Source organism: Hahella sp. NS-SX17, assembly GCF_057367735.1.
This window is the reverse complement of record NZ_CM170632.1, coordinates 4,324,102-4,554,787: the sequence shown is the minus strand read 5'-3', so window position 1 is coordinate 4,554,787 and position 230,686 is coordinate 4,324,102. Positions and strand designations below refer to the sequence as shown.

Annotated in this window: 197 protein-coding genes and 1 pseudogene (2 of these 198 running past the window's edge); 117 read left to right on the top strand and 81 right to left on the bottom strand. The window is 53.6% G+C overall.

Features of this window, described 5'->3' with window-relative positions; all coding sequences use genetic code 11:
• The 4 genes from AC2IBB_RS20030 to AC2IBB_RS20015 form a co-directional block, all read left to right on the top strand.
• On the top strand, positions 1 to 130 hold the 3' end of the coding sequence (locus AC2IBB_RS20030) for a hypothetical protein (RefSeq protein ID WP_486328526.1). Its footprint begins 494 nt before the window's first position; 130 of the gene's 624 nt are visible here — the last part of the coding sequence; its start codon lies beyond the left edge, outside the window; it ends in the stop codon at positions 128 to 130.
• Positions 131 to 193: 63 nt separating this feature from the next.
• Positions 194 to 520: a hypothetical protein gene (locus tag AC2IBB_RS20025; protein WP_486328525.1), complete on the top strand. Its 327-nt coding sequence runs from the start codon at positions 194 to 196 to the stop codon at positions 518 to 520.
• Between the two features lie 174 nt (positions 521 to 694).
• Entirely contained in the window at positions 695 to 931 is a 237-nt protein-coding gene (locus AC2IBB_RS20020; RefSeq protein ID WP_486328524.1) for a hypothetical protein, read from the top strand.
• Positions 932 to 1,060: 129 nt separating this feature from the next.
• Positions 1,061 to 1,747, top strand: a complete 687-nt coding sequence (locus AC2IBB_RS20015) for a hypothetical protein (RefSeq protein WP_486328523.1) — start codon at positions 1,061 to 1,063, stop codon at positions 1,745 to 1,747.
• Between the two features lie 146 nt (positions 1,748 to 1,893).
• Here the strand turns inward: AC2IBB_RS20015 and ftsH are convergent, their stop codons facing one another.
• Positions 1,894 to 3,753, bottom strand: a complete 1,860-nt coding sequence (ftsH, locus tag AC2IBB_RS20010) for an ATP-dependent zinc metalloprotease FtsH (protein ID WP_486328522.1) — start codon at positions 3,751 to 3,753, stop codon at positions 1,894 to 1,896.
• A 313-nt stretch (positions 3,754 to 4,066) separates the two neighbouring features.
• Here ftsH and AC2IBB_RS20005 point away from each other — a divergent pair, with 313 nt between their 5' ends.
• The gene (locus AC2IBB_RS20005) at positions 4,067 to 4,837 is read left to right on the top strand and encodes a L,D-transpeptidase family protein (RefSeq protein WP_486328521.1); all 771 of its coding nucleotides are present in this window, start codon (positions 4,067 to 4,069) and stop codon (positions 4,835 to 4,837) included.
• A gap of 22 nt (positions 4,838 to 4,859) precedes the next feature.
• On the opposite strand, the gene AC2IBB_RS20000 is transcribed toward AC2IBB_RS20005, so the two are convergent.
• The 4 genes from AC2IBB_RS20000 to uvrY all read right to left on the bottom strand — a co-directional run bounded on the left by AC2IBB_RS20000 (position 4,860) and on the right by uvrY (position 8,543).
• Positions 4,860 to 5,156, bottom strand: coding sequence for a hypothetical protein (locus AC2IBB_RS20000; RefSeq protein WP_486328520.1), 297 nt, complete (start codon positions 5,154 to 5,156; stop codon positions 4,860 to 4,862).
• 214 nt (positions 5,157 to 5,370) lie between these two features.
• Positions 5,371 to 5,949, bottom strand: coding sequence for a CDP-diacylglycerol--glycerol-3-phosphate 3-phosphatidyltransferase (gene pgsA, locus AC2IBB_RS19995; protein WP_486328519.1), 579 nt, complete (start codon positions 5,947 to 5,949; stop codon positions 5,371 to 5,373).
• Positions 5,942 to 7,780, bottom strand: coding sequence for an excinuclease ABC subunit UvrC (gene uvrC / locus AC2IBB_RS19990; RefSeq protein WP_486328518.1), 1,839 nt, complete (start codon positions 7,778 to 7,780; stop codon positions 5,942 to 5,944). The genes pgsA and uvrC overlap by 8 nt, the downstream gene beginning before the upstream one ends.
• Before the next feature lie 103 nt (positions 7,781 to 7,883).
• Positions 7,884 to 8,543, bottom strand: a complete 660-nt coding sequence (gene uvrY, locus AC2IBB_RS19985) for a UvrY/SirA/GacA family response regulator transcription factor (protein WP_011397823.1) — start codon at positions 8,541 to 8,543, stop codon at positions 7,884 to 7,886.
• A gap of 511 nt (positions 8,544 to 9,054) precedes the next feature.
• On the opposite strand from uvrY, the gene AC2IBB_RS19980 reads away from it, so the two are divergent.
• On the top strand, positions 9,055 to 10,611 hold the full coding sequence (locus AC2IBB_RS19980) for a GNAT family N-acetyltransferase (protein ID WP_486328517.1): 1,557 nt from the start codon (positions 9,055 to 9,057) through the stop codon (positions 10,609 to 10,611).
• 53 nt (positions 10,612 to 10,664) lie between these two features.
• Here the strand turns inward: AC2IBB_RS19980 and AC2IBB_RS19975 are convergent, their stop codons facing one another.
• Positions 10,665 to 11,957 (bottom strand): flavohemoglobin expression-modulating QEGLA motif protein, encoded by a 1,293-nt coding sequence (locus AC2IBB_RS19975; RefSeq protein WP_486328516.1) that lies wholly within the window; start codon positions 11,955 to 11,957, stop codon positions 10,665 to 10,667.
• Between the two features lie 293 nt (positions 11,958 to 12,250).
• On the opposite strand from AC2IBB_RS19975, the gene AC2IBB_RS19970 reads away from it, so the two are divergent.
• Positions 12,251 to 12,556 carry a hypothetical protein gene (locus AC2IBB_RS19970; RefSeq protein WP_486328515.1) on the top strand — a complete coding sequence of 102 codons (306 nt, stop codon included), beginning with the start codon at positions 12,251 to 12,253 and terminating at the stop codon, positions 12,554 to 12,556.
• A 1-nt stretch (position 12,557) separates the two neighbouring features.
• On the opposite strand, the gene AC2IBB_RS19965 is transcribed toward AC2IBB_RS19970, so the two are convergent.
• Both AC2IBB_RS19965 and AC2IBB_RS19960 read right to left on the bottom strand, forming a co-directional pair.
• Positions 12,558 to 13,112 (bottom strand): hypothetical protein, encoded by a 555-nt coding sequence (locus AC2IBB_RS19965; RefSeq protein ID WP_486328514.1) that lies wholly within the window; start codon positions 13,110 to 13,112, stop codon positions 12,558 to 12,560.
• A gap of 336 nt (positions 13,113 to 13,448) precedes the next feature.
• Positions 13,449 to 15,362: a putative bifunctional diguanylate cyclase/phosphodiesterase gene (locus AC2IBB_RS19960; RefSeq protein ID WP_486328513.1), complete on the bottom strand. Its 1,914-nt coding sequence runs from the start codon at positions 15,360 to 15,362 to the stop codon at positions 13,449 to 13,451.
• A gap of 477 nt (positions 15,363 to 15,839) precedes the next feature.
• Here AC2IBB_RS19960 and AC2IBB_RS19955 point away from each other — a divergent pair, with 477 nt between their 5' ends.
• Positions 15,840 to 16,838 (top strand): DUF2914 domain-containing protein, encoded by a 999-nt coding sequence (locus tag AC2IBB_RS19955; protein WP_486328512.1) that lies wholly within the window; start codon positions 15,840 to 15,842, stop codon positions 16,836 to 16,838.
• 69 nt (positions 16,839 to 16,907) lie between these two features.
• Here the strand turns inward: AC2IBB_RS19955 and AC2IBB_RS19950 are convergent, their stop codons facing one another.
• Positions 16,908 to 17,267, bottom strand: coding sequence for a hypothetical protein (locus AC2IBB_RS19950; RefSeq protein ID WP_486328511.1), 360 nt, complete (start codon positions 17,265 to 17,267; stop codon positions 16,908 to 16,910).
• A gap of 339 nt (positions 17,268 to 17,606) precedes the next feature.
• Here AC2IBB_RS19950 and AC2IBB_RS19945 point away from each other — a divergent pair, with 339 nt between their 5' ends.
• From AC2IBB_RS19945 to AC2IBB_RS19900, 10 genes are all read left to right on the top strand, one after another.
• Positions 17,607 to 18,755, top strand: coding sequence for an efflux RND transporter periplasmic adaptor subunit (locus tag AC2IBB_RS19945; protein WP_486328510.1), 1,149 nt, complete (start codon positions 17,607 to 17,609; stop codon positions 18,753 to 18,755).
• On the top strand, positions 18,755 to 21,931 hold the full coding sequence (locus AC2IBB_RS19940; RefSeq protein ID WP_486328509.1) for an efflux RND transporter permease subunit: 3,177 nt from the start codon (positions 18,755 to 18,757) through the stop codon (positions 21,929 to 21,931). Before AC2IBB_RS19945 ends, AC2IBB_RS19940 begins: the two co-directional genes overlap by 1 nt.
• Positions 21,932 to 22,130: 199 nt before the next feature.
• On the top strand, positions 22,131 to 22,550 hold the full coding sequence (locus AC2IBB_RS19935; RefSeq protein WP_486328508.1) for an oxidoreductase: 420 nt from the start codon (positions 22,131 to 22,133) through the stop codon (positions 22,548 to 22,550).
• A 155-nt stretch (positions 22,551 to 22,705) separates the two neighbouring features.
• Positions 22,706 to 23,515, top strand: coding sequence for a response regulator (locus tag AC2IBB_RS19930; RefSeq protein WP_486328507.1), 810 nt, complete (start codon positions 22,706 to 22,708; stop codon positions 23,513 to 23,515).
• 35 nt (positions 23,516 to 23,550) lie between these two features.
• Complete coding sequence (locus tag AC2IBB_RS19925) at positions 23,551 to 24,402, top strand: HDOD domain-containing protein (RefSeq protein ID WP_486328506.1); 852 nt, start codon at positions 23,551 to 23,553, stop codon at positions 24,400 to 24,402.
• A 24-nt stretch (positions 24,403 to 24,426) separates the two neighbouring features.
• Complete coding sequence (locus AC2IBB_RS19920) at positions 24,427 to 26,250, top strand: ATP-binding protein (protein ID WP_486328505.1); 1,824 nt, start codon at positions 24,427 to 24,429, stop codon at positions 26,248 to 26,250.
• Complete coding sequence (gene nosR, locus AC2IBB_RS19915; protein ID WP_486328504.1) at positions 26,247 to 27,590, top strand: response regulator c-di-GMP phosphodiesterase, NosR family; 1,344 nt, start codon at positions 26,247 to 26,249, stop codon at positions 27,588 to 27,590. Before AC2IBB_RS19920 ends, nosR begins: the two co-directional genes overlap by 4 nt.
• 12 nt (positions 27,591 to 27,602) lie before the next feature.
• Entirely contained in the window at positions 27,603 to 28,142 is a 540-nt protein-coding gene (locus AC2IBB_RS19910) for a response regulator (RefSeq protein ID WP_486328503.1), read from the top strand.
• A 181-nt stretch (positions 28,143 to 28,323) separates the two neighbouring features.
• Positions 28,324 to 30,102: a sensor histidine kinase gene (locus tag AC2IBB_RS19905; protein WP_486328502.1), complete on the top strand. Its 1,779-nt coding sequence runs from the start codon at positions 28,324 to 28,326 to the stop codon at positions 30,100 to 30,102.
• A 265-nt stretch (positions 30,103 to 30,367) separates the two neighbouring features.
• On the top strand, positions 30,368 to 31,306 hold the full coding sequence (locus AC2IBB_RS19900; RefSeq protein WP_486328501.1) for a cation diffusion facilitator family transporter: 939 nt from the start codon (positions 30,368 to 30,370) through the stop codon (positions 31,304 to 31,306).
• A gap of 71 nt (positions 31,307 to 31,377) precedes the next feature.
• Here the strand turns inward: AC2IBB_RS19900 and narL are convergent, their stop codons facing one another.
• Positions 31,378 to 32,016 carry a two-component system response regulator NarL gene (narL, locus tag AC2IBB_RS19895; protein ID WP_486328500.1) on the bottom strand — a complete coding sequence of 213 codons (639 nt, stop codon included), beginning with the start codon at positions 32,014 to 32,016 and terminating at the stop codon, positions 31,378 to 31,380.
• A gap of 404 nt (positions 32,017 to 32,420) precedes the next feature.
• Between narL and AC2IBB_RS19890 the strand changes: the two genes are divergently transcribed.
• Positions 32,421 to 34,037, top strand: coding sequence for an MFS transporter (locus AC2IBB_RS19890; protein ID WP_486328499.1), 1,617 nt, complete (start codon positions 32,421 to 32,423; stop codon positions 34,035 to 34,037).
• Positions 34,038 to 34,161: 124 nt separating this feature from the next.
• On the opposite strand, the gene AC2IBB_RS19885 is transcribed toward AC2IBB_RS19890, so the two are convergent.
• Both AC2IBB_RS19885 and AC2IBB_RS19880 read right to left on the bottom strand, forming a co-directional pair.
• Complete coding sequence (locus AC2IBB_RS19885; RefSeq protein WP_486328498.1) at positions 34,162 to 34,749, bottom strand: SCO family protein; 588 nt, start codon at positions 34,747 to 34,749, stop codon at positions 34,162 to 34,164.
• 30 nt (positions 34,750 to 34,779) lie between these two features.
• A complete protein-coding gene (locus tag AC2IBB_RS19880) occupies positions 34,780 to 35,640 on the bottom strand; it encodes a cytochrome c oxidase assembly protein (protein WP_486328497.1) in 861 nt (286 codons plus the stop codon).
• 186 nt (positions 35,641 to 35,826) lie between these two features.
• Between AC2IBB_RS19880 and AC2IBB_RS19875 the strand changes: the two genes are divergently transcribed.
• Positions 35,827 to 36,879: a nucleotidyltransferase family protein gene (locus AC2IBB_RS19875; RefSeq protein WP_486328496.1), complete on the top strand. Its 1,053-nt coding sequence runs from the start codon at positions 35,827 to 35,829 to the stop codon at positions 36,877 to 36,879.
• 57 nt (positions 36,880 to 36,936) lie between these two features.
• Here the strand turns inward: AC2IBB_RS19875 and AC2IBB_RS19870 are convergent, their stop codons facing one another.
• Positions 36,937 to 37,647 (bottom strand): phosphoadenylyl-sulfate reductase, encoded by a 711-nt coding sequence (locus AC2IBB_RS19870; RefSeq protein ID WP_486328495.1) that lies wholly within the window; start codon positions 37,645 to 37,647, stop codon positions 36,937 to 36,939.
• 248 nt (positions 37,648 to 37,895) lie between these two features.
• Between AC2IBB_RS19870 and AC2IBB_RS19865 the strand changes: the two genes are divergently transcribed.
• On the top strand, positions 37,896 to 38,360 hold the full coding sequence (locus tag AC2IBB_RS19865) for a hypothetical protein (RefSeq protein ID WP_486328494.1): 465 nt from the start codon (positions 37,896 to 37,898) through the stop codon (positions 38,358 to 38,360).
• Between the two features lie 49 nt (positions 38,361 to 38,409).
• Here AC2IBB_RS19865 and AC2IBB_RS19860 read toward each other — a convergent pair whose 3' ends face one another.
• The 3 genes from AC2IBB_RS19860 to AC2IBB_RS19850 all read right to left on the bottom strand — a co-directional run bounded on the left by AC2IBB_RS19860 (position 38,410) and on the right by AC2IBB_RS19850 (position 41,888).
• Complete coding sequence (locus AC2IBB_RS19860) at positions 38,410 to 39,333, bottom strand: hypothetical protein (RefSeq protein WP_486328493.1); 924 nt, start codon at positions 39,331 to 39,333, stop codon at positions 38,410 to 38,412.
• Positions 39,324 to 39,545: a hypothetical protein gene (locus AC2IBB_RS19855; protein ID WP_486328492.1), complete on the bottom strand. Its 222-nt coding sequence runs from the start codon at positions 39,543 to 39,545 to the stop codon at positions 39,324 to 39,326. Before AC2IBB_RS19855 ends, AC2IBB_RS19860 begins: the two co-directional genes overlap by 10 nt.
• A 480-nt stretch (positions 39,546 to 40,025) precedes the next feature.
• Positions 40,026 to 41,888 (bottom strand): HAMP domain-containing protein, encoded by a 1,863-nt coding sequence (locus AC2IBB_RS19850; protein WP_486328491.1) that lies wholly within the window; start codon positions 41,886 to 41,888, stop codon positions 40,026 to 40,028.
• A gap of 293 nt (positions 41,889 to 42,181) precedes the next feature.
• Between AC2IBB_RS19850 and AC2IBB_RS19845 the strand changes: the two genes are divergently transcribed.
• From AC2IBB_RS19845 to mqo, 6 genes are all read left to right on the top strand, one after another.
• Positions 42,182 to 45,907, top strand: coding sequence for a nitrate reductase subunit alpha (locus tag AC2IBB_RS19845; RefSeq protein WP_486328490.1), 3,726 nt, complete (start codon positions 42,182 to 42,184; stop codon positions 45,905 to 45,907).
• A gap of 13 nt (positions 45,908 to 45,920) precedes the next feature.
• Entirely contained in the window at positions 45,921 to 47,453 is a 1,533-nt protein-coding gene (gene narH, locus AC2IBB_RS19840; protein ID WP_486328489.1) for a nitrate reductase subunit beta, read from the top strand.
• A 2-nt stretch (positions 47,454 to 47,455) separates the two neighbouring features.
• Positions 47,456 to 48,190: a nitrate reductase molybdenum cofactor assembly chaperone gene (narJ, locus tag AC2IBB_RS19835; protein WP_486328488.1), complete on the top strand. Its 735-nt coding sequence runs from the start codon at positions 47,456 to 47,458 to the stop codon at positions 48,188 to 48,190.
• Positions 48,191 to 48,201: 11 nt separating this feature from the next.
• Positions 48,202 to 48,882, top strand: a complete 681-nt coding sequence (gene narI / locus AC2IBB_RS19830; protein WP_486328487.1) for a respiratory nitrate reductase subunit gamma — start codon at positions 48,202 to 48,204, stop codon at positions 48,880 to 48,882.
• Positions 48,883 to 48,970: 88 nt separating this feature from the next.
• A complete protein-coding gene (locus AC2IBB_RS19825) occupies positions 48,971 to 49,738 on the top strand; it encodes a peptidylprolyl isomerase (protein WP_486328486.1) in 768 nt (255 codons plus the stop codon).
• 343 nt (positions 49,739 to 50,081) lie between these two features.
• Positions 50,082 to 51,575: a malate dehydrogenase (quinone) gene (mqo, locus tag AC2IBB_RS19820; protein ID WP_486328485.1), complete on the top strand. Its 1,494-nt coding sequence runs from the start codon at positions 50,082 to 50,084 to the stop codon at positions 51,573 to 51,575.
• Between the two features lie 144 nt (positions 51,576 to 51,719).
• Here the strand turns inward: mqo and AC2IBB_RS19815 are convergent, their stop codons facing one another.
• Together AC2IBB_RS19815 and AC2IBB_RS19810 are read right to left on the bottom strand one after the other, a co-directional pair.
• On the bottom strand, positions 51,720 to 53,342 hold the full coding sequence (locus AC2IBB_RS19815; RefSeq protein WP_486328484.1) for an ankyrin repeat domain-containing protein: 1,623 nt from the start codon (positions 53,340 to 53,342) through the stop codon (positions 51,720 to 51,722).
• A gap of 314 nt (positions 53,343 to 53,656) precedes the next feature.
• The gene (locus AC2IBB_RS19810; protein WP_486328483.1) at positions 53,657 to 54,994 is read right to left on the bottom strand and encodes a choice-of-anchor Q domain-containing protein; all 1,338 of its coding nucleotides are present in this window, start codon (positions 54,992 to 54,994) and stop codon (positions 53,657 to 53,659) included.
• Positions 54,995 to 55,230: 236 nt separating this feature from the next.
• Between AC2IBB_RS19810 and AC2IBB_RS19805 the strand changes: the two genes are divergently transcribed.
• Complete coding sequence (locus AC2IBB_RS19805) at positions 55,231 to 56,007, top strand: substrate-binding periplasmic protein (RefSeq protein WP_486328482.1); 777 nt, start codon at positions 55,231 to 55,233, stop codon at positions 56,005 to 56,007.
• Here AC2IBB_RS19805 and AC2IBB_RS19800 read toward each other — a convergent pair.
• The gene (locus AC2IBB_RS19800; RefSeq protein ID WP_486328481.1) at positions 55,992 to 57,719 is read right to left on the bottom strand and encodes a bifunctional protein-serine/threonine kinase/phosphatase; all 1,728 of its coding nucleotides are present in this window, start codon (positions 57,717 to 57,719) and stop codon (positions 55,992 to 55,994) included. The two genes, AC2IBB_RS19805 and AC2IBB_RS19800, sit on opposite strands and share 16 nt — an antisense overlap.
• A gap of 17 nt (positions 57,720 to 57,736) precedes the next feature.
• The gene (locus AC2IBB_RS19795) at positions 57,737 to 59,212 is read right to left on the bottom strand and encodes a NarK family nitrate/nitrite MFS transporter (RefSeq protein ID WP_486328480.1); all 1,476 of its coding nucleotides are present in this window, start codon (positions 59,210 to 59,212) and stop codon (positions 57,737 to 57,739) included.
• Between the two features lie 368 nt (positions 59,213 to 59,580).
• Between AC2IBB_RS19795 and AC2IBB_RS19790 the strand changes: the two genes are divergently transcribed.
• The 14 genes from AC2IBB_RS19790 (at position 59,581) to moaA (ending at position 70,864) form a co-directional block, all read left to right on the top strand.
• Positions 59,581 to 60,852, top strand: coding sequence for an MFS transporter (locus AC2IBB_RS19790; RefSeq protein ID WP_486328479.1), 1,272 nt, complete (start codon positions 59,581 to 59,583; stop codon positions 60,850 to 60,852).
• A gap of 171 nt (positions 60,853 to 61,023) precedes the next feature.
• Entirely contained in the window at positions 61,024 to 61,620 is a 597-nt protein-coding gene (locus AC2IBB_RS19785; protein WP_486328478.1) for a hypothetical protein, read from the top strand.
• A 54-nt stretch (positions 61,621 to 61,674) separates the two neighbouring features.
• Positions 61,675 to 62,079: a hypothetical protein gene (locus AC2IBB_RS19780; RefSeq protein ID WP_486328477.1), complete on the top strand. Its 405-nt coding sequence runs from the start codon at positions 61,675 to 61,677 to the stop codon at positions 62,077 to 62,079.
• Positions 62,080 to 62,151: 72 nt separating this feature from the next.
• Positions 62,152 to 62,565: a hypothetical protein gene (locus AC2IBB_RS19775; protein ID WP_486328476.1), complete on the top strand. Its 414-nt coding sequence runs from the start codon at positions 62,152 to 62,154 to the stop codon at positions 62,563 to 62,565.
• A 142-nt stretch (positions 62,566 to 62,707) separates the two neighbouring features.
• Entirely contained in the window at positions 62,708 to 63,385 is a 678-nt protein-coding gene (locus tag AC2IBB_RS19770) for a hypothetical protein (RefSeq protein WP_486328475.1), read from the top strand.
• On the top strand, positions 63,382 to 63,636 hold the full coding sequence (locus tag AC2IBB_RS19765; protein WP_486328474.1) for a hypothetical protein: 255 nt from the start codon (positions 63,382 to 63,384) through the stop codon (positions 63,634 to 63,636). Before AC2IBB_RS19770 ends, AC2IBB_RS19765 begins: the two co-directional genes overlap by 4 nt.
• A gap of 206 nt (positions 63,637 to 63,842) precedes the next feature.
• Entirely contained in the window at positions 63,843 to 64,286 is a 444-nt protein-coding gene (locus tag AC2IBB_RS19760; protein WP_486328473.1) for a hypothetical protein, read from the top strand.
• Positions 64,287 to 64,490: 204 nt separating this feature from the next.
• Positions 64,491 to 64,802: a hypothetical protein gene (locus tag AC2IBB_RS19755; RefSeq protein WP_486328472.1), complete on the top strand. Its 312-nt coding sequence runs from the start codon at positions 64,491 to 64,493 to the stop codon at positions 64,800 to 64,802.
• Between the two features lie 120 nt (positions 64,803 to 64,922).
• Complete coding sequence (locus AC2IBB_RS19750; RefSeq protein ID WP_486328406.1) at positions 64,923 to 65,672, top strand: IS5 family transposase; 750 nt, start codon at positions 64,923 to 64,925, stop codon at positions 65,670 to 65,672.
• A gap of 94 nt (positions 65,673 to 65,766) precedes the next feature.
• Entirely contained in the window at positions 65,767 to 66,390 is a 624-nt protein-coding gene (locus AC2IBB_RS19745; protein WP_486328471.1) for a suppressor of fused domain protein, read from the top strand.
• A 472-nt stretch (positions 66,391 to 66,862) separates the two neighbouring features.
• A complete protein-coding gene (locus tag AC2IBB_RS19740; protein ID WP_486328470.1) occupies positions 66,863 to 68,329 on the top strand; it encodes an alanine/glycine:cation symporter family protein in 1,467 nt (488 codons plus the stop codon).
• A gap of 107 nt (positions 68,330 to 68,436) precedes the next feature.
• Positions 68,437 to 69,255: a helix-turn-helix domain-containing protein gene (locus AC2IBB_RS19735; RefSeq protein WP_486328469.1), complete on the top strand. Its 819-nt coding sequence runs from the start codon at positions 68,437 to 68,439 to the stop codon at positions 69,253 to 69,255.
• Between the two features lie 176 nt (positions 69,256 to 69,431).
• Positions 69,432 to 69,812 carry a putative zinc-binding protein gene (locus AC2IBB_RS19730; protein ID WP_486328468.1) on the top strand — a complete coding sequence of 127 codons (381 nt, stop codon included), beginning with the start codon at positions 69,432 to 69,434 and terminating at the stop codon, positions 69,810 to 69,812.
• A complete protein-coding gene (gene moaA / locus AC2IBB_RS19725) occupies positions 69,809 to 70,864 on the top strand; it encodes a GTP 3',8-cyclase MoaA (protein WP_486328467.1) in 1,056 nt (351 codons plus the stop codon). Before AC2IBB_RS19730 ends, moaA begins: the two co-directional genes overlap by 4 nt.
• A 106-nt stretch (positions 70,865 to 70,970) precedes the next feature.
• Here moaA and AC2IBB_RS19720 read toward each other — a convergent pair whose 3' ends face one another.
• The 6 genes from AC2IBB_RS19720 to AC2IBB_RS19695 form a co-directional block, all read right to left on the bottom strand.
• Complete coding sequence (locus tag AC2IBB_RS19720; RefSeq protein WP_486328466.1) at positions 70,971 to 71,321, bottom strand: hypothetical protein; 351 nt, start codon at positions 71,319 to 71,321, stop codon at positions 70,971 to 70,973.
• Between the two features lie 52 nt (positions 71,322 to 71,373).
• Positions 71,374 to 72,213: a hypothetical protein gene (locus AC2IBB_RS19715; RefSeq protein ID WP_486328465.1), complete on the bottom strand. Its 840-nt coding sequence runs from the start codon at positions 72,211 to 72,213 to the stop codon at positions 71,374 to 71,376.
• Positions 72,214 to 72,892: 679 nt separating this feature from the next.
• On the bottom strand, positions 72,893 to 73,657 hold the full coding sequence (locus AC2IBB_RS19710; protein WP_486328464.1) for a hypothetical protein: 765 nt from the start codon (positions 73,655 to 73,657) through the stop codon (positions 72,893 to 72,895).
• A gap of 79 nt (positions 73,658 to 73,736) precedes the next feature.
• Positions 73,737 to 74,171, bottom strand: coding sequence for a GNAT family N-acetyltransferase (locus AC2IBB_RS19705; protein ID WP_486328463.1), 435 nt, complete (start codon positions 74,169 to 74,171; stop codon positions 73,737 to 73,739).
• 135 nt (positions 74,172 to 74,306) lie between these two features.
• Positions 74,307 to 74,657, bottom strand: coding sequence for a hypothetical protein (locus AC2IBB_RS19700; RefSeq protein ID WP_486328462.1), 351 nt, complete (start codon positions 74,655 to 74,657; stop codon positions 74,307 to 74,309).
• A gap of 174 nt (positions 74,658 to 74,831) precedes the next feature.
• Positions 74,832 to 74,990: an aldo/keto reductase gene (locus AC2IBB_RS19695; protein ID WP_486328461.1), complete on the bottom strand. Its 159-nt coding sequence runs from the start codon at positions 74,988 to 74,990 to the stop codon at positions 74,832 to 74,834.
• Positions 74,991 to 75,327: 337 nt separating this feature from the next.
• Between AC2IBB_RS19695 and AC2IBB_RS19690 the strand changes: the two genes are divergently transcribed.
• Positions 75,328 to 76,275 (top strand): AraC family transcriptional regulator, encoded by a 948-nt coding sequence (locus AC2IBB_RS19690; RefSeq protein WP_486328460.1) that lies wholly within the window; start codon positions 75,328 to 75,330, stop codon positions 76,273 to 76,275.
• Between the two features lie 15 nt (positions 76,276 to 76,290).
• Here the strand turns inward: AC2IBB_RS19690 and AC2IBB_RS19685 are convergent, their stop codons facing one another.
• From AC2IBB_RS19685 to AC2IBB_RS19665, 5 genes are all read right to left on the bottom strand, one after another.
• On the bottom strand, positions 76,291 to 77,223 hold the full coding sequence (locus tag AC2IBB_RS19685; RefSeq protein WP_486328459.1) for a mechanosensitive ion channel domain-containing protein: 933 nt from the start codon (positions 77,221 to 77,223) through the stop codon (positions 76,291 to 76,293).
• Between the two features lie 436 nt (positions 77,224 to 77,659).
• Positions 77,660 to 78,133: a DUF2141 domain-containing protein gene (locus AC2IBB_RS19680; RefSeq protein WP_486328458.1), complete on the bottom strand. Its 474-nt coding sequence runs from the start codon at positions 78,131 to 78,133 to the stop codon at positions 77,660 to 77,662.
• Positions 78,134 to 78,211: 78 nt separating this feature from the next.
• Complete coding sequence (locus AC2IBB_RS19675; protein WP_486328457.1) at positions 78,212 to 78,853, bottom strand: peroxiredoxin-like family protein; 642 nt, start codon at positions 78,851 to 78,853, stop codon at positions 78,212 to 78,214.
• A gap of 9 nt (positions 78,854 to 78,862) precedes the next feature.
• On the bottom strand, positions 78,863 to 79,894 hold the full coding sequence (locus tag AC2IBB_RS19670) for an NAD-dependent epimerase/dehydratase family protein (protein WP_486328456.1): 1,032 nt from the start codon (positions 79,892 to 79,894) through the stop codon (positions 78,863 to 78,865).
• A 209-nt stretch (positions 79,895 to 80,103) separates the two neighbouring features.
• Entirely contained in the window at positions 80,104 to 80,733 is a 630-nt protein-coding gene (locus tag AC2IBB_RS19665; protein WP_486328455.1) for a hypothetical protein, read from the bottom strand.
• A gap of 479 nt (positions 80,734 to 81,212) precedes the next feature.
• On the opposite strand from AC2IBB_RS19665, the gene gbpA reads away from it, so the two are divergent.
• The gene (gene gbpA / locus AC2IBB_RS19660) at positions 81,213 to 82,661 is read left to right on the top strand and encodes an N-acetylglucosamine-binding protein GbpA (protein ID WP_486328454.1); all 1,449 of its coding nucleotides are present in this window, start codon (positions 81,213 to 81,215) and stop codon (positions 82,659 to 82,661) included.
• 134 nt (positions 82,662 to 82,795) lie between these two features.
• Here gbpA and AC2IBB_RS19655 read toward each other — a convergent pair whose 3' ends face one another.
• Positions 82,796 to 83,137 carry a DUF6488 family protein gene (locus tag AC2IBB_RS19655; RefSeq protein ID WP_486328453.1) on the bottom strand — a complete coding sequence of 114 codons (342 nt, stop codon included), beginning with the start codon at positions 83,135 to 83,137 and terminating at the stop codon, positions 82,796 to 82,798.
• 249 nt (positions 83,138 to 83,386) lie between these two features.
• On the opposite strand from AC2IBB_RS19655, the gene AC2IBB_RS19650 reads away from it, so the two are divergent.
• On the top strand, positions 83,387 to 83,839 hold the full coding sequence (locus tag AC2IBB_RS19650) for a hypothetical protein (protein WP_486328452.1): 453 nt from the start codon (positions 83,387 to 83,389) through the stop codon (positions 83,837 to 83,839).
• A 73-nt stretch (positions 83,840 to 83,912) separates the two neighbouring features.
• On the opposite strand, the gene AC2IBB_RS19645 is transcribed toward AC2IBB_RS19650, so the two are convergent.
• Positions 83,913 to 84,341 (bottom strand): host attachment protein, encoded by a 429-nt coding sequence (locus AC2IBB_RS19645; RefSeq protein WP_486328451.1) that lies wholly within the window; start codon positions 84,339 to 84,341, stop codon positions 83,913 to 83,915.
• A 193-nt stretch (positions 84,342 to 84,534) separates the two neighbouring features.
• Between AC2IBB_RS19645 and AC2IBB_RS19640 the strand changes: the two genes are divergently transcribed.
• The 10 genes from AC2IBB_RS19640 to AC2IBB_RS19595 all read left to right on the top strand — a co-directional run bounded on the left by AC2IBB_RS19640 (position 84,535) and on the right by AC2IBB_RS19595 (position 99,873).
• Entirely contained in the window at positions 84,535 to 85,179 is a 645-nt protein-coding gene (locus tag AC2IBB_RS19640; RefSeq protein ID WP_486328450.1) for an HD domain-containing protein, read from the top strand.
• Positions 85,180 to 85,272: 93 nt separating this feature from the next.
• A complete protein-coding gene (locus tag AC2IBB_RS19635) occupies positions 85,273 to 85,968 on the top strand; it encodes a nucleotidyltransferase (protein ID WP_486328449.1) in 696 nt (231 codons plus the stop codon).
• A gap of 350 nt (positions 85,969 to 86,318) precedes the next feature.
• On the top strand, positions 86,319 to 87,050 hold the full coding sequence (locus tag AC2IBB_RS19630) for a TVP38/TMEM64 family protein (protein ID WP_486328448.1): 732 nt from the start codon (positions 86,319 to 86,321) through the stop codon (positions 87,048 to 87,050).
• 2 nt (positions 87,051 to 87,052) lie between these two features.
• A complete protein-coding gene (locus AC2IBB_RS19625; protein WP_486328447.1) occupies positions 87,053 to 89,299 on the top strand; it encodes a hypothetical protein in 2,247 nt (748 codons plus the stop codon).
• The gene (locus AC2IBB_RS19620) at positions 89,296 to 90,597 is read left to right on the top strand and encodes a glycosyltransferase (RefSeq protein WP_486328446.1); all 1,302 of its coding nucleotides are present in this window, start codon (positions 89,296 to 89,298) and stop codon (positions 90,595 to 90,597) included. The genes AC2IBB_RS19625 and AC2IBB_RS19620 overlap by 4 nt, the downstream gene beginning before the upstream one ends.
• A gap of 310 nt (positions 90,598 to 90,907) precedes the next feature.
• On the top strand, positions 90,908 to 94,039 hold the full coding sequence (locus AC2IBB_RS19615) for a WGR domain-containing protein (protein WP_486328445.1): 3,132 nt from the start codon (positions 90,908 to 90,910) through the stop codon (positions 94,037 to 94,039).
• Between the two features lie 10 nt (positions 94,040 to 94,049).
• On the top strand, positions 94,050 to 95,723 hold the full coding sequence (locus tag AC2IBB_RS19610; RefSeq protein ID WP_486328444.1) for an SWIM zinc finger family protein: 1,674 nt from the start codon (positions 94,050 to 94,052) through the stop codon (positions 95,721 to 95,723).
• 453 nt (positions 95,724 to 96,176) lie between these two features.
• Entirely contained in the window at positions 96,177 to 97,940 is a 1,764-nt protein-coding gene (locus AC2IBB_RS19605) for a reverse transcriptase family protein (RefSeq protein WP_486328443.1), read from the top strand.
• A 66-nt stretch (positions 97,941 to 98,006) separates the two neighbouring features.
• A complete protein-coding gene (locus AC2IBB_RS19600) occupies positions 98,007 to 98,699 on the top strand; it encodes an aspartate/glutamate racemase family protein (protein WP_486328442.1) in 693 nt (230 codons plus the stop codon).
• A gap of 115 nt (positions 98,700 to 98,814) precedes the next feature.
• Positions 98,815 to 99,873, top strand: coding sequence for a hypothetical protein (locus AC2IBB_RS19595; protein ID WP_486328441.1), 1,059 nt, complete (start codon positions 98,815 to 98,817; stop codon positions 99,871 to 99,873).
• Positions 99,874 to 99,968: 95 nt separating this feature from the next.
• On the opposite strand, the gene AC2IBB_RS19590 is transcribed toward AC2IBB_RS19595, so the two are convergent.
• Positions 99,969 to 101,627, bottom strand: coding sequence for an electron transfer flavoprotein-ubiquinone oxidoreductase (locus AC2IBB_RS19590; protein ID WP_486328440.1), 1,659 nt, complete (start codon positions 101,625 to 101,627; stop codon positions 99,969 to 99,971).
• Between the two features lie 630 nt (positions 101,628 to 102,257).
• On the opposite strand from AC2IBB_RS19590, the gene AC2IBB_RS19585 reads away from it, so the two are divergent.
• Positions 102,258 to 103,007: an electron transfer flavoprotein subunit beta/FixA family protein gene (locus AC2IBB_RS19585; protein ID WP_486328439.1), complete on the top strand. Its 750-nt coding sequence runs from the start codon at positions 102,258 to 102,260 to the stop codon at positions 103,005 to 103,007.
• Position 103,008: 1 nt separating this feature from the next.
• A complete protein-coding gene (locus AC2IBB_RS19580) occupies positions 103,009 to 103,950 on the top strand; it encodes an electron transfer flavoprotein subunit alpha/FixB family protein (protein ID WP_011397736.1) in 942 nt (313 codons plus the stop codon).
• Positions 103,951 to 104,007: 57 nt separating this feature from the next.
• Here the strand turns inward: AC2IBB_RS19580 and AC2IBB_RS19575 are convergent, their stop codons facing one another.
• The 9 genes from AC2IBB_RS19575 to AC2IBB_RS19535 all read right to left on the bottom strand — a co-directional run bounded on the left by AC2IBB_RS19575 (position 104,008) and on the right by AC2IBB_RS19535 (position 115,182).
• Positions 104,008 to 105,996, bottom strand: coding sequence for an acetoacetate--CoA ligase (locus AC2IBB_RS19575; RefSeq protein WP_486328438.1), 1,989 nt, complete (start codon positions 105,994 to 105,996; stop codon positions 104,008 to 104,010).
• Between the two features lie 19 nt (positions 105,997 to 106,015).
• On the bottom strand, positions 106,016 to 106,957 hold the full coding sequence (locus tag AC2IBB_RS19570) for a hydroxymethylglutaryl-CoA lyase (RefSeq protein ID WP_486328437.1): 942 nt from the start codon (positions 106,955 to 106,957) through the stop codon (positions 106,016 to 106,018).
• Position 106,958: 1 nt separating this feature from the next.
• Positions 106,959 to 108,953, bottom strand: coding sequence for an acetyl/propionyl/methylcrotonyl-CoA carboxylase subunit alpha (locus tag AC2IBB_RS19565; RefSeq protein WP_486328436.1), 1,995 nt, complete (start codon positions 108,951 to 108,953; stop codon positions 106,959 to 106,961).
• Positions 108,946 to 109,752: an enoyl-CoA hydratase-related protein gene (locus AC2IBB_RS19560; RefSeq protein ID WP_486328435.1), complete on the bottom strand. Its 807-nt coding sequence runs from the start codon at positions 109,750 to 109,752 to the stop codon at positions 108,946 to 108,948. Before AC2IBB_RS19560 ends, AC2IBB_RS19565 begins: the two co-directional genes overlap by 8 nt.
• A 65-nt stretch (positions 109,753 to 109,817) precedes the next feature.
• On the bottom strand, positions 109,818 to 111,425 hold the full coding sequence (locus AC2IBB_RS19555) for a carboxyl transferase domain-containing protein (protein WP_486328434.1): 1,608 nt from the start codon (positions 111,423 to 111,425) through the stop codon (positions 109,818 to 109,820).
• 63 nt (positions 111,426 to 111,488) lie between these two features.
• The gene (locus tag AC2IBB_RS19550) at positions 111,489 to 112,658 is read right to left on the bottom strand and encodes an isovaleryl-CoA dehydrogenase (RefSeq protein WP_486328433.1); all 1,170 of its coding nucleotides are present in this window, start codon (positions 112,656 to 112,658) and stop codon (positions 111,489 to 111,491) included.
• Between the two features lie 94 nt (positions 112,659 to 112,752).
• Positions 112,753 to 113,136: a MerR family transcriptional regulator gene (locus AC2IBB_RS19545; RefSeq protein ID WP_486328432.1), complete on the bottom strand. Its 384-nt coding sequence runs from the start codon at positions 113,134 to 113,136 to the stop codon at positions 112,753 to 112,755.
• 191 nt (positions 113,137 to 113,327) lie between these two features.
• Positions 113,328 to 113,993, bottom strand: coding sequence for a transglutaminase-like cysteine peptidase (locus tag AC2IBB_RS19540; protein WP_486328431.1), 666 nt, complete (start codon positions 113,991 to 113,993; stop codon positions 113,328 to 113,330).
• A gap of 313 nt (positions 113,994 to 114,306) precedes the next feature.
• A complete protein-coding gene (locus AC2IBB_RS19535) occupies positions 114,307 to 115,182 on the bottom strand; it encodes a type II secretion system protein N (RefSeq protein WP_486328430.1) in 876 nt (291 codons plus the stop codon).
• A 307-nt stretch (positions 115,183 to 115,489) separates the two neighbouring features.
• Between AC2IBB_RS19535 and gspE the strand changes: the two genes are divergently transcribed.
• From gspE to gorA, 11 genes are all read left to right on the top strand, one after another.
• Positions 115,490 to 117,046 (top strand): type II secretion system ATPase GspE, encoded by a 1,557-nt coding sequence (gspE, locus tag AC2IBB_RS19530; RefSeq protein ID WP_486328429.1) that lies wholly within the window; start codon positions 115,490 to 115,492, stop codon positions 117,044 to 117,046.
• 85 nt (positions 117,047 to 117,131) lie between these two features.
• On the top strand, positions 117,132 to 118,355 hold the full coding sequence (gene gspF, locus AC2IBB_RS19525) for a type II secretion system inner membrane protein GspF (RefSeq protein WP_486328428.1): 1,224 nt from the start codon (positions 117,132 to 117,134) through the stop codon (positions 118,353 to 118,355).
• A gap of 41 nt (positions 118,356 to 118,396) precedes the next feature.
• Positions 118,397 to 118,846, top strand: coding sequence for a type II secretion system major pseudopilin GspG (gspG, locus tag AC2IBB_RS19520; RefSeq protein WP_486328427.1), 450 nt, complete (start codon positions 118,397 to 118,399; stop codon positions 118,844 to 118,846).
• Positions 118,847 to 118,898: 52 nt separating this feature from the next.
• The gene (gspH, locus tag AC2IBB_RS19515; protein WP_486328426.1) at positions 118,899 to 119,453 is read left to right on the top strand and encodes a type II secretion system minor pseudopilin GspH; all 555 of its coding nucleotides are present in this window, start codon (positions 118,899 to 118,901) and stop codon (positions 119,451 to 119,453) included.
• A gap of 4 nt (positions 119,454 to 119,457) precedes the next feature.
• Complete coding sequence (gene gspI, locus AC2IBB_RS19510; RefSeq protein WP_486328425.1) at positions 119,458 to 119,850, top strand: type II secretion system minor pseudopilin GspI; 393 nt, start codon at positions 119,458 to 119,460, stop codon at positions 119,848 to 119,850.
• The gene (gene gspJ / locus AC2IBB_RS19505; protein ID WP_486328424.1) at positions 119,850 to 120,668 is read left to right on the top strand and encodes a type II secretion system minor pseudopilin GspJ; all 819 of its coding nucleotides are present in this window, start codon (positions 119,850 to 119,852) and stop codon (positions 120,666 to 120,668) included. Before gspI ends, gspJ begins: the two co-directional genes overlap by 1 nt.
• A gap of 34 nt (positions 120,669 to 120,702) precedes the next feature.
• The gene (gene gspK / locus AC2IBB_RS19500) at positions 120,703 to 121,698 is read left to right on the top strand and encodes a type II secretion system minor pseudopilin GspK (RefSeq protein ID WP_486328423.1); all 996 of its coding nucleotides are present in this window, start codon (positions 120,703 to 120,705) and stop codon (positions 121,696 to 121,698) included.
• Between the two features lie 67 nt (positions 121,699 to 121,765).
• Positions 121,766 to 123,058, top strand: coding sequence for a type II secretion system protein GspL (gene gspL, locus AC2IBB_RS19495; RefSeq protein WP_486328422.1), 1,293 nt, complete (start codon positions 121,766 to 121,768; stop codon positions 123,056 to 123,058).
• A gap of 3 nt (positions 123,059 to 123,061) precedes the next feature.
• Entirely contained in the window at positions 123,062 to 123,586 is a 525-nt protein-coding gene (gspM, locus tag AC2IBB_RS19490) for a type II secretion system protein GspM (RefSeq protein ID WP_486328421.1), read from the top strand.
• 373 nt (positions 123,587 to 123,959) lie between these two features.
• Positions 123,960 to 124,586 carry a GNAT family N-acetyltransferase gene (locus AC2IBB_RS19485; RefSeq protein WP_486328420.1) on the top strand — a complete coding sequence of 209 codons (627 nt, stop codon included), beginning with the start codon at positions 123,960 to 123,962 and terminating at the stop codon, positions 124,584 to 124,586.
• Positions 124,587 to 124,644: 58 nt separating this feature from the next.
• Positions 124,645 to 125,991, top strand: coding sequence for a glutathione-disulfide reductase (gorA, locus tag AC2IBB_RS19480; RefSeq protein ID WP_486328419.1), 1,347 nt, complete (start codon positions 124,645 to 124,647; stop codon positions 125,989 to 125,991).
• Positions 125,992 to 126,161: 170 nt separating this feature from the next.
• Here the strand turns inward: gorA and AC2IBB_RS19475 are convergent, their stop codons facing one another.
• The 5 genes from AC2IBB_RS19475 to AC2IBB_RS19455 all read right to left on the bottom strand — a co-directional run bounded on the left by AC2IBB_RS19475 (position 126,162) and on the right by AC2IBB_RS19455 (position 132,986).
• Positions 126,162 to 128,141, bottom strand: coding sequence for an ATP-binding protein (locus AC2IBB_RS19475; RefSeq protein ID WP_486328418.1), 1,980 nt, complete (start codon positions 128,139 to 128,141; stop codon positions 126,162 to 126,164).
• Entirely contained in the window at positions 128,138 to 129,079 is a 942-nt protein-coding gene (locus tag AC2IBB_RS19470; RefSeq protein WP_486328417.1) for a hypothetical protein, read from the bottom strand. The genes AC2IBB_RS19475 and AC2IBB_RS19470 overlap by 4 nt, the downstream gene beginning before the upstream one ends.
• 14 nt (positions 129,080 to 129,093) lie before the next feature.
• A complete protein-coding gene (locus AC2IBB_RS19465) occupies positions 129,094 to 131,346 on the bottom strand; it encodes a TonB-dependent receptor plug domain-containing protein (RefSeq protein WP_486328416.1) in 2,253 nt (750 codons plus the stop codon).
• 166 nt (positions 131,347 to 131,512) lie between these two features.
• The gene (locus tag AC2IBB_RS19460) at positions 131,513 to 132,631 is read right to left on the bottom strand and encodes a hypothetical protein (protein ID WP_486328415.1); all 1,119 of its coding nucleotides are present in this window, start codon (positions 132,629 to 132,631) and stop codon (positions 131,513 to 131,515) included.
• A 127-nt stretch (positions 132,632 to 132,758) separates the two neighbouring features.
• Positions 132,759 to 132,986, bottom strand: coding sequence for a hypothetical protein (locus AC2IBB_RS19455; RefSeq protein WP_486328414.1), 228 nt, complete (start codon positions 132,984 to 132,986; stop codon positions 132,759 to 132,761).
• Positions 132,987 to 133,056: 70 nt separating this feature from the next.
• Between AC2IBB_RS19455 and AC2IBB_RS19450 the strand changes: the two genes are divergently transcribed.
• The 3 genes from AC2IBB_RS19450 to AC2IBB_RS19440 all read left to right on the top strand — a co-directional run bounded on the left by AC2IBB_RS19450 (position 133,057) and on the right by AC2IBB_RS19440 (position 134,777).
• Complete coding sequence (locus AC2IBB_RS19450) at positions 133,057 to 133,956, top strand: S1/P1 nuclease (RefSeq protein WP_486328413.1); 900 nt, start codon at positions 133,057 to 133,059, stop codon at positions 133,954 to 133,956.
• Positions 133,957 to 134,058: 102 nt separating this feature from the next.
• Positions 134,059 to 134,379, top strand: a complete 321-nt coding sequence (locus AC2IBB_RS19445; protein WP_011397706.1) for a hypothetical protein — start codon at positions 134,059 to 134,061, stop codon at positions 134,377 to 134,379.
• A gap of 122 nt (positions 134,380 to 134,501) precedes the next feature.
• Positions 134,502 to 134,777, top strand: a complete 276-nt coding sequence (locus tag AC2IBB_RS19440) for a hypothetical protein (RefSeq protein ID WP_305904688.1) — start codon at positions 134,502 to 134,504, stop codon at positions 134,775 to 134,777.
• 143 nt (positions 134,778 to 134,920) lie between these two features.
• Here AC2IBB_RS19440 and AC2IBB_RS19435 read toward each other — a convergent pair whose 3' ends face one another.
• Entirely contained in the window at positions 134,921 to 135,709 is a 789-nt protein-coding gene (locus AC2IBB_RS19435; protein WP_486328412.1) for a hypothetical protein, read from the bottom strand.
• A 399-nt stretch (positions 135,710 to 136,108) separates the two neighbouring features.
• On the opposite strand from AC2IBB_RS19435, the gene AC2IBB_RS19430 reads away from it, so the two are divergent.
• A complete protein-coding gene (locus tag AC2IBB_RS19430; protein WP_486328411.1) occupies positions 136,109 to 137,968 on the top strand; it encodes a cellulase family glycosylhydrolase in 1,860 nt (619 codons plus the stop codon).
• Between the two features lie 62 nt (positions 137,969 to 138,030).
• Here the strand turns inward: AC2IBB_RS19430 and AC2IBB_RS19425 are convergent, their stop codons facing one another.
• A complete protein-coding gene (locus AC2IBB_RS19425; RefSeq protein ID WP_279507155.1) occupies positions 138,031 to 138,570 on the bottom strand; it encodes a chorismate mutase in 540 nt (179 codons plus the stop codon).
• Between the two features lie 163 nt (positions 138,571 to 138,733).
• Complete coding sequence (locus tag AC2IBB_RS19420; protein WP_486328410.1) at positions 138,734 to 139,633, bottom strand: LysR family transcriptional regulator; 900 nt, start codon at positions 139,631 to 139,633, stop codon at positions 138,734 to 138,736.
• Positions 139,634 to 139,741: 108 nt separating this feature from the next.
• On the opposite strand from AC2IBB_RS19420, the gene AC2IBB_RS19415 reads away from it, so the two are divergent.
• From AC2IBB_RS19415 to AC2IBB_RS19405, 3 genes are all read left to right on the top strand, one after another.
• Positions 139,742 to 140,170 carry a DUF2000 domain-containing protein gene (locus AC2IBB_RS19415; protein ID WP_486328409.1) on the top strand — a complete coding sequence of 143 codons (429 nt, stop codon included), beginning with the start codon at positions 139,742 to 139,744 and terminating at the stop codon, positions 140,168 to 140,170.
• Between the two features lie 48 nt (positions 140,171 to 140,218).
• Positions 140,219 to 140,824: a LysE family translocator gene (locus tag AC2IBB_RS19410; protein WP_486328408.1), complete on the top strand. Its 606-nt coding sequence runs from the start codon at positions 140,219 to 140,221 to the stop codon at positions 140,822 to 140,824.
• 689 nt (positions 140,825 to 141,513) lie between these two features.
• Positions 141,514 to 141,924, top strand: coding sequence for a DUF4279 domain-containing protein (locus AC2IBB_RS19405; RefSeq protein WP_486328407.1), 411 nt, complete (start codon positions 141,514 to 141,516; stop codon positions 141,922 to 141,924).
• 87 nt (positions 141,925 to 142,011) lie between these two features.
• Here AC2IBB_RS19405 and AC2IBB_RS19400 read toward each other — a convergent pair whose 3' ends face one another.
• The gene (locus tag AC2IBB_RS19400; RefSeq protein ID WP_486328406.1) at positions 142,012 to 142,761 is read right to left on the bottom strand and encodes an IS5 family transposase; all 750 of its coding nucleotides are present in this window, start codon (positions 142,759 to 142,761) and stop codon (positions 142,012 to 142,014) included.
• Positions 142,762 to 142,957: 196 nt separating this feature from the next.
• On the opposite strand from AC2IBB_RS19400, the gene AC2IBB_RS19395 reads away from it, so the two are divergent.
• From AC2IBB_RS19395 to AC2IBB_RS19385, 3 genes are all read left to right on the top strand, one after another.
• Complete coding sequence (locus tag AC2IBB_RS19395) at positions 142,958 to 143,674, top strand: tetratricopeptide repeat protein (RefSeq protein WP_486328405.1); 717 nt, start codon at positions 142,958 to 142,960, stop codon at positions 143,672 to 143,674.
• A gap of 1,218 nt (positions 143,675 to 144,892) precedes the next feature.
• Positions 144,893 to 145,897 (top strand): hypothetical protein, encoded by a 1,005-nt coding sequence (locus AC2IBB_RS19390; protein WP_486328404.1) that lies wholly within the window; start codon positions 144,893 to 144,895, stop codon positions 145,895 to 145,897.
• 336 nt (positions 145,898 to 146,233) lie between these two features.
• Entirely contained in the window at positions 146,234 to 146,929 is a 696-nt protein-coding gene (locus AC2IBB_RS19385) for a hypothetical protein (RefSeq protein WP_486328403.1), read from the top strand.
• Positions 146,930 to 147,145: 216 nt separating this feature from the next.
• On the opposite strand, the gene AC2IBB_RS19380 is transcribed toward AC2IBB_RS19385, so the two are convergent.
• From AC2IBB_RS19380 to AC2IBB_RS19365, 4 genes are all read right to left on the bottom strand, one after another.
• Positions 147,146 to 154,741, bottom strand: a complete 7,596-nt coding sequence (locus AC2IBB_RS19380) for a putative Ig domain-containing protein (RefSeq protein ID WP_486328402.1) — start codon at positions 154,739 to 154,741, stop codon at positions 147,146 to 147,148.
• A gap of 1,010 nt (positions 154,742 to 155,751) precedes the next feature.
• Positions 155,752 to 156,636, bottom strand: a complete 885-nt coding sequence (locus AC2IBB_RS19375; protein WP_486328401.1) for an ankyrin repeat domain-containing protein — start codon at positions 156,634 to 156,636, stop codon at positions 155,752 to 155,754.
• A 114-nt stretch (positions 156,637 to 156,750) separates the two neighbouring features.
• The gene (locus AC2IBB_RS19370; protein WP_486328400.1) at positions 156,751 to 157,620 is read right to left on the bottom strand and encodes a DUF4261 domain-containing protein; all 870 of its coding nucleotides are present in this window, start codon (positions 157,618 to 157,620) and stop codon (positions 156,751 to 156,753) included.
• 607 nt (positions 157,621 to 158,227) lie between these two features.
• Entirely contained in the window at positions 158,228 to 159,067 is an 840-nt protein-coding gene (locus tag AC2IBB_RS19365; RefSeq protein ID WP_486328399.1) for a dienelactone hydrolase family protein, read from the bottom strand.
• A 101-nt stretch (positions 159,068 to 159,168) separates the two neighbouring features.
• Here AC2IBB_RS19365 and AC2IBB_RS19360 point away from each other — a divergent pair, with 101 nt between their 5' ends.
• Complete coding sequence (locus tag AC2IBB_RS19360; protein WP_486328398.1) at positions 159,169 to 160,101, top strand: LysR family transcriptional regulator; 933 nt, start codon at positions 159,169 to 159,171, stop codon at positions 160,099 to 160,101.
• On the opposite strand, the gene AC2IBB_RS19355 is transcribed toward AC2IBB_RS19360, so the two are convergent.
• The 10 genes from AC2IBB_RS19355 to AC2IBB_RS19310 all read right to left on the bottom strand — a co-directional run bounded on the left by AC2IBB_RS19355 (position 160,086) and on the right by AC2IBB_RS19310 (position 166,166).
• Positions 160,086 to 160,490, bottom strand: coding sequence for a hypothetical protein (locus AC2IBB_RS19355; RefSeq protein WP_486328397.1), 405 nt, complete (start codon positions 160,488 to 160,490; stop codon positions 160,086 to 160,088). The two genes, AC2IBB_RS19360 and AC2IBB_RS19355, sit on opposite strands and share 16 nt — an antisense overlap.
• Positions 160,491 to 160,691: 201 nt before the next feature.
• A complete protein-coding gene (locus AC2IBB_RS19350; RefSeq protein ID WP_486328396.1) occupies positions 160,692 to 161,372 on the bottom strand; it encodes an imm11 family protein in 681 nt (226 codons plus the stop codon).
• Positions 161,373 to 161,419: 47 nt separating this feature from the next.
• Positions 161,420 to 162,136, bottom strand: a complete 717-nt coding sequence (locus AC2IBB_RS19345) for an imm11 family protein (RefSeq protein ID WP_486328395.1) — start codon at positions 162,134 to 162,136, stop codon at positions 161,420 to 161,422.
• 27 nt (positions 162,137 to 162,163) lie between these two features.
• Positions 162,164 to 163,009 (bottom strand): DUF4261 domain-containing protein, encoded by an 846-nt coding sequence (locus tag AC2IBB_RS19340; protein ID WP_486328394.1) that lies wholly within the window; start codon positions 163,007 to 163,009, stop codon positions 162,164 to 162,166.
• A gap of 110 nt (positions 163,010 to 163,119) precedes the next feature.
• Positions 163,120 to 163,776 (bottom strand): hypothetical protein, encoded by a 657-nt coding sequence (locus tag AC2IBB_RS19335; protein ID WP_486328393.1) that lies wholly within the window; start codon positions 163,774 to 163,776, stop codon positions 163,120 to 163,122.
• Between the two features lie 76 nt (positions 163,777 to 163,852).
• Positions 163,853 to 164,044, bottom strand: a complete 192-nt coding sequence (locus AC2IBB_RS19330; RefSeq protein WP_486328392.1) for a hypothetical protein — start codon at positions 164,042 to 164,044, stop codon at positions 163,853 to 163,855.
• A 131-nt stretch (positions 164,045 to 164,175) separates the two neighbouring features.
• Complete coding sequence (locus tag AC2IBB_RS19325) at positions 164,176 to 164,535, bottom strand: hypothetical protein (RefSeq protein WP_486328391.1); 360 nt, start codon at positions 164,533 to 164,535, stop codon at positions 164,176 to 164,178.
• Positions 164,520 to 165,269 (bottom strand): IS5 family transposase, encoded by a 750-nt coding sequence (locus AC2IBB_RS19320; RefSeq protein ID WP_486328390.1) that lies wholly within the window; start codon positions 165,267 to 165,269, stop codon positions 164,520 to 164,522. The genes AC2IBB_RS19325 and AC2IBB_RS19320 overlap by 16 nt, the downstream gene beginning before the upstream one ends.
• 114 nt (positions 165,270 to 165,383) lie before the next feature.
• On the bottom strand, positions 165,384 to 165,812 hold the full coding sequence (locus AC2IBB_RS19315; RefSeq protein ID WP_486328389.1) for a hypothetical protein: 429 nt from the start codon (positions 165,810 to 165,812) through the stop codon (positions 165,384 to 165,386).
• Positions 165,813 to 165,836: 24 nt separating this feature from the next.
• Positions 165,837 to 166,166: a zinc ribbon domain-containing protein gene (locus tag AC2IBB_RS19310; protein WP_486328388.1), complete on the bottom strand. Its 330-nt coding sequence runs from the start codon at positions 166,164 to 166,166 to the stop codon at positions 165,837 to 165,839.
• A gap of 535 nt (positions 166,167 to 166,701) precedes the next feature.
• Here AC2IBB_RS19310 and AC2IBB_RS19305 point away from each other — a divergent pair.
• The 3 genes from AC2IBB_RS19305 to AC2IBB_RS19295 all read left to right on the top strand — a co-directional run bounded on the left by AC2IBB_RS19305 (position 166,702) and on the right by AC2IBB_RS19295 (position 168,282).
• Positions 166,702 to 167,040 carry an SRPBCC domain-containing protein gene (locus tag AC2IBB_RS19305; RefSeq protein WP_486328387.1) on the top strand — a complete coding sequence of 113 codons (339 nt, stop codon included), beginning with the start codon at positions 166,702 to 166,704 and terminating at the stop codon, positions 167,038 to 167,040.
• A 109-nt stretch (positions 167,041 to 167,149) separates the two neighbouring features.
• On the top strand, positions 167,150 to 167,704 hold the full coding sequence (locus tag AC2IBB_RS19300) for a sugar O-acetyltransferase (RefSeq protein ID WP_486328386.1): 555 nt from the start codon (positions 167,150 to 167,152) through the stop codon (positions 167,702 to 167,704).
• Between the two features lie 77 nt (positions 167,705 to 167,781).
• Positions 167,782 to 168,282, top strand: coding sequence for a hypothetical protein (locus AC2IBB_RS19295; RefSeq protein ID WP_486328385.1), 501 nt, complete (start codon positions 167,782 to 167,784; stop codon positions 168,280 to 168,282).
• A gap of 166 nt (positions 168,283 to 168,448) precedes the next feature.
• Here AC2IBB_RS19295 and AC2IBB_RS19290 read toward each other — a convergent pair whose 3' ends face one another.
• The 3 genes from AC2IBB_RS19290 to AC2IBB_RS19280 all read right to left on the bottom strand — a co-directional run bounded on the left by AC2IBB_RS19290 (position 168,449) and on the right by AC2IBB_RS19280 (position 171,519).
• Positions 168,449 to 169,033 (bottom strand): hypothetical protein, encoded by a 585-nt coding sequence (locus AC2IBB_RS19290; RefSeq protein WP_486328384.1) that lies wholly within the window; start codon positions 169,031 to 169,033, stop codon positions 168,449 to 168,451.
• Between the two features lie 362 nt (positions 169,034 to 169,395).
• A complete protein-coding gene (locus tag AC2IBB_RS19285) occupies positions 169,396 to 169,716 on the bottom strand; it encodes a hypothetical protein (RefSeq protein WP_486328383.1) in 321 nt (106 codons plus the stop codon).
• A gap of 207 nt (positions 169,717 to 169,923) precedes the next feature.
• Positions 169,924 to 171,519 (bottom strand): ABC-F family ATPase, encoded by a 1,596-nt coding sequence (locus AC2IBB_RS19280; protein ID WP_486328382.1) that lies wholly within the window; start codon positions 171,517 to 171,519, stop codon positions 169,924 to 169,926.
• A 225-nt stretch (positions 171,520 to 171,744) separates the two neighbouring features.
• Between AC2IBB_RS19280 and AC2IBB_RS19275 the strand changes: the two genes are divergently transcribed.
• Both AC2IBB_RS19275 and AC2IBB_RS19270 read left to right on the top strand, forming a co-directional pair.
• A complete protein-coding gene (locus tag AC2IBB_RS19275) occupies positions 171,745 to 172,056 on the top strand; it encodes a hypothetical protein (protein ID WP_486328381.1) in 312 nt (103 codons plus the stop codon).
• A gap of 274 nt (positions 172,057 to 172,330) precedes the next feature.
• Positions 172,331 to 173,380 carry an AraC family transcriptional regulator gene (locus AC2IBB_RS19270; protein WP_486328380.1) on the top strand — a complete coding sequence of 350 codons (1,050 nt, stop codon included), beginning with the start codon at positions 172,331 to 172,333 and terminating at the stop codon, positions 173,378 to 173,380.
• 123 nt (positions 173,381 to 173,503) lie between these two features.
• On the opposite strand, the gene AC2IBB_RS19265 is transcribed toward AC2IBB_RS19270, so the two are convergent.
• Together AC2IBB_RS19265 and AC2IBB_RS19260 are read right to left on the bottom strand one after the other, a co-directional pair.
• Entirely contained in the window at positions 173,504 to 174,703 is a 1,200-nt protein-coding gene (locus AC2IBB_RS19265; RefSeq protein ID WP_486328379.1) for an SO2930 family diheme c-type cytochrome, read from the bottom strand.
• 43 nt (positions 174,704 to 174,746) lie between these two features.
• Positions 174,747 to 176,225, bottom strand: a complete 1,479-nt coding sequence (locus AC2IBB_RS19260) for a parallel beta-helix domain-containing protein (RefSeq protein ID WP_486328378.1) — start codon at positions 176,223 to 176,225, stop codon at positions 174,747 to 174,749.
• Positions 176,226 to 176,636: 411 nt separating this feature from the next.
• Here AC2IBB_RS19260 and AC2IBB_RS19255 point away from each other — a divergent pair.
• Both AC2IBB_RS19255 and AC2IBB_RS19250 read left to right on the top strand, forming a co-directional pair.
• Positions 176,637 to 177,998, top strand: a pseudogene (locus AC2IBB_RS19255) (tetratricopeptide repeat protein); the annotation flags it as partial.
• 1,254 nt (positions 177,999 to 179,252) lie between these two features.
• A complete protein-coding gene (locus tag AC2IBB_RS19250; RefSeq protein WP_486328377.1) occupies positions 179,253 to 181,868 on the top strand; it encodes a sensor domain-containing protein in 2,616 nt (871 codons plus the stop codon).
• Between the two features lie 23 nt (positions 181,869 to 181,891).
• Here the strand turns inward: AC2IBB_RS19250 and AC2IBB_RS19245 are convergent, their stop codons facing one another.
• Complete coding sequence (locus tag AC2IBB_RS19245; protein WP_486328376.1) at positions 181,892 to 182,461, bottom strand: hypothetical protein; 570 nt, start codon at positions 182,459 to 182,461, stop codon at positions 181,892 to 181,894.
• Positions 182,462 to 182,594: 133 nt separating this feature from the next.
• Positions 182,595 to 183,485, bottom strand: coding sequence for a LysR substrate-binding domain-containing protein (locus AC2IBB_RS19240; protein WP_486328375.1), 891 nt, complete (start codon positions 183,483 to 183,485; stop codon positions 182,595 to 182,597).
• A 200-nt stretch (positions 183,486 to 183,685) separates the two neighbouring features.
• Here AC2IBB_RS19240 and gcvH point away from each other — a divergent pair, with 200 nt between their 5' ends.
• The 5 genes from gcvH (at position 183,686) to gcvT (ending at position 190,971) form a co-directional block, all read left to right on the top strand.
• Positions 183,686 to 184,060, top strand: coding sequence for a glycine cleavage system protein GcvH (gcvH, locus tag AC2IBB_RS19235; RefSeq protein WP_347815430.1), 375 nt, complete (start codon positions 183,686 to 183,688; stop codon positions 184,058 to 184,060).
• 4 nt (positions 184,061 to 184,064) lie between these two features.
• Positions 184,065 to 186,947 (top strand): aminomethyl-transferring glycine dehydrogenase, encoded by a 2,883-nt coding sequence (gene gcvP, locus AC2IBB_RS19230; protein ID WP_486328374.1) that lies wholly within the window; start codon positions 184,065 to 184,067, stop codon positions 186,945 to 186,947.
• Positions 186,948 to 187,016: 69 nt separating this feature from the next.
• The gene (gene glyA, locus AC2IBB_RS19225) at positions 187,017 to 188,297 is read left to right on the top strand and encodes a serine hydroxymethyltransferase (RefSeq protein WP_486328373.1); all 1,281 of its coding nucleotides are present in this window, start codon (positions 187,017 to 187,019) and stop codon (positions 188,295 to 188,297) included.
• A 74-nt stretch (positions 188,298 to 188,371) separates the two neighbouring features.
• Positions 188,372 to 189,751 (top strand): L-serine ammonia-lyase, encoded by a 1,380-nt coding sequence (locus AC2IBB_RS19220; RefSeq protein ID WP_486328372.1) that lies wholly within the window; start codon positions 188,372 to 188,374, stop codon positions 189,749 to 189,751.
• 89 nt (positions 189,752 to 189,840) lie between these two features.
• Positions 189,841 to 190,971 carry a glycine cleavage system aminomethyltransferase GcvT gene (gene gcvT, locus AC2IBB_RS19215; RefSeq protein WP_486328371.1) on the top strand — a complete coding sequence of 377 codons (1,131 nt, stop codon included), beginning with the start codon at positions 189,841 to 189,843 and terminating at the stop codon, positions 190,969 to 190,971.
• On the opposite strand, the gene AC2IBB_RS19210 is transcribed toward gcvT, so the two are convergent.
• Complete coding sequence (locus tag AC2IBB_RS19210; protein WP_486328370.1) at positions 190,959 to 191,837, bottom strand: hypothetical protein; 879 nt, start codon at positions 191,835 to 191,837, stop codon at positions 190,959 to 190,961. The genes gcvT and AC2IBB_RS19210 overlap by 13 nt on opposite strands.
• Before the next feature lie 393 nt (positions 191,838 to 192,230).
• Between AC2IBB_RS19210 and AC2IBB_RS19205 the strand changes: the two genes are divergently transcribed.
• From AC2IBB_RS19205 to AC2IBB_RS19140, 14 genes are all read left to right on the top strand, one after another.
• Positions 192,231 to 193,676 carry a DUF2868 domain-containing protein gene (locus AC2IBB_RS19205; protein ID WP_486328369.1) on the top strand — a complete coding sequence of 482 codons (1,446 nt, stop codon included), beginning with the start codon at positions 192,231 to 192,233 and terminating at the stop codon, positions 193,674 to 193,676.
• Positions 193,669 to 195,084, top strand: a complete 1,416-nt coding sequence (locus AC2IBB_RS19200; RefSeq protein ID WP_486328368.1) for a GTPase/DUF3482 domain-containing protein — start codon at positions 193,669 to 193,671, stop codon at positions 195,082 to 195,084. The genes AC2IBB_RS19205 and AC2IBB_RS19200 overlap by 8 nt, the downstream gene beginning before the upstream one ends.
• Before the next feature lie 50 nt (positions 195,085 to 195,134).
• Positions 195,135 to 195,455 (top strand): DUF4156 domain-containing protein, encoded by a 321-nt coding sequence (locus tag AC2IBB_RS19195; RefSeq protein WP_041598750.1) that lies wholly within the window; start codon positions 195,135 to 195,137, stop codon positions 195,453 to 195,455.
• 78 nt (positions 195,456 to 195,533) lie between these two features.
• On the top strand, positions 195,534 to 196,115 hold the full coding sequence (locus tag AC2IBB_RS19190; protein WP_486328367.1) for an HAD family hydrolase: 582 nt from the start codon (positions 195,534 to 195,536) through the stop codon (positions 196,113 to 196,115).
• A gap of 243 nt (positions 196,116 to 196,358) precedes the next feature.
• Entirely contained in the window at positions 196,359 to 196,829 is a 471-nt protein-coding gene (locus AC2IBB_RS19185) for a chemotaxis protein CheW (RefSeq protein WP_486328366.1), read from the top strand.
• Positions 196,804 to 198,369 carry a CheR family methyltransferase gene (locus AC2IBB_RS19180; protein WP_486328365.1) on the top strand — a complete coding sequence of 522 codons (1,566 nt, stop codon included), beginning with the start codon at positions 196,804 to 196,806 and terminating at the stop codon, positions 198,367 to 198,369. Before AC2IBB_RS19185 ends, AC2IBB_RS19180 begins: the two co-directional genes overlap by 26 nt.
• A gap of 41 nt (positions 198,370 to 198,410) precedes the next feature.
• The gene (locus AC2IBB_RS19175; protein WP_486328364.1) at positions 198,411 to 199,013 is read left to right on the top strand and encodes a chemotaxis protein CheW; all 603 of its coding nucleotides are present in this window, start codon (positions 198,411 to 198,413) and stop codon (positions 199,011 to 199,013) included.
• 3 nt (positions 199,014 to 199,016) lie between these two features.
• Positions 199,017 to 200,762 (top strand): methyl-accepting chemotaxis protein, encoded by a 1,746-nt coding sequence (locus AC2IBB_RS19170; RefSeq protein WP_486328363.1) that lies wholly within the window; start codon positions 199,017 to 199,019, stop codon positions 200,760 to 200,762.
• Positions 200,763 to 200,984: 222 nt separating this feature from the next.
• Positions 200,985 to 203,390 (top strand): hybrid sensor histidine kinase/response regulator, encoded by a 2,406-nt coding sequence (locus AC2IBB_RS19165; protein ID WP_486328362.1) that lies wholly within the window; start codon positions 200,985 to 200,987, stop codon positions 203,388 to 203,390.
• Between the two features lie 53 nt (positions 203,391 to 203,443).
• Positions 203,444 to 204,496 (top strand): chemotaxis-specific protein-glutamate methyltransferase CheB, encoded by a 1,053-nt coding sequence (gene cheB, locus AC2IBB_RS19160; protein ID WP_486328361.1) that lies wholly within the window; start codon positions 203,444 to 203,446, stop codon positions 204,494 to 204,496.
• A gap of 49 nt (positions 204,497 to 204,545) precedes the next feature.
• Positions 204,546 to 207,779 carry an EAL domain-containing protein gene (locus tag AC2IBB_RS19155; RefSeq protein WP_486328360.1) on the top strand — a complete coding sequence of 1,078 codons (3,234 nt, stop codon included), beginning with the start codon at positions 204,546 to 204,548 and terminating at the stop codon, positions 207,777 to 207,779.
• 234 nt (positions 207,780 to 208,013) lie between these two features.
• Positions 208,014 to 208,847 carry a hypothetical protein gene (locus AC2IBB_RS19150; protein ID WP_486328359.1) on the top strand — a complete coding sequence of 278 codons (834 nt, stop codon included), beginning with the start codon at positions 208,014 to 208,016 and terminating at the stop codon, positions 208,845 to 208,847.
• Positions 208,848 to 209,022: 175 nt separating this feature from the next.
• A complete protein-coding gene (locus AC2IBB_RS19145) occupies positions 209,023 to 209,487 on the top strand; it encodes a hypothetical protein (RefSeq protein ID WP_486328358.1) in 465 nt (154 codons plus the stop codon).
• A 333-nt stretch (positions 209,488 to 209,820) separates the two neighbouring features.
• Complete coding sequence (locus tag AC2IBB_RS19140) at positions 209,821 to 210,174, top strand: hypothetical protein (RefSeq protein ID WP_486328357.1); 354 nt, start codon at positions 209,821 to 209,823, stop codon at positions 210,172 to 210,174.
• Positions 210,175 to 210,362: 188 nt separating this feature from the next.
• Here AC2IBB_RS19140 and AC2IBB_RS19135 read toward each other — a convergent pair whose 3' ends face one another.
• Positions 210,363 to 210,839, bottom strand: coding sequence for a hypothetical protein (locus AC2IBB_RS19135; protein WP_486328356.1), 477 nt, complete (start codon positions 210,837 to 210,839; stop codon positions 210,363 to 210,365).
• Positions 210,840 to 210,856: 17 nt separating this feature from the next.
• Here AC2IBB_RS19135 and AC2IBB_RS19130 point away from each other — a divergent pair, with 17 nt between their 5' ends.
• A complete protein-coding gene (locus AC2IBB_RS19130) occupies positions 210,857 to 211,324 on the top strand; it encodes a hypothetical protein (protein WP_486328355.1) in 468 nt (155 codons plus the stop codon).
• A gap of 40 nt (positions 211,325 to 211,364) precedes the next feature.
• On the opposite strand, the gene AC2IBB_RS19125 is transcribed toward AC2IBB_RS19130, so the two are convergent.
• Positions 211,365 to 211,979 (bottom strand): YitT family protein, encoded by a 615-nt coding sequence (locus tag AC2IBB_RS19125; RefSeq protein ID WP_486328354.1) that lies wholly within the window; start codon positions 211,977 to 211,979, stop codon positions 211,365 to 211,367.
• A gap of 285 nt (positions 211,980 to 212,264) precedes the next feature.
• Between AC2IBB_RS19125 and AC2IBB_RS19120 the strand changes: the two genes are divergently transcribed.
• A complete protein-coding gene (locus AC2IBB_RS19120) occupies positions 212,265 to 212,639 on the top strand; it encodes a hypothetical protein (RefSeq protein ID WP_486328353.1) in 375 nt (124 codons plus the stop codon).
• Here the strand turns inward: AC2IBB_RS19120 and AC2IBB_RS19115 are convergent.
• A complete protein-coding gene (locus tag AC2IBB_RS19115; RefSeq protein ID WP_486328352.1) occupies positions 212,636 to 212,767 on the bottom strand; it encodes a hypothetical protein in 132 nt (43 codons plus the stop codon). The two genes, AC2IBB_RS19120 and AC2IBB_RS19115, sit on opposite strands and share 4 nt — an antisense overlap.
• 144 nt (positions 212,768 to 212,911) lie before the next feature.
• Here AC2IBB_RS19115 and AC2IBB_RS19110 point away from each other — a divergent pair, with 144 nt between their 5' ends.
• From AC2IBB_RS19110 to AC2IBB_RS19085, 6 genes are all read left to right on the top strand, one after another.
• Positions 212,912 to 213,532 (top strand): hypothetical protein, encoded by a 621-nt coding sequence (locus tag AC2IBB_RS19110; protein ID WP_486328351.1) that lies wholly within the window; start codon positions 212,912 to 212,914, stop codon positions 213,530 to 213,532.
• Between the two features lie 104 nt (positions 213,533 to 213,636).
• Positions 213,637 to 214,824: a hypothetical protein gene (locus AC2IBB_RS19105; RefSeq protein WP_486328350.1), complete on the top strand. Its 1,188-nt coding sequence runs from the start codon at positions 213,637 to 213,639 to the stop codon at positions 214,822 to 214,824.
• A 173-nt stretch (positions 214,825 to 214,997) separates the two neighbouring features.
• Positions 214,998 to 218,789: a response regulator gene (locus AC2IBB_RS19100; protein WP_486328349.1), complete on the top strand. Its 3,792-nt coding sequence runs from the start codon at positions 214,998 to 215,000 to the stop codon at positions 218,787 to 218,789.
• A gap of 1 nt (position 218,790) precedes the next feature.
• The gene (locus AC2IBB_RS19095; RefSeq protein WP_486328348.1) at positions 218,791 to 219,726 is read left to right on the top strand and encodes a GGDEF domain-containing response regulator; all 936 of its coding nucleotides are present in this window, start codon (positions 218,791 to 218,793) and stop codon (positions 219,724 to 219,726) included.
• 44 nt (positions 219,727 to 219,770) lie between these two features.
• Positions 219,771 to 220,382 carry an Hpt domain-containing protein gene (locus tag AC2IBB_RS19090; RefSeq protein ID WP_486328347.1) on the top strand — a complete coding sequence of 204 codons (612 nt, stop codon included), beginning with the start codon at positions 219,771 to 219,773 and terminating at the stop codon, positions 220,380 to 220,382.
• A gap of 31 nt (positions 220,383 to 220,413) precedes the next feature.
• Positions 220,414 to 224,178 carry a CHASE domain-containing protein gene (locus AC2IBB_RS19085; RefSeq protein ID WP_486328346.1) on the top strand — a complete coding sequence of 1,255 codons (3,765 nt, stop codon included), beginning with the start codon at positions 220,414 to 220,416 and terminating at the stop codon, positions 224,176 to 224,178.
• A 73-nt stretch (positions 224,179 to 224,251) separates the two neighbouring features.
• On the opposite strand, the gene AC2IBB_RS19080 is transcribed toward AC2IBB_RS19085, so the two are convergent.
• Positions 224,252 to 225,745, bottom strand: a complete 1,494-nt coding sequence (locus AC2IBB_RS19080; protein WP_486328345.1) for a M12 family metallo-peptidase — start codon at positions 225,743 to 225,745, stop codon at positions 224,252 to 224,254.
• A gap of 282 nt (positions 225,746 to 226,027) precedes the next feature.
• On the opposite strand from AC2IBB_RS19080, the gene AC2IBB_RS19075 reads away from it, so the two are divergent.
• Positions 226,028 to 226,378, top strand: coding sequence for a hypothetical protein (locus AC2IBB_RS19075; protein WP_486328344.1), 351 nt, complete (start codon positions 226,028 to 226,030; stop codon positions 226,376 to 226,378).
• Here AC2IBB_RS19075 and AC2IBB_RS19070 read toward each other — a convergent pair.
• Positions 226,308 to 227,207: a phytanoyl-CoA dioxygenase family protein gene (locus AC2IBB_RS19070; protein ID WP_486328343.1), complete on the bottom strand. Its 900-nt coding sequence runs from the start codon at positions 227,205 to 227,207 to the stop codon at positions 226,308 to 226,310. The genes AC2IBB_RS19075 and AC2IBB_RS19070 overlap by 71 nt on opposite strands.
• Before the next feature lie 67 nt (positions 227,208 to 227,274).
• On the bottom strand, positions 227,275 to 228,339 hold the full coding sequence (locus AC2IBB_RS19065; protein WP_486328342.1) for a substrate-binding domain-containing protein: 1,065 nt from the start codon (positions 228,337 to 228,339) through the stop codon (positions 227,275 to 227,277).
• A 186-nt stretch (positions 228,340 to 228,525) separates the two neighbouring features.
• Between AC2IBB_RS19065 and AC2IBB_RS19060 the strand changes: the two genes are divergently transcribed.
• The 3 genes from AC2IBB_RS19060 (at position 228,526) to AC2IBB_RS19050 (ending at position 230,084) form a co-directional block, all read left to right on the top strand.
• A complete protein-coding gene (locus AC2IBB_RS19060; RefSeq protein ID WP_486328341.1) occupies positions 228,526 to 228,756 on the top strand; it encodes a hypothetical protein in 231 nt (76 codons plus the stop codon).
• A 277-nt stretch (positions 228,757 to 229,033) separates the two neighbouring features.
• Positions 229,034 to 229,801 (top strand): substrate-binding periplasmic protein, encoded by a 768-nt coding sequence (locus AC2IBB_RS19055; protein WP_486328340.1) that lies wholly within the window; start codon positions 229,034 to 229,036, stop codon positions 229,799 to 229,801.
• Between the two features lie 40 nt (positions 229,802 to 229,841).
• Positions 229,842 to 230,084: a hypothetical protein gene (locus AC2IBB_RS19050; RefSeq protein ID WP_216738750.1), complete on the top strand. Its 243-nt coding sequence runs from the start codon at positions 229,842 to 229,844 to the stop codon at positions 230,082 to 230,084.
• 65 nt (positions 230,085 to 230,149) lie between these two features.
• Here AC2IBB_RS19050 and AC2IBB_RS19045 read toward each other — a convergent pair whose 3' ends face one another.
• A protein-coding gene (locus AC2IBB_RS19045) for a multidrug effflux MFS transporter (RefSeq protein WP_486328339.1) crosses the window boundary here: on the bottom strand, positions 230,150 to 230,686 show its 3' portion. The gene runs 621 nt beyond the window's last position; 537 of the gene's 1,158 nt are visible here — the last part of the coding sequence; the start codon falls outside the window, past its right edge — the gene reads right to left on this strand; the stop codon is at positions 230,150 to 230,152.

The window sequence follows — 230,686 nt, the reverse complement described above, 5'->3', positions numbered from 1 at the left end:
CGTGCTTGTTTCCCTGGTGGCGCCGATCTTTCTCCGTAAGCAGATACGGGACAGTGAAGGGCATCTGGCCCGACTGATTCAGCTCGATATTATTCGCCGTTGCCGGGATACGATCGCGATCCTGCAATAGAAGGGGCGTTATACAAGTAAAAAGTACTTCTCTTTTTCGCTGTATCTATATACAGTATATTGTATGAAAAAGAGCAAACTAATCAAAGCTGAACTGGAAGAATGGCGTTGTAAGAAATGCTGGCAAGGCGTATTGCGGGCGACGGACGACCACCCGGAACTCCGGGATTATCTGACCCAGATGCCGGAGTCCATTTATCATGTGCGCTGGCCACATGCCTGCTCCCATTGCGGTTATGTATATGACTGGTCGGACAGCTGTCCTGTGATCTTATATGGCGGACAGCGCTGGGTGTTGGAGAAAGCCGTCAACAAAAAGCTGGTCGCCTTATTGGAGCACCTGAAGCGCGCCAAGGATCTGGAAAATATGCCGAGTGGCAATCTGTGGTGACTTGGTCAGGCTGATCGACTACATTTCCCCCCTTGCGGCTCATATGCGGTCGCATAAAGGAGGTAACATTTTTAGCATTCGATTAGCGGCGTACAGTCTGGATCTGTTTTACGCCTGGAAACGCAAGTTTGATGACCTGGCGGATGTGGAGGTCATCGATGGCGATATTCTGACTTGGCTTTTAAGGCGGTGCTGCAGGCGGTGATCCGACACAATGAAAAGAATGAACATGGCGGTCGTCCGATTCGGTCGCTCTTATGTCCCGGACTGGGAACAGGCGAAGGGCGTATGCCGGCCCATCGCTGCGCGGCGCAAATGCGCAGAGCCTACGATGTATGCATAAAGGAGCGCTATGAAACTCAGGGAGGGCTTGCGACAGCGGTGAAAGACCACATGGCGCTGTTGGAGTAGACGTTTCATTGGACGCTCTGAAAATGACGGAAACATGATGAATTTGTAATAGCGGGTTTGATGGCGTCCAAGCGCTTGGACTTGTATTGTGCAGTGAGCTTATATTCAGCCATATCAAGGAGTTGTAACTTGGATAACCGCAATACCCAGTTCATAAGCGATCCCATCGCGTTTCTGAACAACAATACAATCAATCATCGCTGGTTCGATGAGCATATCCAGAGACGCAATAACAACCCGCAGAGCGTATCCATGGCTGAAAGGGCCGCAGTGGACCTGTTGCCTTACACGAAAATGGGAAGTTTCGATTTGCAGCCCGCCGCAACGCCAGTGGGAGGTCGACGTCAGTCGAGGTTTGCGGTGATCCACGACCACCCTGCGAATGACAGCGCGTTGACCGGCTACTGGTGTCCCTATGTCAACGGCGCGGGACTGCCGGGATTTGTCGATGTGCCAAGGCATAATCCCCAGCATCGATTCGTGTTTACCGCAGCGATGAACGGTTGCGCCTTCTTCATTACCGAATCGCCTCTTGGCGGCGCTTACTTTCGCGTCTATCACCACCAGCATCCCGGCAATGTCGGAGTCAATAACCTGATCAGCGCCGTGACGCCCAACGTCATTTCGGTCTTCGATTTCAGTCAGTATGGCAATGACAATCTGCCTGGCCTTAATCTTCCTGTGGCGTTTAACTTTCTGTACTACCGCAACAGTGGTTGGGTGGTCGTCAGCCACGCCACCGCCATGGACGCCCATACTGGCGTTGTGCGTTTTGATCCCGCCAAGCCGACGTTGGTGGCGGACACCTTCGTATAAACGCCGACGGCGAACGTTTGCTCGCGAACTTCAAGAATGGCGTATTGATGTTGAAAGTATCTAAATCCGGCGATGTGGCGGTGAAGGGCAGGGAAGTTGGAATCAACGGCGGCTGGCGCACTGCGTCAGTGGGCGGTTTCGGGGCGTTACGGCGCCCCGGTTTGCAGGCATTCGTCTATCTGCGCCTTGTGCAGGGTTTCCGAGCGCTCCAGCAATGACACCAGTTTGTCCAGCCTTTCCCGGTGCGTGCGAATCAGCTCGGCGGCGGTGGTTTCCGCGGACACCAGCAGTTCGCGTACGGCCTTGTCGATGATTTCCGCTGAGAACTCGCTGTGATGGTGCGGCTGGGCTATTTCCCGACCAAGGAAAGGGTGCTCCTCGCTGTCGCGCAGATCTACCGGACCCACCTCTTTCGACATGCCCCAACGACTGACCATCGCGCGGGCGAGCCCCGTCGCCTGATGGATGTCGTCGTCCGCCCCGGTGCTGACGCTGCCCAGCAGCTCGCGCTCGGCGATACGCCCCGCCAGCATCACCGCCAGTTTGTCGCGCAGATACTCTTCCGGATAGGTGTGACGCTCCTGTAACGGCATTTGGTGGGTGCCGCCTAAACTTCGGCCGTGGGGAACAATGGAGACCTTGTACAGTGGATCAGTATTGGGCAGGTAATAAGCGACCAGTGTGTGTCCGGACTCATGCACGGCGAGACGATGTTTTTCATCCGGCGGAATGATCAGGGTGCGCTCTGCGCCCATGATGATCTTATCCCGGGCGATATCGAAATCCAGGCTGTGTACGTGGTCCCGGTTTTCCCGCGCAGCCTGAATGGCTGCTTCGTTGATCAGGTTTTTCAGGTCCGCGCCGGAGAATCCTGGCGTACCCGCCGCTACTTGGGTGAGATTGACGTTGTTCGCCAGCGGGATGCGTTTGGCGTGCACCTTGAGAATGGCGACGCGGCCTTCCTGGTCCGGCAGATCCAGCGTGACGTGACGGTCAAATCGACCGGGGCGCATGAGCGCCGGGTCCAGTACGTCCGGACGATTGGTGGCGGCCAGGACAATGACTGCATCATGGCCAGCGAAGCCGTCCATCTCGGCGAGAATCTGGTTCAGGGTTTGCTCTCTTTCGTCATGGCCGCCGCCGTATCCGGCGCCGCGCGTGCGGCCGACGCTGTCGAGCTCATCGATGAAAATGATGCTGGGGGCGCTCTCTTTGGCGGTTTTAAACAGTTGGCGCACGCGCGATGCGCCGACGCCTACGAAGACTTCAATGAACTCGGAAGCGGACATCGGATAAAAGTTAACGCCGGCCTCTCCAGCCAGCGCTCTGGCCAGCAGGGTTTTTCCCGTTCCAGGCGGTCCCATCAGTAATACGCCCCGGGGCGCGAGAGCGCCGACGCGATGGAATCGGTCCGGGTCGCGCAGATACTCCACCAGTTCCTGGACTTCCCGTTTGGCGTTTGTTTGTCCGGCGACCTCATCGAATGTGGTGCTCGGCTTCTGGCATTCGAACTGGGTGTCCAGCCGCTTGTCGAAATCAAAAGCGCCGCCCCGGCCGGAAAAGTTGCGGAGGGTGCGCCGGGACAGCCAGAACAGAATGATCATAAACATGATCCAGGGCAGGTAGGACAGCAGTATGACTTTGGAACTGTTGGCGTCATGACCTTCTTTGACTTCCAGAGGAATATTCTGCTCTTCCAGTTCCGCCAGAATGGCTTCATTGCCGAAATCCGGCAGTTGGGTCAGAAAGCGGGAGTATTGTCGACGCTGTTCAGGAAACATGCGGGGAGTGATGAATTTGCCGTCAAGCTCACTGCCGCGCAGGATGACGCTGCTGATTTGCCCCTCCCGCAACAGCATTCGGAATTCGCTGTAGGGCAGCTTAATGGCGGGCTCTGGGCGGTCGCGCATGGCGGGCAGGTAATACAGCATCAAGGCGACCGCCAGAGTCCAGACAACCCAGTTCAAAGGCAGCTTCTGTGGCGGTTGAGGATCAGTATTGCTCATGCGCTGTTCGTTAACTCACTAACTCAGTTGCTCATCATTGCCGGTAGGCGTTCATGTCGCTTTGACGCAGCGACATTTTGTCGCCACTCAGGGAGCGCGCGACAGCCGCTGTTTGATCGTATGTGTATAAAACATGACTGCCCCTCACTTTGAATATAGCAGCGCCGAAGAATTTTCGGAGTTTACGACGCGCATAAAGTTGAGGGATATGTATTGAGGGGGCGGGTAGAATCGAGCGCGCCAAAGGAGTGTATTGAAGGGAAAGTTGCGAGTCATTATGATCTGGCGACTTTGAAGGTCATGGTGTCGTCGAATGAGGAGTCAAGCAGTAGTGGGTGGTATGTCGAGGCGGTTCAAATTTGTAATGGTGGGCGTATCACTGGTTGCGACAGTAGCTGTGGGGTGTTTTTATAAGTTCGGGCGCTCGGTCTGGGTTTCTCTGTACCTGGATTTGAAAGGACGGCGGACAGTCGATGATGTGATGCGCAATATCGGACCGGTAGTAGAGCCTGGCCTGCAGGCCGCTTTCGCCAGGGTGGGCGTAACCTATCCGCCGCAGCGTATTACCCTGCTGGCGTTCAAGGAGGAGAAGCGCCTGGAGTTATGGACGGAGCAGGATGGCGTACAGGTCCTGGTCAGCGCTTATCCCATTAAAGCCGCCAGTGGCGGCGCCGGACCCAAGTTGCGCGAAGGCGATCGGCAGGCGCCCGAAGGTTTTTATCGGATTGAAGGCTTCAACCCCAACAGCAGTTTCCACCTATCCATGAAACTGAACTACCCCAACGCCTTTGACCTCAAACACGCCAATGCGGAAGGACGCACGTCCCCGGGCGGCGATATCTTCATTCATGGCAAAGCCTCATCCGTAGGATGTCTGGCGATGGGGGACCCCGCAATAGAGGATTTGTTTATCTTGGGCAATCGAGTAGGGGCGGCCAATATTGAGGTCGTCATCGCCCCATACGACTTTCGGTTGCGAGCCCCTGCGACGCCACAGAACGCGCCAGCCTGGCTGCCAGGGCTGTATCAGGATATTGAGCGGTCGCTGCGGCTTTTCGCCGTCAGTGGCGTCAAATCCAGGTAGCCTTAAGGCGCTGACGAGAATATCAATAAGGCGGGTCCGGCTCCGCATAGGAAACAATGGTTTCAGGGCAGACCAGCCATAAAAACCATTCGGCCATATCCCTCTTTTTGTCCACGAAAGAGCCGAAACTCAGACCCAGGCAACGAAACGCCTGCTCAAGTTCAAGAGGGGAAAAATCGCGGTCGACGACTATTTTGCGTTCGCATCTACCGTGAGCTTTGGCCTCCCTGACCATCTCCCAGATCATCCATGAATTTTCGAAACTGTCGATTACCGCCTTGGCTTTGGCGGGTTTTAGTTTGCTTATTGCGTCCTTCATATTTAGCGCACCTCTACACCCTTACCTCTAGTCTTGGCCAAATAGTGAGGTTTCGCCAGTTTTCCCTGAGAGATTTTTGTTACGTGAGACTGGCGATCAGGCGCATAAGCGTGAGCCTGCCGCTATTTCAGGGCGGGTTGTTTTTGTGGGAGGCGGAAGCGACGACCCGAGAAACTGAAGGGGTAATGAAAAGGTCGTCGCTGAGAGGGCGTGATCAGGAGTCTCGCGTCAACTCAGGCCATGCCGCTCGCAAGTAGACGAACATTGACCAGAGAGTGAGTATCGCTGCGATATAAAGCAGCGCCAGACCGGCCCAGGCTTCTTTCATACCCGGTGGAAATGCGAGCAGGGCGGTGATCGCGAGCATCTGACAGCTGGTTTTGACTTTGCCGATAAAGTTCACGGCGATACTGGCGCGTTTACCCATTTCCGCCATCCATTCCCGCAAGGCGGAAATGACGATTTCCCGTCCAATGATGACTATGGCGGGCGCCGTAAGGGCCAGGTTGTGATGAGCTTCCACCAGCATGGCCAGAGCCACCGCGACAATTACTTTATCCGCTACCGGGTCGAGAAACGCGCCAAAAGGCGTCATCTGGTTCCAGCGCCGGGCCAGATAGCCGTCCAGCCAGTCTGTCGCCGCCGCCAGGGCGAAAATCGCCGCCGCCACCACATAATTGCCCTGAAAGGGAAGGTAATAAATAACGACAATGACCGGAATCAGGACGAGTCTGCCCAAGGTCAGGATGTTGGGGAAATTGAGAAAAACCGACTTTCTTGAGCGTTTATTCATGGAAGGCTGCATAAATTGTTTGAGCTATCACTTCACTAATGCCAGGCACGCGCTTGATTTCCTCGAGGCTGGCTCGTTCTATATTGCGCACGCTGCCGAAATAATTGAGCAGGTCCCGTCTGCGTTTGGGACCAATACCGGGCACGGCGTCCAAAACCGATTGCGTTCGCTTTTTATTGCGCTGGTTCCGGTGTCCAGTGATCGCAAACCGGTGAGCCTCATCCCTGATCTGCTGAATCAAATGCAGGGCGGTGGAGTCGCCCGGCAGATTCAGGATCGAATTATCCGCGGAAATGAACAAGGTTTCCATGCCGGGTTTCCGCGTTACCCCTTTGGCGACGCCAATCAGCGTCACGCCGCTGATCTGCAGCTCGTCGAAGACCTGGTGCGCAATGCCAAGCTGTCCCTTGCCGCCGTCGATCAGGATAATGTCGGGGAGACCGACGTCGCTGTCTTTCAGCTTACTGTAGCGCCGCGTCAGCGCCTGCTCCATGGCGTGATAATCGTCGCCGGCGGGCACATCCTTGATATTGTAACGGCGGTACAGGTCCTTGATCGCGCCTTCCGGTCCGAACACCACGCAGGAGGCGACGGTGGCCTCGCCGAAGGTATGGCTGACGTCAAAGCATTCCACTCGCCTCACGGAGGCTTCCAGGCTCAGTGCGTCGCAGAATGACTGCCAGCGTTGCAGCTGCGCGTCCTGCGACTGCATGCGCGTGCTCAGAGCCTGATTGGCGTTGGTCTGCGCCAGATGCAGCCATTCCGCCCGGCTACTGCGCACATTGTGCTCGATCCGCACGTTGCGATTGAAAACTTCTTTAAAGGCGGCTTTGAGCGCATCCCGGTCCGATAGCTCGACGGAAGTAGTGATTTCCTGCGGCAAACCGTAAATGGCGTGCTCGCCGAAGTAGTATTGATTGAGGAAGGAGGACAATAGGTCGCCGTCATCGCTTTCCAGTCTTTCCGACAGATAGAACGATTTGCTGCCAACCACGCGACCGGCTCGGATAAACAGGCCATGCACCACCACCAATTCCAGTGATGAAGAGAGTGCAAAGGCGTCGATGTCGCGAACCACGCCTTCAATCGCCTGCTGCTCCTGCACCCGACGCAGATAGTCCACCTGATCGCGCAGCACCGCCGCCCGTTCGAAGTCCAACTGCGCCGACGCGGCTTCCATCTGTTGGATGGTCTCGTTGATGATTTCCGGGTTACGCCCTTCCAGAAACATAGTGGCGTGAGACATATCCTCCGCGTAGCTCTGCGCTTCAATCAACCCAACGCAAGGCGCGCTGCAACGCCCGATCTGATGCTGCAGACAGGGGCGGGAGCGGTTACTGAAAAAGCTGTCTTCACACTGGCGGATGCGGAAAATCTTCTGCAGCAGCGCCAGGCTCTCACGCACGGCGGCGGCGCTGGTGTAAGGCCCGAAGAAGCGCCCCTTGCCAGTCTTTTTCTGCCGCACCCGTCGAAACGTCAGCGAGGGATATTCGTCATGGGACGACAGATAGATATAGGGGTAGGATTTATCATCCCGCAGCAAAATGTTGTAGGGCGGCTTCAGTGTCTTGATCAGGTTCTGTTCAAGCAGCAGCGCTTCGGTTTCGCTGTGGGTGATGGTGATTTCGACGTCGGCGATTTTTTCCACCAGCGCGCGGGTCTTGATGCTGACGCCGGTATTGCGGAAATAGCTGCTGACGCGATTTTTCAGATTGCGCGCCTTGCCGACGTACAATACCTCGCCTTTGCCGTCCATCATGCGATAGACGCCGGGGTGCGTGGTAAGTTGCTTAAGAAATGATTTGGCGTCGAAAATGGACTGAGATTCCACCGATCAGGATTTTTTGTCGGGTTATTGTTAAACGCGCCGGTTCCGTCATGACTGAATCGGCGCTGGGGAGGGCGACATTTCAGTGTCGCCGCGGCCCCTGGGTTCAGGTTTTCAGGCTGCCGACCTGATTGGCGTCGAGCATACCATGCCGGATGGCGAGAAGGGTGAGCTCAACATCGCTGTTGATATTCAGTTTCTCGAAAATTCGATAGCGGTAGCTGTTGACTGTTTTCGGGCTCAGGCAGAGTTTGTCGGAAATCTCCTGCACCTTGTGGCAATTTACGATCATCATGGCGATTTGCATTTCACGCTCGGACAGACTTTCGAATACATCGCCTTCCTCCGCGTCAAACGGCCGCAGCGCCATTTTTTGCGCGATGTCCGGGCTGATGTAACGCTGTCCCGCGTGCACCACGCGGATGGCTTTGACCATCTCGGTAATATCCGCGCCTTTGGTAATGTAAGCGGAGGCGCCGGCCTTCATGACCCGTGAGGGAAATGGGTCGTCCTCACAAGCGGTGACCGCCACCACCTTGACGCTTTCATCGATACGATGAATGCGGCGCATGGCTTCCAGCCCGCCGATGCCGGGCATACGGATATCCATGAGAATAATATCGATAGGATGCTGGCGGACAATACTGACCGCTTCTTCGCCCGAACGGGCTTCTGCGACTACTTCGATACCGTCTTCATCTTTTAACATTCTGGACAAGCCGGCGCGCACCAGCTCGTGATCATCAACAATTAACACCCTGATCAAAGTATCACCTCGCAGTCTTCCTTGTTGATCCTTGTTCGAGCCGACCGGGCGTAAATTCCCAAAACACTCGCAAATCTCAACAGAGCTAAGGCGCTCATTATAAAAAACGTGTAACTAAAACGATAGACGAAAAAGTCGGCTACCTTTAGACATTATCACGATATGAAATCGCTGTCGGATTAAATTTGCATCCGCTATTTCTCTGGCGTCCCCGATGACTTGAGTGGCGGTATATCCCGGTCTTGCGGATAAACAATTGGCGTCACTATCGGCTGCAAAACTTGATCAAAAACACAGCGTATTTACGTATAAGTATAGGTTTGCAACGTCGCCGACGAAAAACGCTGACGAACGACGGGAGCTTAACGTATATTAATCCGCAAATTTGGACAACTTTATAAGTGCTTGTTTAAATAAAGCTAAATTTCATTCAACGCGCTTCCCTTGAATTTATTCGTGCGCCGTTGTACGGAAGCAGGGAAGTCGAGATAACTAACAGTTGGGAATGGATATGAAAGACGACAAAGCTAAAGAAGAAAGTCTTGATCATCACTTGAAGCTGCGCCACTTGTTGTTGGCGGACTACAATGACATCAAAGCGGTGATGGACAAGGTATATCACAATCTCGGAGGAGCCTGGACCAAACGCAAGTTTCGGGCGCAGCTGAAGACCTTCCCGGAAGGCCAGATCTGTATTGAAGATAATGGCAAGGTGGTCGCCGCCGCCTTCTCGGTGATTATCGATTATCACAAGTTCGGTGATCAGCACACCTATGACGAGGTTACCGGCGACGCTTATCTGACCACCCATGACCCTAATGGCGATGTGTTGTACGGCGTTGACGTGTTCGTCGATCCGGATTACCGCGACATGCGCCTGGGGCGCCGTCTGTATGAGGGACGCAAAGAGTTGTGCCGCAACCTGAATCTGCGCGCCATTGTGGCCGGCGGGCGCATCCCCAACTACCAGTCCTACGCGAAAAGCATGACGCCGGAGGAGTACCTCGAAGCGGTGAGTCGTAAAGAGGTGTATGACCCGATCCTGACCTTTCAGCTCTCCAATGACTTCATGGTGAAAAAAATTATTTCCGGTTACTTGCCGGAGGATAAAGAGTCGAAAGGCTACGCCACCCTGTTGCAGTGGGATAACCTGAACTATGAGCCAGGCGCTAAAAAACTGATTGGCGCGGCCAAGACCACCGCCCGGGTTGGTTGCGTGCAATGGCAGATGCGACCGATGCGCAGTGCGGAGGAAGTGTTGCAACAGGTGGAGTACTTCATTGACGCGTTGTCGGACTACAAGTGCGATGTGGCCTTGTTCCCAGAGTTCTTCAATGCGCCGTTAATGGGGCTGGAGCGTCACGCCAATTCTATCGACGCCATCAAATATCTGGCCAGTTTCACGGATAAGATGGTGGAAGAGATTTCCCGTTTGGCGGTGAGTTACAACATCAACGTAGTGGCCGGCAGCATGCCGGTGATCGAAGATGGCGAACTCTACAATGTCGCCTACATGTGTCGTCGCGACGGGGCTATCGAATCCCAATACAAACTGCATCCCACCCCTCATGAGAAGAAAGAGTGGACGATGCAGGGCGGCGATGAGCTGACGGTGTTCGACACGGATTTCGGCAAGGTAGGCATTCTGATCTGCTACGACGTGGAATTCCCTGAGCTGGCGCGGTTGCTGTCCGATCAGGAGGTGGAGATTCTGCTGGTGCCGTTCTGGACCGACACTAAAAACGGCTATCTGCGAGTACGCCGCTGCGCTCAGGCGCGGGCGATTGAGAATGAGTGTTATGTGGCCATCGCCGGATCGGTGGGCAACTTGCCGCAGGTGGACAGCGTGGATATTCAGTACGCGCAGTCGGCGGTGTTCTCACCCTCCGATTTCGCATTCCCCCATGACGCCATCATGGCGGAAACTACGCCGAATACAGAGATGACGCTGATCGTGGACCTGGACCTGAATAAACTGCAGGAACTACAGAACGAAGGCTCCGTGCGTAACTATTTGGACCGTCGCCGTGATTTATATCGTATCGAATGGCAGGGTGAACAGGAGTAGCCGTCGGGCTACTCCGTTTTAATCGATAGGCCGAAAGGCGCAAATGGGGCCGGCTACAGCAGGTGTTTGTAGTCGGCTTCCAGTTGATTGAAGTTAAGCTGTCCGATAAAGCGGGAGAAACTCATCCAGGCCGCCAGCCCTTTCAAGTCCTGAAAGAACGGCGGCACATAACGCGGCGCCGTAATGACGCCTTGCTCTTCCAGGTCATGCAGGCTGGCCAGATCATCCAGTACGATCTTGCCGCAGAACAGCATAGGTAAGCGATCAATCTTGCCCCTGGCGAAGGCCAGGCGCAGGAAGTTGTAGGTCAGCACAAAGCCCTTGATATAGGTGATGTCCTTGGCGAAGGGCCCCAGATTGGGGGTGCTGCCGCGAAACACCCTGGCGGCCAGGGTGAAGCTTTCATCTTCGCTGATGCCTTTCTCGCACAGATAATGAAACACATCATTGAAGGTGGCGCCGTCCTCGGCGAGAGTCACTGCGCGCACCCGGTTGATGAGCTTGAACAGGCGTGTGGGGCCTGAACGTAAAGTGAGTATCTCGCTTAAGACCGCCAGGCCTTCCTGAGTGATGGTGGCCGAGGGCGGCCCTTTGCTCAGAAAAGTGCAGTAGGGCTGGCTGCCGCCGTTGAGGGTGGTGCCAAGATGCACCCAGCCTTCGTGAACTTCCAGCACATCCACGTCCTGTTGATTGAACAGCGCGTCGTTGCGAATCTTGATGTAGTCCGTGCCCGCCGCCGCATCGGCGGCGATGCCGTCGGAAATCATGACGCGAATACCGGCGCCGACGAAAAAGTTGGAAAGGCGGGCGTTCAGTTCGTCCACCACATATTGCGCGGGTAAATTCTTCTCCGACTCCTGCATGGAGTTGTCTTTTAGCAGGTTGGACAGAGTCATCTCCATCATTTCGCCGAGTTCCGCCAGAGTGGGGTCACCGGCATGGAACGCATCGCTGGGGGAGCCGTAAAGCTCCTGGGAGATATAGCTGAATTCCGGCGTTCCGCGCGCCTCCAGCATGCGCACTACCATCTGATATTCCCGACATACGCGGCGCATGATCTGGGTGACCGGGTTCATTTGTCCCAGCTTTTTACTGATCTCCCGCTCTATCTCGTAAAACTCGGCTTTTTTGGCGGCGGGGTCGAAACCCAGCGGACAGTTTTTCTGGTAATACTCAATATCCACCTGAGGCGCCTTTTTAAAACCGGACTCAAAAAATTGCTGGCGAATCGAAGGCGACCATTTGATGGCGTCCAGAATACGGATAGGCTTTTGCGCCTCGACAATACGATCAGAGAGTGATTTCAGGGTTTGGAGGTACGACTCTCCCATTTGATTCGACGGCATAGACTCTGTGGTTTCCTCTTATTTGGACGTCTGCTTTCCGGTGTCGTCGGCGTCAGGTCGGATGAGGCTCCTGGCGAGTTCCGGCAGTTTCGATTCTAGTGGCGTTTTCGGGCCCGCGCCAAGCCAAATGTTGCGGATTGTCGTCGCCGGTCAGGCAGATCGTGGCGAAGGCCGCGGCGCAGTAGCGGAATGGCCGCTTTGTCTGTAATCTTCATTAGATGCGCGCGTCCGGTCGTGTGTATACAGGTTTTCGCCGGCGCCAGGGAGTCCGGCGTTTTGGGGAGTTCAAGGGGATGAGCACAACGCAGTACGCGGATAGTCTGAGAGAGTTTCTGGTTCGTAAGATTGTTAAAGCTGAAAGAGAACTGCAACAGCTGAAGATGGACTACTGTCGGTTCATCTATGGCATTTCCCATCGCACTAAAGTCAAATTCGAAGGTGGCGTTTACCTGGTGCAATCAGTGGATCTTGACTCCATGCAGCGTCTGGATAATGGCGAATGGGGGCGTCCCTGCGTCTCGGCGATCAGGCTGGATGGTGGGGAGAGCGAAGATAAAGCGTCCCTGGTGCGGATTCCCCCGCAATGGGAGCTGTGCTGACTCAGGCGACGATTCCCCAGGCGTTGATGCTGTTGAACAGGCTGCACTCTTTGGGGAACTCCTGGCTGTGCAACCATTGCTCTGCCGCGCAATGGCCAGCGACGTACATGTCAGTCTGCTGGTGTGACTGCGCCCGTTCAATCAGTTCCAGCCCTTTGTCGTCGCCCGTCGTCGTCCCCAGACCTTTAGCGATGAGATAGCACTGCATTTGCAGGCGCTGGCGGTCGCTGCACTGAAAAAACTCCGAGGTCGCGTCTGCGGCGCCCTGCAGGTAATCCAGCGTATGTTCGAACAAAGAAGGGTGTAGCAGGATTTCCGGCGCAAACCCGTTCAAGCGCATTTCCAGCACCTGGGTGGACCAGAACATCTGTAACTGTTTGATGGACTCCGACGGCGCACAGGAGCAGCGTGGATCTTTGCGCACGGAGTTGACGCTGAGGTTGCCGAGGACGACGTGTTCATCCGCGTCCTTTTTCATGGCTTCAGTTAGACTGTATATCAGGCAGACAATAAGACCGAACAGTATTGCCTCCATCCCGTGGATCAGCCATTGCATAAATTGAAGTATCCCTATTAAAAGACTCACTGGCGGCTAAGCGCGCAGGGTAATTTCTTAGTTTCCGGCTCTTTTACTGCTTTGACTTGTCGGCGTTTTGTCCCTGACTGTGTGGCGTCCGTTTTTCGCCTGACTTCAGCAACGCCTGCTTATAACTGCTGGCAATCAAGTTATACGAATTGTGCAGAACCGCCTGTGATCCAGGTGACATTTTGTTTTACGCCGAAAGGATTAGGCTGAAACTGTGAAGAACCGCATGCGCGATGCGTTAACCAGGACGACTTATTGCAGAGGGAGGCGGCTTACATGCGTTTCTTGTGTGGAAGATGCGGCGCCTCAGGCGGTCTGCTTGAACTTGTGTTCGTTCAGATAGATATAGAGGTCTTCGAAGGACAGCGGTTTGCTGAAAAAGTAGCCTTGGGCGAAGTCGCACTGATTGGCGAGCAGGTACTCTTTTTGGTCGGCGGTTTCCACGCCCTCCGCCACGACTTTCAATTGCAGTTTGTGGGCGACGGCGATAATCGCCGAGGTGATTTCCATGTCGTTGCTATCGTCAGGAATATCGCGCACGAATTCCCGGTCTACCTTCAGAGCGTTTACCGGCAGCTTTTTCAGATAACTGAGTGAGGAGTAGCCGGAGCCGAAATCGTCGATGGCCAGACTGACGCCGGTTTGCCTGAGGCGCTTTAATTTGTCGGTGACGGCTTCTATGTCCCCCATCAGCATGCTCTCTGTCACTTCCAGCTCCAGCCATTGCGGCTCCAGACCGGTTTCGTTCAGCACCTCTTCAATGCTTTGCTCCAGTTTGGGGTCGTCGAACTGACGCGCGGACAGGTTGACGGCGATCTTGATGGCGGAGCCGGTCAGGTCCTGTAGCATCTTCATCTGCAGACAGGCGTTTTTCAGCACCCAGCGGCCGATTGGATTGATGAGGCCGGTTTCCTCCGCCACGCTGATGAAGTTGTCCGGCATCACCAGGCCTTTGGTGGGATGATGCCAGCGGATAAGCGCCTCTACACTGACGATTTTGCCCGTGGTCAGATTGACCTGCGGCTGAAAGCCAAGCGTAAACTCCTCGAACTGCAGCGCATGGCGTAACTCCTGCTCCATCAACAATTGTTTGAGGGCGTGCGCATTCAGCTCTTCCGTATAAAAGTGGTAACGATCGCGACCGTGCTCTTTGGCCCGGTACAGCGCCAGGTCTGCATTCTTCATCAGCACGTCCGCGTTGGCCCCGTCGGTCGGGGCCAGGGTGACGCCAATGCTGGTGGAGACGATCACCTCATGTTTCTTCAGTTTGATGGGTTCTTTGAGCGCCTTCAGGATTTGCGTCGCCACCGGGGTGACGGAAAAAGTGTCGACAATGTCCGTCAACAGCACCGTGAACTCGTCGCCGCCGAGACGGGCGACGGTGTCCTTGGCGCGCACGCAGTTTTTCAGACGCTGCGCCACAGTCTGCAGCAGGCTGTCGCCGGCGTCGTGCCCTAATGTGTCATTGATGCGTTTGAACTGATCCAGATCCAGAAACAACAGAGCGATTTGTTTACGGTCGCGCCGCGCTGCGTTCACCGCCTGCTCCAGGCGGTCGACGAACAGGCGACGGTTGGCGAGTCCGGTGAGGGAGTCATACAGCGCCATTTGCTGCATTTTACGGTTGGCTTTCTTCAGTTCACTGACATCCACTCCTGAGATCACGTAATTAGTGACCTGGTTGTCGCTGTCGCAAACCGTCGAGACGGTCACCGCCCACCAGAAATCATCCCCATCCCGGCGACGGCTTAATACTTCGCCTTCCCAGCCGTCGTAAAGAATGTCGCTTTCCCAGATCTGCTCCTGAGGTTTTTCCTCGTCGATGTCTTTGGGGTTGAGAATGTCGAGGAAGCGGCCGCGAGCGTCTTCCAGACCGTAGCCGGTGACATTGATGAATTTGTTGTTGACGAACTCAATGCGGCCCAGGCGATCGGTAATGATGATGGAGCAACCGCTGTTGGTGACTGCGCTGCTTAGCTTTTTCAGCTTGAAATCGCGCTCATGCAACGCCCTGACCTTGGCGGCGAGCTGGCGGTTGAGACGAATTTGAATTAAGGATAAAAACGCGAAGATAACGGCAATGCTGAGCGTGGTCAGGATCGGCCAGGACAGGCTCTCGCCTTCAAAGTAATACAGTGAAGCCAAGTGGATGGTTGCGACGCTTCCCAGCATAAGCAACGAGATAGGTAGTACGCTCCAAAACTCACCATGTTTTCGCATGTATCTGCTTCTCTATGTCCAGGTTCCATCCGGTAACCTACTGCGGGCTTCTTCTTAAGATTCCCAGTGTAAAAGCTGCCCTCAGGTTGCTACAGTCAGATTTTGTAACCATCGTAACCATATGTAAAGCGACGCGGCTGAAGTGTGACGCCCCTCAAAAAAAGCATCCGGTTCTGATTACGGGTTGTAAACTGTTAAATAATTTTTACAAAGCCTATGCCGGCGGACTTGCATGTGCGTATGGCAATTTCCCTGCATTGATATGGCCAGGCTAGGCCGGATGCATGGGCGTTTAGTGGCTAACGGGAGAGTGAAAAGCGCTAATCATTAAAAAAGGGATAGGATAGATCGAAAGCTCGCCAATCGTAGATGACAGTGGTGTCAAATTCGATGGCCGGGGAGTAGAATCCGAGCGCAAAATAATCAACCGCCTGTGGCTATATTAAAAAAGAACACAACCTTAGGTCGGACCCTTACATGTCGCAAAAATTAGTTATCCGAGTGAAAAATGCGGAGTCGCTGGCGGATGCGTCCGCCAAGCCGCCGCAAACCGTTACGGTTTACCATTGGAATCGCATCATCGCCGCCGGCTGTGTGGCGTTTGCACTGTTTGTCGGGGCGTTTTGGGGCGTGTACCGCTGGGCGTTCACTACACCGGCGGACGCGCCGCAGACAGATTTCGTCGCACAGAGCGAGTCTGCAATTATGGTGGAGGAACAGCCTGAGCAAGGGGCTGAGTCGCCATCGGCCGCGTTGGCCGTAGAAGATGGACGTGAAGATAGCGGCGATAGCCGTGTAGATTCATCGATAGCTGATCCCGTCATCGCAGATGTCGCGTCAGAGACGCCCATGGAAGCGGTTATAGCGCCTGACCCTGTCGCACCGGAAAGCAAGCCCGAAGAGCGCGCCGTCATTGCCGAGCCAGCCGTCGCCAGCGCCTTGCCGGCGACGCCAGAGACGGACGCGCCGCTGCAAGTACAAGAAGAGGCCAACTCTTCCGTCGCCACGCTTGCCCAGGATGCCCAGTCTGAAGTGGCGGCGGCGGAGGTCGAAGCAGTGCAAGACTCAGAAGAAGAATCTGTAGATCCCACCAAACGCCGGCGCTTGGAAACGGTCTCCAGCGGCGGCGAGCCGGTAAAAATCTTCTCGGACGCGATCAGCCGCGCGCAGCTGACCCAGGAACTGGACGACAGCGAGCCGATCAATGCGCTGCGCGACAACATCGTTATGAACGATGAAGGCCTGCTGCGTATCTATCTGTTCACGGAAATGACGGAGATGACAGGGCAGACGCTTTATCACGAATGGTATCGCGACGATAAACGGGTGGCGCGGATCAGAATTCGTCCTCACCGTTCACCTATGCGTGCGTCGTCCAGTAAATTTATCGATCGCCATATGCTTGGACAATGGACGGTGAAAGTCACTGGATCGGAGGGTGATGTACTGGCTGAAGCGGCTTTTTCCGTCAACTAGAGAAATTTCACAAGAAAAGCCCGACACGAAGTCGGGCTTTTCTTGTCTGTGCAGGTAAACTGCTTTGGTTTAACGTGCAACCGGATTGCAGTTCTTGATAACCACTTTGCCTTCCAGCATGGCTCCGCGGGAGTACTCCTGAAAATAACAGGTGTTGGTCTTGGGGTCGTAGTTTTCTATCCACATATTGTCGTCCTTCCAGGTCGCTGCAACATGTTGCATGCCCTCCGGGACCGTCAGGCTCATAGTGCCGCCCCAGCGTTTCACGAACATTTGCTGTAGATAGAAATAATAGAAGGAAGCGCAGACCACCAGAATAACGCCGCTGACCACCGCAGCAGGAATCCACTGCTTAAGTTTCATTCCCAACAAGTAAAGCGTTCCCCCGGCGAGCGCCAGGACGAAGATCCAATATATATAAGTTATCATCGTTAACTTCCAAATTATCCTTTATCGATTTAAAGTGTGAGTCGGCGCAAACGACTAGTCCCGGCGGCGCGCTGTCAGTCCAGGACTGTAAGCCTCACCGGCGCGGGCGTTGCTCCCGAAAACCCGTTCGCGAGTCGGGCAGTTTATTAAAACGTCGTATTCAGATTTGCGGCGACCGCAGTAAAACTGAAACTGTAGTACGTTGCAGTGCAAAGGTTAAGCCCTTGTTTTGCATTTACAAAATATTAAGCGCAGAGCCGCCCCTCCGGCAGTCTCCCCGCGGCGCGCCTGTCCGCCGTATATCTGCGCCGCACGAGTCAAGAAATGGAGAAGACACTGATGCGTACGCGCATACCCACCTATTGGATTTCATTCGGAATTATCGTTGCACTGGCCGTCTGGTTGATGGCGGGGCCTGTGCAGACCGCTCAGACCGACGCTCCCGAGGCGACGAATCAAGATCAGGCCGCACTGAACAAAGTGGCATATAGAGTCACACAGGCTGAAACGATCAAGAAGGCCCTGGAGATACAAGGCCAGATTGGCGTCTGGCGTGAGGTGAACCTGCAGTCCCGTTTGGGCTCCACCGTTGACAAAGTTGAGGCGGAGCGAGGTCGTCGCGTCAATCAGGGCGACCTCCTGTTGACCTTGAGCGAGGAAGACTTGCCGGCGCAAATGATCCAGGCCAAAGCGCAGGTGGACGTGGCGCGCAGCGAGCTGAAAGCGGCGAAGTCCCTGATGCAGAGAGGTCTGCAGGCGGAAACCGAACTGAAGGCGAAGCAGGCCGCTCTGGCCAGCGCGGAAGCCGCCGTCGCCAGACTGGAGCAGGACCTGAAGCACACTCGTATTCGCGCGCCGTTCGCCGGGGTAATCGAAGAACGCATGGTGGAGTTGGGGCAGACTGTGCAAGAGGGCGTTACCCTGGTGCGGCTCATTGATGACCATAAGTTGAAACTGATAGGGCAGGCGCCTCAGCAGCAGGTCGGGCTACTCACCCTGGGGCAGCCCGTGACAGCGCATTTGCTGAACGGCGAAACCCTGACCGGCAGCGTCTCTTTTATCTCCGCCCAGGCGGACGCCAACACCCGTTCCTTCACTGTGGAAGCGGAGCTGGATAATCCTCAGCGTTTGCGCGTAGCCGGCTCTACGGCCACCTTGAACATTGATGTTGGCGATGTCATGGCGCACCGTATTTCCGCTGCATTGTTGAGCCTGGATGAAAAAGGTCGACTCAGCGTGGAATATCTGGATGCTGAGCAACGCGTCGCCCGCGCGCCGGTTGAACGTATTCGCGCCAGTAATACAGAGCTTTGGGTTAGCGGACTGCCGGAAACCATTAAGCTTATCACCATGGGGCGAGGCTACGCCAAGCTGGGCGAGAAAGTTGAGGCGACGCCGGAAGAAGAACTGCTCAAACACGATGAAGATAAAGACGACGAGCCGGATGCGGACAGCGCCGGCCTGGCGATGAAACAAGCGGTGAACTGATGGATAAGCTCATACGTGCGACCATGGATCGCTCGCGAGCGAGCGTGATTGTACTGCTGATGTTGTGGATTGGCGGCTATTGGGCGTTTATGACCATGCCCAAAGAGTCCAACCCGGATATCACTATTCCCATAATTTACGTATCTGTGTCCCATGAAGGCATTGCTCCGGAAGACGCGGAGCGACTGCTGGCCCGTCCTCTGGAGCAGGAGCTGCGTTCACTGGAAGGTCTGAAAGAGATGCGCTCGGTGGCGGCGGAAGGCTACGCCTCGGTGACCTTGGAATTCCTGGCTGGTTTCGACCCTGACCAGGCTTTGACGGACGTGCGTGAGAAAGTCGACACCGCCAAGGCCAAGCTGCCGGTGGACAGCGACGAGCCCCGCGTTGTGGAAATCAACGTATCGCAATTTCCGGTTTTGAACCTGAGCCTGTCCGGTCCCTTCGCAGAAGATCAGCTGGTGCGCATCGCCCGTGAACTGAAACGTCACATTGAAGGCATTCCGGAAGTATTGAAAGTAGAGATCGGCGGCGACCGCGAGGACTTGCTGGAACTGGTGGCGGATATGCAGGTGCTGGAGCGATACGGCATTGATTATGCGCAGCTGTTTTCCCTGATCTCCAATAACAATCGTCTGGTGGCCGCCGGGAACATCGATACCGGCGCCGGACGTATGGTGATCAAGGTGCCGGGGGTGATTGAGAACCTGCCTGACTTGCTGGGCATGCCGATCAAGATCCACGAAGGCCGCGTCATCACATTTGGGGATGTCGCCACGGTGCAGCGTACATTCAAAGATCCAGGCGGCTTCGCTAGGGTGGACGGCAAACCTGCGGTGGTGCTGGAAGTATCCAAGCGCGCCGGCGCTAACATCATCGAAACTATCGAGACGGTGAAGGCGGTAGTCAAAATTGCCGAGAAACGCTGGCCTACCAGTTTGAAGGTGACCTACATCACCGATGAGTCAAAGCAGATTCGCGAGATGCTGCGCGATCTGCTGAATAACGTGCTGTTTGCCGTGGTGCTGGTGTTGATCGTGATGATCGCCGCCATGGGCATGCGTCCGGCGTTGTTAGTGGGATTGACTATCCCCGGCGCGTTTTTGGCCAGTTTGCTGGTGATTCAGGCATTGGGCTTTACGCTTAATATCGTGGTGCTGTTCAGCCTTATTCTGGTTGCGGGAATGCTGGTGGACGGCGCCATCGTGGTGGCGGAGCTGTCAGACCGTAATCTGGAAAGCGGCATGACGCGCAAGGAAGCCTATGCGCAGGCCGCATACCGAATGGCCTGGCCGGTCATCGCCTCCACCGCCACTACGTTGGCGGTGTTTATGCCCCTGTTGTTCTGGCCGGGCATGGTGGGCGAGTTCATGAAATACCTGCCGGCGACGGTGATTGTCTGCCTCATCTCGTCATTGTTGATGGCGCTGATATTCATGCCGGTGCTGGGCGGAATCATCGGACGTTCCAAGGCCCCGGCCAGCGCCGCCAGTGGTCCCAGCCGCTTCACTCACTGGTATGCAGTCGCGTTGGCGCGTTTGCTGGCGGCGCCGGGGAAAACGTTGCTGATGTTCCTAGCCTTGCTGATCCTGACCTATGTCGCTTATGGGCGCTACAACCATGGCGTTGAGTTCTTTCCAGAAGTGGAGCCCGACTCCGCCCAGGTATTGGTGCACGCCCGAGGGGACCTGTCGGTATACGAAAAGGACGCTATGTTGCAGAGCGTGGAGCAGCGGCTGTCCGGCATGCCGGAGGTACGGGCCTTGTATGCGCGCTCCTTCGCCATGGCGGACGGGGATATGGCGGAAGATGTCATCGGCGTCATCCGTTTTCAGCTGATCGACTGGTATGAGCGCCGTCCCGCCAACCGCATATTGGAAGACATGCGCGCCCGCGCCAACGACTTGCCTTTGAAACTCGAATTCCGCAAACAGGAAGATGGTCCCGCTCAGGGGAAACCCGTCAAAGTGCGCCTTTCCGGCTCCACCGAAGAGGTGGAGGAAGCGGTGGGGCGGCTGCATGAGCGTTTGCAGGAGTTGGGCGGTTTTATCGATATCTCCGACAACCGACCTCTGCCGGGCATTGAATGGCGTATTGAAGTGGATCGTGATAAAGCGGCGCGTTATGGCGTCGACGTGGCCACTGTCGGCAACGTGGTGCAGTTGGTGACCACGGGCCTGAAACTGGCGGACTATCGTCCTGATGACGCCGAGGAAGAAGTGGATATCCGTCTGCGTGCGCCCCTGGAGCGACGCACACTGGACGCTTTGGGCGGGCAGATGGTGAGCACCGCCATGGGCCCGGTGCCAGTATCCAATTTCACACGCCTGATCCCTGCGCCGAAAACCGGTACATTGCACAGAGTGGATGGAGAGCGCTCTCTGACGGTGGAGGCGGACGTCGCGGAAGGCGTACAGGCGGATGAGCGCATCACGGCATTGAAAGAATCCCTGGCGAAGCGGCCGCTGGAGGACGTCATGGTGAAATTCGCCGGCGAAGACGAAGACCAGCGCGAGACCATGATCTTCCTGGCGCAGGCCTTCCTGATCGCCATCATGCTGATGGCGCTGATTCTGGTGGTGCAGTTCAACAGTGTGTATCAGGCGGCGTTGGTATTGTCCGCCATCGTGTTTTCCACCGCAGGCGTCCTGCTGGGACTGATGATTACCGGACGACCGTTCGGCATCGTGATGGTGGGGTTGGGGCTGATCGCCCTGGCGGGCATCGTGGTGAACAACAACATCATTCTGATCGACACCTACAATCAGATGCGGGCCTCAGGCGCCTCCCCCTACGAGGCGGCGCTGGAAACCGGAAAGGTGCGTCTGCGGCCGGTGTTGCTGACGGCGGTCACTACTGTGCTGGGACTGATGCCCATGGTGTTGGGCGTGAATGTGGACTTGATGACGCCCACGCTGGGCGTTGGCGGGCCGTCTACGCAATGGTGGACGGAACTGTCCAGCGCCATCGCCGGGGGCCTGACGTTCGCCACCTTCCTGACGTTGCTGATTACGCCTTGTCTGCTGGTGATCGGCGAGAAAACCGGAGCCAAGCTGCGCACGTTGTGGCGACGTAATTTCGGGCGCCGTCGCGAACAGGCGGAAGCGGAGCTGGAACCGCCTTCCGTGCGAGGTCTCAGTGGTGCGCCACGGCCGAAGGAGGAGATTTTCGGTAAGTGATTTATGGCCCCGGCGTGGAATAAAAACTACACTGTAAACGGCTGCCGCCTGATTTTCAGACGCGCCTTCCAGCGGATAAGACGTCTGTGCGTGGGTAAGGAAAGTACGCCGAAAGTCTGCCAGTGGCAGCGAGGGGCAGTGTAGAGCAAACGCGCCGGACAACCATAGATTGTTCGGTCTCTGTTCGCCTGGGGCCGAAATGGAAGAGAAAGAATTTTATAGGGAACTGTTCAGAGGGCTTCGCGCCGTGGCGGAGTCCGCCTTTCCAAAGCGCTGCAATACCTGCGGCCGCGTCTACGAGACGGCGGAGCAGTTTCTATCTGAAACGGAAAGCATCCGACACACCCGCAGCGGCATGAAAGAATCCGAGGATGACGACGGTTCCCTGATTGTCGAAGTGTTTCGTAACTGCGCTTGCGGCTCCACATTGATGGACGTGTTCAACAATCGTCGCGATCTCTCTGAAGCAGGCCTTCGGCGTCGCAAACGCTTTGGTGATTTCCTGGAGTTTCTGGTGGCTCAGGGAATTGACCGGGAGCTGGCGCGAACTGAGCTATTGAAGGTCGCGCGGGGCATGCGCAGCCATGTCCTGGAGAAAATTCGCCCGCCTAAGATTTGATCGCAACCTGCTACAGCCCCCCCTGACCATTCCCGACGACGATGCGTTGTCATCCCGCCGCTGTCCTCGCGAAACCCGTGGGGCGACGTTTGCGCAACAGCATATCGCTACTACACTATGGGGAGAGAGTTTGGAAGGAATCAAAGAGACTGTTAGTGGATACAGATCAGCCCCCCGACGCCCTTTTACTGGTGGACGATGAAGTTAATATTCTCAGGTCCCTGACGCGGCTGTTCCGTCGCGAAGGATACCGGATCTTAACCGCCAACTCCGCTCAGGAAGGCCTCGACATACTGGCGCAGGAACCGGTGGCGGTGATTCTGTCGGATCAGCGTATGCCGGGCATGACTGGGTCGGAAATGTTCAAGGAAGTGAAGTCCCGCTATCCAGACACTATTCGCTTGATCATGAGCGGTTATACCGAACTGGAGAGCATCACCTCCGCCATCAACGACGGCGCCGTCTACAAGTTTCTGCTCAAGCCCTGGGAAGACGATAAGCTGTTGCAGCACATCCGCGAGGCGTTTTCCATTCACGAGCTGAAAAGCAAGAACGCCCGCCTGAACGAGCAGCTCAAGGAACTGAACCGTCAGCTGGAGCAGAAGGTGGAAGAACAGAATCTGGAGCTAATACTGAACGTGCGCTCGCTGCGCGCCTCTCAGGAAATTCTCGAACACTTGCCTGTCGCCATCGTCGGCGTGTCTGACGACGGTATGATCGTGGAGGTGAACGCCGCCGCTCGCGGCCTGTTGGGCGAAGGGTTACAGGTCGGCATGTTCGTGATGCAGGTGTTTCCGGAAGATGTCTTTCTCAGTTACATGGAGGCGGTGAAATCCTCTGTCGGGGAGGTGGTGCAAGTGGCGGCGGCGATCGGCGGCCAGTCCACGCATCTGCTGATTAAACGTTTCAGCGGAAATTTCAACGTTTCAGGCACCGTCATGGCGATGCTGTCCGCAGAAGGATAATTGGCGTCATGCGGATTTAATCAGGAGAGAAGGATATGACCTGGAATGTGGAGGAGATCAAAACCAAACTTTCCGAGCTTTCATCACCCAACCCGGAAATCGAAGCCATCATCAAAATGATGGATGACGGCATTAGCGACCTGGGCATTATCGGTAAGAAAGTATTGGCTGACCCTGTGCTGGCCGCGCGCATTCTGCAACTCGCCAACAGTTCGTTCTACGGCTTCACCAAGGAAGTGAAGGACGTGGACATGGCCTGCGTCATTCTCGGCGCCAACACCATTCGCAACCTGATTTACACGCTGGTGGTGCTTTCCCGCTTCAACGGGCCCCGGCAGGACTCGCAACTTGACTACACGCAAATCTGGCGACACAGCCTGATGACCGCCTGCATCGCCCAGGAGTTGTCGCGGCGTCAGGGCATTGACTTTCTGACCGCTTTCACCGCTGGCCTGTTCAACAATCTGGGGGTGGTGTTGATGGACTATTTTTACGGCGACGAAATTACGGAATGTGTGAAAGTCGCCCGTCAGGAGAAGAAGCATCTGGTGTCTTCCGAGCGCGGTATCCTCGGTAAGGACCATCGCACGCTGTCTGCGATTGTATTGGAGTGCTGGTCGTTCCCCCAGGAAATTGTTCAGGTATTAAACGCCGGCAGTGAAATCAATACTCCCATGGCGCTGGCGATTAGTTTAGGCGATGTTCTCGCCACCAGTATTGTCGGCAATTGTATCGCCGGGGTGCAGTTACACTGCATTGCGCCGTGCAAAGTGGAAGAGACCGGCGTGGATATCGCGGAGATGCCCGCAATGGCCCTCAACGGTCTGAAGCTGTTCAAGGAGTTAGCGTCGGAGTTTATTCCCAAAGGCAAGAAAAACGGCTCCTGAGCCCTGTTAGATAGGAAATAAGGAATGTTGCTTTATAAGGTTGTTCATGACGCTGGCGGTAATCAAGGCAATATCAGTGAGCTGCTGGAGGCGTTGTTCGCTGAGGACGAAGGCGTATCGGTCAGCTGGATGTGGCTGGACCCGCAGAGTCAGTATATTGCGCAACACCTGCAAAGCTCAGTTATTTCGTTTCGCTTCAAATGGGGTGAGGAAGCGATAGGCTGCGTGCGCGATCGGGTTGAAGCGTCGGAGCCTAACGCCTGGATCGACTTTGAGCTGCCATTGCCCAACGGGAGAGTTCTGCACGGCTGGCATATCAAGATCAAGCTGAGCGAGAGCGCTTCCAGCGCCATTGCAGTGTGTGCGGATGAACCGTTCAAACTATCCGAGAGGCTGGACAGCAAACTGAGCTGGGCGATGACCACTCTTGGCCTGACCCGACGCAACGAAGTTCTGCAGTACCAGCTGACCGACCTGCAGAAGTTGATGCTGTTCCAGGTTGTGTGGGCGGAAACCCTGGAATGGATCAAAGGGGTGGAGAACGAAGACGATGAGTTCTTCCGTGAATTGCTGGTGCGATTGGAAATTGTCACGGGCGCCAGTGGTTCCGCTCTGGAATTACGAGGGCAGAGGGGGGAGCCGTCACAGTGGCTGGAGAAGGGCCTGACCCTGGCGAAGCTGAAGGATATCGCCGCCGCCCTCGGCGATGAATCGATTCTGGAGTCCGAGAAGTCGCTCTGTCTGGCCGATCTTAGCGAAAAATGCAGGCCGGCTGGCAATTGCCATGACATTGATCAGTTGAATATTTTTCCTATCCAGACTGGCGACGGCGTTTGTAAAGGCACGCTGTATCTCGCCAAGAGCAAGGGGAAACCTGTGTTTTCTCTGGCGGACGAGATGTATATCTCACAAATGGTCAGCCAGGCCTACAGCGGCTTTGAGAAAAATGCGCTGTTGGCGGAACTGGAAAAAAGCAATCAGCAACTGGTGCTGGAGCGGCAACAGCAGGAGAAACTGATCAGCCAGTTGCAGGACACCCGCGCGCAGTTGCTGCAATCGGAGAAGCTCGCCTCGATTGGCCAGCTGGCGGCTGGGGTGGCGCATGAAATCAACAATCCCATCGGCTACGTCAGTTCTAATCTGACCACTCTGAATGAATACATCAGCACGTTGTTTGAGCTGCTGGATGAAATCGAAGAGCGTCTCGGCGGCGATAAGGCGGAGGTGAAGGCGATCTTCAAGGAGCTGGAGGAGAAATACGAAACCGAATACATTCGGGGCGACGTCACAGATTTGATGAAGGAGTCCAACGAAGGCATTTATCGGGTCAAGCAGATCATCCAGTCGTTGAAAGACTTCTCACGACCGGATACCGGGCAGTTCGAGCTGGGCGACCTGAATCAGTACATCAATAAGACCCTCAACATTGTCCACAATGAAATCAAATACAAAGCGGAAGTCATCAAGGATTTCGGCAATCTGCCCAGAATCGAGATGGTGGAGTCGCAGATTGGCCAGGTGATATTGAACCTGGTCGTCAACGCCGGTCATGCAATTGAACATAATGGCGTTATCAGGGTGTCCACCAAAGTTGTGGAGGATGGATTCATCTGCGTCTCCGTAGCGGATAACGGCAGCGGCATCGCCAAGGAAAACCTGTCCAAACTCTACGACCCCTTCTTCACCACCAAACCGGTGGGACAGGGCACCGGCCTCGGTCTGGCGTTGTCCTACGGCATCGTCAACAAGCACCATGGACGTCTGGAAGTGGAGAGCGAATTGGGAAAAGGCACGACGTTTTACGTCTATCTGCCCGTTAAGCAACCAAAACAGGGAGAGGAGCAATGACTCAAGACCTGGCTTCGCCGGATTCCGCCTCGCCTGCGGCGTCTGACGCGGACGTTGATTATGTGTTGTTTGTCGACGACGAGAAGCCGATCCTCTCCTCCATTCAGCGTTTACTGCGTAAACAGGATTTTAAATGTCTGTTTGCGGAGAGCGGAGCGGATGGGCTTAAAATTCTGGAGTCGCAGCGGATCGATCTGGTGATCTCCGACATGCGCATGCCGAACATGGACGGCGCGCAGTTCCTGTCTCAAGTGAAATCACGCTGGCCGCTGACAGTACGCATGTTACTGACTGGCCACTCGGACATCTCCGCGACAGTGACCGCCCTCAACGAGGGGGGGATCTACCGGTACATCAGTAAGCCCTGGGACGACGAAAACCTGATCGAAGTGATCCATGAAGGGCTGCGCATTCGACGTCTGGAGCGCGAGAAGAAGCGCCTGCTCAATGTCACCCAGCAGCAGAATCGCGAACTGCAGAAGTTCAATAAAGATCTGGAAAAAATGGTCGCCGCGCGCACTGAGGAAGTGCGCCAGACTGCGGATATGCTGGAGCTGGCATACCAGCAACTGAAAGACAGCTATGACGATTTCGTCAGAGTGTTCTCCACGTTTATTACCAGCCGCGGCTTTCTGATCAAGGGGCATTCGCAGAGCGTGGCGGACTTGTCTAAAACTATTGCGGAAGCCATGGAGCTGCCGGAAGCGGACGTCAAACATATTTATTATGCCGGCCTGTTGCACGAAGTGGGCAAGCTCAGCCTGTCCGATGACGTGTTGAGCCGCGCGGAAGCCAAACTGACCCGGCAGGATTCAGTGGAGTATCAACGTTATCCGCTATTGGGGGAAATGGCGCTGACGGCCATTGCGGAGCTGGAGCCGACCTCCCGATTTATCCGAAACCATACGGAATACATGGACGGCAGCGGCTTTCCCGACAAATTGAAAGGCGACGCCATTCCCATGGGGTCGCGCATTATCCGTGCGGTGCGCGACTTTGTGGGGCTGCAAAGCGGATTGATGCGTACCGACGCCATGACCAAGGACGACGCCTTCAAACTGATACAGGACAACTCTGGCAAACGCTACGATCCACTGGTGGTGAAACTGCTGGCGCCGCTGGTGGACAGCTATACCGGCGACGACGTGTTGCCCCATGAGGACAAATTGGGGGTTGGCGCTCTGGTTCCCGGCATGCGGTTGTCCAGGGACTTAAAAAACACCAATGGCATTCTGCTCATCGCCAAAGGCCATGTGCTGACGGAAAAAATCATCGAAAAAATGCTGTCGTTGGAGAAGCTGGAAAACCGCAAACTCAGCGTGTTTGTAATGAAAAGATAGGCGGGTGTCTATATGGCTACATTGGCGATTATTGACGACGAAGAAAATGTGCTGCGCGCCTTGCAGCGCATATTACGCAAGAAGCCCTGGAAAGTGCTGGCTTTCAGTGACCCCTATGAGGCCATCGACGCCCTGAAGAAAGAACCTGTGGATCTGGTGATTTCCGATTACCGAATGCCGGAAATCAATGGTGTGGAATTGCTTAACTCCCTCAAGGAAATACGTCCGGAAGCGTTGCGTATTCTGTTGAGCGGCCAGGCGGATATTGACGGCGTCACCTCGGCCATCAACGACGCGGAAATTTATCGCTTTATCTCTAAGCCCTGGTCAGACGAGGACCTGCTGATGACGCTTGAGAATGCGTTGGAGCATAACGCTCTGGTGCGTGAAAACCGTCGTCTGCTGGATTTGGTGCGCAAACAGGAGGGCGCGCTGAAAAAACAGTTGGAGGAACTGCAGCGGCTGGAGGCGGCCACTCCGGGCATTACTCAAGTAAGCTGGAATGAAGACGGCAGTATTGACCTGCTGGACGAGGACTTTGACGAACTCTGAGCGCGGGATAAGGGGGGATGACGAAGACTCCTGAGCGGTGAACGTTACGGTTATAGGGAAGAGATTGAATCTGGGTGGGTCAAGCATCTCCCGGCCGTGCGACGTCCTCAGATGAGGGGGGATGTAAGAGTCGTATGGGAAATCTGGGCATGGATATAGTAGGGCATGGAAATAGTAGGGCATGGATATAGTGTTGAACGCGGGCTATTTTCGCAGACTCAGACTGACCCGGCGCTTAATGGTCGCTATCGCCGGGGCGCTGTTGCTGTTTTACGGAGGCTTCGCTGTCTACACATTGTCCAGCCTGAAAAAACAGGTGTACGAAGACTTTTACGCTCGCGCCGACTATCTCATGGAAATCGCCGTTCAGGCGAACGCCCAGAACATGTGGGACTTCGATCTGAGTAAAAGCAATCAGTTCGCCAAGTCCCTGTCCAAAGATCCCATCGTCAGCGCGGTCATTTTCGAGGTGTACGACGCCGTGCAAAATGGCGGCAGCTTCTTTACCGGGAATGTCGGCGGCATTGAGGAAGTGCGACAGCGCTCTCCCAGCCTGGATGTACTGGAGCCGGAGCCCGGCCGCTATGTGTTCCGTGAAGAACGCGAAGTAGTCTGGGAAAACTCGGTGATTGGCCGGGCATACCTGTATTTCAGCGACCACCCCGTACAAGCCAAACTGGAGGAACAGACCGCCAGCTTTATCCTGGCTTTGCTGGGCTTCTTGCTCCTGTATCTGCTGGCGCTTTTTTATATCTTCAGTCACTGGTTCAGCCGGCCGTTTTTGCGGATGCACCAGTTGGCTGTCAGTCTGGGGGGCAGTCTGGATAAGTATCGCCGCGACATGGAGCAGGGCGACCAAGACGAAAAGGCCCTGCCTGATCTGGGAAAGCTGTTGCAGCAGAATGACATCGATACGCATCGGGAAGATGAGATGGGGGACTTTATCCGCGCATTCGCCCAGGTGATGCAAGCGTTCACAGTGGTGGCTTCGGAACTGTCGCAGCGCTCCCAGCATGTGGGCAAACTGAACGAAGAGCTGGAAAACCGCATTCAGGAGCGAACCTGGGAGCTGAAACGCGCCAACGCCAGCCTGCAGGAGTCTCTGGAATCGTTGCAAGTCACCCAATCGCAGATGGTGCAGCAGGAAAAGCTGGCGTCCCTGGGACAATTGGCGGCGGGCGTCGCCCATGAAATCAACAACCCCATTGGCTATGTCGCCAGTAATATCAATCGACTGAAGGAGTATTACTCTGATTTTGAAAAGCTGTTCCAAGTGGTCGAAGCGCATCATGACCGAATGTCTATAGAGGTAGCGACGGAATTGGACCGGGTGAAAGATGAGATCGACTACGAGTTCCTGAAAGATGATCTGCCGGAGCTGTTGCAGGATTGTCTTGAGGGCAGTCGCCGGGTGCAGGAAATTGTCGAAAACCTGAAGAACTACTCCCGGGTGGACCAGGGCGACGTACACCTGGATTTTAATATCAATGATGTTATCACCAGCACGCTCAAACTGGTGTGGAACGAGCTGAAATATGATTGCGATGTGGAGACCGACCTACAAAACACGGAGCTGACCTGCGGCAATCAGGGACAGATCAATCAGGTGGTTTCCAATATCCTGGTCAACGCCAGCCACGCCATCAAAGAAACCCAGCGCCATGGCAAGGTGCGCATTCGCACCCACAGTGACTCAGAGTGGGTGTATGCGGAAGTCTCCGATACCGGCTGCGGCATACCTCAGGAGATCGTCTGCAAGATCTTCGATCCATTTTTTACTACCAAGCCGGTTGGCAAGGGCACCGGGTTGGGATTGAATATTTCCTACGACATCATCGTTAACAAGCATCGCGGCGATATCAATGTGGAGAGCCGGCCAGGCGTGGGCTCCACTTTCATCATCAAACTTCCGGTCGCCCAACGCAAAGCGCAGCCTGAGCGGCCTTCTTCAGCCGCCTGAGGCGGATTTTCTTTGAGGGAAAATTAAGCCTATTGTCAGGCGCTAAATTTCCTTAGAATCCCATGCTTCATGAGAAGGCGGGAATCTCACTCGTTATGTCGCTTTCCCTATTCATAAAAAGAACTATCAATCAGGCGGATCGCCCAACATTGATCCACTTACACTGCGTGCGACGCATGAAAACTTGAAATACGTGCGTTGATTGACAAGCAATCGTCGATAGACAACAAAACACTGACAGATTTAGAAAAGGAGACCCGTACGCATGGCGTCAGGTTCTAAAAAAGTGATATATGCGGCCCTGGTCGGCAACGCCCTGGTCGCACTCACCAAGTTTGCGGCGGCGGCCTTTACCGGCAGCTCGGCCATGTTCTCCGAAGGGGTTCACTCTGTGGTGGACACCGGCAACCAGGTGTTGCTGCTGCACGGCATGAAGCGCTCACAACGGCCAGCTTCGGAAGACTTCCCATTTGGCCATGGCAAGGAGATTTATTTCTGGTCCTTTGTTGTGGCGATACTGATTTTCGCCCTGGGCGCAGGCATCTCCATTTACGAAGGCGTTGAGCATATTCTACACCCGCAAGCGGTGGAGAATCCGATGGTCAACTATGTCGTTCTGACTCTGGCGATCATATTTGAAGGATTCGCCTTTGGAATGGCGGTCAAGGAATTCCGCATCGCCAAAGGGCGGATGGGTTATGTGGAGGCTGTGCAACGAGGCAAAGACCCCTCTCTGTTTGTCGTGCTGTTTGAAGACGCCGCCGCCATGCTGGGCCTTCTGGTGGCGCTGGGCGGCATCGTTATGGGACAGGTTACCGGCAATCCGGTATACGACGGCGTGGCCTCAGTCACCATCGGTTGTATCCTCGGCCTGACGGCCTTGTGGCTGGCGGTGGAAACCAAAAGCCTGCTGATTGGTGAGAGCGCCAACAAGAAAGTAGTGAAGTCCATTCGTGAAATGACCCATGCGGCTCCAGGCGTGGAGCATGTCAACGAAGTACTCACCATGCATATGGGGCCGGACTTTGTGTTGGTGAACATCTCGGTGGACTTCAAGGACAGTGTTTCCGCGGGTGAAATTGAAACCTGCATCGCCGCCCTCGACGAGCAGATCAAGATGACTTTCCCCGAATGCAAGCGTGTTTTCGTGGAAGCGGAAAGCCGTCGCAAAAAGGTCGTGGCGGCTCCCGCTGTGGACGTGTAGCTCCATCTGACTCTGACAGCGGACCCGGATGGCTCCGCTGTTTTCGCAACGCGCTGGAATCGCCTGCGCGCTTACGCCTTGCGATTCACCAGCCACACTGCCGCTTCGACCCGTGAACGCATCCCCATCTTTTTGAGAATATGTTTAACGTGGACCTTTACAGTGCCATCGGAAATATTCAGATCCCGGGCGATGACTTTGTTGCTGTGCCCTTGGGCGATGCGGGTGAGGATCTCATATTCGCGACTGGTTAATGATGCGGTGGGATCAACGGCTTCAACGGGTTTGCGCAGGGCGGAAGCGAGAATTTCAGTCAGACGCTCGCTGATCGCCATTTTACCAAGCGTAACTTGCTTGATTTTCTCCAGAATGTCTTCCGGCTCCATATCTTTTAAGAGATAACCGTCTGCGCCGGCGCGGAAACAGTTCACCACATCGGCTTCGTTATCGGAGACTGTCAGCATGATGACGCGAGAGTCCACGCCAGCGGCGCGAATGGCGCGTAACGTATCCAGGCCGTCCATACCCTGCATATTGAGATCCAGTAGAATCAGGTCAGGCTCCAGTTCTTTCGCCTTGGTCAGGCCTTCCTCGCCGTTCTTGGCTTCGGCGACGATATCCAGCTCATCCTCCATTTCAATCAACTGGCGGATGCCTTTGCGAAACAGGGGGTGATCGTCCACCATCATGATCGTTGCTTTATCGCTCATCTCAGCTTCACCTTGTCATTCTTTTCATTCACGCCCAGCGTTATCTGACGTTTTTCAGCATAACACGAACTCAGAGCCGCCCCTGCGACGGCGCGATAGGGACTTGATCCATATCAGGTTTACCAACGATGACCCTGAGCTGCGCATACCGAAGACGTACCGCTTTGGCGCCGGATACGCCTACCTCATTGGGGGTATCGAAAGTCTTGCACAGATTCTCGGAAATCGCCCTAACTCTATGAAAATACAGCAAATGGTAGCGCGATTTAAAGTCGCTTGTTAGCAGATCACCCACACGGCCCCGATCTTAAACGCTACCCCCTCCGGAGCATTGTCGCCCCCTCTGTTTATAAAGATAGTTGAGCCGAAGATTATTTTTCAGGCCCAACGCAGAGGTAAGGCATATGGCGGACATCACTGCTGGCTGGAATCCGGAGGACAGTGGGTTCTGGCAAAAGACAGGTAAGAAAGTGGCGAACCGGAATTTGTGGATTTCCATTCCGAGTTTGCTGTGCGGCTTCGCCGTATGGTTGTACTGGGGCGTTATCACAGTACAGATGTTGAATCTGGGTTTCCCGTTTCAGGCGTCGGAGTTATTTACGCTGATGGCGATCTCCGGTCTGACCGGCGCGACATTGCGTATTCCCAGCAGCTTTTTCATCCGGCTGTGCGGCGGGCGCAATACGATCTTTTTCACAACGGCTTTGCTGATGATTCCCGCAATCGGCGCCGGCATCGCGTTACAGAGCAAAGAGACGCCTCTCTGGGTGTTCCAGGTGCTGGCGTTGTTGTCTGGTCTGGGCGGCGGCAACTTTGCCTCATCCATGTCCAATATCAGCTTTTTCTTTCCCAAGAAACAGCAGGGACTGGCGCTGGGGTTAAACGCCGGGCTTGGCAATTTTGGCGTCACCACCATGCAGATTCTGGTGCCGCTGTTCATGACCTTCGGCGCATTCGGTGTAGCGGGCGGCGATCCTATGACCCTTGTGAATCCGTCAGGCACCCTGATCGGCAAGGTTCCGGCGGGTTCTGAAACCTGGATTCAAAACTCCGGCTTCGTCTGGTTGCTGTTCCTGGTTCCACTGGCGTTTGCTGGCTGGTTCGGCATGAACAACATTCGCACCGACGAGGTGTCGCCAGATATTGGCGGACCAGTGGGCGCTTTCTCCAAGATCACCTTCATGCTGCTCATCGGCTTCCTGACTTCTGTGGTCGGGCTCTGGCTGATGCTGCCCGAATCTGCGAACGGCGCCGGGTGGGGCGTTCCTAAAGAACTGGTGCTGGTAGGCGTTATCGCCGCCACGGTGTTCCTGCTCAAGTTGTTGCCGGGCCAGATCCGCAACAGTCTGAGTCGTCAGTATCGCATTTTCGGCAATCGGCACACTTGGGTGATGAGCGTCATATACACCATGACCTTCGGCAGCTTTATCGGCTACGCGGCGGCGTTCCCCTTGGCGATCAAAGTCATCTTTGGTTATAGCCATGTGATGGTGGATGGGGTGATGACGCACAATACTGTTAATCCCAACGGTCCCAGCGCTCTGATGTACGCCTGGATGGGGCCCTTTATCGGCGCGTTGATTCGTCCGGTGGGCGGCTGGATCTCCGATAAATTCGGGGGCGCGCTGGTTACGCAGATCTGCTCCCTGGTGATGGTGGTATGCGCCCTGGCGGTAGCTTATTACATGAGCGCAGCCTACAACTCAGCGACCCCGGAAGAGTTCTTTGCGCCTTTCTTTATATTGTTCCTGGCTTTGTTCGCGGCGTCAGGCATTGGCAACGGCTCTACTTTCCGCACCATCGCCATGGTGTTTCCGAAAGAGCAGGCGGGCCCTGTACTGGGTTGGACATCTGCGGTGGCGGCCTACGGCGCTTTCTATATTCCTCAGGTGTTCGGCGAACAGATCAAAGCCGCCACACCAGAATACGCTTTGATAGGTTTCGCCGTGTTCTATGCGGTATGCGTCCTGGTGAACTGGTTCTTCTATCTGCGCAAAGGGGCCGAGTTTTATAACCCTTGATTCCCGAGTCACTCCTGCGGAGTGGAGTTCCGTCCCGACGTTCACGCAGCTGGGACGGAACCTTGACCTTGGCGCGCCTTTGGGCGCGCTTTTTTAGTGAATGGAGAGTCGCAATAACTAAACATTAGCTTTTAAGAAGCTGGACCAGATCCTTGGCGATCATGTCGGCGCTCAGGTCATCCCGCAGCAACAGGCGGGCTTTGCCGTTCGCGTCGAACACGAAGGCGGCGGAGCTGTGCGAGACGTCATAATTGCCGGAATCATCGGGGTTACCATAACCGAACGCCACCCGGTAACGCTTGGTGACTGACTGTAGAGCGTCCATATCTCCAGTAAGGCCGACAAACTCCGGCCCAAAGGCGTCGGTATAAGCTTTGAGTTGTTTTGGCGCATCTCTTTTGGGATCGACGCTGACGAACAGAATATTGATGCGCTGCTGTTCGGAAGCCTCCAGTTTACTCAGCGCGGATTTCAGCCGGGCGAGGGTAGTGGGGCAGATATCCGGACAATAGGTGTAGCCGAAAAACAGAATATTGTACTTGCCTTCGAAGTCTTTCTCCGACACGGGGGCTGCGTTTTCGCTTTGCAGGGAAAACTTCAGCTCCGGCAACATGCCGCTGATATCGGTCCCTGACCATTCCAGCGGCTCCTGACTACAAGCGCCGGTCAGCGCCATTACGATTGCGATAAATACGAGGCGTATCGCCGTCACGAAGGGATCTCCTTAATAGTCTCTGAAAACTCAAGCAGCGCCGGTGAGAGCGCCAGTGCTGCGGGCGCTCGCCATATCCTGGCGTCGGATATAGGATAACATCACCAAAATGGCGATAGCGCTCATCATCGCGGGCGGAATCCAGGTGATCACGCCGCCCACCATCTGGTCCGCTTCCGGTGCAATGGGAAACGCCCGTCCGCAGATGGCGTAGATGTCGTAAAGGGTGGACTCCGACAGCGTAATGTATGCGCCCAGCAGAATCTGGGGCACCATAATGGCTAATAAAATGATGATGCGCCAGCCGAAAGAAGGACCTTGCTGAGGCGAAGGATTCAGGATCAGCCACCAAAACAGCAGACCATCCAGAAACATGCTCCAGTTCATCAGGTGGTACAGTTTCAGGTCCAGCATGGCGTAAAAATGTATGGATGGCGTCAACCAGAAAAAGATGATGCCGACGAACAAAAAGGCGGCCAGAGGGGGGAACTGTAAAACCCGGTAGCACCACACTACCAAGCCCGCTCCAGGAGTCGCGCGGTAGTTGATATTACGCAAGCGCTGAGGCAGGCCTGCTGCGAGTACTGTCCAAGGGGCGGCGAGTGCGATAAAAAAGGGGCCGAGATGGTGCAACACCAAGTGCTGGAAACGATGGGCGAAAAACAGGAACTGGGCGTAATAGTCGAAACGGGTGTGTAGGACAGCGTAAGTGATCGCCACGCCGATGAAGAAAGATAAGGAGCGGGCGAAGCCGACAGGATGACCCGTTGCGCGCAATCTGCGCAAGCCGCGTATGTACAGCGTGACTGTGACCAGAGAAACTAAAACGACCGAAGGGTAAAATTCCCAAGGCGCGAGAACGGTAATCCATGTCGGAGCACTTTCGGGCATGAGCAACCTTTCCGTTATACCGCCGCGTCCAAAAGAGGGCGGAGGTGATTTTAAGTTATTGTTATTCAATTCTGTTCGGCAGAGTCCTTGTTTTACCAGTCGGCACAGGAAATGACAATAACCCCGGCGCGGTGAAAAATACGGTACGCGCCGGCGAAATAACGATCTATATGACAGGAGTGAGTTTTGGGCGGTAACGCATTGAAAGATTACGGCGCGCAGCGCTTGCCGACTGCGGACGCTTTGCGCATTGGCGAAAAGGCTCGTCTTGCAATACTGGCATTGCAGTGTCATGACGGAGTGCCGGTACGCGCGGAGATAGTTACCGCGTATCGGAAGAAAGAAACCTTCGGCGACATTGATATTGTGGTCAGCGATTGCGTCAAACGTGAACTTGGCAATGCTTTCGTCGCTGAGTTACTGGGTAACGTATTGGGAGACGGAAAACCGCTGCCGTATATCGCTAACGGTGGTGTGGCCAGTTTTGGCGCCCCCTTGGAGCAGAATGGGGTCTTTCAGGTAGATCTGCTGTACACGCCTGCGTCTCAGTTCGATTTCGCATTAAGTTACTTTTCCTGGAACGACGCCGGCAACCTGATTGGGCGCGTCGCCCATAAAATGGGAATGAAATTTGGTCACAACGGCCTGTGGCTGCCGTTTCGGGAAGGGGATTATTTGTTTACCGAAGTGCTGGTGACGCGGAATTTCGACAAAGCCGTCAGCTTTTTAGGATTTGACATAACTCGCTGGAAGCAGGGCTTTGATGACCTGATCCAGTTGTATCAATTTATTTCAACTTCCAAATACTTCGATAAGAACATCTATTTACTGGAGAATCGCAGTCACAACGCCCGCGTCCGCGACGCCAAGCGTCCCACTTATACGGGCTTCCTGAATTGGTTGCGTGAAGTTTATGAGGGCGAGGATTTTAGGGACTGGCCAGAATGCAAAACCGCTTGGTTGCCGCAGATCTTCGCCGCGTTTCCAGAAGCGGAAGCCGAATGGCGGGGCGCTGAGGCGGATCTGGTCCGACAGCGTGAGATCAAGCGTAAATTCAATGGCGAGTTAGTCAGCGGCCTGTCTGGTTTGACCGGAACCGAACTGGGGGCGTTGATGCAGCAGATCCGCCATGGCTTTACGGATAAAAACGCATTTGAGTCTTTTATATTGCGTGCTTCAGAAAGCGAAATCGAAGAACTTGTGGCTCTGCAAAAGTGTGTATTGGACGGGGAGAAGTAAAGGGGAGAGGGATCGAGTGATAAGGGCGGCGGTATGGCCGCCGCATTTGCATCAAGCTTACAGGTGCAGACCGCACTCCGTCTTTTCTTTACCCTGCCAGCGTCCTGCGCGTTCTTCCCCTTTACGGGTGCAGTGCTCGCAGCCGATTGAGGAGTAGCCTTCGCTCACGAGAGGGTGGAAGGGCAGGTTGTGATCGCGAATATAAGCGTCACGCTCTTCTTTGGTGACGTCAATCATCGGATTGAATTTGATGATGCCGCGACGCTCTTCAAAAATCTGCAGGCCGGCGCGGTGCTCGGTCTGCCAACTCATCAGGCTGGATACCCAGATGTCGTAGTTCTCTTTCACTTCTTCCAGCGGCTGAACCTTGTTCACGGTGCAGCACAGGTCTGGGTCAGTTTCCCACAGGCGCTCGCTTACAGAATAAGCATGATGATGCCTGTCCGGCTTCACGTCCTCCACATTCAACCCATACAAACGGGTGAGGTAATCCCTGTACTCCAGGGTTTCATTGAAGTGGAATTGAGTATCAATGAAGTGAATTCTCTGCGAGGGTCGGATGCGTGAAATAATGTGCAAGAAGTAAGCGGAGGTGGCGGCGAACGATGACGTCACCAACACTTTCTCGGGTGCGAAATCCTGATACAGGCGACGGATACGCGCTTCAAAATCAAGCGGAGCATAGGAGGCGTTCAAATCGGCGATGGCTTCGTAAGAAAGCCCTGCGCTGTTGTCGCCTATGCGTGTTATCAGTTGCGCGCTGTTCATGAATCGGTCATCTCCAGACTACGGGTCATCAAGTCACGGGATTCATGATACGGAACGAACATAAAATTTAAAGTAATAAAAAATTCTATTGTTATGCGTTTTTGTTAATTTTGGTGGCGAAGTGGTCTGCGAACATGCGCTATCTTTGCGTAGATATAACTTGATTAGTCTAAGGTTAAATCAGCTTGTCTAATTCGTTGACTGGACGAGTTGAGAATAGCTTAGCGCCTTCCAAAAGAGTGCTATAAATGAGTGTTGCAGATAGCTTGATAGACAGGTTTGTCGCTGCATGTGGAACGCACTGCAAGCCATACATACTGATAGAGCCGATTAATGAATTTCCAGAGAGTTGGGATGAAGACGGCTTGCGTGTTTATGTTAATGGTAAGCTTCATGAAGTAGGGTGCGTAGAAGTTAATTGGAAAGTCATTTCTTATAAAGAAATGTATCGGCAGCTTAGGCATATGTTGACCGTCTCATTGGTAGGGGAGTGCCCACCTTTTTTCAGGTCTAGTGAAGAAACTATAAATTGCTTTATTGAAGACTTTCTTTCACTTGTCGACGGTGGTTGCTATCTCTCTAATGCGAGATTCGTTAATGAGAACATCGAGCACAGCAATGTTTTTGAGCGTGATGATAGCTTCTCTGACTTGGCTTTAGTATGGATTAGCGCTGAGAGGTTCGCCCTTATCGCACATAGAGGGTTCGATTAGTCATTGTGTATGGTTATATCAAAAAAGCCGCCCGGAGGCGGCTCATGACTTAGCTTTCGATGGATGATTCAACCGTATTGGTCTGCTGAATCTTTTGCTCCAGCGTGTGAAGGCTGCAGATGAGTTTTATCACGTAAACGAGGTAGGCGATGCTTAGCCCCAGCAAGATTAGTGACAGCAGCCCCATGAAGATGACGGTCGCTTTGTCCGGGTATCTGACGGTTACCGATATCAGGGTGATGAAAAGCCAGCCGCATAACAGGCTAATGAAGATATAGCGTACCCGGTCCGCCAGCTGCGCCTCGCGAGCATTGACGTCCCCCAAAGCGCCTTTGACAGTTAGCGCCCAGCGGCTGAGGCTGCTGCACAGCCAGAAAATATTGAATACCGGAATCGCCATCAACCAGGCCATGTATTTTGGCGAATGAGGGCGTTTGGATTCAGGAATCACCCGCCACTGGACGTATGTCATCAACATCAGTGAAACAAGTGAATAAGTGGTGGCGAACAGGTAAGTGATCAGGACGTAGATCAGCTCGTCACTTGCGCCATACATGAATGAGGACTTTTTCGAGAATACCAGAATGCTGGTGTATACGCTCATGACGCTGGCTGCGGCGAGCAGGGTAAGAGTAAATCCACCCAATGCCTTGGTGGAGTCTCTAAGTCTGTCCACTCTTTCCTTTTTGAAAAGCAGAAAGCCGATGAGAGTGATGATCATTCCTTGTTGAAGACCCCCACCAATCGCTGAATACAGGCCGAAAATGAACCTGTCGCCGCTCGTATCCAAATAAAAAGTGAAGGGAAATAGCAAGTAATAAAGTGCGCTTGCAATCAAACATAACGCCAAGGCGACGACTAGCGCGCTGCTGCGGAAGTAGCGCAGTAGAATGATGGCGGCGAGGCTGTTAAAGGTAATTGGGAAAAGATTCTGCGCCAGAATATTGGCGAACTCCACGAATGTCATATCCATAATGGCGGGCTTTCTGTAGCTGATGGGTTTCTTAAAGGTAGCCGGCGAGGATAAACGATAGCGTTATCAAAATAAAATTTCGCAAGCCTGTCATAGAGTTGTGAAAAGATATCGGAGCGTGGGCTGATCAGCGAAGAGATAAGAATGGGGGATTTTAAAATGCGAAGGCCAGAAAAACAAAAAGCGCAATATCCATATTGCGCCTTTTCCATTTGATGCTTCCTTTTGCCGGTTCCAGCGGCTCTTTTGCTATCCTTGCTGCAGTCCTTTGCGGGCTTTCCATGCCGCGTTTTCGCATCCGTTGTGGCTATATTAGCCATGGCTTGGTAGGGAGGATAGACGACATATCTGCATTATCTGTAGGATATTTCGCACACCCTGGCGTCCCGCCTGTTCATCCCTCAATCCTTCATCCCATCCAGCCTCGGTGTCCGTACCTGCTGTGTCTGACTCCATTCAGTCGACGCGTCCGAGCGTTCGTGCTCCACAAAGAAAAAGACGCAACGTTCCATGCTGCGTCTTCCGTGTCAGATGCTTCCCTTGTTGCCTATTTCCGTCGGCGTTGGTCGTCCTTGTTGCTTCCTTGCTTCATGTCCTTATGTGTCAGCGCATCCTCTTGGTGCCTATATTAGGGTGGGGAAGGGTAGGAAAATAGACGCGATGTCTGCATTGCGTGTGAGATATTTCCTACATTATTCGGCGTATGAGATTCTGCGCTCCTGTACGTAGCTGGGAGTGAAGCTGAACAGCACGCCGGTGCCGCCTTCCGGCATGCGCTGAATAGCCAGTTCGCCGTGCAGGTTGCGGGTGCGCTCGCGCATGATAGCGAGACCGTAGTGGTTGAGCTTCTCCGGGTCCTCGGGAATGCCGACGCCATTGTCAGTGATGGCTAAAGTGACTTTTTTCATCGGGTCCGAATGCAACGACACCATGACCAGATTGCCTTGAGAATGACGGACAGCGTTCTGCAGCGCCTCCCGTGTGATCTGCAGCAAGTGAATTTCCTCGTTGGGGGAGAAGGGAATGTCCTCCACCCGGTAATCCAGCACGATTTTAACGTTTGTGCTTTGCTCAGTAAGTTGCTCAACGGTATGCAAAATCGCCGCATGCAGGCCTTTCTCGGAAATGCTCAGGCGGAATGTAGTGAGCAGCTCGCGCAATTGCCGATAAGCGGAGGTGATGCCCTCCTTCAGTTCTGCGGTAATACCGTCGATTTGTTCGTCTTCCACCTGTTTGGATTGCAAGGCGCGGGTCAGGCGCGCCACCTGTATCTTCAGGTAGGAAAGGCTTTGCGCTAAGGAATCGTGCAGCTCCCGGGCGATAACGTTACGCTCGTTCATCAGAGATACCCGTCGCTCCTGGTCGCCCTGATTTTTTAAACTCAGAGCGATCGCCACCTGATCGGCGAAAGACTGCAACAACTGATGCTGCCAGCCTTCCAAAAACTGGCTGTTGTGCAGAGAACAAACGATGACGCCATATTGCACGCCTTCCTTGATCAGTGGGTAACGCACCTGCACCTCGTCATTGTCCCGGCACACCTGGGCTTTCTCCACCATGCACTTTTCGCATTCCTGGCGCTGACAGGTTGAAGGCAGCTCCGTCATATAATCGTTGCGAATGTGTTCATAGGGAATCACTGCTTCGGGGGTTTTCAGGCAAAGTTCGACGCTGCCGACGGCGGTGATGCTGGTGAGTTCCTCCAGCCAGGCCTGAAAATCAATATTCTCATGAGTTTTCTCGCTGACCTCCCGGGCCAGATGGTAGAGAAAGTTCAAGGAATCATTGCTGCGCTTCAGCGCCTGGGTTTTGTTTTTGACTCGCGTCTCCAGCGACTCGTACATCTCCGACAGCGCAGCGCTCATTTGATTGAAGGTCTCCGCCAGCAGGCCCAGTTCGTCGTCGTTTTTCACCTCCAGACGATCACTGAAATCACCGCGGGCGATCTTGCGGGCGTTTTGCGTCAGGCTGCGTAAAGGCAGCTCGACATGATGATGGAGAATGAGTAGGGAAAAGCTGACCAGGGCGAAGGTGAAGAAGAGGGCGCTAATCTGTATCAGGCGCAGGTTCTCGATGCGATTTTCCGCGCGGATCTGATAGAGCTGCACCAAGTTGTCTATTTCATCGACAAACTTGTCGATTTTTTCGCCCAATTGGTCCGCAACACGACGGTCTGGATTGCGGGCGTAGGTGGCGATAAAACCGCTGACATCTTTCTCCCAGCTCTCACGGACCTGCAGGAATTGTCGGTGGAGCTCCGAGGAATCGTCTTTCATGGCTTCCGCCACCAGCACGGGGCTTTCTATGCGTTCTGCAAACTGGCGGGTCAGCGCCGCTACGAAATCTGAGGAAGGCGCATCCAGGGTCAGCAGCCGCGCCTGCATGCGGTAGCTTTGCATGCGCAGCGAGCCGGCGATATTCACCGCCTCTGCATCTTTTTCCGCCGACTCGGAGATAAAGAATGACGCCAGCATGGTGATCATCGCCAGCGACACCATGGCGATCATCAGGGCGCCCATTCGGAAGATCAGTGATTTCTGGAACCGCGCAATCATCGTTTCGAACTCCTTCCAGGGGGGAGTACTACCAAAGAACCGAGACCTGTCGTTAGCTCAATCAATCTATGCTTCCAATGTATAACTTATTGAAAAATATGAACAACGCTTTTTTCGCCTCTACCCCCTAAGAGGTATGCGCCAGAGGATACTGACGCGTCCTCAAAAAACCGCTTTGATTTGCATCAATTATAGTCCCCCGGGCTCTCCTAGAATGAATTTGAAATTAAAAAACGACCTGTCTCTAACGCTGTGCTCCATGCTTCGAAGCAGGTTCTGATGAGGAGTCCGACATGAGCCATTTTCTGGATAGACTGCAGTTTTTCAAACGCAAAGGAGAGACTTTCGCGGATGGACACGGCGCCACCACCAAAGACGATCGTAGTTGGGAGGACGGTTATCGCCGTCGTTGGCAGCATGACAAAATCGTTCGCTCCACGCACGGGGTGAATTGCACTGGCTCCTGTAGCTGGAAGATCTACGTCAAAGACGGTCTGGTGACCTGGGAAACCCAGCAGACCGACTATCCTCGCACGCGCCCGGACCTCCCCAATCATGAACCCAGAGGGTGCCCGCGAGGCGCCAGTTATTCCTGGTACATCTACAGCGCTAACCGGCTCAAGTATCCCAAAGTCAGACAAAGCCTGATCAAGCTGTGGCGCGAAGCGAAGCAAAGGCACGATGACCCCGTCGACGCCTGGGAGAGCATTGTCGAAGATCCAGAGAAAGCCAAGTCCTACAAGCAGCGCCGTGGCCTGGGCGGATTCGTGCGCAGTTCATGGAATGAGGTTAACGAGATTATCGCCGCCGCCAACGTCTATACCGCGAAGCGTTATGGGCCAGACCGTATCTCCGGATTTTCGCCGATTCCCGCCATGTCCATGGTGTCCTACGCCGCCGGCTCCCGCTATTTGTCACTGATCGGCGGCAATTGCCTGAGCTTCTATGACTGGTATTGCGACTTGCCGCCAGCGTCTCCGCAAATCTGGGGCGAGCAGACCGACGTACCGGAGGCGGCGGACTGGTACAACTCCAACTACATCATCGCCTGGGGCTCCAATGTGCCGCAGACCCGTACGCCTGACGCGCACTTCCTGACAGAAGTGCGTTACAAAGGAACCAAGACCTGCGTCATCACCTCGGACTATTCGGAGTGCTCCAAATTCGGCGATACCTGGCTGGCGCCCAAACAGGGAACCGACTCCGCGCTGGCCATGGCGTTTGGCCATGTGATTCTGAAAGACTTTCACGTGGATAATCCCAGTGAATATTTCACTGACTACGTGCGCCGCTACACCGACATGCCCATGCTGGTCATGCTGGAAGAGCACGAAGGCCGTTACATTCAAGGCCGTTTCCTGCGCGCTTCGGACCTGTCCGGCAATCTGGGGCAGGACAACAATCCGGAATGGAAAACCATCGCGGTTAACGAAGCTACCGGCGAGCTGGTCTCCCCCACCGGCTCTGTGGGGTATCGCTGGGGCGAGCAGGGCAAATGGAATATCCAGCAACTGGACGGGAAGTCCGGCGCGGAAGTGAAACTGGCGCTCAGTCTGAAGAATATCAGCGATGAAATCGCGCCAGTGGCGTTTCCCTATTTTGGCGGGCAGGAGCACGAATATGACTACTTCCAGCACACCGATCACGATGAACTGCTGATTCGTAAAGTGCCGGTGAAGCACGTGCAACTGGCGGACGGCTCCATGGTTAAAGTGGCCTGCGTATTCGATCTGACCGTAGCCAACTATGGCGTCGACAATGGCTATGACGACCCAGCCTGCGCCAAGGATTACTCCGACGATATTCCCTACACGCCGGCCTGGCAGGAAAAAATCACCGGCGTTCCTCAGGCGGATGTTATTCGCGTGGCGCGCGAGTTCGCACGCAATGCGGATAAAACCCATGGCCGCTCTATGGTCATTGTCGGGGCTGCGCTGAACCACTGGTATCACATGGACATGAACTACCGCGGGCTGATCAACATGTTGATGCTGTGCGGTTGCGTCGGCCAAAGCGGCGGCGGCTGGGCGCATTATGTGGGGCAGGAGAAGCTGCGTCCTCAGTGCGGCTGGCTGCCTCTGGCGTTTGGGTTGGACTGGCAACGTCCGCCCCGGCAGATGAACGGCACCTCCTTCTTTTATAACCATGCCGACCAATGGCGCTATGAAAAACTGCAGATGACGGAGGTGGTGTCGCCCCTCGCGGACAAAGGCAAATGGAGCGCCTCCATCATTGATTACAACACCCGCGCCGAGCGTATGGGTTGGCTGCCGTCTGCGCCGCAACTGGGCATGAACCCGCTGATGCTGACCAAGGAAGCGGCGATGGAGGGGATGGACCCGAAAGACTACGCCGTCAAACTGTTGAAAGAAGGACAACTGAAATTCGCTTGTGAGGACCCGGATAACCCGCAGAACTATCCCCGCAATATGTTTATCTGGCGCAGTAATTTGCTGGGTTCCTCCGGCAAAGGCCATGAATACATGCTGCGGCACCTGTTGGGAACCAAGCACGGCCTGCTTGGCAAAGACCTGGGTGAAATGGGGGAAACCAAGCCAGACGACGTGACCTGGCGCGACGAAGCGCCGGAAGGCAAGGTGGACCTGCTGGTGACGCTGGACTTCCGTATGTCCACCACCTGTCTGTATTCCGACATTGTGTTACCCACAGCGACCTGGTACGAAAAGGACGATCTGAATACGTCAGATATGCATCCTTTCATTCATCCCCTGTCCAAAGCGGTGGACCCAGTGTGGGAGGCGCGCAGCGACTGGGACATTTTCAAAGGCATCGCCAAGCAATTTTCAGTTGCGGCGCAAGGCCATCTGGGCGTGGAAAAAGACTTGGTGACCGTGCCGATTCTGCATGACACCCCGGCGGAAATCGCCCAGCCATTTGGTGTACAACATTGGTGGAAAGGCGAGTGCGACCTGATTCCCGGCAAGACGGCGCCTAACATGGTCGTGGTGGAGCGGGACTATCCCAACACCTACAACCGCTTCACTTCTATCGGCCCCCTGCTGGACAAACTGGGCAACGGCGGCAAAGGCATCAACTGGGATACTAAAGAGGAAGTGGCGTTCCTCGCCAAACTGAACCTGACTCATGACGAAGACAGCGCCCGCGGCGGACGTCCCAGAATTGAAAGCGCCATCGATGCGGCGGAAGTGATTCTGTCCCTGGCGCCGGAGACCAACGGCCATGTGGCGGTGAAAGCCTGGGAAGCATTGGGGCGCGCCACGGGTCTCGATCACACCCACTTGGCGCGGCCGAAAGAGGAAGAAAAAATCCGCTTCCGCGACATCGTAGCGCAGCCCCGCAAGATTATTTCCTCTCCTACCTGGTCTGGGCTGGAGGATGAACATGTGAGCTATAACGCAGGCTACACCAACGTCCATGAGCTGATTCCCTGGCGCACCATCACCGGTCGTCAGCAGTTCTATCAGGACCATGAATGGATGCGCGACTTCGGCGAAACCATGTGCGTCTACAAGCCGCCGATCAACCTGAAAACCACCTCGCCGGTGATGAACAGCAAACCCAACGGCAACAAGGAGATTCTGCTCAACTGGATTACGCCGCACCAGAAATGGGGCATTCACAGCACCTACTCGGACAACCTGCTGATGCTGACTTTGTCCCGGGGCGGCCCCATCGTGTGGATGAGCGAAACCGACGCCAAGAAGGCTGGCCTGGAGGATAACGACTGGATAGAAGTGTTCAACGTCAACGGCTCCATCGCTGCGAGGGCGGTGGTCTCGCAGCGAGTGCCGGAAGGCATGGCGATGATGTATCACGCGCAGGAGCGGATCATCAACACTCCCGGAGCGGAAATGACCCAGACCCGGGGTGGCATTCACAACTCCGTGACCCGCGCGGTCATGAAGCCGACTCATATGATCGGCGGCTACGCACAGCAGTCATACGGCTTTAACTACTACGGCACCGTCGGCTGCAACCGCGATGAGTTCGTCATCGTGCGCAAAATGAACAATGTTGACTGGCTAGATACAGAGTGATTGGAGACAGATTATGAAAGTACGCGCTCAAATCGGAATGGTCCTGAATCTCGACAAGTGTATCGGCTGTCACACCTGCTCCATCACCTGCAAGAATGTATGGACGTCGCGGGAAGGGGTGGAGTACGCCTGGTTCAACAACGTGGAAAGTAAGCCCGGCGTCGGCTATCCCAAAGAGTGGGAGAATCAGGAGAAATGGAAAGGCGGCTGGAAACGCGGCGCCGACGGAACGTTGAAGCCGCGCATCGGCGGCCGTCATCGGGTGTTGGCGAATATTTTCGGCAATCCAGACCTGCCGACAATCGATGAGTATTACGAACCCTTCGATTACGACTATCAATATCTGCACACCGCGCCGGATCGCAAGCATCAGCCCACCGCGCGTCCGCGCTCGCTGATTGACGGCCGCCGCATGGAGAAAATCGAATGGGGCCCTAACTGGGAGGAAATCCTGGGCACGGAATTCGCCAAGCGCCGCAAAGACAAAAACTTTGATCAGGTGCAGGCGGACATGTACGGCGAGTTTGAAAAAACCTTCCTGATGTATCTGCCGCGCTTGTGCGAGCACTGTTTGAATCCCGCCTGTGTGGCTTCCTGTCCCAGTGGCGCCATCTATAAGCGGGAAGAGGACGGTATTGTATTGATCGATCAGGACAAATGCCGGGGCTGGAGAATGTGCGTCTCCGCCTGTCCCTACAAAAAGATCTATTACAACTGGAAGAGCGGTAAGTCCGAGAAATGCATCTTCTGCTATCCGCGCATAGAAAGCGGGCAGCCGACTGTCTGTTCGGAAACCTGCGTCGGCCGCATCCGCTATCTGGGCGTGTTGCTGTACGACGCGGATCGCATCAAAGACGCGGCCTCCGCCGCTTCGGATCAGGACCTGTATCAGGCGCAGTGCGACATCTTCCTGGACCCGCATGATCCCAAAGTGCAGGAAGCGGCGCGGGCGGAAGGCATTCCCCAGGCCTGGCTGGAGGCGGCCATGCAGTCGCCAGTCTACAAGATGGCGATTGACTGGAAAGTGGCGCTGCCGCTGCACCCGGAATACCGCACCTTACCCATGGTTTGGTACGTGCCGCCGCTCAGCCCGATCCAGAATGCGGTGGAGCAGGGACATGTGGGCATGAACGGCGAGATTCCGGACCTGAAAAGCCTGCGTATTCCCCTGCGTTATCTTGCCAACATGCTGACGGCGGGAGATGAGGCGCCGGTAGTGCGGGCGCTGGAGCGCATGATCGCCATGCGCGCCTACATGCGGGCCAAGCATGTGGATAAGGTCGAGGACCTGAAAGTGCTTGAGCAGGTGGGGCTGACCAGGTCTCTGGTGGAAGACATGTATCGCATCATGGCCCTGGCCAATTACGAAGACCGCTTTGTGATTCCCACCACCCACCGGGAATACGCGGAGAACGCTTACGATCTCAAGAGCAGTTGCGGCTTCAGCTTCGGCAATGGCTGCTCCGACGGCGACAACCCGGTGAACCTGTTTGGCGGTAAACAGGCGACGGTGCGTCAGGTCATACCGGTGCGGCAGGAGGATTAATCATGGTCATTTTGAAGTTGATATCCCGGTTGTTGGATTACCCCACCGAGGAACTGTATGCAAGTTCGGCGCTTGTCAGAGGCTTGGTTAAGGATGACCAGCTTCTGACAACCTTAACCCGGCGACGTCTGGAAAATTTTATCGACGATTTTTTCAGTCGCGATGTATTGGATTTGCAAAGTGAATACGACGGCCTGTTCGAACGCGGTCGGGCGGTATCCCTGCACCTGTTTGAGCATGTGCATGGCGAATCCCGGGATCGCGGACAGGCCATGGTCAACCTGCTGCAACAATATCGTGAGGCGGGCCTGGAAATCAGCGTGCGCGAATTGCCGGATTATCTGCCGGTCTACCTTGAATTCGCCGCGACGCAGGGCGAACAGGCGCGAGGCTGGCTGCAGGACGTGGCGCATATTCTCGCTCTGCTGGCGGCGCGTCTGGAAGAGCGCGACAGTCCCTACGCTCTGTTGGTCCATGCGTTGATTGAGCTTTCTGAGGTGGACGTGAACTTGGCGTCTCTGCGTGAACAGATCAAGGGCGAAGAGCGAGACGACACGCCGGAAGCCTTGGACAAAATCTGGGAGGAAGAAGCGGTGTCCTTCACGCAGGACAGCGCTATGAACAGTTGCGGCGACGCGCGTTATCGTCCGGCGGCGAGCCAGCGTAAAGACGACGTCATGCCGGTGCAGTTACTGGACCCTGCGGCGATAGCCGGGCGCCAGTCCAATCTGGGTTGAGGAGAAATACCATGAGCTATATCAATACACTTCTGTTTTCCGTTTACCCTTATATCGCGCTGGCGGTCTTTTTCCTCGGCAGTCTGATTCGCTACGACAGAGATCAGTACACCTGGAAGACCAGCTCCAGCCAGATTTTCGAAAGTCGTCAACTGCGTATCGGCAGCATTCTGTTTCATATTGGCGTCATCGCTATTCTGGCAGGTCATTTTGTCGGCTTGCTCACCCCCAAAGCGGTTTGGCATGTCCTGGGCATTTCAACCAGCTTTAAACAAGCCATGGCGATGGGAATTGGCGGGTTGTTCGGCATTATCTGCTTCGCCGGACTGACCATGTTGATCAAGCGTCGCCTGACCAATCCGCGGGTGCGCGCCAACTCCAGCAAAATGGACATCGCTATTCTGCTGCTGCTCTACGCACAACTGATTCTCGGACTGCTTAGCATCTTCGTCTCCGCTGGTCATATGGACGGCGCCGAGATGCTCAAGCTGATGAACTGGGCGCAGTCTCTGGCGACCTTCAATGCGGCGGAGGCGGCAGCGGCGGTTAGCGGCGTGCATATGATCTATAAACTGCACATCTTCCTGGGAATGACTCTGTTCCTGCTGTTTCCATTCAGCCGGTTGGTGCATGTATGGAGCGTTCCGGTGCGCTACTTCACCCGCAACTACCAAGTCGTTCGGGCGCGATAACCCCTTTTAAGCCAGGTCCGCCCCGAGCCTTTCTTCAATAAAGAGAGAATGACTTGGGGCGGAACGAAAGCGGTCAGTGAGGATAATCATGAGCACAGATATTAGCGTAAACGGTGTGGCAATCTCTGAGGCGGCGATGTTTCAGGAAATGCAGTATTTCCCTTCGGAAAGCCAGGAGGACGCTTTGAACCAGGCGGTTCGCGCCTTGATTGTCAGCGAATTGTTGCGCCAACGCGCCCGGGCGCTGGAGATGGATACAGACGGACTGTCACAGGATGAAGTCATTGATCAGCTGTTGCAACGAGAAGCCCCAGTGCGCGAGCCGACGGCGGAGGAATGTGAGCGATTCTATCGCGGCCATCCAGAACAGTTCTCTTCGTCTCCTTTGGTGGAGGCCAGGCATATCCTGCTGGCGGCGGCCCCTGACGACGTCAAGGAGCGCTCATTAAAACTGGAGCAGGCCAAGGCGCTGATTGAGCGACTGCAATCAAGCCCGGAACAGTTCGCCGCGCTGGCGCAGAAGTTTTCCGCCTGTCCCTCTAAAGAGCAGGGCGGCTCGCTGGGTCAGTTGTCCCGGGGGCAAACCGTCGCCGAGTTCGAAGCGGCGGTGTTTCGTCATGAGCATGGCTTGATAACAAGTCCCGTGGAGAGTCGTTACGGTGTTCATGTAGTGTGGGTGGAGCACAATATTCCCGGTGATCTGTTGCCGTACTCTTACGTTGAGGAAAAACTGCGCAGTTATTTGAAGGAGCTGGCGGAGCGCCGGGCGATCGTGGATTATTTGCACAGGCTGGTAGAGGCGGCGGAAATTCACGGCTACCGCTTTGCGCAGGACGGATCTCCGCTTTTGCAGTAATATTTCCTATTCAATACAATGGGTTATGTTTCCATCTCGTAGGTGGGGTCGGCCCTGATGAAGCGGGACTCGTCACAATAAATTATCCGTAAGCAATTAAACGCTCGTTTAGCGATTAAATTAAGGTATAATTGCGACCCCGTGGCCAGGTACGTTTGGCTTTTCGGGTTCTCTTCCAATATCGAGGCGACAGGAACATAGCCTCCGACAGAGCAGAAAAGCAAACGCTTCTCGCCAGGGGCGGTCTCACTTATCTTTGACCTTTCGCCCAAATCCTCCATAATCGGCGGCGGTTTTAATGCTTGTCACCAGATTTTGATTTTCTTGCAAAGGCGCGATTGTAATGACTGTAAAAAAGGCGGATGTGCTGCTAGTCGGCGGCGGTGTTATGAGCACGACCCTTGGGACGATGCTCATGCAAATGGACCCATCCTTAAATATCGTCATGGTGGAAAGACTCGATCATGTCGCCCACGAAAGCACATACGGCTGGAATAATGCAGGCACAGGCCACGCTGGATATTGTGAGCTGAACTACACTCCAGAAACCGGCGATGGCAATATCGAGATCAGCCGGGCGCTTGCTATTAACGCCTCTTTCGAAGTCTCGCTGCAGTTCTGGAGCTATCTGGTGGAGCGCGGCGGATTGCCCAGCCCCAATGAATTCATTAATACCTGCCCCCACGAAAGTTTCGTATGGGGTGAGCCTGACATCGCATTTCTGCGCAAGCGTCATCAATTATTGAGCGCTCATCACCTGTTCAAGGACATGGAGTTCAGTGACGATCCACGCACGCTGCAGGACTGGATGCCGCTGGTGATGGAACACCGTGATCCGATGCAGAAAGTGGCGGCGACTCGCGTTCGCTATGGTTCCGATGTGGACTTCGGCTCGCTGACCCGCAATATGGTCGAGCATCTGCAAAAGAACGCCAACTTTGAGTTATTGCTGAGCCACCCGGTCAAGAGCCTGAAACAGAAATCGGACGGCCGTTGGGCGGTGCAGCTGTCCGACAGCCGCAATGGCGGAAGCAAAACCATTGACGCTGGATTTGTGTTTCTGGGCGCAGGCGGCGGCGCGCTGCCGTTACTGCAGAAGTCAGATATTCCTGAAGGGGACGGCTACGGCGGCTTCCCGGTCAGCGGTCAGTGGCTGGTGTGCAAAAAGCCGGATATCGTCAAGCGCCATTACGCCAAGGTGTATGGTAAAGCGGCCATCGGCGCGCCGCCTATGTCAGTGCCTCACCTGGACACCCGCATCATCAACGGCGAACCCGCGCTGTTGTTTGGACCCTATGCAGGCTTCACCACCAAGTTCCTGAAGACAGGGTCTTCATTAGATCTGTTCGGCTCCATCCGCGCGAATAACTTTGGCCCGATTATGTCTGTGGGCCTCAATAACATGGATCTGACTCGTTACCTGATTAAGGAAGCGATGCAGTCGCATTCAGATCGCGTGAAGTCGTTGCTGAACTACTTCCCGGAAGCGAAAGAAGACGACTGGACGCTGGCGGAAGCCGGTCAACGCGTACAGATCATCAAGCGGGACGCGCAAGGCCGCGGCAAGCTGGAATTCGGCACGGAACTTGTGGCTTCTAAAGACGGTACTCTGGCGGCGCTGCTGGGCGCTTCTCCCGGCGCATCCGTGGCGGTGAAGGCGATGGTGGACGTAATCGAACGTTGCTTCAAGGATCGTTTAAGCAGCGCAGACTGGACGTCCAAGTTGAAGGAAATGATTCCTTCTTACGGCGAGTCCCTGGTGGATAACGCCGAGTTGCTACACAGTGTGCGTTCCAGAACGCTGTCTGTGCTGGGACTGGACAAAAAGCGTATGTAATGGCTGTTGCGCGGTAAGCAAAAGCGCCGCTGGAAGAGTGTAAAGATGAAGAGGGTCGCTGTGGCGGCCCTTTTTAATGGGCGTATTTCAGGTATGAAAAAGCCGCCCAGGGTCGTACGGCATAGGCTGTCATGTAATGAGTCGCTATTGACTCACGCTTGCCTGGGATTGTGCGGCGAGGCTTTTCAGATATGCTGCATTCTCCGGCTTGTCGTTTTCTTCCGCATAGGTCAGCGCGGTGTCGCCGAGGCCATCCGCCAGCGCAGGGTCCGCGCCGGCTTTGACTAGCAGCTCCAGCATAGCCGTATCAGCGTGTTGAGCCGCGTGCATTAATGGGCTGCGCAGCGTGCGGGCGATGTTGTAGCGGCAGTCGTATTGTATTTCCGGCCCTGACTTGTATCGATGATTAACTTCCGCACCCGCGTCGAGCAAGCTCTGTGCGGACTTTGGCAGATTGAATTGAATCGCGTAGTACAGGGCGGTTTTACCGAAACCGTTCTGATAGTTCACATCCGCCCCTTTGTTAAGCAATAAACGGATATAGTCCGGGTTCCGCACAGCGAAGAACAAGGGCGGTTCGTCGCCTTGATTGACATCCTCCACTGACTCTAACAGGGCTTTGACGAGCTCCTCCTGCAAACCTAACCCCAATGCGGCGTTCAGCGCCTGTAGACGGGCGCGTTGATCGGCGTCCGGCAACAATGCGTTTACTTGCTCCAGAGTGGGCGGTTCGTCGTTGAACATTAATACTGCCATTGGCGCCACAGAATGGTCTTCTGAGCTGGGGTAAGCTCCCGCCGCCCGCTGCAGGAACAGGTCGACGCCAGCTTGAGCGGCGGCCTCCGCTTTTTCTGCGTCCAGGTTGAACCGGCTGGCGTAATGGGCGGCCAGGTCGTTTTCCGCCTGCTGCATGACTTGCAGGTATTCGTGGTAGTAGGGCAGGTTGTAAATGCTCTCCAGAGACCAGTAGCGCAGGTAGTCCAGTGTCGCTGCGCGATAGCGCGCTCTGTCTTTTGCATCGATACGGGCCAGGTTCCGTTCCGGCGCGAAGCCTGCCTCAAGCAGCTGAAAGTGGTAATAACGCGATTGGACGTAAATAATCGTGCCGGTGCATAAATGTGAGCCTTGTTCGCTGCGGAACGTGTCGCTCAGCGCCTTCAGGTTCTGCAGAAACGGCAGTTCAGCCAAACTCTCGGGGCACTGATAGTCCACTTCCAGCGGACTGCCTCTGCCTGAACCAAGATCAGGGGCTTCCGAAAATATGCGCGCTGGCTGTGAACTCATTTCCTCGCAGGTCAGCTTGCCATCACCGTAAGGCCCCAGGGTAAGAGTAAAAGGCAGTTTCTTACCCGAGTGAGTCCAGTATCCCTTAATTTCGCTGGGGATCACTGCGCCTGCGTTGTAACTATGGCCAGCGATGGTCGTAGTGGTGAAGCTACCGTCAAAGTTCTCCTCGACTTTGCCCTTGGGAGCGCTGGTTTCGAGATGAATATTTGAGCCTTGTATGCCCCCATGCAGTTCGATGGCGGTTTGGTAGCGGTCGTAAAAGTAGTCGCCTTTTATGGAACCGTTTTCTTCTATCGACAGCGTCATGGTGATCGGGTACTGATCGATGGCCCCGTAATACTTACTTTCAGCCGCCAACGCCGAAGACGCTGCGCCGGCGATAACGAAGGCGGACGGAACGAGACGGGCGAGCCACGTCAGAGAAATCAGCTTGCGGCCAGGCCGCGCGCCTAAGAGGTGATTTGGGGATAATTTGTTCACAACTACTGTCCTGGTGTTGTAACCGACTGCGGATTTTGCCGCTCTGAACGGCGCTCCAGTTTTTCCGCAATAAATAAAAATGTGGGACCCGGATCATAAACCCTAAATGGGCTTTTATGCAGTAAATTTTCGTAATTTCATTAAGTTAGTGGTTATTCACGGCACCCTGAAAGCGTATTTTTAATTGGACGGGAGCGTCAAGAGGGAAGATTGCGGAAGGGGGAAGAGCGCATGGGGACGGAGGAGCGGGAGAAAATGAAAAAGGGAGCGGCATGAAGCGCTCCCTCCTTGACTGTTCATAGGAACAGGGTGTATCAGGGCATGACGAATTCGAAAGAGCCCAGATCGCAGTTCTCAACACCGTCGCCATTGCCGTCTTTAGGGCGTACTACACGGCGCTGATCGGTTCTGGCGCAGAGACCCATGCCTGCGTCGATCGCCGGGCTGGTTTCACGCAGACGGTGGGTTTTGGTCAGGCCGGTATTGTCCATCAAGGGGTAGAGCACTTGGGTGAACACGTCTTCGCTGGCCACTTCCATATCCGCCTTACAGTTGCCTGCGCCGATGCCGGTCATCAGGCCTTTGTTGCGATAGGATACGCCGTAGTCAGCACAGTCGGCGAAACCGCTGTTGTCGAGCAGATGGTTGCCGACCATCAGGCTGTTGCGCACGTTGACGTCGCCGTAGTTGTAGAAGCCATGACCGGTGTTGTCCGCCAAAGTGACGTGAACGATTTTCATGGTGGCCACACCCTGCAGAGTCGGATTGGTGACGCCGTTCACCAGGGCTGCGCCATTCTCGCCCAGAGCGATGTTGCCGCTCAATGTGCTGTTGCTCAGCCACAGATCGGCTGCGTCATCGTTCAGGAACGCGGAACCGGTGGCGTCAGCGACGTTATTGGCGAACGTGGTGCGGGAAATGTCCGCCACGCCGCGGTTATAGACAGCGCCGCCGGCGCCAGTCAGGCTTTCGTTCTCGGAAGAGTTGTTTTCGAAAGTGGTCTCACGCACGAACAGGGAGCCGGTGTTGTAGATAGCGCCGCCGTGCGCTTCATCGCCTTGCGCGCGGTTGTCGTCAAGGATGGACTGATAGATATCGAGCATGCCTTCGTTGGAGATGCCGCCGCCATTGCCGGGGTTCAACTCGCCTTTGGTGACGTTGCCGGTGATGCGCATCTGACGCAGCATCAGCTCACCGTAGTTTTCGATGCCGCCGCCGTAGTCGCGTACGTTGCCGTTACGGATGGTGAAGCCGCGCAACTCCACTTTAACTTCTTTCAGTACTTCGATAGCGCGGTCCAGGCCGTCCGCGTCCAGAATGCTGATGTCGATACCCTGACCTTCGATAACCAGGTCGTCCAGGATGTCCAGATCGCCGTTCAGGTTTTCGTCTTCTTCATCCAAAGGGTTGTCGGCTGGGATGGATAACTTGTAGACGCCTGCATCCAGGATAATTTTATCCGGGCCTGCATTTTCGTTAGCCAGCTGGATGGCTTCGCGCAAAGAACAGTCGCTATCGCATACGCCGTCGTAGCCGTCGGTGAATTTGGTGACTTGAAAGTTGGTTGCGCCTGCTGGGGCGGCGACGATGAGCGCGCCGAGGGTGAGTGAAGAGGTTAGCCGGGAGTAGCTTTTCGCTAATTTGTTATTCATGTCATTCCTTCCTTAGTTTTGATGTTGGCGCGGTTAGATACCCCTTTAACCACGCGGGCGTAAATATACTGGTTTAAAAAACAAAAGAGTAGGTAAAATGACTTAGGACAAACCGCTATATAAATCCTCTAGTTAGCGTTTTTTAACGGAAACTTGATCTGGATGCGCTTTTTCGTTTTTGATGCATACTTAATTCATTCTCATGCAATGTTTTCTCATTGGCGGAGCAAACGAAAATGCCGAAGGCGTTGATGCTGTTAATCGCTCTCGCCGCTCTACTGGGCGGTAAAGTGGCGGCCGCCGCGGACCTGATTGAACTGAAGGCCGCCGCCGATCCCTGGCCTCCATTTATTGACCCCGAACACCCACAGGGCGGCGTCTCTGTCGAGATCGCCAACGCGGCGTTCGCCACCCAGGGATATAAGGTAAAACAGCTTATCGTTCCCTGGGCGCGGGCGGTGGAAGGAACCAGGCGAGGTACTTTCGACCTGATTCTCGACGCCTGGTGGAGTCAGGAGCGCATCGATCTGTTCGCATACAGCGATCCCTATCTGACCAATGAGGTTAAGTTCATCAAGCTCAAGGGCGATCTGTTTGAGTTCAAGGGACTTGAAAGCCTGCGCGGCAGAGTGGTTGGCGTGGTGCGAGGGTATGCTTACAACGACGCCTTCATGGAGGCGGACTATTTTACCCGCCTGGAAGTCACGCAATTCATGCAAAGCGTTTTGATGCTGTCGCAACGACGCATCAATCTGACTTTGGAGGACGAACTGGTGGCTCGTTATCGCATCCAGCGGGAAGAGCCCACGCTATTGCCGATGCTGGAGTTCGTGGAGCCGCCCCTGAGCGCTAATAAGTTGTACGTTATCAGCGGCGTGGAAAACCCCCGTCACCGGCAATACATCAGCGCATTTAACAGGGGGCTGGCTATTATCAAGGCAAATGGGGAATTTGACCGCATTTTGAAGGAAAACGGTCTGGTGGATGGCGCGCGTGTTCAGGTTGGTCCCTGACAGGAGAACAGGACCAGCACCAGCAGGAGTATCAGCGCCCAGAATCCCGACAGCATCTGCCAGAACATGACTGGGCTGCGGTCTTCCATTTCCAGAGGATTGTCCTGCAAAAACGCAGGGTTAGGATTTTTCAGGTCCTGCAGCAACGCATTCATGGTCTGATAACGCTGATCCAGGTCGAACACTACCCCTTTCTGCAGCGCCCGGTCGAACCAGAGTGGAATCACCGGGTTGAACTGCATGGCGGAGCGGTAACGCAAGCGGTCGTAATCAAAGCGGGAGCGGCACTCGTTGATGTGGTCGCCGTAGGGCAGTTCGCCCGTGAACATTTCGTAGGCGATGGTCGCCAGGGCGTAGAGATCGCCTCGTGCGCCGGTGTTTTGCCCCAGCAGATACAGCGGATCGGAGTAAGAGGCGGTGCCCAGAGCGGCCACATGCTCTAGGGGGCGGAAGACTTCGGCGACGCCGGCTACGTAGACGGAGCCGAAGTCGATGATGGTCGCCCGATTATCTGGGCTGACGATGATATTGGCCGGTTTTAAGTCTTGATGAATGGTGTCCTGGCTATGCAGTGCGCTCAATCCGTCAGCGACCTGTGCGATCAGCGCAAAGGCGGTTTTGGGCTTGGGAAATGGGTGGTCTTTGATCCACTGCTGGAGGGTGACGCCTTCCACGTGCTCCATCAAATAATAAAGGCAGGTGCGCGCCTGCGGCTGCTCGATAATGCGCACCACATGCGGATTATCGATGCGTTTGCCGATCCATTCCTCCTGTATGAAACGGTCGATATAGCTGACGTCTCCCAGATAATTTCGTGATGGCGTTTTCATCACCCAGCGTTCGCCGCTGTCCTGATCTCTCACCAAGTAGAGCTGACTGCGTGAGGAAGCGAAAATCTCTTTTTCGACGACAAGTCCGTCCAGGTTCATGCCGGGTTCCAATTCGGGAGGAAAGGGCAGACGGGTTAACTGGTTGCTGTAATCTTCCAGCGTGGTGTCCGGCAAATCATCCACCGCCAGCACGATAGCGCTGAGGTTGTCATTGCTCCCGGCTTGTAGCGACTGTTGCAGCAGCTCATCCACCGCTTCCTGCGCAGTAGGCGCATGGTCCACGATGTTTTTGATCGTTTCGTCGTCGAGAAAGTCATGCACGCCGTCGGAAGTGAGAATCAGAATGTCGCCTATCTCCAGCGGCGTTTTGCTGTAATCAATGGGCAGGTTGTTATCCATGCCTACCGCTCGGGCGAGCATTTTTCTACCGCCGCCCAGGCTGACGATATGATCCCGGGTCAGTCGGGTCAGTGCGCCGTGACGCAACAGGTAGATACGGCTGTCGCCGACGTGGAAAATATGCGCGGTGCGGGATTTGAGAATCAATGCGGAAAAAGTGCAGAGATAGCCCTTGGCCTCATGCACGAATTCCTGGCTTTTACGATACAGCCTGAGATTGAGGGAGGAGAGTATCTTCTGGCCTGCGTGACTGACAGCCCAGGTGTCTGGCGTCTTCAGATAGTCAGCGATGAACAGCTCCACCGCCGTAGCGCTGGCTTCCTTGCCGGCTTCCGCGGAGCTGACGCCGTCCGCCAGCGCGGCGACGACGCCTTTACTGTGCAGGCGTCGCTCCTGTGAGGGGGCGCACACCGCCACCGCGTCTTCATTGAGGGTTTTGACGCCGGCGGTGGTGATAGAGCCGTGGTGGACGCTCAGAGGCATGTCTGACTCATGTCGGTTTAGCTTACATCAATCATATGCACGCTGCCGTCAGGCATGACTTCTGCAATCTGACCGCTGGGCTCATCCAGGAACCAGCAGGCGACGAACACTACCGCCGCAGAGGCGGCGATCACCTGGAAGAAGGTGCTGTAGTCGACGAATGAGAGTACGGTGAGGTAGGCGACGCCGCCTACGTTGCCGTAAGCGCCAGCCATGCCTGCAATCTGTCCGGTCATGCGACGTTTCACTAGGGGGACGATGGCGAACACTGCGCCTTCGCCCGCTTGCACGAAAAACGAGCAGCACATGGTGGCGGCCACTGCGAGAGGCAACCACCAGCCGCCGTCGATCATGCTGAGCACGAAGTACCCGCCGGCCAGTCCGCCGATCAGCAACATCAGGCTTTTGCGACGACCGATCTTATCGCTGAAATGTCCTCCGGTGGGACGGGCCACCAGATTCATGAATGCGAAACCGGAGGCCAGCAGACCGGCTTTGACCGGGTCCAGACCGTCAAAGGTTTCCAGGAAGAACAGCGGCAACATGGACACCACCGCCAGTTCTGAGCCGAAGGTGACGAAGTAAGCCAGATCCAGCAGCGCCACTTGTTTGAACTTGTAGTGCTCATACTCTGGCGCGCCTTGCGTCAGGTTTTCTTTGTTGACCTTCCAGATCTGGCTGGTCTGGAACAGGAACAGTATCACCAGGGCTATCCACAGAATGTACATGGTGTTGTCGGTGAGCAGGGCGACGCCAGCAGGAGACAGTTTCCAGGCCAGTACAGCAAGGGCCAGATACATCGGTACGTTCATCACCAGATAGAAGATAAAGTCGCCTTTGCTGGTGACCTCCAGACCGCCTGATTTTTTCGGTTTAAAGTAAGTAGAGCCTTTGGGGGTGTTGCGGGCCACTTTGTAGTAAATGATGCCGTAGAGAAAAGTGAGTACGCCAGTCAGGCCCAGCGCATAGCGCCAGCCGTCATCGCCGCCGAACAACAGGGCGAGGGTGGGCAGCGTCATGGCGCCGGCGGCGGAACCGAAGTTGCCCCAGCCGCCGTAAATGCCTTCAGCAATGCCGACTTGCTTGGCCGGAAACCATTCTCCCACCATACGAATGCCGATCACGAAGCCTGCGCCGACGAAGCCGAGCAGGAAGCGAAACAAGGCCAGAGATTCGTAGGTGTCCGCCATGGCGAAGCCGGCGCAGATAAATGAAGAGGAGATCAGCAAGCCGCTATACACCAGGCGTGGGCCGTATTTGTCGACCAGAATGCCGATCAGTATCCGCGCCGGAATCGTAAGCGCGACATTGAGAATCAGCAGGGCTTTTACCTGTTGGCTGCTCAGGTCCAGCGCCTCCTTAATGAACACCATCAACGGCGCATGGCTGAACCACACCACAAAGGTCAGAAAGAACGCAAACCAAGTGATATGGAGCGTCTTTATCTTGCCGTCGCTGAAGTTGAATAAATTGAGTTTGCTGTCGGTACTCATACATCTCCCCTTCGCATAGGGTTGGAAAAGACATGGGAAAGCATTGGCTTTCGTTAGGGACCATGGATGACTGCAATATTTCACCTGCGCGGTCTAATCGAATTGATCAGTATCAAATTGCTTCAGCGGCCGATTCGCTCGTGACCGGGGGCTCTACCTCCAAAGAGATAGCGACTGAGGGTTCTTTAATTGCGGCGTATATGGCGGGTTCAGAGAAGTCTTACCTACAAGTAGGTAGGTAAACGCCAATGTGCAGAGAAACGTGGTTTATTTGGGTAAGATGGGTCTTCTTGGCGTTTTTAACCCGTATTCTTGCAACTAAAGGCCGATACAACTCGGCGCAAACTGCTGCATGGGGAAAAGCACCAATGCTCTATACCGAAAAACTGGGACAACGCGCGCTCGTCGCGGCGACGCTGGCGTTCGCCGCCAACTTTTCGGTATGGACGCTGTATGCGGTGCTGGGGCTGCGTATTCGAGAGCAGCTGGATCTCAGCATCATCCAGTTCGGATTGTTGCTGGCGGCGCCGATGTTCAGCGGCGCGCTGCTGCGCTTTCCTGCAGGCGTGCTGAGCGAGGTAGTGTCCTGTCGCAAGTTGTTTATCTGGCAGATGGCGTTGCTGCCGCCAGCGCTGTTCTTATTGCCATGGGTCAGCAGCTATCGAGGATATCTGTTGGCGGGATTGTGGTTAGGAGTCTCCGGCGTATCTTTTACGATCGGCATTCGTTATGTCACTGCCTGGTTTGAAAGCCGCAGCCAGGGCTTCGCCATGGGTGTGTTCGGCGCAGGCAACGCCGGCGCGGCAGTGACTCTGGCGCTGGCCCCGGTCATAGAGAGGGTATGGAGCGCTGAGTTTATCGGGCCTGTCTATGGCGTAGGCATGCTGGTCATCCTGGTGCTGTTCTGGGTGTTGGCGCCGGAGGACACCCGCTACATGCAAACCCGTCGGCGCGCGGATCTGGCATATCATCTACAGCCGCTGAAAGATCCCCAGGTGTGGCGCTTCAGCTTGTATTACTACTTCGTATTCGGCAGCTTCCTGGCGTTGTTGATGTGGTTGCCGCACTACTACGTCAATGAATATGGTCTGTCGTTACAGAACGCCATGTTGCTGACGTTGCTATTCGTCACCACTTCCAGCATGGTGCGGGCGTTAGGCGGCTGGTTTGCGGACCGGTATGGGGGCAGGGCGGTGAACTGGAGCGTCTTCTGGATTTGCCTGGTGTGTCTGTTTTTTTTGAGCTATCCACCTACGAGCATGACCATTCATGGCGTTGATAGGGATGTGCAACTGGAAATTCGCGTCAACGTGTGGGTGTTTACTCTGCTGATGCTGGTTATCGGCGTGGCGCAGGGCTTCGGCCGTGCTTCCGTCTACAAAATCATCCACGACTACTTCCCAGACCATATGGGCAGCGTCGGTGGAACCGTGGCCACACTCGGCGCCGCTGGCGGCTTTACCCTGCCCATCGCCTTCGCCCTGGCGGTGGAAGCGCTGGGAGTCCACTCCGCCAGCTTCATGGTCCTATATGGCGTACTGGCCGCCTGTATGGTGGCCATGTACGCAGCCATCCGCAATGAACGCAGCCGACGTCGGGTACGGGAAGCGAGGGAGCATAACTTTTTGTTGGATGATTGAGATTGGAGGGAATTGAACTGCAAATTTGCGGTATTCTTGGAGGGTTGAGTGGATGCGTGGGTCGCTAGCCCTGCTCGGGATGTCTGGTTTCAGGGAGGTCGGAACTGGGCTGAATAGAATTTGGGGCGCCAAACCCAGGCGAGTTTGAATAGCCTTTTGTAGACAGTCGAGATGAAGAAAAAAGTCTCAATTACAATTATACTTATATTTGTTTTAAGCTTGCTTCCATGTATCAGCCGAACCTGGAAGCTGGCGTCGGACGCACATGGTCTGGTTATACTTGCCACTCTCAACCCGAATGAAATGACATTTAATCCGTATAGCAAAGACGGACTGTTTATTAATTCAGAAATCGCCTTGCTCTTACTGGAACAATTCGAGTATCCCTACAGAAGGTGCTCGAGCATTTCTGAAATAATAGAAATTTGTAATACCTCTCTAATTACCTGGGTTGGTCGTGCACTGGATATGCATGGACCTGTGCAAACAGAGCGTGGTTATCGCCTGTTGAGCTATTTTATCTCGCGTGGTGAAGACGTTAATAAGCTAACCGATGGTATGGCTCCGGTGCATGAGGCAATTCTCTTTCGTAATGCAAAGTATTTAAAAGTATTACTGGACGCCGGCGCGAGCCTTGATATAAAGATTGAGCGCCCCGGAAGAAAATACGATGGGCTTGATGTGCTACAGTTTCTTGAATTACTTGAATCAAAGAAAGATACGAAATTTAATGAAATCCGCAAAATTATTCAGCAAGTTAAGATTTAACAAGGCGCCCACAGGGAGAAACTGCGCTGCAATTCGATGTTGGGCGCGCTGTGTATGAATCTAAAGCAGGTATGTGAAACACTCTTAGACAACGCTGATATGCGTATTGACTTGAGCGCCTTCCCAAAAGTTACTCTGGATATACTGGTTTATGGAACCATGGACGATAAGTATTGGAAGGCTGTTTTTGTATGTGACCAGGTCGTCTACATGGATGCGGAGCTTGACGATGACTCATTGAGCAATGATTTATTTGTCGTCTTGGAAACCCGTGTGAAAGAAACAACCAAAAGTAAAGTAACGCCTTCGGTTCAGCATAGAATGCACAATTTACAAGATGAAGACCCAGTGTGGGAAGTGCATCTGTATGGCGGTATGTCGCTCACAATAGTTACGACAAAGTTTGACTGGAAACTCATAGAGCTAGCTGAAAGCGAATACGAAATGGCTCTTGCCTGACGAGTCAAAGCATGAGCCTTTTTGACAAGAGATCGCTATCAGCAGCGTACCAGTGACGGATATTCTCTTTATATGAAAACGGATGAATTTATTGAGGGTAGAATAAGGTGGAGAGCTCGAGAGCATGGAATACCAAAGCCGCGCACTAATTTTTGGAATGACGTCAAGAATGCGCCACAGATTAATTTACCCAAAGAGCTTGGTAAGCCGGTCCTGATATCTTCCAGTAGCGAAGCTGACTTGATTGTTTTATGCACCCGAGGCGCGGCGGTGAAGAGCAATGGGCAAGAGGCCACATTTAGTTACGAAAGCATCGAAGAGGCTCGCGATGCGCCAATCACTGAGGATGAAGACAAGGCCGACCTTTCTCGGCTAGTCATTAAACTATCCAGCGGCAATGAAATATTTGTATCTCCAGAACCCTACGGTCCTGCATTTTCTATATGGAATATACTGATTATGCTCCAGAGAATGCACAGGACATAGGTTTCTTTGACATTCACACACGCGAAACGGCAAGAGCGGACAACTTTTCGACGTCATTTCTTTTGTAGAAAATCATAAAAGGCGCGATCAAAAATTAGCTTGATGAGCGAAACTTTAGGCGCGCCAGTAATCACAGGGCATTATGGACTTTAAGGCGGAAATACAGAAATTAATGGGACTGGAAGTTTCCTGGCCTCGGAAAGGGTATGGCTCGGTAATTTTTCTTGAGCTTGGGACGTTGTCTTCAGTTAAAACAAAACGGGGACTAAAGGAAAAAGGCGAGGCTTGTATTGCGATTGAATGGGACTGGCGGGTTGAGCGAGAGGGTGAAGTGTTGTTCGGGAGCTCTAACTCAAATGTTGAAGTGGCTTGCGGTATTCAATCTTTAATGCATTGCCGTATAGAGAGCATAGAAATCAGTGGTAATGTACCTGAGCTGGAAGTGGTTTTCTCTGATAAAAGCTGTCTAAGGTCCATGATAACGGTTACCGGTGATCCTAGATGGTCAATCAGGCTTCTAACTGGAGAGTGGATTTCGTCTGTCGACGGCAAGCTAAGTGATGAAAATGCAATACCATATCTAACAGAAGAAGAAAAAGAGATTTTTTTAATTGCAGAGGCTGCGGCCGTAAGATGGGGCGTTCCAGAGAGGCAACCGCGTGGCGGGTCTTGTTCGGAGTGTAAGTATTATGCGCCAATAGATGGTAATGGGCATCTATTAGATTATGGCGTTTGTGTTAGCGGAGGCAGCACTCTCGATGGTTGCGTGGTCAACTTTCGCAGTGGTTGTCCCGAGTTTTTTGCTAAAGGTCTTTCATGAGCGATGAAAATGGTAAAGGAAAAGAGCTGGCTAAGCAGTTAATAGATGCTGGGCTTGAAGGAGTAACTGAGGATATGCTTGAAAGCATGTCATTAAGGGAGCTTAAGATTCTTCATGAAAAATTCATAAATAATCTACTTGGTAGTTATCATGCTAATAGTGTTGACTTTCAGTTTGAAGTTACCAGGAAAAGAATTAAGAAAATAGAAGAAAAGGCGCTTAAAAGACTTCACGATCATCCCTCTCGATAACTTATAATGGCGTAAATGAGATGGGGATATAATATATGCCTTTTACGAACAATGTATTAAAAGGCTAAGTACAAGAGAGGAATAGTGGCTGCCAACAGAGGAGAAGTTAGGAGTGCCTTTTCTATTGGAATATGCGGGCCTCTTCTAAATCACGTTGTCGCCTCTTAGGTGTTGAGGTATTCAAAAAGATTTATTTTTATCTAATCATGAGTATTCGTAAAGTATATTTATTTGGTATCGATGAAAAGGTAGATGATACCGACAGATTAATGAACGAGCTGTTTGAAGAAATAGCCAAGGAAATTATATGGAGCGGAGGCATTGTCGTTGACAGGCAGCCTTTTCCATTAGTTCCTGATTGGTTTATGCGGGTAAAAACTCTAACTTCGGAAGTGATTATTTGTGGGGCTATATATCGCCTTTCCCCAGGACGGTGGGGTATGGATATTCGAAACTTACCTGAAGAGTTTGAGCAAGGGCAGTCTACATATGGCTGGTTGGAACCAGGGAATATGAGTCGGGAGATCAGTCCGGAAGTATATGAGTATCTGTCGCCAATAATTGAATCTGTTGTCAAGCGATACGCTAAATATTTTTTCTGGGTAGACAACAATGAAGACTTTAAGCATTTTGTGAATGAGCCTTTATAAATCACTTCCCAAAAATATGCGCAATGTGATTGGCTTCAAGGGATGTATATACTCAAAGCAGTAGGAGAAAATCCGGCTGAGGCGAGCTATTCGCTTAATTTTGTGAGTTGCTCTTTAGGCTGATGGTTTAAGGTAAGGCATGGCGCTTTCTCTTCGGCTCCCATGATATATTGAAATATAATATTTTTGAATAATAAGGTGTAAATGAAAAAACGTATTCTTGTGTTAATTTGTATAGCCATTGTTGGCTGTACTTCAGATGCGGCGAGTTTTACTTCAGAGTATGAACAGTGTAATGATCCTGGTTTTACAAGTTGCTTGGGGGTTGACATTGCCAGGTGTGATGCTGAATTTTCAGAAGCAGAGACATCGTGTAGGATTAAGTTGGAGAAAAGCCCTTTGGTATCGAATATGAATGAATATATGAAAAGAGGAAGTTTGGTTGGATGTATGTTGCAAAGTGTATCGCTATCTATTAATAAGCAAATGTACGAAATTGCGCAATGTACGAAGTGATTTGCAGTGCTACATTATAGGCGCGCACCCCTAGGGCGTGTTGACGTTTCGTCATAGGTGATAGATAGGCGCAAACTCGTCATATTGCGGTTCCCACACCAACAACAAAACGAGTTTGCGATGCCCCGATTGATGCTCAGTGACGAGCTTTGGTCGAAGCTGAAAGAGATCATGCTGCAAGAGCGAATCTATAACAAGCCCACACTACGAATGATGGTGGAAGGCATGTTGTACCGAATGCGGACGGGGTGTCCCTGGCGAGACTTGCCAGGGCAGTTTGGAGACTGGAATTCGGTGTTCAAAAAATTCAATTCCTGGTCTACCCAAGGCAAGTGGTTGAGGATCTTCCGGAGCTTGGTCCGCGAGCCGGATTTGGAATGGGGGTTCATTGATGGCAGCTATGTGAAGGCCCATCAGCACAGCGCAGGAGCCTGTACGGAAGAGCCTCAGGCGATTGGGAAGAGTCGGGCGGGCAATACCACGAAAGTGCATCTGGCCGTGGATGCCTATGGTCTTCCAGTGGAATTTGAGATCACTGGAGGCGAGGTCAATGACTGCACAGCAGCGGCGGAGTTGATTGAAAAGCTTCCCTCGTCAGAGGCGATTGTCGGAGACAAAGGCTACGACAGTGAACGAGTGCGGGCACAGATCGAAAGGAAGGGGGCCAGGGCCGTGATACCGAGAAAGCGAAACTCTGTCAAAGGTAATGACGATATGGATTGGGGTTTATACAAGTATCGCCATTTGGTGGAAAATGCCTTCGCCCGACTCAAACAGTACCGGGCCATCGCGACGAGATATGACAAGTTGAAGAGAAACTATGAAAGTATGGTAGCCATGGCTTGTGGGTATTTATGGCTGCCGATGTGAAACGTCAACAGGCCCTAGGCAAATCGCACTATGCGGTGAATAATTAACCATAGTTTTCTGTGCAAGTAGGTGAGGGATATAGAGTGGGGCGCGTATGAGTTTCCTTGAGGAGTCATGGGAAGAAAGGGAAGAGATTTTGTATAAGGAGATATTTGGGAATATTGGGCCAGGGATATACCCGTTATCTGTAGAGATATTTTATCGATTGAACGCTAATAGTGTTGACCCGCGATGGCTCTCTCATGGAGTTTTTAAGTGTCCGCCAGCACGAGATAGAGATACGTGGGCTTATGTTACCTCGGGAATGTCCAACCCTTGGGAAACAGATAAACGAGAAGAATACTCTGGGCTCGGCGTAGAGTTTCTAATGGAAACGGAAAATGAAGAGCTGTGGGCGGTTGAAGCCCTCCAGACACTGTTGGGCTATAACCTACTGCTTGCAGCTGGTCTGATGGGGGACTTTCCACCGCTGTACTACGGAGACCGAGTGCCCTTAGTCTTGTCTGAATCAGTTAAAACGATGATGTTTATCCAACCTGTGCACTTTCCCAGCCGCTTTTCCATAAAATCGGGTAGTGTCGATTTGATACAGGTTGTCGGTATCACTCCGTCAGAACTGCAGGCTGTTAAGCAGTCATCATCCGAAGAAATCAAAGAAAAGTTAATTGGCAATATGGGCCGCTTGGTTACCTGCAAGGAGCGAGACAGTGTCGCGTAAATCATCTGGCAAGCGATTGGCCTTCTGCAGTGCGCCAACTCTGCGCCACAACCACTCACAAACGCCATTTTGCAAAGTTTTACACTTCCATCTCAGTCCTTCGAAGCCCGACAAACAGGGTGTTTTCCGGGTTTTTTAGCGATTAACCGGCGACATTAGTCGTAGTCTTCGCCAAAAAATGGGGAATTTTATCGAGTTGGCGTCCGGGTAGCATCAATTAGCTTCACTTTGCTCCTGTCAGCGAAATTGCAATAAACACGTATATACAGCAAAATTCACGACCTGCCTAAAGCCTGTTTTCGTCCTTCGATCAGCGACTTGAATTCGGTGTCATTTTCATGGGGAACCCGGACTCGGCGCGCAGGTTGGCTCTGTGTATAAATCTATTGCTGAAATTATAAAACTCAGGTGTTTAACTGGACTATTCATTCAATCTTTCGAGACTCCAATATAAAAATAAAAGAGGGTTGAGATGTTGGATTTCCTGACTCAATTGATATGGGGCAAGGTGCTTGTCGCTGTCCTCATCGCGCTGGGATTATTGCTCACCATTACCTCGCGCTTCGTACAGTTCCGCTATTTCGGTCGGATGTTTCGTCTCGTCCGTCGTTCGATGAAAGAATCTCAGGATCAGATCAACTCATTTCAGGCGTTATCCCTGACGCTCGCCGGTCGAGTGGGGGCGGGCAACATCGCTGGCGTCGCCATTGCTATCGCCTTGGGTGGCCCTGGCGCGGTGTTCTGGATGTGGCTGATCGGCTTGATCGGTATGGGACTCAGCTTTTTTGAGTGTTCACTGGCGCAGCTGTTCAAGCGCAAAGACTCTGATGGCAGCTTTCGCGGCGGTCCCGCCTATTACATTCATCGTGGCCTGGGCCTCAAATGGCTCGCCGTTCTGTTTTCCGTATTGCTGCTCGTGACTTTCGGCTTTGCCTTTAATGCTTTGCAGGCGCATACCGTCGCGTCCACGCTTAAACATACCTTTGGCATCGCCACGCCGATTACTGGTTCTGTGCTGGTGGTGTTTATTGGGCTGATTATTTTCGGCGGCGTGCGTCGCATCGCTGAGGTGGCGGAAGTTATCGTGCCTATTATGGTGCTGGCGTACTTTGGCATTGGACTGTATGTCATCGGCATGAATTATCATGCAGCGCCGGCGACCTTCCTCTTGATCTTCAAGAGCGCGTTTGCGCTGGAGCCTGCTTTTTCCGGATTGATCGGCACCGCCATCATGATGGGCGTGAAGCAGGGTATGTTCTCTAATGAGGCAGGTTTGGGCAGCGCGCCTAACGTATCCGCGGCGGCCAAAGTAGGGCACCCGGCGGACCAGGGTATTGTGCAGGCGTTCAGCGTGTTCATGGATACCATGGTGTTGTGCACCTGCACCGCGATGATCATTCTGATGTCCAACTCTCTGGATCTGGGCGGCGTTTTGAACGGCGTTGAGTTGACCCAGTTGGCGCTGGCCAAGCAGATGGGAGAGCTGGGACGTGGACTGATCAGTCTGGCGCTGATGTTGTTCGCTTTCACCTCCATCATTTACAACTACTATCTGGGGGAGAACAGCCTCAGGTATCTGAACTCCTCTAATGAAAAAGTCGTCGCCATATACCGTATGTTCACGCTTGGACTGGTGATGTGGGGCGCCTTGCAGAATCTGGCTGCGGTGTTTGCGTTCGCCGACATCACTATGGGCCTGCTGGCGCTGGTGAATCTGGTGGCGGTGTTTATGCTGCTGAAAGTCGGATTGCGCCTGTTGCGTGACTATGACGAGCAGATTCAATCCGGGGTGAAGAGTCCGGTATTCGATCCAGACAAGTTCGCTGACCTGGATATTGATCATTCCGCCTGGACGCACTCCGCGCGAGACGAGAGCGAAGAGCAGAATGAAGAGCTTTCTGTGTCGCCAAGAGTAGGCGCACCGGTTATTCCCAGCTAAAATTAGCGGTTATATCAATATATTAAGAACCGTTTTGATCGTTTCGCCCGCGTCATCCTGATATTCATGACGCGGGTGGGCGGCGAACGGGAACCGCTAGGAATAACATGACCGAGGACTTCTGCAGTAATCTGAAGTTGCTGTGCAGCCACTATAAATCCACCGCCGAAGTCTGTCGGCGCATGGAAATCCACCGCGCCCAATTCAATAAATATCTGAACGGAACCAGCCAGCCCTCGCGCTTCGTTTTACGTAAAATCTGCGACTTCTTTGGCGTGGAGCCCCATGAGTTGGCTCTGCCGCATGATCGCTTCATGCAATTGGCTCAACCCCGCGTTCCCAATGAAAGGCGCGTGAGTCCGTCGGAAAAGCCTTATGCGGAGAAACTGGAGCGTTTACAGAAGCAGTCGGAAGGGCGGCTGGATAAGTATCTGGGCTACTACTACGAATACCACTTTTCCATGACCTTTCCGGATCAGATTATTCGCAGCCTGCTGCAGATTGATATGAGCGGGAGCGATTATTACTTCCGTCGCCTGGAGCGTATGCGTCCGCCCAACAAGGAGGAGAAATACAAGTCCCGCTATGAAGGGACGGCCATGTTTCTCTCCGAGCGCATCTTCCTGGTGGGATACGAGACCCTGACCCACAACGAGATTGCGCAGACGATTCTTTACCCAACCTATAAAAGCAGGGTGAGTTACTTGTCTGGCCTGAAGCTGGGAGTCTCCGCCAGCGACAGGCGCGAGCCGGTGTGCGTGAAGGTCGTGTTGGAATACCTGGGACGCTCCATTGGCAAACGGGAGGCCTTGCAGAAATGCGGTTTATTCAACCCGGCGACAGACGCTGTGGCGCGACATATCAAAGAAAAAATCGCTGACGCCACCGGGTATCGCGGCGCCAGTTTGTTGGCGACGCCGTTATAGTCGATGTTGTCGCAGTGAGGGCTGCTAGAGCTCTGCCAATAACTGGAGCTCTACCAATAAATAGGTACCACCAATGCCCTTGCGGTGTGGCGAGGGCATTTGACGAGGGTCAAGGGATTACTGGAGACAAGCCCCCTACAATGAGGCTGTCTGATCACTGACTGAGGTAAGCCGTTTTGAACCGCCGCACCGATCTCCCACTGATTTACGCCTGCTCCGGCTGCTCTAACGTTGCGCAGTTGGCCAACAATGCCGCTGTGGCGATGGACCGTCGGGGCTTAGCGGAAATGTCCTGTATCTCCGGCGTTGGCGGCGGCGTGAAATCTCTGGTCAAAGTCGCCTGCAGCGAACGTCCGATCATCGCTGTAGACGGCTGTCTGCTCGGCTGCGTTAAGCAATGCCTGAACAACGTGAATGTGACGCCAAAGGTCTATGTGCGCCTGGATGAGCAGGGTTATCGGAAACGCTACGGCGAGGATTGCTCTGAGGGTGATTTGGAGGTCGTCGTCGAACAGATTCTGGTCGCCATCGCGCAAGCCGGGCTGGACGCACAATGAACGCCTCCGCCTCCTTCAGAGACCGTCTTCACGTCACGCCTGTGAAGGACCCGTTGCAAGTCTCCAAGCAGGACGACTCTGTATTGCAGGACAGGTATGGGCGGCGATTGCGCTATTTGCGTCTGTCCATCACCGATATCTGTAACTTCCGCTGTAATTACTGTTTGCCGGATGGATACCAATGTAAGACGGAAACGTTGCCATTATCTCTTGGCGAGATTCAGACTCTCACTACCGCCTTCGCCGCTTTGGGAACACGCAAGGTGCGCATCACGGGCGGCGAGCCGGCCATTCGCCGCGACTTGCCGCAGATCATCCACGCCTGCGCGCAGACGGAGGGGATTCGCAAAGTCGCCCTGACGACCAATGGCTATAACCTGCGCAAACAGATTGATGCATGGGCGGACGCCGGATTGAGCGCATTGAACGTCAGCGTGGACAGTCTTGACCCGCAACGGTTTCACGCCATCACCGGCCATGACCGTTTGCATGCGGTGCTCAACGGCCTGGATCGTGCGCTGGAAATTGGGACAATGCAGGTCAAACTCAACTCTGTTCTGCTGCGGGACTACAATGGCGACCAATTGACGCCGTTTCTGCAGTGGGTGAAGGACAAGCCTGTGGCGGTGCGTTTCATTGAGCTTATGCAAACAGGCGACAACGCTGTATTCTTTCGCGCTAACCATATATCGGGCGCGGAAATCGCCGAACAACTGGAGCAACAGGGCTGGTCATTGGTCCCCAAAGACATTGACGCCGGCCCCGCTCAGGAATATCAGCACCCCGATTATCGCGGCCGCATCGGCCTGATCATGCCCTACAGTAAAGATTTCTGCGCCACCTGCAATCGGCTGCGCGTCTCCTCTCAAGGCAAACTCCACCTCTGCCTGTTCGCGGAAGCCGGCGTCAACCTCCGCGATCACCTCCGCAACGGCGATGTAGTAGGAGCCGTCGCCGCCATTCGCCGCGCGGTAGAAGGCAAACTGCCGGGCCACTCTCTGCATGAAGGCTTTACTGGGGCGATGTCTCATCTGGCTATGTTGGGTGGGTGAGGGCGGAGATAGATTTGTGCATGAAAGCAACTTTTCATTCAGGATGAGTGTGTAACAATATACCGCTAGTTTTTCTCGCTGGCGGTCAGTCGTAGCATGTGCAAATCTACTTCTTTTCCCAGGGACTTTCAGCAGATAGCTCTCGTTTTAGTATTTTTACATCACACTTGTCGTTGACGCTAAATTCATAACTTATTTTATCAATTCGCTCTTCCTGGGCAATTGATACTGTGTAAGTATTTGATGTGGTTAGCTTTATTTTGGTTATGCCTCCGCCTCCCGCATGAGGGTAGTTCTCACCGATGTCTTTTAGTATCACTTGCAAAACTTCTTGTGACTTTTTAGTGGGTGTATTAGCACAAAGCTTTGTATTTTCCATTGTATTTTGTCCTCCAGCGACTGCATGTGCGCAGCCAAATAATGTTGATAATGATAGCATTAGGTATGCAGTCTTCATCGACTTCCTTTGGAATGTTAGTTTCATTGGATTACTTTTTAGTGTTGTGAGGTTACTTGCGCTTTGGCTTTACAGTGATATGAACGTTTGAGGCAGCTTCTGGAAGCGTTCTTGGGTAGTGTCTTTTTCTTTTCGGAGCCCAATCAGCCGCATTCGTCATACTACCCTTTTTGGTAAAATCAATCATTGCCCGCCTCCATGGGTTAGCATGTCGATCTCGAAGTTCCATACCTTGGCCCATGACGGAGTACTTATCCTTGTCAGCAACACCGTAACAAGGCCCGAGGTTTGTATTACCTGAAGGAGGGCAGTGTTTTTTCCCTATGTCGACATGTCCTAAGCCAAGTAGGTGGCCAATTTCATGGACGTGAGCTCGTTGCATAATAGGATTGCCTTTGCTGTCAGTGCCTTTTTGAACAGAGTTTGTGTCGAGGCTATCATACAGTTTGGAGTGAGATCCGAACCACGTTTCAGATTTATCCAGTCTAACAACTTCAATTACATGGTGAAATTTTTTTGCGGGAGAGTAGTCTTCGCCATATAGTTCAAAGCGACACCAAATGTTAGGTATATATTTTGTTCCTGCGTCCACGTACTCAAACTCAGAAAAATTATTAACTAGCCAAAACTTCCCATGCCAGAAATTCTTAGCTGAGCTTACAAAGTTGGCTTTCCACGAGAGCCACTCCGAGCTTGACCATTTTACAATCTTACGAGCGGTAGCGCTTTTGTCGCCGTAGTCATTGTATGTGCCTGTTGCTGCACCGCCGGATGGGTTGATTTGTTTAAAGCCTAAACGGAGTTGAATTGTGAGATTGGCATTATTGTAGGCATCACAGACATCTGTATCTATTACAGCATCCCATGAAGCTTTTTTGATCGTTTTTTTCATTTATTTGATATTCCATTATGCTACGAGCGACAAGTTATGGATAACTGCTGCAAGAATGTAAGAAAGCTGCCATGAACTATTTGGAGGAGTCTTGTGGCGGAATTATTGCCTGCTCTCTATTGACTTATTGGCAGCTAGTAAGCTCCTAGAAAAACAGATTGCAGTAAGAAATGATATTGTCTTTTTTTGATAATCCTTATGGGGGGCGAGTTTTATGAATTTGGTTGCTCGCTCCATGGGCGCGTGGTCAGACGTTGAGATGCCTATTCCGTCTAGTGCTCCGCGCAGCCTAAAGAAACCATGAATAATCCTGGTTATCGTAATATATCTCTATCTAGGGAGTTTGGTCAGATATGTATGAGGCTTTTAGGAAATTCGCATTTCTCTCAGGGGGGCTTCCAATTTGATTGGAATGCTGGTTTTGAGCGTGATGATCTTTACTCAATGTCCGACGTTCACACGTCACGAGATAAACCAGGGAGCCCAGTTCGGTTTTGGTGTTCCTCCCGCTTATGAACGCTTTGAATCATTATGACGGATTTGACACTCTAAGCTTTCGAAAACCTCGGCAATGCTAGCGTATAGGTGGAGGCTTTTGTGTTTCCTTAAGTTTTCGCATGACTGAACTCAGGCCGCCTATGTTCATGGAGAGCATAGACGGCGAGATTAAAAAAAATACCTACTCCGTATATTTCAAAACCAAAACCGGATTATCAACAATAAAACCACGAAGCATATCCCTCATGTCTTCATCAAACTCATCGCGATAGATTTGATCCAGTGTGTCGATCAGTTTTTGTATAGCGTTGTCGTCGAGTGGTTGGGTCTTCAGGAATGCGAGATAGGAGGCGCCGAGACCCATTAGTTGGTATCCGAAATGGTCGTCCAGGTGTTTGGCGAGCGCCACGTTTTCAAATGGATTCAGGTCGCAGGTAAAGTAGCCGTTGGGGAAGGCGTAGATCGTTTCGTGGCTGGCGGTGACCGGGACTTTCAGCAAGTAGGCTTCGGCGTCAACGAGGATGAGCGGGTCTGCATTGGCGTCTTCAATGTCTTCTGGTGCGTCGTCATTCAGGCTGACGCCTCTGGCGATGACGTCGGCAAGGGTGTGTTCTTTGAGTTTGGCTTCCATGTTGCGTCGGCGAATCGGAAGCTCGTCTCTGTGGCTCAGGTAGCCATTGTGCTCATCGTCTTCGAAGCATTCCGGCGGCAGCTTGGACAAATCGAAGTCATCCGTATTGTCCAGATTATGAGACAGTGTCGAGTGCATGGATGTGTAGCAGGCTTGTCCGAGGTCATCCAGCGTCAGCAGAAAGCGGTAATCGGGATGGCTGGCCGCCAGCTCGCGATAAGCAGCGAGCAATTCTTCGAAACTGTTGATTTCCGTGACGCGGTAGCGGTCGCAAAGGAAGTCTTCGCTAGGGGCATCGATGTATTCCAGGTTCATGGCTATTACCTTCTACGTTCTATTCGCATGCTGTTCGCCCACATAAAACTGCAAGCGTTCAAAGTCTCAGTGAGGGCGGCTAGGGCGTCAACTCCTGATAAATTTCGGGCTTCCAGACCTGCATCAGAATGTCCGGGTTCTGCACCTGGGTGAAGCCAAACTGGGAGTAGAGGCCGTGGGCGTCCCGTGTCGCCAGCATCATGCGTCTCAATCCTTGCAGGTCAGGGTACTCCATAACCTGGGTCATCAGGCTTTTGCTCAAGCCCTTGCCGCGGTGAGCGTCGAGTATGAAAACGTCCGCCAGATAAGCGAAGGTGGCCTTGTCGGTGACCAGACGGGCGAAGCCAACTTGTTTGTTTTGCTGATCAAATACGCCGAAGCAGAGTGAATTGGCGATGGCTTTTCCCAATAGCTCTTTGGGAATGCCGCTGGCCCAATAACTGGTGGAGATAAAGCTGTGGATGACATCCAAATCCATCTCATCCAAATTCGTACTGATTCTGTAGCCCTGCATGTGCGCTCCTTGAGCGGTGTTTTGACTGACGTTGATCGTTAAAAATGGGCCAGTGAAATGTATCAGTAGTCAGTGGCGTCCGGGAAGTGTCACAGGGCTGGAGAGTTAACAAAGTTTGCAGCCAGGCTTAGCAGTTTATCCAATGTGCACGCCTCCCTGATTGCTGCGAGCGAAGGCGATCGCTTTTCTAAAGTTGTTTAGTCGATACAGAATGCCATCTTCATTTTCGCTCGACTTTTCGTAATGTGAGATAAGCATCTCTATCTCGGAGAGAAATAAGTCCAGCTCATGAAACTCAATATAGACATCGTGCGTTGCCAGCTGCGGTAGAAATGTCGCTCCAAGCGCTCTAACTGTCTCACTGGACCAGACCGTTCGCCTCCATGACTCTGGGCCAGCCAAGTCCTTTCCTGGGTTTGGATATGGATCGAATATGACTTCGTCGGTGTTCGGGTTACGTTTGTAGGTCAATACGGATAGGGTCATCCTGAGGGCGCACTCTGTGTGGAATAGATCAAAGTATACTTATGACCCAAGAGTGGGAAAACCTGTTAAAAAAATGAAGTGTATCGGCGCAAACTAAATCGGAGTAGAGAAAGGATGGTAATACGCTCGGCGGCATTGGCTTTTCCGATATGCCGCCGAGCGCAAAAGCTAAGACTAGTACCTGGACCCTGCAGTCGAGCCCATTGGCAGTTTTGCGTTGATCAGGTCCACGTCTTCCGCATCCAGTTGCAGGGATGCGGCGGCGAGATTTTCCTGTAAGCGGCTCAGGCGGCTGCTACCGGGGATGGGGATGATGTCTTCGCCCTGGAGCAACAGCCAGGCCAGCGCGATCTAATCCCAGGCGGGAAACAAACAGGTTGCTGGAGCCTAACTGAACCTTGCCTAATCGTGATGAGTCGTTCATATCTGTCTCCCTGTGCGGTATTTCACTTATGAGTGGATCGTCGTCGCTAAAGGGCCCGTTTAGAGGACGGCGTATATTCATGCTAGGAGATGGGAAGGGCAAACTGAATGCACGATTCTACGGCGTTCTTGCCTGATTCTGTCCTATGCTGTGATCAATAGGAGCGCAGGCCCTTTGGGCCTGATAGAATTTTCATACTGAATTCAACGATGGCGCATCCCGGAGGATGACATGGGAGAAATGACGATGAGCGATAAGATCATTTACAACCGTGAATCGAAACCCAGCATCGAAGCGTGTCTGGACGCCCACAATAAAAGCCTGTTCGTTGACCTTCTGGATCAGCACGCGAATCAGGTAGGCGTGAATCACACGCCGCTGCCGGAAGTCACGACATTCAGAGTCGTCAAACCCTCGCCACGGCAACCCGTGGTGTACGAACCGGCGATCGTGATTGTGGGGCAGGGCGGCAAGCGCGGATACGTCGGTGAGCAGACCTACACTTACGACGCTTATAATTATCTGGTGCTGTCCGTGCCGCTGCCGTTTGAGTGCGAAATCTACGACGCTTCCCCTGAATCGCCTTTGCTCGGTTTGCGCATATTGGTGGATACCCTTGCGTTGAATGATCTGTTGATCGATATGGGCGACCCACCTTCCCGAACTTCCGGCGATATTCCCAAAAGCATTTATTCCACGCCTCTTAACGATACCTTGATCGAGGCCTGTATTCGCCTGGTGAAGGTTTTATCCAACCCTGCGGAGGCCAAGATTCTGGGGCCGCAGATTCTGCGCGAAATCTACTACCGGGTGCTGTGCGGGGACCGTGGCGAGACCCTGCGTGCGGCGGCCAACCATAACAGTCGTGTGGCCCAGATCGCCAAAGTGCTGAACATGATTCATCAGCAATACGACCAGCCTTTGGACGTTGAGACGATGGCGCGGGCGGCTAACATGAGCGCTTCTACCTTGCATCATAACTTCAAGGCGGTGACGGACTGTTCGCCGCTGCAATACTTGAAAAGCATTCGCCTGCATCAGGCCCGCAACTTGCTGGCGCGGGGCGGCATTAACGCCAGTACGGCGGCGATGAAGGTGGGTTATGTGAGTCCGTCGCAGTTCAGCAGGGAGTTTAAACGGATGTTCGGGGCGCCGCCCCGAGACAGAAGTCTGGGAGCGGCTTTGGAGGTTTAGATAAAGAAGCGCTAATTAAATGGTGGTGCGCACCAGCGCTGCGTCAGGGAGTTTGTCCGGCGCTTGCTGATCTGGAGCGGGCAGGGCTTCCGTCTGCGACGTTTCTGTGCTCGCTTCTTCATTATTAGTCTCTACTGGCGGCGCGAACAACAGCATATTGATCATCTGCTCCTGCTGCAGTCGGGCGTCGGCGCGGCAGGGAAGAGTCACTACGAATTTATGCTTGGCCACATCTGTGGTGGTGAAGCGGAATTTCGGGATCACGTCCTGCAATATCAACCGCCTGCTGCGGATCAAAGGAATGAAGTCCTTGTTCTCTTTCTGGAACTCGCTCCAGTATTTGTCCAGTGCATCCTTCAATCTCAGAGAGAACTCGTAGGCGCGCTGGAAGTCCGGTTCTGTGGTGATGCAAAAGCTGTGGATTGCATACGGACGCAGCACCGAATGGTTTTTAATGGCCGAACTCAGATAAAGGCTGTTCGGGATGACCACTGTTTTGCCCGTACTGGAGTAGAAGTCCCGGTTCAGCTCTTTCAGCGTGGTGGTGATCAGGTTCTGGTCCACGACATAGCCCAGATAGTCTCCGGCTTCGATAATATCCCCCACGGCGAACTGACGGTTCCCCGCCCGCAACAGCGTGCCGCTCACACACAGAATCAACTCCTTGGTGGCGATCACAATGGCCACGGCGAACGCGGTCAGAGACAATGCGAAGGTCTGAATCTGCGGCGCCCAGATCAAGATCAGGCCGATGATGAGAATCAGATAGGTGGAGTTTTTAAGGATATTCGACCAGCGCAGCTTGAAGTCTTCCGACAGCGAACTATTGCGTTTGATCTGACGGTGAACCACCCATCGTAACAACGCTAACGCAATCAGCAGCGTTATCGTGGCGGGCACTCCTCGTGTGGACGCAATATCGATCAGACTTTTGAAACTTTCCAGCATTTTGCGGCTCTTTATCCTCTCTGTTTTAACGCTGATGTTGATCTGGGTGAAAACTAACAGCCTGCAACATTTTCTCGCGAATTAATATTAGGGTATTCATCAATAATTCATTTTAAATACAGGGGCATAAGCGCCAACGGCGTTAATCGCCTGGGTCTTCTTTGCGACTAGACAACGCTGGAGGTCGCCGGGCGTCGCGATAAAAGCCTCTGCGATACTTATAGTTTGGCCCGTTAACGTAATTTCGCCAGGCGCCAATGAGACTAGGCCCGATGTAGAACCAGAGAAAGACGGTGGAATAAGCGAATTATTAGGAAAGTTTAATGCTTTGCGGGACGCTGAATTTGAGCTTGAGGGAGAGTAGCCGGGAATCAGCCCGGCGAAGAACGGCCGGGCGTTGACGAACGGAACAGGAAAGAGCGCAAAACGTCTCGCGTTAATAGTCCAAATCAATGGACACTAACTTGGAGGGCTCCTGCAGGGTGAACTTGCTCTTGTCGAAACTGGGCGGTCCCATAAAGCCTTTTGCGTTGTTGGAGACACCGACGCCTTCCTTGGGTATGCCCAGAAAGTTGGCGTCGCAGTCGTCATTGCTGTTGGCGTCGTGACACACCGCCACCGCGTATACGCCGTAAGGCACATTGGCGAACGTGGCGTGAGCGCTGGCGTCCGTGGGCTTCACATATAGCTTGATGGACGCCTTGGCCGGGGTGTCGGGAAAGCCTTCGGCGTTGCTGTACAAATGCACCATCAAGCCGCCATCGTTGTTCTGCAGTTGCTGAAGCTCCACTTCGATCGAGCCTGTAGGCGCATCCGCCGCCAGGACTGTAGCGTTGCAGAGCGCTGTCAGGCATCCCGCTGCGACGAGCTGCGTCCAGTGTTTGGTATGCTTCCATGTGGGTACGCGCATGGTTTGTCTCTCCTTATTTATCCTGCAGACAATAAAAGTCTTCTGTTTGCCTGCAGCGACGTTAATTCAGTCACCGTATTAATGGGCGGCGGCGCTTTTGGGCGCGGGCGACGTTGCTGGCCCTGATTGCGTTGATGCGTCAGCGTAGAAGCGGCGCGCCATCTCTAATACTTCGTCTACAGGCCACTGATCATACGCATGGACGCCGTATTTGCAGGCGATCACGACGCCATCAGGCCCGATCAGGAAGTCCGCGGGCAACCCCAGCGGGCTTTCGCCTTTATCCGGATTGGCGGTTTTCATCTTGCGCGCGCCGCCTTTAATCGCTGCGGCGATGGCTCGCGGGTCCATCAGAGCGCGCAAGGATTTCTCCACGCCAAACTCCTGATACAGCTTTTTCTCTGGATCGGAGATGACATCGAAAGGCGCGTCTCCCTGGAACGGCTGCATGGATGCTTCGCTGGAATGAAATATGACGACTTCCCGTATTCCCGCAGAAACCAGCTCCGCATGCCTTAACGTCATGGCGCGCATGTGCATGTTGCAAAAGGGGCAGCCGGCGAACCGGCGGAACTGCAAATGCACCAGCCGCTCCGGGTCAGGCCACTGCGTGGGCTGGCCTTTGATAGTGGTCAGGGTTTTGGGGGCGACGAGGTCGCCTGCTTGGATTTTGTTTACTAATCCGGGTTTCACGGCGGTGTGTTCCTTATTGTCCGACATGCTTTGGAATCAGGCGGCCTGGGACAGATGCGGCCAGGGGTAGCCTTGTTCCTTGAGTTCCGCGAGGGCTTCGCTCACTGCGATGCGCCAGTCTTTCTGTGGCGTATAGCCGATCTTCTTGTGGGCGTAATCGGAGGGGCACAGCCAGTCTTCGGCGACGTGCACCAGGGAGCGGGTGAGGAAGGGGGATGAGCCCGGCAAAATGGGCAGCAATGTTTCCATCAACCAGCCAAAGGCGTAGCCCGCAAAATAAGGCACGCTGTAAATCGGCTTGGGTGAGTTGGTTTCCTTGCAGATGAATTCAAATACTTCCCTTGTGGTGGGAAAGTCCTTGCCGCAGATATTAAAAGACTCATAGTCGTCCAGCCCCTGCGCCACGGAAGCCAGGGCGAAGGATTCGCCGAGATCCGTATCCGCCACCAGCGCCATACGACTGCGCCCGCCGGATAACCAGGGCACCATGTAGGTGCGCAGTCGCGGCACCAGCGCCGGCACCATGCCGAGGTGGTTGCCTTTGCCGACGAAGTGCCCCAGACGCATATTGATCATCTGCGTGCCGCGCTGGCTGTTTTCGCGCATGTAGTTATCCGCGTCGATCAGCTTGTCGACATGGGGCCAGTAGCCGGTGTAACGAGGATCGGAAAAATCGTCCTGGGGTTTGCCGTCTTTGCGGATGGCGGCGATGGCGACCGTACTGGCGAGGATGAACCGCTTTACGCCAGCGGCGATGCACTGGTCGACTAAGTCCACCGCAGGCTCGAAGAAATGGGTGCGCTCCAGGGCGGCATGACCCCAGAATGCGCCCCAGGTGCCGGTATGGCAGACCACATCCACATCCTGTACTACAGATTTACGGTAGGCCGCGTCCATCAGGTCGCCGCTGCGTATTTCACCTTTGAATTGAGAGGGCAGTTTTGAGGGAGTGCGACAAGCGGCGATGAGCTCAACATCCGAGCGCTTCATCAGCGCCTTGATGACGTTGCTTCCCAAAAAGCCAGTGGCGCCGGTGACCAGCACCCGCGTTTTTGGTCCTGTGTCCATGACAGTCTCCTTGTTTACATGACGCCCCGCCGAACCTCCGCCCGTCTGTTCTTTTCGAGACGAATGGCTATCCGGCGGGGCCGCGTTGTTGTCCTGACCGCTCATTTCCCGAACTACAGTTCGATCATACGCCTCTGTCGGGACTTGGACTATGTCGTTTTTTGAGCAGAAAATGAATTACCGGCTCATTTCTATTCGTTAATCCACGGTTATTTAATTTTTTCCAGAGCGAAGCGCTGCAGACACATGCGCTGGAACTCAATGGAAGTTCCCGGCAGTTCAACAGTCAGCGTCTGGATGTTTTGTTGCAGGTTCAGCGTCATGCCGCGCCCCCCCCTGGTCAGGTAACCGTCGGCATAAACGGGACCAGCGTGAATGGTGGCGCTTTGCGCGGGTACGTCGATAACGCAGTTGAAGGCGACGGAGATCTGGTTATCTCTTTTCAGCTCATACGTGCCTTCACAGTAGGGGCTGAATCCGGTTTGAATCGGAAAGTCGCCGCTGGCGAGGCTGGCCTTGTTCAGTTCGCCCGCCGCTGCTTGCTCCAGCGTCATAGTGCCGTCCCGGCTGAAGGTCATGACCCCGTGGCCGCTCATATCGACGATCTGCGCATCCACCAGTAGTTGACGGGTATCCGGATCAATGGAAACGGTTCCCGGCGCCTGTGGCAGGCTGCGCACGCAGGTCTGGTCGGTGGTGAATCCAAACTCCGCTTCAAGGTAGCGAGGAGGGCGATGGCGCTCTCCGTTAAAATCTGCGTAAACATTAGCCGCGCTCGCGCTCAACCCGGCCAACAGCATGACGCTCATGCCTGCCTGGCGTTTCACTTTATCGAACATAAATACTCCTCGTATTTTAATTTCAGGTTAAGGAAACACTGGTTAACCGGGTGTTTATGCCGTCCCTATCCGGGAGACGAAAGCGTCCTTTCCGGAAGTGGCTCAACATTCTGTTTGACGTCAGATTGGTATAAAAAATTACCGGCTCGATATGTCGAAAGCAACGTGAAAACAGGGGTTTATTGTCCCGTATATGGGAAACAGAATCGCGCAAACAAATTTGGGGTCCTTGAGGGGCGATAACGTTCAGGCTCGGCGCCGGGTAACGATAAAATTAAATACCAGTAACGGTCGTTTTACGATGTGAGTGCATACCAAAAGCATGCCAATAGCATAATGCGATTTTATTAGTCCTTTGGTTTTAGAGGCTTACAAATATGAGGTAAATAGCCGATATTGCGCAAAATATACGCGTAATAAAATCCCCGCTCTTCCTTGAAGAAAGGACTATACCAATTGATAATAAGGGGAGCTCTAACATGAACCGAGCACATACTAAGAAACTCGTCCTCGGGTGTCTGGTAACTTTGCCTTTCATCGCCCAAAACGTTCTCGCGCACGGCTATATCTCCAAGCCTGCGTCCCGTTCCTACCAATGCAAACTGGGGGAAAACCTTAACTGCGGCGCTATTCAGTGGGAGCCGCAAAGCGTAGAAGGACCCGACCGTTACCCAGAAGGCGGACCAGCGGACGGCAAGATCGCCAGCGCCGGGGTTTCGCACTTTTCCGAGCTGGACGAGCAGTCTGTCAACCGCTGGAAAAAAACGCCGATCCAGGCCGGCTCCAATACCTTCATGTGGCGTTTTACCGCCAACCACGCCACACGCGACTGGCGCTACTACATCACCAAGGAAGGCTGGAACCCTAATGCGCCGCTGACCCGCAGCTCTTTTGAGGCGCAGCCGTTCTGTAGCTATGACGGCAATAACCAGCGTCCCCCCACGGAACTGTCCCATGAATGTAACCTGCCCAGCCGCAGCGGCTATCAGGTGATCCTGGGAGTCTGGGATGTGGGAGATACCGTCAACAGCTTCTATCAGGTCGTTGATGTAGATTTCGGCGGTGGCGGCGGTGATCCGTCCGAGCCGCAAGAGTGGCGCGACATTGGCGATATTAACCCGTCTATCGATCTGCAGGCTGGCGACCAGGTGAAAACCCGCGTCTTTGATCGCAATGGCGAGAATCCGGGGCTGCAAACCGTCCTGAATATCAACTCAGCGGATGAGGGCAAGAAGGACAAATGGCCGTTCCTGTTGGCCACCGCCATCAACAAAGAGTCAGATGCGCTGCGCGCCGGTAAGATGAACGCCAAAGGCGACATCGCCCCCGCTTATGGGCGCAATGACGTGTTCGGTAAAGCGGACAGCGACATTGATCGCGTAGAGATTGAAATCGTCAAAGGCGACGATGGCCCTGTCGATCCCTCCGTTGACCTGAGCGGATTACAAGGCGAGTACATGATCGAGAATGGCATGGCGACCATTGACTTCACTGTGTCCACCAACGCAGCGATGAATGTGAGCAGCTATGTGTACGCCCCAGACGGCTCCGCCGCCGGTTTCGGTGAAGCCAAGGTGGATAGCTCGTCTCATAACTTCCGTATCGATATCGAAAAAGCCGAGGCCGGCGCTTATTCCCTGGTGGTTAAAGGGGAGGGCGAAGACGGCAAAGTGGTGCAGAAAACCCAGGGCTTCCTGTTGAAGGAAGACGGCGGCGATACGCCTCCTGGCGGTGACTACGATTACGTATTCCCGGAAAGCCTGAGCGCCTACAAAGCGGGAACCACCGTTCTGGCCAAAGACGGCAAAATCTATCGTTGTAAGCCGTTCCCTTACAGCGGCTGGTGTACGGTATACAGTGAAAACTCAAATCACTATGAGCCTGGCGTAGGCGCCTACTGGAGCGACGCCTGGGATCTGGTGAAATAAGCCGAAAAGGAAATTCCGATTCCTGACTTCAAGCCCCGGTCGCATTCTGCGTCGGGGCTTTTTTGTGTGTGACCCGTCCTGAATAGAGTTGACCCGGGGAGGGCGCGCGCGTGGGCCTATCGGCAGTCTGGAGCTTAAGGCTGGCCGGTATAATTGGAGGTGACGTAGTTGCCGTTTTCGTCGAGGAAAATATAAAACGTCTGCTTTACTGCATCGGCGGCGCTGGCGTTCTTGTAACTGACTCGCCAGAAATGGTCTTCGCCCTTGTCCATGAACAGGGTCTCAACTCTTTCCGCATGAGTCCAACTGGCGTCCAGTCGCTTGGCTCCGACCATTTTCTTCATGACAAAATCGCCGCGATCCTGTGCGGTTTCCTCCGGTATGGTCTGCAGCCTGTCGTGGTTGGGATGAGCCTGCGCCTGGAGTGCGGAAAAGGCCAGGGTGAGGCTTAGCAGAAGCGCTTTGGTCTGGGTCATAGTGGTAGCCGTGTTTCTATCAATTCGATTGTGAGTTCCATTTACCGCAAAGCCTGCGCCTTGGGCGGGGATATCAATGCGAGTTCATTATTCTAGTCCGGCGGGATAGTCTGCGCTTCAGCCAAATGGTCGGTCTGGCGGCTCCTGTAAATGGACGATTTGACAGGAATCAGAACTGCGTCAATTATTGTTGCAAATGATAATAATTATCATTTAGGATTTTGTAAAAAGACGGAGGCTTTCACACCCATGCGTTTTCTATGTCCCACACACGAAGAATGGTATTCGCTACAACCTGAAGAGGAACTGGTGAATAACTGGATGCACTGGATGCATTTGTCCGGCTGCTATTATCAAAACTCACAATGGAATCGGGCGTTGCCCTATATCGGAAGCTCTTTCGATCTGGCCAGAATGCTGCTGTCGCGACAAGGCGAAGAACGCAAAACGGCGATTACCTTGCTGACCTTATCCGGTATTTATCTGTCCAATGTATTTCATCATATGGGCGATGAAGTGGAGTCCAACAAAGTGCTGAACATCGCCTGTGAGTATCTGGCGCGTTTCAGCGAGCCCGCCACCAACTCCAGCGTGATGCAGTGCATGAGCTGTCTCTCTGACACCCGCGCTCATGACATGTTCGTGGCGCATCATCTGAATATGCCGCTGGCGCGCCGCAGCAGCTCCCAGGCGACCCATTAGTCGCCTGGCGCTCGTTCAGGGCGTGTTGACGAGTAACGTTTAAGACGCTTTAACGCTACAAGAGTTTGTCATACTACAAGTAGTCCGGCAGATGTCCTCGGATGTCTTTGACCGGGTGCACCGTAAGATTTTTGTCGACCTCCGCCGCCACGCAATGACGCACATTGGCGTTCATCTGACGTCTTAACACGCCCAGAAAGGTGGGTTCGGAGAGAATGTACAACTTGTCGTACTGCTTTTTGTTGAGCCCGTCATTCAGCCGTTCACTGACGCGCTTGGCGAATCTCTCCACTTCTTCATGCTTTTTACGGTCCGCTTCGCCGTAGGAGTGATTGCCTGAACCGTTCATCATCCCGCCGTTGCGGTCTGAGACAATTTCCTGTTCCATCAGTCGGTTGATCGGGTGGGTGAGGGTTTCCAGTTCCTGTAGTGCGCCTTTGGGGGTATCGCAGGAAAACAGTCTGGCGTGGGTGGTGTCCGCCGCTAGTACCCATGTAGTCATAAAAACTCCTCTGGTTAACGGTTGTTGTAAGCGCTCGCTGGTGCAGTTTTCCGCCGCAGTTAACTCCACACACTGCTTGAGTGTAATGCAAACTTTGCAGGTTCGCTTGGCGCGGCGTCATTCAGTACGGCGTACCGGCTTCTATTGACGCAATATTCCGCTATAATGCCGCGTCGACGCGTAGCGCCGACCTATGGCGGATAAGAACTCAGTGCGGTTCGCTCCGCTAAAAATCAAGTATCGGACAGCCGGTTCAACCGGAAAAATATTGGGAAACAGCAAAGACGATTTCGAGTTTTCTACCTCTTTTATTTCTTCCACCTTCTCAACGACTTCACCCGAAGTCACTCTGAAACAAGCTGCAAACATCGCGGCGAATCCAGCAACTCAGGAGTACCTGTCAGGTCTGTTATGGGACCTGGACGGCGTGCGTCAACCATTGCGTTATCACCCTGAAGAAGATGCGCTCTATCACTCACTGCAAGTGTTCGAACTGGCCTGCGCCGAAACCCGTGACCCGGAACTCTGGGCCGCCGCGCTTTTTCACGACCTGGGCAAAAGCGTGGACCAGAAAGATCACTGCGCAGTCGGCGCCGCCATGGTGCGGGGCGTGCTGTCCAGTCGGGTGGAGTGGTTGATCGCCCATCACCTGGACCTGCTGCTGGCGCCGCAACGCACGCGCCGACGCTTGGGCGACTCTGCGCGTCTGCAGGACTTAATCCGCCTGCGGCGCTGGGACTTGGGCGGACGCTCGCGCACCGCAAAAGTACGCAACCCTGAGCAGGCGCTGCAATTGACGCTGGATGCATTAATCGCCGCTGGCGCGCAGCAACCCTGATCCTGTGGCGTATCGCTGCACAGGCGCTTTGATGCGCCGATTTATTTAGATATCAATCTGACTTTCACGGCGCAGATCCGCGTCGGTCCATTTATGAAAAGTAAGCGTAATAACCGCATTCGCCGCCTGTTGGTGATTGAGGCGGCGCGCCTGATGTATGAAGAAGGCGTAGATCAATACCTGGACGCCAAGCGTAAGGCGGCGAAGCGGCTGGTGGGCGGCTATACGATGCACCTGCCCTCCAATGGAGAAATATCCGAGGAAATATATCGCATGGCGCGTTTTGAGGAGCCGGATGCGGTGACGCAACGGCTATTCAGTATGCGGGTTTTGGCGATGGATGTGATGGAGCGGCTGACGCCGTTCAACCCGCGACTGATCGGCTCCGTGAGCACCGGTCGCATTCGCGCCAGCAGCGATATCGATCTTCATGTCTTCGTGGATATGCCTGAAACTCTATTCAGGCGTCTGGATGAGTTGGCGTGGCCGTATGAAACAAAAAGCGTCTGCATACGCAAAGAAGGACGCTTTATGGAGTTTACGCATGTCTATCTGCATATGGAGTTTCCTGTGGAGCTATCCGTCTATCCTGTGCAGGATTTGCGAGTGAGGGGGCGCAGCAGCACCGACGGCAAGCCTATTGAGCGTTTCTCTGTTGGACGTTTGCGAACCTTGATCATGAATGAACATCCTGACCAGTGGGAGGCGTTGATATATGGCGACGGCGATGACGGAGCTCGCGTCGACAGGCTCTCTGATGAAACTTACGACGACATGACCAAAGGTTAATACAGCGGGCGACGAGGACTTCCGCCCTTGTGACGGCGGTATAAAATAAGTATGGTCAATAAGTAACCGGCGCTGGTCGCCGGTTCAACATGCAAAGGCTGTCGCGTGTTCAAGAGGAGAGGATTTATCTCCTTAACTCTTTCGTCAATGCGGCTCGCAGGCGAAGAGAACGGTCGTGACGCCTCACGGAAAAGGGAGGATTGCAATGGAGCGGTATCGAAGGATCACCGTGCAACGCAACCAAACTGCAGGATGTCGGGCGTGTGGACGCCCGCTGTGGATCAGCGCGCAACCCACAGTCTGAAAGGGCTGGGGCTGCGATGGTGCGCGGATTGTCTTTAAGATTCTCGATGATTCTGGGAATTGTCGGGGTGACGCTGATTGTCGCATTGCTGTACGCCTTCGACGTACACCGCGATATCGTGCATTTGCTGGAATGGATCGACCAGCAAGGCGCGGCGGCGGGCGCCATGTTTGTCGCGCTGATGGCCGCCGCAGTCGTACTGCTGGCGCCTGGCGTTTTTTTCACCACTGGCGCCGGATTCGTATTTGGCGTTGTCATCGGCTCCATTTACGTGATTGTCGGCACGGCGCTGGGCTCTATCGCCGCCTTTGTCATCGCCCGGCGCGGCTTCGGTGAAAAAGCGTCGGCCTATGTGCGTTCTCACGCCAAAATCAGACTGATCGACGCAGAAGTCAGCCACCAGGGCTGGAAGCTGGTGATGTTGACCCGACTCGTTCCTCTTTTTCCTTTTAAAGTTTCTAACTATCTGTTCGGCCTCAGCCGGTTTTCCCTCAAGGATTTCGCTATCGGCAACACTCTCGGAATCATTCCGTACTCCGTGCATAACGTGTATGTCGGCTCACTGGCGGCGGATGCGCTCAGCGTCTCTGTCGGCGCCGCGCAACGGAGTCCCTGGCAATGGGCGATGTATTTAGGCGGTTTCGCGGCCCTGGCGGTGTTCCTCGTTTATCTGAATCGTATGGCTAAACGGATTCTGGCGACCTATGAGCTGGAGCAACGGGATGCGCCGCAGGCTTCTCGTGCGCCGCTGGGATCGCCTGTGAATGAAGGAGAATAGCTATGCCTTGGATGAAATGGTTACCCTGGCGCTACATCATCAGTCGCTTCGCCCGTGCGCACGGGTTTCTGGACCCGGTGGCGGTGCTGTCGCACTTACACCGGTTTTCCCAGCCTTCGGAAGTGACGGAGCCCATTGAGTTATTACGGGCGGGCGCGGTATTTCACGCTCGCGGGTTCATTAACAGTCGAGTGATTCAGCATAATCTGGACTGGATCTGGCCTTACTGGATCACTCGTCAGTTCGACCCGGCTGATCCGTCATTCGTACCCCGCGCTTTCAGTCTCACTCACGTTAATCTGACTCATCGTAACTGGACCGCCGTAGGGCTGCCGGATATTCAGGAAATGCCCCTGGTTGATCCCCGCGGTCTGCTCACGCCGTTGTGGGACGGCTGGTCTCTGGACGCCTGGATTGTCACCGCCGATGGCGAGGTACTGACGCCCTCCCGTTCCGTTAACGCCACCCAGACGCTGAATCTGGAAAATGTGAGCGTGGTCACCGAGACTGAAGAGCGGGATATGCGCCTGCGGGTCGAAGCGAAAGTGATCATGGATGATGGCGAGCCGACCTGTCTGCTGGACATGAATGGGACGGCGAGCCGCGACGCCTGGCTGGTGCTGGCGTTGCGTCCATACAACCCGGAAGGGGTGCGCTTTATTCACGAAGTGACGCTGAATCCAGGTCGCGATGGCTGGACGATTGAAAATGAACGTCAGGTAGCATTCAGCGACCCCGTCGATCGCCATCATGTGTCCGGCTATCGTCAGGGCGATGTCTATATTCACCTGCGCGACGCTAAAGACCAGGAGGCCGGCGAGTGCGATATCGGCATGGTCACCGCCGCAGCGATGTTCGCTATTCCGAAGGGGGCATCCCGTAATGTGCAGGCGCAGATTGCGTTACCGCTGGCGGGCGAGGAGAAACCAAGGGACTGGGGGGAGAGCCTGAATGAAAGCTGTCGCCTGCAGATTTCGGATGAACGTATTCAGTTTCTGTATGACGCGGCCGTACGCACTCTGACGTTGCTATCGCCTGGGGAAGTGTACGCTGGTCCCTACACCTACAAGCGTTTCTGGTTTCGGGATGCGGCCTTCATAATTCACGGGCTGTTGTGTCTGGGACTGACCCGGCGGGCGGAGCGGGCGCTGGATCGCTTCCCCAAATTGCAGGACCTCAACGGCTATTTTCACTCCCAGGCGGGAGAGTGGGACTCCAACGGCGAGGCGATTTGGATCATGCAACGCTTCTGCGAGCTTACCGGAACCAAGCCGAAAAACGCCTGGCGCGACGCCGCCCGCGCCGGCGCGCGCTGGATTCTTCGCAAACGCGAGCCCAATGACGGCGCGCCTCACGCTGGACTATTGCCAGCCGGATTCAGTGCGGAACATCTGGGACCCAATGACTATTATTACTGGGATGACTTTTGGGGCGTCGCCGGATTACGCGCCGCTGCGCGCATGATGGACGGCTATGACAAATTGTCCGCAGGAGAATTCGAGCGTGAGGCGGCAGTATTTCAGCAGGCTATTGACGTCAGCCTGCATAGGGCTTCTGAACGATTGGGTCGACCAGGCATGCCGGCTTCTCCATACCGGCGCCTGGACGCCGGCGCCATTGGCTCGGTGGCGGCGGGGTATCCGCTGCAACTCTGTGCGGCGGACGACCCTCGCTTATTGGATACGGTGGAGTTCCTGCTCGCCAACTGTTTTTACAAAGGCGGGTTCTTTCAGGATGTGATTCACTCCGGCGTGAATATCTACCTGACCCTGCACGTGGCGCAGGTGTTGCTGCGCGCCGGAGACGGTCGTTACGAGGCTCTGATGCAGGCGGCGGCGGACTTGGCTTCGCCCACCGGACAATGGCCGGAAGCGGTGCACCCGGGCACTGGCGGCGGCTGTATGGGAGACGGCCAGCACGCCTGGGCGGCGGTGGAGTGGATTCTGCTGCTGCGCAGCTGCTTCGTGAGGGAAGAGGAAGATACATTGGTGCTGGCGTCAGGCGTGCCGTTGCGCTGGCTGGAGGATGGTCAGCCCGTCACCTTTGGCCCGACGCCGACCCGTTTTGGCCCGATTAGCGTCAAACTGATCGGCGAGGGCGTCGGAGCCGCCGGCATGGTGCGGGTCAGTTGGGAGGCGGAATGGTTCGACGCAGCGCCGCCGATAGAGGTGAAGCTGGCTGGGGCGACGGCAGTGAAAGCGCCACAGGAACGTAATTTCGTTGATATCAATCTGGAGGATTCTCAATGAATATCGTCATGGTCACCAACACGTACCTGCCTCATGTAGGCGGCGTGGCCCGGTCGGTGGAAAGCTTTACGCGGGAATATCGGAGGCGCGGTCATAAGGTGTTGGTGATCGCTCCGGAATTTCCCGGTCAGCCGCAAGAGGAAGAGGACGTCGTAAGAGTGCCCGCCATTCAGAATTTCAATGGCAGCGACTTTTCCATGGTGTTGCCTGTTCCCGGTCTCCTTGGGGAGACGCTGGACGCCTTTCAACCGGATATCGTGCACTCTCATCACCCTTATCTGTTGGGAATGACGGCGCTACGAGTCGCCCGGTATCGAGAGACGCCTTTGGTGTTCACGCATCACACCCTGTATGAGGAATACACTCATTATGTGCCTGCGGACCGGCCGCTGTTCAAACGCTTCGTGATTGAGCTGGCTACGATCTACGCCAACATGGCCGATCGCATATTCGCTCCCAGCGACAGTGTGGCCGGGCTGATTCGGGAGCGTGGCGTGCGCATGCCCATCAGCGTTGTTCCCACCGGTGTGAAACTGCAGGACTTTCAACGAGGCGAGGGCGGACTGTTTCGTCATTCCGTGGGCATTTCACAGGAGGCGTACGTCATCGGCCATGTGGGGCGGCTGGCCCCGGAGAAAAACTTGAAGTTCCTGGCGGAGGCGGTGGCGGCTTTTATGTTGCTGAACCGCTACGCCCACTTTCTGGTAGTCGGGGAAGGACCCTCAGAGGCGGAAATTCGGGAAGTTTTCAAACGCTACGGACTTGCAGACCGATTGCACATGGCGGGCCAACTGCAACTGCCTCATTTGGCCGACGCCTACCACGCCATGGACCTGTTTGCATTCAGTTCGCAAAGTGAAACCCAGGGCATGGTGCTCACGGAAGCGATGGCGGCGGGAGCGCCGGTGGCCGCGCTGGACGGCGCTGGCGTACGGGAAGTAGTGATAAGTCACGAAAATGGCTATCTGATGAAGGAGTCGTCCATTGTTGAATTTATTGGCGCGTTGCAACACTTCGGCGCGCAAAGCCGGGTAGAGCGCAGGCGTATGCAGGAATGCGCGCGACTGACGGCGGAGAGTTTCTCTCTGAGCGCCACTGCAGAGGCGGCGTTACGGCATTATGAAAGCCTGCAGCGATTGGCCCATATCTCCGAACCGGAAACGGAAGAGCAATGGGAGCGCGTGCTCAACCTTATCAAAGCGGAATGGAGTATCGTCAAAGGCATGGCGGGCGCCGCTGGCGCGGCCATTGTCGGCGGCGGCGTGAGTTCACAGGAGTGTGAGCAGGACAGGGGGTGACGTCGTCCTCGGCGCTTGCTCCGGGCCTTCAGCAGCCCTGTTAACAACAGGGCGCAACCCTCTGTCGCCAAAGGATAAAAAACGTCTAAACTTTTCGTTTCGCTATGTTATTCTTACTCACTTTCATTCTCCGCTCCTAAGCGCCTGCGGCTGAAATTTCCGTTCATCGCACTCTGACTGTGGCGATGTCCGCATGACTCACGAAAACGAGATGGGACGCTCGTTTTGATCAGCGCAAGGCTTCGCCAGTGAGGGCCGCAATTTTAATTTGGAGCGACGCATCCTGTTATCCCGTAAGGATAAAGCCGATATGAAGCTGATAAAAAAGGCCAGCCTGCATTTTCAGGAAGGAAACTCCAACAAGGTTTACGAAGTTGATTTATGCGAAGCGGCCAGCCGTAAGGACGACCGTTTTCTGGTCAATTTTCGCTACGGCCGTCAGGGTGGAGCGTTACGCGAAGGCACAAAAACGCCCGCGCCGGTGACCTTGGAGGAAGCGGAAAAGCTGTTCGACAGCGTTGTCGTTTCAAAGACGAACAAAGGTTATTACGACGCCAGTCGTGGCGCGCCTTCAACGCCTGCGGGGGACTCTGGCCCCAGGGCGGCTGTTCAGGATGGCCCCACGGACCTGTTGGTGAGGCTGCTGGAAAAGCTGCGTCAGGAATGGGATAACGGCAAGCGGGCCCGCCTGATCTGGCGGCTGGGCGAGTTAGGCCGCCCAGAAGCCGGGCAGGAGTTGGCGGGGTGCGTCGGCAAAGGGGACTGGCTGCAGGATTTTGCGGTCGCCTGGGCGTTGGGACGCACCCGCGCGACAGATTACATGGAAGATCTGCATCGCTTGCAGAATTCGAAAAACAGCACCGTCAGCGCCATGGCGTTTGAGTCGATACTGGCCCTGACGGAACCCTCGCAAAGAATGACGCTGTTGCAAACGCAATGGAATCAGATGCCCTCGCCATTACAACAGGCGCTGACCTCCGGCGACGACGTGGGCGTGCGTCTGCAACTGGAAAACGGTCTGAACGCCGCACCCGCCGGCGCCAATGATCTATTAAAAAACGCTTATCTGCTGGCGCTGCATTATCCTGCGCTCTATCAGGCGCTATACGGCTGGCTCAGTCAGTGCAAGCTGGCGCCAGGCGTATTCAGTGGCGTGCGTTATATCTACAAAGCCGCTGAATTCCGTCTGGACGCTCGTATGTTCGCCCTGCTGACGCGGCGTTTTGAGACCAGTCGTGAGTTCTTCCAATACCAATGGGACTGGGCCTGGTTGCCGGGCGTGGGCAGCTTCAAACCGAAAAGCGAGCTGAAAAAGCCCGATCCCAAAGTCGCCTACTCCAACAAGACCCGCAACTACCTGCGCCGTCGTAGCTGGCGCAGCATCAAGCGCATCGGGCAGGTGGACGATCTGCGTTATGTCGACATGGCGACGGAAATCCTGCTGACGGTGTCGGATGCGGACGCGGGACAATCCCGCAAGTCAGACTTCTATCGCTGGGAGCGCAATGGCCGCCGTTACGAGCACAAGCTGGTATCAAGCAACTTCTACGGCCACTATGCGGGTTTGCTCGCGTTCAACCATATTCTGCGCGGCTCCAGCTCGCAATATAAATTAGCGCCCAGCGGGCGCGCCTGGATAAAAGTCTCTGATGAGCCTGCAGAGGGGGCTCGTGAGGAGGCCTTCGCGCATCTCTGGGATCAGCGCCCCGATTGCGCGTTGCGTTTGTTGCTGGAGAGCCAGTGCGAGCCAGTACACGCGTTCGCTTGCAAAGTATTGGCGGCGAGTAGGACTTTTTGTGCGGAAATTGCTGTCTCTGATATTGGGCGTCTGTTGCGCAGCCGTTATGAGGCGACTCAGCGATTCGCATTGCAGCTCGCGCGGACCCGCCTGGACGGCAATATCGAACAGGGACTGCTGCTGGCGTTGCTGAACAGCGGCCTGGATGAAGCGCGGGCGCTGGGAATGGAAATTCTGGCGCGACTGCCGCAGGCGTCCCTGGCCGAAGCGTCACTGCTGACGGCGTTATTATTGGCGCAGTATGACGAAGTACGCCGCTTTGCGGCGGATAAGACCGCACAGCATTTATGGTCTGCTTCCGATCAGGCCCAGTGTCTGCATGCTCTGATCGAACAGGCGTTGCAAACGACGCCTGAACTGCCGCCGGCCCTGGCGCAGGAATCTCACGCCGTGTGGCTGGCGGACTTCTGTATCGCCCGCTTCGCAGACGCCTGCCGGGAGCTGTCTCTGCACTTGATCGACCGTCTGCTGGCGGAGCGCAGTACGGCGTTGCAACTGTTCGGCGCGCGTTTGCTGGTGGCTCATGGCGTCGGCTTTGGCGATATTCCCGAGCGCTTGCTGCAACATATCATGCAGTCAGACTCGTCGGCGGTGCGCGCTTGCCAGACCTTGCTGTTAGGCAAGCAGCCGGACGCAGAACTGATTAAACAGGCGGGTTTGCTCACCTTGCAGTTCTTCGAGGGCGAGGCGGATGACCGCAACGCCGCCGCCGCTATTCTTAAACGTTTGGCGCTGGCGCAGCGGGAATGGGCGCAGGCGATTCTGCATCACTTATTGCCGTATACATTCCGTAGCGAGAAACAGGACGGCCAGCGTGAAGAGTGGCTGGCTTTCTTCAAGGACGCACTCACCGCTGCGTTCGACGCCGTGGACGATAATACCTGCTGGCGTCTGTTGCAGGCGCAATCCACCGGCGCCCAGCAGATTGGCGCGCTGCTGTTGCAGCAACGCAGTCCGCTGCAGTTTAGCGTCCGTCAATGGGCGCAGTTGGCGAAGCATCCCGATGTGGCGGTGCGTCAATACGCCTATAACGCCTATGAAGCTAACCCGGATCGTATTCTGGCGGAGATTCGCGACGCATTGCGCATTCTCGATTCTGACTGGGATGACTGCCGCGAGTTCGGTTTCGCTTTCTTCCGCAGCCATTATGAGGACGCCGGCGAAACTCTGTGGACGCCTGAGCTGGTGGTGTACCTGTGCGACAGCGTGCGGCCGGACGTGCAACGCTATGGCATGGAACTATTGCAGCGTTTCTTCCAGGAGCAAAACGGCGTCGAGTATCTGTTGAAGCTCAGTCAGCACCCTTCGGCCAATGTGCAGTTTTTCGTGAGCAACTTTCTCAATGAATACGCCGCCGGTCACCCTGAGCGCATTTTCAGCCTGCAAGGCTACTTCACCACGGTGCTGTCGCAGGTGAATCGCAGTCGCGTCTGTAAGGATCGTATTCTGGCGTTTTTATCCGAGCAGTCGCTGCTCGATGAACAGGTGGCCAATATGGCGGCGGATTTGTTCACCCGCATTTCCCTGACCGTCGTGCACAAAGACAAAGCTGCGTTGATCAAGGCTTTGCTGGATCTGCGTCGGCACTATCCGCAACTGGGAACGCCGCTCAGCGTCAAGCCCGCCGAAGTAAGAGAATATTAAGGAGCCGTTGATGGAGTTTCGCTACCGTTATCACGGACACAGCCGCGTGGACAGCAATGCGGGCAAGACGGACCTGTCCTTCGCCCCGGACAGCCTGCGGCCGCCGACCCACTTCGTCGGCAAACTGAGAAAACATATCGCCTTTCGCGAAGCGATTTCCGCGCTGCATAACGTGGTCATTTCCGACATGCGTTTTCAGCCCAAAGACAAAGAAGAATACAAGCGCTGGCTGGCTCAGGAAGAGCAGAACATGCTTGCGGAATTCATGTCCCGCAAAGAATCGCTGCAGACGGAGATTCGCTCTCTGCGCAGCGAGCTGGACGATCTGAACAAGCAGAGCGACAAAGTACTCAAGCCTTACTACGACGCTCAGCGTCAGTATTTCAACTATCTGTACAAACATGATCTGGACGCCTGGTATGTGCTGGACCCGGTGATCACCGTGCATCCAGACCAGGTGTTCTTCGAATGTTTTTCTGAAGATGAATCCAGCTATGGCAAGTTGAGCTGTGGCTACGAGGTGTTTGAGACGATCAGCGACACCGCCTGCGGCACCACGAACATTGATTACTCTCAAGGGTTGTATAACGAGTTTCAGAAAATTCGCGATTACCGTGAAACCTTGCTGCAGGTGGACCCTGGCGGTTTCAGCGTGCAGACCGGCGATGACGATCAGTTCGATGAGAAGAAAATCGATCTGCCGGAAAGCTGGGTGCGCGGTTTTCTGCAGGTCAGTTCGGCGATGACGTTGCCGATGGTGAAGATCGAATTGCAACCTATGGACGTGCATAACCTGTGTTATGTGCTGCGCCGCAAGAAAGAGCGGGTTGGTCCAAGGGCGATGCGTTACGAACTGGAGCCCGGCAAGCCGGTGCGGGTGATATTCGAGCCCTGGGGTGAAGAAGTGGTGTGCAGCCGTTCTATCTATCAGGGTCATGAAGCGCGCAGCATCCGCGTGTGGGGGCGTCGTCGCCTGCATATTCTGGAGCGCTTGATTCCGGTGGCGGACAAATTCGTCGTGCATCTCATGGGCGATGGCCTGCCCAGTTTCTATGTGGCGGAAATGGGTGATCTGACCTTTACCTTGGGGCTGTCCGGCTGGAGCGCCAATGACTGGTCGCGTATGGGTAACTTTGATTTGATGGCGCCGCGAGCGGAAGTGGATGAAATCACGCTGCGTCGCGTCTATCACGGACTACAGGAAAACTGGCTGGAGAGCGCCGGTAGTCTGGCTGCGCGTTTGGGGCTGGACGAGACCGTGGTGCAATCCGCGTTGTCCATATACAGCCAGCAGGGGCAGGTTCTGTTCGATCTGGCGGAGGGCGTTTATCGCGTTCGTGAATTAAGCCGGGAGCCTCTGCCCATAACCCAGTTGCGCTTCGCCAATGAGCGTGAAGAAAAAGCGGATAACTTTAACAAAGCCAATTTGGTGAAACTGAGCGCGGTGGACGTCAATAATGGCGTGCTGTCATTGCAGGGGGAAGTAACCGACAACGCCGTCGCATACCATCCCAAAGTGGCGATCGACGCCGATCAGAGACTGCGTCAGGGTGAATGTCAGTGTCACTTTTACGTGCATAACCGTTTGCGCAAAGGACCCTGTGAGCACATGCTGGCGCTGCGCAAGCAACATCAGATTCAGCACCCCTATGTCTTCGCTGGGGCAGAGGAGGCAGGGCGATGAACGCATTTTTTCCTGTTAAATCAACGGCAGGGTTTGCTTGTTTAACGCAGGTTGTTATACTGCCCGACGGCGGTAGCGCGACAAAACTACCTTGCAATCCGAGCGGTGGATCGCCGTTCTTGCTTTTAGACTTATCACGCTTCACTGGCCAGATCTTTACTGGGCCGTACTGCACCACCTATCGCTATTGCGGTTTGGTTTCTACGAAACCAATGAGCGATAGGTGGTGCGTACGGCGTCGAGTTGATCAGTCCAGTTCTGAGAATTCTACGAAGGGAAACCATGTCGCGCTACCGCCTTCTTTTTGCGCCTCTCCGGCGCGCTCCCTGGCGTCCTCATCTTCAAACCACACATACAACTCGTTATCCGCTCCTGTCAGCGGTCAGTCTGTTTCCGTGCGTGTCGGTCGTCGCAGCGCGCCGTTGTCGCCAGCATTGAGAGGAGGGCGTTGAGATGAGCGAAGAGAAAAAACTGACCCGTCAGGAAATCTATCAACGTATCCGCGAAACCAGCAAGGACGAGTACATTCTCTCCGAGATGGTGCGTCTGGGATTTTGGCCGGATAATTCCGAGAAGCCTTCTTTGTCGGAAGCGTTTATCAAAAAGCGCGCTGAACTGCAGGCGGCGTTGCGGGAGCTGGGGCAACAGCAGATGCTGTACTCCGATCCAGAAAAAGCATTGAAGGAAATGCACAAACAGCGCAAGCAGGCGGCGCTGGCCAAGCGGGAAGAGACGCGTCGCAAGCGCAACGAAGAGCGATTCCAGCGGGCGCAACATTGGCGCGAGGTGCAGGCGCAACAGATCACCTACCTTGGCGAAAACGTGTCAGGGGGATTGGGCGATGCAGCCTCAGATGACGCACGTCTGCGCAGTCAGAATCTGCCGGTCATAAACGCCGCCGAGGAGTTGGCGTCGGCGATGGGCGTGACGTTGAACGAATTGCGTTTCCTCGCCTACAGCAAAGAGGTGTCCAAGCTCAGCCACTATCAACAGTTCGCTATCGCCAAAAAGACCGGCGGCGTGCGCGAGATTTCCGCTCCCATGCCGCGTATGAAGAGAGCGCAGTATTGGATTCTGGACAACATCTTGGCGCCGCTGTCTCTGCATGAGGCCGCGCATGGCTTTGTCGTCGAGCGCTCCATTGTGTCTAATGCGCAGCCCCACGTCGGCAAAGGCGTGGTCATCAACCTGGATTTGAAGGACTTTTTCCCAACCGTTTCCTATGCGCGCATCAAAGGCGCGTTTCGACATCTTGGTTACAGTGAACAGATCGCCACTATTCTCGGGTTACTGTGTTCACAGCCAAAAATGCAGGAAGTGGAAATGGATGGCCAGAAATGGTTTGTCAGCGAAGGCGAACGTTTCTTGCCTCAGGGCGCTCCGACCAGCCCGGCGATCAGCAATGTGATTTGTCGGAAGCTTGATCGTCGTTTGCAAAGCATGGCCGCCAAACTCGGCTTCACTTATACCCGTTACGCGGACGACGTGACCTTCTCCGCCGACGGCAAGTCGGACGATGACGTCAAGCGTCTGTTGTGGCGCTGCCGTAGCATCATCAAGGATGAAGGTTTTGTGGTGCATCCGGACAAAACCCGGATTATGCGCAAACATCGCAGACAGGAAGTCACCGGCGTCGTCGTGAATGACAAGGCGTCGGTGGAGAGAAAACAACTGAAGCGGTTTCGCGCGCTCTTATTTCAAATCGACAGAGACGGTCCCGCAGGAAAATCCTGGGGACGGGGTGAGTTGTTCGCCGCCATCGACGGCTTCGCTAATTATGTGGCGATGGTGAACCCGGAAAAAGGCGTGCCGCTGCAACAGAAAGTGGCCCAGTTGAAGCTGAAATATGGCGTGAAAGTGAAACCTTCCCGCGTACTGGCGTTGAATAAAAAACGCATGCGCATGAAGGCGGCGAAAGGCGAAGCGCCTCGCGACGATTGGTGGCAGGCGCAAGCGACGGCTGCGCCGGAACTGGAGAAGACGGCGGAGCAGGTGAAGGAAGAGCGCAAGGCGGAGAAAGCGGAACAGCAGGCGCAAGCGGTTCCGGCTACGTCTTCTGCGGATGCCGCGCCAGTGCGAACTTCCTCTCCAGTGCAGTCACAACAGCAGGCCCAACCATCCGCTCCAGCGCCTGAAGGTGAGTCCCACGCTAAAACAGGATGGATCATGTTGGCCATCGGTATACTCATTTATCTTGCGATGAAGATGCTGGGCTAGATCGCAGAGGCTTCGGGTTGCGTAAAAATGGCCCTAAATATGGACGGGACGACGAGGAAGAGAAAGGTGTCCAGACATATCGGCATCGTGGCATGTAGCGCCGAGGGCGCCGCCCTTTGTTATCGCACTATCTGTGCGGAAGCCCCTGTGTTGATGGGAGAGCATCGGCATCCGGAAGTATCGCTGCATACGCACCCAGTGGCGGATTACATGCCTTATCTGAATGAGGGCGATTGGCGCGGAGTGGCGGATTTGATGCTGTCGTCCGTCCGCAAGCTGGCGATGATGGGCGCGGACTTCGCCATCTGTCCGGATAACACTATTCACCAGGCGTTTCAGATGGTGCAGGCCGAATCGCCCATTCCCTGGCTGCATATCGCGGAAACCGTGGCGCAGGCGGCGCAGATGCGAGGCTATCGCAAGCTGGGAATCACCGGTACGCGCTTTCTGATGACTGGGCCTGTCTATCCTCAAGCCTTGAGCAAGTTCGATATCGGCAGCCTGATTCCGAATGAGGCGGATCGAGAACTCATTGATCAAGTGATTTTCAACGAACTGGTGAACGGGGAGTTCAAAGAAGGGTCCAGATTGCGTTTCAATGAAGCAATCCGGCGATTAAGAGACCGCGGTTGCGATGCGGTGGTGCTGGGTTGCACTGAAATTCCACTGTTGATCAATCCCGATGATTGCCCGCTGCCAACATTAGACTCCACTCGTCTGCTGGCCCGGGCTGCCTTGGCGGAAGCGCTGCGTGCATGACGCTTCGGCGTCGACCATCACTTTAAGATGTGCTCTTTCCACATTTCTAATCTTATCGCTCCCTGATAGCATGCGGTGACGTGTATCCCTCATTTTCAGGAAGCCCTCCACTTTTATGAAAAATAAGAAAATAATCCTAGCCTTTCCTTTGCTGTTTCGCTGCTGGGCGCTGGCCGGCATTGCTGCTCTAAGCGCCTGTTCAGACTCATCGCCTGACGCCGGACCGGGTGGCGATGACGAGGTGGAAGCGCCGCCGGATTACAGTATTGATGGCGATATGGATATTGAGGACGACGCCCTCGACTGGAATCCCGCCGATGATGGCTGGCGCAAAGGCCGGCTGTTTGTGGAACTGAAAATCGAACAGGAGGGCTCCAAAGTGGAGCACAAGGTTCATCAGGGGTTGAGCGGACCGGAAACCACCCAGATTGACTGGTCATATAGCCTGGTCGCTAACGCCGATCAGGCGGTCTGGATTCGACCCGACCTGGATACGCTGATCCCGGATATGGACCCTGAATACGGGCGCGGAAGTTGGGAATCGGAGCCCTATATGCCACTGGGTGATGATAGTGAGCTGGTGGTGCAGGGGGAGGTGAAAGTCAATCTGTATCTTGAGTCGGATACGCCGGATGCGTCCGACTATGTACGCACCAAGCGGGAAGTGTCGGCTTCGGGGAAAGTCACTGGTTTGACCATCAAAACTCTGCAACCTTCGTTGTATGGACAGGGCTACGAGTTTTCTGCGGAATGGGAGCCTTCCTTGAATGTTAAAGACGTCACTACGCTGACAGACCGTAATGGCGCTAATCAGGTCTTGGATGAAAGCGGCGCCTTTAATGAGCCTATAAAGTTACGTCTATATCCACCGCTTAACCCGGATGGGATCAATGACTACCCCTTGGCGGCAAGCGATGATCCGGCGGACGTCAAAGCGGGAATGAAGAAATTCGAACAGGAAATCTGGCAGTCGCTACAGCAACTGAGCGACACTCCGATACTGGGCGAAGGGCGCACCGGTCTCATTACCGGGCAAAGCAAAGACAGCCTGACCCTGACTTACGAATACGACGGCGACAAACAAATGCCATACTGGCCCAGCCTGGAAACCCTGGCCGCCAAACCCGATAAGAAAAACACCATGATGGTTAAAGTGCGATTGCAGGTGGACTGATTGCTGACGCTTCAGGCTGTCGGAGCAGGGTTACAGCCTAAATAAAAAGCCGGCGTGAACCGGCTTTTTTGCACTGCATGTTTGGATAGTTTTCACTACATGTTCGGATAGTTGGGGCCGCCGCCGCCTTCCGGGGTGACCCAGATGATGTTCTGGGTGGGATCTTTGATATCGCAGGTTTTGCAGTGTACGCAGTTTTGCGCGTTGATCTGGAAGCGCTTGCCGCCGTCGTCATTCTCAACCACTTCGTAAACGCCGGCAGGACAGTAGCGTTGCGCCGGTTCGTCGTACTTGGGCAGGTTGTAGTTGATTGGCACGTCTTTGTCCTTGAGGGTCAAATGACAGGGCTGGTCTTCTTCATGGTTGGTGTTCGACAGGAACACTGAGGTCAGACGGTCGAACGTCAGCTTGTTATCCGGCTTCGGATAGCTGATTTTCGGACACTCGCTGGCGGGCTTCAGTGTCTCGTGATCTTTCTTCAGATCACGCAGTGTAATGGGCAGGCTCCTGCGCAGAATATTCTGCTCGAAGAACGCCAGAGCGCCGCCCAGGATGTTGCCGAACTTGTGCATGCCCGGTCCGAAGTTTCTTTCTTCGTACAGCTCTTTGTAGAGCCAGGACGCTTTGTACTTATCGGTGAAAGCGGTGAGGTCTTCTTTGCCTTCAGAGCCTTTCTGGAGTGCTTCAAACACTGCTTCTGCGCCGAGCATGCCGGACTTCATGGCGGTGTGAGAGCCTTTGATCTTGGAGAAGTTCAAGGTGCCGGCGTCGCAGCCTAGCAATAAACCGCCAGGGAAAGTCTGCTTCGGCAGAGCGTTAAAACCACCTTTGGTGATGGCGCGGGCGCCGTAGGACACACGCTTGCCGCCTTCCAGATATTTGCTGATTTCCGGATGCAGCTTCAGACGTTGAAACTCTTCGAATGGAGAAACATGCGGGTTGCTGTAACCCAGGTCGGTAATCAGACCGACATAGACCTGATTGTTCTCCAGGTGGTAAAGGAAAGAGCCGCCGGTAGAACTGCTTTCAGCCAATGGCCAACCCGTCGTGTGGACGACCAGGCCGGGCTCATGCTTGGCGGGATCGATGTCCCACAGTTCTTTGATGCCGATGCCGTAGTGCTGCGGGTCTTTGCCTTCGTCCAATTTAAATTTGGCGATCAGTTCTTTGCCCAAATGGCCGCGGCAGCCTTCGCAGAACAGGGTGTATTTGGCGTGCAATTCCATGCCGGGCGTGTAGGAGTCTTTATGCTCGCCGTTGTGGCCCACACCCATGTCGCCGGTGATGATGCCTTTTACGCCGCCGTCTTCGTGGTACAGAATCTCGGCGGCGGGGAAGCCGGGGTAGATTTCCGCGCCAAGGCCTTCCGCCTGCTCCGCCAGCCAGCGGCACAGGTTGCCCAGGCTGATGATGTAGTTGCCTTCGTTGTGCATATTGCGGGGCACAAACGCATTGGGGACCTTGATGGCGTTTTCCTGGCTGCGTAATACGAAAATGTCGTCTCGGGTGACGGGGGTATTGAGGGGAGCGCCTTCTTCCTTCCAATTAGGGAAGAGCTCGTTCAGAGCGGTGGGTTCGAAGACGGTGCCGGCCAGAATATGCGCGCCGACTTCCGATCCTTTCTCCACGACGCATACGGTCAGTTCCTGCCCTTTATCCTTGGCCAACTGGAGAATTTTGCAGGCGGCTGATAAGCCCGCCGGTCCTGCGCCCACGATTAGTACGTCAAACTCCATCGATTCGCGTTCCACCATTGATCTCCTTTTAGCTTCACAACTCTCAGTCTAAAAAGTTTATAGGCAACACGGCTTTTGGGGGTCGCGAAAAGCTGCGACGATGCTGTCCCGCAGAAGCGGTCGAGCTGCGTCCCTGACTGATTTTATCCTGTCTTATTTTTCCGACTACGCTGTGCTGCAGTTATTAAAAATCGTCAGAAGTATAATGGATTAAGTCCAGGTAGCATATATCATTCGCCCACTCAAACAAACGTTTGTTTGAATTTTTGCGGAAAATCGCCTTTAATAAGCGGCACGCAGTTAAGAAGAGCGTTTCCGGCGTTGAGCGTCGGGGCCTCAGGCGACGCCTGCGAGGCCGCTTCCTGAATTCCGGGACGGAGTGAACCCGAATATTTTTCGGCGTTAACAATAAATCGATCGTCCTTTGATCGCAGGTCCTTTTCGGACGCGTCAGGCGCGGCTCTGAATATTGACCTGAGTGGGATAAGCGTTCAGTATTAGCCTGCTTTGTTTGGACCATATCCTGGCGTTTCGGCTGAAGTTTTTGGCCGAGAACCCGGTTTTCGACAGGGTGGTTATCGGGATAAAAATCCAGAGCCGCGAGGATATGCTTCGTTAATTACACATCACAACACAAACGAGGAATCTATGAAGGTTCTGGTCGCTGTAAAACGAGTAATTGATTACAACGTTAAAGTACGAGTAAAGCCGGATAATACCGGTGTAGACCTGACAAACGTAAAAATGGCGATGAATCCATTCTGCGAAATCGCAGTGGAAGAAGCCGTACGCCTGAAAGAGAAAGGCGTCGCTACAGAAGTCGTTGTAGTTTCCATCGGCCCCAAAGCCGCTCAGGAACAAATCCGCACCGCATTGGCGCTGGGCGCTGACCGCGGCATCCACGTGGAGACCGACGAGGAGATTCAATCTCTGGCGGCCGCCAAGCTGCTGAAAGCGGTTGTAGAAAAAGAGCAACCCAAGCTGGTGATTCTGGGCAAACAGTCCATCGACACCGACAACAATCAGACTGGTCAGATGCTGGCGGCGTTGTGCGGTTACGCGCAGGGCACCTTTGCATCCGAAGTGGTTGTTGAGGGCGATAAAGTCAACGTTACTCGCGAAATCGACGGCGGTCTGCTGACCGTGGCGTTGAACCTGCCTGCTATCGTGACCACCGACCTGCGTCTGAACGAACCCCGTTACGCTTCTCTTCCCAACATCATGAAGGCCAAGAAGAAGCCGTTGGACACTGTTAGCCCAGCGGATCTTGGCGCGGAAATCGCTCCCAGACTGACCACCTTGAAAGTGGAAGCCCCTGCGCAACGTCAGGCGGGCATTAAAGTGGGCAGCGTAGCTGAGCTGGTGGACAAGCTGAAGAACGAAGCGAGGGTGATTTAAGATGAGCATTCTGGTAATTGCAGATCACGATAACAAGGTTCTGAAACCCGCTACGTTGAACGTTGTCGCAGCCGCTCAAAAAATCGGCGGAGACGTTCACGTTTTGGTTGCCGGCGCTGATTGCGGCGCTGTCGCTGAAGCGGCTTCCAAAGTAGCTGGCGTTGCGAAAGTACTGCACGCCGACAACGCCGCTTACGGCCACTTCCTGGCTGAAAACCTGGGGTTGCTGGTCGCTGAAATGGGCAAAGGCTACAGCCATGTGCTGACTTCCGCCGGCACCACTGGTAAGGACTTCATGCCCCGCGTTGCAGCGCTGCTGGACGTGGCTCAGATTTCCGACATCATCCGTGTTGATTCCGCTGACACCTTCGTGCGTCCTATCTACGCGGGCAACGCGATCGCCACAGTGCAATCCTCTGATGCGATCAAAGTCATTACCGTGCGTCCTACCGGTTTCGACCCAGTTGCGGCCGAAGGCGGCTCTGCTGCAGTGGAATCCGTTGGCGCGGCTCACGACGCAGGCATTTCTTCTTTCGTGAAAGAAGAGCTGGCCAAGTCCGACCGTCCTGAACTGACCAGTGCGAACATCGTTGTTTCCGGTGGTCGCGGCATGCAGAACGGCGACAACTTCGAAATGCTGTACAAAGTGGCTGACAAGCTGGGCGCAGCGGTTGGCGCATCTCGCGCGGCGGTTGACGCAGGCTTCGTTCCCAACGATATGCAGGTCGGTCAAACTGGTAAAATCGTGGCTCCGCAGCTGTATATCGCCGTGGGTATTTCCGGCGCGATTCAGCACTTGGCGGGTATGTCCGACAGTAAAGTGATCGTTGCGATCAACAAAGACGAAGAAGCTCCGATCTTCCAGGTAGCCGATTACGGTCTGGTGGCGGACTTGTTCGAAGCGGTTCCGCAACTGGAAGCTGAGCTGGATAAAGTTCTCTAAGCCAGTTTACGAATACTCCCTCCCCAATCCGGGGAGGGATCTCTTCTTCAGGCTGTTCTAGCCGCGCAATTCTTCAAGATCTTCAAACAACTGCAACGCTTCCGGATTGGCTAGCGCGTCCTTGTTTTTAACTTCCTTGCCGTGAATGACGTTCTTCACCGCCAGCTCAACAATTTTGCCGCTGATGGTGCGGGGAATGTCGGCGATCTGAATGATCTTCGCCGGCACATGTCGGGGCGTGGTGTTCTTGCGAATCGTCTGGGTGATGCGGCTGCATAGCTCGTCGTTCAGATCGACGCCGGGGCGGGTCTTGACGAATAGAATGACTCTCTCGTCGTCTCCCCAGGCCTGTCCAACCGCGATACTTTCCAGCACTTCCTCAATTTTCTCCACCTGACGATAGATTTCGGCGGTGCCGATGCGCACGCCGCCAGGATTAAGTACGGCGTCAGAGCGGCCGTGAATGATGACGCCTTTTTGCACCACTTCGCCGTTTTCCGCATGGCTGATGAATTCGCCGTAGTCTCCATGGGCCCAGATGTTGTCGATCGAGGAAAAATAAGCGCTGTGGAAGCGCGCGCCATCCTCGTCATTCCAAAATCCGACCGGCATGGAAGGGAAGGGCGACTTGCAGACCAGCTCGCCTTTGCCTTGCGCCAGAGAGCGGCCTGAGTCGTCGACAAACTCGACATCCATGCCCAGGCCGATGCACTGTAGTTCGCCTCGGTAAACGGGCAGTGTGGGGCATCCCAGGGCGAAGCAGGACACAATGTCAGTGCCGCCGGATATGCTGCTCAGGCAGACGTCCGCCTTCACGTCCCGATAGATATAATCGAAGCTCTCATGAGCCAGCGGAGAACCGGTTGAAAGCATGGCTCTGAGACTGTCCAGACGATGGGTCTGCGCCGGTTTGAGATGATTCTTCTCACAGGCGGCGTAGAACTTGGCGCTGGAGCCGAATACGTTGATCTTCTCTTCCTGGGCGATGTCGAACAGATGAGAGGGCGACGGATGAAAAGGGGAGCCGTCATACAGCACCAGCGTCGCGCCGATAGCCAGACTGCTTACCAGCCAGTTCCACATCATCCAGCCGCAGGTGGTGTAATAAAATATGCGGTCGCCGGGTTTGAGGTCGGTATGCAATCCCAGTTCTTTCAGGTGCTGCAACAGCGTGCCGCCCTGGCCATGCACGATGCACTTGGGCTGGCCAGTGGTGCCTGAGGAGTACATGATGTAGAGCGGTTCGGCAAACCCGCGCCGGACGAACTCGATGGCGGTTTCTCCGGGCGTATTGACGATGTCCTCCCAGGCTGTGGCGGTTACGCCTGACAGTTCAGCCGGAGCCGCCCGCGGATTCTTCAGATAATTAACCCAGACCACGCCTTGCAAAGCGGGAAGCTTGCCGACGATGTCCTGTACTCTATCCGTGGTGTCGATCACTTTGCCGTTGTAGTTGTAACCGCGACAGGCGATCAGCAGTTTGGGGGCGATCTGGCCAAAGCGGTCAATCACGCCGTTAAGCCCGAAGTCGGGGGAGCAGGAAGACCAGACGCCACCCAGACTTGCGGTGGCCAGCATGCCGATAACCGCTTCGGCGCAGTTTGGGATGAACGCGGCGACGCGATCGCCGGGGCCAACGCCATTCGCTTTCAGAAACTGCGCTAATTTGGCGACTTGTCGAGATAGCTCGTCAAAGCTCAACTCTTCGCGTCTGCCGTCTTCGCCTCTAACGATAATGGCGGGTTGGCCGCCGCGATGCTTAAGCAGGTTTTCCGCGAAATTGATCTTGGTTTCGGGGAACCACTGCGCGCCGGGCATTTTATCTGCATTGCGCAAAAACGGCGCGCCGCCCAGATCGCCCTTGACTTGAAAGTATTCCCATATTCCCAGCCAGAACGCTTCTTTATTTTCGACGGACCAGGTATGCAGCGCGTCGTAGTGAGAAGGCGGAGACAGTTTCTTGGTCTTTAAAAATGTAATGAAATCAGTGAGTCTTGCTTGTTGTACTCGCTCGTGTTCGGGGCGCCATAAAGGAAGCGCGGTCATATAGACTCCGATATTATCCTTATTGTGAAGATTGCGCCTGCGATAACGCCAGTCCGGCTTTAGAGCCGTTATTGCGCGCCAGCAGGGTGGAGATTTCATTACCTACCATGGCGAGGCGATTCAAATCAATGTTTGTTTTCAAGCCGTTGCCGTGCAGCATGTACACCACGTCTTCCGTCGCCACATTGCCTGACGCGCCTTTCGCATAGGGGCAGCCGCCCAATCCGGCCACGGAGGCGTCGACAGTGCGAATACCGAGGTTAAGGGCTGTGTCGATGTTGGCCAGAGCCTGCCCGTAGGTGTCGTGGAAATGCACCGCCAGCCGGTCGCTCTGAATTTCGGATAGCAGGGCTTTCAGCAGGTTGGCCACCTGATGGGTAGAGCCGACGCCGATAGTGTCTCCCAGAGACACTTCGTAACAGCCTGCGTCCAGCAGCAGTCGAGTGGTTTTAAGAACCTGGGATATCTCGATACGCCCCTCATAAGGACAGCCCAGCACGCAGCTGACATAGCCGCGAACGGGGATGTTGCGCTCCTGCGCCAATGCGAATACCGGTTGAAAGCGCTCAATGCTCTCTTGGATGGAACAGTTGATGTTGCGCTGGTTGAACGCCTCGGAAGCGGCGGTGAACACCGCCACTTCGTTGACCTGAGTCTGTAGCGCCGCTTCCATGCCTTTCAGGTTTGGCGTCAGGGCGGCGTAGACCACATCTTTGCGCTCCGGCAACTGCTGGATCACTTCGGCGGAGCTGCCCATTTGCGGCGCCCATTTCGGGGAAACGAAGCTGCCTGCTTCGATATAACTGACGCCTGCGTCGATCAGCCCCATGATAAGGTGGACTTTCTCTTCAACGCTCAGCAGCTTGCTTTCGTTCTGCAAGCCATCGCGAGGGCCTACCTCTACGATGCGAACAAAATCCGGGTCGCCGGTGATATGCGTGGCGTTCACTTCAGAGGACATATCAGGCTCCTTCGCCGCTGGCTTCAAACGCCACCAGAATCTGGCTGGCCGTAACCACTTCGCCTTCTTTGCAAAGCACTTCCGTGACGGTTCCGGCGTCGGGAGCGCGGATACTGTGCTCCATCTTCATGGCTTCCATCACCACCAGAATATCGCCTTTGGCCACCTCTTGACCCGCTTGTACGGCTGTTTTGACGATGGTGCCGCCCATGGGAGCGTTGAGGGAGCCGCCGTCCTGCACATGGTGTTCCGTCAGAGTGTTATCGTCCGGGGTTTCGAAGCGCCAGTGCGCGCCGTCTTTGAACAGATCAATGCAGCTCTCTGAAATAGCGAAACGGAAGCAGCTCTTCACCCCGTCCACCCACAGGTCGACATGAGAGTGATTGCGGTTGAAGCTGACATCTGCCCAGTGCTGGCCGTCGCCGATTTTCAGTTTGTCGTTGTGATGCTCCAGCAACAGGGTGAACGAATCGCCTTTGAGCCAGAACTCAAACTCTGACGCTTCCACCAGATTCAAGCGCCAGTTGTTGATCTGCGCCCAGGGTGAAAAGGGGTCCTGGTCGGCGACATTGGGCGCGCCTTTGAGGTTTGACCAATACAGCGCCGCCAGCGCGCACTTGGCGTTGAAAGGAACTTCACGCTCCGCTTTTTCAAGTCCTGGATTGGCTTCAAGGAAGCCAGTCGTCAAGCGCGCCTGGATGAAGTCATCGCTGTTGATGATGCGGCACAGATAGCCTGTGTTGGTGGTGACGCCAGTCACCAGGAAATCCGCCAGCGCATCTTTCAGGCGTCGCCGCGCCATCTCGCGGGTGGGGCCCCAGCCGATGACTTTGGAGATCATCGGGTCATAGAAGGGGGATATTTCGCAGCCTGTCGCGACGCCACAGTCAATGCGGGTATGCTCGTTGCTCGCCGGAGCGGAAAGGAAATTCAAGGCCCCGGCGCTGGGCAGAAACCCATTCTCCGGGTCTTCCGCATAGATGCGCGCTTCAATCGCGCAGCCATTGCTGCGAATGCGGTCCTGGGTCGCCGGTAAAGGTTCGCCGCCGGCGACTTTGATCTGCCATTCCACCAGGTCGAGGCCCGTGATCATTTCCGTCACCGGATGCTCCACCTGCAGGCGGGTGTTCATTTCCATGAAATAGAAGTTTTCGTTTTTATCTACCAGAAACTCTACGGTGCCGGCTCCGACATAACCGATTGCTTTTCCGCAGGCCACTGCCGTCTCTCCCATCTTGCGGCGGGTATCGTTCTCTAGATTGGGAGCGGGGGCCTCTTCAATAATTTTCTGGTGGCGACGCTGAATAGAGCAGTCGCGGTCGAACAGATAGACGCCTTCGCCGTGAGCGTCGAAGAAAATTTGCACTTCTACGTGACGAGGCTGTTCGATCAGCTTTTCGATCAGCATGGTTTGATCGCCGAAGGCGTTTTTCGCCTCACGCTGCGCGGACGCCAGCTGTTCATCGAACTCAGAAGGGCTGCGCACGGCGCGCATGCCTTTGCCGCCGCCGCCCGCGCTGGCTTTAAGCAAGACTGGGTAGCCGACTACCTCAGCCTGTGCTCGTAAGAATTCTACGTTTTGATCTTCGCCGTGATAGCCGGGTATCAGGGGAACATTGGCCTGTTCCATCAGATGCTTGGCGCGGGCTTTATCGCCCATGGCGTCGATGGCTTTGGCGGGTGGGCCAATGAAGATCAGAGACTCCTTCGCGCAAAGCGCGGCGAAGGTGGCGTTTTCCGACAGGAAGCCATAGCCGGGATGGATAGCGTCGGCGTGGCATTTTTTCGCGACGGCGATGATTTTATCCTGATTCAGATAGGTTTCCGTCGCGGTTACCCCATGCAGGGGATAAGCCTCGTCAGCTTCCTGCACGAACGGCATGTTACGATCCACATCCGCATATACGGCGATTGTGCGCACGCCCATGCGACTGGCGGTGCGGATAATACGGCTGGCGATCTCGCCGCGGTTGGCGATCAGTAGCGTCTCAATCATGCTCGGCGGCTCCATCAGCAAGGGTCCAGGCGGCGGGGCGTTTCTCCAGAAAGGCGCTGAGGCCTTCCTGCCCCTCTGGGGAGACGCGGACGTCGGCGATGGCGCGAGTGGTGTAGTCGACCAGCGCGTCGTCAATGGGGCTGGCTTCGATCTGGCGCAACAACGCTTTAGCGCGGGACAGGGCATGCGGGCCGTTTTGCTTGAACAGACGGGTGAAAAGCTCCACCTCCGCATCCAGGCCGGTCTCTTCGACGATCTCGTGGATCAGGCCAAAGCGTAGCGCCTCCTTGGCGTCGAACAGCTCGGCGGTCAGGGTGTAGCGCTGCATGGCGCGAGGTCCAATGGCGCGGAGTACGTAAGGGCTGATCACCGCGGGCAGGATGCCCAGTTTCACTTCGCTGAGACAGAATTTGCTGCGCGCGCTGGCGATGGCGATGTCGCAACAACTGATCAGGCCCAGGGCTCCGCCGAAAGCGCTGCCTTGAACCCGGGCGATGGTTGGTTTGGGGAGCTCAAAGAGGCCGCGCATGAGTTTCGCCAGTTCGGCGGCGTCATCTAGATTGGCTTGATGGTCCGCATTGGCGTTGGCGCGCATCCACTCCAGGTCGGCGCCGGCGGAGAAATGCTTGCCTTCGCTGCGTAGGACGACGATGCGTACGGCGCTGTCGTTGGCGGTTTCGTCAATCATTTCATTCAGGGACTGAATAACATCGACGTTAAAGGCGTTATGCTTTTCGGGCCGGTTTAAAACTATCTCCGCAACGCCCTGATTTACACGATATAAAACGGGTTCTGACACGGCGTAACCTCTCTTGTTGGTCTGGTGGTCGGCTGAGTTGGCGTCATGTGAAGTCCTTGTCGCGCCTACATGCGGAACACGCCGAATTTGCTGTCTTTAATCGGGGCGTTCAACGCGGCGGAAAGCGCCAGGCTCAATACCGTACGGGTGTCCGCCGGGTCGATGATGCCGTCGTCCCATAAGCGCGCGGAGGCGTAATAGGGATGTGACTGCTCGTTGAACTGCTGAATAGTGGGGGCCTTGAACGCCTGTTTCTCTTCTTCGCTCCACAGCGCGCCTTTGCGGCGTAAATTATCCTCACGCACCTGCGCCAGCACGCCCGCCGCCTGCTCGCCGCCCATGACGGCGATGCGCGCATTCGGCCACATCCACAGAAAGCGGGGGTTGTAGCCGCGGCCGCACATGCCGTAGTTGCCAGCGCCAAAGCTGCCGCCAATGATTATAGTGAACTTGGGCACTTCCGCGCAGGCGACAGCGGTGACCAGCTTGGCGCCGTTTTTGGCGATGCCGCCTTCTTCATACTGCTTGCCGACCATGAAGCCGGTGATGTTCTGCAGGAATACCAGAGGAATTTTGCGCTGGCAGCACAGCTCGATAAAGTGCGCGCCTTTGACGGCGGACTCGCTGAACAGAATGCCATTATTGGCGATGATGCCTACGGGGTAGCCGTTGATGCGGGCGAAACCGCACACCAGCGTTGCGCCATAGAGCGCCTTGAACTCGTCGAATTCGGAGCCGTCCACCAGTCTGGCGATCACCTCGTGCACGTCATAAGGCGTGCGCAGGTCGGTAGGGACGACGCCACGTAGCTGTTGAGCGGGGTAGAGCGGCTCTACCGGCGGCTGAATGTCCATGGTGACGGTTTTCTTGCGGTTGAGGCGTTTAACCGCCTGTCTGGCCAGCAAGAGGGCGTGAAATTCGTCTTGTGCGTAATGGTCCGCCACTCCGGATATGCGGCAATGGACGTCTGCGCCGCCCAGGTCCTCAGCGCTGACTTCTTCGCCGGTAGCGGCTTTCACCAAAGGCGGTCCCGCCAGGAAAATGGAGCTTTGTCCTTTCACCATGATGGCTTCGTCCGCCATGGCGGGCACATAGGCTCCGCCAGCGGTGCAAAGGCCCATTACCACTGCGATCTGAGGAATGCCCTGGGCGGACATACGCGCCTGACGATAAAAAATGTGCCCGAAGTCTTCCTTGTCGGGGAAGACTTCATCCTGTTGCGGCAGGTTGGCGCCGCCGGAATCCACCAGATAGATGCAGGGCAGGTTGTTCTCTTCCGCAATGGTCTGGGCGCGGATATGTTTTTTCACTGTCAGGGGGTAGTAGGTGCCGCCTTTAACCGTTGAATCGTTGGCGACGATCATACACTCAATGCCCTCGACGCGTCCGATACCGGCGATGACGCCGGCGGCGGGCACGGTGTCTGCGTAGACGTTGTAGGCGGCGAACTGGCCGATTTCGAGAAACGGCGAACCGGGGTCGAGCAACTTGGCGACGCGCTCACGGGGCAGCAACTTTCCTTTTGCGCGCTGCTTTTCCTGAGCGGCGTGACCGCCGCCTTGTTCGATAAAACTGATTTCAGTCTTGAGATCATCCACCAGTTTGCTCATCGCCGCATATTGGCTTTGATAGCTTTCGCTGTCGGTGGATGTTTGGGATTTCAGAACAGCCATAGCTTCGTCCTGTCTTGCTGGGTGGTTGTTTGGATTCCTTGTGGAGAACGGCGGCCGAGAAGGCTACCGGGACTCCTCGAACAGTTCGCGGCCGATCAGCATTCTACGGATCTCAGAGGTGCCGGCGCCGATTTCATACAGCTTAGCGTCCCGCAGCAGTCTGCCGGTGGAGAATTCGTTGATGTAGCCGTTGCCTCCCAGAATCTGAATAGCGTCGAGGGCCATCTGGGTGGCTTTTTCTGCGCAGTACAGAATCACGCCAGCGGCGTCTTTGCGAGTGGTCTCGCCTCGGTCGCAGGCGGAAGCGACGGCGTAAAGGTAGGCGCGGCAGGCGTTCAGGGTGGTGTACATGTCCGCTACTTTGCCCTGGATTAATTGGAAATGCCCAATAGGTTGGCCGAACTGCTCGCGCTCATGGATATAGGGAACGACGACATCCATACAGGCCTGCATGATGCCGATAGGGCCAGCGGCAAGTACGACGCGCTCGTAGTCCAGGCCGCTCATCAAAACTTTCACGCCCTGGTTGAGGCCGCCGAGAATATTTTCTTCCGGCACTTCGCAGTTATCGAACACCAGCTCGCAGGTGTTGGAGCCGCGCATGCCGAGTTTGTCGAGTTTGGGTGAGCGGGAGAAGCCGGGATAATCGCGCTCCACGATGAATGCGGTGATGCCTTTGGGGCCTGCCTGAACGTCAGTCTTGGCGTAGATGACATAAGTGTGCGCGTCAGGGCCGTTGGTGATCCACATTTTGGCGCCGTTAAGCACATATTTGTCGCCTTTTTTTACCGCCTGCAATTTCATGCTGACCACATCGCTGCCGGCGTTGGGTTCGCTCATGGCGAGGGCGCCGATATGCTCGCCGGAGATCAATTTAGGCAGGTACTTCTGTCTCTGTTGCGGCGTGCCGTTACGGTAGATCTGGTTAACACATAGATTGGAATGGGCGCCGTAGCTGAGTGCGATGGACGCGGACGCGCGGCTGATTTCTTCCATGACGAGTACATGAGCCAAGTATCCCAGTTCAGCGCCGCCGAACTCCTCGCTGACTGTGACGCCCAGCAGGCCCATCTCGCCCAGGCGCGGCCATAACTGGTTAGGAAACGCGTTGTCCTTGTCCACTTGGGCGGCGATAGAGGCGATCTCCTTCTGGGCGAAGCCCGCGACCTGCTCACGCAGCATATCCAGGGTTTCGCCCAGTCCGAAGTTCAGGGAGTGGTAGTGGTTGGCCATAATGGGTCCTTTGTTATTTTTAACGTTGAATCAATCTTTTCAGAAAAAGGCCGACGGTGGGGTTGTCATGCACGGTTGCCGCGCAGGTCCGCCGTCAGCCTTTCTCGAAGTCCGCCAGCGCCTGTTGGCAGCGTTCTTCCGCTTCATCCAGTTCCTCCTGCATGAGACGGATGTCGGAAAGCTGCTGCTTCAGGATGTCTCTCTTTTCCGCAATCTTGTTCAGCATCAGTTGTAACTGCACCCGGTTGCCGCTGTCCGGGTCGTACATGCAGATAATCTGTTTGGACTCCGCCAGGGAAAAACCAAGTCGCTTGCCTCGCAAAATCAGTTTGAGGTAGACACGGTCTTTTTCGGTGTAAATGCGGGTTTGTCCCTGGCGCTCCGGGCTGAGCAGCCCTTCCGCTTCATAAAATCGGATTGTCCTTGTGGTAACGTCGAACTCCTTCGCCAGGTCACTGATGCTGTAGTTTTTTGTCATGGGCGTTCTCTGTCTGAATTGAGCAAAATTATTGCAGCAAGTTTACGTTTACGTCAACGTTATAATGCATGGGCTCCAACAGTGGATATGCAAGCCGAAGTGTGGGGAGCTCGTCCAGGTCAAACATTTGACGGCAAGGGTCAAGCAGGGAAGAAGTCAGGGCTCAGCTATGGGCTGGTGCAAGGCTGGGGTTAAAGTCGAGTCTGTAGCTGTTGCAGCATACGGGTATTCAAGTCATTCCATTGATCCAGACGGTTGGCCTGACCAACGCGTTTACCTAGCCCGCGTTGTTTGGACAGCCACAACCCGTCGCCGTTGAAACTGTAAATGGGGTAGAGGTCATCGCGTTCTGAGCCTGAGCGGATCTCCTGAATCAGGTTATCCAGTATCAAAGGCTCTTTATCCTGGTCTGGATAATAGGCGAGCACCATATGCGCCTGATTGAGCTTCAGGGCTTTAACGTAGGTAATGCGTAATTTGTCATCTGGCACGCCCATTTCACGCAGGGCGAAATATTTGGCGATGGAGTAATCTTCACAGTCGCCGCCATTAGTAACCAGTAGCTCGACAGGTGTCGCCCAGTAGTCTTCCTGGCCCCAGTGTTTGATATCTGGAATGAATTGCGTTTCATTAAAAAACGCGTTGACCATCATTAACTTGCGTTCGTCGGGGATGTCTTTCGGAGTGTTTAGCAGTTTTTGCCAGCGTTCCAGGCGCTCACGGGCGGAACCGCCGTATTCACGCTCTACATGGGTCAGTATTTGCTGGCTGATTTCGAAGGCGGCGGACGCAACAAGAGCCCAGCATGAAAACAGGGTGACAACTGTTTTGACACGCAATTTTCTTGTCCACTGCATAGGTGGGGCGTCCCGTCGTCAATGTCGTTGGTGTGGCTGATGCCGGTTGATGGACCGGAGCTATAGTTATGTTTATGAGATTAAGTATAGGAATTATTCCGAAGCATGACTGGATGAGTTTTGTAAAACTGTGTAAGGAAAGGTGAATCCTTGGATTAGTCCTAAGTTGTTTAAATACAAGGGGAATGCCGATGACGGAGGTGAAGTTTAAATTTGCCGGAAAGGGCGAGATTTAAAAAGGTGATTGATTGAAGCGGTTGGAGAAGGGGCGCCGGAACGATTTTGACGTTTCGGCGCATAAAATCGGGCGCGTTTAGCCGTTGTTCTTCTGGCGGATTTGTTCGCGCAATTTTTGCAGTCGATCACGAATTTCCTGGCGACGCTGTTCGTCCATTTCGCTCAGTTCCGAACTGTTGTCGTTGGAGGGTTCGGAAAACTCTTCCGGCGGCTGATCGATAGCGTAAGTTGGTTCTTCCTGGTAAGCCGGTTCTGAAATTGCCTGCTGAGAGCCGTCGTCATGCGGCGCATCTACGACAGGCACTGGCTCGCCGCCACTGTCAGGTTGCTCGTATTTGGGTTCTTCATACTGAGGCTCCGGGTACTCAGGCTCTTGATACTGCGGCTCTTCATACACGGGTTCTTCGTAAGCAGGCTCGGAATAGTCGGAGGCGTCGTCGCGAGAGACGCTGGCGTAGGTTTCTATGCTGGCCCCGGAACTGGAGTCTTCGGGGAAAAACAGGTTCTCCAGACTGCCGCGGCGGTCAATAACCACACGGTTGGCGTAGACGGAATGTAGGGTTGCGTTGCCGGGCATGTTTTCGCCCACGCGGAAGAAATCGGTATTGCGATCCGGTCCTTCTATTAACGCTCCGCCAGATTCGCCTTTTTCAAGATTGGTGGCGGCTACCCCCCGCAGGGTCAGGCGCAGGTTGGTGGATGGCAGGTCTTCAGTCTCTTTTTTCTGGGCGACGGGCTCGTTTTTACCGAACAGGTTGAGAGGAGCCAGCTGCTGTACAGTGCGCTCCTGCTTTACCTGTGTTGCTGGCGCTGCTTTGACTACAATTTCTTTCTTGGTGTTGTAGTCGAGCCAGAACTGATAGCCGCGCCAACCAATTGTCGCAGTAGCGGCGATCAGCAGTAGCGACGCCGTTATGGAGGGGGCGGAATTGAGTAGTTTGTCTTTGTTCACGATGAATCTGTCTCGGTGTTCTAATGGCTCGCTTTTTATTATGTGCGACCATTGTCCCGGTTAAGTAATTCTGTGCCCGGTATTCTTGCTGCAGCGGCATTAAAAGAAAAGTCCGGAATTCTCAAAAATATACTAAAAACGGGTATTTAATGGCCTTTATTACATATAATTAACTATAAATGAAATGAGACCAGGTAGTCTGGAATCTCTTGAAAAGATAAAGTAGATTCTCAAACCTTCCCGGCTTCCATGTATGGCCTGAGCGTAAGCCGGAATGACAATGTTTACAATAGACTAAAGGTTAGATATGGACGAGCGCCAACTCGAAGCAACTGAAGACGCGATTCCAGTATTGACGGACGATTCCGAAGATCAGGAGGATCAGCCGCGGTCCTATTACCGCCTGCCGTTTTCATTCGCCAAGCGTCATGGCGTGTTCGTCGGACAGCCGGATCAGGAACATGGTCAGGTTGTTTATTTCAAAGAATCGCTGAAGCCGCATATATTTGCGGAAGTAAATCGATATGTGGAAGGCAAGTGCCGCTTTGAAGTTATTGAAGACGGCGTCTTTGAAGATGGGCTGGCGAAGGCGTATCAGAATGACTCCACTGAAGCCATGCAAATGGTTGAAGGGTTGGGTGACGACATGGACCTGGCCAGTCTTGCGGATTCCGTTCCGGAAACGGAGGATTTGCTGGAGCAGGAAGACGACGCTCCCATCATTCGTTTGATCAACGCTATTCTGACTGAAGCAGTGAAAACCAATGCTTCGGATATTCATATAGAAACCTTTGAAAAAGATCTTGTCGTGCGCTTCCGCGTGGACGGCGTGTTGCGAGAGATGGTCAAGCCCAAGCGAGCGCTGGCGCCGCTGTTGGTGTCGCGTATCAAGGTTATGTCCAGATTGGACATCGCGGAGAAAAGAGTTCCCCAGGACGGTCGGATTTCACTGCGGGTAGCAGGCAAAGAAGTCGATATCCGGGTGTCCACCATGCCCTCCGCCAACGGCGAACGTATAGTATTGCGTCTGTTGGACAAACAGGCGGGCAGGTTGAAGCTTGAAAAGCTCGGCATGGCCGATCGCGATTTCAAGCTGATCAAGAAACTGATTCATCGTCCCCACGGCATTATTTTGGTGACGGGCCCCACGGGGTCTGGTAAGACCACCAGCTTGTACGCCGGCCTTTCCGAAATTAATGATCGTAGCCGTAATATTCTGACGGTCGAAGACCCTATCGAATACAACTTGCCCGGTATTGGTCAGACTCAGGTCAACACGAAGGTCGACATGACTTTCGCCCGCGGCCTGCGCGCCATTCTGCGTCAAGACCCCGATGTGGTGATGATTGGTGAGATCCGAGACCTGGAAACGGCTGAAATTGCGGTGCAGGCGAGTTTGACGGGGCACTTGGTGTTATCCACCCTTCACACCAATAGTGCGGTAGGGGCCGTAACCCGTTTGATGGATATGGGCGTGGAGCCGTTTTTGATATCTTCAAGTTTGATCGGGGTGATAGCCCAGCGTCTGGTGCGTGTACTGTGCGATCAGTGTAAAGAAGCCTATACACCGGACGAAGAAGTATGCGAGTTCCTCGGCATTGACCCGCAAAACCCGCAGCATATCTACCATGCGAAAGGGTGTGCGGAATGTAACCACCTTGGCTATCGCGGACGTTTGGGGATATACGAAGTCATAGAGGTCGATGAGGAGTTGCGTCACCTGGTGCACAAGCAGGCGGGCGAGATGGAGTTGGAGGCGTCTGCGCGTAAGAAAGGCCCCAGCATTCATGCGGATGGCATAGCAAAAGTATTGAAGGGCCTTACCTCCGTGGAGGAGGTGGTGCGGGTAACTCACCGGGAGTAAAAGCGCAAAAGGCGAAGAGTGAAGAAGGTTCGACGGCGGGCGCTTACTTCAGAACGGCAGTCTAAATTTCACAGTATTACCGCATATGGCAGCATTTGATTTTAAAGCCCTGGACCAAAAGGGGCGTCCGCAGAAAGGCGTTTTTGAAGCGGATAGCGCCCGTCAGGTCAGGCAGCAGATTCGTGATAAAGGATGGACGCCGCTGGAAGTCACCCAGGCGTCTGAAAAGCAGAGTAATAAAAACAGCGGGGGTGGTTTTCGTCCCGGCGGCAGTCGGCTTGGCGCTGCAGATCTGGCCTTGTTGACCCGCCAGATCGCCACCTTGATTCAATCCGGCATTCCTGTCGAGGAGACGCTGAGCGCGGTGGCCTCGCAGAGTGAGAAGGCTAAAGTCAGAAGTATGATGCTGGCGGTGCGGGCGAAGGTCCTGGAAGGATATTCGCTGGCGGACAGTCTTGGCGAGTTCCCCAGCGCATTTCCTGAGCTTTATCGCTCCACGGTTGCGGCGGGCGAGCACGCGGGTCACTTGGATTTAGTGCTAAATCGTCTGGCGGACTACACAGAACAACGGCAGATGAGTCGGCAGAAGATTCAGCTTGCCGCTATTTATCCTTTGATTCTTACGTTTGTTGCGTTCGGCATCGTTGGCTTTTTGCTGGGTTATGTCGTGCCTGACATCATCAAGGTGTTTGTCAGTAAAGGGCAGGCGTTGCCTGCGCTGACTCAGGTGATTCTGGCGTTGAGCGACTTCGTCGCCAACTACGCGCTGATAATTGTGGCCGTGCTGGTCATCGCCTTCTTTTCCTTCACCTATGCGATGAAAAAAGAAAGCTTCCGACTTCAGGTGCATCGGCAATTGCTGCACCTTCCCTTCACCGCGAAAATGTCGCGGGGAGTTAATACCGCCCGTTTCGCGAGCACTCTCAGCATTCTCAACAGCAGCGGGGTTCCTTTGGTGGACGCTATGCGCATCGCTGGCGAGGTGTTGAGTAATCAATGGTTGAAACTGCGGGTCGCCGAAGCGGCGCAGAAAGTACGGGAAGGCGGCAGTCTCTACAAGTGCCTGGAGCAAACCGGCTATTTTCCACCGATGATGATCCATATGATCGCCAGTGGCGAAGCCAGCGGAGAGCTCGGTGAAATGCTGGAAAGGACCGCCAGCAGTCAGGAAAATGATTTGCAAAGCCGCATCGCAACAATGGTCGGGCTATTCGAGCCCTTGATGCTTCTTGTCATGGGTGGCGTCGTACTGGTTATCGTCATGGCGATCATGTTGCCGATTTTGAGCATGAGCGATCTGGTTGGTTAAAATACACATCAATAAAAGAAGTAATGTTACAGAGGGAAAAAATGAAACCTAAAGCGTCATTCAAAACCAGGAAATCCGTACAGGGCTTTACTCTGATCGAAATCATGGTTGTATTGGTTATCCTTGGATTGCTGGTGGCGGCTGTGGCGCCCAAGATATTGGGGCGCGCCGACCAAGCGAAAGTGACGACCACGCAGACCAACATCAAGACCATCAGCAACGCTCTTAATATGTACAAGCTGGACAACTACAACTTCCCCAGCAGTGAGCAGGGCATCGAAGCGTTGGTGAGCAAACCTTCCGGTTTCCCAGAAGCGAAAAACTGGAACCAGGATGGCTATATCGACAAGCTGCCATTGGACGGCTGGCAGAGAGAGTTTGTCTACATCTCTCCTGGCACGCACGGCGCTTTCGACCTGTATTCACTGGGCGCTGACGGTAAAGAAGGCGGCGAAGGCTACGACGCAGACATCACCAGCTGGGATAATTAATTAACTGGCTGGCCGTTTCGGAATCCTGGGGCGGCTGTCGGGCGGATAATTTATGAAGCGTGCGGTTAAAGGTTTTACGCTAATCGAGATACTGGTTGTGCTGGTCATTATTTCGGTAATGGTCGGCATGGTCACGTTAGTGGTCAGCGGTAACCGTGATCGCAGAGAGTTGGAAAATGAGGCCAGAAAACTTCTGGCCATTATGCAGATGACCTCCGATGAAGCCATATTTCAGAACGTAGACATCGGATTGCGCCTCGACGACCATGGCTATGCGTTCATGGGGTTTGACGATACGGCGCTGGCCTGGATTGAGTTGCCGCAAGATTTTCTGAAGGAAAGGGAGCTGCCTGAATGGGTAGTCCTGGACTTTGACAAAAAGAACAAAGAAATTGAGCTGAAAAACAAAGACGAAGGCAAAAAGGATAAAAAAGAAGACAAAGACAAGAAGTTTCTCCCGCAAATTCTGTTTTTATCCAGCGGAGAAAACACCCCCGTCAACATCGAGCTTAAATTGAAAAGTAACGAAGAAGTTAAGTTCATTATCAAATCCGATGGCTTGAACGGATTTGAAATGAAAGGGCCGGCGGATGATGAAGAGGCATAACTCTATGGGGCGATCTTCGCGAGGCCGAGCCAAAGGTTTTACGTTACTGGAAGTGTTGGTGGCGCTGCTTATATTCTCAATTAGCGTCGCCGCTTTGGTGCGTGGGATGACGCAAATTGTAAGGCAGACGGAACAGTTGGAGCTGAAGACCTTCGCCGCCTGGATCGCCGACAATGAATACACGGAGCTAGCCATCGCGGAATCCTTTCCAGCCGTTGGCGAGAAAAAGAAAACAGTGGAGTACGCCAGCCGTACATGGCGAGTGGTGGAGAAGGTGATTGCGACGCCGAATCCGCAAATGAGAAAAGTGGAAATTCAGGTGTTGCTCGCTGATACCGCAAATCTTTCGGAAAGACAGATTATTTCGGTCACCTCTTTTATAGGGAATAACTCCTGATGTCCGCTGCTGTTACGTCATCACAATGCGTCTCTGGGGGAGTTCGTCTACGGGAGCAGGGGTTTACCCTGTTGGAAGTGCTGATCGCCGTCACCATTACGGCGATTATTGGTACAGCGGCGTTTCAATTTCTGGGGCAGGGCATTCGTAACAAAGAGAATTTAGAAGCCAAGAGCGAGTCGCTGGAAGAAATTCAAAAAGCCCAGCGGGTCTTGGAGGCGGATCTCGGTCAAATCGTAGCCCGCAGCGTGCGTGGGGAGTATGGCGATGAGTTTTATTCCGTCACCAACCTGAACGCATTGAAACTGATCGAGTTTTCCAGAACTGGCTGGCGCGACGCCAACGACTTATTGGAGCTGATCACGGAAGACGAAGAGGAAATCAGTCGACGCAGTAATCTGCAGCGCGTCTCCTATGAGCTGGAAGAGAATACGCTTTATCGAGAGTACTGGGAGGTCATGGACCGGGCGCAAGACTCTCAACCTCTGAAACAGCGCCTGCTGACCCATGTCAAATCCGTCAAATTCAGGTTCCTGGATAAGGATAATCAGTGGCATAACGAATGGCCTACTGAGGATATGTTGACCAACCAGAATGAGCCAGCCTATTTGAAAGTCCCAAAAGCCTTGGAAATTACTCTGGATCACGAAAAGTTCGGAAGCATTCGTCGTCTGTACCAAGTGGCGGGTTGGGCTGAGTTAAAAGATCCCACTAATGGCGGAGGCGGCGCTTCTGGAGGCGGAAGCGGAAGCAATAATTCCGGCGGCGATAAGCCCGATCCTAACAGCAACGGCGGTTCAGGTAGCTCACGTGGTTAGGAATGGGCGTAGAGGGCTGCGCAGGCAGTCTGGAATGGCGGCGTTGATCGTGATCTTCATTGTCGCGTTAGTGATGGTGCTGGTGGCGGGATTGTTTAACATCCATTACCTGGATATCCGGCGTACTTCAAACATACTGGAGCAGGAACAGGCGAAAATGTACGCCATGGCGGCGGAAACGTACGCCAGGACCATTCTGCGCGAGGATTTCGCACAGGATAAGAAGGCCAACAAAATGGTGGACCATGAGGTCGACAACACCGACGAGCCCTGGGGACAATACGCCATTCAGATTCCTATTGACACTAATGTCGGGATACAGGGGCAAGTCGATGACCTGATGGGGCGCTTCAATATCAATAGTCTGGTGACCAACAAAAATGGCGTCAGCGCCGTCAACAAAGAAGCGGTGCAGCAGTTTGAACGTTTGTTGAGTTCTCTGACAAATATCAATCCGGATGTCACGGCGGAAAAGTTTGTCGACTGGATTGACGCGGATGATCAGATCTATCAGCTCAAAGGCGCGGAAGAAGAGACCTATCTGCTGAAAAAACCGCCATATCGCGCTGCGAACTCGTATTTCAATGATATATCGGAATTTTGGCTGATCGACGGCATGGACGCGGCGACTTATAAAGAGCTTAAAAAGTTTGTGGCCATCCTGCCCAACAGCTCTGGCATGCTGAATGTGAATACCGCGCCGGCGGAAGTGTTGATGGCCTATATCCCAGGGGTGGATAAGCAGACGGCGGACAAGATTGTCGAAATTCGCAAAGAGGAAGGGCACTTCGCTGATGTGAATCAGTTTCTTTCTCTGGCGGAGCTGGCGGGTAAGAAGGATATTCCCAAGAAGTTGTTCAGAGTGAACAGTGAGTATTTTCAGGCGACGTTGCGCGCGATTTTTAATGAACGCACAACGCGGTTAATATCTATAATTCATCGTGACGCTGAAGAAGGTAATACCAGCGTTTTGCGACGGGATTTTGGTAAAAAAGAAGACATTACCAAGGAAGTGTATGTTCCCAAATAAGGACAGTATCAGTTTCTGGCTTTCCGTCGCGGGACTGTTCGGAAGAAAATAATTAAATGTGTGAATTATGACCATCAAGTTATTTGTTAGACCGATTCCGGTCACGCAGGCCGCCGCCACAGCGCTGGAATGGGCGTTGTACAGCTACACGGGCGAGCGGATCGGTTCCGGAAGGGCTGACGACGCAGAAGAGCTGATGCAGTTGGTGGCCCAGCATGACTTACAGGATGTCTGGGTTCAGTATGTGGCGCCAGCCTCCCATTTCACCTTCACGGTCGCTCACGTAGCCGCCAAGCAGGCGCGCTATGTACAGCAGGCGTTGCCCTTCGCCATTGAAGAAGCCATCGCAGAAGACGTCGAATCCATGCATTTGGTGACAGGCGAGCGTATCGGCAAAGAAGAGTACCCGGTGCTGGTGATTCGTCGGGAATTGATGGACCGTTGGTTTGACGCCGCCAACGCCTTGGAGTTTCCGTTACATGGCATGTATGTGGATGCGCAGATGTGTCCCGGCGAAGAGGGCGTGTTAACGGTGCTGTTCGACGGCGATGAGGTTTTGCTGTTCCAGCCTGGTTCGGTGTGCATGCGCACTCATCATGAGAACTTGCTGCCATATCTTGAGATTTGCGGGCGTAGCCGTGGTTCATCTGAGCTTGAGGGCGACGCGCCGACATGGAATATTCGCGTGCTGGCGCCGGAAGACCAAAAAGACAGTCTTGGCGTGTTATTGGCGCAAATTGAACATGTTGACGGCGCTATCGTGCAGATAGAGTCATTTTCCGTCCCCTCCTTCGATTTACTCTGTGAGTCTTTTTTCAATAGCCCCCATGCCGCCAACTTGTGTCAGGGCCCTTATGCGCTGAAAGAAAGCGGCGGCTCCTCCGGCATTGGTAAATGGTGGCCGGTCGCCGCAGTGGCGGCGGGATGGTTCGCCATACAGGTGGGTCTGGATCTGACTCAGGGATTCATGTATCAGAAGCAGGCGGAAGAGTACGACCAGCAGATGGTCAAGCTGTACCGTTCCCTGTATCCCAACGAAAAAAATGTCAGTAGTCCGAAGCGGCAGATGGAAGGCAAGCTGCGTAACGCCAGTAACACCGGTGGTGGAGGCTTTTTACAATTGTTGGGTGAAGCCGGATATCAGCTATCCGTGCAACCCGGAAAGCAGAATATGGGCTTTAACAACTTCCAGTTCAGCAACCAACGCGGAGAGCTTGCAGTGGAAGTGAAAGCGCCTTCTCTGGATCAACTGGATCGCTATAAACAGGCATTGGTGCAGTCCGGCTACCAAGTGGACATTGGTTCTGCAATCAAAGAGCCTAGCGGCGTTCGCGGCAAAATTACGATCAAGGGGAGCTAAGCAATGGGAAGCATGCACCAACTTAAAAAAATCCCCGCCGTGGGTAAGGGCATGAGCTGGTTTTATAGCCTGTCACAGCGTGACCAGACCGCGCTTAAGTGGATGGTGCTGGTCGTAGCGGTATTCAGTGTTTATATGTTTGTATGGGCCCCGGTGCAGGATTTTGTTGAGAGCTCCAAGAACAGTGTGGAAGCTTCTCACGAGTCTTTGACCTGGATGAAGGAGAATGAAGCCCGCGCGCGCGCATCTTCACGGCAAAGCGGTTCTGGACGGGGTTCTATTTCCGGCGGTCAGTCCCTTTTGTCCACTGTCGGCAGCAGCGCGCGTAAGTTCGGGTTGGAGTTGCAGCGTTTTGAGCCCAGGGGAGAGGATAAGGTCAATGTATGGCTGGATAAGGTCTCTTTCAACCAGCTGATGTTGTGGCTGGGCGAGCTCGAGAAGAACTATGGCGTTGCGGTTGAGCAGATCTCTGTGGACAAAGCCGATGCGCCTGGGGTTGTCACTTCCAGGCTTTCTTTAAGCATTTAATCTCTTTATTATCAGGGGATGCAGCTGTTTTATTAAGCTGCGAACTCTATCCGGATAATTCGCCAGATTTTTTATAACGGACCATTTATAACGACTGACGCAAGGACGCGTCAGCGGGTTGCATAACCCGAACCCAGGGGTGGGACATTCCTCTTGGGCTGCATTTAAACGACTAGGGATGTGGTTTTAATGCAAGAGCAGTAAAAGGAACGACAGTAGTAATACAGTCGGCAAGCGCCTGAAGAGACCCCCCACGGGTAACGGTGCGTCTGGCCGGTATTAACCGGCTTGGGCCTGTAGAACGCCTGTTCAGCGCGCTTGGAAGTACAAATATAAAAATAATGATACTTTCTAGCTCTCAGGAGACCAAAAAATGACTGGGGACCTCGTCGCTGACACTGCTTTAGTGCGCTTGGACAGAAGCGCGCTGTCTGAAGCAAAGTCCATTTTGTTTCACGCATACCGCCATGAACCTACCTTTCAGTATTTATTTGATTCCTCCCGCCCCGGTTATGATCAAAGAGTTCGCGCCACTATCCGTGAAGGGTTGGAGCTGCATTTTGCGCACAATCAGGATGCTTTAGGGTTAGTGGATGAAGATACCCTGGTGGCGGTGGCGTTTATTGGCAGTCCGGAAGCCCGGTTCAGTCTCGCCGATCAACTGAACTGGCGCATCAGAATGATGCTCACCGCAGGCTTGTCCTCCACCAAGCGTTTTATTGATTATCACGAACAGGTGCATGCCTGTCTGCCGAAAGACACCCATCACCACTTGCCTTTTATCGGCGTGCACCCCAAATACCAAAGTAAGGGTTATGGCCGTATGCTGATGCAGGTGATAGAAGGCATCTGCCGGGAAAGTCCGTTATCCTCAGGCATAGGGTTGGATACCGGTAATGCGCGCTACCTGCGTTTTTATCTTGGGCTGGGCTATGAAAAAGTGGGCGAAGTGCGTTTGGGCAACGTCACCGAAACGGTCTTGTTCAAACCCTGCCACTGAAGCGCTGTCCGCTGGTTTATTGATACACCTAATGTAAGATCTTAATAAGGCGCTTTAAATGTATGATTTAGTTGTTATTGGGGCCGGCTCAGGAGGCGTGAGGGCGGCTCGCGTCGCGGCTCAGTTAGGGGCGAAAGTCGCCATTATCGAAGAGCGTTTCTACGGCGGCACCTGCGTTAACGTGGGTTGCGTACCGAAAAAGCTGTTTGTCTATGCTTCTCACTATAGAGAAGACTTCCATGACGCCCAAGGGTTCGGCTGGGAAGCGGGATCGCCGTCTTTCAACTGGCGACGGTTGGTTGAAAATAAAGATAATGAAATCAAGCGCCTGAATGGTATTTATGAGAATCTTCTCAAAAATGCCGGCGTGAAAATTATTGACGGACGCGGAATCATTAAGGCGCCCGGACAAGTAGAAGTTAACGGCGAGGTGTTGCAAACCAGGCATATTCTGGTGGCCACAGGCAGCAAGTCGTTTACGCCGGAGTTTCCTGGCTGTGAACATAGCCTGGACTCCGACGCCATGTTCTACCTGGAGCAATTACCCAGCAAGGCGATAGTGGTGGGTGGCGGCTATATTGCTGTGGAGTTCGCGGGGATACTCGCGGGCCTTGGTGTAGAGACTCATTTGGTTTATCGCGGTCCGCGGCTGTTGAAGAAGTTTGACGGCGATATTCGTGACTTTCTACATGACGAGATCGTCAAGAAAGGCATTCAGCTCCATTTGGAGGATGATGTTGTCTCTCTCGCCAAGACGGATGACGTCGACGCCCCTTATCTGGCGACGCTCAAATCCGGCGCGACCTTGCGGGTTGGATTAACGCTTCATGCGACAGGCAGAACGCCAAATACAGCTGGATTAGGGCTGGAGGAGAGCGGCGTCAAGTTGGGTTCTAGGGGCGAGGTATTGGTGGATGACGACTATCAGACCAATGTACCCGGCATATTCGCCGTTGGCGATGTGATCGACCGTTACCAGCTCACGCCTGTAGCGCTGTCTGAAGGCATGTATGTCGCCAACCATCTGTTCGGCGAGAACCCGGTGGCGGTGGACTATGAGCGTATCCCCACGGCGGTGTTTTCTCAGCCCAGCGTCGCCACGATTGGTCCGGCCGAGGAAGAGGCGAGGGCGAGCCACACTAACATCAAAATTTTCCGCTCCAGTTTCCGCGCCTTGAAAAACACGCTTAGCGGCAATCAGGAGCGGACCATGATGAAGCTGATTGTGGACGGGGATACTGATGTGGTCCTAGGCGCGCACATGGTGGGCCCGGAAGCGGCGGAGATTATCCAGGGATTGGCGGTGGCTATTAGGGCGGGCGCCACCAAGGCGATATTAGACACCACCATCGGCATTCATCCTTCCAGTGCGGAAGAGTTCGTCACCATGCGGCAGCCGGTCTAATGGAATTCGCGCGGGCGTGTCATTAATCAGGCGGAAAATAGCTTCCTTCTATTTGTCTGCGACGACAGGGCCTCGCATGTCAGGCCCTGTCTTCCGCGGCTTGCCGCCGGACAGGCGCATTCATGCGCCTGGTTGTTAACACGCCAATAACTTCGCCATGTTAATAATAGTTAGCTCTCTTCATGTCCTTGCGCGGCGGCGTTTTCCGGCTTGGCGCTTTCAGGGTCGGAATCGCCCAGCCAAGTCTGTAAACACTCTACAATTTGCTGTTTTTTGATAGGTTTGCTCAGGTAACCATCCATACCTGCTTTGCGGCAGGTGTCTGCGGCGCCTTCGAGGGCGTTGGCCGTCAATGCGATGATCGGCGTCGGCTTGAGTCCTGCGCGGGACTCCATCTGGCGAATCTTGGCGGTAGCCTGATACCCGTCCATGATTGGCATCTGGCAGTCCATAAATATCAAGTCGTATCTGGTTCCGCGTACTTTTTGCAAAGCCTCTTCTCCGTTGTCGGCTTTTTCTGTTTGTATTCCCAGTTTATTGAGAATGCCGCAGGTGACTTTCTGGTTGACCTGATTATCCTCCACCACCAGAACGTCGCCATGGAATTGCGGAATAGGGTCTGCTGTTGACGCACCCCAGCCGGAACCATCTGGTGAGCGGCGATAATGCAGCGTCAGTGCGAATTTGAAGCAACTACCTTTGCCTGATTCGCTTTCCACGAAGATTTCCCCTTCCATCAACTCCAGCAGACGCTTGGCGATAGCCAGACCCAGACCAGTGCCCCCATAGCGTCTTGAACTTGACTGATCCGCCTGTTGGAAGGAGCTGAACATACGCCGCTGTTGCTCGGGAGCAATGCCGATACCGCTGTCTTCCACCTCGCAGGTAAAACAGACTTTATCAGCGCCGATTTCCTCCCAGTTGGCGTGGATGCGGATGTAACCTTCCGCCGTGAACTTAATGGCGTTATTAATCAGATTGGCCAGAACCTGCCGGATGCGGGCGGGGTCTGCGGTGACCAGCGCGTCCTGCAGTTCTCCTTGATACTCCTGATGCAACAACAGACCTTTTTCTTCCACCTGAGGCCGGAAGGCGTTAAGGGTTTCCTCCACCAGAGAGCGTAAGTTGAACTCAATGGGGTCGATGGAGAGGCGCCCTCGTTCTATTTTGGAAAAGTCCAGAATATCGTCGATGATGGCGATCAGGTGCTCTGTGGAGCGCATAGCGACATGGGTGTACTCCTTCTGTTCGCTATCCTGTTGGGTTTCCTGCAGCAACTGCAACATGCCCAGCACGCCGTTCATGGGGGTGCGCAGTTCGTGGCTCATGATAGCCAGAAACTCGCTCTTGGCTTTGCTGGCGCTTTCGGCTTCGTTGCGGGCGGTTTCAATCATACCCAGGTGTTCGGTTTGTTCCAGACTGGCCTTTTCCAGCTCGACGGCGAGCTGGTTGATGCTGTCCCGCAGGCGGCTCAATTCCAGCCCCCGTATATCCGGCGCGCGGGTGCGGTAGTCGCCGTTCTTGATCAGCTCCACGCCGGCGGTGAGCTGCTCAATGGGATTGGCGATGGAGCGCGCCATATTGCGAATGAGCAGGTAGCTCAGGAACATGAGCAGCGCGGCGACAGTAAAGGAGCTGTAAATGATCCGATGTTGGCCCTCAATAATGACGCTTTCGGTAATGGCCACTTCCACTTTGCCGATACGCGAAGGACCAGTGGTGAACTGGAATTCACTGGCGAAGCTGGCGAACGCGTCATTCTCCAGTTCGATCTGCGATTGCAGAATATCTGCGGACAGCACAATCGGGGTTTCGTCCGCGTCGACCAGCTTGCGGCCGGCGCCATCGATTTCCGCCATCAAATTGCCGAAGGAGTCATGGATGGCGATGTGATGCACCAGCGGCGACTGGGCGACCTTTCCGAGCAATTTTTCCAGTGCGCCGGTGTTGCCGGATATCACGTCGTACTCCACCGCAGGGGCCAGTTGGTCTGCGATCAGTTGACCCCGGGCGATCAGGTCGGTGCGGGCTTCGCTAAGTCGCACCGTGGTGAAGAAGAAAACCAGACACGCAAACATCAAGCCGCTGGGCAACAAGCCGAGCAGTAAGGATTTTTTGTAAACGCTCCAGTCTTGAAAGCCGCGTTTCATTGTTCAGCCTCTGACATTTCCAGACGATGCTGTAATTCGTAGGCATCGGGAATGATTAAATTCAGCGAGCGCGCCACCTGTACATTGACGGCGACGGAGAAGTAGCGAGGATAAGCCGCCGGAGCAGGTTGCTTGTCAGCAAGATAGCGCTGCACTATTTCCGTTGTCTGACGGGCGAAATCGGCGCTGGTTGAGTAGGTGGTGGCGAGCGCCCCCGCCTTGACGAAGGCGAGCGAGGGGCCGATTAAAAAGCGGTTGTGACGGTAGGCGGTGAGCAGTATGTGTTTAATCTGCGAGCCGTTGAATACGTCTGTGTCCAGAATGCCCAGTAAATAGTCGGTATTGTCCAGGGCGGCGCTGAGCATGCGCTGAGAGCTTTCATACTGCGATAGCGGATAATTACTGAGGCGTTGCCCGGCTACAGGCGAGAGGGGGATCTCCGTCAGTGGTTGGGCGCTGAGCACTCCCGCTGTCTGTACACTGGGCAGTATCAACCGCGCCAGGCGCGCCTGACGTTGCAGCGGCGCATCCAGAAATACGGCAGTGTGAGGCGTTGCGTCCGGTTGCTTCCGCGTTACTCTTTGATATTCGCTTCGGCTGACGAACAAGCTGACTACCAGCTGATTCTTTGCGCCAGCCAGACTCTGCTGCAAGGCCCGTTCCCCCAAGGCCAGGATCACAGAATCGCGCTCCATCGTAGAAAAGGGAATGTTGGCGTCGCTAATGAACTCCGCGCGCCAGGAAGTCGGAGACAACGCCTTGAACTCTTCAAGGAATTTGGCTGCGATCGGTGTTCTCTCCGGTCCCGCTACGTAGACTGTCAGCTTGCTTTCCTGCGCGGTAGCGGTGGCTGGCAGGGTCAGCAGAAGGAGGGCGAGTAACACATGGCGATGGACTCTGGGGAGAGTGAGAGTTAACGCTGAGAGAATACCGGCCATCCCTGGTCTCCGCTTCAAAACTTCAGGTTCGCGGAAAGAAACAGGTGGGTGCGGTCGTCCAGGACGTTGTCGCGGTACATAATCGGGTCATCGCTCAGATAGTGCTCCAGTTTTGCAGATAGCTCCACTTGACCGCGTCCTGCGGGGCGGCGGTAGCTGACAATGAGGTCGGCGCGTTCATAGACAAAGTCGCCAATAGCGTCAGCCAGATAATAGGCGGTCGCCACATCGAACCTGTCGTTGATCCGTCGCAGCCAGGCGAAACTGCCGCTGTGGCGGGCGGACATACGGGACTCGATCTGGAACAGGCGACTGACGTCGAAGCTGGTGTAAGCAGTATAAAAGTCCGTCACGGAGCCAGTGTATTCCTCATCCTGATCTAAATAAGCGTAGGTCGCTCTGAGGGTGTCGCGCAAGGACGGCGAATAGGTGGTTTCCAGCTCGAATCCAGTTTGCTCGATCTTCAGGTTGTTCTCAGGTTCAAAAGAGAAATATTGTAACGGGGCGCTTATGAGATCCCACATGTTGTCCCGAAACACCTTGATGTCCGCTTCCAGTCCCCATTCCGGGTAGTTGAGGTAGTAGCCGATTTCGCGAGAGACGATTTTTTCGTTATCCAGCCCTCCAGGGGATCGGATGAGAAAGCTGCGGGCTTCCGTTGCGCCGTCTAACGAAGGCTCCAGGTCTCTGGCGACGAAGCTCCAGGCGACGGATTGCTCATAGGTGTCCGGCGTGCGCACTGCGTGGGACACCACCAAACGCAGCGTCTGGTTTGGCGTCAGGTGATAGAACATGGCTCCGCGAGGAGAGAAGTAAGCGCCGTTGGCTTGATCATGCTCGGCCATGCCGCCCAGGTTAAAACCGAACGCAGGTTGCGGACGGTACTCCAGATTAAAGAACCCCCGCTGGGAGTAGTTTTCTCCGCCGCCGTTGAAGTAAGTCTCCGAGTAAAAACTGTCTTTACGAAAGCTCAGACCAGATACGAGCCTCAATTCATCGGAGAAGGTGTAAGTATCCTGAAGTTCGATGTCCTGGCGGGTTTCGGCGATGTCCAGGTTTATACGACCGCAGACAACGTCGTCAGGAGCGCTGGCGAACATTTCATTGATCAATGCGAGAGCGATAGCGTCATCTTCTGTGGAGCCAAGCCCTGAGCCCCCAGCAGAGAGAATATTGGCGCGGATCTCAGTCAGGGTTGCGCCGTCAGCGCCGATCAGGATGGAGCCAAAACGTTGATTGGCCGCATACAGGGCGGACAGATTGTCGCTGAACAGAATAGGGTGGTTGCAGTTGGTCCAGTCCTGCCGTCGGATGCGCCGGTGCGCATAAGCCTGAACCTGAAAAAAGTGATTGGCGTTCACCTCCCGTCGCCAGTTCACGGAGGCGAAACGGTCGCGTTCGTCGGCGCTGGGAATGCTGGTTTGGCCATCGCTCTCATCGGGATGATACTGGTGGTCGCCATTCAGCAGTCCCGCCTGCAATTGGATGGTGTCTCTGGGTCCCGCCTGCATATTGACGGAAAGGTTAATGCCGTCCAGGTTGTAGCTGTCGATAAACGGCTCGCCATTGGCGCGGCGATCAAAGCCGTCGTCCTGCTTGCCATTCACAGATATCCGATAGTTGAGGTTTTCTCCGCCATCGCCATAGCTGGCGTGATAGCGATTGAAACTGTTACTGCCGTCCCAGTAGGTGAAGGAGGTTCCGTGAGTATCATAAGGGTGCTTGGTAATGATATTAACGATGGCGAGAAACGAATTGGCGCCGTAGGCGGCTGCGTTGGGGCCGCGAGTAATTTCAATGCGGGCGACGTCTTCCAGGGCGACCGGAATATTGAGCCAGTCCACGTCCGCCAGATTAGGGTTGTAGACAGAACGCCCATCCACCAGCACCTGCAGGCGCCGCTGTTCGTTGGCGTTGGTGCCATGATAGCTGACGGAGGGTAAGTTAGAAGACACGGAGCCGACAGTCATGCCGGGAACCAGACGAAAAGCCTCATGCAGATTGCGCACGCCGAGACGGTGCAATAGCTCTGCATCCAGAACCGTCACGGTCGCTGGCGTCTCTGAGCGAGGTTGCTTGAGCCGGGCCGGGGTGAGCACCAACGGAATTTCGTCGGACCGCCAGTCCACCATGGAGATCTCCGCCGCCGCCAGCATTTCGCTCTGCTTCGAGCTTTCGAGGGCGTGGGCGAGGGAGCTGGCGCAGGCTAAAACAAGCGCAGGCAGACCGCATCGTTCTTTGGTCGCTCGGACAGTTATCAACCGCATATGATAGCGTCTAATTATTGGGTGTGAGGTTTCCCCAGGGTATTGTTTTTATTCGATTGCTCCCTGCCTTGCCCAGCCGGCGTCGCTGCCGGTCCTGCGTTTCCATCGTTCCCCAAAAGGGGCGAAGGGAATCGCCACTGACAAAGCTGACTTTTACCTTAGAAACTCATCCGGCGCAATATTTAAGGTTTTTTAAGGCCTTATGCGCGCACAACTTGTCCGATGCGATGGCCACGTCCACTAAATAGAACAGCGAAGCCAGTCCGAAATGGTCTCTTCCCATGTTGTGATACACCATGCCCAGCGCGATATCCTCCGCGCTGTAACTTTGATGGTGACTACTGAAGTACAGAGCGCTCTGGTTGAGCTCCTCATCATTCAACAGGCGCGTTATGCGGCCAACGCCGCCATGATAGGCTTGGATCAACAAGAGACCGTACAACGTGTTACGCTTCTTCTCCGGCAGTTTGCCGAACAGCGCGTTGAATGGCTCCTCCAGATTGCGATGGTTCTGTTGATACAGTTTCAACGCGCAATCAATCTGCGCCATGCGGTGCAGGTAATATTGCTTAGGCACGCCGCAGTCCTTCAAGACAGCAGTCCGCAACTGCATGATGCCATTGGCGTTGGCGACGGAGCGGCTGTTTTTCAGCCCGCCGCTTTCAATCAAGACCTGTCCGAGAATCTCCCGCATGATGGAGTCGGGAAAGCTGTAGCGGCCTTGGGCCTTACGTGTTTCATAGATATCGATAAAGGCTTTGTACAGCGGCACAGGCGTGTTTTTATCGCCGACTTTCAGGCCATCCCAGGAGCCCCAGATCAAGACGTCTTTGTCTGGCCCCATCATGCGCGCTGTAGACGCCTTTAAATCCACGTGGGGTTGGTCGCAGGCGAGGGCGAAAGGATAACCGGCGTCGTTCAGCGAACCTTCCGCCCAGAAGGGCTCCTTCTGTTTGGCTGCGAGCTTTTTGCGCAATTGGTTGATGGCGTTCTGAGTGGCGGCTTCATCGTCCTTGTTATTAAGATAGCCTTTGAAGATGCCTTGATTGTCAAACAGGATGTGCCGATCAGGCTTTTCGCAAAATCCTGTAGACAGCAAAACCCAGGTGCGAATGATGCTCAGGTTGCGGTAAAAATTGAGGCTGTATCGGTATGGCGTCTGCCTTACCGCTTCGGTCCAGCGCTCCAGCTGGGAGCCCACGGCGGCGCTTCTCGCCGGCGATGAAGAAACAAGCAGGATGATCGCTATGAAACTGATAAGGGGAATAATTTTATCGCTACGCATATCCAAATAGTGTCAGCAGTGAAATTCTTACGCAACCGGTGACCAGCGTACTCATAGTCCGTCAATGACGTTAAAACATCAACAGACCCTAGGCTAATGTATTGTTTTACGGTAACTTATGGAAGCGTCAGGGTTTTTGCTCCAGCCTTTTGCGTCGCGTGAAACGACGTAGAAAGGCGTGCTTTCTCGATAACTTGCGCAGTCGCGCCCGGAACTTCGGCGAATAACGCGCCAGGATGGTCAGCGCCACAAAAATCAGCGGCAGGCCCAGAGGGATCGGCAACGGCAGAAGCACTGCGCCGAGAAACAACAGCGCTGTTGCGAGAATGATGTAAGTCCAATGTACCACTTTCATAGATGACGCACAGCCAGGCGGAATCGCGGCATCTTAATCCGCCGTTTATGACAGGATGATGAACAGTTTTATGAATGCGAAGTTAGCCGTTAAAGGAGAGCGAGTCTTGTCCCTGTTAATATTAAATTGCGGACGCCGGTTTAACTGGCGAGCGGTGGTCGTCATAGCGGCGCTGGCGTTGTCGCCAACCTTCGCCTGGGCATGGGGCGAGCTGGGACACCGTGTGGTGTGTGATGTCGCCTGGAAGGAATTGTCCCCAGTGGCGCGGGATCAAGTGCAGAAGCTGTTGCAGCAGGCCGGTAAACGCACTTTCGCGGAAGCCTGCCTGTGGCCGGATCAAGTCAGGTCCGAGAAAGAGTTCAAACATACTGGCTCCTATCACTATGTGAATGTCGAACGCGCCGCCGTCCAGGTGTCCGCGGCTAAGGATTGTCAAAGCAAAGGCTGTGTGCTGACGGCGCTCCACGCCTACGCGGACGCCCTGAGAGGCAAGCCGCACCCGGATTATCAGGCCACTCCTGCGCAGGCGCTGATGTTTATCGGTCACTTTGTCGGCGACATTCATCAGCCGCTGCATGTGTCCTACGCAGATGACCGTGGCGGCAACAAGGTTGTCTATAACGTCGCTGGCGAGGAAACCAATTTACACCGCTTGTGGGATGTGAATATCCCTGTGTCGGGCTTGCCCCGGGACTGGCGCAAGGCGGGCAAGAAAGTGCGCGGCAAGCACCGCGGAGAGACGGTCACTGCATTATCCTTGCAGGAAGCGGAAGCCTGGGCGAATGAGTCGCTCGCCATCACCCGAAAAGTCTATGAGTCGCTGCCGTCGCAAGGCGCAGAGTGGAGTAAAAAAGAGCTGGCGCGGGAATACCCTATTGCTGAAATGCGCCTCTATCAGGCGGGAGTGCGATTAGGCGCAGTCCTCAACCAGCTGCTGGCGCAAAACCAGGATCAGACGCAGGCGGATTAGACCAAAAGACGAGGGAGCAGTCGCTCACATGGTTCCCAGCCGCTTGCGAATCTGCATAGAATGGAGGTGAGCAACGGCGAAACCCGTAAGGAGATGTTACCGATGGGGGTAGTAATCAGCTTTCGCAAGGACAACATTTCTCCAGAAGACGTCCTGCGTTATTTCTTCCATGAGATCAATGAGGCTCACGGTCTGGAGTTGAGTCTGACCGACCCTCGTATCAAACCGCATCTTGCCGCGTTGAAAAGTCTGGCGGAGGTTTACGTCAAAACCGCCGCGACGGAAGTGAAGGGAATCGATCAAGCGTTGCAGGAGCCGCTTCTGAAAGAAATCACCAAACTGAGGGCCCGTTTTTTAGCGGAAACCGTGTTGGGCGTCTTGCAGGAAGAGAGCATAGTGCATATTGTGCCCGACCACGAATGAAAGCCGTCCGTTTATCTCCGCTGCAATGCCGTTCTTCCGAGAATTGTTACGGAGATTTCCGGCGACGGACGCTTATCGTAGTTCAGGTTGTTTTTGATTAGTACGACACCAGGATTTGTTTGATGAATATTGAAGAACAGGAAAAAATCATCGGTCTGTTAGGATCAATGGCGATGTATAACGATAAGGGAATACACTGGACGGACGCCTCGCCGGAAAAGGCGGCGCAAGTGCGCGACGGATTTAGAAAAGCAATCGATAACCTGATTGCGGAAATAGGGCAGGATAATATACCGCAGCAGGTTTTAACCCTGCTGCGCTCGGACAAGGTGCTGGTGGACGGCCAGGGCTCCGCCTACACCGAAGCGCGTCGGCTGTTCAAAAGCCTCAACGCCTGATTTACCTCTCTTTTCTCTCTTCTCACGAACGCCTCTAAGGCAAGGCGGCGTTCGTTTTCAATCGTTCGCCTGGCGAAGATCTGAACTCTATGCGTTCAAAGAGTGAACCCTGATGTGGACGGGGCCACTCTTCGATTGCCCGGTTAAGCGGTTTGACGAGTTCTGAGTCGCTGTTTGGACAAGAAGCCCAATAAGGCCATCCCAAATAACGCAAAGGCGCCAGGTTCTGAGACAGGAACGGGATTGGGACCGTCAACAAAGCTGGTGACTTTGAGGTTATCCAGTGCGACGGATACATCGTCGTTTCTTGGGGAATTGAACCCTTTCTTCCCAAGCGAAAACCGGAAGTTATCTATGTCTCCGCCTGAACTTTGGAAATTAGAATTGGTTATGTGAGACCCGTTTACGGCAATGTTCCACCTGGATGCTGCCAGGTCTAAGTCGATGACAAATTTAAGGATTCTATCTTCTTCAAAATAGGCGGCTGGGGGAGGTGAGAGTATGCGCCCGGTCAGGCCAATCTGTCCATTTGGTCGCAAGTAAACATTTTGAACCGTCGGCGTATCCAACAATAACGTCATTTGATACTCGGAGCCGATAAGGTTGGACGCCAGGATATCGTATTCGAACCTGTAATTGTCATAGCCGCGACCCAGCCGAAATCCAATTTGGTCGTAAAGATATGGAGCCGTATTGCCGGTTGAATTAAACACCAGAGGTTGATCATCCAAAGCGCCGAATCGTTCTTTTATGGTCGGCGAGCCAAACACAATTTTTGTTGGCGTATCAGCGCCTGAGCCGGTGGTTGGCGTTGATCCGGAGGTATGGACGGGAGAATTGAAGTCAACATCGTAGTGGGTGATCACGCCTGCCTGGGCGTTTACGGCGCAAGCAAAAAGAACGCTACCTGCAAGAAAAATATTCCTTTTCATATAAAAACTCTCAAAAAATGACACAACAGCAGAATAGAAATTGTGCATTCTGAAACGTATGAATGAGTCGTTTTGACGACGTTTCTGTTAGATAAAGCACCGAACCTTTTCGTTATTTAAGTCAGGGCGCGGCTGGTTTCACGCTGCCTTTGGAGGTGCGTGACAGCTGCTTAAAAATGATTTCTTCTCGTTTTTTTCTTCAAATCCACAAACATGGCGGACTTGCCATTCGGATGAAAACGATAAGCAAATTGGGGGATTGACCTCGCCGTCACATTCGCTTAAAAATTCCCCAACGTCTTCAGAAAAGGGATGTATTTCGGGAAGGCGTCAGGGAGACCGGAGGCGGGTCCTGCATGCCGGCTCTGGCCCACAGCAACAAGAATCCAGGAAATCACTATGAGCAAGAGATCAGAAAGAAGGCTTTCCAGACTGTTGGAGGGTGCATTGAAAAAACGTCTCGGTAAAAATTGGCGTCGAAATGAAAACGTTTTCATATTTGGTTTGTTGTTCGGCTGCGCGACTTTGGCTCATGCTGTGCCGCCGCTGTCGGTGCAGGGCAATAAAGTGGTCAGTGGCGGTAACCAAGTCAGTCTGGGAGGCAACAGCCTGTTTTGGAGCAACAACGGCTGGGGAGGGGAACGCTTTTATAACTCCGGCGCAGTAGGCGCTATCAAAAATGACTGGAAATCCAGCATCGTACGCGCCGCCATGGGTGTGGATGAAGGCGGCGGTTATTTACAGGACCGCGAAGGCAATCGCAATAAAGTCATCTCCGTGGTGGACGCCGCCATCGCCAACGATATGTACGTCATCATCGACTGGCACTCACACCATGCTCACCAGTACAAGAGCGAAGCTATCGAGTTTTTCCAGGACATGGCGCGTCGTTACGGCGACAAAAACAATGTTATTTACGAGGTCTATAACGAACCGCTGGACGTATCCTGGAGCGGCGTTATCAAGCCCTACGCCGAGTCGGTGATTGACGCCATCCGTCAAATTGACCCGGATAACCTGATTATCGTCGGCACGCGTCAGTGGTCCCAGGAAGTAGAGGAAGCCTCTTGGGACCCTATTAACAGGAACAATATCGCATATACGCTGCACTTTTATGCAGGAACCCATAAACAATGGCTGCGGGATAAAGCGCAAAACGCCATGAACAACGGCATTGCTCTGTTTGTGACGGAGTGGGGAACCGTAGACGCCAGCGGAGATGGCGCGGTTAATGAAAGTGAAACCTGGGCCTGGGTCGACTTCATGCGCAATCACGGCATCAGCCACGCCAACTGGGCGCTGAATGACAAAGCTGAAGGCGCTTCAACCTTCTGGCCCGGGGCTAGTGGAACCGGCGGTTGGAATGATGGAAACCTGACGCCTTCCGGTAAGCTGGTGAAATCCATTATCCAAAGCTCTGATCCCATACCTGGCGGTGATGATCCAGGGCCTGGTCCGGACTGCGGATCAGTCCCCGTGCCCGGCAAGGTGCAGGCGGAAAACTACTGTGAAATGGAAGGCGTCGAAAAGGAAAATACTTCTGATGCTGGCGGCGGTCAGAATCTCGGTTATATCGATTCCGGCGACTGGATGACTTATAAGATTAATGTGCCCAGCGATGGGGTTTACACGCTTTCCTATCGGGTGGCGAGTCTGAGCGGAGGCGGCATCTTACAAGCAGAGAAAGCCGGTGGTTCGCCAGTGTACGGCTCTATCGACATTCCATCCACGGGCGGTTGGCAAAACTGGAAAACGATTTCACACGACGTTCAGTTGAGTGCGGGTGAACAACGAATTGGACTGGCGGCGGTGTCCGGCGGGTTCAATATCAACTGGTTCGACGTCACCCAGAAAGGCGGTCCGGCGCCGAACGCCATTACCGTGCAGGCGGAAGATTATCTGGTGATGAGCGGTGTGGAGCTGGAAAACACCAGTGACGTCGGCGGCGGTAAAAACGTCGGCTACATCGACGCCAATGACTGGATGTCCTACCCGGAGGTCGATATTCTGGAAAGCGGCGAGTATACCGTGGAGTACCGTGTGGCGAGTCTGTATGGCGGCGGCGTGCTGCAGTTCGAGAAAGCCGGCGGCGATATCGTTTACGGCAGCGTGGATGTGCCGAATACTGGCGGCTGGCAGAACTGGAAAACCATCAAGCATCAGGTGACGCTTGAAGCAGGTAAGCAGCGTTTCGGCATCTACGCCCCCGCAGGCGGCTGGAACCTGAACTGGTTCAAGATCACCAAAGGACAGAAATAAGGGAAGGCCGCTTGATATGACGCCCCCATTGCCGCATTGCATGGGGGCGTCTGGTCGCAGGTTTATTGCTGCAGACGAATCTGTTTCAGCGCCTGAAAGATCATGTCTTTGTCGCGTTGAGACAGGTTTTCGATGGTCAGCGTGTCATTGAACAGGTCCCGTTCAGCGTCTGTGAAGGGACCTTCGTTTTTCAGTTTATCGGCGATAGCGATAATGATCGCGTCACCCAGCTTTAACAGCGCCGGGCGTACTTCGGCCTGCAAATCACGGGCGGGCTGCTTCAGGGCGTCAGCATCTGACAGCCAGTCGGCGCGATATCGGAACTGAATGGCTTTGGCGGCGGAGATCTGTGCGGTAAAGAAAGCGCTGACGGACTCTGGATCGACCCCATGTCCGGCGGCGCCGTCTTTGGCTTTATCCAACACTACGCGCTCCCGCTCAATGTCTTCAATAGGCGCGCCTTTCTGGGCTTTAAACAGCGCCACATCCTTCATATAACTCAAACGCTCGTTGATGATCTTGAACGTGGTCTCCGCATAGCCTGCGGCGAGGGTGGAATGAGAGAAGACTAAGCAAACGAGCAGAAATAACAGGTTCCTCATGGGAGCTTCCTTAAACAAACAATCAAATAATATAGAGAAAAAATAATGCGCTATTAAGCGCAAGCAGGCTCAGGGAAATGGAAAAGGGGGGAGCCTTGTCTCGATATTAGTGTGCTGATCATTTGCAACAATAAGTAATTGGCGGAAATAGACTTTTGTCTATTTAGCCGGTGTTCGCATCGGCTTGGCGGCGTTCCTGCAGAAACTGAATAAACCGATAGGTCAGGCTTTCTCTGGCGGCGTTGGGCGGCCAGAGCGCATAGACGCCCAAGGCGTCGACGTTCCAGCCTGGCAGGGGATCGCATAATCGCCCGACACGCAGATCTTCCTCCACCAGAAAAGCCGGCGGTGTGGCTAAGCCGAGTCCCGCTGCGGCCAACTGGCAAACCGCATCAATACTGTCCACGGTAATGCGCGGTGAATAGTCAATGCGATGACATTCTCCTGCGGCGTTGTACAGCAACTTATAGTTCGGTCGCATCTTCAGTCCGATCCATTCCCAGTCCAGCAAGTCTTCCGGTTTGCTGGGCGTCGCTCTGGATTGAAGATAATGGGGCGAGGCCACCAGACGTCGAGTCAGGTCGAAAAGCTTTTTCGATTTCAGGGCGCTGTCGGGCATCGCGCCGATGCGTATCGCCAAGTCAATGCCGTCGCGAATCAGGTCCTGCCTGATATCGCTGTAGTTAATGCACAGCGAAACCCTGGGATAAGCCAACGCAAAAGCGGCGATGTCTTCGGTAAAGGGGCCCCGCGCCAACACGGCGGGAGCGGTGATGCTCAACTTGCCGGTCGGCTCCGCCGCCTGTTCGGCGATGGCGTTCAAGCCGGCCTCCGCTGCCGCCAGCATGGCCTTGGCGTGTTCGAACAGACGTTCGCCCTCGCTGGTGAGCGAGAGGCGTCGAGTAGAGCGATAGAGCAGGGCGACGCCTAGCCGTGTCTCCAGTCCTGAAATATGGTGGCTGACCACGGAAGGCGACAATGACAGCGCACTCGCCGCGGCGCGAAAAGAGCCGGCTTCCACCGTTTTGGCGAAAACCGCCAGAGCGCGTAAATCGTCAATCATTATTCGATACTATCGATCAGTGAAAATGAATTGGCCCATATTATCATCGCTATTCCGTGCGCATATAGTTTTCTCGACTAATCATCACATCTTCTGAGGAAACAACGAATGACGGATACCGAAATCGCCGACCTGAAGTGCGTCATAGTCATCGACGCCAATCTGCCGATCGGCCCTATCGCCAATACAGCCGCCGTATTGGCGCTATCGCTGGGCAAAGCCTTTCCCGAATTAATTGGCGATGCGTTGCCTGACCATAACGGCCATCTTCGCGCGGGAATTACCACCACCGCCATTCCAATACTGCGCGCCGAAGGCGTTCGTCTGCGCAGCTTGCGGGAAGAATTGAAGGAGCACGAGCCGCAATTGACCGTTATCGATCTCACCAGCGCCACCATGACGACCAAGAGCTATGAAGCCTACGCGGAAAAGTTGCTTTCCACGCCTGCTGATGAACTTGAGTATCTGGGCGTCGCCCTTTGCGGACCCAAAAAGATCGTTAATAAATTCACCGGTAATCTGGGGCTGCTGCGCTGACGCCTGCAAATGCCAGCCAGAGGCGCGGAATAACAAAGGAGAGACCAAATGTTAGTGAGTTTTATTGTCGCAACAGTGCTGATCACACTGGCGCCAGGCCCCTCCATGCTATTGGTCATCGCCAATACGCTGCGCAGCGGTCTGGGGCAGGGGATATTCACCAGTCTGGGCGTGGTGGTCGCTGATGCGATACTGCTGTGCCTGACTGTCTCAGGTTTGGGGGCGTTGGTGCAGACTTCTGCGTTGGCGTTCAATTTGCTGAAATGGTTTGGGGTAGCCTATCTCGTATATCTGGGAGTACGCCTGCTTTGCAGCCAGTCTTCAACGGAAGATCTGTCTGGCGCGACTGAAGTCGCCAAACAAAATCCATTCAAACAAGGCTTGGGCGTCACCCTGCTTAACCCTAAAATCATCGGTTTTTTCATCGCGTTTTTCCCTCAATTCCTCGACGCCAACACGCCTGTCGGGCCTCAACTCATGACGCTGGGGCCGCTGTTCCTTGTTATCGTCTTCCTCATCCTGGCAGGATACGCCATGGCGGCCAACCGTGTCCGGCGATGGCTGGCCGGCGCACAGGCGCGGTCCGTGTTAAATAAATCATCAGGAATCGCTTTGCTCGTATGTGGAGCAGCGGCGGGGTTGACGACGCGCTGAAAAACGACATCATAGCCGCACTATGACTCGAAGCAGGGCGAAAAGTACATTGCTCCTTACGACGCTAAAGTGATTGCTTGGTTTGATTTGTCAAAGGATGTAGACGGAGTTGCATTCCAAGGTCAAGTGGCATTGAGAGTAAACACCTGAGCATTCTTGCACCGCTGCGACCGAAAGATGATAAAATTGATCCGTATGGCGAACTGGTTGAGAGGTTATGAAAGTAAAGCGCGCATATAAACCACCTGTAATTTTAAGTATCTACAGTATACTCACGATACTTATATTTTCAGCTCTAACAATAGGTTTGCTTGCCTATGTAAATCAGCCGCTAGTGGCAGCTTCGTGTGGTTTCATTGGTGTCTTTGTGCTCGTTTTCTCTATAGGTGAAGATCATAAGAGGCAAGGCGTTAAGCTGTCTGATTACGCGGAAAAGATGAGAGCCAATTTTAGTTGCCCTACCTGCAGAAAAGTATTGCCAAGAAAAATAGAGCACGAAGATATTGATGGTCTTCCAATACTATATCTATGTGTACCCTGTGATGTTCTTTGGTATACCGGTGATCATGTCAGAAGCACATAACAGGTTAATACACGAGGTTTCAATGCCGTTGTCCTTATTTTGCTCCAGAAATCGCCTCCAACTTCACCAAACTGATGTTAGAAACGTAATTCTCTGGGAGTGTTGAGTGGAAACAAATGAAGGAAGGGTATACTTTTCTCTAGATGGAGATGACTTTGATCCAGATAAAGTGACGGAATTTCTAGGGATAGAACCTACTTCGATCACGCGTAAAGGCTCAAGGGTTCCCGGTATACTTCCGAGAATAAACTCTTGGAAATTATCAACAGAGAACATAGTCAGCAACTACATTGACGTTTATGAAATGTCTGCGGAAATTGTTAACAAGATCAAGCCCAAGAAGAACCTGATTCTTCAGGCAAAAGAGCTTTTCAATGTCTCGCCAAGATTGGAAGTCGTTTTGTGGATTTCTATGAATGAAGAGCATTCAACTCCGGCAATAGGTTTTGACGCTGAAACTATAGGATTTTTAGGCGAAATCGGTGCGTTCGTTGATATTGATACATACAAGCACTAAGACGAAAGAGCTAAGGAATCTCTTAATGGAATTTGACAGAGACATAGGTGAAGTATGGGTCCGGAAACCCTAGGGCCTGTTGACGTTTCACATCGGCAGCCATAAATACCCACAAGCCATGGCTACCATACTTTCATAGTTTCTCTTCAACTTGTCATATCTCGTCGCGATGGCCCGGTACTGTTTGAGTCGGGCGAAGGCATTTTCCACCAAATGGCGATACTTGTATAAACCCCAATCCATATCGTCATTACCTTTGACAGAGTTTCGCTTTCTCGGTATCACGGCCCTGGCCCCCTTCCTTTCGATCTGTGCCCGCACTCGTTCACTGTCGTAGCCTTTGTCTCCGACAATCGCCTCTGACGAGGGAAGCTTTTCAATCAACTCCGCCGCTGCTGTGCAGTCATTGACCTCGCCTCCAGTGATCTCAAATTCCACTGGAAGACCATAGGCATCCACGGCCAGATGCACTTTCGTGGTATTGCCCGCCCGACTCTTTCCAATCGCCTGAGGCTCTTCCGTACAGGCTCCTGCGCTGTGCTGATGGGCCTTCACATAGCTGCCATCAATGAACCCCCATTCCAAATCCGGCTCGCGGACCAAGCTCCGGAAGATCCTCAACCACTTGCCTTGGGTAGACCAGGAATTGAATTTTTTGAACACCGAATTCCAGTCTCCAAACTGCCCTGGCAAGTCTCGCCAGGGACACCCCGTCCGCATTCGGTACAACATGCCTTCCACCATCATTCGTAGTGTGGGCTTGTTATAGATTCGCTCTTGCAGCATGATCTCTTTCAGCTTCGACCAAAGCTCGTCACTGAGCATCAATCGGGGCATCGCAAACTCGTTTTGTTGTTGGTGTGGGAACCGCAATATGACGAGTTTGCGCCTATCTATCACCTATGACGAAACGTCAACACGCCCTAGTTAAAGAACCACAAAGTCTGCTAGTCGATTATGCTGAGTTTGAAGATAGATTGTCAGAAAATTTTCAAAATCTAAGCTGGTGAGTAATAATTTTGGTTGTAAATTGATGAGTGTAAATAAATCGCTGTGTGTTTTTGCCTTTGCTCTGTGTCTTTATCCAGGTCTCTCTATGGCTCTAGAAGGTACAGAAACTGTATCAACTTATATAGAATATTTATCTGAACCATTGGAAGGGAATCAGTATCAAAAAGATATTGTAAGTGCATGGAAGCTCATTCGTGAAGAACAATATTCAAAAGCTTTCGCCATTGCGGATGAGTTAATATCAGAAATTGAAAAAACGTTTAAAGAAGAATTAAAACAATACTCTTTTAAATCAGAAGCTGAATTTGCGGAGTTTGCCGCTCGTAATGATAGGGTTGTTCAGAGAATAGACTGGTCTTACACGGAGGCGCTTCGAATTAAAGCGTATATATACTCTTCGAATCGCTATTTTGAAATGGCCTTGGCGGAGCTTGATAAAATAGATGTTGTAGCTCCAGTCTCAGCTGGAGCAAAAATAGAGAAGGGATACGTACTAGGTCAGTTGAATGAACTTTCACGGGCGCATGAAACCTATCAAGATGCTCTTGAGCTAGCTGGCAGATACTCAAGCCAATCTGCTTACAAGGCTGCGGCGCTGCGTGGAATTGGATTTATTTTGATCGAAATGCAAAGGCTTGATGAGGCTGAAGAAGCCCTTCAAAAATCTTTGGCCATTGAGCCGGGGAATGATACTGCGCTTAATGAACTGGCCTATATAAAGGAGCTTCGCGGCTCTTAAAGATAATTGCTTCGGAGGGATCGGGATGAGGTATATACGTAGGTTCAAATGTGGTCCTTTAAAAAATTCTGATCATATTTTGAGACTGGTAAATGTTCACTAGTGAGAATATCTAACTCAGTAATAGTGTCAGTAGACTCGAAAAGTATATTCTCAAAGATCAGCTGCTTGACAATAACTGCAACTTCTAATGGGAGGTCGTTCACTGATATGGGGGCGCGTGGCGCGCTAGCTAAGGAATATGTGCTGCTAAAGCAATCGCCATCGAAACTATAAAGGCCTCTTTCCGCTACTTTTTCCCATGTGTTAAAGCAGCCATCTCCGACTCTCGGCCAAATTTTGGCTGAAGTCGTTGTAGGTAAGTTCAAAATAGTATCAATTGCTTGGGCATAGCTCTCGGTATCTTCCAGAAATACTTTGGGAGCATAGCCGCTGCCGGCAGTAGTAAATAAAGCGACATGGCCTCGTATATCACAAGCTAATCAGTCGTACTCATACTCGCTAATATCTTCTAATGTTTTCATGCTACAAATATTTCTGTTAAATATATTCTCAAGCTTAGTCACATTCTCATCCTGATAACTGGTTCTTATATCAGAGAACGCGGTGTTATGCTCGTATATGTTTGGGAATAGTCATTCTAACTGCTTGCCGCGCCCAAGTATCGATGCACGCCTTGTGACCTCAAAGGTGATGGAATGATGGGTATATAAGCTCAGTATTCTGTCGATGGATCATGAAAATCTCAATAATTCAATCACCTATTGGATAAACTATGAGGACGACGGGACTCATATGAACTGGGATATGCGCACGCACGCTTTTTCATTAATGAGGTCGCTCGAATTTCCGGGAGTCTTGGACTGGAATCAATGGGCTGGAGGAGCTATCTTCAAAGTCTTGAAACAGGAAAATGGGCGGACGCGATATACAAATGCTAAATGGCGGAAGTAAAATAACAGCACTTATCCCATACCATTCTGTGTTTACACCGTTGGAAATATATAGTCCATTGGGGGGCTTGCGATCAGTCTGGTAAGGATTTTTTATTTCTCCAATCACTACTTGGGTTTGGTGTCTGGTAGTCGATTTACGAATAATTACTTATTCTATTTTTCTGATCAATTTAATTAGGAATTAAAACCAAGATAAGATAACGTCTTCACCCGACTTGGCGTTGAGCATATGGAAATTTGGATTTAGGAATAGGAGAATGTAGTGAAAGGGTTGATCTCAGTTTTTGAAATAGAAAATCAGCCAGCGAAGTTTAGCTCATTGATTAAGCGATTGATTGAGGAATCTAAGAGCTCTTATATTCTACGGCCTAACGGAGTGAAACTGGTCGAAAGCTTAAAACAGATCAAAGATGATATTTTATATTGGCCTAATTGGCGATCTAGACCTTGGGTGGTTGCAGGAAGATATGAAGGAAATTTATCCGAAGTGGTTTATCCAGGCCCTTTCATAAAGGATTGTAAAGGCGATTACTTTAATCTCCAGGTTACCTCTTTGCTTAAACACTTTGATTGGGCTGTGTTCTCCTATTTTACTTCCTATCAATCTGATTTCGGATGTCTGGTTACTTCTGATCCTGATTTGATCGAAAAATTTGTAGTGAAAGCATATGATAAAAATATTGAGATTAGTGTTTATGAAGGCGATCCTGTTGACTCACTACGAACTGCCACGTTTTACGATTATGATGTAGAGGGCTACTTTGCGTATGAAGTAGCGAAAGCGAATGGTGAAGACCCGCCTTTTCTGCTGTGTCGTATAGACCTCAAAAATCAAGAACTATATCGGATATGGAATAGCGATATAGAGGCCGATGAGGAAGATCCTTGGTATAAAAATCACCTTGATAAGCTAACTTTAGTAAAGGAATTTACAACCGGGGGAGTAGGGTTTCAGTACAATAATCTGATTTATCAAGTAAGTAATGAGAAGGCCTACTTAGATATATGGTCGGAAGCAAGTGAGGATCATTCTATCGCAGAAGCAACCTTCTCCGCTAATGCTGATTTAAGTAAACTTGAGGCTTATATGGCTGGCTCGTATGTATTTGAAGTTACTAAATATATCGATGATTGGTGCGATTGGTCTTATTCTCAAGTATACGGTGGCGGAGCGGATGAGCACCATGCTATATTTCGTAGTAAAGATCCTAGGATTACAAGTAGGCTGTGGGAGCTACTGGGTGAAGATCAAATAAGTAGATTTTAGTGGGATTGTGAGGTAAGAATAAGTTAAGGGTATATGCGATAATGTGTTTTGCTCAGGTATTGGACGCTGAAAAGTATGTTTTGAGTTATATAAAATAATTAATCGACGGGTCATTAACTGTAATTAATGAAAATAAATTTCGGCTATATATTTCCAGTCGTACGTTTCTTGGAAGTTGATGGCCGCATTATTCATTGGGAACAGCACATTCTTTACATAGTGTGCCCTGGCGGTAAAAAAAATGGACTTTCACAGAGCTCATTCTTGAAATATTAAGTATGGCTGTGCATGTAAAGATCATAAAAGAAAAGTATTGGATACTTTTTGGTAAGCAATATGAAGAAAGCATTTTTAGTCGTTTTTTTATTTCTATCTTCTCCTGGGATCATTCATGCAGAAATCGAGGAAAAGCGTAAGATGGGAGAAATGGTTGAAGGTTCGGTAGACGATAGTGGCAATATCTTTGTTGAAGGGAACCCAAGTGGTTTGAATATAAATGAAGCTCCTCCACGAAAAGAGCCAAGAACTCATCATTTCAAGTTTGGAAAATTAATGTTACCTCTTGTAGCTCTTTCTCAACCAGAGATGTTTCTCCGAACTTTTACTGATGACAGGGCTGAGGGTGCTTTAAGGAATTTCTGGAATAATGTGGGTGCAGAGTTACCTAAAGACGAGCAAATGAGACCCGAGGGATTGAGTCTGTCAAATAAGATAATTGATGGGTTGGATTATATTATAATTAGTTTTCCAGTTCCTGAGGCCCCTAATGAATTGTTTTTTACTGTGATAGTCGGTGACAAAAACAATCCTGATACACTCAGAGTTTTTGGTCTTGAAAATGCTCTAAAAAATGAAGCGTATAAATATGGTACTGTACTTGTCGAGTGGGATAAAAAGGGCCGCTATACTTATAAGGCACAGTTAGAGGTATCCGAAGAGCAATTGATAGATACGGTAGGGGAAGTCCTCAAGAAAAAAATAGAAGTTAGAACCTTCACTGATATGAGGCCATACGGCTGGTTCTCTGGCTGACACATAGTGCCTCAAATGCCCCGACGTTTTTCCCGTTCGAATACTCAAGTGATTTGAGGCTGTATCCAGATTGTGAGAGCCAACACATCTTCCTTAAGTCTTTTTTATCCCGCGAAATTAACAATTTAGCCTTGGCGTTAATTGCTTTCACTTTGGGCACAAAAAAGGCCGTCTAGAAGACGGCCTGAGATTGAGTTAGATAACGGACGTCAAGGCTTACCAGGCCGCCGCTATGGTCATGCTCGGCTGATTGTGCGGATCATGTGGAAGCAGAATCTCCCCGCCCGATGGCGCATCAAACGCCGCCATGGCGCTGACCAGGGCTTCAACCTTATGCCCCATGCCTGAATCATCCGCCAGAACAGGCTCTGGCCAATCCGACATGGTGAGCGCCGCCATGGTGGCTCCGCCTGTGCCAGGAATCACGTCTCCCCATACGCCAGTGGTATTGCCGGAAGTCAGGACGGCGTCGCGGCCGTGGCCGCTTTGGTCATGCACGGTGGTTCCTTCGCCTTCGCGGAAGTCGTACCAGAGGTGTAGGCCGCTTTCGTCACCGGAAATCGTTGCGCTCCAGCTCGATGCTACCGCTTCGGCATCCTTGGCGTAATTCCAGACGCGCAGGTCGCCGAAACATCCTTCCAGGTCTGCAACCGAGCTGTTCTTCGAAAGAGAGGCTAGAGGCAGATCGACGCCGAGCGCCAGGGTGTCTTTCAACTCGCCATTTTCATACAAATGGGTTTGATTGCCTTCGCGCACCAGCGTCAGTTGCACCCACTCGCCAATAGGGGCGGCGTAGTTGAACTTATAGTCGCCTTTGCCATAGGCAGTAATGCCCATATTGCCGCCGCCGTTCCATTGCGTCAGCCGTATGGAGGCGCTAGCAGAGTTCAACAGGATCGAAGCGCCGTCTTCATCTGGCGCCCGTTTCACCAGCATTTCCAGCGTCCAATCACCACTCAGATCCGACTCGCCGATGTTGGCTTGTCGATTGGTGGCTGGCAGCTTGAATTCGTGATTAAACGGGTCCTCCGAAGCAGTGGGAGCAGGTGAAACTGTCAAGGCGAACACATCCTCGGCGCTCGCTCCTGCGTTATCCGTGGCTGTCACTTTGATTTCAAGATCGCTTGCGCTACTTGGCGCGCCGCTGAAGGTTTGCGTCGCTGCGTCAAAACTGAGCCACTCCGGCAATGCAGTACCATCCGCCAGCGTTGCTGAGTAACTGAGCGCGTCGCCTTCGTCCACATCTGTGAAGCTTCCTGTAGGTATGCCAAAGCTCAATATCTCGCCAGCCTTCGTCTCGACATCGATTAATGCAGCGCTGAGGGCAGGGGCGTGGTTGGGATTTTCAACGGGTTCATCGCCTCCTGTTCCAGGGATGATCTCTCCCCATACGCCGGTAGTATTGCTGGAATCCAGTGTTGCGTGGCGACCGTTGCCGCTTTGATCATGAATGACCGTCCCTTCGCCTTCGCGGAAGTCATACCAGAGGTGCAGACTGTTGTCTTGGCCAGGGACTTTATCGTTTACGCCAATTAAGACCTCTCCAGCATGTTTTGCATAGCTCCATACTCTTATGTCGCCCAGGCTGCCTTCGAGATCGCCGACACTGCTGTTTTTCGAAAGCGTTGACAGAGGCAGGTCGACGCCGAGCGCCAAGGTGTCTTTCAGCTCGCCATTTTCATATAAATGGGTTTGATTACCTTCGCGCACCAGAGTCAGTTGCACCCACTCGCCGATAGGGGCGGCGTAGTTGAACTTATAGTCGCCTTTGCCATAGGCAGTAATGCCCATATTGCCGCCGCCGTTCCATTGCGTCAGCCGTATGGAGGCGCTAGCAGAGTTCAACAGGATCGACGCGCCGTCTTCATCGGGCGCGCGTTTCACCAGCATCTCCAGCGTCCAATCACCACTCAGATCCGACTCGCCGATGTTGGCTTGTCGATTGGTGGCCGGCAGTTTGAACTCGTGATTGAAGGGGTTTCCAGCGACTGTCTCTTCTGGCGCAACAAACACAGCAAAGGTATCAGATGTCGAGGCGCCAGTGTTGTCTGTCGCTGTCACCTTAATATCGAAGTTGCCAGAGCGAGATGGCGCGCCACTGAAGGTGTGAGTTGCTTCATCAAAGCTGAGCCACTCCGGCAATGGCGTTCCATCCGCCAGCGTCGCCGAGTAACTGAGTGCGTCGCCTTCATCCACATCCGTGAAGCTTCCTGCAGGTACGTTAAAGTTCAATGCCTCACCAACCCTTGTCTGAACATCGTTTAAGGCGGCGCTGAGGGTGGGGGTGTGGTTGGAAACTTCACTTGGCGTATCGTAGCCCGTTCCAGGAATGACCTCGCCCCATACGCCAGTGGTATTACTGGAATCCAGTGCTGCGTGGCGACCATTACCGCTTTGGTCATGAATGGTCGTACCTTCACCTTCGCGGAAGTCGTACCAGAGGTACAAGCCTGTCTCTGCGCCGTTAAGCGGCGTGTCCCAGGCGATAGCCGCATCCTCGTATTCTTTGGCGTAGTTCCAGACTCGCACTTCGCCCAGGCTGGCGTCCAAGTCGGCGGTGCTATTATTTTTGCCAAGCGTGGATAAAGGAAGATCGATGGCGTCAAAACGGACATGCCTCCAATCGCCATTGACCAGCAGAGATGTTTCCTGGCCTTTCCTTATCAGCGTCAGCCGGACCCACTCGTCCACTGGAGCGGCATAGTTGAATGTGTAGGCGGTCTTGCCATAGACGGTTAGCCCCATCTTTCCGCCACCGTTCCATTGAGTCAAACTGATGGCGTTCTTGGAGGAGTTAAGCAGCACTGACGCGCCGTCTGTAACTTGGTCTTGTTTGATCAATACCTCCAGAGTCCAGTCGCCAGTGAGATCAGCTTCGCCAATCGTGGCAATTCGATTGGTGTCCGGTAGTCGGAATTCATGGTTGGCGGGGTCTACTGGTCCGGGTTCAACCGTCAAGGTTAACAGGGCGTCAGTGGATGCGCCTGCCTTGTCTCTGGCCGTCACCCTGATGTCGTAGTCGCCGGGCTCGGCTGGTTTTCCTGTAAAGGTTTGCGTCTCAGGGTCAAAAACAAGCCATTCAGGGAGAAGCCCGCCTTCTTTAAGGGAAACCGAGTAGGTTAAAGCATCATTCTGGTCTGGATCGATAAAGCTGCCTGCCGGAATCGCAAAGCTCAACTCCTTGCCTCTTTGCGCGACAATTGGACTTAACTCCGCTGTGACGATAGGCGCATCATTTATATTGACTGCAGTCAGCGTAAAGTCGGTACTGACGCTCTCTCTGCCATCCGAGGCTGTAACAGTAATCGCGTAGTCGCCTTCCATGCCGTTGCTCGGAACGCCACGAAGCGTAGCGCCATCAAACTGCAGCCATTCCGGCAACGGCTGGCCATTGCTCAGGGACACGCTGTAGCTGAGAATATCCCCGTCACTGTCGGCAAATAAGCCATTTGAAACATCCAGCTCGAAGCTGGCGTTTTCTTTGACCACCTGATCCGTAATTGAGCCAACCAGCGTAGGGGCGTTATTTGTTGGAATGCTGGAACCGGCCCAAATCGCGTCCATGGCGGCATGAACCGCATTGAGTTGCGCCTCGGTAAGGCTTGGCATACCGTCTACAGGGTCTGGATACTCTGACATAAAACTGATCAATTGGTCCACTTGGCTGCGAGTAAGCGTCTGTCCCGCCGCCTCAATGGCCGATAATGGAGCATCGCTGGAAGCAAACCAGTTAGCGACGTGGATGGTATCGCCAGCCAGGCCTAATACATGGATAACCAAGTGATTGCCTGATCTTTGGAACCATAGGTCGTGTTTAAGAATGCTTTCAGAGAATATCAGTTTGTTACTGTCGGCGGACGAGTCGTGAATCCAATCGTCGCCGTCACCTCTGGCGTAGTAGTAGGTATCGTCGCCGGCGCCGCCGTCAAGTCGGTCGTTACCACCGCCACCAAAGAGGCGATCGTCCCCATTTGCGCCATACAGCTTGTCATTGCCTTCGCCGCCCCTCAGCTCGTCATTGCCCTCGTGTCCGTATAGCAGGTCGTTTCCGGCTTTTCCGTCCAGCGTATCATCACCTGTTCCGCCGCTGATGCCCTGGTCGTACTCATTTCCCTGAGCGGCCAGCGTTAACAGGTCTGAATAGGAATAGGTGACGCCGGCATCTTCAAAGGTGATTTTATATTCCGTTGAAAAATCTGAGTTAATGTAGCCATTTAGCGCGTGATCAAAGAACTCATTGATAATAATGGCGTCGCCCGGGGTGTTTCTGAAGGTGATTTTGAGGCCGGCTTCATACTCATAGGCGTACCTCGTGTACGCAATATCCTGTAAGTTGACGCGCCCTTTTATGATGATCTCGTCGTAGTCTTTTTCTTTGTATTGAAGAATGCCGCGATTATCGTCAATAAAATCTTCACCATCGCCCAGCTGATAGATATAGGTGTCGTTTCCTTCTCCGCCCCATAAACTGTCGTTCCCGGCTCCGCCAATCAGCACATCCGAGCCGCGTCCTCCTTCTAGGCGGTCTTCTCCGTCCCCGCCTGCTAAGGTATCGTCGCCTTCATCTCCCCAGATAATGTCGTCGCCGTCCTGTCCATCGATAGTATCATTGGTATAAAAACCATCAATCCTGTCATTATCATGGCTGGCCTTAAGCGCCAAAGTTTGGATATCTGCAGCATTCCAGGTTACTCCAACTTCCTCAAAATGAATTGTGAAGTCGTCGTCGACAAACCTTCCTCCGTCGGAGAAAAATTCAGTCATGTAAATATCAAACCCTTTCCCATCTCCTCCGTCATACCACACCGCCAAATTCCGATGTTCTCTACGTACAAGCACGTCATCTAACGCTACCTCTCCAGCAATAACCACTTTATCGCTATATTCCGTACCGTTCTGGTAGCTTATTTTTATAATCGCATTACTGCTGGACTCCGTTGAGAGGTGGTACGTGTTGTTGCCTGATCCACCGTAAAAAGACGCACGCCCTTTCCCTGCATAAAATACATCGTCGCCTTCGTCCCCATAGATATACCGTTCACCATCGCCAGCATAGAAGACGTCATCGCCTTGACCGCCACGCATCGTCACATTGTGCGCCGCCGTACTTGAAATAACGTCATTGCCGTCTCCTCCTGAAAGGCTGAAGACGTTAGCGCCGGTCGTGATCGTATCGTTTCCGGCGTTACCCTCAATGAGGTTTATTTGGGTGGCGCTATCGCCCAACTCGATGGTATCCGCGCCACTTGTGCCGGACAGCCCGCCACTGGACTCTGGAGCCTGGAACGTCGCCTTTGCGTCAGAGTCATTCGCTAGAAGGAGCTTGCTGTTTTTAAAGGTATCAATTGGCATGACAACAAAGTCGTCTGCGCCATAATGAAGAGTGGCTTCACTCCCATCCTGCGTAACCTTAATGGCGGACCCGAGATAGATGCCTGCGAACTTGATGTAATTGAGTCCAACGTCATTGATATAAGCGCTGCCGTCTCCATGCCGAAATACGTAGGTATCCACACCAGCGCCGCCTGCGAGAAAATCGTCGCCGGCTCCGCCATCAAGGATGTCGTCTCCATCGTTACCCAAGATGACGTCGCCATCCTCGCCGCCGAGCAGAATGTCGTTACCGCTGCCGCCATAGAGAAAGTCCCCGCCGCTTCCGCCATCCAGGATATTGCTGCCGGCTATGCCGTAAATGGCGTCGCCGCCGCTTTCTCCATACAGCCTGTCATCGCCAGCGCCGCCAACGATAAAGTCATTGCCTTCGCCTGCATGTACGGTGTCATTGCCATGGTAGGCTTCGTCCAGGCTGGTGGTTGTGGGTTTGGAAATGTCGAACCCGTACTCTTTGGTGAGGATGGTTTCATAGTGGCTGTCCGCCCAGATAAAGTCCTGACCAGCCCCGCCGGTTATGTCATCGCTTCCGCCGCCGCCCACGATCTGCTGCTTGTCTCCATCGCCAGCGTCAATGGTGTCATCGCCATGGAACTCTCCAGCGAGGTCGTCGTTGTCGCCCCAGATAATATCTTTGTTTGCGCCGCCGTAGATCGTGTCGTTGCCGCCATCGCCGTAGAGGATGTTATCTCCGTCTCCGCCATGGATGACGTCATCGCCATGGAACTGGCCAGCCAGGTCTAGACCGTCCCCTGCAACCTGATCTGCGTCCGCTCCTCCGTCCAGGGCGTCATTACCGCCATGTCCAACAATAATATCTTTCCCCGCACCGCCGTAGATGGTGTCATCACCATGCAGAGTAGGGTCTAGGTCAGGAGCGCCTTCTAAGACGCCTCGGTCGCCCCAGAGGGTGTCGTCGCCAGCGCCGCCGTCAATAACGTCAGAACCGATTTCTCCATGAATACGATCATTACCGTCGCCGCCGGATAAGGTGTCGTCGTAGCTGACGCCAGCCTCTCTTTCGGTGATGTAATCATCGCGATTGACCTCGCCCCGATTACCGGACGAGTAAACTTTATACTCATTGCGGCTGTCGCCTGCGATGAAGTCATTTCCTATGCCGCCGATAATAATATCGCTGCCGCTTCCGCCATTGATGAAGTCATTACCCGCGCCGCCCAGGATATGGTCGTCGCCTTCATCTCCAGACACCCAGTCGTTACCATCGCCTGCATCAATGTAATCGCTGGAGGAGGCGTCTTCTTTCACGTAATTTGGGGTTGGCGCGCCGGTGTCGTCATACAGGCGCTGGTTGTCGTTGCCCCAGATCCAGTCATTGCCCGTGCCGCCAAGAATGCGATCACTGCCGCTACCGCCGACTAACAGGTCCGAGCCCGCGGCACCATCCATAAAGTCGTCGCCAGCGCGTCCATAAAAGGAATCTCCTGACTGATGGCCGCCATAAAACTGGTCTTTATGATCAGTGCCTTCAAAGAAGAACACATAGCCGCTGTCCGCCTGTCCTTTTTTCCACTCCGGCAGCGAGGCGCCATTATGGTCTTTGCCATTGGCGTAGTCCCACAGCTTGGTCGCGTCTTCCGCTTTAAATATCAGGCCGGATTTATTGATCTCATCCTGATATGCCAAGCCGTCACGCGCTTCCCATCTGGTTTTGATGATGGTGGAAGAGGTTCCGGGTCGGAGGATTTCGCCTGTATTGACGTTATACGCTCCTGAGGCGGAAGGCGGCGCGTTATCTTCCGGCTCTTTAATGGAGATACCAAAATTTAAATTAGGGTCATTCGGGTCGAAATAGCCGAGCGTGATAGAACCGCCAGAACTGTCGTCTTTTAATGTAATGATGAGTTTGTTTGAACCGGTAAGAACGTAACGGTTACCATCCTCGTCTTCAAAAATATTGCTATCAGGAGAAACTCTCGTAATCTCTGAGATAGTTTTGCCAGAGTCAGATTCGCTATTTTTTAGAATGATCTTATTTAGACCTTCTGTATCGACAATATAGTCTGCACCATCGCCCTTGGTGTAGACGTATGTGTCGTTGTCTGCTCCGCCAAATAACCGATCTCTTCCTTTATTACCTGCTAGGACATCATCACCTATTTCTCCAAATAGTGAGTCATCTCCTTCGCCACCATTGATTATGTCATCGTCTGCACCACCAAAAATTTGGTCGTCGCCATCATCGCCAGCTATAATATCTGCGCCACTTCCTCCCGAAATAAAGTCATTTCCATCCCCGCCTGAAATATGATCAATTTCGTCGGCTCCAAATAGTAAATCGTTACCGCCATTTCCAAATATAGTGTTATGTCCACCAAAGGTTTGGATTAGATCATTATTATCTGTCCCACTTAAAGTGTCATCGTCAAATGTACCATAAAACTCATTGGCTGGAAGCACTCCTGAGCAGGAAGCTTCTCCGGTTTCCCAATTTGGTCCTCCCTGACCATCATATCCATCTAGAAATTTAAAGTCAGGGAAAGCTTCATATAATCCTGTAGCTTGTAATACGAAGGATAAGGCATCAGCTCCAACATACTCCCCATTTTCCCCTGAGTTTTTTTCAATAAGTCGAATAAGAATATTGTTAATGCTCTCAGGCTGGAGGGAGTCGTCTAGCTCGCGTGGTAAAAAATCATCTAGCCATTTCTTATAATAGTCTATTACTGCGCCATGATTAGCTTCCACAAGTTCCCAATAGATAGACTCCTTAACTCTGAAGTCGCTGGCTTTGTCAATCCTCTCCATGTATTCTATATTGACTTTCCTAAGCTGGGCAGAAAATTCGTTTGATATGTCCGCGATATCTCGAACCTCTCTAGACCATTCGTCAATTACACTCGCTAGGCTAGGATCCTCTCTGCTTGCCTCTAGCACAATATCAGAGAGTAATGTGAATACTCTTAGAAACTCAAGTAAGTTGGAGTAAGAGTTACGATAGGTATCTATATAAGCATAAACTTGGTCCCTATAAAAACGCTCGGCTCCCGCCTCTTCTATTCTAAGAAGAATGGCATCTGCCTCCTTTTCCAGTTCCTCATCTGATTTAACTTTAACTAATAATTTATCCCTTTCTTCTATAAGTTTATCTATGATTGTTTGGTTAGGGCCAAAGCCCACCATTGTTGCATCATGGAAAGCAGTTGAAATGTCATAACCAAAAGTGCCACTTCCATTCCACATAAAATGCTGTAGAGTTGTATTTAAATTTGATGCGGGGCTTCCAGCCCCCAGTATAAGTTGGGCTGAGATTATAACGGGGTCATTTAATACTTCTTGAGTTTTCTTTTCAATTTCCAGAGGGATTTTATATCCATCAATAATCCAGTTTATCTTTTCAATTTCTTGTATAATTGCATTTCTTTTGAAGTATGGATCTACGTAAAACGGGTTTTCAGGGAAACTCAAGCTCATTCTCCGGAAAATAAGTTTGCGACACTAGAGTAATTGACCTCTAACGCTGTATTGCGATAGATGGATTTTTTCTCATTTGAATATATGCCAAGTTCAATACTTTTCGAAAGTAAGATCTTGACTATTTTGATGTCTGACTTGACTCTTATTGAGTAAAGTAAGTAGTCGTATTCGGTCATGTCTATATTGTGAGATAAAAGCAGTTCTATTATTTCGCTGTCATTGCTTAATATGGCACGAGATAATGTTCTATTTATCTTGCCTTCATAGCTCATTTTTGCCCCATTGGCTAGCGCTTCTTTTATTATTAAAAAGATGCCTGTATCTGCTTTAACTTTAACACTTTCAATACGGTTCATTATTCCATATTCAATAATTGACTTTTCAGTCTCGCCACTCTTCCAGGCAATGCTGTTAACATCTAAGCCTTTTTTTAGTAATGTCTTAAATATTTCGTACTCGCCATATCTCACAATTAATCCTAAGAGAGTCGAATCCCTGTATTGTCTTGAGTGTATGTCAACATCGTGGATCATCATTATTTTTGTTAGGTTTACAAGATGGTCACTCATTACCATGGAAATGGCGAGAGGTGATATTTTATATTTATTTTTGCTTAAAATGTTAGGGTTGGCACCTAACTCCAATAGTTTTTTTGTGTTGTTCTCGCACTCTTCTTTTTCATATTTATTGATATGTACTAGGTATTTGCATGAGTCTATCAATCTGTGAAGTGGTGTCCATCCGTCATTATCAAAGCTGTTTACATTGTCTCTTGTTATTTTTGAGGTGTTCACTTTTTCTATATCTGCCAAACATGCGGTATTGCTAAGTGCAAAAAGTATTGTTGCTACGCATATCTTGATGGATGTATTTATCACAGTTGCTCCTTTTGATAATGTTTTTAGGCGATACGAGTTTTCTATAAAGTAATAGTGGTCGGTAATAAACTTTGATGTTGAATATCTGTGTATTTTAAATAATGGCATATATTATCAATTTATAGTTTCCACTTTCATCGCCCAAAGAGCGGGCAGCACATCATTAGCCAGAATTTTGCTCATGCTGAACTGCTTGTCCCGCTCGATGCCGATGGTGTTGCCTCCGCTGAACACTGGGCCGTTAGCCAGGATGTAGCCGACCATGCCATACAGGTGCTTGGCGACCTCTGACGGTTTGCGCTGGAAAGGATCGATTTGGATTTCAAATCCGGTTAAAGCGTCGAGGCCTTTAGTGATTGCTCCGAACATGTTTTTGTCTTTTGAAGACAATATACGTATTCCGGCTAGGTAGGTTGTGGGCAATCCATACAAGGCGTTGGGGACGTCATTATTGAATTTCTCCATGGCTTCCCCCGCATCGCGAAGGGCTTGAGCAAACTGCTCATTGTCAGTCAGCACTTCTGAGTTATTCCAGTAGAACGCTAGCGGCTTTGCGTGTTGAGCCAGCAGGTCGGCGATTGTCATCACCCGAAGAGCGGAGTAGATGGCTCGGAGTTGATCGTCGGTTGTATTCAGCGGTGAAATAACCAGATGTGCTTTATGGTCTTTGATGAGTTGCTCACCATTCTTTAGGCGATGGCTGGTGCGTAGTGCAACATTGAAAGTATCTGACGGAATTGGCTTATCAATGACCATTACCGCAAACGCCATACCTCCCCAGGTAATAATGTAGCCATTTTCGGCATTCTCTGATCCTTGGACCGTTACAGACTGGTTATCCAGCTCTTCCCTAAGGTAAGCCTCCAGCTCAGTGACGGAAAGGGTGAAAGGGGAGGCGAGGAGCATCATTTGGATAGCGCCTGGGAAGGCGGATTTTGGTTTGCGGTTTGGTTGTTCATGATTGACTCGTAATTTCTTTTCCATAAAAAAGAGTAATGCAAGTTCCGTTAAGGTGGATACAAAACTAAGCCTGCTGATTTGTGTCTGTTATAACATGATGTAGCGACAGATATATTCGGTTATAGCGAGCCTTCGTAAGTATTAAGGCGCTAACAGCTCTGCTGGCGGCGGAACTCTTGCTTTAAACAGACTCTGAATCAGGGGGCATTGCCCAGGATGGTGACGGGAAAAAAGGCCCAGCGGCGGCGGAGATAGGTTGTCTTCATGATTAGTGTGATATTCCCTTAAGGCAGGCGAGAAATAAGGGCGTATTTTACATCTTTCAGGCAGTCCGGCCACTGAAAATTAGGAACAGTGGCGTAACTTTTTATGTGCGCGGCCAAGTGTGAGGGATATGCCCACATAGGTCTGTATCTGTAAGTGTTTTCTTGACCAGGGTGTCCATGTTGCTCCTGCCCGCCAACGATAGACACCCTATTAAGCGAGTAAATCACTCAACAGAGGTGAACTATGACCAATCAGAAAACTCCGAACCTTAAACTCCTCCAAAAGAATATTCCAACAAGTACGAAGCGGAATCCCAGACATCGGCTCATCGACCTGGCGTGAGCCGCGCCCATCGTGACGGGCCTTAGAGCCTGAAAAGATTCTCCAGAAAAGCGGCTACCGGTTGCCTGGCCATAGGCAGGTTAAGCAGGGTGTGGGGCGCATCGGGTATTAATACGACGCTGGCGTTAGCGCGCCCTTTGAAAGCCTCTATACAACTTCCCTTGGCGGACGCATTTCCAAGCCATTCATTGGCTGAAGAGAAGTAAGGGTCGCTGGCGCTGATGACGTTCATGATGGGACGCCCGTCGAGCACAGCAGTATCGGGAGAAGCCACAAAGTAGTTATTCTCGCAACTCCACGAAAAGACAATTCGTCCCGCGAATGCCTCGCCGCTATAACGGGCTACTGCAACCGATCCTTCACTGGCGCCCGCCAGCGCCAGGCGTTGACTGTCTGCCCAGGGAATCGTCTTCAACGCCTGAATGGCCAGATTGATTTCAGAGCTGCGCAGGGCATGGATTTTCTCGTAGATATCCTTACCGACCGGCGACTTATAGGTCAGTCTATCTGGCAGGGCGAAAGAGTCGGGGGCGAGACTGGCGATTCCCAGGCCAGCCAGCCACTGTTGCCATTGACCAATAGCTTGCAAGCCCAAACCTGAGGAACCATGCAGGAATACCACCACGGGAACCTTTTTCTCCAAAAGCTTTGGCGCATTTTTTAATAATCCCAGATAGATATCGCCGCCAGTGACGCTGCCAGGCAGTGCAATCTGAGCGTTGCTTATCGCCTTACGGGATGAAGCAGCGTCGTGAGCGCTTGCATGCCCCTTTACTTCTCCTTGTGGTGTTTTGGCTTCCGCCTGCAGGGAAAGGACGGCGTAGGTATATAGCATGGCAAAAAGAAAGCGGGATAGTTTCATGGCGCGGCTCCGATACAAGCTCCAATAGTGACGTCACCACTTTAAAAATCAGCTTGAGTGATGTCTAATGCATTAATTGAACTGATTAATAATTAAGAGTTATGAATCTATCTCAGCGTCATCTCCAGATGTTCGTTACCACTGCCGCTTATTGTAATGTCTCTCGGGCAAGTGAAATCCTGCACATCAGCCAGCCGGCGTTGACTCGGGCTCTGAAGGAGCTTGAAAGCCAGCTCGGCGTCACCCTGTTTCAGCGCACAACCCGCAGAATTAATCTGACCATGGAAGGCGAAAGATTTCTGCCGGTCGCCCAGCGGCTTCTCAACGATATGACTGTTGCGATAGATATGGTGCGAGGGGAAGCGACAGGGCAGCAGGGTTCGATAAGTCTGGCGGTGGGGGAGGCATTTGGCTGCACAGTGCTTCCAGCCGTGCTTAAGGTGTTCGCCCAAAGCTTTCCAAGGGTGCGTGTCAGGATCATCAATGACAACAGTCAGGGGATTACCCGACGGGTTGATATTAGCGAGGTGGATTTCGGTATCGGAACGCCAGTTGGAAATATGGGGGCGTTGTTATGCACCCCTTTGTTAAGCGCTCCTCTAGGATTGCTTGCTGACTCCTCTCAGTACAAACTCGGAACTGAAGTGGATGTCAGGGATCTACAAAGCCTGCCTTTGCTTAAGGAAAGTAACGATACAAGTATTCATCATTTGCTTAGCGTCAACGGCTCGGATGTGGTGGCATGGATGAGTATCGGAATTGAGGTTTCGAGCCTGGCGCAACAGCTGGCATTGGCCCGGTCTGGAGTCGGTGTTGCTGTACTGTCTGCTTTGGGGGCGTCGCACTATGACGCTATATCCATGAAGTTCTCCCAACTTAAGCCAGAGATAAACAGGAAAGTTTTCCTCATGCAGCGCAGGGACAAAGTGTTATCACCTTCATCCCGAGCATTATTGGCGACGATCTTTGAGCATATGCATTCCGTACCCCTGCATCCATGTGTGTTGATTTATGATTATCACTCATCGAAATAATACATCCCACGATTAAGCACATCCAAGGCTTTAACTGCTTCAGACTTGACCCAATTTTTCTTCTCGCTGTCTTCGATTGCCAGCGGTTTAAGGCGGCGGGTCTGATATTCGGTTTCGAGGAGGTATTTTTCTCCATCTAAATATAAGAGAACCCGATTTACACCAAGTACATAGGAGATCTCTATTGCGTAATAGTTTTTGTTTCGATCTATTGCCCAGGAACTTAAATGACATATATCGCCATGGGGCGTCGCGTACTCAAAACTAATTCCTGGTTTGGCTCCTCTTTTGTGAGCCGTGTCTAATAAATACTCGGGCCAATCATTATATAAGTCATCTTGAACTCTTATGCAACTTTCAGGAGTTAGGTCTTCTAAAATGTAGCTCATGTATGTTCCAAATTACGCTTTATGAATTCTTGTATAATATTCTTTGACTGTATACTTCAAAAATTGCTCTCTAGACAAAATGGCAGGAGGACTGGTGTGAGCCGAACATGGAAACCCAGGTAACTATGGGTTATGCAGAGGTTCTCTAAATTATGCCGTAAATTTTTTCCACTACCACTACCACTACCACTAACAAGCACATTATATATGCGCTACCATCTCTCCCTGTTTCCCATAGGGCTCAGTAAATTCATTGATCCCAGTTACACCGTTTGATTTTAAAGTATTAAACATAGTTTCGTTAATGTATAGAGCAGAGCCTACTGTATAGGCTTGGTCTATGTGCTTCCAGAGAGGAAGTAGCTCTATGAACTCACGGATGGAGGCGTTATGTTGAATGGAAGGGATAAATTTCTTCTCTTGCAGGGAAGGGGAAAAATCCACATCCATTAGCGATTTATGGTGATTAGTAATCGTCAAGTATCGGCGCATATTCATATGATAAAAAGGCGTATCTGTAACATTTTTTCCATTTTCTCCTAAAATTTCAATAGGCCAAAATTGATGGCCAAAAGGATCATTTTTTTCGATTAAAAATTTAACTTTATCTGATACATATATGTGGTCAATTAGCACTAATATGTCTGGTATGTCTTTTTCTGCTACGTTTGTTTCAATAGGAACGTTTATTCGCCATTCAGCAAGTAAAGGCGCTTTATATAGTTTACAATGATGGCATTCGCTGGAGGTGAATTCTTCAAAGCTATATTTATACTCGCTGGGTCCTGGTCGTCTATCCATTTTAAAAGGTATTGGTTTTTCAGCAGAAAAATATATTCTTTCTGGTAGGTTATTGAAGTCTATTTCAAGTCTGTAAATCATTGCATTTCGACCTTAAGTTTGTGTTTGGCTATTGCTCGTTAATGGTTTTAAATAGCGCACAAAGACTCCTCTCCCTTGCCATACTTTTCACTGTATAGATCCATACCATTAATACCCTTTATATGAAATGCCTCTATGAGGTTTTGATTTAAGTAAAGGACTGTGCGTGCTTTCAAATGCCGTTGATCAATATCAGCTATGCAATGTCGCCACAAAGGGACTTGTCCCAACTGCTCCCTTAACATAGGGGAGTCCTTAACCCTGGCCATAAAGTCTTCTTCCCTTGGTATAGGATAAAAACCAAGCTCAGCAGCTGTGGCTACTCGATTAGACGGCGTAATAGTTAGAAAGCGTCGCTCATTAAACCAGTAATAAGCTTGTTCAGGAGCAACTGGCTCTTCCTTGTGGTTGAGCAATTGCACGGGAAAGTACTCATGCTCCATTGTGTCTATACTTTCGATCACAGTTTTTGCTCGCTCGGAGATAAATAGGTAACCACCAACACCCCACAAATCCGGTATTGGTTCCACCTCTTTTCCTTGGTGAAAACGTAAGCAGGCGATGATTGGACGATCAGATAAAAGCGGCGCTTGAAAAAAATTTACGCCAAGTTGCTGAAAGACTCCTGGGGTGGGGGTAAATTTTCTCTCGTAATGTACTAATCCCACGCCCCAGCGCTCTTTGGCGTCGCTTCTGGGGCGAGGAACAGGGAATGCTTCCAAACGATCTTGCGTCGCCAGCTTCGACAAAAATCTATAAAACATGATTTGAATTCATACAGTCTGTTTTAATTAATTCATAGTTTCCATTTTCATCGCCCAAACATCTGGCTGCGAATCATTGGCGGGAATTCTACGCATACTAAACGGTTTTGATCCTTCTATGCCGATAGTGTTACCTTCAACGAAGGTAGGTCCGTTAGCCAGGACATAACCGACCATGCAGTATAAGTGCTTGGCGACCTCGGAGGGTTTGCATTCAAATGGGTCGATTTGGATTTCAAATCCTGATAAAGCCTCAAGTCCTTGCGTAACTGCTCCAACTTTGTTTTTCTCTTCCAGAGAAAAAAATCGAATACCAGTCAAGTAGGGAATTGGTAGCCCGTACAAGGCGATGGGGCCGTGATCATTGAAATCCGCCATTGCTTTGTCTGCACTGCTAATCGTCATTGCGTATTGTTCTCTGTCTTCCAACATATCAGAACAGGGCCAGTAGAATGCTAATGGAGTCGCGCATTGAGCTAGTAAGTCAGTTATCGTCATTACACACAAAGCTGAAAAGATTGCCTGTAATTGGTCATCAGTCGACAGTCCTGGCGATATGATCAGATGAGCTTTATGGTTACTAACTAACTGCTCTCCATTTACCAAGTTATAGCTTGTCTGCAATGCCGTATCGAAAGTGTTTGAAGGAACTGGTTGGTCAATGGACAAGACAGTATATGGACGCTCATTCCACATTATAATGAGCCCATCACTAGCATTTTCTGCGCCATGGACTGTTATGTTTGAATTGTCTATTTTATCTCTTAATAATTGCTCAAGTTCTGTAATTGGTAAGTCTAATGGGCGCTCAAGTAATATTATTTGCATGATAGACGGGAAAGTGGCTTTCTGGTGCGATTCTTTTTTGTTCACGGTTTCCTCAATGAAAACGTTGTTATATGCTGTGAGATAAACAGCTGGATTGCCTTCAGTATGTATAAATGCTAGTGTCAGTATTTCTTCTATTAAGAAGGATGATCCTCTTATGTGAAGTCATGAACGACTAGCACTCTCTTTAATCGGGTGCAGAAAAAGAAATGGACTTGAGCAAGAAGGCCTGCATACACTCCCGCTTCAACGAATCCAAGATAAGTGTACTCATTTCCATCACCACTATATAGAGAAACTAGCTTTTCATTTCCATTTTTATTGCCTGGTATTTCGGAAAGCTTATTTCTAACATGCTTCTTCAATTTATTATACCAGTTGCAATAGTTGGTTGTTTCATCACCTTTATTGAAAAGCATCTTATGCCCAGGCGCCCCGTTTTTTTGACAGATATGGCCGCTTTCTAAAAACTCGTCTCTTCTTTGGTTAAATTTTATTTTGGCTTCACTTAAAACGAGATCAAAGGGAAGCAGGTCGCTTGGCGAACAGTCTAATGACCATCTGCCATCTCTTTGGGTATAGGTGAGCCAAGTTTCACCGCATGTTTCTCCAAAATTATCGACGCCTATTAACCCTTCATCATCACCGATAGGGATCGCCAAAAGGATGTCATATTTTCCGTCGCTTTCTTCTAAGTGATAAATTCCTACAGGGAGGAGCAAGTCTTTTTCAATCTCCGAAGCGAAGACCGCGTCAGCATCCGGGAAAGCCGTAAAGAAGTCGCTGTTCTCATAAATTCCCCTTTCACCCATATATCACTCCTTATACTGAATGCGAAGTAGTTTCTCTGTTATAAGCGGTCTTCGATTTATCGTCAGTATTTTGGCTTCAGCTAAATTCATGTACAACCATTACTCGTTGCTTTCCTGGGTTGAAAAAGAAGCGTAAAAATGCCAAAAGCTCACCCGAATAATGACTTGCTGCTACAGCACCTAAATACAAGTATTCATCTCCGTCACTATCTAATATTGTTACAGCCTTTTCAGGCTCACTTTCTTTTCCTGAAATATGTTTAAGCATAAAAGGGACGCTGTTAGAGAAATCTGATGAAAACCAGTTTCCATAGTTAGTTGCTAGACCGCCATAACGAAATGGCTCAAATTGGATGGGATCGCTACCATGCTCAGGTGTTATCTCTATTTTTCCCGCTTTTAAAAATTATAAGAGTAATGTGCGGAACCGCGCATCGCGCTAAAGGATTCAAGGTCTCGCACGCTGCAGTCGAGAGCCCATTTACCATTTTGATTAGAATATGTTAACCAAGTTTCACCGCAAAATTCACCAATATTACTCTTTCCTAACATTCCTTCTTCATTGCCGATAGGTATTGCCAAAAGAACATCGTGCTTTCTTTCGTCTACTTCTAGGTGATAAACCCCTAAAGGGAGGAGAAACTCTTTCTCAATTTCTGATACGAATACTTCATCAGCACTTGGAAATGCGGTGAAGAAACTGCTGTTTTTGTATAACTTCTTCTCTAGGGCCTGTTGACGTTTCACATCGGCAGCCATAAATACCCACAAGCCATGGCTACCATACTTTCATAGTTTCTCTTCAACTTGTCATATCTCGTCGCGATGGCCCGGTACTGTTTGAGTCGGGCGAAGGCATTTTCCACCAAATGGCGATACTTGTATAAACCCCAATCCATATCGTCATTACCTTTGACAGAGTTTCGCTTTCTCGGTATCACGGCCCTGGCCCCCTTCCTTTCGATCTGTGCCCGCACTCGTTCACTGTCGTAGCCTTTGTCTCCGACAATCGCCTCTGACGAGGGAAGCTTTTCAATCAACTCCGCCGCTGCTGTGCAGTCATTGACCTTGCCTCCAGTGATCTCAAATTCCACTGGAAGACCATAGGCATCCACGGCCAGATGCACTTTCGTGGTATTGCCCGCCCGACTCTTCCCAATCGCCTGAGGCTCTTCCGTACAGGCTCCTGCGCTGTGCTGATGGGCCTTCACATAGCTGCCATCAATGAACCCCCATTCCAAATCCGGCTCGCGGACCAAGCTCCGGAAGATCCTCAACCACTTGCCTTGGGTAGACCAGGAATTGAATTTTTTGAACACCGAATTCCAGTCTCCAAACTGCCCTGGCAAGTCTCGCCAGGGACACCCCGTCCGCATTCGGTACAACATGCCTTCCACCATCATTCGTAGTGTGGGCTTGTTATAGATTCGCTCTTGCAGCATGATCTCTTTCAGCTTCGACCAAAGCTCGTCACTGAGCATCAATCGGGGCATCGCAAACTCGTTTTGTTGTTGGTGTGGGAACCGCAATATGACGAGTTTGCGCCTATCTATCACCTATGACGAAACGTCAACACGCCCTAGCATGTTTGGCTTTTATAGTGAAAGTTAAGCTTGACTGTTTGATGGCCTCTTTAGATGAAAATAATACCTTCCACGATTAAGCACATCCAAGGCTTCAACTGCTTCAGACTTGACCCAATTTTTCTTCTCGTTGTCTTCGATTGCCAGCGGCTTAAGGGTGTGAGTCTGATATTCTGTTTCGAGGAGGTATTTTTCGCCATCTAAATATAAGAAAACTCTACCCACGCCCAACACATAAACAATCTCTACGGCATAGTGATTTCTCGATGTATCTGTTACCCAAGGATTAAGATGACAGACGGCTCCGTAGGGCGTTGCATATTCAAAGCTTATTCCAGGTGTTGGTCCTGCTGAAGTGGCCAAATGAGAAAGGTGTTCTGGCAAATCTTCGTTGAGATCACGTTGAATTCTTATGCAGTCCTCAGGTGTGAGGCGATGGAGTATGTAATTCATAGTAAATGCCCAGTGGGTGCGTGATTAGCCATTCAGCTTCGCCCCACAGTTAAAACAACTTATCGCCCGGGCGCTGACTTTTCGCCCGCATTCGTCGCAAACCAGGGAGGTTTTCCCGGCTGAGGTTTGGGATTTCTTTTCAACTTCCGCCAGTTTGGCTTTTAGTCTGGCGCTGGAGCAGCCGTCTTCTTTCATGATTTCCCACATGGCCTGACAAAGGTGGGATAGTTTTTCCACTTTTTTCTCTAACAGGCGCACGTCTACGGCGATGCCTTCCGCTCTGGTTTTTGCATTGCGCGCTTCGCCATGGGCTCGGGAGATTTTGAAGTTTTGAAAAAGGTCATAGAGGTTCATGGGGAATTCCAACTGCCTGTTACTACTGTTTTGCTAACGATTATTGGGTCGGGAGGCGAATAGGTCCACGGCGTCAGGGAAGGTGTTGAATAAGGTGCCGTTTTTGTTGATGGGATGTTCGTCCATGGGGGTATCCGGATAGTCCTGTTGCTGGGCGATTGTGTTCCCGGCGAGGAGCCGGTTCGCTGATAGGGCGCTATCTTACTCATTTTGAGTCTCCAATCCCACTTTCTGTAGGCGTTCTTGTTCTCTAATCCTGCAAAGACTGGCGCCCCAGTCTGGGTGAAAAATCACCCAGTGCGGGTCAGCGTTACTCCAATGCTGATTCTGGCTTGGCGAATCTGGCGGAAGTTGGGGCTGGATACTGATAGCTGTCTGGTTTTTGAGGGCCGGAACGAACCCGCTTTTCGTCTCAAATCTTTGCTTGAGTTTAACGTGAAACGCAGGTGTCGCCCGGCGCGTTCGAACGTTGCTGATTGTCTGGAAAAGTGGAATGAAGCTTGCTCACGCATAGCTCACCGAAATCAATGATCGTATGCGCAAGAATTCAGCGGATCGAATCTATAACAAGGTTGGCGGTGGTTACAGGATGTCCTTCACCAACTTTTCCAGCGGACATAGCCACTCTTTTGGCGGCGTTTACCATGAGTTGGTTCCCCGTGAGCGCATCCGCTACACCGCGGCTTTTGATGACGCCAATTTGTCTGGCGAGATGCAGACTACGGTTATCTTGAGACTGGTTTCCTGCGGCTGCGAGTTGCACATTATCCAGGAAGGCATTCCTGACATTATTCCAGTAGGCGCCTGTTACCTGGGCTGGCAGGAGACTCTGGAGCATCTGGCGAGGCTGGTGGAGCCCGAGATACCGGACTGATCCTGTTTCCCGTCGCCGGGGGGCTCCTTTCCAAGGAAATTGTTCGATATAGTGATTTCCAATTCGCGCAGGCTGGTTCGCCTCCGCAAAACTCATTCAAGGAAACGCTATGTCGGAAAAGATGAAAATGCTGGCGGGACAGCTCTATGACCCGACTGATCCTGAACTGGTGGAAATGCGCCTGAGTGCGCGCTTGTTGACGGAACAGTTGAACGCCACCAGTGCAGTGGAGCCGGATGCGCGCAGGCGTCTGGTTAAAGAGCTGTTTGGGAGCGCCGGGGAGAACATTTTCATCGAGTCTTCTTTTAACTGTGACTATGGCCGTCATATCCATGTGGGCGAAAACTTTTACGCCAATTTCGGTTGCGTGATTCTGGATGTGGCGGAGGTGCGCATTGGCGATAACTGTCTGATTGCGCCACAGGTCGGCATCTACACCGCCACCCATCCTATCGATCCCGTGGAGCGCAACAGCGGTAAAGAATACGCCTTGCCCGTCACCATCGGCCACAACTGCTGGATTGGCGGGCACGCGACGATCAACCCGGGCGTCACCTTGGGGGATAACGTGGTCATCGCCTCCGGCGCGGTAGTGACCAAAAGCTTCGGGAATAATGTGGTGATCGCGGGAAATCCGGCTAGAGTGATAAGAGAAATACCGTAGGCTCGTGGCCAAGCCTGGGCCCAATACGGTAAGAACAACATGCGCCGCAAAGGCGTTGGCGCCGGAGGGGGAATATCATGCTGGAATTGAATCGGGAACGATGGGCGCAGTTATCGCACGCATTCGGTGAGGCGGGAGATATCCCGGATATGTTGCGGGAACTGGCGAAAATGCCGCCGTCGGATACCTTTGAATCCGAACCCTATTTCTCGCTTTGGAATGCGCTCTGTCATCAGGGGGACGTTTATACCGCGTCCTATGCGGCGGTTCCTCATATCGTGGATATCCTGAGCCGAAATCCCCAAGAGGCGCCGATAGACTTCTTTCTGTTGCCCGTATCAATAGAAATCACCCGTCTTTATGGTCATGGGCCTGAGCTGCCGGCGGAACTGGAGGAGGGCTATCACAACGCCATCGCCAGGTTAGCGAGTCTCGCCGCCAAGGCGAAACCGAAAGATGAAGTCGGCGTGAGAGTGTTGGCCGCCGTGATGGCCGTTGTCCATGGTGAGGCGGCAATGGCGGAAGCGATTATGGAATTAAGTCCAGAAGTCATTGAAGACTTTATGGAAGAGATATAGCGGATTGTTATGAGTGATCAGTCTGTTTTTTAATATATATTTCTGCTTGCCAGAATTAGGTTATTATTGAGACAAGTCGATATTTAGGCGTGAATAGCGAAAAAGCAGAGACGACTATCATCGAATCTGCTTTTTCTGTCTTATAGATCCTGTCTGGATCTAATCATTAATCCAGCCAGTAAATGTCTTGTACTGTGATTAAAGTACCCGCTTGAGAGTTCATGGAACCTTCGCGCAGATACACTTTCTCACCCACGATTTCCACCCACAAACCGTCCAGCTTCATCGCGTCTTGCTGGTTGACGCTGAAGTTCAGCAGGTAGTTACCGCCTTCTGGCGTACGCAGGCTGATATCAGCGAAACGAATGTCTTTAGCAGGCTTGGTGACCACCAGTTTGCCGCTCAGAGTGACGATGTTTGGCGTCACGTCAGTCACGCAGGCGCCGCTTTCTTCTGAGTAAACGCGGCCGTCGTCACAAGAGCAGTGGCTGGGAGCGCCCCAGGCGCCAAGATCGCGGGTGCAGATCTGAGGGTAGCGGCCTTGTCTGCCAAGATCGTTGTAAGCAGTTTGAGTCAGACAGGTGCCAGTGACTTCGCTGTACACCTCGTCTTCAGGGCACTGGCAGATACTGGCGTTGCCCCAGACGTTGATATCCATGGTGCAGATCAACGCATCGGTTTTACCTTCCGCAAAAGCGGGCAGAGTGAAAATACAAAGACATGAAAGCAGAGCCAGTTTAATTAATCTCATTGTTACCTCTAACCTGTAATTTTAATTTCCATATATTGAAATAATTTTGCAATAAATGAGCAAAATATAGTCTGACAACAACAGGGTTTAGAATATATAAAACCCATTGAATGCAACGGCGCGCATTGTAAGAAGGGAAAATAACTCCGCCTATCGTATTTTCTACGAGTCGCTGAAAATAAATGACGAAAAGTTAAAAATATTCGGTTATATAAAAGGCGAATTGATGTGAATCAATTGAAGAGAATGATATGTGGTAATTATGTAAATATATCGGTTTTAACGTATTGTATATAGAGGTTTAAATATTGATTTGCGCAGGCTCTTATCTGATGACGGAAGCGTAAATGAGCGCCTATGGCTTAGAGGTAGACGCCGATCGCCATTACCGCCAAGGTTAATAGCAATGTGACTCCAACCAGCAGGGCCGGTAAAGTCAGCGCGTGAAAAACAGGCTTTGCTACGACTGATCTGGCGTTGGAGGCGAATAAAGCGGAAAGGATCAGAAATCCCTCTGTTAGCAGCAAATTGCTCCCTATGCTTTTGGCGGCCCCCACGCTCTCGTCAAACAATAACGCGTTTATGCCGTGGGCGGCGGCGATCAACGCGAGGCAGGTGAACCCAACCGCGATGACTACTCGCAACCTGGACAGGATGGATAGATAAGCGTTTGCTTTAGCCATGGATTAAATGGGCTCCTATTCGCTTAATGACGTGTCTAATCTTTGTGGGTAGGACCATTCTGCGTTGCAGAACCCGTATATGAAACGATGGAAATATTGGATTGGAGCTATGAGGGCCGCTTGTTTCTTGTTGGGGGGTAATTAGAAAAGGCTTAGATGGGGTAAATTAAAAGGGGCCAAAAAAATTTCGGCCCCTTTCTATTTAACTTAAACGTCCATGCCCTGAGAGCGCAGGTATTCATCATAAGTTCCGGCGAAATTGATCACGCCATTGGGTGTGATGTCGATGATTCGCGTGGCGAGTGAGGAGACGAATTCGCGGTCGTGGCTGACGAAAACGACGGTGCCTTCGAACTTCTCCAGGGAGAGGTTGAGGGACTCGATGGATTCCATGTCCAAGTGGTTAGTGGGCTCGTCCATAACGATAATGTTGGGACGTTGCAGCATGATCTTTCCGAACAGCATGCGGCCCTGTTCGCCCCCGGAAATCTTGGTGACCGATTTCTTGATCTCATCGCCGGAAAACAGCAACTGCCCCAGGATGCCGCGAATCACCTGATCGTCATCTTTGGGCTGGCGCCACTGACTCATCCACTCGAATAAGCTCATGTTTTCAGCGAAGTCAGCCGCGTGATCCTGGGCGTAGTAACCAATCGACGCGCCTTCCGACCACTTTACAACGCCGGCATCCGGTTCGACTTCATTCATCAGGCAGCGCATCAGTGTGGTTTTACCCGCGCCGTTAGCGCCTAGAACCGCCACTTTTTCGCCAACTTCAACCATCATATCCAGCTTTTTAAACAGGCTGAGGTCCTCATAGCCCTTGCTGAGTCCTTCCACTTCCAGCGCCAGACGGAACAGTTTCTTTTCCTGGTTGAAGCGGATATAGGGGTTAACCCGGCTGGAAGCTTTAACCTCCGCCAGTTGAATTTTCTCCATCTGACGAGCGCGGGACGTGGCCTGTTTGGCTTTGGACGCGTTTGCGGAGAAGCGGGCGACGAACTGCGCCAGATCGTCCAACTGCGCCTGCTTCTTCTCATTCTCCGCCAGCAGCTGCGATCGGGCCAGAGTCGAGGCGGCCATATATTGGTCGTAGTTGCCAGGGTAGAGGCGAATCTCACCGTAATCCACATCCGCCATGTGCGTGCAGACGCTGTTCAGGAAGTGACGGTCGTGGGAAATAATGATCATGGTGCTGTTTCTGGCGTTCAACACATCTTCCAGCCAGCGGATGGTGTTGATGTCCAGGTTGTTGGTCGGCTCATCGAGCAGCAGAACATCTGGATCGGAAAACAGCGCTTGCGCCAGCAGAACCCGTAACTTCCAACCGGGAGCGACGGCGCTCATCAGACCATAATGCTGTTCAACGGGAATACCGACGCCAATCAACAATTCACCTGCACGGGATTCGGCGGTGTATCCGTCCATCTCTGCGAAGGCGCCTTCCAGGTCGGCGACTTTCATGCCGTCTTCGTCGCTCATTTCCGGCAGGCTGTAGATGCGATCCCGCTCACGTTTTACTTCCCACAGCTCGGGATAGCCCATGATGACGGTGTCGATCACTGAGTAATTTTCATAAGCGAACTGATCCTGACGCAGCTTACCTACACGGGCGTTAGGCTCGATGGATACCACGCCGGCAGTGGGGCTCAAATCGCCGCCGAGGATTTTCATAAACGTCGACTTCCCGCAGCCATTAGCGCCGATCAGGCCGTAGCGGCCGCCGGGGGAGAACTTGACGGAGACGTTTTCAAACAGCGGCCGGGAGCCGAATTGCATGGTAATGTTCGCGGTACTAATCACAGCATTGTCCAGGAAATAAACAGAAACGGTCGCGCATGATAGAGCAATCGCCGCTTAGGGCCAAGTGTGGCGGCGTGATATTAAGGGAAATCCGCTGGCCACTGTTGGGTTTGGGCGCGAAATGTCGGTAATTTACAAGCCGCTGGAAATTGACGGGCGTACAATCATTTGCTGTCCGCTTGAAGTCCTTTTTTCTATACCCAACCAGTACTACGAGAGTTGAAAATGGCGCTAAGTAGTCATTCGAACGTACACAATACATGTCTAAATATTCTTAAAAAGCAAGGCTACAGGCTATGGCTTCACTATGACGATGAGAGCCTCCCGCTTGCTGAAGCGGATCTTTCAATGTGCCTTTGGTGCGCAGAAAAAAATGGTTATAAGTTCATCGCCAGTAATCCGATCGAGTTATTAGGTTTAGCAAAAATATATGAGTTTAAAGGCGAGCCGAAGACGGAAGAGATTTCGTATTGGTGGCGTGTGATTGATGAGAAAGTAAAAGATGAACTTATAGAGAAATTATTCCCCGACGATTGAGCGTCAAGCATAGACCCCACCCTAAGCCTATGGAGGCATGGAAGCTTGTGTGATTTGACCCAGGTCGCAATTCTCCCACCTGGCGCCAAAAAGCTTTTGCCTGAGTTCATGGCATGGGTGCATGATCACTCCTGAATAACGTTCAGTTAACTGTTCTTATCGGTCTGGGTAAGGCCGGTTATAACCTGCAGTATTGCGGATATTCTGTATTCAGCCGCCGCGATAGGTTTTTCAACACTATCGACAAAAGCAATGGAAGGGGGCGGGGAGTACTGTGAACGCGATATCTAAGGAGTTGGAGCAGGGGTTCTTCACGCAGTCGGTGATCGGCGATCAGCCTTATCCCAGTTATGAGTTGCGCAATATTCTGGCGTGCCTGGAAGAGTGGGGCGATGCAGGGTTTGTCGCCTCGGTGTTGGGGCGGGTGGGATTGGATTGGGAGCGTCTGTGGGAGGAGCCTTCCATGCCGACGAATACTCTGTTGCAAACCCTGGATCTGGTGCGTGAGCGCTACGCTGCGCCTGGCTTCGGGTGCGCTATTGGGCAGTCATACACGCTAGCCAGTCTTGGAGAGATCGGCGCCCAGGTGGCGGCATGCCGAACCCTCGGCGAGGCCCTGGTGCTGGTGGAGCGAAATTATGATCAGCTCGGTGTTGTGATGGATAAATCGTTGACCTTGCAGGGCGATCAAGTGGTGGTGCGGCATTACAACGTCAGCGGTCTGGATCATGAAACGCTCGACTTCCTCATGGAGGTCTGCATCGCCGCCTTTTTTACGGTCGCGCGAGAAGTGGCGGGCTTTGACTTCCCTTTACGGCATGTATCTTTCACACGGGAGTCGCCAACGGATCAAAAAATATATCGTCTGGTGTTCGGCGATCAGTTGCGCTTTTCGCAACCTTTTATCGAGTGGGCGTTTGATGTGCGTTTGTTGGACGAGCCGGTTCGGGTGCGGCTGCCATCGGCTACGCCCATGCGGGAGCGATCCAGCTACATCCGGGGTATCGCCTGGGATGAAACCAGCCTGGTGCAGCGCGTCAGCGATGTGCTTCGCGCCAGCCGCGGTTTTCCGGAGCTGCCGGAAGTGGCCAGTCAGTTGAGTATGAGTCCGCGCACGCTGCGGCGGCGTCTGGCGACGGCGGGCATTAACTATCAGCGCCTTCTCAATAGGATCAAGTGCCAGCAGGCGATTGCGTTGTTACAGGAAGAGAATCTGGCGGTGGATGATATTGCGGATCAGCTGGGGTTCACGGAGGTCGCCAACTTTCGGCATGCGTTCAAGAAGTGGCTGGGACTGCCCCCGGGGGCAGTCCGCGCCGTTTAGGTTCCAGGGCGTCGCGAAATCGGGTTCAGCGACTGTTTTTATAAGGTTTTCTAGCTCTAGCTCTAGCGCGTGGGCGTAGTCTGTTGTCAGGTTGTAACGCGAAATCGTCGCCTGTGCAAGGGCCTAATTTACGCAATCGTTGGCCGCCATGCGTGCGATCCACTCATGAATCAGCGCTTGTCCTTCCTGATGCACAAGCTGTCGGCCGATTTCCGGCATCTTGTCTCCAGGTTGGCTGGTCGCCATTCTGAAGTGAATGATGGACTCATCCGGGGAGCCAGGTTCGATGTCGTAGCTCAGCGCGCCGCCGCCATAAGCCACAGGTTGTTTGCAAACGCCATGCTGGCTTTGGTTGTCCGCAAAGCTGCGCCAGAATTCCAGACTCAGGCCTGTATTTGACGCGCCGCCTTCGGGTCGATGGCAATGGGCGCAGTTTATATCCAGATAACCTTTGGTCAGGCGATGAATCTGGTCGTCTGAATAACCCGCCAGATTGGAAGCGTCGGCGTCGTTGTAGCTGGGAACGGAATCGATGCTGGCGAGGTCATCCGGCAAGCCGCCCAGAACGCCTTTTTGCTTCCAGTGAGAGAGCTGGTTGGCGGCTCCATCCGGGTAAGCGTAAGTCCAGTTCAGCTGCCGCGCAGTCGGTCCCAGAGGCAGGAAACGGGACCCGGTATCGGTTTTGAACTGATGGCACTGTTTGCACTTGTTGGTGTCGGGGACCTGATAGGTGAAACTATGCTGCACCCCGTTATGCACTACCGTGGCGGCGTAATTGCCTCCCGCCACGCTCAGCTCAGCGTCTTCCTTATCGGCGTCCCAGATGTAAGGCAGCGCCACCCAGCCGCTGGCGCGCCGGATCAGTAGACGGGTTTCCAGCAAGACTTCGTTTTCCAGTCCGCGGTTAGCCGTATCCGTCGGCAGGGCAAAGGTTTTCGTGATGACTGCGCCTTCAGGAAAGGTAATGACTTCCTGCTCGCTGTATTGAGCCTGTTTGCCTTCCGGTACATACAGCACGCGGTATTTGCTGGCGTAATCCGTGAACAGGGGCGTGGCGAGGTCGTATACAATGCCTGCGCCTCCGGTGGACTGCGTTGGGTCCGCGCCGCTGAACAGGCGATAACTGGACAGGTAACGGCAATTGGTGGAGGAGAGGGCGCTCCAGTTCACGCCATCGCCACTCTCTCCGCATACTCCCGCTTCCTTGGCGGAACTTCCGCCGTCATCGGCGGAGCCGTCTCCGCCGCTGCTGCAGCCGGTGATCACTCCGGCCAATATCCACAGCATGCCGCCGTAAACAGCGGCTTTTTTATTTTTTTGCATAAGCGCCTCAACTGATTACTGATTAACTGGCGTCAATGTCTCATCACAGGCTGCAAGCCGCGTGGGCGTCATCCTGGCCGCATCCATATACCTTGCCGGCGACGGTGGCGGTGGCGGCGGGCAGTCGGGCCAGGTCGCAGACCAGCAGATTGGCGCCGACGCCCGTCGTGGCGTCAGGCTCGCCATCGGCAGGGTCTGCGTCAGTAAATGTGGTGGGGTCCGGGTTGTAGAGGAAACCTTTGCTGGCGTCGCCGTTGTTAAAAACGCAGATGTTTTCCGAGCCGTCCGCCGCGAAGGGATCTTCAGAGAAGGGCGCGCCGTAGCCGGCCCTGGCCAGCAGCTCCCCGAAGCCGTCATAGAGAACGCTGGGCAGGGTGGTCTCTCCAATGGCCTGAAATGCGGGGAGCACACCCAGGATTAAATCGCCTCGCGGATTGCCGCCAGAGACGCTGATGCTGTTGTCGTGAATGGAAATGTTGCGTGGCACTGAACGCCATCCGTCAGCCATGATGCCGTCAGTGACGTACTGCTCCATTTCCGCCTGACTGGCGGCGATAAAGAACGAAGACACGGTGACGGATGTGGTGTCGTGGTTGCTGATGACGTTGTTATAAACTTCCACATCCGCCGTGGACAGCACAATCACGCCAGTGCCGGGAGGCACGATATGCACGCCGGCGGGATTGCTGCTGGCGTTGGCGAAGTTATCGGTGTTGTTGTCGCGGATGATGTTATTGAAAACGCGCACAGTGGAGCCGTACTTTTCGTTCCCGATAGGCAGGTCGAACACCAGAATGCCGCCGGTGTTGCCCTCCGCCACGTTGTTGTAGACGTCCGCGTTGTGAGAGTTTTCGATCTCAATGCCCGCCACGTTTTCCTTGGCCACATTGCGTCGCACGACGATATTGCTGGACTGGCCGACATAAACTCCGGCGTCCGCCGAACCGCGTACATAAGAGTCTTCGATCAGGATGTTGGAGCATTCCACGGGATACAGACCGTAGGCGCCGTTGTCCGGGGTCAATTCGCCTTTCCACTCCGTACGGGTGTACTGGAGACGAATGCCGTCGGAGTCCTTCAGTTTGATGCCGTTGTTGGCGGCTTCCTCCACGGCGAGGTTGTGGACAGTGATGTCCTTCATGTTCTGGATGAAGATACCGTCGCCGCCCAAGGAGTCCGAAAAGTCCAAAATGGTCTTATCCATGCCGTACCCGGCGATGGTGATGTTCTCCAGTGACGTCCCGTCTCCGTCGGGATCGCCGTCCAGGGTCAGGGTGTCGGTGATTTGCAGACGCCCCTCGGGCAACACCAGATAATCGCCGGACTGCGCGGTGATGAACGCCGTCTTGATCGCGATGGTGATGTCGCCGTCGGCGCTGATGAACTTGGCGTTGTCGGGGAAGTTTGCGCCGCTGGAGCTGTCTCCGCCAGTGGTGTCGCTACTGCATCCAGTCAACGCTGAGATAGAGATAGAAAGACAAAGAGCCGGCGCGAGGCCGGCGGGGATGAAATTGGGTTGCATAGTGTCCCTCGCGTTCTTTTTATTATCGGGCGGCCAAACAAGAGGACAAATTGTCCGCTTTTGGGTGTCTTCTGTTATGCCGCAAAAACGGGGAGGGTCACAATGTGCAAAGTGGCCAGCGGTAATTTTATTCTGATTAATGCTGGCGTAGAATCGACGTCTGGATCGGCGGAGACGGGAACTCAGCCGTAACCATCTGTAAAAAGTTATTTTTTCTTAACAATGTGAGAAAAATACCAGTTTTGGGAGAAAAGTCTTATAGCATATCCGCTGGCGATGGCGGAGATTAAGACGGAGGGTTCCCCGGGGGAAATACGCTTTCGAGCCCTTTTGGATTTCCCCATAATGCCGTAGACCCCGATTTTCAGGATACAGGACAACACCTAACAAGGACTTGATGGGCAGAGAAGGATGATCAGACGCCAGATTCACCCCCTTAGACCCTTTAAAATCGGAGACTGGTGGGTCGACCCGGAAGCCAACAAACTGGCTGACCAGGATTGTGAAATCTCTCTTACTCCCAAAGCGATGGCGGCCTTACTGGCGTTGGTTGACGCCCAGGGGCGGTCGCTTGGGGAAGACCAACTGCAGGATAAAATCTGGCCGTCGCCCGCACAACCTGACGCCTCCGTTGATCAGATCATTTCCCAACTGCGCAAGGCGTTTGGGGATAATGGCAGACCCCGTCGCTACATAGAGCGAGACGGCTCCACTTATCGTATCGTGGCGCTGATGTCGCAGCCCGATGTGGACGGCCTGTGTCCCTGCAACGACAATAAAGGCCGTCGGCGCGGCTTGTGCAAATGGGGAATCAGTGTTGGCGCTCTGGCCCTGATATTTGCGCTGGGGTTTGGCGTCTTTTACCCCAAGCCCCATGCTCCCAGCCAGATCATCGTCTATCCGGTTCAATTGGTCGACGCCTCCCATCACCGCGATAGCGCCTACCTGGCGACCAGCGTCACCGATGTCATTCGTTCGCGATTGGCGACGATGCAGGGCGTGCGGGTGGTGTTCAGTGAAACTGCGCCCTGGTCGCGTCCCAATCGGGGCAGTGCGGTCAGCGGTAGTCTGCAGGTCACTGGCTCCAGCCTGAGACTGATCCTCAACATGACTGATCTGGCGGGGAGAGACTCTCAGTGGAGCGCTCTCATAGAGGGGGACGTCAAAAAGCTGTACTCCTTTCATCAGGATCTGACGGAGACGCTACTGTCTCAGCTCAACGTCTCCAATGATGAGGTCAGCGCAAGTCATGAACCGGACCCTGAGGCATACGCTTATTATCTGCGGGGACGTCACTTCTGGTCTCAGCGCGATGTCCTCTCTCTGCAGCGCGCATTGCAGAACTTCTCTCAGGCGATCAGTTACGACAAACAGTTTGCGCCCGCTTACGTCGCGCTTTGCGACAGTTACCATTTTCTCAGCGTTTATTCGGACCTGCCCGCCAGTGTCGTATCTGAAAAGTGCTCCCCCCTGCTGGACCGAGCGTTCGCTCTGAATCCGGGAATGCCGCAGGCGTATGCGTCCCGCGCCTTGCAGTTCGCTGAACAGGGCAGGGAGGGCGAAGCGGAAGGTTTTTTTAAAAAAGCGCTGGAGATCGCGCCGAACTATACGCCCGCCTACCTGTGGTATGGACAGCTTCTACGCGCCCAGGGCCGCTTTGAGGAGTCTCTGGCGATGTATGAACGGGCCCTGGATCTGGAGCCTTTCTCTGGCGGCATCAACAGAGGCAAAGCATACACCCTGTTGCGGATGGGGCGGCTGGAGCAAGCGCGGGATACGTATCAGAGAGCCTTGGCCCTGGAGCCGGACTATCTGTATCGTCCGTTGGACCAACTGGAGTTCCTGCCGATTACCGTGGATACGGCGACGGATTATTTCAACTGGTCGCGGATGTATCCTCACGTCGTCGGGCGCCAACCCAATAATAAAGTGACCGAGGCGATTCTGTGGATGGCCCTTGGCGATATGAAAAAAGCGCAGGAGCTGCTGATTCAAGTGCCGCCAGGCATGCGCACAGGGGCCAATTATCTTTATGCGCGCGGTCTGCAATATTCCATCAACCGGGACTACGAAGCGGCGTTGTCCGTGTTTCAACAACGTCGCAGCCAGCAACCCGGGAATCGCGCCTACGCGTTGCCGGTGGCCGCCACGCTGATCAAGCTGGGGCGGAACGAGGAGGCGCTTGAGGAGCTGGATCGTTATTACCCAAAACTCGCCAACAATAAGACCTCAATCGATCCTGAAAACCGCTTTCCCTACCTGATCGCCTGCTACCTGCGGCACATCATCGGGCAAAAATCCCCCCAGTACCTGCATGACGAATTGAAGCAGTCCGTGTCGTACAAAATTGTCGAAGCGATGGATGTGCCGGAGTGGTTCGTGTACGAAAATCCCGCCAAGCTATTTGAGATATTGCGTGCGCAGCTGATGTCCGGATGGCTGCCGGATTACAATCAGTTCTTGTGGGCGCCGGAGCAATGGCCGGAGTGGAGTTCCTTTACCCGGGACCAACAGGAGGAGGTGACCAGCCTGTTGCGGCGTAACCGGCAATCGGTGCTGCGTGAAAGCGGCCGCGAGGACAAACTCAACGCTTCACTGGATAAGCAGAACGTGAAAAAAGCGACGGCGTTGAACTGACGCCGTCGGCGCGCAAGGATGGACGGACATGCACAGTTCCCGGCAATTTCGGGGCGAATCAAGGGACATACTGTGACAGGACAAGAATCATCAGCGTACGCCATCTCTCCCTGCATAAAACATAAACGGGTTTGATAGCCATCAAATCAACAGGCGTTTATTCCGCTTCAGCCAAGCAAAATCACGATCTTGTGCTAGCTTCCTATGTAAAAAGAATAAAACCGCCATGAGCGGACACGTGATAACTTGGGATGACGCAATAGCGTGCGCTTGATACACCTCAAAAGTCATATTCGATCTTATCTCCGGCGTTTTCTCGTCTTTTCTCTACTGGGCGCGGCCCTGCTCTCCACCGTGTTTTTATGGGCTGACTATCAGTTGTTAGAGTCCATGCCATCAACCCCAAGGGCGGCGCTGTCCCTGCAAAGCGTCATGCTGTATCTCCTCATCGGCTGTATTGTTGTAATTGGCGGCGTGGCGGCCTGGGTGCTGACCGTCAATGAAGCCCGAAACGACGCGATGCGCCAAAGTCGCAATAACCTGGACAAAGCCCAACAGATCGCCCGTGTGGGCAATTGGTTGTGGGATTTGAAGCGTGACGAAGTGTATTGGTCGGATCAGGTATATCGTAATTTGGGCCTGCCGCTTCACGATAATAAGGCCTCATATGAGAAGTTCCTGGAGCGGGTGCACCCAGACGACAGGGCGCGTGTCGTCAGTCTGGTGGACGACGCGTTACTGAACAAGCGGGTATACGCCATAGAGCACCGCGTCGTCTGGCCGGATGGAGAAGAGAGAATCGTGTGCGGCGCGGGAGAGGTGATATTCGACGAACAGGGAAACCCTCTGCAGATGCATGGCACGATCCAGGACATTACTGAGCGCAAGCTAGAGGAAAATCGCAAAAATGAATACGCGCATCTGATTTACGACCTGTACAACAATGCGCCATGCGGTTATCACTCGCTGGACCCTCAAGGGCTGATCGTGGACATCAACGAGACGGCGCTACGCTGGCTGGGCTATTCACGCAATGAGCTGGTCGGCAAAGTCATGTTTTGCGACCTGCTGTCGGAAGACTGCGTGCAGTTGTGCTGGGATAAGCTGGGGCAACTGAAGAAAGGCGGCACGCTTAGCAATTTGGAGTTGAATGTTCGCTGCAAAGACGGCCGGTTATTCTGCGTATTGCTGAGCAGCACGGCGTTACAAAGCGAGGACGGCGAGTTTCGCGGCAGCCGCTGCATATTGGTGGATTACACGGAACGTCGTCGCCACGAGAAGGAGCTGCAGCAGGCGGCGGTGGTGTTTGACGCCATTCGTGAAGCGGTGATTATTACTGACGACGCGCGCAATATCGTGGCGGTGAATAACGCCTTCACAGAAATTACCGGTTACACCCTGGATGATGTTTATGGGCGAAACCCCCGTCTGCAGCAGTCGGGGCGCCACGATAAAACCTTCTATCAGTCCCTGTGGCGCTCTATCACCGAACATGGGCACTGGCAGGGCGAAATCGAGAACAAACGGCGCAATGGCGAGATTTATCCTGCCTGGCAGAACATCAATGTGGTCTACGATAGAAATGGAGACGTGGCCAACTATGTGTCGGTGTTCTCCGACATCAGCGTGATCAAGGAAAAAGAAAAGCAACTGCGTCACCTCGCCAATCATGACTCACTGACAGGTCTGCCTAACCGGCTGTTGTTCTTCAACAGTCTTGAGATTTCTCTCGAGCGCGCTAAACGTCGTCGCATGAAAGTGGCGCTGATGTTTATTGATCTGGACCGCTTCAAGATTATCAATGACACCATGGGACATGAAGCCGGAGATATCCTGCTGAAAACCGTGGCGCGACGGCTGTCGGACGCAGTGCGGGGCGAAGATATGGTGGCGCGCCTGGGCGGAGATGAGTTCACCATCAGCCTGGAGGATCTGTCCAGCACGGAAGACGCCGCCGCCATGGCCGGCAAGCTGATAGAAACCATTCGCCAGCCTGTTCATATCGGCGGGCATGAAATTGTCTGTTCCGCCAGCATCGGCATCGCCATTTTTCCCCATGACGCCGACAGCGCGCAGAACCTGGCGCGGGCGGCGGATGCCGCCATGTATCGGGCCAAAGAGCTGCATCGTAACACTTTTGAGTTTTACACCAGCGAACTGACGGAGAGGGCGATAGAGCATCTGACTCTCAGTAGCGAGATGCGACAGGCCCTGGAGCGTAATGAGTTCGAGCTGTATTACCAGCCGCAATTTAACCTGAGCAGCGGCAAGCTGGTAGGGGCGGAAACGCTACTGCGTTGGCGGCACCCCGCCCGTGGCCTGATAACCCCGTACTGCTTCATTAATATCGCGGAGGACAGCGCATTGATCGATCCTATCGGGAGGTGGGTGATCAATCAGCTCTGTCGCGATGTCTCCGGCTGGCTGAAAGAAGGACTGAAACTGCCCCGCATCGCTTTTAATGTCTCAAGTAAGCAGCTGGAGCACTACGACGTAAAAGGCCACATTGAGCATGCCTTGCAACGGTGGGGGCTGGAGCCTTCTGACCTGGAACTGGAGCTGGAAGTGACGGAAGGGGCCCTGCAGCATGAGGAGCGTAGTGTGGAAGTACTTCGGCAGGTGCGGTCGCTGGGATTGAGTGTGGCCATTGATGATTTCGGCACAGGATACTCCTCCCTCAGCCGGCTCAAACGCATGCCGATAGATACGCTCAAGATCGACCGCATGTTTATCCGCGACTTACCGGAAGACTCCAATAATCAAGCTTTAGCCAGCGGCATTATTCTGCTTGGGCGGGCTTTGGGTCTCAAAGTGGTGGCCGAAGGCGTGGAAAATGTGGAGCAGCAGCGCTTTCTGCAAGAGCGTGACTGCGATGAGGCGCAGGGCTTTCTGCTCAGCAAGCCTTTGCCCAAAGCAGCGTTTGTAAAGCTGTTGAAAGGGGAGGGGCTGCCTGTCATTCCGCCGGCGTCGCTGACAGTGGTCAGGAAGCCGGCGGCGTCGGATTAGCGGATACGATTCCGCTTTAATGCTCAGTAGATACAGCCGCCGTCAGGAACGCAGGTGACGCTGACCCCATGACTGGGGTCGGACGAAATGAAACCAGAAGTGGTTCCATCGCTGATCACCGAACCGCCGCGACCGTTGTGACCCAGACCGCGACTGCCGCCGCCCCGGTTGCTGAACATCGGCGCCAGATTAAAAAGCGCCGGCCCGCCTTCATAACCGCCGACGCCGGCGGCGTTGAGCCAGTAACGCCCGGGAATCGCCTGGCCGAAATAGTTTCTCAGGGCCATGGCTTCGCTGGGGTGTATTTCTCGACCGTTGATAAAAATGCTGGTGCCGCCGCCGGAGATATCCGGGGGCAGGGGAGCAGAGATGGGAAGTCCAGGATAGGTGACGCCGACAGTCGGGCCGCCTTCAAAGCCCCAGGCGCCAGTGTGCGCGTCGTACCAGTATTGGCTCGGTTGCAGACGAATCCCTTGCTGCGCGAAGTAGTTGGCCACTTGGGCGTCTAGGGGCGCGCGATTCACGATCACCCCCTCCGCCATTGCTGTGACTGAAATCAGTAGTGTCAGAAGAATCGTGCATGAACGAAACATCGTCGTCCTCCCGCCATCGCTACAAATGACTTGATTGCAAGGCTTTCGCCGATAAAACACCTATGAGGGGGGCGTTAAAAACAAGTAGCGCGTTTTTTAATCAGATACCGTCAATAAATTTTCACTTCATGAATTAGCCTGCGCGCAGGCCATCCAGACTCAAGCCGTCGCCCGCCACCGGCGCAGTGCGGGAAATAAACTGTACAAAGCCGGCCACGGCGGGGGAGGTCTGTTCCCGATTATATAAAAGACGCATTTGCACGCCCGGCAAGGCGGGCAGATAGTCGCTGCTCTCCACCACACGCAACCCTTCCGGAACGATGCTTTTGCCCAGGACCGTGACCCCCAGTCCCGCCAGTACGCCAGCGCGTATGCCGCTGAAACTGGCGCAGGTGTAAACAATGCGCCAGGGAATGCTCATGGAGTCCAGGGCTTCAATAATGCGATGTCGGTAAACGCAACCCCGCGGCGCGACGATCAACGGCACCGGATGGCGGGTATGGCAGGTGTGATGAATGCTGGTGGCCCACACCAGATCCTCCATCCACCCTTCTTCTGGTGAGATGGTGCGCAAACTGGTGTGCAGGGCGAACACCAGATCCAGCTCTTTAGAGCGATAACGCTCCACCAGATTGGAGCTGAGGTCGCAGGTGACTTCCAGCGTGACGTTAGGGTGGGCCTGGGAGAACTTGCCCAGCACCTCCGGCAGCGAACTGGCGAATTCATTGGGAATGCCCAGACGCAGGCAGCCGGCCAGCTCCGGCTGCGACAGCTTGATCATGGCTTCTTTATTAAGAGCGAGAATGTCGCGGGCGTACTGCAACAGAATCAGCCCCTCCGGCGTGGGGGCCAGCGCCTTGTTGTTGCGCACCAGCAGGGTGGCTCCCACTAACTCCTCCAGTCGCCGGATCTGCAGACTGATTGCTGGCTGCGAGCGTCCCAACGCGTCGCCAGCCTGAGTAAAACCGCCATAATCCGCTACGGCGACAAAGGTTTGCAGAAGATCGGTAGGGAGATAATTCACAGCGTTACCATAAATATTTTAAATAAATGCATTTTAACTATTAATTTCACAAATCAATAGTCCGGAGTTATGGTTCAGTTATATAAAAACGATATCGCTGTAGCCCTGTTTCGGCGGCGTCTCACTCTGTCGATATGTCCTGGGGCGGGCTCAGAAGGATAATTTATTCCAACCGGTTCCAATTGAGGAGTATGTTACGTATGAGCGGTCTGAAATTCACCGAAGATCACGAGTGGTTGTCCATGGAGTCCGATGAAGTCGGTGTTGTGGGCATTACAGATTACGCACAGGCGCAACTGGGCGATCTGGTGTTCGTTGAGCTGCCCGAAGTGGGCCGTGAAGTCAGCCAGGGCGAAGATATCGGCGTAGTGGAGTCGGTGAAAACCGCCAGCGATATCAAGAGCCCCGTCAGCGGCGTCGTAGTCGCCGTGAACGAAGCGCTGAGCGACGAACCTGGTAAAGTGAACGAAGACCCCACAGGAGAAGGTTGGATTTACAAAATCTCTCTATCCAATGCTTCTGAAGTTGAGTCGCTGATGGATGACGCGGCTTATAAGGCGCTGACAGGAGAGTAAGATCATGAGCGATACACGCGAAACTCTGGCTGAACTGGAGCAGCGGGACGCTTTCATCGGTCGCCACATTGGCCCGGATGAAGCGGAAAAGACCGCCATGTTGAACGCGCTGGGCGTGGCCGACATGGAGACGCTGATCAGCAAAACCGTTCCTGAAACTATCCGCATCCAGGAAGGTCTCGATCTCGACGGCCCTTGCACCGAAGCGCAGGCGCTGGCGGAACTGAAAGCCTTCGCTGAACGTAACAAAGTTTTCAAAACCTACATCGGCATGGGTTACTACAACACCCTGACGCCGACTGTCATCCTCCGTAACGTATTGGAAAACCCCGCCTGGTACACCGCTTATACGCCGTACCAGCCTGAAATCTCCCAGGGCCGTCTGGAAGCGCTGTTGAACTTCCAAACCATGGTCGGCGATCTGACCGGCATGGAAATGGCCAACGCTTCTCTGTTGGATGAAGGCACTGCTGCGGCGGAAGCCATGACCATGTGTCGTCGCGTTAACGCCAAAAATAAAAGCAATGTGTTCTTCGTCGCCGAAGACTGTCTGCCGCAGACAATTGAAGTCGTCAAAGGCCGCGCTGAGCCCCTGGGCATTGAAGTGGTTGTCGGCGATCCGCAGAAAGACCTGCAAAACCATGATTACTTCGCAGTGCTGCTGCAATATCCGGGCGTCAACGGCGATGTCCGCGATTACCGCGAACTGATCAAAACCGCTCACGCAGCCAATGCGTTGGCGATTATGGCGGCGGATATTCTGTCCCTGACCCTGTTGACGCCTCCGGGCGAACTGGGCGCGGATATCGCCATCGGCAACAGCCAGCGTTTCGGCGTGCCCTTGTTCTTCGGCGGCCCGCACGCGGCTTATATCGCCACTAAAGACGAATACAAGCGTTCTCTGCCTGGCCGTCTGGTGGGCGTTTCCGTAGACGCCAATGGCGATAAAGCTTACCGCTTGGCGCTGCAAACCCGTGAACAGCACATCCGTCGTCAGAACGCGACATCGAACATCTGTACCGCACAGGCGTTGCTGGCGATCACCGCCTCTATGTACGGCGCTTATCACGGTCCAGAAGGACTCAAGCGCATCGCCCGTCGCGTGCATCGCCTGACCAGCATTCTGGCGGAAGGCCTGAAGCAGGCGGGACGCACCGTCAATACCGCGCATTTCTTTGACACTGTGTCCGTCGCCACTGGCGGCGATACAGACGCGGTCTATCAAGCCGCTCTGCAGCAGAAGATCAACCTGCGGCGCATCGATGATAAAACCCTGGGTATTTCATTGGATGAAACCACTACTCGCGAAGATGTCGCCGCACTTTTACAGGTATTCGCCTCCGGCAAGCCGGTTGCGGATGTTTCGACGCTGGACGCTTCCGTTGACGAGGCTATTCCTGCGGAACTGCGTCGCCAAAGCGATTTCATGACGCATCCCGTATTCAACCGTTATCATTCTGAAACGGAAATGCTGCGTTATCTGCGTCGCCTGTCAGATAAAGATCTGGCGCTCGACCGCACCATGATCCCGCTGGGTTCCTGCACCATGAAGCTGAACGCCACCACGGAAATGACCCCGGTGAGCTGGGACGGCTTCTGTGCGATTCACCCCTTCGCGCCGCTGGACCAGACTGAAGGCTATCGCGCCCTGATCGCTGATCTGGAGCGTATGCTCAGCGCCGCAACTGGCTACGCCGCGTTTTCTCTGCAGCCCAATGCGGGCTCTCAGGGCGAATACGCGGGCCTGCTGGCGATTCGCGCCTATCACCAAAGCCGCGGGGAAGGCGATCGCGACGTCTGTTTGATCCCTAACTCCGCGCATGGCACCAACCCTGCGTCCGCGCAGATGGTGGGCATGAAAGTTGTGGCGGTGAAGTGTGACGACAACGGCAACGTGGACCTGAACGATCTGCGTTTGAAGGCCGAACAGCACAGCGCCAAACTGGCGGCGTTGATGGCGACCTATCCGTCCACTCACGGCGTATTTGAAGAAGGCATCCGCGAAGTTTGCTCTATCGTGCATCAGCACGGCGGTCAGGTTTACATAGACGGCGCCAACCTCAACGCAATGGTCGGCCTGTGTAAGCCTGGCCATTTCGGCGGCGACGTATCGCACCTGAACCTGCACAAAACATTCTGTATCCCGCACGGCGGCGGCGGCCCCGGCGTTGGCCCGATTGGCGTCGCAGCGCATCTGGCTCCGTTCCTGCCTGGCCACAGCGCCATGGGCGAGACAGCGGACAAAGCGATTGCGCCTATTTCCGCAGCGCCCTGGGGCAGCGCGGGCATTCTGCCTATTTCCTGGACTTATATTCGCATGATGGGCGGCGAAGGCCTGACCGAAGCGACCAAGTCAGCGATTTTGAACGCCAACTACATCGCCAAGCGTCTGGAGCCGCACTATCCCGTGCTGTATACCGGTTCGCAAGGTTTCGTGGCGCATGAGTGCATCATTGACGTACGTCCGTTCAAAGACAGCTGCGGCGTGACCGTTGACGATATCGCCAAGCGTCTGATCGACTTCGGCTTCCACGCGCCAACCATGTCATTCCCGGTTCCCGGCACGCTGATGATCGAGCCGACCGAGAGTGAGTCTCTGGCGGAACTGGATCGCTTCTGCGACGCGATGATCGCTATCCGCGAGGAAATTCGCGCAATTGAGAACGGCGAGTATGACGTGGACCACAGCCCGCTGCACCACGCTCCGCACACAGCGGCGGATTTAGTGGGCGACTGGGACCGTCCTTACAGTCGTGAGCGCGGCGTGTACCCATTGCAGGCGCTGAAAGCGGACAAATACTGGAGCCCGGTAGGTCGCATCGACAACGTTTACGGCGACCGCAACCTGGTGTGCGCATGTCCTCCGATGACCGAATACGAGGACTGAGCGGCGGGCGGGACGCCTGGCGTCCCGTTTTCTTACGCAAAATAAGAATCTGAAAGAGGAACACGAGCCATGTTTACCGAAGATATGCGGATCGCCGATTATGATCCCGAGCTGTCGGCGGCCATCAACGCAGAAAAGCGCCGTCAGGAAGAGCACATTGAATTGATCGCCTCAGAAAACTACGTCAGCCCACGGGTGATGGAAGCGCAAGGCGGCGTTTTGACCAACAAATACGCGGAAGGCTACCCCGGCAAGCGTTACTACGGCGGCTGCGAGCACGTCGATGTCGCGGAGCAGCTGGCCATCGACCGCGCCAAGCAACTGTTCGGCGCTGATTACGCCAACGTGCAACCCCATTCTGGATCACAGGCCAATGCGGGCGTGTATCTGGCCCTGGCCAAGCCTGGCGACACCATTCTGGGCATGAGCCTGGATCACGGTGGTCACTTGACTCATGGCGCCAAGCCCAACTTCTCCGGCAAAATTTTCAATGCCGTACAGTACGGCCTGAACCCGGAAACCGGTGAAATCGACTACGATCAAGTCGAGCGTCTGGCGAAAGAACATAAGCCGAAACTGGTTATCGCTGGCTTCTCCGCTTACTCGCGGGTCGTGGACTGGCAGCGTTTCCGTGACATTGCGGACAGCGTTGGCGCGTACCTGATTGTTGATATGGCGCACGTCGCCGGTCTAGTTGCGGCGGGTCTGTATCCGAGCCCGGTGCAAATCGCCGACGTCACCACGACTACCACGCACAAAACCTTGCGCGGTCCTCGCGGCGGCCTGATTCTGGCGAAGTCCAACCCAGAGATTGAGAAAAAACTGCAATCTTTGATTTTCCCTGGCATTCAGGGCGGTCCTCTGATGCACGTGATCGCCGCGAAGGCGGTAGCGTTCAAGGAAGCCTTGGAGCCTGCGTTCCGCGACTACCAACAGCAAGTCGTAAATAACGCCAGAGCTATGGCGGACGCTGTGAAGGCGCGCGGCTACAAAGTCGTCAGCGGCGGTACGGACAACCACCTGTTCCTGATCGACCTGATCGATAAGGGCGTAACCGGTAAAGACGCCGACGCCGCATTGGGTCGTGCGTACATTACCGTTAACAAAAATACGGTGCCGAATGATCCGCAGTCGCCATTCGTGACTTCCGGTCTGCGCATCGGTACGCCAGGCGTCACCACTCGCGGCTTCAAAGAGAAGGAAGTTGTGGAGCTGGCGAACTGGATTTGCGATGTGCTGGACAATATGGGCGATGAAAGCGTTGTAGAGAAAGTCCGCGAGAAGGTGCTGAGCATCTGTCGCGACTTCCCTGTCTACCGCGCCAACGCCAAATCCGGAGACGCCCTATGAGGCGCTCCGGTCTCTCCGTCCGCTTAGCGGGCGGGCTTTTCAAAGTTACACGGCTCCGTTGCGAGTGATGATTTATGGCTGTAAGCGTTTTTGATTTACTCAAAATAGGCATCGGCCCTTCCAGTTCCCATACCGTGGGACCGATGAAGGCGGTGCGTCAATTCTTGCAGGGATTGCAGCGGGACAGCCTGCTGGAGCAGGTTATCACTATCAAGGCGGAATTATTTGGCTCTCTGGCGGCCACCGGCAAGGGGCACGGCTCCGATAAAGCGGTGATGCTGGGCCTGGAGGGCGAAACCCCGGAAGACGTGGATACGGATGACGTGGAGGCGAAGATTGAACGCATCCGCACCCGTCGTCGTATTCGTCTGCTGGGGCTGCACGAAGTCGACTTCGTGGAAAAAGAACATCTGTTGATGAACAAGCGCGCCACCTTGCCTTATCACCCCAACGGCATGCGTTTTACCGCATACAATCATGGCGCGGTGGCCTTGCGTACGCGGACGTACTATTCCGTCGGCGGCGGCTTCGTTCTGGACGAGGACGCGGTGGGCGAAGACAAGATCGTCCCCGACACCACGCCGCTGCCATATGCTTTCCGTACGGCGGCGCAGTTGCTGGAGCACTGCCGCGCCACCGGTTACAGCATCAGCCGCATCATGATGGAGAACGAAAAGACCTGGCGCAGCGAAGAAGAAGTGCGCAAAGGTCTGCTGCGCATCTGGCAGGTAATGCAGGACTGCGTGGAGAACGGCTGCCGTAAAGAGGGCATTTTGCCTGGCGGTCTGAAAGTGAAACGTCGCGCGGCGGAACTGCATCGCGCGCTGTCCAGACGGCCGGAGTCCGCCATGAAGGACCCGCTGAACGTTCTCGACTGGGTGAACCTGTATGCGCTGGCGGTGAATGAAGAAAACGCCGCGGGCGGCAGAGTGGTGACAGCGCCGACCAACGGTGCGGCGGGCATCATTCCTGCGGTATTGCACTATTACGACCGGTTCGTTGGCGGAGCCAATGACGACGGCGTTGTGCGTTTTCTGCTGACGGCGGCGGCTATTGGCGTGCTCTACAAAGAAGGCGCTTCCATTTCCGGCGCAGAAGTCGGCTGTCAGGGCGAAGTGGGCGTGGCCTGCTCCATGGCGGCGGGCGCGCTGGCGGAAGTGCTCGGTGGAACGCCTCAGCAGGTGGAGAACGCCGCGGAAGTCGGCATGGAGCATAACCTTGGCCTGACCTGTGATCCTATTGGCGGGCTGGTGCAGGTGCCCTGCATCGAGCGCAACGCCATGGGCTCAGTGAAAGCGATCAACGCCGCGCGTATCGCGCTGCGGGGAGACGGAAGTCACTTCGTATCCCTGGACAAGGTCATCAAAACCATGAAAGCCACCGGCGCCGACATGAAGACCAAATACAAAGAGACTGCTCGCGGCGGTCTTGCGGTGAACGTAATCGAATGCTGATGCGCCGGTCCTTCGGGACCGGCTTCGGCGTCCACAGAATTTCATGCGAACAACGGCGTCCCCGGTGACGCCTCTAGGGAGACGAAGCAATGGCTGAAAGTCAGAACAACGCCGAAATGGCGAAAACCCCGTTGTATGACCTGCACGTGGAGTGCGGGGCGAAGATGGTTGAATTCGCAGGCTACGCCATGCCGGTGACATTCCCCGCAGGCATTATCAAAGAACATTTGCACACCCGCGCCAAGGCCGGACTGTTCGACGTCTCCCACATGGGGCAGGTGCGTCTGAAAGGCGCTGGCGCGGCGGAAGCGCTGGAAGCCCTGGTTCCCGGCGATATCGTCGGCCTGGAGAAGGGCGCGCAGCGCTACACGCTGTTCACTAACGACAAGGGCGGCATCCTGGACGACCTGATGGTCACCAATACCGGCGAGGACTTGTTCCTGGTGGTTAACGCCGCCTGTAAAGAGCAGGATATCGCGCATCTGCGCAAGCACCTTGGCGACAAGCTGGAGATTGAAGTATTGGAAGACCGCGCCCTGTTGGCGCTGCAAGGTCCGGCTGCGGCGGGCGTGATGGAGCAACTGGCGCCGGAACTGACCAAACTGGTGTTCATGACTGGCGCCTGGGCTACCTTGGACGGCGCTGAGTGCTTCGTCACTCGTTCCGGTTATACCGGCGAAGACGGCTACGAAATCTCCGTCCCTGCGGAGCGCGCGGACGCGCTGGCGCGTAAACTGCTGGGGCACCCAGACGTAGAACCTATTGGTCTGGGCGCAAGAGATTCTCTGCGTCTGGAAGCGGGTCTATGTCTATACGGCCATGATCTGGATACCGACACCAACTTGGTGGCGGCGAACCTGAAGTGGGTGCTGTCCAAGCCGCGTCGCGCCGATGGCGAACGCGCAGGCGGTTTCCCGGGCGCGGACGTGACCCTGAGTGAGTTTGCTGAAGGATCTCCTCGCAAGCGCGTTGGTTTGGCTCCGCAAGGCCGGGCGCCAGTGCGTGAAGGCGTTGAGATCGTCAACGGGGAAGGGCAAGTGGTTGGCGTTGTGACCAGCGGCGGCTACGGCCCCAGCGTTGAGAAGCCGGTGGCGATGGGCTATGTCAATACCGACAGTTCCGCCATGGGAACTGAGCTGAAAGCGATCGTACGCGGTAAAGAAGTGCCAGTGACTATCGTGTCAGCGACTTTTGTTGAGCATCGTTACTACAGGGGCTGATTGGGCCCCGTCAAACAGGCGGGCGGGCAGGGGGCGGCGGTAGCCGCTTTCGCCCGCTTTGTCTGATCCACATTACGCTTGTCCATGTACTTGGCGAACACCTGTTTGTAGTCCTCACTGCCTTTAAGCTGTCTAACCCTCTGCGTCACCATGTCCCGTAATGTCGGGCTCGCCTGCTTACTCAAACTGAGATAGATATCGTAGGGAGGGATCACTGCATCCATGTTGATGAAACGATAGCAGTCAGAGGACGGCTCGCTTTCCTGCGCCAAGTTGTAGCGTAGACGAATTTCCATCTCCACGAATCCGCCGACGCGTCCGGCGGCTGTCAAACGAAAGCCCTGCTCGTATTCTTCCACGCCTGTTAGCGTTAACGCCCCGCGGACTTCCATATGGCGTAGTTCGGGATAGTTGAAATTGTCGAGGATGGCCAGGGTCATGCCCAGTAAATCAGACTCACCGACAATGCTTTTGGGGTGATCATTGCAGGTCAGCATTGCGTGATTGACGGTAAACAAAGGTTCTTCCACAAAGTCCCCCACATCCGTCAGGGAATTCCAGACCTTGGCGTCGTAAGCAAGCCAGACTGTCTCCGTATCTTCTCTGATAACCTGATGCAGACGATTGACCGGGAGCGGCTTGGGAACGAGTTGTAAAGGCGTGTCCCGAAAAATGATTTCCACCAGATCGGTGATCAGTCCACCTTTGCTGACGCCCTCAGAGGCGATCTGAAAGGGGCTGGCGAGGTCTTCAACGATGTAGTAGGTGATGTTCTCCGAGGGAAGCGTATCCGCATGGGAATGCGAAGCGAAAGAGGCCAGTGAGCAACTCAGAAACGCCAACAAAACGAGCTTGGGTGCGAACATCTTTGGTACCGGCTACACGCTAAGTATGCGGGACGGCAGACATCGACGCTGGTTGAAATCCGGAGCGTGTCAGTGCGCTGCTTTCTATTAGAATTAGCATAGCCCACTTTAAAGGCAAGCGGAGGGGCGATAATCTTGAAATAAAAGGGCGCGACAGGCCTGTTACCGACCGAGCTTGTCGTTGCGAGTAGCGAATGGGTATTATTGGCCGTCCCTGAGAACGCGTCGCGTAACCGTTCAGGGAGTGAGGCAAAAAGAAAATGACAAACGGGGAGCTGCGTGACGGCGGACTCGCCTGATGACTGATATGAGCCAGAGGAGCCGCTTTGATACTTAACATTACTGAATCTTATTCGTCGCGGGGGGCGTCGAATAACGTCAGGGCCGAATTGCATGACGCCGGATAAGTTCAACGAACGGCTGCAGGCTGAGGCGATTCGACATATTCAGGAAAACGAGGCGTATGCCGCACTCACATTGCGCGAACCTGCGCGCACCTCGGGGCAGGGGCTGGAGCAGCATGTGTTGGACCGGGCCCGACAGATGGGCGAAGGCGTTACGCTGAGCCTGCGGCTGAAAAAGACGGCGGAGATCGCCAAAAAAGTTGCGCTTGGGGCTGCGGCGCTGCTGTTCTGTCTGGGCGCGCTGGCCGCCAGACAGGCGTTTGACGGCGGCCAGCAAGGCAGTGTGAATTTCTTCTGGCTGTTGCTGGCCCTGTTGGGCGTCAACACGCTGATGCTGGCGTTGTGGGCGGGCGGCATGACGCTGGCGTCGCGCAACGCCAAAACAGGCATGCTCGGTCAGACGTTGGAATGGGTAGTGGCCTACTGGATGGGCAAGCTGGGCGGTAAGAACAGCGCGGACGCCGCCGCGGCCCAGGCGTGGTTCGCCGTTATGAACGCGGGAGCCATTGGGCGCTGGAATTTGAGCCGGCTTTCCCATGCGCTGTGGTTATCCTACTTGCTGGGCGGGTCAGCGATGATTCTGCTCATGCTGTCCGCCCATCAGTATGACTTTCTATGGGAAACCACCATCCTGTCCGAATCCTCCTTTCAACACCTGACCCAAGGACTGGCGGTCTTGCCGCAATGGCTGGGTTTCTCGGCGCCAACGTCAGAGCAAATCGCCGCCAGCCGTATCGGTGGATCGCCAGCTAACGCGGAAGCGGCGCGTCAGGCCTGGTCCGGCCTGTTACTGGGGGCCATGTTGACCTATGGAATCATCCCCCGCTTGTTGCTGCTGGCGGCGTCCTGGGCGGCGTACGGCCGCGCGCGGAGCGCGTTCCGCCTCAACCTGGCGAGGCCCTATTACGTGCGTTTGAAGCAGTCACTGATTCCCGCAACGCGGGTGCTGGGGGTGGTGGATGCGGATGAATCCGGCGGTCGTCGTACCGAAGCTGAACATCAGCAGGCGCAGGAAGAATCTCCGCCAACGCAGAGCTATTGGCTTGGGGTTGAGCTGGATGGCGCTCATCTGGCAGCAGGGGAAAGCGTTCCCGGGACGTTTAACCTGGGTAATGTAGTGGACAGGGAAGGGCAACAAAAGGCGCTACAGCGCGCCCAGACGCTGAAACAAGCGCCACTGGTGCTGGCGGTGTCGCTGCAGCGTTCTCCTGATCGCGGTTTGAAGCGGTTTCTGGCGCAACTGACGGAAGGTCGCAAGGCGCTCACCTGGCTGGAGCTTTGCGAAACTGAAGGCTATTTCGACCAGGACGCGCAGGGGCGCGACATACGCATATGCGACTGGCATCAGCTGGCGGCGGAGTGTGGCGTTGAGCCGCAGCGCGTTGTACGTCGTGTGATAGGGGCGCAGCCTGAAGGAGAGATGAAGCATGGATAATGCGACGCCCGCCAAGGCGGGAACAGGCATCAACGGCGACCCGATTTCCGTGGCGGTGGTGGGTCATACCAACGCTGGCAAAACGTCTCTGATGCGCACCTTGTTGCGCGACTTGAAGTTCGGCGTTATCTCCAATCATCCCGGCGCGACCCGGCATGTGGAAGCGGGGCAGATCCTGGTGAATGAAGCGCCAGTCATCACCCTGTTCGACACTCCGGGGCTGGAAGATTCCATTGAGTTGCTGGAAGCCCTTGAGCAACTGCGTCCGCAGCAGGATAACGGGCTTGGGCGATTGCGCGCTTTTATTCAGGATCTGGACCGATACCCTCAGTTTTCTCAGGAAGCGAAGGTAATCCGACAGTTGTTGCAGGATGAGCTGATTTTTTATGTGGTGGATGTGCGTGAGCCAGTGCTGGGCAAATACCGGGATGAACTGAAAGTGCTGAGTTTTGCGGCGCGTCCCGTGGTCCCGGTGCTGAACTTCATTGCAGCGCCGCGCTCCAACCTGGCGCAGTGGCGAGAGCATCTGGCGGCGCTGAACCTGCATGCGCAGGTGGCGTTCGATACGGTCGCCTTCAACTTTGAGGATGAGAAGCGTCTCTACCAGAAAATGCAGGCATTGATGGCTGCTCGTTACGATGATCTGCAGAAACTCATTGATGAAAGACAGAAACAGTGGGAGGCGCAGATTGACAGCGCTGCGCAACGCATTGCCGCGCTGTGGACCGACGTGGCCAGTTTTCGCCGGATGACCGCCAACGAGGAAGCGGAAATCCAGTCTGCGGCGACGCAAATGCAGCAACAGGTGCGCAAAGCGGAGTCTGACTGCGTTTCCGACTTGCTGCAGATCTTCCGCTTCGCCGACGAAGATGTGACCATCGCGGAGCTGCCGGTGCGCGGTGGTGAGTGGGAGATGGATTTGTTCGACCCGGACAACATGAAGCGCATGGGCGTAGAAGCCGGCAGCGGCGCCGCCGCTGGCGCGGCGGTCGGGGTTGGCGTCGATTTGATGGCTGGCGGTCTCACGCTGGGCGCAGCGGCGGCGCTGGGGGCGCTCGCGGGTGTCGTGCTGCAGACGGGACGGCGTTACCGCGAAGATCTGACGGCGGCGATACGTAAACAACGCAAGTTGTGCGTCGACGATTCCACCCTCAAAGTACTGTGGCTGCGGCAACAGTATTTATTCGCAGCGCTGCAAAAGAGGGGACATGCGTCGCAGCAGCCGATGGCTCTCGCTGACGGCGGCTCACCGGACTTGCCGGAGGACTGGTCGCGCTGGCTGCGCAAGGCGCGCAGCAACCCGGAATGGTCAAGTCTGCGTCCTGGTTGTGACCTTGACGATCAAGAGCGAGTGGCGTTTATCAAGACAATAGGTTCTAATTTACCGGGCGTTCTGATAAAAAGTTGAAATACTTTTTAGCAAAGCACTCTAACATTCTGAAAAATATGGAAGAGAAGATGAGAAAAGCAACGTTAGTATTGATTGCGACAACCTTAATGGCCTCCGGGTGTTCGTGGGTTTCTCTGACGCCGGAAGGCGAAACCGTCAAGGTGGCCAAGAGAAATGAAGTGGCGAACTGCCAGAAACTGGGCACCACTACCTCCAATGGCGTCAGCCGCGTTGGTATTTTGAGCCGCGACGAAAAGGTCATTTTCGAAGAGTTGTCCACACTGGCTCGTAACGAAGCGGCGGCGCTGGGCGGCAACACGGTCGTCCCCGACAGTGAAATCTCCATTGATGGACGTCAGCGATTCGCTATCTATCAGTGCCCCTACTGATCTGCTTTCTGGCGCCGGATGCGGGATTTGTCGTATTCGGCGCGCTTTGAGCGGGCTGGGCTGGCGGGAGCGCCTTATATGAATCTCCACGATGTGAAAGGATTTATTTTCGATCTGGACGGCACTCTGGTGGATTCCCGTCTGGACTTCGACGCCATGCGGAGGGAGTTGGGCTTTCCTGAGGGGCAGCCCATTCTTGAGCATCTGCAGACGCTGAATGATCCAGAGGCCGTCGCCAAAGCCTGGGCGGTGGTGGAGGCCCATGAAATGGCTGGAGCGCAGGCGGCGACCTGGATGCCCGGGGCCAGAGAGCTGTTGTTGACCCTCCGGGAGCTGGACATTCCGATGGCGATTCTGACCCGCAATATGCGCAAGGCCACCCGCGTCGCCATTGAGGCTTTGGGGATACCTGTCGAGCTGGCGTTGACGCGTGAAGACTGCAAACCCAAACCTGATCCGGAAGGGCTCCTGCGCATTGCGGAAGTCTGGAGATTAGCCTGCAGCGAACTGATTTATGTGGGCGACTATCTGTTTGATCTACAGGCGGCTCACAACGCCAACATGATTGCTTGTCTTTATCTGAACGAGCGAAATCACATCTATCAAGAACACGCGGACTGTGTGATCCGCACTTTTGACGAGCTGGCTCCCCGCCGCTGACCCGCTTTCTCTCCGTCTCCCTGACGCCGAACATTATATTTCATTAAGAATACGCGTTGTGCGCGATCGTCATCATAAGCCGCGCTGGCCTGCCTTAACTTCATTGCACTCAGCTGCTTGCTGGGCTCGTTGTGTGTGAGCTCCTCACGCTGACGAAACGTCGCGCTAAATAGGCGCTGTCCAGGTTTGGAAAATAGTCCCGGGGAGGTCTATTGTTGATAAGAGAGTGCAGGGAGAATTGCTATGCAGGGCGGAGAGGACATTCAACTGCTTGTGTTTCGTTTGGACGGAAGCGCTTACGCAGTTGAATTGGCGCGAGTCAGGAAGGTGTTCAGAGCGGCGGCGATCAGTCCGTTGCCTTCGGGGCCGAGAGTCATATGCGGCGTGTTGAATATACGCGGTCGCCCGGTGCCGGTGGCGGATCTGCGGTTGCGGCTGGGGCTGCCCCCTCGCGCGACGTCGCTAGAGGACCGTTTCCTGTGGGTGCGCGCCGACGCCATGGATCTGATTCTGACCTGCGACAGCGTGGATGGCGTCAGTGTATTTCCCTCGTCCGCCATGCTGGATGTCTCTGAGATTCCCGAGCGACCGCCGGTGTTGAAAGGCGTCGTCTGCCTGACGGATGGCGTGTTATACATCAATGACCCCGACACCTTGCTCAACCTCAGGGAAAAAGAGGAATTGGCCTATGCGCTTGCTGAGCACGATGAGTGACGCCGTGGCCAATGTGAGCGCGCTAGGTCCAGATTTGCTGTCGGCTTGTCAGTGGAAGGTCAATGAGCTTTGGGGACTGCACTATCCACAGGAGCGCTGGGGCGATCTGGAGCGACATATCAGATTGGCGGCTCTGGATCTTGGCTACGAGGAACCCTCAGCATTCGCCCGCGCCTTGCTCTATGATCAGATCGATCCCGCCCAAAAAGTACGTCTGGCCTCTGAGCTGGCGGTGGGAGAGACCTACTTTTTACGTGATCCCGCCTGTTATCAGCACCTGATTCATCATTTTCTCGCTCCTTTGATCGATCAACGTCGCCGCAGCGGTCAGAAGCGCCTGCGTATCTGGAGCGCGGGCTGTTGCAGTGGTGAAGAGGCATACAGCCTCGCCATTTTGATGGAGAGCCTGCTGCCGGGCGTTCGTGACTGGGATATCCAGCTCATGGCGACGGATCTGGTGACGGAGTTTGTCGAAAAGGCGCAACGGGGTAGTTATAGCGCCTGGTCATTCCGGCAGGTGGATTCTCCCTGGCGCGACCGCTATTTCAAACAAACCGACGCCAACCAATGGACGATTCATGATCGTTTCAGACAACGCGTCGACTTTTTTCAATTGAATCTGGCCCTTTCTGTCTACCCGGATGAGAAGCGAGGTTTGTGCGACTGTGATGTGATCCTGTGTCGTAACGTGTTGATGTACTTTTCACCCTCGCAGGCGGCAGCGGTGCTGGAGCGTTTGCAACGTTCCCTGAGCCCGGGAGGCGTGTTGCTGCTGTCGCCGGCGGAGAGCGTAATCTGTCAATGGGCGGGCCAAAAAGTGCATAACTGGCCGGAAGGCGTCTGTGTTCGACGGCGCGAAGAAGCGCTGATGCAGCGCGCGGCTGACGCAAAACCGCTTGAGCTGGGGGAGGACGTCAAAAGACGGGCGCTGGAACAGACTGAACAGTGCATTTGGCGCGCATCCACCGTTCACCTTCAACAAGAGAAAGATGTTTCCCGAGAGCCACCGGCGTCCGAGGCGGAAGACTTCTGGCGCGCCGGTAGCAAGGCGTACAGCGAAGGCGACTACGATGCGGCTGTCCAGCACCTTGAGCGCTTCGCCGCCTGCACAGGGGCGTCTCTGCGCCGGCAGGCGGACGCGGCCCTTCTCATCGCCCGCAGCCACGCTAACCGTAATCGGCTGCAGGACGCGGAGGAGTGGACCCATCAGGCGATCCGCATGGATCGCCTGCAACCAGGCGCTTATTGGCTACTGGCGTCGTTGTGTATCGGGCGCTCCGAACGTCGTCAGGCGTTGGAGGCGCTGACGCGGGTGATCTATCTGCAGCCGGATTTCATTATGGCCCATTACCTCAGCGGTATTTTATGTATGCGGCTGGGCCAGCCTGAGCGCGCTTCGCGCTGTCTGCGTAACTGTAAGGAGCTACTGGCGTCTATGGCGCCGGAGCAGCTATTGGAGGAAGGGGAAGGACTGACGGTGGGAGACCTGCTGGAACTGGTGCGAGGCGCTTTCGACGATCTCGCCGGCGTAATCAAGTGAGCTGAGTCGACCCCTAAAGGATTGTAAGAAGGAGAGCAGAGTTGAAAGGTTCAACCTACACCGACTGGGAAGCGTTAAAGCGCAACCTTCAGCAGGTGGAGCAATTGCTGGCGAACGAATTCAATCCCTCGCCGGAATCCGCCAAGGTGCGGCTGCAGGCGCGGGCGCGAGAGCTGGCGGAGCCGGAGACGCAGGATGATGAGTCGGACCGCATGGAAACGCTCGTGTTTGAGCTGGCCCAGGAGGTCTATGCGCTGGAGCCGGAATTCATTGCGGAAGTCGTCCCCCTCCGGCCGCCAACCCCCATTCCCTGTACGCCTCCCTACGTGCTGGGCGTGATCGGAGTGCGTGGCCGCATCGTATCAGTTCTAGATCTTCGTGTGTTCTTCGACCTCCCTCTGAAAGGATTGTCGGACCGTAACTCTGTCGTTGTATTGGCGAGGGATGGCCGTGAATTTGGACTGCTGACAGATCGAGTTACCGGCATCTGCGAGTTGTCGCGGACGTCTTTGAACACCCGGCTTGAACATCTGAGCGGCGTACGCAAGGAATACCTGATCGGAGTGACCCCATCTCATTGGGCTGTGCTGGATGCATACAAGTTATTGAACGACTCCCGTCTGATCGTCAACGACAGGATATAGAGCATGTTCTATCGCAATCTGAAGACCGCTAACAAATTAATTCTGGCGTTCAGCTTTATCGCAGTGATCGTTGTCACGGCGCTGATTATCGCATTTCAGGGGTTGCAACAGGTTCAACAGTCGCAACAGAAACTCTTCGACGAACAGTTCACCCAGCACATGCGCATCAAGGATCTGATGATCAACATCAACGAAAACCGGGCGTTGATGTTGAAGATGGTCGTACAGCAAGGCGCTGGCGGCGCACTGTTGGATGAGATGAAACGCAATAGTCTGCAGGGTGAAAAGCTGCTGGGAGAGCTCAATGGCTCCGTTGCTCGCGCCAGTGAAACTCAAGAACTGCTACAAAAACTGAGCGAAGAGTGGCGGGAGTTTTCCGGCGCCAGGGAGAAAACGATCATTCCTCTGATCGCCGCCGGAGATTACGAATCAGCGGGAGTTACCCTGACCAGCGATCAGTCTGAGCGCATTGCCCAGATCCGCGAACTCGGCGATCAGATTATTCGCCTGGGTGAACGTAACATTCAGCAGACTTTGGCGCAGTCTAAAGCCACTGTGGAAGGGCAACGGAGGGCTATCGTCATTGTCATCGGCGTGATTCTGGCGCTGATGGCGGCGATTGTATGGGCGACTTCAAAATCCATCGCGGGACCGCTGGTGGCCTTGACGCAATGGGCGGAGCAGATTGCGGAGGGGGATTTGATGTACGGAAGGGAGTTCGAGAAGCGCGAAGACGAAGTAGGGATGTTGAGTCAGGCGTTCATTCGCATGGGAGAGAATCTGCGGGAGCTGGCGAAAACCTCGGAGTCCATCGCCAGGGGGGACTTGACGGTGAACGTCACCCCCCGTTCGGACCGGGACGTCCTGGGCATCGCCTTTTCCGCCATGATCAGTAATTTGCAGAGCCTCACATCCGACCTGAAAGAAGGGGTGGCGGTGCTCTCCACCGCGAGCCAGGAGATTCTGGCTTCGACTGGCCAGGTCGCCGCCAGCGCTCAGGAAACTGCCACGGCTATCAGCGAAATCACCACCACGGTGGAAGAAGTCAAACAGACGGCGACGGTCTCCAATCAGAAAGCCAAGCATGTCACCGAAGCGGCGCAACGCACTATGCAAGTGTCTCAGGATGGACGTAAAGCGGTGCAGGCGACTCAGGACAGCATGAGCCAGATTCGCCAGCAGATGCATGCGGTGGCGGAAAGCATCGTGCGCCTGAGTGAGCAGAGTCAGGCCATCGCGGAAATTGTCGCTACTGTGAATGACCTGGCGGAACAGTCGAACCTGCTGGGCGTCAACGCCTCCATCGAAGCGGTGAAATCCGGCGAGCAGGGGCGCGGCTTCTCAGTGGTGGCGCAGGAAGTGAAAACCCTGGCGGACCAATCAAAGCAGGCCACTGGTCAAGTGCGCAATATCCTTAATGACATTCAGCGGGCGATGAATAAAGCGGTCATGGTGGCCGAGCAAAGCAGCAAAGTGGTGGATGGCGGTTATCAGCAGGCGAAGTTGTCTGGGGATTCCATCCGCATGTTGGCCGAGAGCATTGAAGAGTCCTCTGGCGCTGCGCTGCAGATCGCGGCTTCCAGCCAGCAGCAGCTGGTGGGAATGGATCAAGTGGCCAGCGCCATGGAGAGCATTAAGAAAGCCAGCCAGGACAACGTGGAAGGCACCAAGCAGGCCGAGCAGGCCGCGCGTAACCTGCATCAATTGGGGGGGCGCATGCAGAACAGGATTGCGCAGTTCAATGTCTGAACGAGAACAAATCTATAGTTGCGCGTGGGCGCTGATGGGCATTGCAGGGATTAACGGTTATTGATTGTCGTGGGAGTCTTGGTCTGGCGTGGATAACTTGGTCTGGCGGGGCGTACGGCGCGGAAGGCCTTTCGCATTTAGACGCCGTATTAAGGATAAAAGGCCGTATGCTGGGTAGAAAACGTAAGCAGGGTAGAAAGCGTATGCAGGTAAGAAAACCGTATGCAGGATAGAAACGAGGCGTTGAAAAAGCGTTTGCTGGATGCTTTTCGAATGGAGGCCGGTGATCGCATGCGTATCCTGGCGGACGCCTTCGCGATGCCCGTGGACGCCTTCGACACCGCCTTGGTGGAAAGCGTATTTCGCGAGGTGCATAGCCTCAAAGGCGCCGCCAGGGCTGTGTCTCTGGGGCCTGTGGAGAAGCTGTGCCAAGCCTGGGAGACCTTGCTCGCCACTGTTAAACGTAGCGGCGCTGGCGTCAGTGAGACGCAGATCAGCCTGAGTCGTCAGTGTCATATCCTGCTGCGGCAGTTGATGGAAGACGCCTCCTCTATCCCCAATGATCAGCTGACGGACTTCTGTCGACGTATAGAGCGGGGTGAGGACAGAGAGGGCTCTGTCGCGCTTCAGGGCGGCCTTCAACAAACGGCGGCTGCAGATAACGTCTCCGCAACTCAGAAGTCTGACTCATCTACGCCGCCAGTGGCGGATGCTGCGCCTCAACCACAACACAAGGATGTCCGAATTGAGGAAGAACCCTCCGCGCCCAATGAAACGCCATCGCCGGACTTTCTCCAGAAACCGCCCGAGTTGGGCGGACTGGCCGGGGCGGCGGGGATGTTGCGGATCAAAGCGGAGCATCTTGATGAACTGATGTATCAGGTGGAGGATCTGCAACAGGCGAAACTGGAGGTCACGCAAACGTGTGTGATGCTCAAGGAAGCGGCGGCTGGCTTTACAGAATGGCGCAAGCTCCGACACGAAGTCACTACCGCCGCCCGCCAGCTGAAAACCCATATGGAGCAGGATGGCGGGCGCCTTCCGTCCAACGGCGGCGAGACGCTGTCGGCGATGGAGCGGGAGCAACAGACGCTGATTGATTTTAGCGCCTGGGCGTCGGATTTCCTTGGGCAGTGGGAATATCGACTCACCCAGATGGCGAGGAACTCGGAAAAAGTCGCCAGAAGCCTGGCGACGGTTGCGGACGGTATGCATTCGCAGATGCAGGCGGTGCTGTTATTGCCCTGCTCAGTATTGGTGGAAGGTCTGCCTGCGATGGTGCAGGACATTGCGGAGGCGTTGGGCAAGAAGGTGCGTTTGCGCTATTCCGGAGAAGGTCTGCAGGTGGACAAGCGGGTGCTTGATGAGTTGAAAAGCCCCCTGCAGCACATGCTGCGTAATGCAGTGGATCACGGTGTGGAGGCGCCAGCGCGTCGCCGCGAACTGGGCAAACCGGCGTGCGCGAAAATCGACTTGGATTTCATGCAGGAAAATGCGGGGCTGTTCGAAGTGAGAATTCGCGATGACGGCGTAGGGTTCGATCCAGCCACTTTGAAGGCGAAGGCCATCGCCCAGAAAGTACTGGATGAAGACAAAGCGTCCGAGATGAGTGACAAAGATGCGGCGCAATTGGCGTTTACCTCCGGCGTTTCCACCAGCAACATCATTACGGACTTATCCGGCCGTGGGCTAGGCCTCGCGATAGTCAGAGAAAAGGTGGAGCGCCTGGGCGGACGCATTCTTCTGGATACGGCTCCCGGCCGCGGATCGACCATTACTCTGCAGGCGCCGACCAGTATGGCGACCTATCGGGCGCTGCTGGTGCGGGTGGAAGACCAGTTAATGGCGATTCCGGCGCAATCGGTGGAGCGGGTGCTGAGGCTGCCTCAGGAAGAGGTTAAAAGCGTGGAGAATCGACTTTCCTTTACTCTGCATAACACGGCCAATCCGCTTTGGCGGCTGTCGGACGTGCTTGGCCTGGGAGCGCCGTCTTCGCTGCTGGATAGGGCCGCCTGCGTTCAGGTGGCGGTCATGAGTGTGAATGGTGATCGCTTCGGCCTCATGGTGGACGAGGTGATTGGCGACCACGAAGTGATTATCAAACCTTTGGGGCCGCAGTTGCTGCGAGTCCGCAACGTACTGGGCGCGACGCAAATGGGAGATGGCCGCATTGTGCCTGTCCTGCATCCATTCGACCTCTATAAAAGCGCATGTCATACGGATTCTGCGCCGGTCCAGGCGGGAGACATGGATGAATTGCGTCGGCGCAAGCGCATATTGATCGCGGAGGACTCAGTCACCTCGCGAGGACTGTTAAAAACCATTCTGGAAAGCGCCGGTTACGAAGCGGTCACCGCCAATGATGGCGTTGAAGCCTGGGAGGCTTTGAAGCATGGGGCGTTCGACCTGATGGTGTCGGATATTGAAATGCCCCGTCTGGATGGCTTCGGATTGACTGCAAAGGTGCGGGCGGACCGCCGCTTTGTGGAGTTGCCAGTGGTGCTGGTCACTGCATTACAGAGCCCGGAGGACAAAGAGCGGGGAATGGAGGCGGGCGCCAACGCCTATATCGTGAAAAGCGGTTTTGATCAGGGCAATTTGCTGGAGATTATCCGGCAGTTGCTTTGACAAAGGAGCCGGGCGCGGGACTGCCGGCGATTACAGGAAAAGAGGTGACAACGATGGACGTGTTGATAGTGGACGACTCGCCTGTCATTCGACAGTTGCTGCGCCACATCATTGAAAGCGGCGGCATGCGGGTGATCGGCGAGGCCTCAAATGGAGCGGAGGCGTTGCGCAGTATCGCCAGGCGCAAACCGGATGTGATCACCATGGACATCCATATGCCGGTGATGGATGGCCTGGAAGCGTCGCGGCGAATCATGGAGGAATATCCGACGCCGATAGTGGTGGTGACCGCCAGTTACAGTCTGGGCGACGCGGTGACCGCCATGCAGGTGCTGGAAGCCGGCGCCATTACGGTGACGCCGAAGCCGCAGGGGCCTGGACACCCGGATTTTGAGCGCGACGCAGAAGGTCTGGTGAGAACCATTCGTCTTATCAGCGAAGTTAAAGTGGTGAGACGGTTTCGCCGTCAAAATCAGCGCGCGTCAACACGGCCGCCGCCTCCCGCAGGGCTGGATCGGGAGCACGAAGGGTTTCAGCCCGGCGTGATCGCCGTCGGCGCCTCCACCGGCGGTCCGGTGGCGCTGAAGGAGCTGTTGCAGGGGATATCGCGGGACACGTCCTGTCCAGTATTGGTGGTGCAGCACATTTCGCCAGGCTTTCTGACCAGCTTTTGCGAATGGCTCAATCAGGTGTCTGCGTTGCCGGTCAGTATCGGCGAGTATGGGGAGCGCGCAGAGAGAGGGCGGGTGTATCTGGCGCCGGATGGTTGCCATATGGAGGTGGATCGAAGTTGTCGTATCAGTTTGGTGAACGGGAACCATAACGAATCGCTCTGTCCCTCCGTCGCACGCCTGTTCAGTAGCGTCGCCAAAAACTTCGGCAGTAATGCGGTCGTTGTATTGTTGTCGGGTATGGGGCGCGATGGCGCTGCGGAAATGATGGAGTTGCACCGGCTGGGGGCGCTGACCATCGCTCAGGATTCGGCCACTGTCGTGGTGAATGGCATGCCGGGAGAGGCGGTGAAGCTGGGGGCGGCCCGTCACGTGTTGAGTCCTCCCCGTATAGCCGCGTTACTTAACGAACTGCCGGTACAAAGCTGCGTCTGATTCGCTAATGCAAAATAGTAGTGGACAACACAACAAGAGAGTTGAAGTGATGTTAACAGGAACAGAAATTCTCATTGTCGAAGACAGCCTGACCCAAGCCCTGCAGCTGCAAATGCTGCTGGAGCAGAATCACTGCGCCGTCACTGTGGCCGAGAATGGCGTACAGGCCCTGAAATGCATAGCTGAACGCAGGCCGACCATTATCGTGAGCGACATCATGATGCCGGAAATGGACGGTTATACCTTATGCCGGACGCTGAAGTCGGACCCGAAGACGGAGTCCATACCGGTCATTCTGGTCACCACGCTGACTGATCCCAAAGATGTGGTGCAGGGGTTGATCGCCGGCGCGGACAATTTTATCACCAAGCCCTATGACGAGAAGTATCTGCTGTCGCGCATACGCTATTTTCTGGCCAACCTGGAGCATCGGGACCACCAGCGGGTGAAGATGGGGATTGAAATTATTCTGGATGGCGAGCGTCATTTTATTAACTCCGCCCGTCAGCAGATACTCGATCTGCTGATTTCCACCTACGAAGAAGGCATTCGTCTCAATCGGGAGCTGAAAGCCAAACACGAGGAACTCAGTCACACACACTCGTTGATTAACAGTCTGTTCCATTTTACTGCAGGCTTAAGCGCAGCCAGTACGGAAAAAGATACGATAGAGCAGGGACTTAGGCAGGTGTTGTCGTTCCCCAACGTTGCTGCTTCCTGGTTGCTGCTGATGGACCCGGAACACAAAAACGGCTGGCGGCTGGCGGGATTTCGCGGGGATATGGTGACCGTCGAGAAGCTTGAGTCGTGCGGAGGCAGCTGTCCTTGTCTGCATGCCGTCACCAATGACGGGCTGACTGGCGCGGTGGACATTGCGGACTGTCCCGCGCTGAAAGGAATCTTCGCGCGCAATCATCATGCGACGGTTCCTTTGTTACTGGGGACGGAAGTCATCGGACTGCTCAACGTCGCGCGCACTGAGGGCGGGCCCTGGGTTGAAGAGTCGCTGCGGGCGATGCAGTCACTGGGGTATCAATTTTCGGTCGCCTTGGGCCGAGCAAGATTATTCGACAGCCTGGAGGGATTAGTGGAGCAGCGTACATCCGCTCTAAAAGAGGAAATGGCGGAAAAAGAGAAGGCGCAGGAGCAGCTTAAGCTACACAATCGCGCAGTGGAAGCAAGTGTTAACGCAATTGTTATTGCAGGCAAAAGTGAGCCCGAGAACCCTATTGTTTACGCTAACCCGGCCTTTGAGCGAATCACGGGTTATGAGCAGGCGGAACTCCTGGGGCGTCACTTTTTGTTTCTACTAGGCAGAGATACCAGTCAGATAGGCGTCGCCAATATAAAGCGTGCGCTGAAGTCCAACACAGAAGGCTATGCCTTGCTGAAAAACTATCGCAAGGACGGCACCCTGTTTTGGAATGAACTGAAAGTGGCTCCGGTCGCGGACGCCAAAGGCGATGTGACCCACTTTGTGGCCATATTGAATGATGTCACGGAGTCTATCCAGTATCAGGAGCAACTGGAATATAAGACCAACTATGACAATCTGACCGGGCTGCCGAACCGCAATCTTCTTAATGACCGTATTCAGCAAGCTATGGCCTTTGCGGCGCGTCGTGACAGCGGCTTCGCCCTGGCGGTGTTCGATTTGGACAACTTCAAGTACATCAACGACAGCATGGGGCACGAAACTGGCGATCAGTTACTGAAAGAGATAGCGGAATCCTTACGTAGCTGCTTGCGAGAGGGGGACACGCTGGCGCGTTTGGGGGGCGATGAGTTTGTCATCCTGATGAATAAAGAAGAGCGTGATCGGCCGCTGGGATTGATGCTGAACCGCATCCAGCAGCTGGTGTCGCAGCCCCGCCGCCTGAAAGAGAAAGAGATCCTGGTCACGCCCAGCATCGGCGTTTGTCTGTATCCAGAAGACGGCGAGGACGCTTCAACTCTTCTCAAAAACGCGGATACGGCGATGTATAAGGCCAAAGAGCGTGGCCGTAATCGAATTTGCAGCTACACCCAGGAAATGAACGAGTCGATACAGAAGCGGGTGCAAATGGAGCAGGACCTGCGACGGGGAATTGAAAACGGTGAGCTGGAGCTGTACTACCAGCCGCAACTGGACCCGCATGGCGGCGGCGCAGTGGGGCTGGAGGCGCTGGTGCGCTGGCGCAAGGGCGATCGTATGGTGCCGCCTCTGGAATTTATTCCCATCGCGGAAGAGACCGGCCTGATCACTGATGTAGACGCCTGGGTGTTGCGCGCGGCCTGTCTGCAATTGAAACTGTGGCGGGACCAGAAACAGCAGATAGTTCCCGTCTCCGTCAATCTGTCATCGCGGCAATTCCAGGACGCCCACTGTGTCGAACTGGTTCGGAAAGTGTTGCAGGAATCAAACGTTGACCCCGGTCACCTCAAAATAGAAGTGACGGAAAGCATGGTCATGCACAATACGGAAGAAGCCCTGCGGACGATGACGCAACTCAAGGCGATGGGCGTGCAGCTATCCATGGACGATTTCGGCACGGGTTATTCCTCCCTCAGTTATCTGAAGCTGTTTCCTTTCGATCAGCTCAAAATCGATAAGAGCTTTGTCCGTAATGTCACCAATGATCCCCAGGAAGCCGCTATCATTCGCGCGATTATCGGTCTGGGCAAAACCCTGGGGATTAAAATCGTGGCGGAAGGCGTGGAAACCGTCGAGCAGTACAGTTTCCTGGTGCGCGCCGGCTGCGACCTTATCCAGGGGTATTTCTACTCGCCGCCATTACCCGTGGCCGCCTGCATGCATTTCCTGCAAGAAGATCATCTGTGGGGGAAAAAGCGCAAAGAGATTGAAGAAGGTCAGCAGGCCAGAAGAATACTGATCGTCAATGATGACGAAACTGTTTTACGCGCCGTCTGCGGCGAACTCGGCCACGAAGGCTACGATATCTTCGAAGCCCGCACTATGGCGGAAGCCCTGCGTCTTCTCGCCGCCCATGAAATGCACGTCATCGTGACCGACCAATGCATGAAGGAAATAAAAGGAGTGGACCTGCTGCGTAAAGTCAAAGCCATCCATCCCGGCACTGTCCGTATGGTGCTCAGCGGTTACAGCGGTTTCAAAGACGTCCTAGAAGCCATCAACGAAGGCGCTGTCTTCCGCTTTATCACCAAACCCTGGAACTCGGAACACCTGCGCGAAAACGTCAAACAAGCCTTCCGCGAAAGCGACCTGGCGCGGGAAAATCAAATGTTGAGGGAGCAATTGGATATATTGCGGAGTGGGAGTTGAAATGGAGTGGGAGTTGAAATATAGGCGAAAAAACATGAAGTGTAATCAGTGACTTGTGCTTCAAGAGCAGTGGCATACCACGCTTTGTTGTACGCAAGCTATAAAACCAGTTCAGTTTCGATGTTTGGCCTGAGCCCGAAACTGAACTAATATCCCGCCGCAGACAACGCTCGTTGCACCGCAATACTGAACGCGCCTGATGCTCACTCCTTAACCTGTATATAGAACGACGAAATGAAAAAACTTGCCTGTATTTTTCTAATGATGATTTGCGCGACGGTGAAGGCTGACGTAACCGAGTTTATGCGCATGTTTCAAACTGCTCCAGAGACTGAAGCGGTTCAATTGATGCACTACAGATCGAAAGATAACGCAAAGAAAAAGTTACGTATGAGCTGGGAAATTAAGACGCTGCTTCAGAGCTGGGGAAGTGTTTCCAATTGCAGGCCTACTGATAACTCAGACTATGTCTATATTATTTTAGAGTCTGTCAGTATCGTCGATGGGGTCTCAGAAACCTCCAGGTATTACTTTGAGTGTGATTCAGGCGCTTTGGGCAAGGCTGGAATGTACGTGGAAGAAGGGAGGTTGTCTGGTGAAGTGAAGCCCTACAGAATCGCCCTGGGGCCGGCTATTAGCCCTGAGAACATAGACGAAGCTAGGCGTGTCTTCGCCAGACTGTTTGGCGTCCAGAATGGCGGTATGGTTGATATATTGGAAAACGGGATACCTGTTTATATTGACAATATATCTCGCGATAAAACTAGTCCGGAAATAGTACATGTTATCTATAGGACAACGCTGAACTTTGTAGATGATCACGATATGGTTGGCGCTGAGGCGATAGCAGTGGTTAGGGAAGTAATAACGAAAGACTCGCCGGAAGAGGTGAAGTACGTGAGACTGGTTGCAATTGAACTGGATACTTTGTTAGAAGAGATAAAGCCTAAGATAGCAAAAATATCACTGAAGAACAGTGATGGTCACTGGGTTGAAGCTAAGGAAGAGATGAACGAGAAGTTTGGTGAATTTCCAGAAGTTAAGATAAACCTTAATGGCTCGAAATAAAGGTTTAAATTGATGTTTAATAAGTTTTTATATTAATGTTAAATTTTATTTTTAATAATAAATATGCGCAATTATTTATTGCATATATCTGTTAATACCAAATATTAAATTCTTGTGTGCTTCCTACTGTTTGACGTTGTTGACATTAAAATCGGATGCTGGAAATGGAGAGCATATGGATCTTCAGGCTATTTTTGAGCTGGAAATATGGAGCCAGCCGGGAGGTTGTTGCAAAGCCGATCAAGGGTTGGAAATAGAGATGTTGCTCAAGAAAGAGCTTCCGTATTCGATTGACTTTATAGTCGGACACGTGTTCTCGCCAAGTAAAATAGATATAGAGAACCTTTCCATATCTATACAAGAGAACGAACTAAAAGAGAGTGATTTTAAGAGTTTTTGCATTCAGAGAGGGCTGTCGACAGACCTTAAAAATAGTGAAAGCGCTGCTAGATTTCTCGAGTATAGCTATGGGAGGCTCTTGGCATGGGTGCACCTTCCTCATAATGAGATAGGTAAAGAAATATATGTTCATCTCGTAAAGTGGCTTTCAGGTGAGAGGTATAACTTACAAGGTGCAGATGCGGAGTATTGTATTAATTTATTAAACATCAGTGATACTCCGCTATTTTGGGATGAGTAATAAAGGGGAGGGGCAGGTTGGGCCATGCCGGTCTTCCTTTGGCGCAACTTGGCAGAGATTTTATCTATATAATGGAATTGTTTAAGGAGTAGATGTGATGAGTTCTTTAAAAGCATTTGTCTACGTGTGCTAACTGCGGCTGGGTACTCTTTTTTGATCCGCGATATCATGACCCGTTGAAGGCATACGGCGAGTGTGTTTATAGCAGGAAGTTTTATTTTCAGTTTTATGGTGAGCTGGATTGTATATACTTATTTTTGTATTCTTATGGATTAGAAAAAAATCAGCTTTTATTGGTTTCTAGAGTAATATGGTAAAAGAATTGTTTAGCGCATGAAAGGTGAAAAAGTTTCCTTGAAGGAGGTGTTGGTATTTGCGGCGGTTATTGCAGGTTACCTTTTTCTTTCCATAATTGGTTTTGAAAAGGTCAGGCATGCAGTTATCTGGAGCGCACTAACGCTGATGTATCTGGTAATGATCAGGCTTGCTTATGGGGTTAGTCTTATAAGGGTGTATTCCAAGACCTCTAAAGCAGACAAAATTCAAGCTGTAACGGTTTTCTTTATATTTGTTTTTTTTAATGTCTATGAAGGACTCGCTGAAAGGCTGTTGGTGGCGATCAGTTTTTCAATGTTTGTGTTATCGTTTCATGGATGGCTCAGTAGAAAAAAACTTGAAAGAAGTTAGCCGGCCACAAGTTCAAGGGCTTTTCCGCTTTTTGGCTGGAGCCAGTCTTCTGATTGGGTGAGACTGGATTTGAGGCGTTACTCAAGTTTCATCTTCATAGCCGTACCAGTAACCTGCTTAACCAGAGGGAGGCTATTGCTTAAGTCAATTTTTGCGCAGGAAAAATGAGCAGATCAGAACTCTGTTAACTACCTGCCGCAGTTGCTGACTTCGACAACGCAATCAAATGTAGATGTCATTGGTCCATACTTATGCGGAATATATATGGAGAATTGCTCAACTCTCACTTCAGCATTTAAGGTGACTGCTTCGTTTAACCAATAGGCGATACGTTCATATTCAACTTGTCTGTCTGGAGAGGAAATCTCCACAATGTCCCATAACTCCTCACAGTCGTCTTTACGTAATCCAATGAAGGTAATGGTCCCAGTGATCGAAGCCTTGGGAATCTCGTTATTGAAATACGCGTTCCACCACATTGGGGAGCCGACCTCGCCATATTTTTCTATGTAGTCGGGCGCGTAAAGGGCGAGTTCTGTGTTGACGTCGTTAGCCCATGTCTGGGGCTGGTCTTTTAGATCGAATATAACAGGCATTACAATAACCGTTCTTTTTAGCACTTTTTTAGCTTGCGTGTTTAGCGTGAGGAATAGTAGCTGAATCATAAAAAGGCGCGCAATAAATGCAATGGATGGGTCCTCTGTTCACCAACGCGGCAGGCTGGAAAGCCTATGTTTCATACTCAGCGGGGACGTGGTATATCAAACATGATGCTCCGCTTGAGATAGGGAAGGGGAAGTCGGGATTGATGTTGCTTCCTATTCTTGAGAAGGGTTATGGCGAATGCTATCAACATCAAATCGCTCTTCTCAGAAGTGGGCTAAGGGAGTGCGGTCTGGATGAGGCCTATGCTGAATCTTTTCCTTTTAAAGTCCCTGTTTTATTTCCGTTTCAGCATGACATGCGCAACTGGGCTGATGATGCATCGGACTGGTTGTGGGATATCGAACTGACGCTCGCGGAGGCGGAGTTGCTATTCGCTGCGTCTCAAAGCAGGCAATTCAGCCAAAGAACCAGGCATAAGTTGAGGCAGCGGGTAAACGCCTGGACTACTCAACGGGGGTTTTGTTTTGTGCGTGAGAAGTCATGAGGGGCGTGGCGTCTGTCTCCCAAGACGCCACTGGTATGAATTAGCCTACCTGATAGCGTCCTGGTTTGTGGTTGACCGTCAGCAGCAGGTTTAGCGCCACGGCTCCGAGCACTGAGTAAAGCAGGATCATGGGGGTAACAATAAAGCAGGACGCCAGCACGATGATGCAATCGACCATCATCTGAAATTTTCCAGCGCGCATGATATTACGTTTTTGCAGGTAGAGCGCGAGGATGCCGACGCCGCCCAGGCTGGATTTATGGCGGAACAGAATCAGCATGCCCATGCCGATCAGAAAGCCGCCGAAAACCGCTGCGAACCAGGGCTCTATCGACTCAATGGAGACGACATCCCCGGTGTGATCCACCACCAGTGAAACGATGGCGACGGAGATAAACGTATTGAGGCAGAAACGCCATCCCATCTGTTTGAAAGCCAGCCAATAAAACGGCAGGTTAAGCAGGAAGAAAATCTTACCGAAGCTGATATGCAGCACATGCGTCAATAACAGCGCCAACCCCGCCGTACCGCCTGTCAGCAAGCCGGCTCCGTTAAACAGAAATACGCCGAAGGCCACAAACGCCGTGCCGCTGATCAGCGCAAACAGATCTTCAGGAAGTGAATGCGATTGTAGGGTAAGGGAACTATTAGTCATCGTGAATCCGTCAGAAGGGGAAAATACAGCCTGGAAGTCGCCCAGCGCGGCGATTTTAACGAGGCCAAAGGCAAAAGTCGCGGACCTTACAAAAAATAACGGGATATTTTAGGGATTTTGACAGAAAAATTGATTTGGGTGCGCTTTGCTTCTGTTTGTCGTTTAGTGGGATGACGCATTAAAAGACATACGGCCTTTCAACGGATTGTAACGTAGCCGCCGCACACTAAGCGGCTCCCTCATGGGAGTTTAAACACTACGTTATGCTATGAAAGGATTTCTGCAATGTTAAAAACAAAAGTATTGGCTTTGGCCGCTTCCTGTATGGTTTCCACTCTTGCTTTGAATCAAGTCGCCAGCGCGGATGACCGTGTCGCCCAGGTGGATGTAGCGCAAATGGCGGCGGCGGAGAGGAGTTTTTATTATCCGCAGCGCATGAATCAGTATGGCCGTACGGATTACATTTTTATCGACGCCACCAACGGAACCCAGTTCTGTAAAGAAGAGGGTTACAGCAATTCAGTTGGCGGCTCCATTTTGTGTGGTGAGGATGAAAGCTCTTACATCACTTTTGACTGGTATCAGCAGCAGTGGGTGTCAAAAAGCACTGGCAGTAAGAACCAGTGCTATCCCCTTTATAGAACCATCACCTGCCGCTAACGGCGAAGCGGCCGAAAAATGAGTTGAAAAGGATGGGGAAGATCCCATCCTTTTTGCGCCACGCCACGCCACGCCACGCCACGCCACGCCACGCCACGCCACGCCACGCCACGTTTAAGTTCTTTCAAACTGGTTTCGTCTTTCTTGCCTGCCCGTATTCTGTCGGGCAGTCGACGAAACTAGAGAGGGGTTGTGCAAAAATAAACCAGTTGAGCTATAACTGAATCAAGGCAGCCTCGCTGCCAGCATGGACGTAAAGGAAGGAGGGAATCGTGCCGTCACCGGAAATTATCGCCGCGCTTGGCGCTGCGTTTAGTGGATTTTTCATCGCGCTTTGGGCGTTCCGCACCTATCGCAGAGACGTGAAGTTAGCCCAACCCAGTTATATTCTTCTCGATCAGGACATCACCTCCCAAGGCAAGCGCATCAGCGAAGTGCGCTTGCGTACGGCGTTGTTCAGCGCGTCCCAGCGCGGCGTGGTGATTGATTATCTGACCTTGTGGTTGCGGCGAGGCGATGTCGAGGCGAATTTCAACATCTGGGCTTACCTCAATAAACAATGTCTGCGGGAAAGCGGCGGCCTTCTGGCGCCGAAAGAGGGGGTGGTTCTCGAACACCACTTTCTGACTGAAACAGAAGGTCCGGAATTCGAGTTCAAATCCGGTCCCTATGAAATGGTGATATTCGCCAAACCCGCTGGCTCCAGGCGTTTGCAAAGACTCAGTAACCTCTATTTCGTCATCAGTGACTATCAATCCCAGCAAATGCGCAAGTCCGCTCTGGGTTTATGCTTGAGATGGGACCCCAAACACCGGTGTTATCAATCTGATATCGAATCCAATCTGAAGCCCAGTGTTACGCCTCTGGTGGAAGAGCACGCCGGAGGGCATTGAGATTCTTCCCTGGAAAGCAGAAACTTCAATCAATCTAATAACTTGGAGTTCCATGAATATCAGGCTATTCTCAATTAACGGTTGTTAATGTCGAGGAATAGCTTATGGGGCCTGCCCCAACTTATAACGTTGTAAGCAGCGGGGAGATCAATGCTGGCTTTGAGTCCCGGCAAGTGGCGGATAGTTGTGCGAAACTGTTCAAAACAACCCCGGAAAAAGCGCAGGCTCTGCTCGGTAAAAAGCGGGTTTTAAAGAAAGGGCTGGATCTGGAGACCGCGCGTGCATATGTAAGCAAGCTGGAAAGCATTGGTATGGCGGCCACGGTGCAGGAAGTGCGGCCGGAGCCTGCGCTGAAAGCGCATACCCTGACGCTGCAGCCAACCGAAGAAGAACTCAAGGCGAAAGAAGAAGCGGTTGCAAAGCCATCTGACGATCGCGTTACCTGCCCGAAGTGCCATCTGGAGCAGCCCAAGACCGAGCAATGCGCCGGGTGTGGCGTGTATTTGCATAAAGTGATCCCACCGCCCGCCGAGACGACGCAAACCGAATCGCCCGCTCGCCCTGGCGGCAACATCAGAAACTCTAGCGCCAAACCAGGTAAGGAAGGTGAAGTTACCTATGCGACGGACGACGTAGAGGCGTTCAACATAAAAGCGATCGCCGCCGCCGCAGGCGCCGCCTTACTGGGCGCTTTCTTATGGAAAGTGATCGCCATGGCCACGGGGTATGAGTTTAGTCTGATCGCCTGGGGGATTGGCGGCGCTGTCGGCTTCGCCGCGCTTGCGTTGGGCGGACGTGGAGTCGCCACCGGCGTCGCCTGCGGCGTGTTGGCCTTCTTCGCCATTATGGGGGGGAAATACATGGTCACTCAGAGTATTCAGGAAAACTGGTTTGAAATTCTGGCGGATGCAGGAGTATTGGAAATAGAGGATCTTCGGCCTACCTATGAGGCCGTGGTCCAGGCGGCCCAAGTCTACGAAACTGACGTGACGGATGATGAATCGCTGCGCAAGTTTATGATCGACTATGGCTATTCTGAAGCGGGCGATCCCAGTGAGGTGGTCCAGTTTGAGATTGAGAATTTTAAACAGGAGTTTGAGCCGGAGTTACGCAAGGTGGCCCTGCAAAAACCGTCGTTTGAGCAATGGATGAAAACCATCGTTGGCGGAGAGGTTGAGCAATACTCTACCTTTGATCTCATGAAAGAAGATTTCGGTCCTCTGGATATCCTGTTTCTGTTTCTGGGTGTCGGCACCGCCTTTCAAATGGGAAGCGGCATGCGGAGACGTTAACGTCTCTGCATCCGTTGTCCTCCTTCTATTTCTCTATTTCTCGCAAGTCCTTTAATACCGTCTAAGCTGTAAATGGGAGATCCGATCAGTGGGGGGGCCTGGCCCCGGCTGGAAGTTCGGAAGGAGAGAAGAGAAACCTGACTAACGTTTCTCATAGGGACGGGAGGAACTTTATGGCGACAGCCATATTCTCTGATACATCACTGCTGCGTAAACGCACCCTGCTGGCGGTTTTGCTGACCTTCTGCGTCCTGGCGGCGTCTTTTTATTATCTATCGTATTTTTACCAGCACAGTCTGGAGCGTTCTGATTACGACTCAAGACTGGCGGAACTGGCGGAATCCAGAGCGGAAGCGGTTCTGGACAAGCTGGATTTATATCGCCGTGACGTTCGTTTTCTATCCAACACGCCGCCGATTCAGGGCATCGCTCGCGCTATCAATAATGACGGCTATGATCCACAGGAAAGAAACTCGCTGTTTGTCTGGAAAAACCGATTGCAGGTAATTTTCTCTGAGTTCATGAAGGAAAACCCCAGATTCGCCCAGGTGCGCTACATCGGTATAGCGGATAACGGCCGCGAGTTGGTGAGGGTGGACCGGAAATCCGGCGAAGTCATCGCAGTTCCTGAGCAGCAATTGCAAGCCAAGGCGGACCGCTTCTATTTTCAGGAAACCATTACATTGGACAACGGCAAAGTATATGTGTCCGACATCACGCTGAATCGGGAGGAGGATAATCGTCTGGAAACTCCGCATCGGCCGGCGATCCGCGTTTCCTCGCCTATATATACCGAAGAGGGCGACTTGTTCGGAATCTTGGTGATCAACATTGAGTTTACCGAAATATTTCAAGAGCTGGTTACCGACCTAGGATCGGAATACGCCACTTACCTGCTTAACAGCGATGGCGACTTTCTGGTCCACCCCGACCGCAAAATGGCCTTTGGTTTCGATATTGGCAAGCGTTATCGCTGGAGCGATTTCTATACTCGGCAAGAGGATAGCGGTGAATATGGCTATTTGAAGACCTTTCTTGGGCCGCAAGGGGTTATATACGCGGCAATGGTGGATATCCCCCTGGACACGGGCAATCCTTCTCGGCGGCTGACATTGGTGAAGGCGGTCAATGACAGCGTTTTGCAAAAGCATGCCGCCCAGACTGGCAGGCTGGTTATCGGCGCGGTGCTGGTAGTCGTATCGATATTGAGCGTTATGCTTTATCTGTTGTTGCTCAACCTGCGGCGCAGGATGCAGATCAGCCAGCAACAGGCGCGACTCGCCGCCATTGTCGATGGCTCGACAGACGCGATTATCAGTAAGTCCCTGGAAGGCGTGGTGACGAGCTGGAATCAGGCGGCGGAACAAATGTTCGGCTACACGGCGGAGGAAGCGGTGGGACGCACCATGGCTTCGTTGATCATGCCGGAGTCCCGTCTGGCGGAAGAAAAATACATTCTACAGCGATTGCGTCGCGGCGAACCGGTGAGCCATTTCGATACGACCCGCAAACGGAGTGACGGCAGCGAGTTTGATGTGTCCGTCACTGTGTCTCCGGTGCGGAGTGTTAACGGCGCGGTCATGGGCGCCGCCACCACCATTCGCGACATCACCTCGCAAAAGGCGATCGAAAAGCAGGTGAACGAACTCAACACTAACCTTGAGAAACAGGTGCGTGAACGGACGGAAGAGCTGAGTAAAGCTAAAGAAGCGGCGGAGGCGGCGAGCATGGCGAAATCCGAATTCGTCGCCAATATGAGCCACGAAATACGCACTCCAATGAACGCCATCCTGGGCATGCTGCAACTGCTGCAACGTACGGTATTGACCCATCGGCAGCATGATTACGCCGATAAACTCGAAGCCGCTGCTCGCACTCTGCTTAGCATCCTCAATGACATTCTGGATTTCTCCAAAGTGGAGGCGGGCAAACTGAGTCTGGATCTGCATCCCTTTAATATCGACCAGGTGTTTCGGGAGGTTGGCGTCATCATGTCCGCCAACCTGGGCGGCAAACCCGTGGAGCTGCTTTTCGATATCGATCCGGAGATACCCTACGACATGATGGGCGACGGACTCAGGCTCAAGCAGATTCTCATCAATCTGGTCGGTAATGCAGTCAAGTTCACCGACGCTGGCGAGATTGTGATGTCGGCCAAGCTGGCGAGGCGCAAAGATCGCGTGCTTGAACTGTTTTTCAGCGTGAGGGATACCGGCATCGGAATTTCTCCAGAGAACCTGCAGACTATTTTCGATGGTTTCTCCCAGGCTGAGGCGTCCACCTCGCGACGCTTTGGAGGCACCGGGCTGGGGCTGGCCATCTGTCGCAGGCTGGTGGATCTGATGAATGGAGAAATGAGCGTTGAGAGTAAGCCTGGCGAGGGAAGCACCTTTAAGTTCACCGTACAGATGGGCGTGGTGGGAGAAGCGCAAGAACAGCGTCGCTCCATTCCCAACCTGCACAAGCTGAATGTGCTGGTGGTGGACGACAACGACACCGCCAGAGAGATTGTCGCGGGAATGACCCAGGGGTTCGGTTGGCGCACGGATTTGGCGGCGTCAGTGGCGGAGGCGGCCGCCTATCTGGAAGCCAGTAAAGACAGTGGGCGTCCCTATGACGTCATATTTGTGGATTATCTGATGCCCGGAGAAAACGGTCTGGAAGTTTGCCGAAAGGTTCGCTCCATGGACTTCGGCGAGGTCCGGCCGATATTGGTGATGATGTCCGCACAGGGGCGAGAAATACTCGAACGTCACAGTCAGAGCGGAGACGAAGCGATGCTCGACAGCTTTATCGTCAAGCCCGTCACTGCCTCAATTTTGCTGGACTCGGTCGCGGACGCCCGGGCGGCGGGCAGGCAGGGGGCGACCGCTTTCCATTGGCGCAGTTCCGGCCAGATGCTCAAAGGGCTGAAGTTGTTAGTGGTAGAGGACAATCCTACTAACCAGCAGGTGGCTTTGGAGTTATTAACTAGCGAAGGCGCGCAGATTGAAGTCGCCAGCAATGGGGCGGAGTGCGTGGATATGGTCAAGAGGGCGCAGCCGCGTTATGACTTGGTGCTGATGGATATCCAGATGCCTGTTATGGATGGTTATTGCGCGACGGGTGAAATACGCAATCGCTTAGGCCTGACAGAGCTACCTATCGTCGCTATGACCGCCAACGCGATGAGTTCAGATAGGGAGGCATGCCTGGCTGCGGGGATGAATGACCACATTAGTAAGCCATTCGAGCTGGGGCAACTGGTGAAAGTCATCCTCAAGCTGACTGGGTTGGAGAGCCGTTTTCAAAAGGTGGCGTCGCTGTATACAACCACATCTCTGTTTACGGAGGAAGAGCTGCAGTTCACCAATAGCCTGCAGATTGACGTGGCTTCTGCTCTGGCGCGTTTTGGCGGCAACTTAAACACCTATCGGACAGCGTTATCTGGCTACAAGAAAGAGGTACTGGCGTTGCTGAACGAATGGGACGCCTATTTCTCTGTGCAAGATGATTCAGAGCCAGCAGCGAATGTCCTGCATACTTTGAAAGGCCTGGCTGGCTCCATCGGCTCAGGGGGGCATATGAATATTATCCAGGATGTGGAATTGGCCCTGCGCAGTCACGAGCTGGATGAGAAGCTGTTGGCGGCGTTGCGACGTGAACTGGAACGAACCCCGCAGGTGGTGGTTGAGATCGATAATTTACTGGCGGGCAAACAAGCAATGGACGCACCTCCTGAAATAAAGCGCCGGCCTGAACGGAGCCTACAGGAGGAGCTTAAAGAGCTGGCGGTACTGGTGCGCGCCTCTAATATGGAGGCGATTTCTTTTTTTGAAGATCTCAAGGGGAAATATGCGAATGAGTTACCGGAAGCGATTGGCGAACTGGAAGACTGCATCAACCAACTTGACTTCAGCGGTGCGCTGGAATTGTGTCATGACATGTTGAAACAGCTGGAGTCTTCGGACTATATCGGTAACTGACATGGCAATGCAGATTGAAAAGAGGCGGGCGCGGATTCTGGTAGTGGATGACCAGCCCATCAATATTCAGGCGATCTACCGACTGTTCGCCGGCGAACATGACGTATTCATGGCTACCAATGGCAAACAGGCGCTGGAGTTCTGTAAAAAGGAAATACCGGACCTGATTTTATTGGATGTGATCATGCCGGACATGGACGGACTGGAAGTGTGCCGGCAATTGAAGCTTTCCGCGGAAACGCAGGATATCCCCATTATTTTTGTCACCGCCCACAACACGCCGGAAGAGCAGGACGCCTGCTGGGACGCCGGGGGCGTAGACTTCATTACCAAACCGATCAGTCCTTCGACGGTGCGCAATCGGGTGCGCGCCCATTTGACGCTCAAGTTTCAGGCGGATCTGTTGCGGCAACTGGTGTTTCTGGATGGGCTGACTGGCGTGGCCAACCGGCGCTTTTTTGATGAGCGACTGCAGCGAGAATGGCGTCGCTGCAAACGTAATGGGCATCCATTGAGTCTGATGATGGTGGATGTGGACTATTTTAAAAAATTCAATGATCGCTATGGCCATATCGCTGGCGATGAGTGCTTGAAAATGGTGGCGGGATGCATGAAGCAGATTCTACAGCGTCCTGATGATCTGGCGGCCCGTTTCGGCGGTGAAGAATTCGCCTGTATCTTGCCGGAGACGAAAGCGGCGGGCGCGTATCAGCTGGGGCAAGAGTTGGAGGCGTCCATCAGGGCGCTGGGAATCGAACATCAGGACTCGGAAATCGCCGATGTGGTCACGGTCAGTATTGGCGTGGCTGAAATCTATCCGATAAAACACATCGAAGTCGTCGATCTGATCAAAGATGCGGATCAACAGTTATATGCGGCGAAGCAGGCGGGAAGAGGACGCGTCTGCTGCGCTGGAGAAGATCCGGGAAGCGTTTAGTCAAGATGAGGGCGCGGGATGCAATCGCTAGGTAAGGCTCTAAAGTGAAGGACGGTAAGCCCAAACAAAGCACGCTGGATTACTCCAAGTTGCTGTTGGCGGGCCAGCAGGATGATTCGCTGGGAAATCACGTACGTGAGCTGGTTTGTCAGGTGTTGGGACGCGGTAAACAGCCGGCGGCGAATATCCGAACGGCCATCGCGGAAGGGCGGCTGACGGATGCGCTGCGCTTTGCTCACACCTTGCGAGGCTCCATGGGAACATTGGGCGCGAATAAAGTGGCGGAGTGCGCGGGGGAGTTGGAGGAGTGCATTCGTACGGGGCTGGAAACCGATAAGGTGCGGCTGCTGAACGCGCTTGAGCGCCGCATGGATGCAATGCTGAAGGAGTTGGGAGAGTGGTCGCAACAGTATCCCCCATCTTCCGGCTGTCCAGTTTCTGATGGGTTGGACCTGGAAATGCTGCAACATTGGCGGGAGTTACTGGGAGCCAGCAATATGGCGGCGCTGGACTATTTTGATCGTATTCGCTCGTCCTTGGAGGCTTTATGTGAGCCCGCTCAGTTTGAGTCCATTCGCGAGAAAGTAGCCAATCTCCAGTTTGATGAAGTACTGGCGGCGCTGGACGAGTTGATGCAGGAGAGCGGTCATGCCTAGCCTGGAACGACAAGGTTAAACAGGCGTTGGCATGGAAAAAACGATGCTCGGACGGATGCGATGGTTTTTGTGGGGACTGCTGACCTTGGGGATGCTGCTGGCCATTGAGGAAGGCGTGCGGCGCTTCAAGATGAACCAGGGCGAGTCCAGAGCGCGGCTTGACTCGCTCGCTGATCGCGTCGCCAGCCAGATGCTGTCGCGCATGCAGATATATGAGTACGGTCTGCGGGGAGCAAGGGGCGCTATTATCGCCGGCGGTCGCGAGGATATCAGCTATCGCAAGTTTCTCGAATACGCTCATTCCCGTGAGCACTCCAGGGAGTTTCCCGGTTCTCGCGGCTTTGGGCTGGTCCAACGGGTCAGTCCAGAAAGTGAAGCGGCGTTTGTCGCCATGGCGCGCCTTGAACGCGGCGGCGATTTTGCGGTGAAGATGATAGGGGTTAATGACGAAGAACGTTTTGTCATAAGGTTTGTGGAGCCGGAGCAGAACAATCTGCAAGCGGTGGGGCTGGACATTGGTTCCGAACCCACGCGACGGGAGGCGGCGCTGGCGTCGATGCGCAGCGGCGAAGCTACCCTGTCTGGACCGATCACCCTGGTGCAGGCGTCAGGAAAAAAGCTGCGCAGCTTTCTGCTGCTGATTCCCATCTATCGCACGGACTTGTTCCCCGCCACGGTGGAGGAGCGAGAGCGCGACACCTTTGGCTGGGCCTACACCCCTCTGGTGACTGATGAAGTGCTGCAGGACATGGGGTTTGGCGACGATGCTTTCGCTTTCTCCCTGACCGACGTGTCCGAAACCGGCGCGGAAGATGTTTTCTACACCTCAGCGGGTTTTGATCAACCCGCTGCGGACGGCCTTGAAACCCGCATTGACCTGAACCTCTATCAACGCACCTGGCGTATGGACATCAAAGCGCTGCCGGCGTTCGTCGAGAGTCTGCATTTGCTGTCGCCGGTCCAGGTAGCGTTAATTCTGGCGTTGATTTCAGTATTGATGACGGGGTTGTTTTATATCTTCCTGGTCAACTTGCAGCGGAAGATGCATATCGGTCTGGAGCGCTCTCGGATGGCGGCCATTGTGGAAAGCTCCAATGACGCCATTATCGGGGTGACGCTGGAAGGCGTCATCACCGATTGGAACCATGGCGCGGAGTACATGTTGGGGTATCCGGCTGAGGAGGCCATAGGCTCTACGCTGATGAGCCTGATCGCGCCGCCCAATTGTCGTGAGGAAGAGAAGGACATTATGGAGCGGGTGACGCAAGGTGAAGTGGTGCCTAACTTCCATACGGTTCGCAATCGCGCCGACGGCAGTCAGTTGGATGTGTCGGTGACGGTGTTTCCGATCAAGGGCGCCAACAACAGAATTGTCGGAGCCGCCACCACGATTCGCGACATCTCGGAACAGAAAGCCATTGAGACCCAGGTGCAGCTGCTCAACGTCAACCTGGAGCGCAAAGTGACCGAGCGCACCGAGCAGTTGCGTCAGGCTAAGGAAGCGGCGGAATTCGCCAGTCGCGCCAAGTCGGATTTTGTCGCCAACATGAGCCACGAAATCCGCACGCCCATGAATGCCATACTAGGCATGTTGCAGCTGGTGCAACAGACGGACCTGACCACGAGGCAGTCTGACTACATCCATAAAACTGAATCCGCCGCCCGCACCTTGCTGGGGATACTTAACGACATTCTGGACTTCTCCAAGGTGGAGGCGGGCAAGCTGGAACTGGATCTGCATCCGTTCTACCTGGAAAAACTGGTGCAGGAAGTGGGCGTTTTACTGTCCGCCAGTCTGGGCAAGAAGAAGGTGGAGATACTGTTCGATATCGACCCTGCGTTGCCGGAGCAAGTGGTGGGCGACTCACTGCGGCTGAAACAGATTCTGATCAATCTTGCGGGCAACGCCATCAAATTCACGGAGTCTGGAGAAGTGGTGCTGAGCATCCGGTTACAGAAGTCGGATAATCCGTATCTATGGCTGTATTTCAGCGTTCGCGACACCGGCATTGGTATTTCCGCTGAACACCAGAAGCATATCTTCGATGGATTTTCGCAAGCGGAGGCCTCTACCTCTCGTCGTTACGGCGGCTCTGGGCTGGGGCTGGCTATATGTCAGCGTCTGATTCACATGATGGGAGGCGAGCTGAAACTGGACAGCGTGCTTGGTCAGGGGAGCGAGTTCTGTTTTTCCGTCCGTCTGACGCACGCAGAAGAGCGGGCGCACGCGACTTCGCCTGTGACGACGCCTTCCTTGCGGGTGTTGGTGGTGGATGATAATGAGTGCGCGCGGAGTATTCATTGCAGCATTGCTGGTCACTTAAAGTGGCGTGCGGAAGCTGCGGCTTCTGGTGAGGACGCCCTCGCTATGGTGACCACGGCAATGGAAGCGGGAGCGGGCTATGACCTGGTGTTGATGGACTGGCGTATGCCGGGACTGGACGGGTGGGAAACTATCCGACGCCTGCGGCGCATAGTGGCCGGCGCCAACGCGCCGATTATTATCATGGTGACGACTCAGGGCAGGGAGGTCCTCTCCTATCAGCGCATGGGCGAAGAGGGCATGCTGGATGGATTTCTGGTCAAACCCATCACCGCCTCCATGCTAGCGGAAGCGGTGATGGACGCTCGCGCTGGTCACCGACAACAGCGACAAATCAGCCGACAAGCCGCCCAGGCCTGTAACCAGCTTATGGGGCTGCGCATTCTGGTGGTGGAGGATAATCTGACTAACCAGCAGGTGGCGCGAGAGCTTTTAAGCGGTTGTGGGGCGTACGTGGATATCGCCGAAGGCGGCGTGGCTGGCGTGGCGGCGGTGAGGAAGGCTTCACCGCCTTACGATCTGGTGTTGATGGACATTCAGATGCCGGACATGGACGGCTATGCTGCGACAGGGGAGATTCGCGATCATCTGGCGTTTAAGGATTTACCTATAGTGGCGATGACCGCGAATGCGCTGCCTTCTGATAGAGAAAACTGTCTGGCCGCCGGCATGAACGATCACGTCGGAAAGCCGTTTGATCTGGGCGAACTGGTCTCCGTAATCCTCAAATATACTCAGCCCCCAGGGCGCGCAAACGTGGCGAGCGCTAATACGCAGGAGTCACATCCGGTCAATGCCGACAGGCAGGCGTCGCCCGCAGCGCACTTGCAGCCAGCGTTGTCTCTTGCGGAGGCGCAAGGATTGAAGCTGTGGGATGCGCTGCGCCGTTTTGGCCATGATGCCGCCGCCTACTCCAATGCAACGCGGGGATTCGTGCGGGATGTCAGCGCCATGCTGACGGAAATCCCAGACTTGCTGGCTCGTGGAGATAAGCTTCGCGTGGCGGATATGCTGCATACGATAAAGGGTTTGGCGGGCGCTGTCGGCGCGCCGACATTGGCGGAGGCTGCTGGGGCGCAGGAGCGGGGATTGCGTGGAGGCGAGGAATGGATGCCGGAGCAGAATGCGCTGGCGTATATCTGGGCGGAATTTGAACGTACGCAAAGTCTGCTGGATCAAATCGTTCCCTTATTGAATCCAACTACGACAGACATGGAGCCTGTCTCGGCCAATTATACGCTCGATGACCTTAAGGCCGGATTGAGAGAACTGGCGCAGTTAGTTAAAACATCCAATATGAACGCGCTGAAGTTATTTACGGAGTTGAACGCTTCCTATCGCCAGCAATTGCCGGCCGGCTTTAGCGCACTGGAGGAAGATATCAACCAACTGGACTTTGACGCAGCCTACGCCCATTGCCTGGAAATGTTACGGCAGATAGAGAAAGAAGCATCTACGATGCTGTCGTCTTGACGTATTGGCCAGTCTTACCATGCTGAGAAGACAATAACGCCCACTGGAAACCCATTCCAATGGGCGCATCAATTTACAGAGCCCGATCCTCAGACACTTCCAGCGACTGCAGCATGAAGCCCTTGGCTTGATCCACACCGTAAATCACCGCCTGCGCATGAGTCAGGTCGTCCGGCATTTGCACTGCGGCTTCCAGTGTCGTCCAGTCGCTGGTGTTGACGGTTTGTCGACTCACTTCAAACCATTCTTTCGCGCCGCTCAGGGTTTCATAATAGAGCCACAGGGTCGCCGCGCCATCTTCCAGGCCTTTGACTTTCGCCTGCAGGCGGTAAACGTCGCCGGGCTTCAGGTCGCAGGTCAGGTTAACGCCAGCTGTAGGAAGGTTGGCGGCGTTTTCCACTTGCAGCACGCGGGTCAGTTCGCCATTGATATCCACCTCGACGACAGAGAGTTCGTCCTCGCCCTCAATCCAGGGATAGATTGCACCTGGTTTATTGTCTGAGAAGTCAATCTCAATGCTGTCCAGATGCCACCCTGCTGTGGGTGCGCCTGCGGCGAACTGCATGGGCGTTCCCCTGGCGTTGGCGAGCTGCTGGTCGCTGCGGCAGAAATTGGCGACCTGTTCCGCCGCCAGATTTAGCGCTAAGGCATTGTTGGCTTGCAAACCGTTGCCGAGATCGCCGCCGATCGCTACTTTCTCGGACTCCTGGCAAGGCGCGAGGCCATACTCGCAGGCCTTAACGTCTGGCGTGGAGAAATAAGGCGCCCATGGGGTGAAATTATGGTCCTGAGGGTAGGCCATGATGGTGGTGACGTCGCGGGTGGCGCCGCCGCCATAACCGAATGCAAAAGTATATTGTAGGGGATATACCTGGGCTTCGACGGCTTCCTCAAGTGTGGAAATCGTGGCGAATGGCAATGCTGGACTATAGAAGCCCACGCCATCCAGCGCCTGGAATATCTCTTCCAGCTGCGCCTGATTGTCAATGAACTCTTGTTGCTCTGTGGGCAAGCCGTGTCCCAACCCAAACAGGTGACCTAATTCGTGCGCAAAATGGTAGGCGGTGACGTTGTCTCCAAAAATATCAATCGCGCAACTGGGGTTCACATCAACCAAACCATAGGCGCTGTCGATATTGCTGATGGAGAAGACGCCTTTGTTGGCCAAAAGTACGCCTGGCGCGGCAACGCCACAAGTGTTTGACGCAGGGTCATTTTGATCGTACAGCATCATTACCAGGTCGGCCTGATAACGACCGCGCAGCTCACGGACATAACGGTTCTGCTGCAAGGACTTCAGAGAGTGGACGGCGCCTTGATTGTCCACGCTGAGGGTTGCGTCGGGGATTACTTCGCTGTGGACCAGGTTCAGCTGAATATCCACCTCGCTGTTAATAAAAGCCTGATTGGTGAAAGCGACATAGTCGGCGATCTTTTGTTGGATTTCTTCGCTGTTGCTGGCGTACTGATCCTGCGCTTGAGCGCTGTATACCACCATAACGTCCACGCTGTGGGAGGGAGTCGCCCAAGTAAACGGCGATAAACAGGCGCCTATAGCGATAGCCATTGTTTTTCTTAATTGAATCATTGTATTAAAAGCACACAAGTAATAGTTGTATTTAAAAAGGGCGGGCAATATACGTAAATGATCTGAAACGTTTAAGTCCTAATATGTACTTACGACTAAGAGCGAACAGGGGATAGGTGAAAAGGGGGATGCAATTGCCTGATTTTTTTGAACTTTAAATGAAAAATAAGATAATTTGTTATCTTTAGGTTCTCAACAAGGACGTTAGCTCCTATGATATGGCCCTGCTACTTTGAATCCGCATTATGGAAAATTAGAAAAATGAACAAAGAGGACTCTTGGAGTCTGAAAGACGATCCCCCTTATGGAAAAAGGGGCGTCAGCGCATTCACCCTTATCGTCGGCTTCGTGTTGAGCTTTCTGTCCGGTTTGGGACTCTGGTTGATGAAAGGGCCCGTCGAATATCCTTCTATGACTTTCTGGATCGGCGCCACCCTGATGGGCCTGCCTCTGCTTGGCGCGATCGAAATGAGTCACTGGATGTACGACAGAAAGTTCGTCAGCAAACTGCCAGGCTCGCTGCGCATACTGTATGGCGTGATCATTGGTCTGGCGGAGCTGCTGATTCTGGGCGGGATTGTTCTCTTTCTGTCCTCACTGGTGGCTTTTTAAGACAGGTGCGCGGCTCTGAGTCGCCCCCATACTCCGCTCCTTCCAGTAATTGCCTGTGTTGGTATAAGGTCTCCAGCCAGTCTGCTTCCTCCTGAGTCAGTGTCCACTCTGTTTCATCCATGTCATGCAGGCGCGCGTATGCGGTCAATGCGACCTTGCTGAGCTGTCGGCGCTCTCTTAACCATTGCGGGTTGGCGTTTTGCAGTAAGCGTAGAGGGCGAAATTCAAAATACAGGGTTTTACGAATGCGGTCGCTGACAATGGGCGCCGAAGCGTGAGGCAGTCTGACATCGTGGATCAACAGGTCTCCTGCGTTGACCGGCAGCTTCGTTGGCGTTATCTCCAAGCCGGATAATTTAAGCGTTAATTCGCAGATGGACGCGCCGGATAAATGATGTTCCGGTAAAACCTGTAAAGCATCTTCTTCAGACGTGGCTGCATCCAGATAGAGCCCCAAAGTAAAGATGCGGCCATTGTGCTGATGATTCATGTCGCGATGCCACTCAACCCGGCTGGCGTTGGCGGCGGAGCGCACCAAGAGTGATTCGTATATACAGACGGCTTCGCCTTCGCACAATGTCTCCGTCAAAGCTCTCAACGATGGCTGGCCCAAGAAGTACAACGTATGAGCGCCGAAATAACGAAGAAGCTCATTGATGCGGAACAGAGCCTGGGCGCCGGTGAAGGCCACATGTTGTGCAGGAGCTTGCATACACTCACGCAGCACGTGCGCCAATCTGTTGTTATAGCGCGCAATCAGGTCAGGGGAGATAAACGCGGGGCAGTGGGTGTAACCTACGCTGTCCAGTTGCGCCTTGTAGTTCATCATCACAGGCCCTGTCTTTGCCGACAAATAGAAGGAAGCTATTCGTCTTCCTGATTAATAGTACCCAGGCTCAGTCAAAGGACTTTCTCGCTTCGCTAAACCAGATCTGCTCGTACCAGCGCCGGTAAGGGATATCGCCGCCAAGGTTATAAATGTCCATTTTCTGTATGTTTTCGGAGGTGATGAGCAGCGGTTGGGAGACGTAACCGCTGGGCGGCGTTCCGGCGAACGCCCTGTTCAGCTCATCCGCCAGTTGCCAGCCTTGTAAACCTGCTGGCTCCGCTACGGTTGCAACCTGGGTGGACAAGCCGGTGCGAATGCGGTTCAGGGCTTGAAATGAACCGTCTCCAGCGGAGATATTGAGGATATCGGTACGATTGTGTTTGCGCAGCGGGAAATTAATGGAGTCAAAATAGAGATCGTTGATGGCCAGACTGTGGGTCCATGCGCTTCCGAACTCCGCCGCCAGCCTGTCCACAGCTTTGGGAATCTCCGTCACGGTTTGGCCAAGACTGATGTTCTCTATGGACAGCACCCGGCAGCGGTCGCAGCGAGAGATGATTTTGCGCATGTTTTCGGTTTTGGCGTTGGCCACTTCAAAGCGAGGGTCGTTGAAAATCACCACGCCAACTTCTCCTTCACTCCGGCTAACTACATATTCCGCGGCCATTTGCGCTACAGCTTGCGAGGGGGTGGCGATATTGGTAAACAGCTCATCGGTTGGACCGGGCTCCGCCGCTGCATGCCATCCGGCGAGGATGATTCCGCTCCGCTTGACGATGCGCGCTTCGTCGCGGACGCTGGAGAGGGATACGCCGCCCAGTACGATGGCGTCCGCCTTCGAACCGCCTGCCTGCAGCACCGCTGACTTGGCGTTCGGCACATTATTCTTGCTGTCGATATACTCCAGCTTCCAGCCCAGTTGCTGGGCCGCAAACTGAAAGTGCCGATACAGGCTGGAAATACCGCCATTGTTGGAATCCTGAGAAATAAACACGATGCTTTTGCCTCGCTGCGCAGCAGGCCCTGTAGTCGGGCCGCTCCACAGCGGAAGGGAAGCGTCTTCGACGTGACTCTCCGCCTGAACGCAGCAGGTTGTCAGCAGTAAGATAATGGTCGGTAGCAAAAAGCGCATGGATGTCCGTATTTGCGGATTCACTGCAAAGTATAGGGTTGTCCAAGATAAACGTATTCTTGATTAAGTATATAGCAGAGGATTTACGAAGAACTGGAATGAAATAGAGCGTAATACCCAATACTGGGCGTCTTATCAGGTTGAGTGGATGGAGCAATAACATGGCGATGCCGACGGATAATCATCGTGGATAACATAGCGTACCGCTGGAGAAGCAGCGGCAATGACGGCTGGTTGGACGTATATGTCGAGCTGGCGGAAGCGCCTTGCCAATTGTTGTATGAGCAGATTATCTATGGCTCTGATCTGAGCTACTTCAGCATCACCCCTGCGTACGTGGCGAAACTCATCAAAACTGCATTGGATCAGGGTTGGAACCGAATCCAAAACGGCCCCGCCTTCCGAATCAATACTTAATCAGCGAACCAGATGATTCACACCAGCGGCGACTACCACCATGTCTATCTGGAAGACCTTGAGATAGTTAGAACGAAGGATAGAGTGAGCTATATCCAGTGGCTGATGGGGTCGTAATCGCCATTGGCGCTCTAATGGACAAAAGTTTACGCAATCTTGTGTGGTTTTATTTGCTGCGGGCCATGTTGCGGCGCGTTATGATCCGCCATCGGTTGAGTGCGCTATCGCCCTAAGCTACTCTTAATCAACGAATAAAATTCTAGAGAATGTCGGCTGCATGTATAAAACGATACTGTTGTTTCTGTTTGCCTGGGGGATCGCTTGTCAAAGCGCCTGGGCTGAAGAGAGGGCGTATCGTTTTGTCACCTTGGAGTTTCCCCCATTGGAGTTTACCGGGCAGGACGGTAAACCTACTGGCGTCGCCGTCGAGGTGGTGCATCGTATTATGGCGGCGTTAGGGTTGCAGGTGAGCATAGACGTGCATCCCTGGAGCCGCTCATTGGACCGGGTGCGTAAAGGGGATGCGGACGCTATATTCACCGCCTACAAAACCCCGGAGCGAGAGCAGTTTCTGGATTACTCCAACGTGGTGCTGATTCCCCAGGTTATCGCGTTGTACGCCCGGAAAGACTCCCCCATAAACTTCAATGGCGACTTGCTCGCGCTGCAGGACAAGCAATTCGGCGTGGTTTCCACCATCAGCTATGGCGCGGTGTTTGATCAAATGCGCAATCAACTGAGAGTGCAGCGAGTCGAAGATATCGAACAGAACTTCAAGAAACTGATGCTGGGTCGGATTGATATTCTGATCAGCAACATTTACGTCGCGGACTGGGAGTTGAAGAAGACCGGCTTCAACAAGCATATCTCCCGATTGCCGCTGGAAGTAGAGCGCCTGCCCAGTTTTATCGCCTTTTCCAAGGCGCGAGATTTGACGGCTTTGCGCGATCGTTTCGACAAGGAATTGCTAAGACTGAAGGAGAGCGGCGAATTCGACGCCATTGTCGCCAAGTATGACCTGACGGTGCCGCCGGATATTCAATAACATAACCCCGCCAGCCGCAAAGAAGTGAAGAGGAAACAGAATGCATAGCGACTTCAGATTCAGATCAGCCAAGCTGAACCAATTGCTCGACAATGAAATCAGAGAGGGGAACAGCGTCTGGAATGTCACGCGGGGCGAGCAAGCGTACCTGGTGGAAGAGTTCAAAACCAGCGCCCGGGATCTCGGCTTGAAAAGCGAGAGAATGGCGGATCGCAATATCAGCTTTCTTAGATATGTCGATCCGGAAACCGGCGAATTCCTCCAATATGACTACTCCTGGTAATCCCAGAAATAGTCTCGGCTTGCGCATTCTCTCCTTGTGTTGGCCCGCCATTAAAGCCTGAGACCTCAGACACTGTTTTCCGCCATATCGGTCTGGGGCGTCGCCGCCCATGCACATAGCAGCAGACAGCCTGCGGCGGCGCTCAGGAGTACGGCGCCAAGGTTTTGCAGCCATCCGGAAGCAATTAATCCAATACCCAGTAACAGATAATAAGCCAACCCAAACAGCGCCCCCGCCGCGCCGGCGTTCGCCCGATAACGCACCAGCGCCTGACTGAGAATGTTGGGGATAGCGATGCTGTAGCTCATCAGGGTCAAGGACATCGGCGCCAGGAACCAAAGGCTGTGTTGAGTCAGTAGGACGCCCAGGCCGCCCAGCATCGCCATGCCTATGCCGGCGCGGATCAGTTGCGTCGGGGACATGCCGCGCCTTAATCCCGCCTGATTCAGCAGGCTGCCCGCCAGCGAACCGATGGCGAGGATGACGCCGCTGTAGCCGAATTCGACCGAAGTGTACCCCAGTGACTCGAATATAAACGGAGCCAGGGAGTAGTACGAAAACAGCATGAGGTTGAACAGGGCCACCAGGGCCATATGGCGCAA

Coding starts and splice junctions, on each gene's coding strand:
- AC2IBB_RS19970 (WP_486328515.1), top strand. CDS start 12,251: ATGAGCACAACGCAGTACGCGGATAGTCTGAGAGAGTTTCTGGTTCGT.
- AC2IBB_RS19540 (WP_486328431.1), bottom strand. CDS start 113,993: ATGCAGTGGACAAGAAAATTGCGTGTCAAAACAGTTGTCACCCTGTTT.
- AC2IBB_RS19165 (WP_486328362.1), top strand. CDS start 200,985: ATGCAGGATAGAAACGAGGCGTTGAAAAAGCGTTTGCTGGATGCTTTT.
- AC2IBB_RS19105 (WP_486328350.1), top strand. CDS start 213,637: ATGGGGCCTGCCCCAACTTATAACGTTGTAAGCAGCGGGGAGATCAAT.
- AC2IBB_RS19050 (WP_216738750.1), top strand. CDS start 229,842: ATGCATAGCGACTTCAGATTCAGATCAGCCAAGCTGAACCAATTGCTC.
- AC2IBB_RS19335 (WP_486328393.1), bottom strand. CDS start 163,776: ATGGGTGAAAGGGGAATTTATGAGAACAGCGACTTCTTTACGGCTTTC.
- narH (WP_486328489.1), top strand. CDS start 45,921: ATGAAAGTACGCGCTCAAATCGGAATGGTCCTGAATCTCGACAAGTGT.
- AC2IBB_RS19630 (WP_486328448.1), top strand. CDS start 86,319: ATGATTCTGGGAATTGTCGGGGTGACGCTGATTGTCGCATTGCTGTAC.
- AC2IBB_RS19440 (WP_305904688.1), top strand. CDS start 134,502: ATGAATATTGAAGAACAGGAAAAAATCATCGGTCTGTTAGGATCAATG.
- AC2IBB_RS19365 (WP_486328399.1), bottom strand. CDS start 159,067: ATGAAACTATCCCGCTTTCTTTTTGCCATGCTATATACCTACGCCGTC.
- mqo (WP_486328485.1), top strand. CDS start 50,082: ATGACTGTAAAAAAGGCGGATGTGCTGCTAGTCGGCGGCGGTGTTATG.
- AC2IBB_RS19735 (WP_486328469.1), top strand. CDS start 68,437: ATGACCGAGGACTTCTGCAGTAATCTGAAGTTGCTGTGCAGCCACTAT.
- AC2IBB_RS19975 (WP_486328516.1), bottom strand. CDS start 11,957: ATGCCGTCGAATCAAATGGGAGAGTCGTACCTCCAAACCCTGAAATCA.
- AC2IBB_RS19680 (WP_486328458.1), bottom strand. CDS start 78,133: ATGCGCGTACCCACATGGAAGCATACCAAACACTGGACGCAGCTCGTC.
- AC2IBB_RS19785 (WP_486328478.1), top strand. CDS start 61,024: ATGAAGAAAAAAGTCTCAATTACAATTATACTTATATTTGTTTTAAGC.
- AC2IBB_RS19400 (WP_486328406.1), bottom strand. CDS start 142,761: ATGCCCCGATTGATGCTCAGTGACGAGCTTTGGTCGAAGCTGAAAGAG.
- gspL (WP_486328422.1), top strand. CDS start 121,766: ATGACCATCAAGTTATTTGTTAGACCGATTCCGGTCACGCAGGCCGCC.
- AC2IBB_RS19545 (WP_486328432.1), bottom strand. CDS start 113,136: ATGACAAAAAACTACAGCATCAGTGACCTGGCGAAGGAGTTCGACGTT.
- AC2IBB_RS19265 (WP_486328379.1), bottom strand. CDS start 174,703: ATGCAAAAAAATAAAAAAGCCGCTGTTTACGGCGGCATGCTGTGGATA.
- AC2IBB_RS19475 (WP_486328418.1), bottom strand. CDS start 128,141: ATGAAACGCGGCTTTCAAGACTGGAGCGTTTACAAAAAATCCTTACTG.
- AC2IBB_RS19795 (WP_486328480.1), bottom strand. CDS start 59,212: ATGAGTACCGACAGCAAACTCAATTTATTCAACTTCAGCGACGGCAAG.
- glyA (WP_486328373.1), top strand. CDS start 187,017: ATGTTTACCGAAGATATGCGGATCGCCGATTATGATCCCGAGCTGTCG.
- AC2IBB_RS19665 (WP_486328455.1), bottom strand. CDS start 80,733: ATGTTCGATAAAGTGAAACGCCAGGCAGGCATGAGCGTCATGCTGTTG.
- AC2IBB_RS19565 (WP_486328436.1), bottom strand. CDS start 108,953: ATGATTGAGACGCTACTGATCGCCAACCGCGGCGAGATCGCCAGCCGT.
- AC2IBB_RS19925 (WP_486328506.1), top strand. CDS start 23,551: ATGACCTGGAATGTGGAGGAGATCAAAACCAAACTTTCCGAGCTTTCA.
- AC2IBB_RS19980 (WP_486328517.1), top strand. CDS start 9,055: ATGAAAGACGACAAAGCTAAAGAAGAAAGTCTTGATCATCACTTGAAG.
- AC2IBB_RS19345 (WP_486328395.1), bottom strand. CDS start 162,136: ATGTTTTATAGATTTTTGTCGAAGCTGGCGACGCAAGATCGTTTGGAA.
- AC2IBB_RS19205 (WP_486328369.1), top strand. CDS start 192,231: ATGACGCCGGATAAGTTCAACGAACGGCTGCAGGCTGAGGCGATTCGA.
- AC2IBB_RS19910 (WP_486328503.1), top strand. CDS start 27,603: ATGGCTACATTGGCGATTATTGACGACGAAGAAAATGTGCTGCGCGCC.
- AC2IBB_RS19635 (WP_486328449.1), top strand. CDS start 85,273: ATGAAAAGTAAGCGTAATAACCGCATTCGCCGCCTGTTGGTGATTGAG.
- AC2IBB_RS19685 (WP_486328459.1), bottom strand. CDS start 77,223: ATGCTGGAAAGTTTCAAAAGTCTGATCGATATTGCGTCCACACGAGGA.
- AC2IBB_RS19945 (WP_486328510.1), top strand. CDS start 17,607: ATGCGTACGCGCATACCCACCTATTGGATTTCATTCGGAATTATCGTT.
- AC2IBB_RS19250 (WP_486328377.1), top strand. CDS start 179,253: ATGCCATCAACCCCAAGGGCGGCGCTGTCCCTGCAAAGCGTCATGCTG.
- AC2IBB_RS19360 (WP_486328398.1), top strand. CDS start 159,169: ATGAATCTATCTCAGCGTCATCTCCAGATGTTCGTTACCACTGCCGCT.
- moaA (WP_486328467.1), top strand. CDS start 69,809: ATGAACGCCTCCGCCTCCTTCAGAGACCGTCTTCACGTCACGCCTGTG.
- gcvH (WP_347815430.1), top strand. CDS start 183,686: ATGAGCGGTCTGAAATTCACCGAAGATCACGAGTGGTTGTCCATGGAG.
- AC2IBB_RS19555 (WP_486328434.1), bottom strand. CDS start 111,425: ATGGCTGTTCTGAAATCCCAAACATCCACCGACAGCGAAAGCTATCAA.
- AC2IBB_RS20005 (WP_486328521.1), top strand. CDS start 4,067: ATGAGGAGTCAAGCAGTAGTGGGTGGTATGTCGAGGCGGTTCAAATTT.
- AC2IBB_RS19140 (WP_486328357.1), top strand. CDS start 209,821: ATGAAAGGTGAAAAAGTTTCCTTGAAGGAGGTGTTGGTATTTGCGGCG.
- gspK (WP_486328423.1), top strand. CDS start 120,703: ATGGCGGCGTTGATCGTGATCTTCATTGTCGCGTTAGTGATGGTGCTG.
- AC2IBB_RS19420 (WP_486328410.1), bottom strand. CDS start 139,633: ATGATTGACGATTTACGCGCTCTGGCGGTTTTCGCCAAAACGGTGGAA.
- AC2IBB_RS19575 (WP_486328438.1), bottom strand. CDS start 105,996: ATGACCGCGCTTCCTTTATGGCGCCCCGAACACGAGCGAGTACAACAA.
- AC2IBB_RS19765 (WP_486328474.1), top strand. CDS start 63,382: ATGAGCGATGAAAATGGTAAAGGAAAAGAGCTGGCTAAGCAGTTAATA.
- AC2IBB_RS19880 (WP_486328497.1), bottom strand. CDS start 35,640: ATGCCCGAAAGTGCTCCGACATGGATTACCGTTCTCGCGCCTTGGGAA.
- AC2IBB_RS19330 (WP_486328392.1), bottom strand. CDS start 164,044: ATGCTTAAACATATTTCAGGAAAAGAAAGTGAGCCTGAAAAGGCTGTA.
- AC2IBB_RS19085 (WP_486328346.1), top strand. CDS start 220,414: ATGGAAAAAACGATGCTCGGACGGATGCGATGGTTTTTGTGGGGACTG.
- AC2IBB_RS19260 (WP_486328378.1), bottom strand. CDS start 176,225: ATGCAACCCAATTTCATCCCCGCCGGCCTCGCGCCGGCTCTTTGTCTT.
- AC2IBB_RS19325 (WP_486328391.1), bottom strand. CDS start 164,535: ATGGCTGCCGATGTGAAACGTCAACAGGCCCTAGAGAAGAAGTTATAC.
- AC2IBB_RS19920 (WP_486328505.1), top strand. CDS start 24,427: ATGTTGCTTTATAAGGTTGTTCATGACGCTGGCGGTAATCAAGGCAAT.
- AC2IBB_RS19760 (WP_486328473.1), top strand. CDS start 63,843: ATGAGTATTCGTAAAGTATATTTATTTGGTATCGATGAAAAGGTAGAT.
- AC2IBB_RS19155 (WP_486328360.1), top strand. CDS start 204,546: ATGTTAACAGGAACAGAAATTCTCATTGTCGAAGACAGCCTGACCCAA.
- AC2IBB_RS19290 (WP_486328384.1), bottom strand. CDS start 169,033: ATGAGATTAATTAAACTGGCTCTGCTTTCATGTCTTTGTATTTTCACT.
- AC2IBB_RS19595 (WP_486328441.1), top strand. CDS start 98,815: ATGAAAAATAAGAAAATAATCCTAGCCTTTCCTTTGCTGTTTCGCTGC.
- AC2IBB_RS19395 (WP_486328405.1), top strand. CDS start 142,958: ATGAGTGTAAATAAATCGCTGTGTGTTTTTGCCTTTGCTCTGTGTCTT.
- narL (WP_486328500.1), bottom strand. CDS start 32,016: ATGAGCGATAAAGCAACGATCATGATGGTGGACGATCACCCCCTGTTT.
- AC2IBB_RS19350 (WP_486328396.1), bottom strand. CDS start 161,372: ATGATTTACAGACTTGAAATAGACTTCAATAACCTACCAGAAAGAATA.
- AC2IBB_RS19855 (WP_486328492.1), bottom strand. CDS start 39,545: ATGGAAAAGGCGCAATATGGATATTGCGCTTTTTGTTTTTCTGGCCTT.
- gcvP (WP_486328374.1), top strand. CDS start 184,065: ATGAGCGATACACGCGAAACTCTGGCTGAACTGGAGCAGCGGGACGCT.
- AC2IBB_RS19675 (WP_486328457.1), bottom strand. CDS start 78,853: ATGTCGGACAATAAGGAACACACCGCCGTGAAACCCGGATTAGTAAAC.
- gspI (WP_486328425.1), top strand. CDS start 119,458: ATGGGGCGATCTTCGCGAGGCCGAGCCAAAGGTTTTACGTTACTGGAA.
- AC2IBB_RS19145 (WP_486328358.1), top strand. CDS start 209,023: ATGGATCTTCAGGCTATTTTTGAGCTGGAAATATGGAGCCAGCCGGGA.
- AC2IBB_RS19865 (WP_486328494.1), top strand. CDS start 37,896: ATGAGTGTTGCAGATAGCTTGATAGACAGGTTTGTCGCTGCATGTGGA.
- AC2IBB_RS19185 (WP_486328366.1), top strand. CDS start 196,359: ATGCAGGGCGGAGAGGACATTCAACTGCTTGTGTTTCGTTTGGACGGA.
- AC2IBB_RS19650 (WP_486328452.1), top strand. CDS start 83,387: ATGCGTTTTCTATGTCCCACACACGAAGAATGGTATTCGCTACAACCT.
- AC2IBB_RS19825 (WP_486328486.1), top strand. CDS start 48,971: ATGAGCACAGATATTAGCGTAAACGGTGTGGCAATCTCTGAGGCGGCG.
- AC2IBB_RS19940 (WP_486328509.1), top strand. CDS start 18,755: ATGGATAAGCTCATACGTGCGACCATGGATCGCTCGCGAGCGAGCGTG.
- AC2IBB_RS19625 (WP_486328447.1), top strand. CDS start 87,053: ATGCCTTGGATGAAATGGTTACCCTGGCGCTACATCATCAGTCGCTTC.
- AC2IBB_RS19690 (WP_486328460.1), top strand. CDS start 75,328: ATGAGCGATAAGATCATTTACAACCGTGAATCGAAACCCAGCATCGAA.
- AC2IBB_RS19710 (WP_486328464.1), bottom strand. CDS start 73,657: ATGAACCTGGAATACATCGATGCCCCTAGCGAAGACTTCCTTTGCGAC.
- AC2IBB_RS19410 (WP_486328408.1), top strand. CDS start 140,219: ATGTTAGTGAGTTTTATTGTCGCAACAGTGCTGATCACACTGGCGCCA.
- AC2IBB_RS19320 (WP_486328390.1), bottom strand. CDS start 165,269: ATGCCCCGATTGATGCTCAGTGACGAGCTTTGGTCGAAGCTGAAAGAG.
- AC2IBB_RS19195 (WP_041598750.1), top strand. CDS start 195,135: ATGAGAAAAGCAACGTTAGTATTGATTGCGACAACCTTAATGGCCTCC.
- AC2IBB_RS19850 (WP_486328491.1), bottom strand. CDS start 41,888: ATGATTGCGCGGTTCCAGAAATCACTGATCTTCCGAATGGGCGCCCTG.
- AC2IBB_RS20025 (WP_486328525.1), top strand. CDS start 194: ATGAAAAAGAGCAAACTAATCAAAGCTGAACTGGAAGAATGGCGTTGT.
- AC2IBB_RS19955 (WP_486328512.1), top strand. CDS start 15,840: ATGTCGCAAAAATTAGTTATCCGAGTGAAAAATGCGGAGTCGCTGGCG.
- AC2IBB_RS19210 (WP_486328370.1), bottom strand. CDS start 191,837: ATGTTCGCACCCAAGCTCGTTTTGTTGGCGTTTCTGAGTTGCTCACTG.
- AC2IBB_RS19800 (WP_486328481.1), bottom strand. CDS start 57,719: ATGCCTCTGAGCGTCCACCACGGCTCTATCACCACCGCCGGCGTCAAA.
- AC2IBB_RS19605 (WP_486328443.1), top strand. CDS start 96,177: ATGAGCGAAGAGAAAAAACTGACCCGTCAGGAAATCTATCAACGTATC.
- AC2IBB_RS19355 (WP_486328397.1), bottom strand. CDS start 160,490: ATGAGCTACATTTTAGAAGACCTAACTCCTGAAAGTTGCATAAGAGTT.
- AC2IBB_RS19890 (WP_486328499.1), top strand. CDS start 32,421: ATGGCGGACATCACTGCTGGCTGGAATCCGGAGGACAGTGGGTTCTGG.
- AC2IBB_RS19430 (WP_486328411.1), top strand. CDS start 136,109: ATGAGCAAGAGATCAGAAAGAAGGCTTTCCAGACTGTTGGAGGGTGCA.
- AC2IBB_RS19180 (WP_486328365.1), top strand. CDS start 196,804: ATGCGCTTGCTGAGCACGATGAGTGACGCCGTGGCCAATGTGAGCGCG.
- AC2IBB_RS19425 (WP_279507155.1), bottom strand. CDS start 138,570: ATGAGGAACCTGTTATTTCTGCTCGTTTGCTTAGTCTTCTCTCATTCC.
- narJ (WP_486328488.1), top strand. CDS start 47,456: ATGGTCATTTTGAAGTTGATATCCCGGTTGTTGGATTACCCCACCGAG.
- AC2IBB_RS19485 (WP_486328420.1), top strand. CDS start 123,960: ATGACTGGGGACCTCGTCGCTGACACTGCTTTAGTGCGCTTGGACAGA.
- AC2IBB_RS19900 (WP_486328501.1), top strand. CDS start 30,368: ATGGCGTCAGGTTCTAAAAAAGTGATATATGCGGCCCTGGTCGGCAAC.
- AC2IBB_RS19170 (WP_486328363.1), top strand. CDS start 199,017: ATGTTCTATCGCAATCTGAAGACCGCTAACAAATTAATTCTGGCGTTC.
- AC2IBB_RS19305 (WP_486328387.1), top strand. CDS start 166,702: ATGCGCAAGAATTCAGCGGATCGAATCTATAACAAGGTTGGCGGTGGT.
- AC2IBB_RS19295 (WP_486328385.1), top strand. CDS start 167,782: ATGCTGGAATTGAATCGGGAACGATGGGCGCAGTTATCGCACGCATTC.
- AC2IBB_RS19715 (WP_486328465.1), bottom strand. CDS start 72,213: ATGAAAAAAACGATCAAAAAAGCTTCATGGGATGCTGTAATAGATACA.
- AC2IBB_RS19870 (WP_486328495.1), bottom strand. CDS start 37,647: ATGAACAGCGCGCAACTGATAACACGCATAGGCGACAACAGCGCAGGG.
- AC2IBB_RS19080 (WP_486328345.1), bottom strand. CDS start 225,745: ATGGCTATCGCTATAGGCGCCTGTTTATCGCCGTTTACTTGGGCGACT.
- gspJ (WP_486328424.1), top strand. CDS start 119,850: ATGTCCGCTGCTGTTACGTCATCACAATGCGTCTCTGGGGGAGTTCGT.
- AC2IBB_RS19385 (WP_486328403.1), top strand. CDS start 146,234: ATGAAGAAAGCATTTTTAGTCGTTTTTTTATTTCTATCTTCTCCTGGG.
- AC2IBB_RS19465 (WP_486328416.1), bottom strand. CDS start 131,346: ATGCGGTTGATAACTGTCCGAGCGACCAAAGAACGATGCGGTCTGCCT.
- narI (WP_486328487.1), top strand. CDS start 48,202: ATGAGCTATATCAATACACTTCTGTTTTCCGTTTACCCTTATATCGCG.
- AC2IBB_RS19905 (WP_486328502.1), top strand. CDS start 28,324: ATGGATATAGTGTTGAACGCGGGCTATTTTCGCAGACTCAGACTGACC.
- AC2IBB_RS19450 (WP_486328413.1), top strand. CDS start 133,057: ATGAATGCGAAGTTAGCCGTTAAAGGAGAGCGAGTCTTGTCCCTGTTA.
- AC2IBB_RS19285 (WP_486328383.1), bottom strand. CDS start 169,716: ATGGCTAAAGCAAACGCTTATCTATCCATCCTGTCCAGGTTGCGAGTA.
- AC2IBB_RS19200 (WP_486328368.1), top strand. CDS start 193,669: ATGGATAATGCGACGCCCGCCAAGGCGGGAACAGGCATCAACGGCGAC.
- AC2IBB_RS19245 (WP_486328376.1), bottom strand. CDS start 182,461: ATGTTTCGTTCATGCACGATTCTTCTGACACTACTGATTTCAGTCACA.
- AC2IBB_RS19190 (WP_486328367.1), top strand. CDS start 195,534: ATGAATCTCCACGATGTGAAAGGATTTATTTTCGATCTGGACGGCACT.
- AC2IBB_RS19810 (WP_486328483.1), bottom strand. CDS start 54,994: ATGAATAACAAATTAGCGAAAAGCTACTCCCGGCTAACCTCTTCACTC.
- AC2IBB_RS19455 (WP_486328414.1), bottom strand. CDS start 132,986: ATGAAAGTGGTACATTGGACTTACATCATTCTCGCAACAGCGCTGTTG.
- AC2IBB_RS19075 (WP_486328344.1), top strand. CDS start 226,028: ATGAACAAAGAGGACTCTTGGAGTCTGAAAGACGATCCCCCTTATGGA.
- gcvT (WP_486328371.1), top strand. CDS start 189,841: ATGGCTGAAAGTCAGAACAACGCCGAAATGGCGAAAACCCCGTTGTAT.
- AC2IBB_RS19700 (WP_486328462.1), bottom strand. CDS start 74,657: ATGACCCTATCCGTATTGACCTACAAACGTAACCCGAACACCGACGAA.
- gorA (WP_486328419.1), top strand. CDS start 124,645: ATGTATGATTTAGTTGTTATTGGGGCCGGCTCAGGAGGCGTGAGGGCG.
- AC2IBB_RS19130 (WP_486328355.1), top strand. CDS start 210,857: ATGCAATGGATGGGTCCTCTGTTCACCAACGCGGCAGGCTGGAAAGCC.
- pgsA (WP_486328519.1), bottom strand. CDS start 5,949: ATGAATAAACGCTCAAGAAAGTCGGTTTTTCTCAATTTCCCCAACATC.
- AC2IBB_RS19460 (WP_486328415.1), bottom strand. CDS start 132,631: ATGCGTAGCGATAAAATTATTCCCCTTATCAGTTTCATAGCGATCATC.
- AC2IBB_RS19315 (WP_486328389.1), bottom strand. CDS start 165,812: ATGAATTACATACTCCATCGCCTCACACCTGAGGACTGCATAAGAATT.
- AC2IBB_RS19790 (WP_486328479.1), top strand. CDS start 59,581: ATGCTCTATACCGAAAAACTGGGACAACGCGCGCTCGTCGCGGCGACG.
- AC2IBB_RS19965 (WP_486328514.1), bottom strand. CDS start 13,112: ATGCAATGGCTGATCCACGGGATGGAGGCAATACTGTTCGGTCTTATT.
- AC2IBB_RS19740 (WP_486328470.1), top strand. CDS start 66,863: ATGTTGGATTTCCTGACTCAATTGATATGGGGCAAGGTGCTTGTCGCT.
- AC2IBB_RS19055 (WP_486328340.1), top strand. CDS start 229,034: ATGTATAAAACGATACTGTTGTTTCTGTTTGCCTGGGGGATCGCTTGT.
- AC2IBB_RS19750 (WP_486328406.1), top strand. CDS start 64,923: ATGCCCCGATTGATGCTCAGTGACGAGCTTTGGTCGAAGCTGAAAGAG.
- AC2IBB_RS19125 (WP_486328354.1), bottom strand. CDS start 211,979: ATGACTAATAGTTCCCTTACCCTACAATCGCATTCACTTCCTGAAGAT.
- gspE (WP_486328429.1), top strand. CDS start 115,490: ATGGACGAGCGCCAACTCGAAGCAACTGAAGACGCGATTCCAGTATTG.
- gspG (WP_486328427.1), top strand. CDS start 118,397: ATGAAACCTAAAGCGTCATTCAAAACCAGGAAATCCGTACAGGGCTTT.
- AC2IBB_RS19370 (WP_486328400.1), bottom strand. CDS start 157,620: ATGGAAAAGAAATTACGAGTCAATCATGAACAACCAAACCGCAAACCA.
- AC2IBB_RS19580 (WP_011397736.1), top strand. CDS start 103,009: ATGAGCATTCTGGTAATTGCAGATCACGATAACAAGGTTCTGAAACCC.
- AC2IBB_RS19220 (WP_486328372.1), top strand. CDS start 188,372: ATGGCTGTAAGCGTTTTTGATTTACTCAAAATAGGCATCGGCCCTTCC.
- AC2IBB_RS19720 (WP_486328466.1), bottom strand. CDS start 71,321: ATGAAGACTGCATACCTAATGCTATCATTATCAACATTATTTGGCTGC.
- AC2IBB_RS19655 (WP_486328453.1), bottom strand. CDS start 83,137: ATGACCCAGACCAAAGCGCTTCTGCTAAGCCTCACCCTGGCCTTTTCC.
- gbpA (WP_486328454.1), top strand. CDS start 81,213: ATGAACCGAGCACATACTAAGAAACTCGTCCTCGGGTGTCTGGTAACT.
- AC2IBB_RS19275 (WP_486328381.1), top strand. CDS start 171,745: ATGGCGCTAAGTAGTCATTCGAACGTACACAATACATGTCTAAATATT.
- ftsH (WP_486328522.1), bottom strand. CDS start 3,753: ATGAGCAATACTGATCCTCAACCGCCACAGAAGCTGCCTTTGAACTGG.
- AC2IBB_RS19550 (WP_486328433.1), bottom strand. CDS start 112,658: ATGGCCAACCACTACCACTCCCTGAACTTCGGACTGGGCGAAACCCTG.
- AC2IBB_RS19065 (WP_486328342.1), bottom strand. CDS start 228,339: ATGCGCTTTTTGCTACCGACCATTATCTTACTGCTGACAACCTGCTGC.
- nosR (WP_486328504.1), top strand. CDS start 26,247: ATGACTCAAGACCTGGCTTCGCCGGATTCCGCCTCGCCTGCGGCGTCT.
- AC2IBB_RS19670 (WP_486328456.1), bottom strand. CDS start 79,894: ATGGACACAGGACCAAAAACGCGGGTGCTGGTCACCGGCGCCACTGGC.
- AC2IBB_RS19845 (WP_486328490.1), top strand. CDS start 42,182: ATGAGCCATTTTCTGGATAGACTGCAGTTTTTCAAACGCAAAGGAGAG.
- AC2IBB_RS19135 (WP_486328356.1), bottom strand. CDS start 210,839: ATGATTCAGCTACTATTCCTCACGCTAAACACGCAAGCTAAAAAAGTG.
- AC2IBB_RS19100 (WP_486328349.1), top strand. CDS start 214,998: ATGGCGACAGCCATATTCTCTGATACATCACTGCTGCGTAAACGCACC.
- AC2IBB_RS20000 (WP_486328520.1), bottom strand. CDS start 5,156: ATGAAGGACGCAATAAGCAAACTAAAACCCGCCAAAGCCAAGGCGGTA.
- AC2IBB_RS19300 (WP_486328386.1), top strand. CDS start 167,150: ATGTCGGAAAAGATGAAAATGCTGGCGGGACAGCTCTATGACCCGACT.
- AC2IBB_RS19775 (WP_486328476.1), top strand. CDS start 62,152: ATGAAAACGGATGAATTTATTGAGGGTAGAATAAGGTGGAGAGCTCGA.
- AC2IBB_RS19780 (WP_486328477.1), top strand. CDS start 61,675: ATGAATCTAAAGCAGGTATGTGAAACACTCTTAGACAACGCTGATATG.
- AC2IBB_RS19570 (WP_486328437.1), bottom strand. CDS start 106,957: ATGTCCTCTGAAGTGAACGCCACGCATATCACCGGCGACCCGGATTTT.
- cheB (WP_486328361.1), top strand. CDS start 203,444: ATGGACGTGTTGATAGTGGACGACTCGCCTGTCATTCGACAGTTGCTG.
- AC2IBB_RS19950 (WP_486328511.1), bottom strand. CDS start 17,267: ATGATAACTTATATATATTGGATCTTCGTCCTGGCGCTCGCCGGGGGA.
- AC2IBB_RS19705 (WP_486328463.1), bottom strand. CDS start 74,171: ATGCAGGGCTACAGAATCAGTACGAATTTGGATGAGATGGATTTGGAT.
- AC2IBB_RS19645 (WP_486328451.1), bottom strand. CDS start 84,341: ATGACTACATGGGTACTAGCGGCGGACACCACCCACGCCAGACTGTTT.
- AC2IBB_RS19120 (WP_486328353.1), top strand. CDS start 212,265: ATGTTAAAAACAAAAGTATTGGCTTTGGCCGCTTCCTGTATGGTTTCC.
- AC2IBB_RS19960 (WP_486328513.1), bottom strand. CDS start 15,362: ATGCGAAAACATGGTGAGTTTTGGAGCGTACTACCTATCTCGTTGCTT.
- AC2IBB_RS19590 (WP_486328440.1), bottom strand. CDS start 101,627: ATGGTGGAACGCGAATCGATGGAGTTTGACGTACTAATCGTGGGCGCA.
- AC2IBB_RS19755 (WP_486328472.1), top strand. CDS start 64,491: ATGAAAAAACGTATTCTTGTGTTAATTTGTATAGCCATTGTTGGCTGT.
- AC2IBB_RS19150 (WP_486328359.1), top strand. CDS start 208,014: ATGAAAAAACTTGCCTGTATTTTTCTAATGATGATTTGCGCGACGGTG.
- AC2IBB_RS19445 (WP_011397706.1), top strand. CDS start 134,059: ATGGGGGTAGTAATCAGCTTTCGCAAGGACAACATTTCTCCAGAAGAC.
- AC2IBB_RS19310 (WP_486328388.1), bottom strand. CDS start 166,166: ATGAACCTCTATGACCTTTTTCAAAACTTCAAAATCTCCCGAGCCCAT.
- AC2IBB_RS19095 (WP_486328348.1), top strand. CDS start 218,791: ATGGCAATGCAGATTGAAAAGAGGCGGGCGCGGATTCTGGTAGTGGAT.
- gspF (WP_486328428.1), top strand. CDS start 117,132: ATGGCAGCATTTGATTTTAAAGCCCTGGACCAAAAGGGGCGTCCGCAG.
- AC2IBB_RS19745 (WP_486328471.1), top strand. CDS start 65,767: ATGAGTTTCCTTGAGGAGTCATGGGAAGAAAGGGAAGAGATTTTGTAT.
- AC2IBB_RS19805 (WP_486328482.1), top strand. CDS start 55,231: ATGCCGAAGGCGTTGATGCTGTTAATCGCTCTCGCCGCTCTACTGGGC.
- AC2IBB_RS19415 (WP_486328409.1), top strand. CDS start 139,742: ATGACGGATACCGAAATCGCCGACCTGAAGTGCGTCATAGTCATCGAC.
- AC2IBB_RS19615 (WP_486328445.1), top strand. CDS start 90,908: ATGAAGCTGATAAAAAAGGCCAGCCTGCATTTTCAGGAAGGAAACTCC.
- AC2IBB_RS19070 (WP_486328343.1), bottom strand. CDS start 227,207: ATGATGAACTACAAGGCGCAACTGGACAGCGTAGGTTACACCCACTGC.
- AC2IBB_RS19610 (WP_486328444.1), top strand. CDS start 94,050: ATGGAGTTTCGCTACCGTTATCACGGACACAGCCGCGTGGACAGCAAT.
- AC2IBB_RS19470 (WP_486328417.1), bottom strand. CDS start 129,079: ATGGCCGGTATTCTCTCAGCGTTAACTCTCACTCTCCCCAGAGTCCAT.
- AC2IBB_RS19620 (WP_486328446.1), top strand. CDS start 89,296: ATGAATATCGTCATGGTCACCAACACGTACCTGCCTCATGTAGGCGGC.
- AC2IBB_RS19770 (WP_486328475.1), top strand. CDS start 62,708: ATGGACTTTAAGGCGGAAATACAGAAATTAATGGGACTGGAAGTTTCC.
- gspH (WP_486328426.1), top strand. CDS start 118,899: ATGAAGCGTGCGGTTAAAGGTTTTACGCTAATCGAGATACTGGTTGTG.
- AC2IBB_RS19860 (WP_486328493.1), bottom strand. CDS start 39,333: ATGGATATGACATTCGTGGAGTTCGCCAATATTCTGGCGCAGAATCTT.
- gspM (WP_486328421.1), top strand. CDS start 123,062: ATGGGAAGCATGCACCAACTTAAAAAAATCCCCGCCGTGGGTAAGGGC.
- AC2IBB_RS19435 (WP_486328412.1), bottom strand. CDS start 135,709: ATGAAAAGGAATATTTTTCTTGCAGGTAGCGTTCTTTTTGCTTGCGCC.
- AC2IBB_RS19585 (WP_486328439.1), top strand. CDS start 102,258: ATGAAGGTTCTGGTCGCTGTAAAACGAGTAATTGATTACAACGTTAAA.
- AC2IBB_RS19935 (WP_486328508.1), top strand. CDS start 22,131: ATGGAAGAGAAAGAATTTTATAGGGAACTGTTCAGAGGGCTTCGCGCC.
- AC2IBB_RS19640 (WP_486328450.1), top strand. CDS start 84,535: ATGGCGGATAAGAACTCAGTGCGGTTCGCTCCGCTAAAAATCAAGTAT.